Origin of the sequence: Streptomyces sp. ISL-43 (genome assembly GCF_018614195.1) — a bacterium.
Lineage (GTDB): Bacteria > Actinomycetota > Actinomycetes > Streptomycetales > Streptomycetaceae > Streptomyces.
In genome coordinates, this window is record NZ_JAGGOT010000002.1 from 149,186 (window position 1) to 376,246 (window position 227,061).

At 71.3% G+C, this 227,061-nt stretch carries 218 protein-coding genes, 4 tRNA genes, 3 pseudogenes and 1 riboswitch (2 of these 226 only partly in view); of the genes and pseudogenes, 76 read left to right on the forward strand and 149 right to left on the reverse strand.

The window, feature by feature from the left end; translation table 11 throughout:
• Nucleotides 1–1,232: the 5' portion of a DUF4132 domain-containing protein gene (locus tag J7F03_RS01330; RefSeq protein WP_308378899.1), read on the reverse strand. 313 nt of this gene lie to the left of the window's left edge; only the first 1,232 of its 1,545 coding nucleotides appear in the window; the start codon lies at nt 1,230–1,232; its stop codon lies beyond the left edge, outside the window.
• 69 nt (nt 1,233–1,301) lie between these two features.
• On the opposite strand from J7F03_RS01330, the gene J7F03_RS01335 reads away from it, so the two are divergent.
• The 5 genes from J7F03_RS01335 (at nt 1,302) to J7F03_RS01355 (ending at nt 4,507) form a co-directional block, all read left to right on the forward strand.
• A complete protein-coding gene (locus tag J7F03_RS01335; protein WP_214946747.1) occupies nt 1,302–1,886 on the forward strand; it encodes a hypothetical protein in 585 nt (194 codons plus the stop codon).
• Between the two features lie 58 nt (nt 1,887–1,944).
• Nucleotides 1,945–2,703: an alpha/beta fold hydrolase gene (locus J7F03_RS01340; RefSeq protein WP_214946748.1), complete on the forward strand. Its 759-nt coding sequence runs from the start codon at nt 1,945–1,947 to the stop codon at nt 2,701–2,703.
• Between the two features lie 231 nt (nt 2,704–2,934).
• Nucleotides 2,935–3,339, forward strand: coding sequence for a hypothetical protein (locus tag J7F03_RS01345; RefSeq protein ID WP_214946749.1), 405 nt, complete (start codon nt 2,935–2,937; stop codon nt 3,337–3,339).
• Entirely contained in the window at nt 3,315–3,761 is a 447-nt protein-coding gene (locus J7F03_RS01350; protein WP_214946750.1) for a DCC1-like thiol-disulfide oxidoreductase family protein, read from the forward strand. Before J7F03_RS01345 ends, J7F03_RS01350 begins: the two co-directional genes overlap by 25 nt.
• A gap of 11 nt (nt 3,762–3,772) precedes the next feature.
• Complete coding sequence (locus tag J7F03_RS01355; RefSeq protein ID WP_214946751.1) at nt 3,773–4,507, forward strand: TetR family transcriptional regulator; 735 nt, start codon at nt 3,773–3,775, stop codon at nt 4,505–4,507.
• Nucleotides 4,508–4,606: 99 nt separating this feature from the next.
• Here J7F03_RS01355 and J7F03_RS01360 read toward each other — a convergent pair whose 3' ends face one another.
• The 3 genes from J7F03_RS01360 to J7F03_RS01370 form a co-directional block, all read right to left on the reverse strand.
• Nucleotides 4,607–6,163, reverse strand: a complete 1,557-nt coding sequence (locus J7F03_RS01360; protein ID WP_214946981.1) for an ABC transporter substrate-binding protein — start codon at nt 6,161–6,163, stop codon at nt 4,607–4,609.
• 131 nt (nt 6,164–6,294) lie between these two features.
• A complete protein-coding gene (locus J7F03_RS01365) occupies nt 6,295–7,614 on the reverse strand; it encodes a metallophosphoesterase (protein WP_214946752.1) in 1,320 nt (439 codons plus the stop codon).
• Entirely contained in the window at nt 7,611–7,871 is a 261-nt protein-coding gene (locus tag J7F03_RS01370; protein ID WP_214946753.1) for an SCO4848 family membrane protein, read from the reverse strand. Before J7F03_RS01370 ends, J7F03_RS01365 begins: the two co-directional genes overlap by 4 nt.
• Before the next feature lie 121 nt (nt 7,872–7,992).
• Here J7F03_RS01370 and J7F03_RS01375 point away from each other — a divergent pair, with 121 nt between their 5' ends.
• Nucleotides 7,993–9,237 (forward strand): D-alanyl-D-alanine carboxypeptidase, encoded by a 1,245-nt coding sequence (locus J7F03_RS01375; protein ID WP_308378902.1) that lies wholly within the window; start codon nt 7,993–7,995, stop codon nt 9,235–9,237.
• Here J7F03_RS01375 and J7F03_RS01380 read toward each other — a convergent pair.
• The 4 genes from J7F03_RS01380 to glyA form a co-directional block, all read right to left on the reverse strand.
• Nucleotides 9,185–10,225 (reverse strand): YihY/virulence factor BrkB family protein, encoded by a 1,041-nt coding sequence (locus J7F03_RS01380; protein WP_214946755.1) that lies wholly within the window; start codon nt 10,223–10,225, stop codon nt 9,185–9,187. The two genes, J7F03_RS01375 and J7F03_RS01380, sit on opposite strands and share 53 nt — an antisense overlap.
• A gap of 145 nt (nt 10,226–10,370) precedes the next feature.
• Nucleotides 10,371–10,979, reverse strand: coding sequence for a 2'-5' RNA ligase family protein (locus tag J7F03_RS01385; RefSeq protein ID WP_214946756.1), 609 nt, complete (start codon nt 10,977–10,979; stop codon nt 10,371–10,373).
• Between the two features lie 128 nt (nt 10,980–11,107).
• The gene (gene trpS / locus J7F03_RS01390) at nt 11,108–12,121 is read right to left on the reverse strand and encodes a tryptophan--tRNA ligase (protein ID WP_214946757.1); all 1,014 of its coding nucleotides are present in this window, start codon (nt 12,119–12,121) and stop codon (nt 11,108–11,110) included.
• A gap of 283 nt (nt 12,122–12,404) precedes the next feature.
• Nucleotides 12,405–13,673 carry a serine hydroxymethyltransferase gene (glyA, locus tag J7F03_RS01395; RefSeq protein WP_214946758.1) on the reverse strand — a complete coding sequence of 423 codons (1,269 nt, stop codon included), beginning with the start codon at nt 13,671–13,673 and terminating at the stop codon, nt 12,405–12,407.
• Between the two features lie 35 nt (nt 13,674–13,708).
• A riboswitch (ZMP/ZTP riboswitch) is annotated at nt 13,709–13,799 on the reverse strand.
• A gap of 110 nt (nt 13,800–13,909) precedes the next feature.
• Here glyA and rocD point away from each other — a divergent pair.
• Nucleotides 13,910–15,115, forward strand: coding sequence for an ornithine--oxo-acid transaminase (gene rocD, locus J7F03_RS01400; protein ID WP_214946759.1), 1,206 nt, complete (start codon nt 13,910–13,912; stop codon nt 15,113–15,115).
• 39 nt (nt 15,116–15,154) lie between these two features.
• Here the strand turns inward: rocD and J7F03_RS01405 are convergent, their stop codons facing one another.
• Both J7F03_RS01405 and J7F03_RS01410 read right to left on the reverse strand, forming a co-directional pair.
• A complete protein-coding gene (locus tag J7F03_RS01405; RefSeq protein WP_214946760.1) occupies nt 15,155–16,345 on the reverse strand; it encodes a glutathionylspermidine synthase family protein in 1,191 nt (396 codons plus the stop codon).
• A 5-nt stretch (nt 16,346–16,350) separates the two neighbouring features.
• On the reverse strand, nt 16,351–16,680 hold the full coding sequence (locus tag J7F03_RS01410) for a hypothetical protein (RefSeq protein ID WP_214946761.1): 330 nt from the start codon (nt 16,678–16,680) through the stop codon (nt 16,351–16,353).
• 116 nt (nt 16,681–16,796) lie between these two features.
• Between J7F03_RS01410 and J7F03_RS01415 the strand changes: the two genes are divergently transcribed.
• The gene (locus J7F03_RS01415; protein WP_214946982.1) at nt 16,797–17,648 is read left to right on the forward strand and encodes a hypothetical protein; all 852 of its coding nucleotides are present in this window, start codon (nt 16,797–16,799) and stop codon (nt 17,646–17,648) included.
• Between the two features lie 8 nt (nt 17,649–17,656).
• Here the strand turns inward: J7F03_RS01415 and J7F03_RS01420 are convergent, their stop codons facing one another.
• On the reverse strand, nt 17,657–19,051 hold the full coding sequence (locus J7F03_RS01420) for a PLP-dependent aminotransferase family protein (protein WP_214946762.1): 1,395 nt from the start codon (nt 19,049–19,051) through the stop codon (nt 17,657–17,659).
• A gap of 46 nt (nt 19,052–19,097) precedes the next feature.
• Between J7F03_RS01420 and J7F03_RS01425 the strand changes: the two genes are divergently transcribed.
• Entirely contained in the window at nt 19,098–19,595 is a 498-nt protein-coding gene (locus J7F03_RS01425; RefSeq protein ID WP_214946763.1) for a carboxymuconolactone decarboxylase family protein, read from the forward strand.
• 59 nt (nt 19,596–19,654) lie between these two features.
• Here J7F03_RS01425 and J7F03_RS01430 read toward each other — a convergent pair whose 3' ends face one another.
• The gene (locus J7F03_RS01430; protein WP_214946764.1) at nt 19,655–20,074 is read right to left on the reverse strand and encodes a hypothetical protein; all 420 of its coding nucleotides are present in this window, start codon (nt 20,072–20,074) and stop codon (nt 19,655–19,657) included.
• On the opposite strand from J7F03_RS01430, the gene J7F03_RS01435 reads away from it, so the two are divergent.
• On the forward strand, nt 20,061–20,513 hold the full coding sequence (locus tag J7F03_RS01435) for a hypothetical protein (RefSeq protein ID WP_214946765.1): 453 nt from the start codon (nt 20,061–20,063) through the stop codon (nt 20,511–20,513). The genes J7F03_RS01430 and J7F03_RS01435 overlap by 14 nt on opposite strands.
• Before the next feature lie 122 nt (nt 20,514–20,635).
• On the opposite strand, the gene J7F03_RS01440 is transcribed toward J7F03_RS01435, so the two are convergent.
• The 5 genes from J7F03_RS01440 to J7F03_RS01460 all read right to left on the reverse strand — a co-directional run bounded on the left by J7F03_RS01440 (nt 20,636) and on the right by J7F03_RS01460 (nt 25,581).
• Nucleotides 20,636–21,028: a hypothetical protein gene (locus J7F03_RS01440; protein ID WP_214946766.1), complete on the reverse strand. Its 393-nt coding sequence runs from the start codon at nt 21,026–21,028 to the stop codon at nt 20,636–20,638.
• Nucleotides 21,018–22,754, reverse strand: a complete 1,737-nt coding sequence (locus J7F03_RS01445) for a hypothetical protein (RefSeq protein ID WP_251071234.1) — start codon at nt 22,752–22,754, stop codon at nt 21,018–21,020. The genes J7F03_RS01440 and J7F03_RS01445 overlap by 11 nt, the downstream gene beginning before the upstream one ends.
• Before the next feature lie 170 nt (nt 22,755–22,924).
• On the reverse strand, nt 22,925–23,914 hold the full coding sequence (locus J7F03_RS01450; RefSeq protein ID WP_214946767.1) for a malate dehydrogenase: 990 nt from the start codon (nt 23,912–23,914) through the stop codon (nt 22,925–22,927).
• Between the two features lie 298 nt (nt 23,915–24,212).
• Nucleotides 24,213–24,728: a DUF3017 domain-containing protein gene (locus J7F03_RS42225; RefSeq protein WP_214946768.1), complete on the reverse strand. Its 516-nt coding sequence runs from the start codon at nt 24,726–24,728 to the stop codon at nt 24,213–24,215.
• Nucleotides 24,718–25,581, reverse strand: a complete 864-nt coding sequence (locus J7F03_RS01460) for a bifunctional methylenetetrahydrofolate dehydrogenase/methenyltetrahydrofolate cyclohydrolase (RefSeq protein WP_214946769.1) — start codon at nt 25,579–25,581, stop codon at nt 24,718–24,720. The genes J7F03_RS42225 and J7F03_RS01460 overlap by 11 nt, the downstream gene beginning before the upstream one ends.
• Nucleotides 25,582–25,830: 249 nt before the next feature.
• Between J7F03_RS01460 and J7F03_RS01465 the strand changes: the two genes are divergently transcribed.
• Nucleotides 25,831–26,466 carry a hypothetical protein gene (locus J7F03_RS01465; protein WP_214946770.1) on the forward strand — a complete coding sequence of 212 codons (636 nt, stop codon included), beginning with the start codon at nt 25,831–25,833 and terminating at the stop codon, nt 26,464–26,466.
• A gap of 139 nt (nt 26,467–26,605) precedes the next feature.
• Here J7F03_RS01465 and purH read toward each other — a convergent pair whose 3' ends face one another.
• Together purH and purN are read right to left on the reverse strand one after the other, a co-directional pair.
• Complete coding sequence (gene purH / locus J7F03_RS01470) at nt 26,606–28,189, reverse strand: bifunctional phosphoribosylaminoimidazolecarboxamide formyltransferase/IMP cyclohydrolase (protein WP_214946771.1); 1,584 nt, start codon at nt 28,187–28,189, stop codon at nt 26,606–26,608.
• 32 nt (nt 28,190–28,221) lie between these two features.
• Nucleotides 28,222–28,845 carry a phosphoribosylglycinamide formyltransferase gene (gene purN, locus J7F03_RS01475; protein WP_214946772.1) on the reverse strand — a complete coding sequence of 208 codons (624 nt, stop codon included), beginning with the start codon at nt 28,843–28,845 and terminating at the stop codon, nt 28,222–28,224.
• Nucleotides 28,846–29,104: 259 nt separating this feature from the next.
• Here purN and J7F03_RS01480 point away from each other — a divergent pair, with 259 nt between their 5' ends.
• Nucleotides 29,105–29,704: a hypothetical protein gene (locus tag J7F03_RS01480; RefSeq protein ID WP_214946773.1), complete on the forward strand. Its 600-nt coding sequence runs from the start codon at nt 29,105–29,107 to the stop codon at nt 29,702–29,704.
• Between the two features lie 76 nt (nt 29,705–29,780).
• Here the strand turns inward: J7F03_RS01480 and J7F03_RS01485 are convergent, their stop codons facing one another.
• Nucleotides 29,781–31,466: a DUF6350 family protein gene (locus J7F03_RS01485; protein WP_214946774.1), complete on the reverse strand. Its 1,686-nt coding sequence runs from the start codon at nt 31,464–31,466 to the stop codon at nt 29,781–29,783.
• 221 nt (nt 31,467–31,687) lie between these two features.
• Between J7F03_RS01485 and J7F03_RS42580 the strand changes: the two genes are divergently transcribed.
• Complete coding sequence (locus J7F03_RS42580) at nt 31,688–33,778, forward strand: helix-turn-helix domain-containing protein (RefSeq protein WP_374104250.1); 2,091 nt, start codon at nt 31,688–31,690, stop codon at nt 33,776–33,778.
• 93 nt (nt 33,779–33,871) lie between these two features.
• Here J7F03_RS42580 and sucD read toward each other — a convergent pair whose 3' ends face one another.
• The 5 genes from sucD to J7F03_RS01515 form a co-directional block, all read right to left on the reverse strand.
• Nucleotides 33,872–34,762 (reverse strand): succinate--CoA ligase subunit alpha, encoded by an 891-nt coding sequence (gene sucD, locus J7F03_RS01495; RefSeq protein ID WP_214946775.1) that lies wholly within the window; start codon nt 34,760–34,762, stop codon nt 33,872–33,874.
• Between the two features lie 21 nt (nt 34,763–34,783).
• Nucleotides 34,784–35,962: an ADP-forming succinate--CoA ligase subunit beta gene (gene sucC / locus J7F03_RS01500; protein ID WP_214946776.1), complete on the reverse strand. Its 1,179-nt coding sequence runs from the start codon at nt 35,960–35,962 to the stop codon at nt 34,784–34,786.
• 319 nt (nt 35,963–36,281) lie between these two features.
• Nucleotides 36,282–37,457, reverse strand: a complete 1,176-nt coding sequence (locus J7F03_RS01505; protein ID WP_214946777.1) for a VWA domain-containing protein — start codon at nt 37,455–37,457, stop codon at nt 36,282–36,284.
• An 81-nt stretch (nt 37,458–37,538) separates the two neighbouring features.
• Nucleotides 37,539–39,884 (reverse strand): DUF5682 family protein, encoded by a 2,346-nt coding sequence (locus tag J7F03_RS01510; RefSeq protein ID WP_214946778.1) that lies wholly within the window; start codon nt 39,882–39,884, stop codon nt 37,539–37,541.
• On the reverse strand, nt 39,881–40,987 hold the full coding sequence (locus tag J7F03_RS01515) for an AAA family ATPase (protein WP_214946779.1): 1,107 nt from the start codon (nt 40,985–40,987) through the stop codon (nt 39,881–39,883). Before J7F03_RS01515 ends, J7F03_RS01510 begins: the two co-directional genes overlap by 4 nt.
• A 134-nt stretch (nt 40,988–41,121) precedes the next feature.
• On the opposite strand from J7F03_RS01515, the gene J7F03_RS01520 reads away from it, so the two are divergent.
• Both J7F03_RS01520 and J7F03_RS01525 read left to right on the forward strand, forming a co-directional pair.
• Nucleotides 41,122–42,531 (forward strand): SWIM zinc finger family protein, encoded by a 1,410-nt coding sequence (locus tag J7F03_RS01520; protein WP_214946780.1) that lies wholly within the window; start codon nt 41,122–41,124, stop codon nt 42,529–42,531.
• Nucleotides 42,532–42,736: 205 nt separating this feature from the next.
• Complete coding sequence (locus J7F03_RS01525; protein WP_251071235.1) at nt 42,737–44,335, forward strand: DUF5691 domain-containing protein; 1,599 nt, start codon at nt 42,737–42,739, stop codon at nt 44,333–44,335.
• A gap of 112 nt (nt 44,336–44,447) precedes the next feature.
• On the opposite strand, the gene J7F03_RS01530 is transcribed toward J7F03_RS01525, so the two are convergent.
• Nucleotides 44,448–44,855, reverse strand: a complete 408-nt coding sequence (locus J7F03_RS01530; protein ID WP_214946781.1) for a cobalamin B12-binding domain-containing protein — start codon at nt 44,853–44,855, stop codon at nt 44,448–44,450.
• A 177-nt stretch (nt 44,856–45,032) separates the two neighbouring features.
• Between J7F03_RS01530 and J7F03_RS01535 the strand changes: the two genes are divergently transcribed.
• Together J7F03_RS01535 and J7F03_RS01540 are read left to right on the forward strand one after the other, a co-directional pair.
• The gene (locus J7F03_RS01535; protein WP_214946782.1) at nt 45,033–45,803 is read left to right on the forward strand and encodes a triacylglycerol lipase; all 771 of its coding nucleotides are present in this window, start codon (nt 45,033–45,035) and stop codon (nt 45,801–45,803) included.
• Nucleotides 45,804–45,893: 90 nt separating this feature from the next.
• Nucleotides 45,894–47,582: a M23 family metallopeptidase gene (locus J7F03_RS01540; protein WP_214946783.1), complete on the forward strand. Its 1,689-nt coding sequence runs from the start codon at nt 45,894–45,896 to the stop codon at nt 47,580–47,582.
• A 94-nt stretch (nt 47,583–47,676) separates the two neighbouring features.
• On the opposite strand, the gene pcrA is transcribed toward J7F03_RS01540, so the two are convergent.
• Nucleotides 47,677–50,199, reverse strand: a complete 2,523-nt coding sequence (gene pcrA / locus J7F03_RS01545) for a DNA helicase PcrA (RefSeq protein WP_214946784.1) — start codon at nt 50,197–50,199, stop codon at nt 47,677–47,679.
• Between the two features lie 148 nt (nt 50,200–50,347).
• Here pcrA and J7F03_RS42230 point away from each other — a divergent pair, with 148 nt between their 5' ends.
• From J7F03_RS42230 to J7F03_RS01560, 3 genes are all read left to right on the forward strand, one after another.
• A complete protein-coding gene (locus J7F03_RS42230; RefSeq protein WP_214946785.1) occupies nt 50,348–50,866 on the forward strand; it encodes a C40 family peptidase in 519 nt (172 codons plus the stop codon).
• 155 nt (nt 50,867–51,021) lie between these two features.
• Nucleotides 51,022–51,375, forward strand: a complete 354-nt coding sequence (locus tag J7F03_RS01555; protein ID WP_214946786.1) for a hypothetical protein — start codon at nt 51,022–51,024, stop codon at nt 51,373–51,375.
• 141 nt (nt 51,376–51,516) lie between these two features.
• Nucleotides 51,517–52,590 carry a C40 family peptidase gene (locus tag J7F03_RS01560; RefSeq protein ID WP_214946787.1) on the forward strand — a complete coding sequence of 358 codons (1,074 nt, stop codon included), beginning with the start codon at nt 51,517–51,519 and terminating at the stop codon, nt 52,588–52,590.
• Between the two features lie 40 nt (nt 52,591–52,630).
• On the opposite strand, the gene J7F03_RS01565 is transcribed toward J7F03_RS01560, so the two are convergent.
• From J7F03_RS01565 to J7F03_RS01575, 3 genes are all read right to left on the reverse strand, one after another.
• Nucleotides 52,631–53,743, reverse strand: a complete 1,113-nt coding sequence (locus J7F03_RS01565; protein ID WP_214946788.1) for an esterase family protein — start codon at nt 53,741–53,743, stop codon at nt 52,631–52,633.
• A 148-nt stretch (nt 53,744–53,891) separates the two neighbouring features.
• The gene (locus tag J7F03_RS01570) at nt 53,892–54,659 is read right to left on the reverse strand and encodes a response regulator transcription factor (RefSeq protein WP_285440372.1); all 768 of its coding nucleotides are present in this window, start codon (nt 54,657–54,659) and stop codon (nt 53,892–53,894) included.
• A complete protein-coding gene (locus J7F03_RS01575; RefSeq protein WP_214946789.1) occupies nt 54,656–55,951 on the reverse strand; it encodes an ATP-binding protein in 1,296 nt (431 codons plus the stop codon). Before J7F03_RS01575 ends, J7F03_RS01570 begins: the two co-directional genes overlap by 4 nt.
• Nucleotides 55,952–56,082: 131 nt before the next feature.
• On the opposite strand from J7F03_RS01575, the gene J7F03_RS01580 reads away from it, so the two are divergent.
• Entirely contained in the window at nt 56,083–57,465 is a 1,383-nt protein-coding gene (locus tag J7F03_RS01580; RefSeq protein ID WP_214946790.1) for a PspC domain-containing protein, read from the forward strand.
• 156 nt (nt 57,466–57,621) lie between these two features.
• Here the strand turns inward: J7F03_RS01580 and J7F03_RS01590 are convergent.
• The 4 genes and pseudogenes from J7F03_RS01590 to guaA all read right to left on the reverse strand — a co-directional run bounded on the left by J7F03_RS01590 (nt 57,622) and on the right by guaA (nt 62,083).
• Nucleotides 57,622–58,136, reverse strand: a pseudogene (locus J7F03_RS01590) (DoxX family protein).
• An 18-nt stretch (nt 58,137–58,154) separates the two neighbouring features.
• A complete protein-coding gene (locus J7F03_RS01595; protein WP_214946793.1) occupies nt 58,155–59,420 on the reverse strand; it encodes a hypothetical protein in 1,266 nt (421 codons plus the stop codon).
• 102 nt (nt 59,421–59,522) lie between these two features.
• Nucleotides 59,523–60,362, reverse strand: a complete 840-nt coding sequence (locus J7F03_RS01600) for a class II aldolase/adducin family protein (RefSeq protein ID WP_214946794.1) — start codon at nt 60,360–60,362, stop codon at nt 59,523–59,525.
• Nucleotides 60,363–60,496: 134 nt separating this feature from the next.
• Nucleotides 60,497–62,083, reverse strand: coding sequence for a glutamine-hydrolyzing GMP synthase (guaA, locus tag J7F03_RS01605; RefSeq protein ID WP_214946795.1), 1,587 nt, complete (start codon nt 62,081–62,083; stop codon nt 60,497–60,499).
• 297 nt (nt 62,084–62,380) lie between these two features.
• Between guaA and J7F03_RS01610 the strand changes: the two genes are divergently transcribed.
• The gene (locus tag J7F03_RS01610) at nt 62,381–62,644 is read left to right on the forward strand and encodes a chorismate mutase (RefSeq protein ID WP_214946796.1); all 264 of its coding nucleotides are present in this window, start codon (nt 62,381–62,383) and stop codon (nt 62,642–62,644) included.
• Nucleotides 62,645–63,143: 499 nt separating this feature from the next.
• Here J7F03_RS01610 and J7F03_RS01615 read toward each other — a convergent pair whose 3' ends face one another.
• From J7F03_RS01615 to J7F03_RS01640, 6 genes are all read right to left on the reverse strand, one after another.
• Nucleotides 63,144–64,937, reverse strand: coding sequence for a GMC oxidoreductase (locus J7F03_RS01615; protein WP_214946797.1), 1,794 nt, complete (start codon nt 64,935–64,937; stop codon nt 63,144–63,146).
• A 49-nt stretch (nt 64,938–64,986) separates the two neighbouring features.
• Complete coding sequence (locus J7F03_RS01620; RefSeq protein WP_214946798.1) at nt 64,987–66,615, reverse strand: succinic semialdehyde dehydrogenase; 1,629 nt, start codon at nt 66,613–66,615, stop codon at nt 64,987–64,989.
• A gap of 133 nt (nt 66,616–66,748) precedes the next feature.
• A complete protein-coding gene (locus J7F03_RS01625) occupies nt 66,749–68,428 on the reverse strand; it encodes a serine/threonine-protein kinase (RefSeq protein ID WP_214946799.1) in 1,680 nt (559 codons plus the stop codon).
• Between the two features lie 117 nt (nt 68,429–68,545).
• A complete protein-coding gene (locus tag J7F03_RS01630; RefSeq protein WP_308378907.1) occupies nt 68,546–71,650 on the reverse strand; it encodes a protein kinase in 3,105 nt (1,034 codons plus the stop codon).
• A 126-nt stretch (nt 71,651–71,776) separates the two neighbouring features.
• Complete coding sequence (locus J7F03_RS01635) at nt 71,777–74,521, reverse strand: serine/threonine protein kinase (protein WP_214946800.1); 2,745 nt, start codon at nt 74,519–74,521, stop codon at nt 71,777–71,779.
• Nucleotides 74,522–74,670: 149 nt separating this feature from the next.
• Entirely contained in the window at nt 74,671–76,395 is a 1,725-nt protein-coding gene (locus J7F03_RS01640) for a glycerol-3-phosphate dehydrogenase/oxidase (RefSeq protein ID WP_214946801.1), read from the reverse strand.
• A gap of 378 nt (nt 76,396–76,773) precedes the next feature.
• Here J7F03_RS01640 and J7F03_RS01645 point away from each other — a divergent pair, with 378 nt between their 5' ends.
• The 4 genes from J7F03_RS01645 (at nt 76,774) to J7F03_RS01660 (ending at nt 81,700) form a co-directional block, all read left to right on the forward strand.
• Nucleotides 76,774–78,003, forward strand: a complete 1,230-nt coding sequence (locus J7F03_RS01645; protein WP_214946802.1) for a nucleotide sugar dehydrogenase — start codon at nt 76,774–76,776, stop codon at nt 78,001–78,003.
• Between the two features lie 171 nt (nt 78,004–78,174).
• A complete protein-coding gene (locus J7F03_RS01650) occupies nt 78,175–78,711 on the forward strand; it encodes a hypothetical protein (RefSeq protein WP_214946803.1) in 537 nt (178 codons plus the stop codon).
• A 201-nt stretch (nt 78,712–78,912) separates the two neighbouring features.
• A complete protein-coding gene (locus J7F03_RS01655; protein WP_214946804.1) occupies nt 78,913–79,893 on the forward strand; it encodes a hypothetical protein in 981 nt (326 codons plus the stop codon).
• 7 nt (nt 79,894–79,900) lie between these two features.
• Nucleotides 79,901–81,700, forward strand: a complete 1,800-nt coding sequence (locus J7F03_RS01660; RefSeq protein ID WP_214946805.1) for a pitrilysin family protein — start codon at nt 79,901–79,903, stop codon at nt 81,698–81,700.
• Nucleotides 81,701–81,787: 87 nt separating this feature from the next.
• Here J7F03_RS01660 and J7F03_RS01665 read toward each other — a convergent pair whose 3' ends face one another.
• From J7F03_RS01665 to J7F03_RS01680, 4 genes are all read right to left on the reverse strand, one after another.
• Nucleotides 81,788–82,912 (reverse strand): GuaB3 family IMP dehydrogenase-related protein, encoded by a 1,125-nt coding sequence (locus J7F03_RS01665; RefSeq protein WP_214946806.1) that lies wholly within the window; start codon nt 82,910–82,912, stop codon nt 81,788–81,790.
• A gap of 144 nt (nt 82,913–83,056) precedes the next feature.
• Entirely contained in the window at nt 83,057–84,562 is a 1,506-nt protein-coding gene (gene guaB / locus J7F03_RS01670) for an IMP dehydrogenase (RefSeq protein ID WP_214946807.1), read from the reverse strand.
• Nucleotides 84,563–84,764: 202 nt separating this feature from the next.
• Nucleotides 84,765–85,394, reverse strand: coding sequence for a sigma-70 family RNA polymerase sigma factor (locus tag J7F03_RS01675; RefSeq protein WP_214946808.1), 630 nt, complete (start codon nt 85,392–85,394; stop codon nt 84,765–84,767).
• Nucleotides 85,395–85,736: 342 nt separating this feature from the next.
• Entirely contained in the window at nt 85,737–86,348 is a 612-nt protein-coding gene (locus J7F03_RS01680; RefSeq protein WP_003948568.1) for a response regulator transcription factor, read from the reverse strand.
• Nucleotides 86,349–86,727: 379 nt separating this feature from the next.
• On the opposite strand from J7F03_RS01680, the gene J7F03_RS01685 reads away from it, so the two are divergent.
• Complete coding sequence (locus J7F03_RS01685) at nt 86,728–87,054, forward strand: WhiB family transcriptional regulator (RefSeq protein ID WP_214946809.1); 327 nt, start codon at nt 86,728–86,730, stop codon at nt 87,052–87,054.
• A gap of 219 nt (nt 87,055–87,273) precedes the next feature.
• Here J7F03_RS01685 and J7F03_RS01690 read toward each other — a convergent pair whose 3' ends face one another.
• Complete coding sequence (locus tag J7F03_RS01690) at nt 87,274–88,173, reverse strand: LysR family transcriptional regulator (protein ID WP_214946810.1); 900 nt, start codon at nt 88,171–88,173, stop codon at nt 87,274–87,276.
• A gap of 79 nt (nt 88,174–88,252) precedes the next feature.
• Here J7F03_RS01690 and J7F03_RS01695 point away from each other — a divergent pair, with 79 nt between their 5' ends.
• From J7F03_RS01695 to J7F03_RS01705, 3 genes are all read left to right on the forward strand, one after another.
• Complete coding sequence (locus tag J7F03_RS01695) at nt 88,253–88,942, forward strand: MOSC domain-containing protein (RefSeq protein WP_214946811.1); 690 nt, start codon at nt 88,253–88,255, stop codon at nt 88,940–88,942.
• 49 nt (nt 88,943–88,991) lie between these two features.
• Nucleotides 88,992–89,765 carry an SDR family oxidoreductase gene (locus J7F03_RS01700; protein ID WP_214946812.1) on the forward strand — a complete coding sequence of 258 codons (774 nt, stop codon included), beginning with the start codon at nt 88,992–88,994 and terminating at the stop codon, nt 89,763–89,765.
• Between the two features lie 79 nt (nt 89,766–89,844).
• Nucleotides 89,845–90,543, forward strand: a complete 699-nt coding sequence (locus J7F03_RS01705) for an ester cyclase (protein WP_214946813.1) — start codon at nt 89,845–89,847, stop codon at nt 90,541–90,543.
• A gap of 89 nt (nt 90,544–90,632) precedes the next feature.
• On the opposite strand, the gene groL is transcribed toward J7F03_RS01705, so the two are convergent.
• Nucleotides 90,633–92,255: a chaperonin GroEL gene (gene groL / locus J7F03_RS01710; RefSeq protein WP_214946814.1), complete on the reverse strand. Its 1,623-nt coding sequence runs from the start codon at nt 92,253–92,255 to the stop codon at nt 90,633–90,635.
• 133 nt (nt 92,256–92,388) lie between these two features.
• Nucleotides 92,389–92,697 carry a co-chaperone GroES gene (gene groES, locus J7F03_RS01715; RefSeq protein ID WP_008739621.1) on the reverse strand — a complete coding sequence of 103 codons (309 nt, stop codon included), beginning with the start codon at nt 92,695–92,697 and terminating at the stop codon, nt 92,389–92,391.
• Between the two features lie 435 nt (nt 92,698–93,132).
• On the opposite strand from groES, the gene J7F03_RS01720 reads away from it, so the two are divergent.
• From J7F03_RS01720 to J7F03_RS01735, 4 genes are read left to right on the forward strand one after another with little or no spacing between them, the layout of a single operon-like run.
• Nucleotides 93,133–93,813, forward strand: coding sequence for a response regulator transcription factor (locus J7F03_RS01720; RefSeq protein WP_214946815.1), 681 nt, complete (start codon nt 93,133–93,135; stop codon nt 93,811–93,813).
• Nucleotides 93,806–95,278, forward strand: coding sequence for a cell wall metabolism sensor histidine kinase WalK (locus J7F03_RS42235; RefSeq protein WP_214946816.1), 1,473 nt, complete (start codon nt 93,806–93,808; stop codon nt 95,276–95,278). The genes J7F03_RS01720 and J7F03_RS42235 overlap by 8 nt, the downstream gene beginning before the upstream one ends.
• A gap of 57 nt (nt 95,279–95,335) precedes the next feature.
• Nucleotides 95,336–96,643, forward strand: coding sequence for an LCP family protein (locus tag J7F03_RS01730; protein ID WP_214946817.1), 1,308 nt, complete (start codon nt 95,336–95,338; stop codon nt 96,641–96,643).
• On the forward strand, nt 96,631–98,031 hold the full coding sequence (locus tag J7F03_RS01735) for an FtsW/RodA/SpoVE family cell cycle protein (RefSeq protein ID WP_214946818.1): 1,401 nt from the start codon (nt 96,631–96,633) through the stop codon (nt 98,029–98,031). The genes J7F03_RS01730 and J7F03_RS01735 overlap by 13 nt, the downstream gene beginning before the upstream one ends.
• Here J7F03_RS01735 and J7F03_RS01740 read toward each other — a convergent pair.
• Together J7F03_RS01740 and J7F03_RS01745 are read right to left on the reverse strand one after the other, a co-directional pair.
• Entirely contained in the window at nt 98,028–98,900 is an 873-nt protein-coding gene (locus J7F03_RS01740; protein WP_251071290.1) for a polysaccharide deacetylase family protein, read from the reverse strand. The two genes, J7F03_RS01735 and J7F03_RS01740, sit on opposite strands and share 4 nt — an antisense overlap.
• Before the next feature lie 14 nt (nt 98,901–98,914).
• The gene (locus J7F03_RS01745) at nt 98,915–99,796 is read right to left on the reverse strand and encodes a polysaccharide deacetylase family protein (protein ID WP_251071236.1); all 882 of its coding nucleotides are present in this window, start codon (nt 99,794–99,796) and stop codon (nt 98,915–98,917) included.
• 170 nt (nt 99,797–99,966) lie between these two features.
• Here J7F03_RS01745 and J7F03_RS01750 point away from each other — a divergent pair, with 170 nt between their 5' ends.
• Nucleotides 99,967–101,208 carry a methyltransferase domain-containing protein gene (locus J7F03_RS01750; protein ID WP_251071237.1) on the forward strand — a complete coding sequence of 414 codons (1,242 nt, stop codon included), beginning with the start codon at nt 99,967–99,969 and terminating at the stop codon, nt 101,206–101,208.
• Here the strand turns inward: J7F03_RS01750 and J7F03_RS01755 are convergent.
• The 5 genes from J7F03_RS01755 to tsaB are packed head-to-tail and all read right to left on the reverse strand — an operon-like array spanning nt 101,181 to nt 104,509.
• Nucleotides 101,181–101,807 carry a hypothetical protein gene (locus tag J7F03_RS01755; RefSeq protein WP_251071238.1) on the reverse strand — a complete coding sequence of 209 codons (627 nt, stop codon included), beginning with the start codon at nt 101,805–101,807 and terminating at the stop codon, nt 101,181–101,183. The genes J7F03_RS01750 and J7F03_RS01755 overlap by 28 nt on opposite strands.
• Nucleotides 101,808–101,861: 54 nt before the next feature.
• Nucleotides 101,862–102,125: a hypothetical protein gene (locus tag J7F03_RS01760; protein WP_214946987.1), complete on the reverse strand. Its 264-nt coding sequence runs from the start codon at nt 102,123–102,125 to the stop codon at nt 101,862–101,864.
• Between the two features lie 14 nt (nt 102,126–102,139).
• Nucleotides 102,140–103,288: a tRNA (adenosine(37)-N6)-threonylcarbamoyltransferase complex transferase subunit TsaD gene (tsaD, locus tag J7F03_RS01765; RefSeq protein ID WP_214946821.1), complete on the reverse strand. Its 1,149-nt coding sequence runs from the start codon at nt 103,286–103,288 to the stop codon at nt 102,140–102,142.
• Nucleotides 103,281–103,778, reverse strand: a complete 498-nt coding sequence (rimI, locus tag J7F03_RS01770) for a ribosomal protein S18-alanine N-acetyltransferase (protein WP_214946988.1) — start codon at nt 103,776–103,778, stop codon at nt 103,281–103,283. Before rimI ends, tsaD begins: the two co-directional genes overlap by 8 nt.
• A gap of 53 nt (nt 103,779–103,831) precedes the next feature.
• Nucleotides 103,832–104,509, reverse strand: a complete 678-nt coding sequence (gene tsaB, locus J7F03_RS01775; RefSeq protein WP_214946822.1) for a tRNA (adenosine(37)-N6)-threonylcarbamoyltransferase complex dimerization subunit type 1 TsaB — start codon at nt 104,507–104,509, stop codon at nt 103,832–103,834.
• A 177-nt stretch (nt 104,510–104,686) separates the two neighbouring features.
• Here tsaB and J7F03_RS01780 point away from each other — a divergent pair, with 177 nt between their 5' ends.
• Nucleotides 104,687–105,238, forward strand: a complete 552-nt coding sequence (locus J7F03_RS01780; RefSeq protein ID WP_214946823.1) for a hypothetical protein — start codon at nt 104,687–104,689, stop codon at nt 105,236–105,238.
• A gap of 72 nt (nt 105,239–105,310) precedes the next feature.
• Here J7F03_RS01780 and J7F03_RS01785 read toward each other — a convergent pair whose 3' ends face one another.
• From J7F03_RS01785 to J7F03_RS01820, 8 genes are all read right to left on the reverse strand, one after another.
• Complete coding sequence (locus J7F03_RS01785; RefSeq protein ID WP_214946824.1) at nt 105,311–105,499, reverse strand: hypothetical protein; 189 nt, start codon at nt 105,497–105,499, stop codon at nt 105,311–105,313.
• 116 nt (nt 105,500–105,615) lie between these two features.
• Nucleotides 105,616–106,194: a tRNA (adenosine(37)-N6)-threonylcarbamoyltransferase complex ATPase subunit type 1 TsaE gene (gene tsaE, locus J7F03_RS01790; protein ID WP_374104251.1), complete on the reverse strand. Its 579-nt coding sequence runs from the start codon at nt 106,192–106,194 to the stop codon at nt 105,616–105,618.
• A complete protein-coding gene (locus J7F03_RS01795) occupies nt 106,121–107,323 on the reverse strand; it encodes an alpha/beta hydrolase (protein ID WP_308378912.1) in 1,203 nt (400 codons plus the stop codon). The genes tsaE and J7F03_RS01795 overlap by 74 nt, the downstream gene beginning before the upstream one ends.
• A 10-nt stretch (nt 107,324–107,333) precedes the next feature.
• On the reverse strand, nt 107,334–108,491 hold the full coding sequence (alr, locus tag J7F03_RS01800) for an alanine racemase (RefSeq protein WP_214946826.1): 1,158 nt from the start codon (nt 108,489–108,491) through the stop codon (nt 107,334–107,336).
• A 13-nt stretch (nt 108,492–108,504) separates the two neighbouring features.
• Entirely contained in the window at nt 108,505–109,956 is a 1,452-nt protein-coding gene (locus J7F03_RS01805; RefSeq protein WP_214946827.1) for an NAD(P)H-hydrate dehydratase, read from the reverse strand.
• Nucleotides 109,957–109,972: 16 nt separating this feature from the next.
• Nucleotides 109,973–110,341 (reverse strand): holo-ACP synthase, encoded by a 369-nt coding sequence (locus J7F03_RS01810; RefSeq protein WP_214946828.1) that lies wholly within the window; start codon nt 110,339–110,341, stop codon nt 109,973–109,975.
• 75 nt (nt 110,342–110,416) lie between these two features.
• On the reverse strand, nt 110,417–112,264 hold the full coding sequence (gene glmS, locus J7F03_RS01815; protein ID WP_214946829.1) for a glutamine--fructose-6-phosphate transaminase (isomerizing): 1,848 nt from the start codon (nt 112,262–112,264) through the stop codon (nt 110,417–110,419).
• Between the two features lie 109 nt (nt 112,265–112,373).
• The gene (locus tag J7F03_RS01820) at nt 112,374–113,144 is read right to left on the reverse strand and encodes a hypothetical protein (RefSeq protein WP_214946830.1); all 771 of its coding nucleotides are present in this window, start codon (nt 113,142–113,144) and stop codon (nt 112,374–112,376) included.
• A 282-nt stretch (nt 113,145–113,426) separates the two neighbouring features.
• Between J7F03_RS01820 and coaA the strand changes: the two genes are divergently transcribed.
• Together coaA and J7F03_RS01830 are read left to right on the forward strand one after the other, a co-directional pair.
• A complete protein-coding gene (gene coaA / locus J7F03_RS01825) occupies nt 113,427–114,491 on the forward strand; it encodes a type I pantothenate kinase (RefSeq protein ID WP_214946831.1) in 1,065 nt (354 codons plus the stop codon).
• A gap of 15 nt (nt 114,492–114,506) precedes the next feature.
• On the forward strand, nt 114,507–115,457 hold the full coding sequence (locus J7F03_RS01830) for a DUF389 domain-containing protein (RefSeq protein WP_214946832.1): 951 nt from the start codon (nt 114,507–114,509) through the stop codon (nt 115,455–115,457).
• A gap of 96 nt (nt 115,458–115,553) precedes the next feature.
• Here the strand turns inward: J7F03_RS01830 and glmM are convergent, their stop codons facing one another.
• From glmM to rfbB, 45 genes are all read right to left on the reverse strand, one after another.
• A complete protein-coding gene (glmM, locus tag J7F03_RS01835; protein WP_214946833.1) occupies nt 115,554–116,912 on the reverse strand; it encodes a phosphoglucosamine mutase in 1,359 nt (452 codons plus the stop codon).
• Between the two features lie 135 nt (nt 116,913–117,047).
• Nucleotides 117,048–117,572, reverse strand: coding sequence for a 30S ribosomal protein S9 (gene rpsI, locus J7F03_RS01840; RefSeq protein WP_214946834.1), 525 nt, complete (start codon nt 117,570–117,572; stop codon nt 117,048–117,050).
• Nucleotides 117,573–117,614: 42 nt separating this feature from the next.
• The gene (gene rplM / locus J7F03_RS01845) at nt 117,615–118,058 is read right to left on the reverse strand and encodes a 50S ribosomal protein L13 (protein WP_214946835.1); all 444 of its coding nucleotides are present in this window, start codon (nt 118,056–118,058) and stop codon (nt 117,615–117,617) included.
• A 236-nt stretch (nt 118,059–118,294) separates the two neighbouring features.
• A complete protein-coding gene (locus J7F03_RS01850) occupies nt 118,295–119,554 on the reverse strand; it encodes a glycosyltransferase family 87 protein (protein WP_214946836.1) in 1,260 nt (419 codons plus the stop codon).
• A 64-nt stretch (nt 119,555–119,618) separates the two neighbouring features.
• Nucleotides 119,619–121,238: an ATP-binding cassette domain-containing protein gene (locus J7F03_RS01855; RefSeq protein WP_374104252.1), complete on the reverse strand. Its 1,620-nt coding sequence runs from the start codon at nt 121,236–121,238 to the stop codon at nt 119,619–119,621.
• Between the two features lie 42 nt (nt 121,239–121,280).
• Nucleotides 121,281–122,132, reverse strand: a complete 852-nt coding sequence (gene truA / locus J7F03_RS01860) for a tRNA pseudouridine(38-40) synthase TruA (protein WP_214946838.1) — start codon at nt 122,130–122,132, stop codon at nt 121,281–121,283.
• 108 nt (nt 122,133–122,240) lie between these two features.
• Nucleotides 122,241–122,702: a 50S ribosomal protein L17 gene (rplQ, locus tag J7F03_RS01865; RefSeq protein WP_030154710.1), complete on the reverse strand. Its 462-nt coding sequence runs from the start codon at nt 122,700–122,702 to the stop codon at nt 122,241–122,243.
• Nucleotides 122,703–122,808: 106 nt separating this feature from the next.
• The gene (locus J7F03_RS01870) at nt 122,809–123,831 is read right to left on the reverse strand and encodes a DNA-directed RNA polymerase subunit alpha (protein ID WP_008739666.1); all 1,023 of its coding nucleotides are present in this window, start codon (nt 123,829–123,831) and stop codon (nt 122,809–122,811) included.
• A 180-nt stretch (nt 123,832–124,011) separates the two neighbouring features.
• A complete protein-coding gene (gene rpsK / locus J7F03_RS01875) occupies nt 124,012–124,416 on the reverse strand; it encodes a 30S ribosomal protein S11 (RefSeq protein WP_006376016.1) in 405 nt (134 codons plus the stop codon).
• 54 nt (nt 124,417–124,470) lie between these two features.
• Nucleotides 124,471–124,851 (reverse strand): 30S ribosomal protein S13, encoded by a 381-nt coding sequence (gene rpsM, locus J7F03_RS01880; protein WP_008739674.1) that lies wholly within the window; start codon nt 124,849–124,851, stop codon nt 124,471–124,473.
• 200 nt (nt 124,852–125,051) lie between these two features.
• A complete protein-coding gene (gene rpmJ / locus J7F03_RS01885) occupies nt 125,052–125,165 on the reverse strand; it encodes a 50S ribosomal protein L36 (protein WP_003956441.1) in 114 nt (37 codons plus the stop codon).
• A 74-nt stretch (nt 125,166–125,239) separates the two neighbouring features.
• Nucleotides 125,240–125,461: a translation initiation factor IF-1 gene (gene infA, locus J7F03_RS01890; RefSeq protein WP_003956442.1), complete on the reverse strand. Its 222-nt coding sequence runs from the start codon at nt 125,459–125,461 to the stop codon at nt 125,240–125,242.
• 141 nt (nt 125,462–125,602) lie between these two features.
• On the reverse strand, nt 125,603–126,454 hold the full coding sequence (gene map / locus J7F03_RS01895) for a type I methionyl aminopeptidase (protein WP_214946839.1): 852 nt from the start codon (nt 126,452–126,454) through the stop codon (nt 125,603–125,605).
• Nucleotides 126,455–126,547: 93 nt separating this feature from the next.
• Nucleotides 126,548–127,195: an adenylate kinase gene (locus tag J7F03_RS01900; RefSeq protein ID WP_214946840.1), complete on the reverse strand. Its 648-nt coding sequence runs from the start codon at nt 127,193–127,195 to the stop codon at nt 126,548–126,550.
• The gene (gene secY / locus J7F03_RS01905; RefSeq protein WP_214946841.1) at nt 127,195–128,508 is read right to left on the reverse strand and encodes a preprotein translocase subunit SecY; all 1,314 of its coding nucleotides are present in this window, start codon (nt 128,506–128,508) and stop codon (nt 127,195–127,197) included. Before secY ends, J7F03_RS01900 begins: the two co-directional genes overlap by 1 nt.
• A gap of 186 nt (nt 128,509–128,694) precedes the next feature.
• Nucleotides 128,695–129,150: a 50S ribosomal protein L15 gene (rplO, locus tag J7F03_RS01910; RefSeq protein WP_214946842.1), complete on the reverse strand. Its 456-nt coding sequence runs from the start codon at nt 129,148–129,150 to the stop codon at nt 128,695–128,697.
• Nucleotide 129,151: 1 nt separating this feature from the next.
• Nucleotides 129,152–129,334, reverse strand: a complete 183-nt coding sequence (rpmD, locus tag J7F03_RS01915; RefSeq protein WP_041985698.1) for a 50S ribosomal protein L30 — start codon at nt 129,332–129,334, stop codon at nt 129,152–129,154.
• Nucleotides 129,334–129,939 carry a 30S ribosomal protein S5 gene (gene rpsE / locus J7F03_RS01920; RefSeq protein WP_214946843.1) on the reverse strand — a complete coding sequence of 202 codons (606 nt, stop codon included), beginning with the start codon at nt 129,937–129,939 and terminating at the stop codon, nt 129,334–129,336. The genes rpmD and rpsE overlap by 1 nt, the downstream gene beginning before the upstream one ends.
• 45 nt (nt 129,940–129,984) lie before the next feature.
• Entirely contained in the window at nt 129,985–130,368 is a 384-nt protein-coding gene (gene rplR, locus J7F03_RS01925; RefSeq protein ID WP_008739696.1) for a 50S ribosomal protein L18, read from the reverse strand.
• A 2-nt stretch (nt 130,369–130,370) separates the two neighbouring features.
• Complete coding sequence (gene rplF / locus J7F03_RS01930) at nt 130,371–130,910, reverse strand: 50S ribosomal protein L6 (protein ID WP_214946844.1); 540 nt, start codon at nt 130,908–130,910, stop codon at nt 130,371–130,373.
• A 20-nt stretch (nt 130,911–130,930) separates the two neighbouring features.
• Complete coding sequence (gene rpsH, locus J7F03_RS01935) at nt 130,931–131,329, reverse strand: 30S ribosomal protein S8 (protein ID WP_007265911.1); 399 nt, start codon at nt 131,327–131,329, stop codon at nt 130,931–130,933.
• A gap of 223 nt (nt 131,330–131,552) precedes the next feature.
• Nucleotides 131,553–131,738, reverse strand: coding sequence for a type Z 30S ribosomal protein S14 (locus J7F03_RS01940; protein ID WP_003956452.1), 186 nt, complete (start codon nt 131,736–131,738; stop codon nt 131,553–131,555).
• A 5-nt stretch (nt 131,739–131,743) separates the two neighbouring features.
• Entirely contained in the window at nt 131,744–132,295 is a 552-nt protein-coding gene (gene rplE / locus J7F03_RS01945) for a 50S ribosomal protein L5 (protein WP_030388859.1), read from the reverse strand.
• Nucleotides 132,295–132,618, reverse strand: coding sequence for a 50S ribosomal protein L24 (gene rplX / locus J7F03_RS01950; RefSeq protein WP_214946845.1), 324 nt, complete (start codon nt 132,616–132,618; stop codon nt 132,295–132,297). Before rplX ends, rplE begins: the two co-directional genes overlap by 1 nt.
• Before the next feature lie 2 nt (nt 132,619–132,620).
• Nucleotides 132,621–132,989, reverse strand: a complete 369-nt coding sequence (gene rplN, locus J7F03_RS01955) for a 50S ribosomal protein L14 (RefSeq protein ID WP_003956455.1) — start codon at nt 132,987–132,989, stop codon at nt 132,621–132,623.
• Nucleotides 132,990–133,113: 124 nt separating this feature from the next.
• Complete coding sequence (gene rpsQ, locus J7F03_RS01960) at nt 133,114–133,395, reverse strand: 30S ribosomal protein S17 (RefSeq protein ID WP_030008467.1); 282 nt, start codon at nt 133,393–133,395, stop codon at nt 133,114–133,116.
• On the reverse strand, nt 133,395–133,619 hold the full coding sequence (gene rpmC, locus J7F03_RS01965) for a 50S ribosomal protein L29 (RefSeq protein WP_008739703.1): 225 nt from the start codon (nt 133,617–133,619) through the stop codon (nt 133,395–133,397). The genes rpsQ and rpmC overlap by 1 nt, the downstream gene beginning before the upstream one ends.
• Nucleotides 133,619–134,038, reverse strand: a complete 420-nt coding sequence (gene rplP / locus J7F03_RS01970; protein ID WP_112447745.1) for a 50S ribosomal protein L16 — start codon at nt 134,036–134,038, stop codon at nt 133,619–133,621. The genes rpmC and rplP overlap by 1 nt, the downstream gene beginning before the upstream one ends.
• Before the next feature lie 5 nt (nt 134,039–134,043).
• Nucleotides 134,044–134,886, reverse strand: a complete 843-nt coding sequence (gene rpsC, locus J7F03_RS01975) for a 30S ribosomal protein S3 (protein WP_214946846.1) — start codon at nt 134,884–134,886, stop codon at nt 134,044–134,046.
• Nucleotides 134,886–135,233 carry a 50S ribosomal protein L22 gene (rplV, locus tag J7F03_RS01980; RefSeq protein ID WP_214946990.1) on the reverse strand — a complete coding sequence of 116 codons (348 nt, stop codon included), beginning with the start codon at nt 135,231–135,233 and terminating at the stop codon, nt 134,886–134,888. The genes rpsC and rplV overlap by 1 nt, the downstream gene beginning before the upstream one ends.
• A 43-nt stretch (nt 135,234–135,276) precedes the next feature.
• Nucleotides 135,277–135,558, reverse strand: a complete 282-nt coding sequence (gene rpsS / locus J7F03_RS01985) for a 30S ribosomal protein S19 (RefSeq protein WP_112447747.1) — start codon at nt 135,556–135,558, stop codon at nt 135,277–135,279.
• A 12-nt stretch (nt 135,559–135,570) separates the two neighbouring features.
• Nucleotides 135,571–136,407 carry a 50S ribosomal protein L2 gene (gene rplB / locus J7F03_RS01990; RefSeq protein ID WP_112447748.1) on the reverse strand — a complete coding sequence of 279 codons (837 nt, stop codon included), beginning with the start codon at nt 136,405–136,407 and terminating at the stop codon, nt 135,571–135,573.
• A gap of 39 nt (nt 136,408–136,446) precedes the next feature.
• Nucleotides 136,447–136,770: a 50S ribosomal protein L23 gene (rplW, locus tag J7F03_RS01995; RefSeq protein ID WP_214946847.1), complete on the reverse strand. Its 324-nt coding sequence runs from the start codon at nt 136,768–136,770 to the stop codon at nt 136,447–136,449.
• Nucleotides 136,770–137,420, reverse strand: a complete 651-nt coding sequence (gene rplD / locus J7F03_RS02000; protein ID WP_214946848.1) for a 50S ribosomal protein L4 — start codon at nt 137,418–137,420, stop codon at nt 136,770–136,772. Before rplD ends, rplW begins: the two co-directional genes overlap by 1 nt.
• 4 nt (nt 137,421–137,424) lie before the next feature.
• Entirely contained in the window at nt 137,425–138,069 is a 645-nt protein-coding gene (rplC, locus tag J7F03_RS02005; RefSeq protein ID WP_112447750.1) for a 50S ribosomal protein L3, read from the reverse strand.
• Between the two features lie 14 nt (nt 138,070–138,083).
• Nucleotides 138,084–138,392 carry a 30S ribosomal protein S10 gene (gene rpsJ / locus J7F03_RS02010; protein WP_003948644.1) on the reverse strand — a complete coding sequence of 103 codons (309 nt, stop codon included), beginning with the start codon at nt 138,390–138,392 and terminating at the stop codon, nt 138,084–138,086.
• Between the two features lie 459 nt (nt 138,393–138,851).
• A complete protein-coding gene (locus tag J7F03_RS02015) occupies nt 138,852–139,991 on the reverse strand; it encodes a hypothetical protein (protein ID WP_214946849.1) in 1,140 nt (379 codons plus the stop codon).
• A 74-nt stretch (nt 139,992–140,065) separates the two neighbouring features.
• On the reverse strand, nt 140,066–142,669 hold the full coding sequence (locus J7F03_RS02020; protein WP_214946850.1) for a peptidoglycan recognition protein: 2,604 nt from the start codon (nt 142,667–142,669) through the stop codon (nt 140,066–140,068).
• Nucleotides 142,670–142,866: 197 nt separating this feature from the next.
• The gene (locus J7F03_RS02025) at nt 142,867–144,660 is read right to left on the reverse strand and encodes a hypothetical protein (protein WP_214946851.1); all 1,794 of its coding nucleotides are present in this window, start codon (nt 144,658–144,660) and stop codon (nt 142,867–142,869) included.
• Nucleotides 144,661–144,738: 78 nt separating this feature from the next.
• On the reverse strand, nt 144,739–145,638 hold the full coding sequence (locus J7F03_RS02030) for a glycosyltransferase family 2 protein (protein ID WP_214946852.1): 900 nt from the start codon (nt 145,636–145,638) through the stop codon (nt 144,739–144,741).
• Nucleotides 145,639–145,647: 9 nt separating this feature from the next.
• Complete coding sequence (locus J7F03_RS02035; RefSeq protein WP_214946853.1) at nt 145,648–146,076, reverse strand: DUF2304 domain-containing protein; 429 nt, start codon at nt 146,074–146,076, stop codon at nt 145,648–145,650.
• A complete protein-coding gene (locus tag J7F03_RS02040; protein ID WP_214946854.1) occupies nt 146,073–146,762 on the reverse strand; it encodes a glycosyltransferase family 2 protein in 690 nt (229 codons plus the stop codon). The genes J7F03_RS02035 and J7F03_RS02040 overlap by 4 nt, the downstream gene beginning before the upstream one ends.
• Before the next feature lie 68 nt (nt 146,763–146,830).
• Nucleotides 146,831–148,174 carry a lipopolysaccharide biosynthesis protein gene (locus J7F03_RS02045; protein WP_214946855.1) on the reverse strand — a complete coding sequence of 448 codons (1,344 nt, stop codon included), beginning with the start codon at nt 148,172–148,174 and terminating at the stop codon, nt 146,831–146,833.
• Nucleotides 148,171–149,040, reverse strand: coding sequence for a dTDP-4-dehydrorhamnose reductase (rfbD, locus tag J7F03_RS02050; protein ID WP_214946991.1), 870 nt, complete (start codon nt 149,038–149,040; stop codon nt 148,171–148,173). The genes J7F03_RS02045 and rfbD overlap by 4 nt, the downstream gene beginning before the upstream one ends.
• Before the next feature lie 47 nt (nt 149,041–149,087).
• Nucleotides 149,088–150,065 (reverse strand): dTDP-glucose 4,6-dehydratase, encoded by a 978-nt coding sequence (gene rfbB / locus J7F03_RS02055; RefSeq protein WP_214946856.1) that lies wholly within the window; start codon nt 150,063–150,065, stop codon nt 149,088–149,090.
• Between the two features lie 104 nt (nt 150,066–150,169).
• Between rfbB and rfbA the strand changes: the two genes are divergently transcribed.
• Nucleotides 150,170–151,045: a glucose-1-phosphate thymidylyltransferase RfbA gene (gene rfbA / locus J7F03_RS02060; RefSeq protein WP_214946857.1), complete on the forward strand. Its 876-nt coding sequence runs from the start codon at nt 150,170–150,172 to the stop codon at nt 151,043–151,045.
• A complete protein-coding gene (rfbC, locus tag J7F03_RS02065; protein ID WP_214946858.1) occupies nt 151,042–151,641 on the forward strand; it encodes a dTDP-4-dehydrorhamnose 3,5-epimerase in 600 nt (199 codons plus the stop codon). Before rfbA ends, rfbC begins: the two co-directional genes overlap by 4 nt.
• Nucleotides 151,642–151,834: 193 nt before the next feature.
• On the opposite strand, the gene tuf is transcribed toward rfbC, so the two are convergent.
• From tuf to J7F03_RS02090, 5 genes are all read right to left on the reverse strand, one after another.
• Nucleotides 151,835–153,028: an elongation factor Tu gene (gene tuf, locus J7F03_RS02070; RefSeq protein WP_214946859.1), complete on the reverse strand. Its 1,194-nt coding sequence runs from the start codon at nt 153,026–153,028 to the stop codon at nt 151,835–151,837.
• A 148-nt stretch (nt 153,029–153,176) separates the two neighbouring features.
• Entirely contained in the window at nt 153,177–155,306 is a 2,130-nt protein-coding gene (gene fusA / locus J7F03_RS02075; protein ID WP_214946860.1) for an elongation factor G, read from the reverse strand.
• 39 nt (nt 155,307–155,345) lie between these two features.
• Entirely contained in the window at nt 155,346–155,816 is a 471-nt protein-coding gene (rpsG, locus tag J7F03_RS02080; protein ID WP_214946861.1) for a 30S ribosomal protein S7, read from the reverse strand.
• Nucleotides 155,817–155,818: 2 nt separating this feature from the next.
• Nucleotides 155,819–156,190: a 30S ribosomal protein S12 gene (rpsL, locus tag J7F03_RS02085; RefSeq protein WP_007265893.1), complete on the reverse strand. Its 372-nt coding sequence runs from the start codon at nt 156,188–156,190 to the stop codon at nt 155,819–155,821.
• Between the two features lie 362 nt (nt 156,191–156,552).
• The gene (locus tag J7F03_RS02090; protein WP_214946862.1) at nt 156,553–157,014 is read right to left on the reverse strand and encodes a helix-turn-helix transcriptional regulator; all 462 of its coding nucleotides are present in this window, start codon (nt 157,012–157,014) and stop codon (nt 156,553–156,555) included.
• Between the two features lie 185 nt (nt 157,015–157,199).
• On the opposite strand from J7F03_RS02090, the gene J7F03_RS41865 reads away from it, so the two are divergent.
• The 7 genes from J7F03_RS41865 to J7F03_RS02125 all read left to right on the forward strand — a co-directional run bounded on the left by J7F03_RS41865 (nt 157,200) and on the right by J7F03_RS02125 (nt 160,655).
• The gene (locus J7F03_RS41865; RefSeq protein ID WP_214946863.1) at nt 157,200–157,478 is read left to right on the forward strand and encodes a WhiB family transcriptional regulator; all 279 of its coding nucleotides are present in this window, start codon (nt 157,200–157,202) and stop codon (nt 157,476–157,478) included.
• A complete protein-coding gene (locus J7F03_RS02100) occupies nt 157,471–158,181 on the forward strand; it encodes a hypothetical protein (protein WP_214946864.1) in 711 nt (236 codons plus the stop codon). Before J7F03_RS41865 ends, J7F03_RS02100 begins: the two co-directional genes overlap by 8 nt.
• Nucleotides 158,178–158,429 carry a hypothetical protein gene (locus J7F03_RS02105; protein WP_214946865.1) on the forward strand — a complete coding sequence of 84 codons (252 nt, stop codon included), beginning with the start codon at nt 158,178–158,180 and terminating at the stop codon, nt 158,427–158,429. Before J7F03_RS02100 ends, J7F03_RS02105 begins: the two co-directional genes overlap by 4 nt.
• Nucleotides 158,430–158,709: 280 nt before the next feature.
• A complete protein-coding gene (locus J7F03_RS02110) occupies nt 158,710–159,117 on the forward strand; it encodes a hypothetical protein (RefSeq protein ID WP_214946866.1) in 408 nt (135 codons plus the stop codon).
• A 141-nt stretch (nt 159,118–159,258) separates the two neighbouring features.
• Entirely contained in the window at nt 159,259–159,861 is a 603-nt protein-coding gene (locus J7F03_RS02115; protein WP_214946867.1) for a phage tail protein, read from the forward strand.
• A 93-nt stretch (nt 159,862–159,954) separates the two neighbouring features.
• Nucleotides 159,955–160,245 (forward strand): hypothetical protein, encoded by a 291-nt coding sequence (locus J7F03_RS02120; protein WP_214946868.1) that lies wholly within the window; start codon nt 159,955–159,957, stop codon nt 160,243–160,245.
• A gap of 47 nt (nt 160,246–160,292) precedes the next feature.
• Nucleotides 160,293–160,655, forward strand: coding sequence for a hypothetical protein (locus J7F03_RS02125; RefSeq protein ID WP_214946992.1), 363 nt, complete (start codon nt 160,293–160,295; stop codon nt 160,653–160,655).
• A 36-nt stretch (nt 160,656–160,691) separates the two neighbouring features.
• Here the strand turns inward: J7F03_RS02125 and J7F03_RS02130 are convergent, their stop codons facing one another.
• Complete coding sequence (locus J7F03_RS02130; protein ID WP_214946869.1) at nt 160,692–161,666, reverse strand: hypothetical protein; 975 nt, start codon at nt 161,664–161,666, stop codon at nt 160,692–160,694.
• A 297-nt stretch (nt 161,667–161,963) separates the two neighbouring features.
• Between J7F03_RS02130 and J7F03_RS02135 the strand changes: the two genes are divergently transcribed.
• The 14 genes from J7F03_RS02135 (at nt 161,964) to J7F03_RS02200 (ending at nt 175,305) form a co-directional block, all read left to right on the forward strand.
• Entirely contained in the window at nt 161,964–162,155 is a 192-nt protein-coding gene (locus tag J7F03_RS02135; RefSeq protein ID WP_214946870.1) for a hypothetical protein, read from the forward strand.
• Nucleotides 162,156–162,233: 78 nt separating this feature from the next.
• Nucleotides 162,234–162,959, forward strand: a complete 726-nt coding sequence (locus tag J7F03_RS02140; RefSeq protein WP_214946871.1) for a hypothetical protein — start codon at nt 162,234–162,236, stop codon at nt 162,957–162,959.
• Nucleotides 162,960–162,990: 31 nt separating this feature from the next.
• On the forward strand, nt 162,991–164,184 hold the full coding sequence (locus J7F03_RS02145) for a phage tail protein (RefSeq protein WP_214946872.1): 1,194 nt from the start codon (nt 162,991–162,993) through the stop codon (nt 164,182–164,184).
• A complete protein-coding gene (locus J7F03_RS02150; protein ID WP_214946873.1) occupies nt 164,181–165,443 on the forward strand; it encodes a tape-measure protein in 1,263 nt (420 codons plus the stop codon). Before J7F03_RS02145 ends, J7F03_RS02150 begins: the two co-directional genes overlap by 4 nt.
• Nucleotides 165,444–165,493: 50 nt before the next feature.
• Nucleotides 165,494–166,402, forward strand: coding sequence for a phage tail domain-containing protein (locus J7F03_RS02155; protein WP_214946874.1), 909 nt, complete (start codon nt 165,494–165,496; stop codon nt 166,400–166,402).
• 131 nt (nt 166,403–166,533) lie between these two features.
• Entirely contained in the window at nt 166,534–167,721 is a 1,188-nt protein-coding gene (locus J7F03_RS02160; protein ID WP_214946875.1) for a hypothetical protein, read from the forward strand.
• 49 nt (nt 167,722–167,770) lie between these two features.
• Nucleotides 167,771–168,868 carry a hypothetical protein gene (locus tag J7F03_RS02165; protein ID WP_214946876.1) on the forward strand — a complete coding sequence of 366 codons (1,098 nt, stop codon included), beginning with the start codon at nt 167,771–167,773 and terminating at the stop codon, nt 168,866–168,868.
• Nucleotides 168,865–169,968: a hypothetical protein gene (locus J7F03_RS02170; protein ID WP_214946877.1), complete on the forward strand. Its 1,104-nt coding sequence runs from the start codon at nt 168,865–168,867 to the stop codon at nt 169,966–169,968. Before J7F03_RS02165 ends, J7F03_RS02170 begins: the two co-directional genes overlap by 4 nt.
• Entirely contained in the window at nt 169,968–170,681 is a 714-nt protein-coding gene (locus tag J7F03_RS02175; protein ID WP_214946878.1) for a hypothetical protein, read from the forward strand. Before J7F03_RS02170 ends, J7F03_RS02175 begins: the two co-directional genes overlap by 1 nt.
• A 34-nt stretch (nt 170,682–170,715) precedes the next feature.
• Nucleotides 170,716–171,081 (forward strand): ATP-binding protein, encoded by a 366-nt coding sequence (locus tag J7F03_RS02180; protein WP_214946879.1) that lies wholly within the window; start codon nt 170,716–170,718, stop codon nt 171,079–171,081.
• A 117-nt stretch (nt 171,082–171,198) separates the two neighbouring features.
• A complete protein-coding gene (locus J7F03_RS02185; RefSeq protein ID WP_214946880.1) occupies nt 171,199–172,089 on the forward strand; it encodes a peptidoglycan-binding protein in 891 nt (296 codons plus the stop codon).
• A 37-nt stretch (nt 172,090–172,126) separates the two neighbouring features.
• Nucleotides 172,127–172,408 (forward strand): hypothetical protein, encoded by a 282-nt coding sequence (locus J7F03_RS02190; RefSeq protein WP_214946881.1) that lies wholly within the window; start codon nt 172,127–172,129, stop codon nt 172,406–172,408.
• On the forward strand, nt 172,405–172,668 hold the full coding sequence (locus J7F03_RS02195; RefSeq protein ID WP_214946882.1) for a hypothetical protein: 264 nt from the start codon (nt 172,405–172,407) through the stop codon (nt 172,666–172,668). Before J7F03_RS02190 ends, J7F03_RS02195 begins: the two co-directional genes overlap by 4 nt.
• A 171-nt stretch (nt 172,669–172,839) precedes the next feature.
• Entirely contained in the window at nt 172,840–175,305 is a 2,466-nt protein-coding gene (locus J7F03_RS02200; RefSeq protein ID WP_308378925.1) for a YfhO family protein, read from the forward strand.
• A 77-nt stretch (nt 175,306–175,382) separates the two neighbouring features.
• On the opposite strand, the gene J7F03_RS02205 is transcribed toward J7F03_RS02200, so the two are convergent.
• From J7F03_RS02205 to J7F03_RS02245, 9 genes are all read right to left on the reverse strand, one after another.
• Complete coding sequence (locus tag J7F03_RS02205; protein WP_214946884.1) at nt 175,383–179,282, reverse strand: DNA-directed RNA polymerase subunit beta'; 3,900 nt, start codon at nt 179,280–179,282, stop codon at nt 175,383–175,385.
• Between the two features lie 97 nt (nt 179,283–179,379).
• Entirely contained in the window at nt 179,380–182,862 is a 3,483-nt protein-coding gene (rpoB, locus tag J7F03_RS02210) for a DNA-directed RNA polymerase subunit beta (RefSeq protein WP_214946885.1), read from the reverse strand.
• A 585-nt stretch (nt 182,863–183,447) separates the two neighbouring features.
• Nucleotides 183,448–183,828: a 50S ribosomal protein L7/L12 gene (rplL, locus tag J7F03_RS02215; RefSeq protein WP_214946886.1), complete on the reverse strand. Its 381-nt coding sequence runs from the start codon at nt 183,826–183,828 to the stop codon at nt 183,448–183,450.
• Between the two features lie 110 nt (nt 183,829–183,938).
• Nucleotides 183,939–184,469 carry a 50S ribosomal protein L10 gene (gene rplJ / locus J7F03_RS02220; protein ID WP_112450591.1) on the reverse strand — a complete coding sequence of 177 codons (531 nt, stop codon included), beginning with the start codon at nt 184,467–184,469 and terminating at the stop codon, nt 183,939–183,941.
• 551 nt (nt 184,470–185,020) lie between these two features.
• Nucleotides 185,021–185,749, reverse strand: a complete 729-nt coding sequence (gene rplA / locus J7F03_RS02225; protein ID WP_214946887.1) for a 50S ribosomal protein L1 — start codon at nt 185,747–185,749, stop codon at nt 185,021–185,023.
• Between the two features lie 89 nt (nt 185,750–185,838).
• The gene (rplK, locus tag J7F03_RS02230) at nt 185,839–186,273 is read right to left on the reverse strand and encodes a 50S ribosomal protein L11 (RefSeq protein ID WP_214946888.1); all 435 of its coding nucleotides are present in this window, start codon (nt 186,271–186,273) and stop codon (nt 185,839–185,841) included.
• Nucleotides 186,274–186,444: 171 nt separating this feature from the next.
• Nucleotides 186,445–187,410 (reverse strand): transcription termination/antitermination protein NusG, encoded by a 966-nt coding sequence (gene nusG, locus J7F03_RS02235; RefSeq protein ID WP_214946889.1) that lies wholly within the window; start codon nt 187,408–187,410, stop codon nt 186,445–186,447.
• 84 nt (nt 187,411–187,494) lie between these two features.
• On the reverse strand, nt 187,495–187,776 hold the full coding sequence (gene secE / locus J7F03_RS02240) for a preprotein translocase subunit SecE (protein ID WP_030298162.1): 282 nt from the start codon (nt 187,774–187,776) through the stop codon (nt 187,495–187,497).
• Nucleotides 187,777–187,880: 104 nt separating this feature from the next.
• Nucleotides 187,881–187,953: transfer RNA gene (locus tag J7F03_RS02245), tRNA-Trp, on the reverse strand.
• Nucleotides 187,954–188,143: 190 nt separating this feature from the next.
• On the opposite strand from J7F03_RS02245, the gene J7F03_RS02250 reads away from it, so the two are divergent.
• Nucleotides 188,144–189,370, forward strand: a complete 1,227-nt coding sequence (locus tag J7F03_RS02250; protein ID WP_214946890.1) for a pyridoxal phosphate-dependent aminotransferase — start codon at nt 188,144–188,146, stop codon at nt 189,368–189,370.
• A gap of 265 nt (nt 189,371–189,635) precedes the next feature.
• On the forward strand, nt 189,636–190,655 hold the full coding sequence (locus J7F03_RS02255; RefSeq protein WP_214946891.1) for an adenosine deaminase: 1,020 nt from the start codon (nt 189,636–189,638) through the stop codon (nt 190,653–190,655).
• Between the two features lie 14 nt (nt 190,656–190,669).
• Here the strand turns inward: J7F03_RS02255 and J7F03_RS02260 are convergent, their stop codons facing one another.
• The 10 genes and pseudogenes from J7F03_RS02260 to J7F03_RS02305 all read right to left on the reverse strand — a co-directional run bounded on the left by J7F03_RS02260 (nt 190,670) and on the right by J7F03_RS02305 (nt 196,900).
• The gene (locus tag J7F03_RS02260; RefSeq protein ID WP_214946892.1) at nt 190,670–191,086 is read right to left on the reverse strand and encodes a hypothetical protein; all 417 of its coding nucleotides are present in this window, start codon (nt 191,084–191,086) and stop codon (nt 190,670–190,672) included.
• 17 nt (nt 191,087–191,103) lie between these two features.
• The gene (locus J7F03_RS02265) at nt 191,104–192,159 is read right to left on the reverse strand and encodes a UDP-N-acetylmuramate dehydrogenase (protein ID WP_214946893.1); all 1,056 of its coding nucleotides are present in this window, start codon (nt 192,157–192,159) and stop codon (nt 191,104–191,106) included.
• A gap of 79 nt (nt 192,160–192,238) precedes the next feature.
• Nucleotides 192,239–192,637, reverse strand: a complete 399-nt coding sequence (locus J7F03_RS02270; protein ID WP_214946894.1) for a DUF3291 domain-containing protein — start codon at nt 192,635–192,637, stop codon at nt 192,239–192,241.
• Nucleotides 192,638–192,753: 116 nt separating this feature from the next.
• Nucleotides 192,754–194,244 (reverse strand): MFS transporter, encoded by a 1,491-nt coding sequence (locus tag J7F03_RS02275; RefSeq protein WP_214946993.1) that lies wholly within the window; start codon nt 194,242–194,244, stop codon nt 192,754–192,756.
• A gap of 423 nt (nt 194,245–194,667) precedes the next feature.
• Nucleotides 194,668–195,222 (reverse strand): annotated as a pseudogene (locus tag J7F03_RS02280) (TetR/AcrR family transcriptional regulator); the annotation flags it as partial.
• A 124-nt stretch (nt 195,223–195,346) separates the two neighbouring features.
• A complete protein-coding gene (locus tag J7F03_RS02285) occupies nt 195,347–195,775 on the reverse strand; it encodes a MaoC family dehydratase (protein ID WP_214946895.1) in 429 nt (142 codons plus the stop codon).
• A gap of 1 nt (nt 195,776) precedes the next feature.
• Nucleotides 195,777–196,307, reverse strand: coding sequence for a MaoC family dehydratase N-terminal domain-containing protein (locus tag J7F03_RS02290; RefSeq protein WP_214946896.1), 531 nt, complete (start codon nt 196,305–196,307; stop codon nt 195,777–195,779).
• Nucleotides 196,308–196,453: 146 nt separating this feature from the next.
• A complete protein-coding gene (rpmG, locus tag J7F03_RS02295; RefSeq protein ID WP_006604855.1) occupies nt 196,454–196,618 on the reverse strand; it encodes a 50S ribosomal protein L33 in 165 nt (54 codons plus the stop codon).
• An 88-nt stretch (nt 196,619–196,706) separates the two neighbouring features.
• A tRNA-Met gene (locus J7F03_RS02300) sits at nt 196,707–196,779 on the reverse strand.
• Nucleotides 196,780–196,827: 48 nt separating this feature from the next.
• A tRNA-Thr gene (locus tag J7F03_RS02305) sits at nt 196,828–196,900 on the reverse strand.
• A gap of 293 nt (nt 196,901–197,193) precedes the next feature.
• On the opposite strand from J7F03_RS02305, the gene J7F03_RS02310 reads away from it, so the two are divergent.
• A complete protein-coding gene (locus J7F03_RS02310; protein ID WP_214946897.1) occupies nt 197,194–198,525 on the forward strand; it encodes an amidohydrolase family protein in 1,332 nt (443 codons plus the stop codon).
• A gap of 54 nt (nt 198,526–198,579) precedes the next feature.
• Entirely contained in the window at nt 198,580–199,236 is a 657-nt protein-coding gene (locus J7F03_RS02315; RefSeq protein ID WP_214946898.1) for an SDR family oxidoreductase, read from the forward strand.
• An 87-nt stretch (nt 199,237–199,323) separates the two neighbouring features.
• On the opposite strand, the gene J7F03_RS02320 is transcribed toward J7F03_RS02315, so the two are convergent.
• The 3 genes from J7F03_RS02320 to J7F03_RS02330 form a co-directional block, all read right to left on the reverse strand.
• Nucleotides 199,324–199,758: a DUF3574 domain-containing protein gene (locus J7F03_RS02320; protein ID WP_308378931.1), complete on the reverse strand. Its 435-nt coding sequence runs from the start codon at nt 199,756–199,758 to the stop codon at nt 199,324–199,326.
• A gap of 81 nt (nt 199,759–199,839) precedes the next feature.
• Nucleotides 199,840–200,265 carry a hypothetical protein gene (locus J7F03_RS02325; RefSeq protein WP_214946899.1) on the reverse strand — a complete coding sequence of 142 codons (426 nt, stop codon included), beginning with the start codon at nt 200,263–200,265 and terminating at the stop codon, nt 199,840–199,842.
• Between the two features lie 174 nt (nt 200,266–200,439).
• Nucleotides 200,440–200,521 (reverse strand) — tRNA-Tyr (locus J7F03_RS02330).
• 198 nt (nt 200,522–200,719) lie between these two features.
• On the opposite strand from J7F03_RS02330, the gene J7F03_RS02335 reads away from it, so the two are divergent.
• From J7F03_RS02335 to J7F03_RS02345, 3 genes and pseudogenes are all read left to right on the forward strand, one after another.
• Nucleotides 200,720–201,208, forward strand: a complete 489-nt coding sequence (locus J7F03_RS02335) for a YajQ family cyclic di-GMP-binding protein (RefSeq protein ID WP_214946900.1) — start codon at nt 200,720–200,722, stop codon at nt 201,206–201,208.
• A gap of 311 nt (nt 201,209–201,519) precedes the next feature.
• Nucleotides 201,520–202,950: pseudogene (locus J7F03_RS02340) on the forward strand (SulP family inorganic anion transporter); the annotation flags it as partial.
• Nucleotides 202,951–202,963: 13 nt separating this feature from the next.
• Nucleotides 202,964–204,199, forward strand: coding sequence for an APC family permease (locus J7F03_RS02345; RefSeq protein ID WP_214946901.1), 1,236 nt, complete (start codon nt 202,964–202,966; stop codon nt 204,197–204,199).
• Here J7F03_RS02345 and J7F03_RS02350 read toward each other — a convergent pair.
• The 14 genes from J7F03_RS02350 to J7F03_RS02415 form a co-directional block, all read right to left on the reverse strand.
• Nucleotides 204,183–204,728 carry an SMI1/KNR4 family protein gene (locus J7F03_RS02350; RefSeq protein ID WP_214946902.1) on the reverse strand — a complete coding sequence of 182 codons (546 nt, stop codon included), beginning with the start codon at nt 204,726–204,728 and terminating at the stop codon, nt 204,183–204,185. The two genes, J7F03_RS02345 and J7F03_RS02350, sit on opposite strands and share 17 nt — an antisense overlap.
• A 47-nt stretch (nt 204,729–204,775) precedes the next feature.
• The gene (locus tag J7F03_RS02355; RefSeq protein WP_214946903.1) at nt 204,776–205,783 is read right to left on the reverse strand and encodes a glycosyltransferase family 2 protein; all 1,008 of its coding nucleotides are present in this window, start codon (nt 205,781–205,783) and stop codon (nt 204,776–204,778) included.
• Nucleotides 205,784–205,844: 61 nt separating this feature from the next.
• Nucleotides 205,845–206,237, reverse strand: a complete 393-nt coding sequence (locus tag J7F03_RS02360) for a YccF domain-containing protein (RefSeq protein ID WP_214946904.1) — start codon at nt 206,235–206,237, stop codon at nt 205,845–205,847.
• Nucleotides 206,234–207,097: a zinc metalloprotease HtpX gene (htpX, locus tag J7F03_RS02365; RefSeq protein ID WP_214946905.1), complete on the reverse strand. Its 864-nt coding sequence runs from the start codon at nt 207,095–207,097 to the stop codon at nt 206,234–206,236. Before htpX ends, J7F03_RS02360 begins: the two co-directional genes overlap by 4 nt.
• A gap of 228 nt (nt 207,098–207,325) precedes the next feature.
• Nucleotides 207,326–208,891: an NADH-quinone oxidoreductase subunit N gene (locus tag J7F03_RS02370; protein ID WP_214946906.1), complete on the reverse strand. Its 1,566-nt coding sequence runs from the start codon at nt 208,889–208,891 to the stop codon at nt 207,326–207,328.
• A complete protein-coding gene (locus tag J7F03_RS02375) occupies nt 208,888–210,456 on the reverse strand; it encodes a NuoM family protein (protein ID WP_214946995.1) in 1,569 nt (522 codons plus the stop codon). Before J7F03_RS02375 ends, J7F03_RS02370 begins: the two co-directional genes overlap by 4 nt.
• Nucleotides 210,457–210,494: 38 nt before the next feature.
• A complete protein-coding gene (locus tag J7F03_RS02380; protein WP_214946907.1) occupies nt 210,495–212,513 on the reverse strand; it encodes an NADH-quinone oxidoreductase subunit L in 2,019 nt (672 codons plus the stop codon).
• The gene (gene nuoK / locus J7F03_RS02385) at nt 212,510–212,851 is read right to left on the reverse strand and encodes an NADH-quinone oxidoreductase subunit NuoK (RefSeq protein ID WP_214946908.1); all 342 of its coding nucleotides are present in this window, start codon (nt 212,849–212,851) and stop codon (nt 212,510–212,512) included. The genes J7F03_RS02380 and nuoK overlap by 4 nt, the downstream gene beginning before the upstream one ends.
• Nucleotides 212,851–213,489, reverse strand: coding sequence for an NADH-quinone oxidoreductase subunit J (locus J7F03_RS02390; protein ID WP_214946909.1), 639 nt, complete (start codon nt 213,487–213,489; stop codon nt 212,851–212,853). Before J7F03_RS02390 ends, nuoK begins: the two co-directional genes overlap by 1 nt.
• Nucleotides 213,486–214,112: an NADH-quinone oxidoreductase subunit I gene (locus tag J7F03_RS02395; protein ID WP_214946910.1), complete on the reverse strand. Its 627-nt coding sequence runs from the start codon at nt 214,110–214,112 to the stop codon at nt 213,486–213,488. Before J7F03_RS02395 ends, J7F03_RS02390 begins: the two co-directional genes overlap by 4 nt.
• Complete coding sequence (locus J7F03_RS02400) at nt 214,113–215,081, reverse strand: complex I subunit 1 family protein (protein ID WP_214946911.1); 969 nt, start codon at nt 215,079–215,081, stop codon at nt 214,113–214,115.
• Entirely contained in the window at nt 215,078–216,307 is a 1,230-nt protein-coding gene (locus tag J7F03_RS02405; RefSeq protein WP_214946912.1) for an NADH-quinone oxidoreductase subunit C, read from the reverse strand. The genes J7F03_RS02400 and J7F03_RS02405 overlap by 4 nt, the downstream gene beginning before the upstream one ends.
• The gene (locus tag J7F03_RS02410; RefSeq protein WP_214946913.1) at nt 216,304–216,921 is read right to left on the reverse strand and encodes an NADH-quinone oxidoreductase subunit B; all 618 of its coding nucleotides are present in this window, start codon (nt 216,919–216,921) and stop codon (nt 216,304–216,306) included. Before J7F03_RS02410 ends, J7F03_RS02405 begins: the two co-directional genes overlap by 4 nt.
• Entirely contained in the window at nt 216,912–217,319 is a 408-nt protein-coding gene (locus tag J7F03_RS02415; protein ID WP_214946914.1) for an NADH-quinone oxidoreductase subunit A, read from the reverse strand. The genes J7F03_RS02410 and J7F03_RS02415 overlap by 10 nt, the downstream gene beginning before the upstream one ends.
• A gap of 155 nt (nt 217,320–217,474) precedes the next feature.
• Here J7F03_RS02415 and J7F03_RS02420 point away from each other — a divergent pair, with 155 nt between their 5' ends.
• The 8 genes from J7F03_RS02420 to J7F03_RS02455 all read left to right on the forward strand — a co-directional run.
• Nucleotides 217,475–218,653 carry a sensor histidine kinase gene (locus J7F03_RS02420; protein ID WP_214946915.1) on the forward strand — a complete coding sequence of 393 codons (1,179 nt, stop codon included), beginning with the start codon at nt 217,475–217,477 and terminating at the stop codon, nt 218,651–218,653.
• Between the two features lie 361 nt (nt 218,654–219,014).
• Nucleotides 219,015–220,316, forward strand: coding sequence for a sensor histidine kinase (locus J7F03_RS02425; protein WP_214946916.1), 1,302 nt, complete (start codon nt 219,015–219,017; stop codon nt 220,314–220,316).
• Nucleotides 220,317–220,531: 215 nt separating this feature from the next.
• Complete coding sequence (locus J7F03_RS02430; protein ID WP_214946996.1) at nt 220,532–221,191, forward strand: response regulator transcription factor; 660 nt, start codon at nt 220,532–220,534, stop codon at nt 221,189–221,191.
• Between the two features lie 144 nt (nt 221,192–221,335).
• Nucleotides 221,336–223,327: a 2-oxoacid:acceptor oxidoreductase subunit alpha gene (locus J7F03_RS02435; protein ID WP_214946917.1), complete on the forward strand. Its 1,992-nt coding sequence runs from the start codon at nt 221,336–221,338 to the stop codon at nt 223,325–223,327.
• Nucleotides 223,320–224,378, forward strand: coding sequence for a 2-oxoacid:ferredoxin oxidoreductase subunit beta (locus J7F03_RS02440; RefSeq protein WP_214946918.1), 1,059 nt, complete (start codon nt 223,320–223,322; stop codon nt 224,376–224,378). Before J7F03_RS02435 ends, J7F03_RS02440 begins: the two co-directional genes overlap by 8 nt.
• A 183-nt stretch (nt 224,379–224,561) precedes the next feature.
• Nucleotides 224,562–225,428 carry an SDR family oxidoreductase gene (locus tag J7F03_RS02445; RefSeq protein ID WP_214946919.1) on the forward strand — a complete coding sequence of 289 codons (867 nt, stop codon included), beginning with the start codon at nt 224,562–224,564 and terminating at the stop codon, nt 225,426–225,428.
• A 98-nt stretch (nt 225,429–225,526) separates the two neighbouring features.
• Nucleotides 225,527–226,546 (forward strand): EamA family transporter RarD, encoded by a 1,020-nt coding sequence (rarD, locus tag J7F03_RS02450; protein ID WP_214946920.1) that lies wholly within the window; start codon nt 225,527–225,529, stop codon nt 226,544–226,546.
• 253 nt (nt 226,547–226,799) lie between these two features.
• Nucleotides 226,800–227,061: the 5' end (the start) of a M28 family metallopeptidase gene (locus J7F03_RS02455; RefSeq protein WP_214946921.1), read on the forward strand. 1,055 nt of this gene lie beyond the right edge of the window; the window shows 262 of its 1,317 coding nt (coding positions 1–262); it begins with the start codon at nt 226,800–226,802; the stop codon falls past the right edge of the window.

Consider the following 227,061-nt stretch of genomic DNA (forward strand, 5'->3'; position numbering starts at 1 on the left):
CAGTTCTGCGGGGCGTCGATGGGGTAGAAGCGCACCTGGTCGGTGGTCAGCCGCAGATAGCTGCCGGATTCCGTTGTGTCCGGCTGGGCGTCGCCGCTGTCTTCCCCTCCGATCCAGTACTCGGCGCACAGCCCCCACTGCGGCAGCTCGCGCACGGCGGGCGGTGCGGAGTCGTCCACGCAGAGCCGCAGCTTGTTGCGCCAGCCGCGGACGGCGGCCAGGGAGTGGAACTGGTGCTGGCGCAGGACGTGGCCGGCGAAGCGGTCGGAGTACGTGCCGGTGCGGCGCTCGGCCTCGGTCAGCGGGTACACCTCGCGGTGGGCCTGCCTGAACGGCTGGGTGACACCGAGCGCTTCGAGGCGCTCGCGCACGGCGGCCACCTCGGCCGGCTCCCGGCCGATCGGGTGCCAGAGCAGCACCTCGGCCTCGGCGGTGACGCACAGCGGGTCGCCCTCGATGGTGCGGAGGTCGGTGCCGTCGTACACGGCAGGGACGCCGGCGACCGTCCAGACCAGGCGACGGGCGAGGGTGCCGACCAGCGGGTGGTCGAGGTACCGCTCGCGCCAGGCCCCGTACGCCCAGGTACGGCGGGCGAGGAACTGCCGGTCGAGGCGCTCCGCCCGGGCGGAGAGCATCTTGTCGATGTCCTTGACGGCGGCCTTCAGCTCCTTGAGCTCCTCGGCGTGGTCCTGGCGGACGGCGGCGGGGACGGTCTTGACCGCCTTGCCGGCGGCGTCGCGCCAGGACAGCACCGCCTTGGATCCGCGGACCTCCAGCAGGGCGGCGGCCTCCCCGAAGGTGAACTCGGCGCGCCCGACCCCGGTGGGCCCGGCCGCGTCCAATCCGGCCGCGTCCAATCCATACGTGGGCACGGCGAGCTCCTCGACCTCCTCGCGGCTCAGCCCGAGCGCCTCGGCGCGCGCCGCCAGGGCCGTGTCGACGACCTTGAGGGTGCCCTTGAAGGTCACCCGGGTCGACAGCCGGGAAGCCGTTGCGCCCGAAGGCGGCGAGCGCCGCCTCGGTCTGCGCCTGCGGGTCCACCGGGCCCTCTCCCCCGGCCGGGCGCACCAGGCGACCGCCCCCGCCGTCCCGGAATCGGACTCGGCGGCTTCGCGGAATATCCGCCGCCGGATCAACTCGCGCAGCGCGAGCCGCTCTTCGGCGATGTCCATGCCCCAGCCGTCGCCACGGCCCCCGGTGGTCGTCTCGTCGACGAACTTCACGCTTCCCACGCCCGGAGACCAGGGCCAGGCACCGACAAAGGGTCCACCACCCCTGGGCGCCTATGAAATTATTCGCGCATGAGTGATCAGCAGCCGAATCCGTACGCGAGCGAGCCGGGTCAGGGTGGCGGCCAGGACGACCACAAGTGGGGTCCGGGCACACCGAGTTACGGCTATCCGGCACAGCCCGGCTACGGCTACCCGCCGCCGGGCCCCGCCCAGCCCGGCTACGGCTACCCGCAGCCCCCGGCCTACCAGCCGACCATCGCCGGCGCGGGCCTTCCCGCCCCGGCGCCCGCGCCGGCGCCCTCGGGGTACCCGGCCGCCGGACTCTCCCTCGGCGACATCACCATCGCCGGGGACCAGATCATCACCCCGTCCGGCACGATGCCGCTCAGGGGCGCGATCTGGAACGCCACGGACATGTCCCGGACGGAAGAGAAGATCCCGGCGCACGCGATCGTGCTGGCGATCATCTTCTTCCTGTTCTGCCTGCTCGGCCTGTTCTTCCTCCTGATGAAGGAGCGCCGCACGACGGGCTACATCCAGATCACGGTCAACAGCGCCGGCCGCCACCACTCCACGATGATCCCGGCCGTCGACCAGGGCACGTACATGTGGGTCATGAGCCAGCTCAACCAGGCCCGCGCCCTGAGCATGTGACGCAACCCGGAACGGAACCCGGTGGCGGGGCGGAGGGTCGGTCGCGGAAGATCGGCGGATGATCCTTTCTCATGATGTGGACGGGCCCGCCGGCGCGCCGGCCGTCGTACTGCTGCACTCCTCCGTATGCGACCGGCGGATGTGGGAGCCGCAGTGGAAGCCGCTGCTCGATGCCGGGTTCCGGGTGGTCCGGCCGGACTTCCGGACCTGTGGGGACTCCCCCGCCGCCGAGGCCCCGTACAGCGACGTCGGTGACGTACGGGAGCTGCTGGACCATCTCGGGATCCGGCGGGCGGCGTTCGTCGGATCCTCGTACGGCGGGCGGGTCGCACTGACGCTGGCCGCGCTGCATCCGGACCGGGTGAGCGCGCTGGCGCTTCTTTGTCCCGCCCGGCCCGCGCAGCGGCGCGGTCCCGCACTGCTCGCCTTCAACGCCGCCGAGGACGCCCTGCTGGAGGCCGGCGACCTGGAGGGCGCGGCCGCGCTCAACGCCCGCCAGTGGCTCGGCCCGGACGCCGACGAGGCCGCGCACGAGCTCGTGCGGGCCATGCAGCTCGGGAACTTCCAGGCCACCCTGGCCGGCGACGAGGACCACGAGCTCCCCGAGCCCGCCGTCGAGCTGGGCGCCATCACCGCCCCCGTCCTCGCCGTCGGCGGCGCGCACGACATCCCCGACTTCCGGGACTTCCCCGCCGAGCTCCCCTCCCTCGTACCCGGCGCCGTCCATGTGGAACTGGACTGGGCCGGCCACCTCCCCTCCCTGGAACGCCCGGCGCAGACCACCCGGCTGCTGCTGGAGTTCCTGCCGTGCTCCTGACCTGATCGCCGAGGTCGGTGAGGCACCGCTCGTCCTCGAGCCCGCCCGGCGCGCCCTGGAACGGGACACCGACACCTGGTGGCCCGGGCCGGGGAGCGGGGACGAGCGGCCGTCGAGGATGTGGCGGCCAACGACGGGCCGGATCCGCCCGCACTTCGCTTGAACCTGTTCAAAAAGAGGTCTACAGTCAGCGCTGTCAGCAGTTGAACACGTTCAAGGGGGGCGAGGGCAATGGACCTCACCGTGGTCGCGTACGTCATCTACCTGGTCATCAGCATCGGACTCACCATCTGGGTGGCCCGCACGCTCAGCCGCAACGGCCGCATCTTCATCGCCGACGTCCTGCAGGGCAACGAGAAGCTCGCGGACGCCGTCAACCACCTCCTGGTGGTCGGGTTCTACCTCGTCAACATCGGCTTCGTGACCCTGTACCTGCGGGCCAGCGAGACCGTCACCGAGGCCCGCGGGCTCTTCGAGGCGCTCTCGGTCAAGATCGGCGTCGTGCTCCTGGTCCTCGGTGTCATGCACCTCGGCAACGTCTGGGTCCTGAACAAGATGCGCCGCCGCGGCATCATGGAGCGCCAGCTGACCCCGCCGGTCGCCCCCCAGGGGTGGACCGCGCCCGCCGGGGCCTGATCACCGTGGCCACCGCCGCGACCCGGCACCTGACGGTGCTCTACGACGCGAAGTGCCCGCTCTGTGTCCACATCCGGCACTGGCTGCTCGCCCAGCGCTGGCTGGTGCCGCTACGGCTCCTGCCCGCGGCCTCCTTCGAGGCACAGCGCCGCTACCCGCAGCTCGATCACGCCTCGACGCTGCGGGAGATCACCGTCATCGGGGACGCCGGTCAGGTGTGGACCGGGACGGACGCCTTCATCGTCTGTCTGTGGGCGCTGGCCGAGCACCGGCCGAAGGCGAACTGGCTGGCCACACCGGCCGGCCGGCCCTTCGCCCGGGCGGCCATGTACACCGCCGCCAGATGGCGGGAGGCCGTGCGGGACGGTTCCGACGGGCAGGAGGACCCGGCCTGTGACGACCACTGCCCAGCGCCCCGATAGGCTCGTGCACCGTGACTGATCAGAAGGCTCCCAAGAGCGAGCAGACCCGCACGCTCATCCTCGAGACCGCGCTCCGCCTCTTCCAGGAGCGCGGCTTCGACAAAACGACGATGCGCGGTATCGCCAAGGAGGCCGGAGTATCGGTCGGCAACGCCTACTACTACTTCGAGTCGAAGGAACACCTGGTCCAGGGGTTCTACGACCGGATCGGCGCCGCGCACCTGGCGGCGGTCCGGCCGATCCTGAACAGCGAGAGCGATCTGCAGAAGCGGCTCGCGGGCGTCCTCACCAGCTGGCTGGACATCGCGGAGCCGTACCACGAGTTCGCCTCGCAGTTCTTCAAGAACGCCGCGGACCCGGAGAGCCCGCTCAGCCCCTTCTCCCCGGAGTCGGAGCCGGCCCGCAAGCAGGCGATCGACATGCACCGCGAGGTCCTGGCGGGCGCGAAGACCAAGGTGCCCGACGAACTGGCCGACGTACTGCCGGAGCTGATGTGGCTCTCGCAGATGGGCCTGGTCCTCTACTGGGTCTTCGACCGCTCCCCGAACAGCGAGAAGACCCGGCGGCTCGCCGACCGCGGCGCGCAGCTGACGACCCGGGGCATCATCCTGGCCCGGTTCCGCGTGTTGCGGCCGCTGGTGCGGGAGGTTCACGAGCTGTTCGCGGACTTCCTGCCGGGCATGGCCCAGACCGCGGTCTCCAGGAAGCGCGCCTCGGACCCGGACGCCGGCCCCGAGCTCGACTAGGCCGTCCCTTTCGGATCTTGCCGGGCCCGCCCGACCCGACCCGGCCCGGCACGCCCCGCACACCCGGCCCGGCCCATCGGCCGGGTCCCGTACGCGGGCTCAGAGCCAGTTGAGTTCCCACAGGCGCCAGACGCCGGTGCCGTCCGAGAGGTACTGCGCGCCGGTGACGGCCTCGCGGGACATCACGTAGTCCTTCTTCTGCCAGATCGGCATCATCGGGACCTGCTGGGCGACCAGCTTCTGCAGCTCCCGGAAGTCGTTCGCCGCGGCGCCGCGGTCCGAGAAGGACTGGGTGCGGGTGATGAGGTCGTCGACGGCCTTGTCGGAGAAGCCGTTGTTCATGGAGGAGTCGGCGCCGACGAGCGGGGCGAGGAAGTTGTCCGCGTCCGGGAAGTCGGCGATCCAGCCGATGGTGTACGCGTCGAACTCGCCCGCCGCGTAGGCCTTCTGGAAGTCGGCCCACTTCTCGACCGGCTGGATGGTCAGCTGGAACAGGCCGGTGGACTCCAGCTGCGCCTTGATCTCCTCGGCCTCGGCGACGTTCGCGCCGCGCGTGTTGACCCCGAGGGTGATCGCGACCGGGGTGGTGATCCCGGCGTCCTTGAGCAGCTTCTTCGCCGCGGTCCCGTTCGGGGACGGCCACGCGTCGAAGAACGGCGTGCTGTGGGCGGCGATGCCCGCCGGGACGAGCGAGTACAGCGGGGTGACCGTGCCCTTGTAGACCTCGCCGGCCAGCTTGGCGCGGTCCAGGACGGCGGCGACGGCCTGGCGGACGGCGGGCTGGGCCACCGTGGAGCCGCCTCGCATGTTGAAGACCATGCTGCGGGTCTCGGTGCCGCCCGAGGTCTGGTAGCGGGTGTCCTTCAGGCCCGGGTTGAGGGCGGCGAGGACGGCCGGCGGCATGTCGCGGTGGGCGACTTCGATGCCGTGGTCGTTCCAGGCCTGCTCCAGCTGCGCGGAGTCCTTGAAGTACCGGATGGTGACCGCACTCTTGGAGATCTTGCCCTGCCCCTTGTACGAGGAGTTCGGCTTGAGCTCGGCGCTCGTGCCCGCGGCGTAGTCGCCGAGGGTGAACGGCCCGGAGCCGTCGACCTTCACGCCCTCGCGCAGCGCCTTGGCCGGGTACTTGTCCTTGTCCACGATCGAGGCGGCGCCCGTCGCGATCTTGAAGGGGAAGGTCGCGTCACCGGCCGACAGGTTGAAGGTGACGGTGCGGCCCTCGGCCTTGACCGATTCCAGCGTGTTGAACAGCGGCGCCGGCCCCTGGTCGGAATTGATCGCCTTGATGCGGTCGAAGGAGTGCTTGACGTCCTCGGCGGTGATCGCGCGGCCGGAGGAGAACTTCACGTCCGAGCGCAGCTCGCACTGGTAGGTGGTGAGCTTCGCCCCGATGAACTGGCAGGAGGAGGCCGCGTCCGGAACCGGCGTGCCCGATCCGGTCCGGATGGTCAGCAGCGACTGGTAGACGTTGCTGAACAGGGCCCAGGAACCGGCGTCGTACGCCCCGGCCGGGTCGAGGGAGGAGACCACGTCGCTCGTGCCGACGCGGATCGCCTTGCCGCCGCCGGCGTCCTGCGGCAGCAACTGCCAGGTGGCGACGCCGGCGACCCCGAGGACCAGCCCGGCCGCGATGACTTTCGAGCGGACAGACCGCAACATCCCTGACTCCACCCCACGTGGTCGCACACCGATGTGCACGACCAGCTATCCGATTATCGGTCATCCCATCATGGAATTTCAGCCCCGGGAAGGCCGATTCACGGTGTACCCTTGGAGGTTCGGGTGGTTCACGCCTGATATGAGGCGAGTTCGACGACTGTGATGTCCGACGGTGCTCCGACCCGCACCGGCGGCCCCCAGGCACCCGCCCCGCGCGATACGTAGAGCTGCGTGTCGCCGTAGCGCTCCAGCCCGGCGACGGTGGGGTTGGCGAGCTCGGCGAGGTAGTTGCCGGGCCAGAGCTGGCCGCCGTGGGTGTGGCCGGACAGCTGGAGGTCGACTCCGTGCCGGACCGCTTCGTCGATGACGACGGGCTGGTGCGCGAGGAGTACGGAGCTGCGGGCGCGGTCGCGGTCGCCGAGCGCGGCGGCGAAGTCGGGGCCGTGCCCCTCGGACTCTCCCTGGACGTCGTTGACGCCGGCGAGGTCGAAGTACGGGAGCGCGCGCCGGGCGTTCTCCAGGGGCGTGAGGCCGAGCTCGCGGACGTGGTCGACCCACTGCTGGGCCCCGGAGAAGTACTCGTGGTTGCCGGTCACGAAGTACGAGCCGTGCCGCGCGCGCAGGCCCCGGAGCGGCTCGGCGGCGGACCCGAGGTCGTCGACGCTGCCGTCCACGAGGTCGCCGACGACGGCGATGAGGTCGGGCTGGGTGCGGTTGATCGTGTCGACGATGCGCATGGTGTGGGCGCGGCCGAGGACGGGCCCGAGGTGGATGTCACTGACGACGGCGATGCGGAAGCCGTGAGCCGCGCGGGGCAGTTTGGCCAGGGGGACCTGGACCCGCTTGACGCGCGGCCCGCGCATGACCCCGTACGTGCCGTACCCGACGGTGCCGATCGCGGCGGCGCCGGCCGCCCCGGCGACGGTCCGCGCGAAGCGGCGCCGGCTGAGCCCGTCCCCGTCCGGGGCGGGTGCCACGGGCCCGGCGGCGGCCGCGGGCCCGGCGGGGACCGCGAGGGTGGCCGCCGGCGCCGTTCCGCTCCCCGCCGACTCCGCACCGGATGCCGTGGCGGCGCGGCCCGCGGCGGGCGCGGCCTCGTCGGCCGGAATCTCCTGAGCCGGGGCCGGAGCGGTCCGCCGGCGGAGCCATACCGCGCGGGCGGCCTCGGCCACGAGCATGGCCAGGGTCAGGTAGAGGAGGACGGCCAGCCAGAGGTAGCCCGGCCAGGAGACCGTGCGCTGGAGCCAGAAGGGGGCGCCCGCGCGGCCCGCGAGCAGGGCTGCCAGGGCCAGCAGCGGGAGGGCGAAGGCCAGGGCCGTGCCCGCGCGGCGGGTGCGCCCGCCCGGGGCGGTGGTGTCACGGACCAGGCGGATCCAGAGCCAGCGGTGGACCAGCGCCAGGAGGGCCAGTACCAGCAGGACAGCGGCCACGACCAGAGCGATCGTCATGCGCCCGTCTCCTCACGTGATTCGCGCCGCAACGCCCGCACCCCGCGCAACCCGATCACTCCGACGGCCGTCCCCAGGAGAAAGGACGCCACTGCCAGGAGAAGGTGGACCCAGAAGTAGCCGGTCGGGTTCCCCGCATCGTCGAACGCCAGGCCGCTTCCGTCCTTCCACAGGTTCCGAATGAAAGACACCCAGATGAACCAGCTCCACGCACCGAAGGCGAGCAGGAACCAGGAAGCGGTGCGGCTGAGTCTCATGACCCCAGTATCGGTTTCGTCCCCGGGACGGACGCGCGGGGGTGGGCTGTCCCGGCGGTGGTTTGAGCAAATTGGCCGGTCCGTGCCGCTCATCAGAGGATCGGGATGTACTTTCACCTGGGTGTCTGCCAAGAAGACCGCACTGACGGTCCTTTCCGCCGCACTTCCCGCACTGCTGGTCCCGGCACTGCTGGCGTCGCCCGCGTACGCCGCGCCGTCGCCGCCCGCCGATGGGAAGGGGCAGCCGCCCAAGGCGCCCGCGCCGCCCGCCTCCATGTCGACGGTCGGCGGCACGGCGCTCGGGCAGCCCGGTACGCAGGTCAACCCGCTGCCCGGCGCTCCCGCGCTGCCGGCGAACCTGACGGGCCGGTCGTGGATCGTGGCCGACGCCGAGACGGGTGAGGTCCTGGCGGCGCACAACGCGCACTGGCGGCTCCCCCCGGCCTCCACCATGAAGATGCTCTTCGCCGACACCGTGCTGCCGAGCCTGCCCAAGGGCCAGGTCCACAAGGTCACCGAGCAGGAGCTGTCCGGGGTCGGCTCCGGCTCCAGCCTGGTCGGGATCAAGGAGGACACCGAGTACAGCGTCCACGACCTGTGGCTGGGGGTGTTCCTGCGTTCCGGCAACGACGCCGTGCACGTGCTTTCGGCCATGAACGGCGGCTTCGAGAAGACCGTCAACGACATGCAGTCCCATGCCGAGGAGCTCCAGGCCCTGGACACGCACGTGGTGTCCCCGGACGGCTACGACGCTCCCGGCCAGGTCTCCAGCGCCTACGACCTCACCCTCATCGCCCGCTCCGGGCTGCAGAAGCAGGACTTCCGCGAGTACTGCGGCACGGCCAGCGCGAAGTTCCCCGGCAGGCAGGAGACGGGCAAGCCGCGCGAGACCTTCGAGATCCAGAACACCAACCGGCTGATGACCGGCGCCGGCGGCATCGCCCCCTACAAGGGCATCGCCGGGGTGAAGAACGGCAACACGACGATGGCCGGCTCCACCTTCACCGGCGCCGCCCAGCGCGGGGACAAGAAGCTGCTGGTCACGGTGATGAACCCGGGGACCGGCGGGGCCAACTCCGTGTACGAGGAGACCGCCGACCTCCTCGACTGGGGTTTCTCGGCGGCCGGGAAGGTCAAGCCGGTGGGCGAGCTGGTGCCGCCGAAGAGCGCGGACACCTCCTCGCACGGCTCCCCGGCCCAGTCCCACGAGAACAACCCGTCGGCGTCCGGTGACGGCTCGGGCGGCGGTGTCGGTACGGCGCTCGGCGTCGCGGGCGGGGTCCTGGCCGTCGTGGCCGGCGGCGCGTACGCGGTCAACCGGCGCTGGCCGCGGGGCCGCGGCCGCCGGGCTCGCGGCCGGGCGTAGCGGGCCCGCCGGCGGATCCGTCAGCCGAACCGGCGGAGGAGCCGGCGGAGGAGCCGGCGGAGGACCCGGCGGAGGACCCGGAAGGCTCGGAGCCCGGCTTCGGCTCCGGCTCCGGGTCCTGCGCCCCGTCTCCGTCCCCGTCGTCGCGGCTCGCCGTCCAGGCGGCGCAGAACAGCAGCAGCTTCGCCGTCAGGTTGATCCAGACCAGCAGTGCGATCGGCACGCCGAAGGCCCCGTACATGCTCTTCGTGGCGACCTCCCGCATGTAGCCGCTGAGCAGCAGCTTCAGCAGTTCGAAGCCGGCCGCGCCGATGAGGGCCGCCTGGATCAGGCGGCCGCGCGATGGTTCGACGCTCGGGAGCAGGGTCAGGACGTAGAGCAGGAGCAGGAAGGCGGCCACGACTCCGACGAGGAAGGCCCCGCCCCGCAGCAGCCCGCCGCCCGCGCCCTCGCGCGGCACGCCCAGCCAGTCGCCGGCCTTGCCGACCGCGCTGGAGCCGAAGATCGAAGCGGCGGCCGAGGCCAGGCCGACGCCGCCGAGGCCGATGAGGACGATCGCGTCCTTGCCCTTGCGGACGAAGGGGTTGCCCTCGTCCTCGTCGTCCTTGCCCCAGACGGCGCGCAGGCAGTCCCGCATCGAGCCGACCCAGCCGATGCCAGTGAAGAGGAGGATCGCGGCGGCGACCAGGCCGACCGTGCCGGCGTTCGCGACGAGGGCGTTGATGTCGAGCTGGTCGGAGATGCCGGGGACCTGTTCGGCGAGGTTCTTCTGGAGCTTGTCGAGCTGGTCCTGGCTCAGCAGTCCGGCGCCGATCGCGGCGGCCACGGTGATCAGCGGGAAGAGCGCGAGGAAGCTGATGAAGGTGATGGCGGCGGCGAGCCGGGTCCAGTGGACGCGGTCGAGCCGCTGGTAGGAACGCCACAGGTGGGTCCGCATGAGGGCGGACACCAGGGGCCCGATCACCGGGAGTTTCGTCAGCCAGTCCATACGTTCACCGTAAATGAGCCATCGGAAATAGCCGGTATTGCCGGTTTTGGGGACTACGGTCGTCGATTGTGACTTTTCGCCCTACGGCTCGGCCGTTCCACGCCCTGGTCCTGCGAAGGATCAGCTTCCGGTTCCGGTTCCTGCGTCAGGAACGGCGTACGGTGGCCTCGCCGGCGGCATTCGCCGCACTGTCCGTCGCCGACCCCGGCTGCGCCGGAACACCGGCCGCGCCATTGCCGAACGGATACTCCCGCAGCTTGCGCCAGACCCCGTCCGAGCCCTGTTCGTAGAGCGCGAAACCGGAGCAGATCCACTCGGCCGCGTAGTCCGCGAGCGTGCTGAACGCCAGGTCCATCGCCTCCTCGGAGATCCCGTGGGCGACCGTGACGTGCGGGTGGTACGGGAAGGCCAGCTCCCGGCTGAGCGGCCCCTGCGGGTCGCGGACCCGGCTCTGGAGCCGGGTGCAGCCGGGACCGCCCTCGACGACCTGGACGAAGACGACCGGCGAGAGGGGGCGGAAGGTTCCCGTACCGGCCAGCCGCATCGCGAAGGGGCGGCCGGCGGCCGCGACCTCGGCCAGGTGGGCCCGGATCAGCGGAAGCCGTTCCGCGGCCACCTCGGTCGGCGGTACGAGGGTGACGTGCGTGGGAATGCCGTGCGCGGCGGCGTCCCCGAAGCCGGCGCGCAGCTCCTGGAGGCTGCTGCCGTACGGCTCCGGGACCGCGATCGAAACGCCGAGCGTTACGGTCCCCACGTATGTCTCCTCCGCCTGTCGTCCTGCGCGTCGTCTGTGTGCGGCCTGTGTGCCGCGCGTGTGCTGCCGCCCCAGTGTGGCGGCAGCACCCCCCAGATCGCCAGGGCCCTCTTTCCCTTCGCGGCCCGTCAGTGCTTCGCGGGCAGGAAACCGAGGTGGTCGTAGGCCTGCGCCAGGGTCTCCGCGGCGACCGCCCGGGCCTTCTCCGCACCCTTCGCCAGCAGGGAATCCAGGGTCTCCGGGTCGTCCAGGTACTCCTGGGTGCGCTGCTTGAAGGGTGTGACGAAATCGACCATCACGCCGGCCAGGTCGGTCTTGAGCGCGCCGTAGCCCTTGCCCTCGTACGCGGCCTCGAGCGCGGGGATGGACTCGCCCGTGAGGGTGGAGTAGATCGTGAGCAGGTTGCTGACGCCGGGCTTGTTCACGGTGTCGAAGCGGACCACGGCCTCGGTGTCCGTGACCGCGCTCTTGATCTTCTTCTCGGTGGCCTTCGGCTCGTCGAGGAGGTTGATCAGGCCCTTGGGGGACGACGCCGACTTCGACATCTTGATCGCCGGGTCCTGGAGGTCGTAGATCTTCGCGACCTCCTTGACGATGTGCGCGGCGGGCAGGGTGAAGGTCTGCCCGAAGCGCGTGTTGAAGCGCTCGGCCAGGTCGCGGGTCAGCTCGATGTGCTGACGCTGGTCCTCGCCGACGGGGACGGAGTTCGCCTGGTAGAGCAGGATGTCGGCGACCTGGAGGATCGGGTACGTGAACAGGCCGACGGTGGCGTTGTTGGCGCCCTGCTTGGCGGACTTGTCCTTGAACTGGGTCATCCGGCTGGCCTCACCGAAGCCGGTGATGCAGTTCATGACCCAGCCGAGCTGCGCATGCTCGGGCACGTGGCTCTGGATGAAGAGCGTGCAGCGCTCGGGGTCCAGGCCGGCGGCGAGCAGCTGCGCGGCGGAGAGGCGGGTGTTCGCGCGGAGATCCTTCGGATCCTGCGGCATGGTGATCGCGTGCAGGTCGACGACCATGTAGAAGGCGTCGTGCGTCTCCTGCAGGGCGACGTACTGGCGGATGGCTCCGAGGTAGTTCCCGAGGTGGAACGAACCGGAGGTGGGCTGGATGCCGGAGAGCGCGCGAGGACGATCAGAAGCCATGGCTCCATTCTCTCAGGTGTGATGGCGGGCTCCGGCCGCCACATGGCCTGATCCGGACCGGCGCGGGCCGGAGATCACCCGGTGCGGCCCATGGGCATTGGCGATCACTGTGCGTACTCGCGCGTAACCGTTCGGCTTGATCTTGTCCGAAGCGAGCGACCGATTTGCCGCCGCCGGGTGCGGGCGCCGCCGCGCGCGGGCCCTCTCCCCGCCCCACCCTTCCACCGTTCCCCGGGCTCTGCCCGGGGTCTGGGGCGGAGCCCCGGGAAGGCGGCCCGCAGGGTTACGACAGCGGGAGCCCCGGGGCCGGGAAGGCGGACATCAGGTCCGCGACCTCCGCGCGGATGGCCCCGAGGGCCGCTTCGTCCGACTCCGCGGCCGCGGACACCGCCCGCGAGATCCACTCCGCGACCACCGGCATGTGCTCGACCCCCAGCCCCCGCGAGGTCAGGGACGGCGTACCGATCCGGATGCCCGACGGGTCGAAGGGCTTGCGCGGGTCGAACGGCACCGTGTTGTAGTTCACGACGATGCCCGCCCGGTCCAGCGCCTTCGCCGCGATCTTGCCCGGGACGTCCTTGCCGGTGAGGTCGATGAGGATCAGGTGGTTGTCCGTACCGCCCGAGACCAGGTCGAAGCCCCGCTCCAGCAGCGCCGCGGCCAGCGCCTTGGCGTTCGCCACGACCGCGTGGGCGTACGTCACGAAGGACGGCTGCGCCGCCTCGTGGAGCGCCACCGCGATGCCGGCCGTCGTCTGGTTGTGCGGGCCGCCCTGGAGGCCCGGGAAGACCGCCTTGTCGATGGCCTTCGCGTGCTCCTCGCGGCACATCAGCATCGCGCCGCGCGGGCCGCGCAGGGTCTTGTGGGTGGTCGTCGAGATCACGTCCACGTGCCCGGCCGGGGACGGGTGCGCCCCGCCCGCGATCAGGCCCGCGATGTGCGCGACGTCCGCGACGAGTACCGAGCCCGCCTCCTTCGCGATCGACGCGAACGCCTCGAAGTCGATCGTGCGCGGGAGTGCGGTGCCGCCGCAGAAGATCAGCTTGGGCCGCTCGGCCAGCGCGAGGGCCCGTACGGCGTCGTAGTCGATGAGGCCGCTGTCGGCCTGGACCCCGTACTGCACGCCACGGAACCAGGAGCCCGTCGCCGAGACGCCCCAGCCGTGCGTCAGGTGCCCGCCCATCGGCAGCGCCATGCCCATCACCGTGTCGCCCGGCTTGGCGAAGGCCAGGTACACGGCCAGGTTCGCCGGGGAGCCGGAGTACGGCTGCACGTTGGCGTGGTCCACGCCGAACAGGCCCTTCGCCCGCTCGACGGCCAGCGCCTCGACGCGGTCGATGTTCTGCTGGCCCTCGTAGTAGCGCCGGCCCGGGTAGCCCTCGCTGTACTTGTTCTGCAGCACGGTGCCGGAGGCCTCCAGCACGGCCGCGGACACGTAGTTCTCACTCGGGATCAGGCGCAGGGTCTGTGCCTGCAGCGTTTCCTCGGCGGCGACGAAGGACGCCAGCTCGGGGTCGGTGGCAAGAAGGGCGGGGTGGTGGTTCGCGCTCATGGCGGCTCCTCCGGGGTCGATGTCAGATCTCGTCCCCGCGAGGCCCAGGCGAGCGGCCCTGTATGCGGTCGTGCGCGCACGACTCCCCCGGAGTTGGTTCTCCGTACGCCAGTCGCCGTGCGTACCGCACACCTTAGCGGGCACGCCACGAGAAAGGTTTCTCCGTCCGGTATACGAGCGAAGTTAGAAGGTGACGCCACCCTCGTCACAGGCCTTGACGGACGATCGGAGACCCCGTGTCGAAAACTGCTGATGCCATCCGCTCCGCCGACGCGCACAGCGCGCACAACTACCACCCCCTGCCCATCGTGGTCGCCACCGCGGAGGGCGCGTGGATGACCGACGTCGAGGGACGCCGGTACCTCGACATGCTCGCCGGCTACTCCGCCCTCAACTTCGGACACTGCAACCGCCGTCTGCTCGACGCCGCCCGCGCCCAGCTGGAGCGGGTCACCCTCACCTCGCGCGCCTTCCATCACGACCGCTTCGCGGACTTCTGCACCGAGCTCGCGGCGTTGTGCGGCAAGGAGGCGGTGCTGCCCATGAACACGGGCGCGGAGGCCGTGGAGACGGCGGTCAAGACGGCCCGCAAGTGGGGCTACGAGGTCAAGGGCGTGCCGGACGGCCACGCCAAGATCGTGGTCGCGGCCGACAACTTCCACGGCCGTACGACGACCATCGTGTCGTTCTCGACGGACCACGAAGCCCGCGACCACTACGGCCCGTACACCCCGGGGTTCGAGATCGTCCCGTACGGGGACCTCACGGCGCTCGCCTCCGCCGTCACCTCCAACACCGTCGCCGTGCTCCTCGAACCGATCCAGGGCGAGGCGGGCGTCCTCGTACCGCCCGCCGGATACCTGCGGGGCGTACGGGAACTGACGCGCGAGCGGAACGTCCTGTTCATGGCGGACGAGATCCAGTCGGGACTGGGCCGGACCGGCAAGACCTTCGCGTGCGAGCACGAGGAGGTCGTGCCCGACGTGTACATCCTCGGCAAGGCGCTGGGCGGCGGCGTGGTGCCCGTGTCGGCGGTGGTCGCCGACCGGGACGTGCTCGGCGTGTTCAAGCCGGGCGAGCACGGCTCCACCTTCGGCGGGAACCCCCTCGCCTGCGCCGTCGCGCTGGAGGTCATCGCGATGCTCCGCACCGGCGAGTACCAGCAGCGCGCGACCGAGCTCGGCGACCACCTGCACCGGGAGTTGAACCTGATGGTCGGCGGCGGCGCGGTGACCGCGGTACGGGGCCGCGGGCTCTGGGCGGGCATCGACATCGACCCGGCGCGCGGCACGGGCCGGGAGATCTCCGAGAAGCTGATGGAGCTCGGGGTACTGGTGAAGGACACCCACGGGTCGACGATCCGGATCGCGCCGCCGCTGGTGATCAGCAAGGAGGACCTGGACTGGGGCCTGGACCAGCTCAGGTCCGTCCTCGCCGAATAGCCGTCAGCGCATGGCCGAATAGCCGGACAGCCGAAGCCGTCAGAGGATCACGTGGGGCAGGAAGCGGGCGTACTCGTCCGTGACCGGCCCCGCCGATTCGCGGATGCCGAGCCCCGCCGCCTCGTCCTCGACGACCCACGCGCCGAGCACCACCCGGTTGCCGTCGAAGTCGGGCAGCGGGGCGAGGCCCTGGAAGACGTACGTCTCGTCCTGCTCCGGCGTGAACGGCTCGCCGCTCACCGTGTGCAGGGTGACGCCCGCGCCCTCGCGCCCCAGCAGCGGCTTCGCGGCGTAGCCGGTGGTGTCGGCGAGCTCGCGCGGGCCGTCCAGGTAGGCGGGCAGCAGGTTCGGGTGCTCGGGGAAGAGCTCCCACAGGACGGCCAGCAGCGCCTTGTTGGAGAGCAGCATCTTCCACAGCGGCTCGATCCAGGCGGTCGTGCCGGAGCCGCCGCCGTGGTCGTACGTGCCGAGGACCTGCGGAGCGAACTCGTCGGTGGCCAGCCACTCCCACGGGTAGAGCTTGAAGCAGGCGCGGATGAAGCCGAGCTTCTCGTCCACGAACCGGCCGGACAGGCTGTCCCAGCCGATCTGCTCCACCGACAGCTCCCGCGTGTCGATGCCGGCCTGCTCGGCGGTCTCCTGGAGGTAGGCGACCGTCATCAGGTCCTCGCCGAGTTCGTCCGTCTCGGAGTGCGCGAAGTGCAGCGGGCCGGGCGGCAGCAGCTCCGCCTGGCGGCGCCAGGCGTCGACGAGCCGCTCGTGGAGGGAGTTCCACTGGTCGGCTCCGGGGAAGCGCTCCTCCATCCAGAACCACTGCGGGCTGGCCGCCTCCACGAGGGAGGTGGGGGTGTCGGCGTTGTACTCCAGCATCTTGGCGGGGCTGCCGGTGCCGTCGTAGCGCAGGTCGAAACGGCCGTAGAGGGACGGCTGTTCGGCGCGGCGCCGCCAGGACTCGGCGATCAGCGCGGCGAGCTCGGGGTCGGTGATGCCGAGGTCCGCGAAGCGGTCGTGGTCGACGATGTGCTGCGCCGCCGCCAGGCACATGGCGTGCAGCTCCTCGACGACGTTCTCCAGCGCCTCGACCTCGGGCAGCGAGAAGGAGTAGTACGCGCTCTCGTCCCAGTAGGGGCGCAGGGAGTCGTCGGGGTAGCGGGTGAGGGGGTAGATCAGCCCCTGCTCCTCGACGGTCTTCTGCCAGTCGGGGCGGGGCTCGATGGTGTGGCGCTTCACCGGGATCAGCCGCCCGAGGAGCTCTTGTGGCTGCCGCCGATGCCGCCGCGCGTGACGGCGGACTTGTCGAAGCTGCCGCCGCTGACCTTGTTCTTCGTGACGGTGCCGCCGTAGTAGTACGAGCCGCGACCGCCGCTCTTGCACTCCTTGGTGTTCAGCTTCTCGAGCGTGGCGCGGTCCGCGCAGCGCTTGTCGGGCTCGTCGCTGCTGCCGCAGGCCACCAGGGCGGCGGCGAGCAGGCCCATGCCGCCGAGCGCGACGGCGCCCGAGCGCATTCGGCGCGTGGTGCGCGCGTTTCCTGTGCTGCTGCCGGTGCTGCTGGCGCTGCTGTCCATGTGTGGTTCGCTCCCCCTGAGTGGCCGACTGCCCGACAGACTAGAACGGGTCGCGGGGCCGACGGAATCCGGCCGTCGCCAGATCCGTGACCTAGAGTCGGTTCGTGCTCATTGGGATGATTTGCGCGCTCGGTGCGGCGGTCTGCTTCGGCACGGCGTCGGTCCTCCAGGCGGTCGCGACGCGCGCGACGGAGCCGGGAACGGGCTCGGGAGTCGACACCGCCCTCCTGATGCGGGCGCTGCGCCAGTGGCGCTACCTCGCCGGGCTCGGCCTGGACGGGGCCGGTTTCGTCCTCCAGATCATCGCCCTGCGGCACATCCCGATCTACGCGGTCGGCGCGGCGCTCGCCGCGAGCCTCGCGGTGACGGCGGTGGTCGCGGCGCGGCTGCTGCGGGTGCGGCTGAGCGGGACGGAGTGGGCCGCGGTGGCGGTGGTGGCCGCGGGGCTGGTGATGCTGGGGCTGTCCTCCGGCGAGGAGGGCTCGGGGACCGGTTCGCTCACGCTGAAGCTGGGACTGCTGGGGGTGGCGGGCCTGGTGCTCGTGGCCGGGGCCCTGGCGGGCGGCCTGCCGGACCGCAGCAGGTCCCTGACCCTGGGTCTGGCGGCCGGGACGGGCTTCGGGGTGGTGGAGGTGGCGGTCCGGCTCATCGACGACATCTCGCTCTCGGCGCTGTCGAACCCGGCCCTGTACGCGCTCCTGCTGGGCGGGGGCGCCGCCTTCCTCCTCCTGACTTCGGCGCTCCAGCGCGGCTCGGTGACCACGGCGACGGCCGGGATGGTGCTCGGCGAGACGATCGGGCCGGCCGCGGTGGGGGTGGCCTGGCTGGGCGACCGCACCCGCGAGGGTCTGACCTGGCTGGCGGTCACGGGCTTCGTGGTGGCCGTCGCCGGGGCCCTCGCGCTGGCCCGCTTCGGCGAACCCCCGGCGCCGCCGGACCCCTCGCGGCCGGTCCCCGAAACCCCCTGACCGGGACGTCACAGGAGCGCCGCGACGAGGGCCGCCAGGGTCGCGGACCAGGCGCTCTGGGGCGGGGTCCCGAAGCCGACGACCAGCGCCTCGCGCGGCGGCGCCACCGAGTCGGGATGGCGGAAGAACGACAGCGGCTGCAGGCCCAGGTCCTGCCAGGCGGCCGCCCGCAGGGCCGCCCGTTCGCCGCCCGCCGCCAGGTCCAGCACCGCGTGCAGGCCCGCCGCGATGCCGGAGACCGCGGCGCGCTCGCCGACGGCCGCCACCAGCTCGTCGCGCCGCCGCCGGTAGCGCAGCCGCATCTCGCGCACGTGCCGGTCGTACGCCCCGGACCGGATGAACTCCGCGAGCGTCAGCTGTTCGATGGCGCTGGAGCTCCAGTCGGTCGGGCCCTTCACCGCGAGCACCTCGTCCATCAGCGACCGCGGCACCACCATCCAGCCCATGCGCAGCCCCGGCGCCAGGGACTTGCTCGCCGTCCCGAGGTAGACCACCCGGTCCGGGTCCAGTCCCTGCAGGGCGCCCACCGGCTGGCGGTCGTAGCGGAACTCCCCGTCGTAGTCGTCCTCCAGGATCAGCCCGCCCGTGGACCTGGCCCAGTCGACCGCCGCCGCCCGCCGCTCGGGCGTCAGCGCGGCGCCCGTCGGGAACTGGTGCGCCGGGGTGAGCAGGACCGCGCCGACCCCGGAGCCGGGCAGCGCCCGGGTGCACGCTCCCGCCGCGTCCACCTCCAGCACCCGCGTCCGCAGCCCCGCCCCGGTCAGCAGGTCCCGGTGCACGTCCAGCCCGTACCCCTCCACCGCCACCTCCCGGACCCGGCGCGCCCGCAGCAGCTTCGCCAGCAGCATCAGCCCGTGCGCGAACCCGGCGCACAGCACGATCCGTTCCGGGTCCGCGTACACCCCGCGCGCCCGCGCCAGGTACCCGGCCAGCGCCTCGCGCAGCTCGACCCGCCCGCGCGGATCCGCGTACCCGAAGGCCTCGTTCGGGGCCTCGGACAGCGCCCGCCGGGCCGCCGACAGCCAGCCGGCACGCGGGAAGCCGCCCAGGTCCGGGGAGCCGGGCATCAGGCTGTACGAGGTCTTCGGGCGCACGGGCCGCCGTACGGGCGCCGCCGGCGCGGGGCGCCGCGCCCGGGCCCGCTCCGCGACCCGGGTCCCGGAGCCCTGCCGGGCCGTCAGCCAGCCTTCGGCGACGAGCTCGGCATACGCCTCGGCGACGGTGTTGCGGGCGATCCCGAGGTCGGCGGCGAGCGAGCGCGAGGAGGGCAGCCGCAGCCCCGGGGCGAGCCGTCCGCTGCGCGCGGCCTCGCGCAGCGCTTCGGTGAGACCGGCCCGCAGGCCCCGGCCGGCGGCGAGCTCCAGATGCAGGTCGGCACCGAAAGTGGCCCAGGATTCCGTCATGGATATGGACCATATAGGCGGGCCGCCTGGCTCGTACGGTTGGTCCATGAACAACACGGACCACACGAAGAACGCACCCGAGCACACCCCCCGCATGCAGCTGGCGAAGCTCGCCCCGGACTTCTACAAGGCGGCCGTGGCCCTGGACGCGGCCGCGGCCAAGGGGCTGGACCCGGCCCTGGTCGAGCTCGTCAAGCTCCGCGCCTCGCAGATCAACCACTGCGCCTTCTGCATCGACATGCACTCCAAGGACGCCCTCGCCGCGGGCGAGGACGTGGAGCGGCTGCTGCTCCTCGGCGCCTGGGAGGAGTCGCGGCACTTCTACACGGAGAAGGAGCTCGCCGCGATCGAGCTGACGGAGGCCGTGACCGTCCTGACCGACGGTTTCGTTCCCGACGAGGTCTACGCGAAGGCCGCGGAGCACTTCGAGGAGAAGGAACTGGCCCAGGTGATCGCCCTGATCGCCGCGATCAACGTGTGGAACCGCATCGGCGTCACCACGCGGCTCAGCCCCGGCCACTACACCCCGGGCATGTACAAGTAGCAAGCCCACTCGGCCGGCCGGCCGGCCAGTCCGTCAGTCCGTCAGTCCGTGAGCCGGTGTCAGCCGCCCGGGCGGAAGGCGGCCAGCGCGGCCGCGTGGTGCGCTTGGGTGAGCGTCCACTCGGCGGCCGGACCGGCCGTCAGGACGGCCCACTTCCTGCCGTCCTGGGCGACGAAGACCCGTTCGACGCCGCGCCGCCGGCCGTGCGACTCCGCACTGTCGTACTCGTAGACGAGCTCCCCGGCCTCGGCGACGCCCGGGACCGGCCCGACCCGGATCTCCTGGTAGCCGGTGGTCTGGGCGCGCAGGTAGGTGGAGGCCCCCTGGACGGCGCCCAGCGGGCTCAGCTCGGGCTCGCTCACCTGGAAGATCTGGACCAGGGCGGCGCGGTCGGGCGAGCGGTAGAACACCCCGGTGGCGCCGTCCTCCCGGACCCAGCCGACGGGGACGGCCACGGTGAAGCCCTTGGAGTCCCGCACGGTCTCGTGCGGGACGCTGCCGCTCGGGCTGGAGCTGGGGCTGGGGCTGGGACTGCCGCTCGGCGAGGACGGGCGGGTACCGGTGGGCGACGGCGTGTCCGACCCCTCCCCGCTCGCCGGGGCGCTCGAAGCCGTCGGCCTCGCGAGCGCGGGTTCCCCCGCGTCCCGCTCCACGAACCACACCGCCGCCGCACCGATCGCGAGCGCGACCACGGCGACGCCCGCCGTGCTCGGCGTCAGCCACCGGCCGACCGCCCCACCCGACCGCGGGGGCGCGGACGGTACGGGGTACCCGGGCGGTACGGGCTGCGGGTGCGGGTGGGGGGCGTGGCCCGGCGCGGGCGGCACCGGCCCGTACCCGGGCGCACCGGCCGGCGGTGCGGGCACCCCGCCCGGAGCGGAGGCCGGATCGGAACCCTGGCCGTGGCCGCGGCCCTGACCCGGTACCGAGGCCTGGCCCGGCGCCTGGCCCTGGCCCGCTGCCGGGTCCGGCCCGTCCGACACCCACCGCTGGGTCTGCGCGTCCCAGCGGGGTGCGCCCTGCGGCTGCGCGGCCACGGCTCAGCCTCCCAGCGAGGCGAGCAGGCCGGCCAGCGCGGTGGCCGCGGCGACCGATTCCACCAGCGGGGCCCACCGCTCCAGCGCCCCGCGCAGCCGGGCGACAAGGCCGGGGCGGATCTCCTCGGCCCCCTCCAGTGACTCCGCGACTCCGTCCAGTTCGGTGTCGAGCGCCGTCCTGTCGTCCCCGCGCGGCAGCCGGACGAGGGCCGCGCGCAGCTCCAGTACCGCTTCCAGCAGCACCTGCGGACCGACGGCGTCCGCTCCCGCGTCCCCGCGCCGGACGGTGTTGGTGTTGTGGTCGCCCCCGATGCTGAAGGCGCTGTCGCTGATGCTGCCGATCCGTACGGACTGCTGCGACCCGCCCGCGCCCGTACCGCTGTCGTCAGTTGCCACCGCTGCTCCTTCCGCCCTGGGCGCTGCCGCCTCGCTTGGTGTTGGTGTTGGTGTTGGTGTTGTTGCTGCCGCCGACGCTGAAGGCGCTGCCGTTCACCGACTGGATGAAGACGCCGCCCTCGGCGACGTTGACGGCGCGCTGCGCGAACTCCTCGGTGTGCCAGCCGGCTTCGTGCAGCGCGACGGTCACGCCGCCGACGACCCGGTCCTGGATGGTCTTCAGGAAGCGGTCGAGGTCCATGAGGTGGAACAGCGAGCCGTTGTCCTGGGAGGCCAGGTCGCGCACCGACACCCAGGGGCCTTCGGGCCGGGCGCCGCCGTGGCCGGCGGTGGCGATCCGCCACCAGCTCGCCAGGCCCCGGCCCAGGGTGGCGACGGAGGCCGCGAGGGAGCCGGGGGTGTTGCGCAGGGCCCAGACGGCCTTGCCGAAGCCGCTGTTGTTCCGGTAGCGCTGGGCGTCGGCGTCCGCGTTGTGGAAGGCGGTGCGGACGGGGAGCAGCACGTGCGGGGCCACCTCCAGCATCATCATCCCGCCCTGCGTGTGGACCCGTACGAAGACGGTGACGACGAGGTTCTCGTCCCAGCCGCCCACGCGGACGCGCAGGAAGTGGCGGCGGCGCTCGCCGCCCTCCTCGATGGCGGCGGCCCGCTGCCCGGCGTACTGCCCGTGGACGACCTGGGCGGTGTCCCGGTGCGGCAGACCGCTCGCGGGCAGGAACACGCACTCGTCGACGACCAGTTCGCGCATCCGGTCCCCGACGGCGGCCGCGGCCTCCGGGGAGCCGTGCGGCGAAGGCACCCGCAGGCGCTCCAGCAGCGGCACGATCCGCTGCACGATGTGGGCGTTGGTGACCGGGGTGGGCTTGCGGTCGGGGCCGAGGTCCTCGCGCGGGCGCAGTTCGACGGACAGCTGCCAGGGCCGGTAGGGATCACCCGCCCCGCAGAACGGGTCGTTGACGTCGTACATGATCATCGGGGCGTGCTGCTCGGCCCGGATGCGCTGGCGGATGCGCTGGAAGCGGGTGCCGTCGAAGGACTCGGCCGGATCGCCCGCGTGGTCGGCGTAGCGGCCCTCGGCGAGGTCGGTGGCGATGGTCCGGAAGACGTGTCCGCGCTGGAGCCCCACGACGGTCACCACCGCGGCGAAGACGACCGGCAGCCACCAGAAGGCGACGGCGCCGGTGAGGTCCGCACCGCTCGGGGAGAACGGCGTGACGGCTGACCCGCCCATGCCGTCCAGGACGCCCAGCAGCGCGAAGCCGCCGAAGCCGAGCACCGCCAGGAGGGTGACCAGCAGCCACCACACGTAGATCCGCAGGGCCACGGACAGCACGCGCAGCGCCGGGACGTTCCGGGCGCGCAGCCAGTCGGCCAGGCTCAGCAGCAGGAAGGGGACGACGAGCACGGCGAGGGCGCCGCCGGTGAGCAGGGAGCCGACGAACCAGGCGCCGAGGACGCCGGCCGCCCAGCCGAGTTCGGCGCGGCGGGCGCGGAGCGCGTGGGCGAGCACCCGGGAGGCGTCGTAGCCGTAGGAGGGGGCGACGATCCGCTCCTCGTGGACGTACAGCTCGTCGATGACCCGGTCGCGGTAGCCGGCGTCCAGGTACGTACCCGCGCACAGGAACCGGCCGGCCTCGCTGAGGGAGGGATGCACCGGGGAGCGACCCGCGCTGGGATCACCCCAGCCGCCGTCGGCGGGCTGATGGGGAATCGGGATCTCGGTCACCGACCGACCTTAGGGTTCCCCTCCACGGAGCGACAGCGTGAATCACGCCAAAGCGCCCCGGCCTGGTTTGGCCGGGGCGCTTCGGTGTTCGTACTGGTTCGTACGGGCCCTGCGGGCTCCATGAGCCCGGAGTTACCGGCCCGGAGCTACGAGCGGCCGTACGGAGCCGCTCAGATCAGGCCGAGCTCGCGCACCGCGTCGCGCTCCTCGACGAGCTCCGCCACGGACGCGTCGATGCGCGCACGGGAGAACTCGTTGATGTCCAGGCCCTGGACGATCTCGTAGCGGCCGTCCTTGGTGGTGACGGGGAAGGAGGAGATGATGCCCTCCGGGACGCCGTAGGAGCCGTCCGACGGGATGCCCATCGAGGTCCAGTCGCCCGCCGCGGTGCCGGTGACCCACGTGTGGACGTGGTCGATGGCGGCGTTGGCGGCCGAGGCGGCCGAGGACGCGCCGCGGGCCTCGATGATCGCCGCGCCGCGCTTGGCGACGGTCGGGATGAAGGTGTCGGCCAGCCACAGCTCGTCGTTGACGACCTCGGCGGCGTTCTTGCCGGCGATCTCCGCGTGGAAGATGTCCGGGTACTGGGTCGCCGAGTGGTTGCCCCAGATGGTCAGGCGCTTGATGTCGGAGACGGCGGAGCCGGTCTTCTGCGCGAGCTGGGAGATCGCGCGGTTGTGGTCCAGGCGGGTCATCGCGGTGAAGCGCTCGGCCGGTACGTCCGGGGCGGCGGCCTGCGCGATGAGCGCGTTGGTGTTGGCCGGGTTGCCCACGACCAGGACCTTGATGTCGTCCGCGGCGTTCGCGTTGATCGCGGCGCCCTGCGGCTTGAAGATGCCGCCGTTGGCGGAGAGCAGGTCACCGCGCTCCATGCCCTTGGTACGCGGACGAGCGCCGACCAGCAGCGCGACGTTGGCACCCTCGAAGCCCTTGTTCGGGTCGTCGAAGATGTCGATGCCGGCGAGCAGCGGGAAGGCGCAGTCGTCGAGCTCCATGGCGGTGCCCTCGGCGGCCTTCATGCCCTGAGGGATCTCCAGAAGACGGAGCTTGACCGGCACGTCCGCGCCGAGCAGGTGACCGGAGGCGATGCGGAAGAGCAGCGCGTAGCCGATCTGGCCGGCGGCGCCGGTGACGGTGACATTCACGGGAGTGCGGGTCATGGCCTTCTCCGTTAGACAGCTGGCGGTGGGGCGTCCCTGCCCCATGTGCTGGGAGGACGCCGCTCCCCGGCCCAGTAAATCTTGACGTGAAGAGACATCCGCCGTCAGGCTATCCGACCTTGGAGCACCCCAATCCCCCGGCCTGTGTGGTGCACGGCACACGGACGGGCGCTCGGGCCGCCCCACCGGCGCCCGCGCGGGCGCCGCGCCCGGAAGAACTCCCCCGTCCGGCGGTCCTCCACGCACGTGACGCGCGCGCGGGTCGCGCCCGCGAGCCACGCCGCCGAGCCCCGCCCGCTCAGCGGACCGTGAAGCGGACCGCGCTCTCCAGGAACGGGATGTCCAGCATCGGCCTGGGCTCCATGACCAGCGCGAGCAGCGTGATGGCCACGCCCAGCAGGCCGTACGTGACCATGTCCGTGAAGCGGGAGCGCACCGCGAGCATGCCCACGGAGGGCAGTGCGCGGCGCAGTACCGACGCCGCGACCAGGGCGATGCCGATCATCAGGCAGCCGGCGCGCGGGTGCCCCGTGGCGGTGGCGAGCAGGCCGGCCGCCGTCGCCGCGAGGACGGCCAGCATCGGCCACTGCCGGGCCGGAGCGGGCGCGTCGCCGGGCGCGGTGCGGCCGCCGCCCTCGGGGCGGGCGGTGTCCCGGGTGATGGAGGGGAAGCGGCGGGACCGGCCCCCGGCGGCCGCGGCCGCGCCGTCGGGCTCGGAGGGCGCCGCAGGCCCCGTAGAGCCCTTGGAGCCCTTGGAGCCCTTGGAGCCCTCAGGACTCGCCGGGGCGGCGGAGTCCTCGCGCTCAGCCCGCACTGGGGGCGATCCGCTCGGCCGCCTCGACGACGTTGACGAGCAACTGCGCCCGGGTCATGGGGCCGACGCCGCCCGGGTTCGGGGAGATCCAGCCGGCCACCTCGGCCACACCGGGGTGCACGTCCCCGACGATCTTGCCGTTCTCGTCGCGGCTGACGCCGACGTCGAGCACGGCCGCGCCCGGCTTCACGTCCTGCGGCTTGACCAAGTGCGGCACACCGGCCGCCGCGACGACGATGTCCGCCCGGCGCAGCAGCCCGGAGAGGTCGCGCGTACCGGTGTGGCACAGGGTCACGGTCGCGTTCTCCGACTTGCGGGTCAGGAGCAGGCCGATGGACCGGCCGACGGTGATGCCCCGGCCGAGGACGACGACGTGCGCGCCGTTGATCTCCACGCCGTGGTGGCGCAGCAGCTCGACGATCCCGTACGGGGTGCAGGGCAGCGGGCCCGGCTCGTTCAGGACCAGCCTGCCGAGTGACATGGGGTGCAGGCCGTCGGCGTCCTTCACCGGGTCCATCAGCTCCAGGACCCGGTTGGTGTCGATGCCCTTGGGGAGTGGGAGTTGCACGATGTAGCCGGTGCACTCCGGGTTGGCGTTCAGCTCGCGCACGACCTCCTCGATGTCCTCCTGGGAGGCCGTCGCGGGCAGTTCGCGCTGGATGGAGGCGATGCCCACCTCGGCGCAGTCCTTGTGCTTGCCGTTGACGTACCAGCGGCTGCCCGGGTCGTCGCCGACCAGCAGGGTGCCGAGGCCCGGGGTGATGCCCTGGGCCTTGAGCGCCGCCACACGGGCGGTCAGTTCGGACTTGATCGCGGCTGCGGTGGCCTTGCCGTCGAGAATCTGGGCGGTCATGGGCCCATCCTCCCGGATGGAGCGGTCACGGATCCAGTCGCATCCGCCGCGCGGCCGGTCCGATTCCTTGGTTGCACTTGCACAACGAGTGCCCGGCCCGACACGCGGCGGCTGGACAAGTCCGCCCCGACCGGACGACGATGGCCGGAAGATGTGCCGCGGGCAGTGCCGGGGGGCGGGCCGCACTACTTGCAGCGATTCCTCCGAGCGTGCCGTGCGTCCCCGCACTTCCACGGAGGAACACCCCAGATGAGCTTCGGCGACCCGAACAACCCGTACGGGCAGCAGCCGCAGGGCCAGCCCGGTTACGGCTACCCGCAGCAGGCGCCCCAGGGCATACCGCCACAGGGTGGCTACGCCTACCCGCAGACCCCCCAGGCCTACCCGGCCGGCCCCGGCTACCCGGGCGCCCACGTACCGATGCCCGGCGGCGTCAAGGGCGCCCGCGTCATCCTCATCATCCTCGGCGGGCTCCAGGCCCTGGTCGGCGTGCTCGCCCTCGTCGGCGGCGCGATGTTCGCCACGGCGCTCTCCGGCTCCTCCAGCTCCTCGACGAGCGACGCGGGGGCCCTCGCGGGCGGTGTGATCGTCGGCGTCGGCATCGCCTTCATCGTCCTGTCCCTGTGGCCGATCCTGACCGCCGTCAAGCTGGGCAAGGGCCGCGGCGGCGTCCGGGTCTCCGGGATCATCTTCGGCTCGCTCCAGACCCTCTTCGCCGTGCTGAGCCTGATCGGCAACGCCGTCGCGCTGTCCGACCCGCACGCGGCAGGCGCCGCCGTGTTCTCGATGCTCATCGCGCTGGTCTCGCTGGGTCTGGGCCTCTGGATCCTCATCGGCCTGGCCAACTCGGCCGCGGGCGTCTACTTCAAGCGCCCGCTGTACTAGGCCGCCGCTTCCGGATCTCGCCGCAGGTCCGGCAGGCGTACGGGGACCCGTACGCGCCATACGTACGGCGAAGGCCGCGTCCCGCACTGTCGCGGGGCGCGGCCTTCGCCGTCTGCCGGTACCGGGGTGCTGGTGGGGCTCAGTGGAAGAAGTGGCGGGTCCCGGTGAAGTACATCGTCACGCCCGCCGCCTTCGCGGCCTCGACGACCTGCTCGTCGCGGACGGAACCGCCCGGCTGGGCCACGGCCTTGATGCCCGCGGCCGTGAGGATCTCCAGCCCGTCCGGGAAGGGGAAGAAGGCGTCGGAAGCGGCGTACGAGCCCTGCGCGCGCTCGGCGCCCGCCCGCTCGACGGCCAGCTTCGCCGAGTCCACGCGGTTGACCTGGCCCATGCCGACGCCGACCGAGGCGCCGTCCTTGGCGAGCAGGATCGCGTTGGACTTGACCGCGCGGCAGGCCTTCCAAGCGAAGGCGAGCTCGGCGAGCTCGTCGGCGGAGAGGGCCTCACCGGTGGCCAGCGTCCAGTTGGCCGGGTCGTCGCCCTCGGCCTGCAGGAGGTCGGACTGCTGGAGCAGCACGCCGCCGGAGACGGGCTTGAGGTCGCCCGGCTGGTGCGGGGTGCCGGCCACCTTCAGGACGCGGATGTTCTTCTTCTTGGCCAGGACCTCGACGGCGCCCGGCTCGTAGTCGGGGGCGGCGATGACCTCGGTGAAGATCTCCGCGACCTGCTCGGCGAGCTCGACGGTCACGGGGCGGTTGACGGCGATGACACCGCCGAAGGCGGACAGCGGGTCGCAGGCGTGCGCCTTGCGGTGGGCCGCGGCGACGTCCTTCTTGTCGACGGCGATGCCGCACGGGTTGGCGTGCTTGATGATCGCGACGCAGGGCTCTTCGTGGTCGTAGGCGGCGCGGCGGGCGGCCTCGGTGTCCACGTAGTTGTTGAAGGACATCTCCTTGCCGTGCAGCTGCTCGGCGTTGGCGAGCCCGCCCGGCCGGCCGTCCGTGTAAAGGGCGGCGGCCTGGTGGGGGTTCTCGCCGTAGCGGAGGGTCGACTTGCGCTCCCAGGCGCCGGCCAGGAACTCGGGCAGCACGGCTTCCGGCTCCGGGGCGTACGCGTTCGTGAACCAGGAGGCCACGGCGACGTCGTAGGCGGCGGTGTGCTGGAAGGCCTCGGCGGCGAGCCGCTTGCGGGCGGTGAGGTCGAAACCGCCGTCCTGGACGGCGGCGAGCACGGCGGCGTAGCGCGCCGGGCTGGTGACGACCGCCACCGAGGGGTGGTTCTTGGCGGCGGCGCGGACCATCGAGGGGCCGCCGATGTCGATCTGCTCCACGCACTCGTCCGGGGTCGCGCCCGACTGGACGGTCGCGAGGAAGGGGTAGAGGTTGACGATCACCAGGTCGAAGGGCTCGACGCCCAGCTCGGCGAGCTGGTTGCGGTGGTCCTCCAGGCGCAGGTCGGCGAGGATGCCGGCGTGCACGCGCGGGTGCAGGGTCTTGACGCGGCCGTCCAGGCACTCGGGGAAGCCGGTCAGCTCCTCGACCTTGGTGACGGGCACCCCGGCCGCGGCGATCTTCGCGGCGGTGGACCCGGTCGAGACGAGCGCGACACCGGCCTCGTGCAGGCCGCGCGCCAGCTCTTCCAGTCCCGTCTTGTCGTAGACGCTGACGAGCGCGCGCCGGATCGGGCGCTTCGACGCGGTGAGGTCGTCGCTCTCTACGGTCACGGTCTCTGCGGTCCCTGCGGCCTCTGCGGCGGTCACTGGATTGTTACCTTTCGTCCCTCGATGCGGTAGCCGTTACGGGCCAGGCGCCCCACGACGTCGACGAGCAGCTCGCGCTCGACTTCCTTGATCCGCTCGTGCAGAGCGGCTTCGTCCTCTTCGTCCCTGACCTCGACCACACCCTGGGCGATGATCGGACCGGTGTCCACGCCGGCGTCCACGAAGTGGACCGTGCAGCCGGTGACCTTCGCGCCGTAGGCGAGGGCGTCCCGTACGCCGTGGGCGCCGGGGAAGGCCGGGAGGAGGGCGGGGTGGGTGTTGACGAACCGGCCGCCGAAGCGGCCGATGAACTCCGGCCCCACGATCTTCATGAACCCCGCCGAGATCACGAGGTCAGGCGCGTGGGCGTCAGTGGCCTCGGTCAGGGCGGCGTCCCACTGCTCGCGGCTCGGGTAGGCCTTGACCGGGCACACGAAGGTGGGGATCCCGGCCTTCTCGGCGCGCTCCAGGCCGGCGATGTTCTCGCGGTCGGCCCCCACGGCGACGACTTCGGCGCCGAAGCCCTCGGCTCCGCCGGGATGGGCGTCGATGGCGTCGAGCAGGGCCTGGAGGTTGGTGCCGGATCCGGAGACCAGCACGACCAGGCGGGAGGCGGCCATGGGAGGCCCTTTCTCGCGCGGGGGCGCCTCCCGGCGTGAGCTGGGGACGCGTCGTTCGTCTTGTGTGATCGTATGAAACTTCGGGTCGCCGATATACGGGGGACCATACGAAGCCACCGACCGCCTGCAACGATACCGGCACACCGGACGGCCCCCGAGGGACGGGGGCGCGGGCGGGCGGTAGCGTCTGGCATACATGCCTCAAACAGGCCTCCGACGTCCCAGTGACGTCCACGACACAGGGGATGAAACACACCCGATGCCGGATCGCCGCCAGCCCGACCCCTCCACCGACGACAACCCCTTCGCGGCGCCCCCGGAGGGCCGGCCCGACCAGCTCTGGGAGCCGCGCTCCGGCGGCGACGGCGGCTCCGGTCAGGGGCCGGAGGGCCCCGGGTCCGGTCCGGCTCGCTGGGACCCGACGGACCCGATCCAGCGGCGGGCCCGGTACGCGCTGCTGGCCGGCATGTGGGGCTTCTTCTTCGGCGTCTTCGGCATCCCGTCGGTGGGACTGCTGCTGGGCGCGCTCGCCCTGTACTGGGGGATCAGCGCCCTGCGCGGGACGCCGGCGAAGCCGGCCGCGGCCGACGCCGCGCGGAAGGACTCGGACCCGGCCGCCGCCAAGGGCGGACTGGCGGCCCTGGGGGCCGCGGCCCGGCCCCAGCGGACGGCGGCGGTGAGCGGGCTGGTCACGGCGACGCTGGCGCTGCTGCTGGCGGCGTCCTCGTACGCGGTGCAGATCACGTACAAGGACTTCTACGTCTGCCGTCAGGACGCCCTGACGAAGTCGGCGGAGCTGCAGTGCAACGACCTGCTGCCGGACAACTTCATCGGCAAGATGCTCCAGGTCCAGCGCTAGGCACTGTCGTCGAAGTGGGGCCAGGCGCCACTTCGACGACAGTGCCTGGAACGCCGACCCGCGGTCCGGCCGGCCGCTACTCGGCCGGCCCGGGCCGCACGGGCCGTACCCGCTCGGCATGCGCTGTCTCCGGCTCGGCCCGCCCGCCCGGCTCGGCCCGCCCGCCCGGCTCGGCCCGCCCGCCCGGCTCGGCCCGGGCCGACTGCGGGGCGGCCCGTCCGGGCTGCGTCCCGGGCTTGCGGCGGGCCAGCACGCGGGCGCCGGCCACGGGCGGCACGAGCTGTCCGGCGGCCACCGCCGGCGGTGGCTGTGACGGCTCCGCCTGCAGCGCGGGGATCGGGATCGGGGTCAGGTCCAGCTTGAGGCCGGGCATGACCAGCACGGGCCGCTTCGGCCGCGCGGCCACGGGCGCCGCCACCCCCGTCGCCGCACCCGGCGGCGCCGTCATGGGCCAGAGGGAATCCCGCGGAACCACCGGCGGGACCTGCGCCGGCGTCTCGGCCGGCGCGGAGGAGAAGTCCGGGACCAGGGTCCCCGCCGCCCGGCGCAGGGCCGCCCAGCGGACCTCCCGTACGCCGCTGTCGTGCCAGCCGTCCTCGCCCCGGGCGTCCGACGCCCGGGCCAGGTCCCGCGCGGGCCGGTTCCGCCACCCGTGCACGGTCACCGCCAGCGGGACCGCGAGCACCAGGGTCCAGGCCAGGGCGGCCCCGCCCGCCTGCCACCACACGGGGCCGAACGCGGCCAGCTCCTTCGAGCCGAGCGGCCCCGCCGAAGCAGCGGCGAGCCCGGCCGTGGCCAGCGCGCACACCACCGCGCCCAGGGCCGCGGTGAGCGCGGTCTCCCCGTAGGAGACTTCGCGCGCCCGGCGTACCGCGAACCAGCCCACCGCCAGCCCGGCCACCACCGGCACTCCGGCGACGGCCCAGGTCAGCGGCGTACCGGGGCCGTCCGGTGGCAGCGCAGCGAGCAGCGGGAAGCGCGGCAGCGCGGGCGAGCCGCCGAAGCCGAGCGGGGTCGCGGTGGCCCCGGCGCCGAGGGCGAAGCCGGGACCGAGGGCGTAGGCGGCGCCCCAGACGACCGCGTTGGGGACCAGCGTGAGGGCGAGCAGCAGCACCGCGAAGCGGCCCGACCAGCCCCCGGTCAGCGCCCCGAAGGACCCCTGCACCTCCGTTGCGTGCCAGGCCAGCGAGGCGCCGACCACCAGGGCGCCACCGCAGAGGAGGACCAGTACCCCGGCGGCGCCGGCGCGCAGCGCGAGTTCGTAGCGTGGGCGGGTGAGCCGGCCGGGCAGCTGCCCGAGCGGCCGCCCCCGGGCTTCCCAGACCCCGCCGGCCGCGGCGAGGGCGGCGACCAGGGGAAGGTGCCAGGCCGCGCTGAGCGGATCGGCGGGCATCGGCCCGGCGGCGGCGTACACGGTGGCCAGGGCGCCGACACCGAGGTAGCCGCAGAGGACGGCGGAGAACACGACACCGGCCGGCAGCGGCTCCGCCCCGCGCGGACCCTCGTCGGCGGCGCTGCCGAGCCGGGCGGCTCGCCGGATGAGCAGCGCGGGCAGTGCGATGAGCAGCAGCGGGATCACGCCGACGGGGGCCGGCACACCGGAGAGGGTCTCGTAGCGGACCATCTCGGTCCCGTGGGCGAGCAGCCAGAGGCCCGCGGCGAGGTGCAGGGCGCCGCCGGGGCCGCTGTCGGGGTAGGGGGAGCTGATCCACAGCACGATGACGAGCACGGCGAGGAAGCCGAGCCCCAGTACTGCGGCCACGGCTCCGCCCACGACGCAGGCGGCGGCCGCCGGCGATCGGCGCCGCGCGGGGGCCCTTGGGGCCGTAGGCAACGGGGTCCCGCGTTCGGTCACTTGGGTCACCCCGCCATGGTGCCAACGACACGCGCTATGGGCGGGTAACAGGCGAATGACCGTGGTGTCGCTCAATATACGCTTATGTACTTTTTCGCTCAGGGCGTCCGGGTCGCGGGGAGTGTGGCATGACACAAAGCGTCACGGAGCTGGGCCTCCCCACCCCGAAGGAACGCCGACGCCTGCGCGAAGCAGCCGATCTGACGCACGAGGAGGTCGCCGCGGCGGTGGGCGTCACCCCGACCACCGTGCGCTCCTGGGAAACGGGCCGCACCGACCCCCGGGGCCGCAAGCGCGAGGCCTACGCGAAGTTCCTGACCCGCCTCTCCACCACCGGCCCGGACCAGGACACGGCCCCCGCCGAGCCGGGCCGGGACCGTACGGAGACCCCGGCCGGCGCGGCCGGACCGGCCGCGGACGCCGCCTGGGAAGCGAACACCGAGCCGGGCCGGGACCGCTCCCCCGAGGCGGCAACCGGCCCGGACGGGCCCGCCACAGACACCGCGTCAGCCGCGGACACCCACCCCGGACGGGACCGGCCGGGGGAACCCGGTGACACGACCGACGCGGCGTCAGCCGCAAACACGCACCCCGGATTGGACCGTTCGGCCGACGCCGCCACGGAGCCGCCGGTGGGGGAACCGGACGACGCGACGACCAGCCCGCCCTGGCAGGTCGCGGACGCGGCGTCAGCCGTGGACCTGCGGTCCGGACCTGCCGAGGGCGCCACGGACCTTACGGCGGACGCCGACACGGACGCCGACACGGACGCTGACGCGGAGTCGGCCGGGGCCGCCGGTGCGAACGAGGGCCGGTTCGGGCTGCGCACGCGCGGCCTCGCGCGGCCCGGCGGCGCGCAGACCCGGCCCAAGGCCGCGGTCAAGCGCGCCGCGAAGCCCCCCGTCGGCGTCCCCCGGCACGAGGCCAAGGCCACCGTCAAAGCCGCCGCCGGCAGCACCTCCGCCGGCCTCGCCACCCTCCGCCCCGGCGCCCCGATGCCCCTGAGCACGGGCGCGGGCCCCGGCACGGGCGCGGGCGCGGGCGCGGGCCCCGGCACGGGCGCGGGCGGGGGCGCGGGCGAGGGCGCGGGCGAGAGCACGGGCCCCGGCACGGGCGCGGGCGGGGGCGCGGGCCCCGGCACGGGCGCGGGCGGGGGCGCGGGCGAGAGCACGGGCCCCGGCACGGGCGCGGACACCGGCACAGCTGCGGGCCCCGATGCCGATACGGACACCGGCACGGGTACGGGCCCGGCCACTGCCGAGGCCGAAGGGCCGGGCAGGGAGTGGGAGTCGGGGCCGGGATCCGGGCCGGGCGAAGCCGGCCCGGGCGACGCGGCTCCGGGCGCTGATCCCCGTACCGCCCCGCAGGGCACGGGCACGGGCACTGATCCCCGAACCGCCCCGCAGGACATCGCCGCCGAGGCGTTCGACGCCCTCTACGCCCGCACCGCCGCGGCCCTCGCCCGCCAGGCCTACCTCCTGACCGGCCGCCGCGCCCTCGCGCAGGAGGCCGTCGAGCGCGCCTTCCACCAGGCCTGGCGGCGCTGGCCCGAGGTCGCCACCGACCCGGACCCGGTGGGCTGGGTGCGCACGGCGACGTACGAGTACGCACTCTCCCCCTGGCACCAGTTCAGGCGTGCCCACAAGCATCCCGACAAGCCCCCGGCCGACCCCGCCGACCGCATCCTCCTGGACGCGATGCTCGCGCTGCCGACGGCCCACCGCCGCACGGTGCTCCTCTACGACGGCGTCGGCTTGGACCTCCCCGACACCGCCGCCGAGACCGAGGCCTCGACGCCGACCGCCGGCGGCCGGCTCGTCAACGCGCACGCCGACCTCGCCGACCGGATCCCCGAACTGGCCGACGTGGCGCCGGGAAAGCAGTCCGCGCTGCTGCGCGAGCGGCTCGGCGCCCTGCGGCCCGCCGTCCGGCTGGAGCCGCGCGCGGCAGCCGCCGTACGGGCGGCGGGCGAGCGCCGGACCCGGCTGTGGACGCGGGCGACCCTCGGGCTGACGGCGGTCATCGCCGCCACCGCGGCCTATACGGCGGTGACCGCGCCGACCGAGTACGAGCCCCCGCGCGCACCCGGCGCGAACGTGTCGGGCGTACCCCCGCACAGCGGCCCGCAGCAGCTCAGCGACGAGGGCCGGCAGCTGCACGACAGGCTCGCCTCCGACCCGGCGGCCGGACCCGCCCGGGTCTCGCCCAAGGCTGAATGAGGACGGGCACGCAATGAGAACGGGCGTGGCCCGCACCCCTTCACAGGGTGCGGGCCACGCCCGTTCTCGCGTACGCGGTGGCGTACGGGACGGCTACTGCGCGGCGCTGAGGATCTCGCGCGCCAGCTTCGCCGTCTCGGTCGGCGTCTTGCCGACCTTCACGCCCGCGGCCTCGAGGGCTTCCTTCTTGGCCTGCGCGGTGCCCGAGGAACCGGAGACGATGGCGCCGGCGTGGCCCATGGTCTTGCCCTCGGGGGCGGTGAAGCCCGCGACGTAACCGACGACCGGCTTGGTGACGTGCTTGGCGATGTAGTCCGCCGCACGCTCCTCGGCGTCGCCGCCGATCTCGCCGATCATGACGATCAGGTCGGTGTCGGGGTCCGCCTCGAACGCCTCGAGGGCGTCGATGTGCGTGGTGCCGATGACCGGGTCGCCACCGATGCCGACGGCCGAGGAGAAGCCGATGTCACGGAGCTCGTACATCATCTGGTAGGTCAGCGTGCCCGACTTGGACACGAGACCGATGCGGCCGGGCTTGGTGATGTCGCCCGGGATGATGCCGGCGTTGGACTGGCCGGGGGTGATCAGACCCGGGCAGTTCGGGCCGATGATCCGCGTCTTGTTGCCCTTGCTGGTGGCGTACGACCAGAAGGCGGCGGAGTCGTGCACCGCGATGCCCTCGGTGATGACGACGGCCAGCGGGATCTCGGCGTCGATGGCCTCGACGACGGCGGCCTTGGCGAAGGCCGGCGGGACGAAGAGGACAGAGACGTTGGCGCCCGTCTTCTCCATCGCCTCGGCGACGGAGCCGAAGACCGGGATCTCGGTGCCGTCGAAGTCGACGGTGGTGCCGGCCTTGCGCGGGTTCACGCCGCCGACGATGTCGGTGCCGTCAGCCAGCATCAGCTTGGTGTGCTTCATGCCCGTGGCACCGGTCATGCCCTGGACGATGACCTTGCTGTCCTTGTTGAGGAAGATAGCCATGTGAGTCTGTGACCTCTGCCCTTACTTCGCAGCCGCGAGCTCGGCGGCCTTGTCGGCCGCGCCGTCCATGGTGTCCACGCGCTGCACCAGCGGGTGGTTGGCGTCCGAGAGGATCTTGCGACCCAGCTCGGCGTTGTTGCCGTCGAGGCGGACGACCAGCGGCTTGGTGACCGCCTCGCCCTTGTCCTCGAGCAGCTGCAGCGCCTGGACGATGCCGTTGGCGACCTCGTCACACGCGGTGATGCCACCGAAGACGTTGACGAACACGGACTTGACGTCCGGGTCGCCCAGGATGATCTCGAGACCGTTGGCCATGACGGCGGCGGAGGCGCCACCGCCGATGTCCAGGAAGTTGGCGGGCTTGACGCCGCCGTGGTTCTCGCCGGCGTACGCGACGACGTCGAGGGTGCTCATGACGAGACCCGCGCCGTTGCCGATGATGCCGACCTCGCCGTCGAGCTTCACGTAGTTGAGGTTCTTCGCCTTGGCGGCGGCCTCGAGCGGGTTCGCGGCAGCGTGGTCCACGAACTCCTCGTGGCCCGGCTGGCGGAACTCGGCGTTCTCGTCGAGCGAGACCTTGCCGTCGAGCGCGATGACGTCGCCGGAGGCGACCTTCGCGAGCGGGTTGACCTCGACGAGGAGCGCGTCCTCGGCGATGAAGGTCGCCCACAGGGTCACGAGGACCTCGGCGACCTTCTCGGCGACCTCGGCCGGGAACTGCGCCAGGGCGACGATCTCGCGGGCCTTCTCGATGGTCACGCCCTCGTTGGCGTTCACCGGGACCTTGGCGAGCTTCTCCGGGGTCTCCTCGGCGACCTGCTCGATGTCCATGCCGCCCGCGACCGAGGCCATGGCCAGGAAGGTGCGGTTGGTGCGGTCGAGGAGGTAGGAGACGTAGTACTCCTCCAGGATCTCCGGAGCGGTCTCCGCGATCATCACCTTGTGGACCGTGTGGCCCTTGATGTCCATCCCGAGGATGTCCGTCGCACGAGCGACGGCCTCTTCCGGGGTGGCGGCGAGCTTGACGCCGCCGGCCTTGCCGCGGCCGCCGACCTTCACCTGCGCCTTGACGACCGACTTGCCACCCATGCGCTCGGTGGCCTCGCGGGCTGCCTCAGGCGTGTCGATGACTTCACCGGCCAGCACCGGTACACCGTGCTTGGCGAAGAGGTCCCTCGCCTGGTACTCGAACAGGTCCACGCGCGTCCGTCCCTTGTCTTCAAAGATTCGCAGTGATTCGCGGTTGTCTGCTATCTGCGTGGGCGTGCCGCGGAGGGCAACGTGACGGCGCTGTCACAAGGAAGGCGCACACGGTGACCGTGGACGCGGCATGTCCGTCCCGCAGGTTATCCCCGTGGGACGTGGGTCCCTAAATCGCAGATCACACCTGAGCGGTGATACCTGTCACAGATCGCCTCACGGTTGAACTGCATCTTCGTGTGATCCGCCGATGGGCAGGCGCTCCTACGGGGCCCCGCGCGGCCGCCCCGGGAGGGGCGGACCGGGCCCGCCGGGCCGGTCACGGAACGGGCAGGGGCCGCTTCTCCAGCGCCGCCGCCATGACCTCCGGGAACAGGTCGGGGGTGCAGGCGAAGGCCGGGGCGCCGAGCGCGGCGAGGGCGGCGGCGTGTTCGCGGTCGTAAGCGGGGGCTCCCTCGTCGGACAGCGCGAGCAGGGTCACGAACTCCACCCCCGCGCCCTTCATGGCCGCGACCCGCTTCAGCATCTCGTCGCGTATCCCGCCCTCATAGAGATCACTGATGAGGACCACGACGGTGTCGGCGGGACGGGTGATCTTCGACTGGCAGTAGGCGAGCGCGCGGTTGATGTCCGTGCCGCCGCCGAGCTGGGTGCCGAAGAGCACGTCGACGGGATCGTCGAGCTGGTCGGTGAGATCCACGACGGCCGTGTCGAAGACGACCAGGCGGGTCGCGATCGAACGCATCGAAGCCAGCACCGCCCCGAAGACGGAGGCGTAGACGACGGAGGCCGCCATCGAGCCCGACTGGTCGATACAGAGGATCACCTCCTTCTTCACCGCGCGCGCGGCCCGGCCGTAGCCGACCAGCCGCTCGGGGACGACCGTGCGGTACTCGGGGAGGTAGTTCTTCAGATTCGCCCGGATGGTCCGGTCCCAGTCGATGTCGGCGTGCCGGGGCCGGCTGATCCGGGCGGACCGGTCGAGGGCGCCGGTGAGGGTGGCCCGGGTGCGGGCCGCGAGCCGCTTCTCCAACTGCTCGACCACCTTGCGGACCACGGCACGGGCCGTCTCCCGGGTCGTCTCGGGCATCGCCTTGTTGAGGGAGAGCAGGGTTCCGACGAGGTGTACGTCGGGCTCGACCGCCTCCAGCATCTCGGGCTCCAGCAGCAGCGCGGACAGCCCCAGCCGCTGGATCGCGTCCCGCTGCATGACCTGCACCACGGAGGTGGGGAAGTACGTCCGGATGTCCCCGAGCCAGCGCGCCACGTTCGGCGCGGAGCCGCCGAGGCCGGCCGACCTCTCCCCGGCCCGCTTGCGCCCCCCGCCGCCGGCGCCCCCGTACAGCGCCCCGAGCGCGGCATCCATCCCGGCGTCCGCCCCGCTCAGCTCACACCCGGTCCCGTCCGCCTCTCCCCCACCCAGCACCATCCGCCACCGCCGCACCCGCTCGTCCCCGCCCGAACCCGCCACCGCCACGCTCCCCACACCATCCATCTGCCCGTCCCCCTGCTCTCGTACCAGCCATCGGCCACCCAGCCACCCCGGCCCCGGGCCCTGCCCCGGCGTGGGGCCCGGTCACGCCGGCGCTCCCGCCAGGAGAAGGCGGACCAGGTCCACCACCGCATCCGCCCGGACCGGATCCAGGTCCGGGCCGAAGCCCGCCGGCGCCGACCCCGGACCCGCCACCGCGGCCCGCCCGGCGGAAGGCCCCCGCCGGGCCAGCTCACCCAGAGTCCGCTTCACGCCCGCCTCGTACGCCCCGAACGTCCGCCGCAGCAACGGCAGTACGTCCACGAACGCCCGCTCCGGCACCGACACCAGCCAGCTGTCGATCAGCCCCAACAGCCGCTCGTCGTGGACCAGCAGCGTGCCGCCGGAGCCGCCGCCCGCGAAGCCCTCGATCCAGCCCGCCGCGTCGGCCGGCGCTGACGCCGGGGACAGCGACAGGCCCATCAGCCGGGCCGTCTCCTCGGGCGGCAGCCGCCCGTCGTCGAGCAGCAGCCGCGCGGCCCGGCCGCGTATCAGCCCGGGGACGGTGTCCCGCCCGGCCAGCGTCCGCAGCACCGCCGACCAGCGCTCCCGCAGGCCGCCCGACTCGGATTCCAGGAGCCCGATCGCTCCGTGTACGCCGTCCACGTGCCCCCGCAGCTCCGCCGCCGCGTCGGCGTCCAGCCCGGCCGCGCAGGCGGGCGGCAGTGCCACGCATATCCGCTCCGCGAGCCCGGCCGCGACCGTCCCCAGCGCCGCCGCGTCGGTGCCGCGCACGTCCCCGTAGCGCAGCGAGCGGGCCAGCGCGGGCAGTGCCTTCGCCAGGCCCGCCACGTCCGTGTCCAGGGCGGCCCGGTCGGCGAGGGCCCGCAGGACGGCCGGCAGTGCATCGGAGAGCCCGGCGAGCAGGCACCTCTCGGCCAGGGCGGTGATCTCGCCCAGTTCACCGGCGGCCGCCGCGTCGGCCTCGGCCCTGGCGGTGGCCGCGCCGAGGACAGTGGTCCCCCAGATGCCGGCTTCGGCCACCCGTACCGCGAGCTCCGGCTCCCAGCGCAGGCGCCAGGTCTCTCGGAAGGTGCCCGTGCTCCCCCGCGAGGCCGCCGGCACGCCCCAGCCGATGCCGAGCAGCCGCAGCCGGTGCAGCAGCAGGGACTTGGCCGCGTCGGTGTCCTTGCGCAGGTCGAGCTCCAGCTCCCGGTCCTGCGCCTCGGCCTTGAGGCGCAGCGAGCGCTGCTGCCGGGTCAGGTCGCGCTGGAGCGGTACGACGGGCGTCGCGTCCGGGACTTCGCCGAGGACGTCTCCGACGACGAGCCGGTCCTCGATCAGCCCGAGCGGTATGTCGGAGCCTTCGCACATCACCGCCTGGACCGCTTCCAGGGTCTCCGTCAGCCCTGCCACCGGCCGGCCCCGCATCGCGGCCAGGGTGTCGGCGAGCCGGACCGCTTCGATGACGTGTGCCGGGGAGACGTGCCGGTCCTCCTCGCGCAGCAGGCCCGCGACCTTGGTCAGCCACCGCTCGACGGGCCGGTCCCGGGCGGCGAAGAGGTGCGCGTACCAGCCGGGCGAGGTGATCCCGGCCCCGTACCCGCCGGCGCGGGCGAGGCGCCGGTGGGTCCAGGGGACCCAGGTGGTCTCCACCTTGACCTTGGGTAGTCCGGTGAGCAGTGCCTTGTCCGCGGCCGCGGTGGTCCTGGCCCGCAGGGCCGGGACGTGCCAGGCCCCGCAGACGACGGCGTACCCGTCGCCGAACTCGCGGCGCGCGGCCCGCATCCGCTGCCGCATGTACGCCTCGCGCACGAGGTCCCGGTGGTGGCCGCCGGCTCCGTACTCCTCGCGCAGGGCGCCCATGGCATCTCCGAGCGCCTCGAACACGCCCAGCGGGTCGGCGTCCGGGCCGCCGGTGCCCCGGTGTTCGACGACGTCCTCCCACCAGCGCTCGGCGTCGTCGTACCCGGCGGTCTCGGCGAGCACGGCGAGCGGGTCCAGCCGGACGGACTCGGACGCCTCGCGATCTCCCTCCCCGTCGCCCTCCCCGCGTCCTTCCCCGCCCGCCGGCGCGGCCAGCGAGTGCGCGGCGGGGAGGTCGATGAAGCGGACCGGCACGTCCCGCGCCTGCGCCCACCGGATGGCGGCCCACTCCGGGGAGAAACCGGCCAGCGGCCAGAAGGCGGCCCGGCCGGGGTCGTCGGCGGCGTGCGCGAGCAGTGCGACGGGCGGCCGCATCCCGGGGTCGGCGGCCAGCGGCAGCAGGGCGTCGCCTTCGGGCGGCCCCTCGATCAGCACCGCCGCCGGCTGCGCCGCGTCGAGGGCGGCCCGCACCGCGCGGGCCGATCCCGGCCCGTGGTGCCGTACGCCCAGCAGCAGCGGCCCCCGCTCCCCGGACCGCGGCGGGCCCTTCGCCGCCTGGGGGCTCTTCCCGGCGTGCGCGCTCATACGGTCACCTCCCGGCAGGCGCGGTAGAAGTCCTTCCAGCCGTCGCGCTCCCGGACCACTGCCTCCAGGTACTCCTGCCAGACGACCTTGTCGGCGGCCGGGTCCCGCACGACGGCCCCGAGGATCCCGGCGGCCACGTCGGAGGGGCGCAGCACGCCGTCCCCGAAGTGGGCGGCCAGGGCGAGGCCGCCCGTGACGACCGATATGGCCTCGGCGGTGGACAGGGTGCCGCTGGGCGACTTGACCTTCGTACGCCCGTCGTCGGTGACACCGCCCCGCAGCTCGCGGAACACGGTGACGACGCGGCGGATCTCCTCGAGGCCCTCGGGCGCGGCGGGCAGGTCGAGGGCTCGGCCCATCTCGTCGACGCGGCGGGCGACGATGTCGACCTCGGCGTCGGCGGTGGCAGGCAGCGGGAGGACGACGGTGTTGAAGCGGCGGCGCAGCGCGCTGGAGAGCTCGTTCACCCCGCGGTCGCGGTCGTTGGCCGTGGCGATGAGGTTGAAGCCGCGCACGGCCTGCACCTCTTGGCCGAGCTCCGGTATCGGGAGCGTCTTCTCGGACAGGACGGTGATGAGGGTGTCCTGGACGTCGGCGGGGATGCGGGTGAGCTCCTCGACGCGGGCGGTCATGCCCTCGGCCATGGCCCGCATGACGGGGCTCGGTACGAGGGCTTCGCGGCTGGGGCCGTGGGCGAGGAGCCGGGCGTAGTTCCAGCCGTACCGGATGGCTTCCTCGGGGGTGCCGGCGGTGCCCTGGACGAGGAGGGTGGAGTCCCCGCTGACGGCGGCGGCGAGGTGCTCGGACACCCAGGTCTTGGCGGTGCCGGGGACTCCGAGGAGCAGCAGGGCGCGGTCGGTGGCGAGGGTGGTGACGGCGACCTCGACGATGCGGCGCGGTCCCACGTACTTGGGCGTGATGACGGTTCCGTCGGCGAGCGTGCCGCCCTGCAGGTACGTCGCCACGGCCCACGGGGAGAGCTTCCAGCGGGCCGGGCGGGGCCGGTCGTCGGCCGCGGCCAGGGCTTTCAGTTCGTGCGCGAAGGCGTCTTCGGCGTGCGGTCGCAGCGCCTCTGCGGTGGTCTCGGTCCCGGTCGTGTCCATGGTCCCCCTCCAATGCTCCGCAGCCGCTTCCGACTGCTGGAACCACGATGCACCCGACCACTGACAACGGGCCCCGAAAGATGTGTTGTTGCAGGTCAGGGCGATTGTCAGTGGGGGTCCGTACGGTGGAACACATGACTGAGCAGGGGGTCCGCTGGACAGCGGAACAGGTACTGGCTCTGGCTCCTGACGATGCGTCGCGCAAGGCGGGGGCCAGACTCGGCGGGGCGGGGCCGTGGTCTCAGACCGGAGGTTCCGCTTCCGGTGCGGTGTGGGGGTTGTGCAAGGGCAGCGGCAGCAAGCCGTACCGGACGGTCGTCGACCTGTCCGGGCCGGCGTACAAGTGCTCCTGCCCGAGCCGGAAGTTCCCGTGCAAGCACGCGCTGGGGCTGCTGCTGCTCTGGGCGACGGAGGGGCTCGGGGAGCCGGCCGGCGATCCGGCCGGGGCCCCGGACTGGGCGGGCGAGTGGCTGGCGGAGCGGGCGGCGAAGGCCGCCCGGCCCGCTGCCGGCAACACCACCCAGAAACCCGCCGACGCGGAGGCCGCCCGCAAGCGTGCGGAGCGCCGGGCGGTCCGGATCGGCGCGGGCGTCACCGAGTTGGAGCAGCGGCTCGCGGATCTGGTGCGCGGGGGCCTGGCCGGTCAGGAGCAGGCGGGTTACGCCGCCTGGGAGGAGACGGCCGCCCGGATGGTCGACGCGCAGGCGCCCGGACTGGCCGGGCGGGTCAGGGAGTTGGGGACGATACCCAGTTGCGGCGCCGGCTGGCCCGCCCGGATGCTGGAGGAGGCCGCGCTGCTGCACCTGCTGGACCGGGCCTGGCTTGGCGTGTCCGGACTGCCGGAGCCGCTGGCCGCGACGGTCCGCAGCAGGGTGGGGCTGCCGGCGGGGGCGGAGGGCGAGGCCGTACGGGACCGCTGGCTCGTGCTGGCCCAGTACGACACGGCGTCTCCCGACGGCCGTCTCACCACCCGCCGGATATGGCTGCGCGGGCTGGCGAGCGGTCGGACGGCCCTGGTCCTCGACTTCGGCCCGCCCGGGCGGCCGCCCGCACTGGCACTGCCCGTCGGGCTGGTACTGGACGCGGAAGCCCGCTTCCGGCCCGGCTCGGCGGGACTGCGAGCCGACCTCGGGGAGCGGTTCGCGGCGGCCGAGCCGTGCGGGGTCGCGCCGACGGGCGTGAGCACGGGCGCGGCACTCGAGGCGTACGGCACGGCGCTGCGCGAGGACCCCTGGCTGGAGTCCTGGCCGGTGGTGCTCGGTCCGGTGGTGCCGATACCGGGGGGACAAACGGGAGGACAAACGGGAGGACAAGCGGGAGGACAAGCGGGGGAAACGGCCTGGCAACTGGCGGACGTGGAGGGGACGTCCGCCCTGCCCGTGCCCTTGACCGGGGCCGGGAGCCGGACCCGGGCGGGACTGTGGCAGCTGGCCGCGCTGTCGGGGGGCGGGCCGGTGACGGTGTTCGGCGAGTGCGGACACCGCGGATTCACCCCGCTGACGGCCTGGCAGCCGGATTCTCCGGAGCCGGTGCCGCTGGCCTGAGCGGGTGGGGCCGGGGGGAGTAAGCGACGGCGCGGGGGCGCCGGCGTGCGTGAACTACGAGGCCGGGGGGCTTTTGTGGACGACAACCACGCCAGTTGAGAGCGGCCGCGGTCACGCGGCGGCAGGGGTCACGGGGGAAGCGAGCTGCTCCGGTCCCGCGGAGGGGGCGGGACCGGAGCACGAACACGAAGAGGGAGGGGACCCGATGGACACGGTGACGAGATCGGATCAGGCTCGGAAGGCGGATCAGGCCCGGGCGGATGAGGCCCTTGGGGACTGGGAGGAACTGGTCGGAGCCGCGCTGCTGGGCACCGACCGGCGCCAGGGCAGCCCCGAGGAGCTGCTCGGGGCAGCCGCCGTGCAGACGGTGCGGCGCCGGGCCGGGCTGCGGCCCGCCGAAGCGGGGCCCCGGCCCGAGCCCGCGCCGCGCGATCCGCGCCCGGCCCCGCCGGAGCCGGCCCGGCGAAGGCTCGCGCAGCTGCTGGCCGGCCGGACCGGCGCGGGCAGCGGCGGGCGGCGGCGCGGAGCGGCCCCGGACCTGACGGAGCTGCTGCCCCAGTGGCTGGCGGCCGCCGGGCACCACGGCTACCGGGCTCCGGCCTCGCTGGTCCCCGCGCTGCTGGACGCCGCGCGGGCCCGCAGCGACCTGCGACAGCAGGCGCTGGCCCTGGCGGGGGCGCGCGGACTGTGGCTGGCCCGGCTGAATCCGGACTGGCGGTTCGCGCTGCGCGGCGGTTCCGGGGCCGCCGGCGAACTGCCCGACGCGGCGGACGCGGCAGGGGTGGAACGGCTGTGGCAGGAGGGGCTGTTCGCGGAGCGGGTGGCCGTGCTCGGCCTCGTCCGCGCCCATGAGGCAGCGGCCGCGCCGCGTCTGCTGGCGACGACCTGGGCCACCGAGCGGGACGAGGACCGGCTGATGTTCCTCGACTCGCTGCGGGCGGGGCTGTCGGCGGGCGACGAGCCGTTCCTGGAGGCGGCGCTGGACGACCGCAGCCGCAATGTCCGGGCGACCGCCGCCGAGCTGCTGTCCTCGCTGCCGACCTCGGCACTGGCCGGGCGGATGGCGGAGCGGGCGCTGGCCTGTGTGGGCCCGGAGGGGGTGACACCGCCGGCCGAGTTCGACGCGGGGATGCTGCGCGACGGCGTGGTCGAGCGGCCGCCCGCCGGGCGCGGGGAACGAGCCTGGTGGCTGGCGCAGTTGGTGGAGTCCGCGCCGCTGTCGTGCTGGCGGGAGCGGTTCGGGGGGCTCGTCCCGGCGCAGATCGTGGCGCTGCCGATGGCGGAGGACTGGGCGGAGGAACTGCACGCGGCGTGGTGCCGGGCGGCGGTGCGCCAGCGGGATCCCGCCTGGTCGCAGGCCCTGCTCGGCTCGGCTTCCGAGCCGCCCGCGGCGGGCCCGGCGACGGCGTCGCTGGCGGAGCGGGCGAAGCTCCTGTCGATCCTGGGCGAGGAGGAGCGGGCGGCCTGGGTCGCGGAGTTCGTACGGGCCCACGGGCTGTCGGAGGCGTTCCAGCTGCTCGGGGTGTGCGTGGTGCCGTGGGCGGGGGCGCTGGGGCGGGCGGTGGTCGAGGCGCTCGACTGCGCGCGGGAGGCGGGCGGTTATCCGTGGAGCTTCAGCGGCGTGATGGGCTTGGCGGAGCGCTGCCTCGATCCCGCGGAGGCGGAGCGGCTGGACGCGCTGGCGGCCGAGCCGGTCGAGGCGGGGGGTGCGGCGGCGTACTGGGCGGAGGCCTTCCAGCGGATGGTGGCCACGCTTCGGCTCCGCGCGGCGATGCACGCGGAACTGGCCCCGCCCGGGCCGTAGCCCCCGGCGGGGTTGGAACTGCCGGCGGGGCTGGAACTGCCGGCGGGGCTGGATGTGCCGGCGGGGCTGGATCTTCCAGGCCCGCCGGCGTGTGAGGCGCCGCGGAGGTGGACTACAGCGGCTGGCGGACGTGGCCGCGGACCCAGTCCACGATTGCCGTCGTCGTCGCGCCCGGGGTGAAGATCTCGGCCACGCCCTTCGCCTTGAGCGGAGCGATGTCCGCCTCGGGGATGATGCCGCCGCCGAACACCTTGATGTCCTCCGCGTCACGCTCCGCGAGGAGTTCCAGCACGCGCGCGAACAGCGTGTTGTGCGCGCCGGAGAGGATCGACAGGCCGATCGCGTCGGCGTCCTCCTGGATCGCGGTGTCGACGATCTGTTCGGGGGTCTGGTGGAGGCCCGTGTAGATGACCTCCATGCCGGCGTCCCGCAAGGCACGCGCGATCACCTTGGCACCCCGGTCGTGGCCGTCGAGACCAGGCTTGGCCACCACCACACGGATCGGACCGGTCACACCCATCGCACTGCCTCCCGAGTGAACGAACGTTAAGTACAGCATCGCGCACGCCCCCGTTTCGTGGCCAATGCCGAGGGGGAAATCACACGTGGGATGACGCGCCGCCACTCCGTGCCGACAGCCGCACGGCACGGTGTGGCCGGCCGCCACGGTCCCAAGACGCTGAGGGGGAGGCCGTCCATGGGGCTGACCATGTCCGGGGCCTCGCTGCGCGCCGGCGTACTGGAAGCGATCGTGCTGGGCGGGCACATCCTGCTGTATCCCACCGGAGTGTTGCAGGAACGGCCGCCCACCGGTACCTCCACCACCCGCGAACGTCCGCCCGTGCTCCTGCTGCACGGGTTCACGGACAACCGGTCCGTCTTCGTGCTGCTGCGCCGCGCCCTCGGGGCGGGCGGCCGGCGGCAGGTGGAGACGTACAACTACTCCCCCTTCACCCGCGACCTGCGCGTCACCGCCCGCCATCTCGCCCGCCGCGTCGAGGAGCTCTGCGAGCGCACCGGCCAGGAGCGGGTGGATCTGGTGGGACACAGCCTCGGCGGGCTGGTCGGGCGGTACTACGTCCAGCGGCTCGGCGGCGACGCCCGCGTCCGCGCGCTCGTCACGCTCGGCACCCCGCATTCCGGCACCCGCGTGGCGCCCTTCATGGACGCGCACCCGCTGGTCCGGCAGATGCGACCGGATTCCGAGGTGCTGGCCGAACTGCGCGCGCCCGCGCCCGGCTGCCGGACCCGGCACGTGGCGTTCTGGAGCGAGTTCGACGAGCTGATGGACCCGACCGAGACGGCCCGTATCGAACATCCGGACCTGCTCGCCGAAAACGTGCAGGTCACCGGCATCGGGCATCTCGCGCTGCCCGCGCATCCGACCGTCATCGCCGCGGTCCGGCGCGCGCTCGACGGGCCGGGCCCGAGCGCTCTCCCGCACCCCGGGGCCGCGTCCGTCGCCTGACCGAAAGTCGGATCAAAGCCCCACCCGCACTCGAACACATTTCGAACTCAAGGCCAAGGGTGGGTCTTTGGGCGACCGAAAGGCGGCCGAATGCCCGGTTCCCGCAAGCTGGGGACCCGTCGAAGATTGTCGTTGCCAGTAACCGCCGGGTACAGTCACGCCACTGCTCTCCTCCGAGGACCTCATCCTCCTCGGCCACCCAGGCCCCCCGCTGCCGAGGCGAAAGAGAAGTTGGTGAACGACCGCCCCTCGTCGGGCCAGTACCCCGATCTCGGGTATGACGGCCTTTCCACCACCACTTTCGCTGGCGATTCCGGCTATGCGTCCTATGAATCGCAGGGTCAGGGCTACAACTACGCCGCTGCCTACGGTTCTTACGACACCGGTTCCTATGACACCGGCGGGTACGACGCCACGGCCTGGAACACCCCGCAGGGCAGCTACCCCCAGCAGTACGACGGCTACCTGTCGACCGTCCCCGCCCAGGGCGGCGCCTCCACGGACTACCCGTCGGACTACCCGTCCACGGACTACCAGCCCACCGCCTTCGGCTACGACACCTCGGCCGAGCAGACCGGCCACTGGTCGGTCCCGGGCTACGGCACCGAGACCGGCGCCTACGACGCCACCGCCTGGAACACCGCCTCCGAGCAGACCTACGCGTACACCGGCTACGAGCAGCAGGCCCAGCCGCAGGTCCACGCCCAGGAGCACGCGCAGGTCCAGGAACAGGCGCAGCCCCAGGAGCAGCAGTACGCGTACGGCTACGAGTACGAGCAGCCGTACGCGGAGACCGCCGCCCCGGCCTGGACCCCGGCCTACACCGAGACCGCCGTCTTCGAGGTCGTCACCGAGGCCGAGGCGTTCGACGACGCGTTCGATGACACGGCCGACGACGCCGGTGACGACGCCCCGGTGCACGACCTCCCCACCCAGGCCATGCCCGTCACCGCCCCCGCGCCGTCCGAGCCGCGCCCCTCGCGCCGCGCCGGCGCCAAGCCCGCGGGCAAGGCGACGGCCGCCAGGGCGGGCGGCAGCAGCCGTCGGCGCACCCCGGCCAAGCGTTCCGCCCTGCTGACCGTGGCCGTGCCCTCCGTCTGCGTGATGGGCGTCGCGGGTGTCGCCGCCGCCTCCGTGGGCGGGCTCACCGGTGCGGAGAAGCCGTCGGAGGAGACGACCACGCTGGCCGCCCCCGACCCGGCCTCCATCAAGCCGGTCGCGGCGAACAGCAAGCTCGACACGCAGCTCACCGCCCTCAGCGCCGACGCCGGCGACTTCGCGGACCGCGCGAGCCGCACCCAGGAGCGCATCGACCTGCGCCTGCGCCAGGACGAGGAAAAGAAGAAGAAGGCGGAGGAGGAGGCGGCCAAGGAAGCGGCCCGCCCCAAGTTCTTCCTCCCCGTCGCGCGGCACGGCCTCAGCGCCGGCTTCGGCCAGGCGGGCGTCAACTGGATGTCCGTGCACACCGGCATCGACTTCCCGGTGGGCTACGGGACTTCGGTCATGGCCGCCACCGACGGCACCGTGCGCAGCAAGTGGAACAGCGCCTACGGCAACATGGTGATACTCACCGCGCCCGACGGCACCGAGACCTGGTACTGCCACCTCAGCAGCGCCAAGATCAGGTCCGGCAAGGTCAAGGCCGGCGACGTGATCGCGTACTCCGGCGACTCGGGCAACTCCACGGGGGCGCACCTCCACTTCGAGGTCCGGCCGGGCGGCGGAAGTCCGGTCGACCCCCAGGCGTGGCTCCGCAGCCACGACCTGGACCCCACCTGAGAACCGCCCGGCACTTTCCGACCAGCCGGTGCTCCCCGACCAGCCGGTGCTCCCCGGCCGGCCGGAGCCCGTCGGCTCCCGCCGGACCTGACCGCTAGAGCTTCTGCACCGGCGCGTACCGCAGCAGCAGCCGCTTCGGCTTCTCGTCCCCGAAGTCGATGGTGGCCTGCGCGTCCGCGCCCGCTCCCCTGACCTCCATGACGGTGCCCAGCCCGAACTGGTCGTGCGTGACCCGGTCCCCGACCGCCAGCGCGATGACCGGCTTGTCGGTGGCCCGGCGCGTCGCGAAACCGGACGGGCCCGACTTCGTACGCGACGAGGACAGGAACGACTCCGGCGAGGTCCCGAACGAGGCCTTCGACCCGCCCGAGCCCGAGGACCCGTAGCCCGAGCTCCGCATCGGGCCCGCCGGCTTCTGCGCCGCGCCCGTCCGCTTCCACTGCAGGTACTCGGCGGGGATCTCCTCGAGGAACCGCGACGGCGGGTTGTACGAGGGGGTGCCCCACGCGCTGCGCATCGAGGAGCGCGTCAGGTACAGCCGCTCGCGCGCCCGCGTGATGCCGACGTAGGCGAGGCGGCGCTCCTCCTCCAGCTCCTTGGTCTGGCCCAGTGCCCGCATGTGCGGGAAGACCCCGTCCTCCATGCCGGTCAGGAAGACCACCGGGAACTCGAGGCCCTTGGCGGTGTGCAGGGTCATGAGGGTGATGACGCCGTTGCCGTCGGTGTCCTCGTCCGGGATCTGGTCGGAGTCGGCGACCAGCGCGACCTGTTCCAGGAACTCGGAGAGGGTGCCGGGGCCCACCGGCGGGGCGCCGCTCGAAGCGGCCTCCGCGGCCGCCGCTTCCCGCGCCTGCTCGAATTCGAGCGCCACGGCGGCCAGCTCCTGCAGGTTCTCGATCCGCGTCTCGTCCTGCGGGTCGGTCGACGCCTGGAGTTCGGCGAGGTAGCCCGTGCGCTCCAGGACCGCTTCCAGCACCACCGCCGGGCCCGCGCCCGAGTCGACGATCGTGCGGAGCTCCTCCATCAGCACGTTGAAGCGCTTGACGGCATTGGTCGAGCGGGCGGCCATGCCGAAGGCCTCGTCGACCCGGCGCAGCGCCTGCGGGAAGGTGATCTTCTCGCGCATCGCGAGCGCGTCGATCATCGCTTCGGCCCGCTCGCCGATGCCGCGCTTGGGTACGTTCAGGATCCGGCGGAGCGGGACGTTGTCCTCGGGGTTCGACAGGACGCGCAGGTACGCGAGGACGTCGCGGACCTCCTTGCGCTCGTAGAACCGGACGCCGCCGACGACCTTGTAGGGCAGCCCGACGCGGATGAAGATCTCCTCGAACACGCGCGACTGCGCGTTCGTCCGGTAGAAGATCGCGACGTCGCCCGCCTTCGCGTCGCCGGCGTCCGTCAGCCGGTCGATCTCGTCGGCGATGAACTGCGCCTCGTCGTGCTCGGTGTCCGCGACGTACCCGGTGATGACGGCGCCGCTGCCGGCCTCGGTCCACAGGTTCTTCGCTCGGCGGTTCTCGTTGCGCTCGATGACGGCGTTGGCCGCGGACAGGATCGTCTGCGTGGAGCGGTAGTTCTGCTCCAGCAGGATCGTCGTGGCGTCCGCGTAGTCCTCCTCGAACTGGAGGATGTTGCGGATGGTCGCGCCGCGGAAGGCGTAGATCGACTGGTCGGCGTCACCCACGACGCACAGCTCGGCGGGCGGCAGGTCCGGGTAGCCGGTGCCGACCAGCTCGCGCACGAGCGTGTACTGCGCGTGGTTCGTGTCCTGGTACTCGTCGACCAGCACGTGGCGGAAGCGGCGCCGGTAGTGCTCGGCGACGTCCGGGAAGGCCTGGAGCAGGTGGACCGTGGTCATGATGATGTCGTCGAAGTCGAGCGCGTTGGCCTCGCGCAGCCGCCCCTGGTACATCGCGTACGCCTGGGCGAGGGTCTTCTCGAAACCGTCGACGGCCTGACCCGCGAAGGCGTCCTCGTCGATGAGCTCGTTCTTCAGGTTCGAGATCTTGGCGCTGAAGGCCTTCGGCGGGAACTTCTTCGGGTCCAGGTCCAGGTCGCGGCAGACGAGCGCCATCAGGCGCTTCGAGTCGGCCGCGTCGTAGATCGAGAACGAGGAGGTGAAACCGAGCCGCTTGGACTCGCGGCGCAGGATGCGCACGCACGCGCTGTGGAAGGTGGAGACCCACATGGCGTTGGCGCGCGGGCCGACCAGGCCCTCGACGCGCTCCTTCATCTCGCCGGCGGCCTTGTTGGTGAAGGTGATCGCCAGGATCTGGCCGGGGTGGACCCCGCGCGCGCCCAGCAGGTGGCCGATCCGGTGCGTCAGGACGCGGGTCTTGCCGGACCCGGCGCCGGCCACGATGAGCAGCGGTGATCCCGCGTGCACCACGGCCGCGCGCTGCTCCGCGTTCAGCCCTTCCAGGAGGGCCGCCGGGTCGATGACGGGCCTGGGGGCGCCGTCCCGGTAGTACGCGTCCCCGCTCATGGGCATGTCGAACCGGCCCCCGAAGAGATCGTCCGCGCCCGTCTCGGGGGCGGTGTGATCCTCGGGCGGCGGCGGGACCTCTTCGGAGGAGGAGAGGTCGGCCAGGAAGCTGTCGTCAAAGAGGCTGCTCATCGCCTTCCGAGTCTAGGGGGCCGGACCGACAGCCGGTCCCGGCCCCGGAAAATTGGGCGGCATATGCCCTGCGAACCCTGTGCGGGCCCTTCCGAGCCGCTCCCTCCGCCGCTAGCGTGCTCCGCCAACCGGAAGGAGGTGCCGGCCCGTGTACTCGTACGGATTCCCCTCGTCCCACGACTCCTCCCCCCACCACCGCAAGCCGCGCACCCGAAGACATCCTCACGCCCCCACCGCGGTCGCCACGACCGCGGCCCTGTCCTCCTTGGGCCTGCTCCTCCCCCACCAGGCCTCGGCGGCGCCCGCGCACGAGGCGCGGCGGCTGCTCGGCAGCCATGCCGCCGACCGGTACCGGGGCGCCGGCCCCCTCGGCGGGACCGCGACCCTCCTGCTGAGCGACGACCCGCAGGCCTTCTTCGCGCAGACGCACCTGCTGAACCGGCTCGGCGGCCGCGAGCACGCGCTGCTCACCGAGTACACGCGGGCGCCGCGGATCGCGACGGCCCGGCTGCGCCCCGGCGACCTGGTCTTCTTCTACGGCGACATCAGCCATGTCGGGATCTATGTGGGCGGCGGCCGCATGATCCACGCCCCGCGGCCGGGGGCGTACGTCCGCGAGGACTCGATCTACTACCAGCCGATCCACGGGAGCGTCCGGCCCGGGTGAGGCCCGTAGGACGTTCCCCCGCCCGTCCGCCGGCGCTCCCCCGGCCCGTCCGACGTGGACCGGCAGGACGGCCGGACCGCCGTGTACACGGTGTACGGCATCGAGGTCGCCCGCCTGACGGAGATCCGCGGACAGCCACCGCCTACGCTCGTCGCATGAACGTACTCATCAGCGTCTTCGTCGGCCTGCACATCATCGGGATCGCCTCGCTGCTCGGCGGTTTCCTGACCCAGATGAAGGCGATGAGCGCCGGCACGGCCCGCTTCGTGCCGGCGATGCTGCACGGTGCGCTGACCATGCTCGTCACCGGCGTACTGCTGGTCGGCTTCCGCGAGATGGACGGCGACACGGTCAACAACATCAAGATCGGCGTGAAGCTCGCGATCCTCTTCGTGATCCTGGCGCTCGTCTACGTCAAGCGTGACGAGGAGCGGGTGGAGAAGGCCCTGTTCGGCGCGGTCGGCGGACTGACCATGGTCAATATCTTCATCGCCGTTCTCTGGCACTGACACCGCACGGACATCGGGCAACCATCCGGCGGCCAGGTCCGGTCACGTCCGACCACTTGCGGCCATCTCGTCATCTCCCCGTTACCTTCGGGTCTAGCGTCCCTCCTCCAAGCAACGACAGAGGAAGGACGTGAGGCCCTCGTGGCCAGTCATCGAAAGCCCAGGCAGCGCCCGCTCGCCGGCACCGCCGCACGGAGCACCGTACGCACCACGGCCGCCACCCTCGCCCTCGCGGGCGCTGCCACCGCCACCGCGTTCGAAGGCACCTCCCACGCCGACCCCCGGCAGACGCCCTCGCAGGTCAAGGCGGATGTGGACCGGCTCTACGAGGAGGCCGAGGCCGCGACCGACCGGTACAACGGGGCGAAGGAGAAGGCGGACGACGCGCAACGCGCCCTCGCCGGACTGCAGGACGAGACCGCCCGCAAGACGGATCAGCTCAACACCGCCCGCAGCACGCTCGGTTCGCTGGCCGCGACCCAGTACCGCAGCGGGACCCTCAGCGCCGCCGTACAGCTGGCGATGGCCGACGACCCGCAGGAGTACCTGGACCGGGCCGCCCTCATCGCCCGCGCCGGAAACCGGAACGCGGCCGAGATCTCCACCGTGCGCCGCAAGCTCGACGAGGTCGGACACCTCGAGGAGCAGGCCGCCGGACGCCTCGCCGACCTGCGCGCCCGGCAGGGCGAACTCGCCGGCCACAAGGCCGAGATCGAGGAGAAGCTGAGCGCCGCCCAGCGGCTGCTGGCCAAGCTCACCGCCGAGGAGCGCGCGGCCTACGAGGCCGACTCCGCCGGCGCTCGCACGCCGGGCCCGCCGCCCTCGCCCTCGCCCTCGCCCTCGCCCTCGCCCTCGCCCTCCGACGGTTCCCGCGCCGCCCGCGCGGTGGCGTTCGCGTACGGGGCGATCGGCAAGCCCTACGTGTGGGGTGCGACGGGGCCGGGCTCCTTCGACTGCTCGGGGCTGACCCAGGCGGCCTGGCGCGCGGCCGGGGTGTCGCTGCCGCGCACCACGTACACCCAGATCAACACCGGGCAGCGGATCTCCCGCAACCAGCTGACCCCCGGTGACCTGGTGTTCTTCTACTCCGGGATCTCCCACGTCGGCCTGTACATTGGCAACGGCCAGATGATCCACGCCCCGCGCCCCGGCTCCACGGTGCGCCTCGCCCCGGTGGACTCGATGCCGTGGGCGGGTGCTTCCCGACCGGCGTAGCCGCGACCGGCCGCGACCGGCCGCTACGGGCAGGCCGTGCCTACGGGGCCTTGACCGTCTTGCTCAGCCAGTCGAAGGTCTGCGGCAGCTGCTTCGACCACGATTCGAGGTTGTGGCCACCGACGACCTTCTCCGCGTGCACCACGGTCGGGCTCTGCGCGAGCGCCTTGAGGTCCGTGCCGGACAGGTAGCCGTCCTGCTCCGCCCCCGACATCCACAGGGAGACCGCCGGCGGCGCGGGCGCGGCCTTGAGCAGGTTCTTCAGGTTGTGGGTGCGGCGCAGCTCCGGATCCTGCGCGACCAGCGACGAGGGCTCCTGCCCCGGGTCGTTGTAGCCGGACAGGGAGACCGCCGCGCTGTAACGGTCGGGGTGGTTGATCGCCAGCTTGGCGGCGCAGTACGCCCCGGCCGAGTAGCCGGCCACGCCCCATGTGCGGGCCTCTTGCGAGACCCGGAAGTTGTCGGCGACCATCTTGCGGACGTCGACGCTGAACCAGCTGTCGGCGTTGACCTTGCCGGGGATGTTGGCGCAGCCGGTGTCGGCGTTGCCGAGCAGCATGGCGCGCGGCGAGACCAGGATGAACGGCTGCACCTTGCCGCTCTTCATGAGCGGCTCCAGGATCTCGTGCGCCTTCAGGCCCTGGAACCAGGACTTGCCCGTCCCCGGTATGCCCGGGATCAGTTCGACCACGGGGAACTTCTTGTCCTTGAAGGCCGGGTCGTCGTACTGGGGCGGCAGCCACACCAGGACGTCGCCCTTGACCCCGGAGATCTTGCCGTCGAGCTCGGTCTTCTTGACCCGGCCGCCGAGTCCCTCGACCGGCTGGAAGTCCTGGACCACCTTCGGCGCGGCCTTGACCTCCGCGGCCTTCTTCCCGCCGAGCCCGTCGGGGCCCAGGTCGGGGGCGGCGGTGACGTACTTGCCGGTGCCGAGCAGATCGCCCCAGGAGGCGTAGAAGTTCATGTCGCGGTTGACCGCGATGAACACCAGCGCGACGGCCGTGACCTGGGCGAAGACCATCATCGAGGTGCGGATGGCGACGCGTACGGCGGCGGGGCCGCGCACCTTGCTCCACACGATCAGCGGCAGGAGGACGGCGCACGCCGTCAGGGCGATCACCGTCGCGAAGAGGGGGGTCCCCGTCAAACTCATCACGGACGGTAGAGGGGTCCGGGACCTGCTCGGGTTCCCGGTACCGACTGCGGTGTGGATCACAGGACCCATGGCCTGAGATCCACTTCGCGTGGATCGCCGGGCGGATCCGCCCGGCCGTCCGGCGTCTGCCGGGCCCCCTCCCCGCTCAGACCAGCCGGCGTGCCGTGGCCCAGCGGGTGAGCTCGTGCCGGTTCGACAGCTGCAGCTTCCTCAGGACCGCCGAGACGTGCGATTCCACGGTCTTCACCGAGATGAAGAGCTGCTTGGCGATCTCCTTGTACGCGTATCCGCGCGCGATCAGCCGCAGCACCTCGCGCTCGCGCTGGGTGAGGCGGTCGAGGTCCTCGTCGACCGGCGGGGCGTCCGTCGAGGCGAAGGCGTCGAGGACGAAGCCCGCCAGCCTCGGCGAGAACACCGCGTCCCCGTCCTGGACCCGGAAGACCGAATCCACCAGGTCGGTGCCGGTGATCGTCTTGGTGACGTAGCCGCGCGCGCCGCCCCGGATGACCCCGATGACGTCCTCCGCGGCGTCCGACACGGACAGGGCCAGGAACCGCACCGGGTCCTCGGCGGCCGCCATCAGCGGGGCGCAGCGGCGCAGCACCTCCACGCCGCCGCCGCCGGGCAGGTGCACGTCGAGGAGCACCACCTCGGGGCGGGTGGCGGTGATGACGGTGACGGCCTGGTCCACGTCGGCGGCCTCGCCGACGACCTCGACCCCGGTCCGGTCGGTCTCGCCGATCTCGGCCTGGACGCCCGTGCGGAACATCCTGTGGTCGTCGACGAGCACCACCCGGACTCGCCTGGCCACCGCTCCGCTGCTCGCGTTGTCGCCGGTGCCCGCGTTGTCGCCGGTGCTCGCGTTGTCGCCGGTGCTCGCGTTGTCGCCGGTGCTCGCGTTGTCCTCGGTCATGCTGCCTTCGCCGCCCTCTCCATCTCCAGCTCGACTTCCGTGCCGCCGTCGGGCGCGGACCGCAGCCGCGCGGTCCCGCCGTTGCGCTGCATCCGGCCGATGATCGATTCTCGTACGCCCATCCGGTCGTCCGGTACCGCGTCCATGTCGAAGCCCGGTCCGCGGTCCCGTACGGACACGAACACCGTCTGGCCGTCCACCTCCGCGAACACCTGGACGGGGCCGCCGTCGCCACCGTACTTGGCCGCGTTGACCATCGCCTCGCGCGCTGCCTGCATCTGTGCCGCCAGCTTCTCGTCGAGGGGGCAGTCGCCGACGACGACCACCTCGATCGGGACCCCGTGGTGGTCCTCGACCTCGGCGGCGGTCTTCTTCACCGCCTCGGCCAGCGTGCTCGGCTCCTCGGCCTCGTCCTTGCCGGTGCCCTCGGGCTTGTACAGCCAGTTGCGCAGCTCCCGCTCCTGGGCCCGCGCGAGGCGGCGTACCTCTCCGGCGTCCTCCGCGTTGCGCTGGATCAGGGTGAGGGTGTGCAGCACGGAGTCGTGGACGTGGGCGGCGACCTCGGCGCGCTCCTGGGCGCGGATGCGCATCAGGCGCTCTTCGGAGAGGTCCTGGGTCATGCGGATCAGCCAGGGGCCGGCGAGGAGCGCGACGCCGACGAGGACGGCGAGGGTGGCGGTCATGACGTTGCCCAGCTGGGCGGCGGAGCCGCGGACGACGATGAAGACGGTCAGGCCCACGCCGACCAGGGCGACGCCCGCGAGCGCGCGGGCGGTCTGCAGCAGTCGCGCGTGCCGTCCGGCGGCGGCGTTCCAGTGGGCGCGGCGGGCGTTGTCGGCCTGGCGCCATACGAGGACCACCCCGGCCCCGACCAGCAGCAGCGGCCACACGTACCGGCCGGATGTGCCGCCGACCTGCACCTTGGAGATGAAGATTCCGGCGCCGACGCACAGCGCGATCAACGCGGTGATCTGGCCCCGCTCGGGCTTGCGCAGGCGCCGGGTGCCGTCGGGGAGGGTGTCGAAGTAGGAGCGGTGTCCGCTGCGGCCGCCGACGCCGAGCGGTACGAAGACCCAGAACGCGGCGTAGAGCAGCACGCCGAGGCCGTCGCCCCACATGAACAGTCCGAGGAAGACGAGCCGGACCCAGACGACGGGCAGCCCGAGGTGCCCTGCGAGGCCGCGCGCGACACCGCCGAGCATCCGGCCGTCGGCGCTGCGGTAGAGCTTGCGCTGCGGCGTCTCGTCGGAGTCCGGTGCGTACGGCGGGCGGGGGGCGGTTGCTACGGGCATGTCACCGATGGTCACACGCGCGCGGTGCCCGGGGCATCAGGGCAGCCCCCCACTTCTCTCGGGGGGATATCAGGGCTGTCCCAGGGTGGATCCGGATGCCCTCGGCGTCGGCGGACCGTCACCATGTACGCATGACCGAAGTACACGATTCCCCTCCGCCGGACGCCGGGGCCGGCGCGGGCGCCGCGAGCGGCCCGCCGTCCGCCGAGCGTCCTCCCCCGCGCCTGCGCCGCTCCAAGCGCGACAAGGTGCTCGCGGGCGTGTGCGGCGGCCTGGGGCGGTACTTCTGCCTCGACCCGGTGATCTTCCGGATCGTGCTCGGCGTCCTCGCGGTGACGGGCGGAGTCGGTCTGATCTTCTACGGATTCGCGTGGCTGCTGCTGCCCCAGGAGGGCGAGGAGGACAGCGAGGCGAAGAAGCTGCTGACGGGGCGGGTCGAGGGCGCGACGCTGGCGGCGGTGTTCACCGCGCTGGTGGGCTGCGCCCTGTTCCTGTCGATGCTGGACAACGGCGGGCTGGCGGTCTTCTCCGTCCTGGCCGCCTTGGCGCTGGGCGGCGGGGCGTACTGGTCGCAGCGCCACCGGCACACCGGTACCCAGGCCCCGCAGGACAGGGCCGCCGCGGCCTCAGGGGGCGCGGAGTTCGTCTGGCCGGAGGCCACGCGCACCGGGCACCGGACCGCGCACAGTCCGGCGCCGCCCGAGACCCAGGCGCCGCCCACGCCCGGCGGCCCTTCCTGGTGGCGGGACCCGCTGGTCAAGGACGGCACCACGGGACCGGTCGGCGAGACCGGGTACCTGTGGGGGCCGGCCGATCCGGCCCCGGACGACCTGGGCGACCCGGCGGCTGCCCCGGCCGGGGACCGCGTCCGCCCGGCGCCGCGCGGCGGTGTCGGCGGCCGGGTGTTCGTGCTGGCGCTGCTGGCCGGATTCGTCGGCGCCGCCTCGGTCTGGGAGGGCAGCACCCTGAGCCACGCGCTGCAGGTCGCCTTCGCATGCGCCCTCGCGGTCTTCGGTCTCGGACTGGCGGTCAGCTCGGTCAAGGGCCGCACCGGCTTCGGCACCGTGCTCCTCGCGATGATCACGGCCGGGCTGCTGGCCGGTGCGGTGGCCCTGCCCAAGGAGATCGGCACCGACTGGCGGGACGTGAACTGGCGGCCGGCCTCGGTGGATGCCGTGGCGCCGCGGTACGAGGCGGGGACCGGACTCGCCACCTTGGACCTGAGCCACCTGGATGTACCCAAGGGCGCCACCGTGCCCGTCCACGCCTCGATCGAGGCGGGCCGGCTCCGGGTGATCCTGCCGAGGGAGGTCACCGGGCAGGCGGAGGCCACCGTAAGACTGGGTGACATCCAGATGCCCGGCGAGGCCGATGGCGCGATACGCGTCAAGCACGACGGCGAGACCCGCCGGGAGACCCTGCCGCCCACCCCGGGCACCGCGGCGGGCGGGACGATCGAGCTGCACCTGAACGCGGGTGTGGGACAGGTGGAGGTGACCCGTGCGGCGTCATGAGTTCCAGCCGGGACGGCTGATCGCGGGCCTGGTCTTGATGGCGGCGGGCGTGCTCTATCTGCTCGGCGCGGCCGGCGAGGCCGACCCGCCGTGGTTCCTCGTCCTCCTGATGACCCTGGGCGGGCTCGCCTTCGCCTCCGTGGTCGGCCTGGTGACCTATGCCGTGCGCCGCGACCGGCGCGAGCGGATCACCGAATCCAGCGAGAGTAGGGCGCACCGGCGAGGACCAGCGGGATCCAGGCCATGAGGTACACCAGGTCGTTGCCGTAGTAGTACGGGGTCACCGCCCAGGACACCGTGAGCCACAGGCTGAGCGAGATCAGCGCCCCGCCGACGGCAGCGATCCGGGTCAGGAGGCCGGCCAGGACACCCAGGCCGACCAGGAGTTCCCCGATGGCCAGGGCGACGGCGAAGCCGACGGGCGCCTTGAGCGCCAGGTCCACCAGGGCCGGGACCGCCGAGGTGTCGCGCACCCCGCGCATCAGGTCGCCGATGGAGCCGTCGCCGGTGGCGGAGAGGAACGCGGAGTCGGTCAGCTTGTCCAGCCCCGCGTAGACGAAGGTCACGCCGAGGAAGATCCGCAGGGGCAGGAGCGCGTGGCGGGCGGCACGTGCGCGCAGGCCCACGGCTTCGTCGGCACGGGCGCCGGAGGGGACGTCAGTTCGGGTCACGCGACATGTGTACCCAATTCACTCGGCCACGTCGATGGTGCAGCGGTTGGATTCCACTCCGGCGGCGGTGACCACTTGGACCTCGATCCGCCCCGGTTCCACTTCGGCGGGCACCGGCACGGTCAGCACCGCGTCGGAGGGGTTGGTGAAACCGCCCGCCACCGGGACCAGCGGCACGTGCACGTGGACCGCCCCGACCCGGACCACGAGGCGTGCCAGCATCTCCGGCGTGTGCGCACCCGGCGGCACGAAACCCACGCCCCGGATCTCGATGTCGTCCCCGGGGCGGATCGCCGCGTCCAGATCCCCGGGCTCCCGTCTGCGCACCACCGACAGCACCAAGGGGCGGCTGCCCTCGGCGTACTTCGCCGCCAGGTACACGACTGCCGACAGGGCCACCAGCAGCGCCAGCGCCCACGGAAGCTGCGGAAGCCGGTCCGGGAAGCGGGCCAGCGACACCGCCGCGTAGGCGAGTACCACCGTGGAGACCAGCACGTACTGGGCGTCCGGGAAGGATCCCCGGCCCGCGTCGTCCGTGAGCAGGTCGGCCCCGGTCGGGCGGTCCGCCGGCAGCTTCTGCAGCCGCTGCCCCATGATCCGTACGGAGACCACGCGGCGCACCAGCACCGCGACGGCCGAGGTCAGGGCGAGCACCGCCAGCAGCGGCAGCGCCCGGTCGAGCGCGAACCCCGCGTACAGCGCCTGGCGCTCCGGCCCGGGCGAGGAGGCCGCGAGGCGCAGCGCGGGCAGCAGCGCCGCGAAGGCGGTGAGCACGAGCCAGGCGCTCGGCACCACCTTCGAGGTGGACAGCCGGTTGTCCTCGCCGACCAGCGGGGCCAGCAGCCCGCCCCGGACGGTCTGCGCGCGGGCCGCCACCGTCAGCAGGGCGGCCAGCGTGAGCGCGGCCAGCAGCCCGGCGGTGCGCGCCGTGGACCAGCCGGTGCCGAGCGCGGTGCCGACCTGGACCAGCAGCAGCACCCCGGCGGCGATCCACACGGCGAGCACGGCACGCCGCGAGAGCAGGTACAGCCAGGAGTGCCCGGCCTCCCTGCCCCGGTCGGCGACCGTGCGCGCGGACAGGGTCAGTTCATCGGACACCCACTGCCGGGACGCCCCGGCGGAGCGGGCGACGGCGGCGGGCAGCCCCTGCCCGGCGGCGAACTCGTCGCGCTTCTCCAGGAACGCGGCGACCGCGCGCCGGTGCCCTTCGCGCGCCCCGTGTGGGCAGTCCTCGCAGGTGCAGCTGCCGCCATGGGTGGGTCGGGAGATCTCTTGGACAGCCACGAACGTGCCGCCTCTCTGGACTACGGTGCAATGCCAGCGAATTGTGCACCACTGCGGCAGTGCTCCGGATTGCGCACGATGTCAGAGCAGGTGATTAACCGTTCATGATGTTGACGCCACCTGTTCCAGCAGCGGCTGGCAGTTCACCCAGGCCGCCAGATCGGACCCGAACCGCTCCCGCGTGGCGACCGCGCCGTGGTGGCTGATGAGCACCGCTTTTCCGGCCGCCCGCGCGATCAGCTGGACCTGCGCGGCCCGTTCCGCCGCGATGAACCACCAGGTCGCGGCGTCCACCGAGTCGCCGACGGTCAGCAGCCCTTGGTTGCGCAGGACCAGCGCCTTGTACGGGCCGAGCGCGCCCGCGATCCGCCCGGCGTCCTCGGCGCCCTCGTACTCGTCGAGGAGCGCGTGGTCCTCGTAGAAGGCGCAGGCCTCCTGGGTGACCGGGGCGATCAGTTCGCCGAGGGCGGCGAGCGCCCGGCCGTACGGGGCCTGCGTGCGGACGACGGCCACCACCCCCGGCCGGGCCCGGTGGACGGCGGCGTGCACGGCGAAGGCCAGCTGGTTGACCCGGCGCTCCCCCTGGCGGACCCGCCCCTGCCCGTCGACCAGCAGCAGGTCGTCGGGGCCGATCGAGCCGAAGGCCCGGCCGAAGGGGTTGACCCAGTAGCAGTCCTCGAACTCGGGGTCCCGGGCGCTGACGTGCCCGCCCACCCCGTCCTCGTAGCCGAGCCGCCCCAGCAGCCGCAGCGCCCCGGCGAGCCGCTGCTTGCGGTGCGCGCGCTCCTCCTCGGCCGTGGCGAACGCCGGCGGCATCTCGAAGCCCAGCCGCTCGACGGGCACGGGCGCGGGCGCGGGCGGGGGTACGGGTGCGGGCGGGGGTACGGGTGCGGGTACGGGTGCGACCACCCCTTCGCCTTCGCGTGCGGGTTGCTCGGCCATGGCCCCTCCTTCAAGGTCGCGGCGCAAGGTACCGGCGACCGGGCGAAGAGGCCATACGTACGGCCGGACATGCGGCGAGGCCGCCGCTCCCGGGTGGGAGCGGCGGCCTCGTCACGTACGGCGAACGGGTGGGACTACTCCCACTCGATGGTGCCCGGGGGCTTGCTCGTGCAGTCCAGGACCACGCGGTTGACGTCCGGCACCTCGTTGGTGATGCGGGTGGAGATCCGCGCGAGCACCTCGTACGGCATGCGCGTCCAGTCCGCGGTCATCGCGTCCTCGGAGGAGACGGGGCGCAGCACGATCGGGTGGCCGTAGGTGCGGCCGTCACCCTGGACGCCGACGCTGCGGACGTCCGCGAGCAGGACGACCGGGCACTGCCAGATCTCGCGGTCCAGGCCGGCCGCGGTGAGCTCGTGGCGGGCGATGGCGTCGGCCTCGCGGAGCAGGTCCAGGCGCTCCTTGGTGACCTCGCCGACGATGCGGATGCCGAGGCCCGGGCCCGGGAAGGGCTGGCGCTGGACGATCTCGTCGGGCAGGCCGAGCTCCTGGCCGACCATCCGGACCTCGTCCTTGAACAGCTGGCGCAGCGGCTCGACGAGCTCGAACTCGATGTCGTCGGGGAGGCCGCCCACGTTGTGGTGGGACTTGATGTTCGCGGTGCCGGCGCCGCCGCCGGACTCGACGACGTCCGGGTACAGGGTGCCCTGGACCAGGAAGGCCACGTCCGCGCCGCCCTCGGCGATGATCTCGGCCTGGGCCTGCTCGAAGACGCGGATGAACTCGCGGCCGATGATCTTGCGCTTGGTCTCCGGGTCGGAGACGCCCGCCAGCGCGTTCAGGAAGCGCTCCTGCGCGTCGACGACCTTCAGCTGCACGCCGGTGGCCGCGACGAAGTCCTTCTCGACCTGCTCGGTCTCGCCCTTGCGCATCAGGCCGTGGTCGACGTAGACGCAGGTGAGCTGCGAGCCGATGGCCTTCTGTACGAGCGCTGCGGCGACGGCCGAGTCCACGCCGCCGGACAGGCCGCAGATGGCGCGCTTGTCGCCGACCTGCTCGCGGATGGCCGCGACCTGCTCCTCGACGATGTTGCCGGTGGTCCAGGTGGGCCGGAGGCCGGCGCCGCGGTAGAGGAAGTGCTCCAGGATCTGCTGGCCGTGCGTGGAGTGCATCACCTCGGGGTGGTACTGCACGCCGTACAGCTTCTTCGCGTCGTTCTCGAAGGCCGCGACCGGGACGACGTCGGTCGAAGCAGTGACGGTGAAGCCCTCGGGGGCGGCGGAGCAGGCGTCTCCGTGGGACATCCACACCGACTGGTTCTCGGGGGTGCCCTCGAAGAGCGTGGAGCCGGCCTTGGAGACGGCCAGCGGGGTGCGGCCGTACTCGCGGGCGCCGGTGTTGTCGACGGTGCCGCCCAGGGTGACCGCCATCAGCTGGAAGCCGTAGCACATGCCGAAGACGGGAACGCCGGCCTCGAAGATGCCGCCGTCGAGCTGGGGGGCGCCTTCCTCGTACACGGAGGACGGGCCGCCGGAGAGGATGATCGCCTTGGGGTTCTTGGCCAGCATCTCGGCCAGGGGCATCGTGCTGGGCACGATCTCGGAGTAGACCCGTGCCTCGCGGACGCGGCGGGCGATGAGCTGGGCGTACTGGGCGCCGAAGTCGACGACGAGAACCGTGTCCGGGGCGCTGTCGTGGGCGGCGGAGGGTGCTTCTGGCACGGGGCGGCCTTCCGGCGGAAGAGGTGGCTGTTTTGTCGATTCTAACGGGGGACCTGCACACCTCTTCGTCTCACCATCTGAATCGACTTGGCCCGGAGCGGGATAGAGGGTAATAATCCGTTCCATGCGCAAGCAGCTGAGCTTCCTCTTTACCTATGGCACCGGCCGGTCCGGTCGCCATGGGTCATCGTGATGCTCGCTTGAGCCACTGACTTCCCAGAGCGCCCCGGTCCGACAGGACCGGGGCGCTCTCGCGTTCCTCCGGACCTGCGGGCCCCACCCGACAGGAGACCGACCATGACCACGATCACCACCACCCCCGAGCAGCTGATCGCCGACTCCCGCGAGCGGATCGACGCCCTCGACGACCGGATCATCGGCCTGATCCAGGAGCGGATGGCCGTCTCGGCCGTCATCCAGGAGGCCCGGATCGGTTCGGGCGGGCGCCGCGTGCACCTGTCCCGGGAGATGGAGGTCCTGGGCCACTGGAGCGACGCCCTCGGCAAGCCCGGCACCTCGCTCGCCATGACGCTGCTGGAGCTGTGCCGGGGCAGGGTGTGAAGCCCGTGACGCCTGTTCGTCACCCGTCCGGACCGTGACCGCCCCCGGGGCCCTTCGTTGATGCGGATGTCCGCGCCAGCCAGGCGCGGGACAGCGACACCACGCGTGGCTCCGCTGGAGCGATGAGGCGTGCGCCCCGTGGAGCGCGCGTCGTGGGACCTCGCTCCCGCGCGTGACCGGACGGCAGGGGACAGCAGCCCGGTCACCCCGAAAAGAACGGCCGGCCCAGGGGACGCCCCGGGCCGGCCGTTCTTCTGTGCTGCCGGTGCCCGCACCGGTGCTCGTGCCCGGCGTGGCCGACCTTGAGGGAGCCGGTGGCGTCCGCCACGACCTTCTCGATCTTCAGCTCGAACGGATGGGCGACCTTCTCCGTTCAATACGTGACGCAGGCCACAGACCGGTCTCTGGGGTTCCGGTACAACCATCGGGGCTGAACGCCTGTCACTTATGTACCGCGGCGGGCACGGCGCTCGGAGGGGGAGCGCCGAACCCGCCGCGCTCATTCGGCCGGTTCCGTCGCGCGCGGCGGAATCTCCGGTACCGCCAGGAACGGCAGCCGCAGCGCCCCGAAGGCCTCCTTCGGAACGGCCGGGCAGGCCGGCTCCACCGCCTCCAGGCGGACGTACGCCGCCCCCTGCTCCGGGCGCGCATCGTTCTCGCCGTTGTTCGGCCAGTACGACATCGCCCGCTCCGCCTGCGCCGTGATCGTCAGCGACGGGTTGACCCCGAGGTTCGCGGAGACGGCCGAGCCGTCCACCACCGAGATGCCCGGGTGACCGTAGAGCCGGTGGTACGGGTCGACGACGCCCTCCTCGGACGAGGCGCCGATCGGGCAGCCGCCGAGGAAGTGGGCCGTGAGCGGCGTCCCCATCAGCTCGCCGACGTTGCTGCCCGGGAACCCGTTGATCTCCCGCGCCAGCAGCGTCGCCGCCCGGGTGGCCTCGGCGATCTGCACGGGATTGGGCGCGCCGTGGCCCTGGCGGGCGGTGAGCAGACCCTTTCCTATGCCGCCGGGCTTGCGGTAGGTGGTCAGGGAGTTGTCGAGGGACTGCATGACCAGGCCGATGATGGTCCGCTCCGACCAGCGCCGGTTGGACAGCGAGCGCAGCAGCTGCACCGGGTGCCTGGCGGTCCGCCCGAACCAGGCCCGGACCCGGTGCTTCGCGTACGGCACCTGGAGGATCGTCATGAACCCCATCGCGTTCGACCCCTTGCCGTAGCGCACCGGCTCGATGTGCGTGTCGGCGTTGGGGTGCACGGAGGAGGTGATGGCCACGCCCCGGGTGAAGTCGGCCCGCCGGTCCTTGCCGTGCCGCTTGCGGTAGCGGCGGTCGTCGGTCTGCGCCCCTACGAGGCCTTCGGAGTTGGTCCGGGTCAGGTCGCCGAGCCGGTCCGACAGGCGGGGCAGCTCGCCGAGGTCCTTCATCGTGTGCAGCAGGGTCTGGGTGCCGTACGTGCCCGCCGCGACGACCACGTAGCGGGCGCGCAGCACCTTGGCCTTGCCCCGGCGGCGGCCGTCGGTGGGGACCGTGCGGACGCGGTAGCCGCCCTCGGCGTGGTCGGAGAGGGCGGTGACGGTGGTCATGGGGTGGATGACGGCGCCGGCGCGCTCGGCGAGGTGCAGGTAGTTCTCGTTCAGGGTGTTCTTCGCGCCGTGCCGGCAGCCGGTCATGCACTCGCCGCACTCGGTGCAGGCCTTGCGGGCGGGGCCGGCGCCGCCGAAGTACGGGTCGGCGACCTCGTCCCCGGGACGGACCTTCGGCTGCCCCTGGGCGTCGTCTCCGTCTCCGAAGAAGACGCCGACCGGGGCCATGTGGAAGGAGTCCGCGACGCCCATCTCCGCGGCGGCGGCCTTGAGGTGCACGTCGGAGGGGGTCATCGTCGGGTTGAGGCGCACCCCCAGCATCCGCTTGGCCTGGTCGTAGTACGGGGCGAGTTCACCCTGCCAGTCCGTGATGGACGCCCACTGCCGGTCCTCGAAGAAGGCGGTGGGCGGCACGTAGAGGGTGTTGGCGTAGTTGAGCGAGCCGCCGCCCACCCCGGCGCCCGCGAGGACCATCACGTTGCCGAGGAGGTGGATCCGCTGGATCCCGTACAGCCCGAGGGCCGGGGCCCACAGGTAGTTGCGCAGGTCCCAGCTGTTCTTCGGCAGGGTCTCGCGGGTGAAGCGGCGCCCCGCCTCCAGGACGCCGACCCGGTACCCCTTCTCGGTGAGCCGCAGCGCGGAGACCGACCCCCCGAAACCCGATCCGATGACGATGACGTCGTAGTCGTAGTCGTTGTCGTACGACACTGCGGTGCCTCCCGAGCGGAACTGGCCGGCGGACTAGCGGAGGGGCGGACTAGCGGAGTCGGAACGCCTTCATGACCTGGAGGCTGCGGGTCATGAACGCCGCGTACTTCTCGTCGTCCATGCCGAGCGACGGCGCCATCGGCAGCAGCCGCTGCTGGGCGACGGTCTGGGCCTCGGTGTACTTGAGGATGCCCTCGGAGCCGTGGCGCCGGCCGAGGCCGGATTCCTTCATGCCGCCCATGGGCGCCTGGGCGCTGCCGTAGGCGGGGGCGTAGCCCTCGTTGATGTTGACGGTGCCGGTGCGCAGGCGGGCCGAGACGGCGTGGCCGCGGCGGGAGTCCTTCGTCCACACGCTGGAGTTCAGGCCGTAGGCGGTCCCGTTGGCCTCCTCGATGACCTCGTCCTCGTCGGTGAAGCGGTAGATGGAGACGACCGGGCCGAAGGTCTCCTCCCCGCACACCGCCATCGGGGCCTCGACCCCGTCGAGGATGGTCGGCTCGTAGAAGAGCGGGCCGATGTCGGGGCGGGCGACTCCGCCCGCGACGAGGGTGGCGCCCTTGGCGACGGCGTCGTCCACGTGCCGCTGTACGGCCTCCAGCTGGCGCTCGCCGGCCAGGGAGCCCATGTCGGCGCCGTAGGCGAGGGAGGATCCCAGGCGCATGGCCTTCGTGCGGGCGGCGAACCGGGCGACGAACTCGTCCGCGATCGAGGAGTGGACGTACAGCCGCTCGATGGAGATGCAGAGCTGGCCGGCGGAGGAGAAGCACGCGCGGACGGCGCCGGCGGCGGCCTTCTCCACGTCGGCGTCGCGCAGGACGAGCATGGCGTTCTTGCCGCCGAGCTCGAGGGAGACGCCGATCAGCCGGGCGGCCGCACCATGGGCGACCTCGCGGCCGGTGCGCGTGGAGCCGGTGAAGGAGACGTAGTCGGCGTGCCGGACGACCTCGGGGCCGACGACCGGGCCCTCGCCGAGGACTATCTGGAACACCTCGGCCGGCAGGCCCGCCTCGATCATCAGGTCGCGGGCCCACAGGGCGGTGAGCGCGGTCTCGGTGTCGGGCTTCATGACGACGGCGTTGCCCGCGACGAAGGCGGGCAGGGCGTCGCCGATGGACAGTTCGAGGGGGTAGTTCCAGGGGGCGATCTGGCCGATGACCCCGCGCGGCTGGCGCAGCTCGGTGACCTTGGTGAGGGTGGGCATGGCGCCCGTGTGGCCCTTGGCCCGCAGGTACGACGGCGCCTTGCGGCCGTAGTGGCGGGCGGCGATCGAGACGGCCAGGACCTCTTCGTGTGCGTGCAGGCGGGCCTTGCCGGTCTCCAGCTGGATCAGGTCGAGCACCTCGGCCTGCCGGGAGAGGACCAGGTCGTGGAAGCGCAGCAGTACGGCCGCCCGCGCGCGGACGGGAACGGCGGCCCAGGCGGGCTGCGCGGCGCGGGCCGCGGCGAAGGCCGCGGCCACGTCCTCGGGGGTGGCCTCGGGGAGGTCCGCGAGCTTGTCGCCGGTGAAGGGGCTGTGATTGGCGGTGCGGCCGGAGCCGGCCACGCCGCGGGTCAGCCGGGTGACCAGTTCGGGGGTCACCACGTCGGCGGCGCCGCGGGCGCCGGCCGGGGCCGGGGCGACCGGGTTGGTGGGCTGCGGGGCGCTGCGGAGGGGGGCCGGGGCCTGCGTGTCCGTCATGGGCGTGAGCGTATTGCGCTCGGGGGTGCTTTGGGTACCCGCCGGTAACCGGATTTTGCCATTTCTGCCAGTGATCGCTGGCAGGATGGCGGAAACGGGGCTCCGCGGCACTCCGCGGCGGGCCTGGAAGCGTTCAGCCGGCCGGCGGCGGCTGCCAGCCGCTGAGGACGGTGTCGAACTGCGACCGGGTCGTCTCCCACTCCGCCGCCGGACCCGACATGTACACCGCGTACTCGGTGCCGTCCTGCTCGTAGTACATCTGCTCGGCGGCCCGCCGGGGCCCGGTGGCCGCCCCCGTCTTCTCCGTCAGGCTGAACTCCCACAGCGCGGCCTTGACCTGCCCCCGGAAGGTGTTCGGGTGCAGCGTCAGGCGCACGTAGTCGGAGCGCTTGGCCACCTGCTTCTCCAGGTCCAGCATGTGCGCGTAGGGGTTCTCGAACTCCGGCTTGGGATTCACCGCGAGCCGCAGGAAGTGCTTGCCGCCGTCCGGTGTGTAGTCGATCTGCGTCCCGTCCACCCGGCGCGTCCAGCCGTTCGGCACGAAGATGGTGAAGCCCTCCGGATCGACGACCTTGCGCCAGCCGGCCGGCACGACCGCCTTCTTCTGCCCCTTGTCGTCCCCGGTTCCGGCCGAGGTCTCGGGCGCACCGGTCGTCTTGTCCGAGCCCTTCTTGGCGCCTTCGGCGCTCGCGTCGCCGGTGTACTTCAGCACTCCGAACACCCCGCCGCCGCCGATCAGCGCCGCCACCAGGGCGACGACCGCCGCGCGCCTGACGCGGCCGCGGGCGGGATCGGAGGAGCCCGCCGGCCTGGCCGCCGGGGCCTGGCCGGCCTCCGGCCCCGGCACGCGCCCCTGCGCGTGCCCGTGCTCCGGTCCCTGCTCCGCGGGCAGCGCGGCCGTGTCCGTCGGCTCGTTCCGTGCGGTGGCCAGCTCCTCGGAGCCCAGCGCGCGCGTCGGTACGTACGCGTGCGCCGCCTTCGGCTCCCGGCCCTCCATCGCCTGCATCAGCATCTGCTCGGCCTCGGCGGCCGACGGCCGCTGCGCCGGGTCCTTGCGCAGCAGCGCCGTGATGACCGGGGCCAGCGCGCCCGCGTGGGTCGGGGCGGGCGGCTCGTCGTTCACCACGGCCTGGAGGCTGGAGATGGGCGACGTACGGCGGAAGGGCGAGCGGGCCTCGACGGCCGTGTACAGCGTCGCGCCGAGCGACCACAGGTCGGAGGCCGGGTCGGGAGACCCGCCGGTGACCCGCTCGGGGGCCAGGTAGTCGATGGATCCGACGAGTTCGCCGGTGCGCGTGATGGAGGAGTCGCCCTCGATCGCGGCGATGCCGAAGTCCGCGAGCATCACCCGCCCGTCCTTGGCCAGCATCACGTTGCCCGGCTTCACGTCACGGTGCAGTACGCCGACCGCGTGCGCGGCACGCAGCGCGCCGAGCACGTGCAGCCCGATCCGGGCCGCCTCGCGGGGCTCGATCCGGCCGGCCGTCTTCGCCGCGTCCGCGAGGGAGGGGCCGTCGATGTACTCCATGACGATCCACGGCCGGTCGTCGTGTTCCAGGACGTCGTGGACGGTGACGACCGCCGGATGCTGGATCCGGGCGGCGGCCCGGGCCTCCTTCTGCGTCCGGGCGTGCATGACGTCCCGGTCGGCCTGGGCGACGTACAGACCCGCCGTCAGCTCCTTGACGGCGACGGTCCTGTGCAGCAGCTCGTCGTGCGCGCGCCACACCTTGCCCATGCCGCCCCTGCCGATGGGCTCCACGAGCCGGTACCGGCCCGCGAGCACCGCACCCGCGCCTGTCTGCTGTTCCACGAATCCCCGCCGCCGCTCTGTGCACTTCCGGCCAGACTACGGAGCCCGCGGGCACTGCCGGAACCTCTCGGCGGCCGTTGGGCAGCACTGTGACGCAATTGCCGTACTGATTCCTCGTCAGCCGCCCGTTTTGTAACTGGCCGTTGCCTGCTCGAAGGCCTCGGTCACCTTGCTTTCCTGGTCGAGGGGGCCGGTGACCAGGACGACGTGGTAGGAGCCGCCGAGCGCGACGACGAAGTTGCGGGCCACGACCGAGCGTCCGTTGCCGTCGATCCAGGTGTACCGGCCGGTGACGCGGAGCTGGTTGCCGACCTTGGTGGACTTGATGTCGCCGACGCTGGACCAGGTGGAGGAGCGGTACGGAGCAAGCTCGGGCTCCTTGTCCTTCTGGTACGTGGCCGGGTCGGGGTTGCCCTCGACCTTGTCCCGGCCGGGGACGACGGTCAGGGCGAACTCCCCCTCCGTGTAGCGCACCTGGCCGGACTCGTTGATTCCGCGACGGTTCCAGCCGTTCGGCACGTTGATCTCGAAGTGCTCGGCGTCCTGCTGGGTGGTGTACCCGGCCGGGGCGGGGGCCTTGGTCTGGGCGGCGGGCTTGGACTCGGGCGGACTGGCGGAGGGGCTGGGCGCCGTGCCGGAGCCGCTCGGCTTCGGGCTCGGACTCTGGCTCCCGCCCTCCTTTCCCTTGCCCTGCGGCGCCGTGGGCTGGCCCAGCCCGGCCGCTTTCTGCCCGCCCTGCGGGCCGGCGGACTGGGGCATGAAGAACATGGCGTAGGCAACGGCTCCGGCGAGCAGGACGAGTATCCCGAGCAGCAGGGAACGCCCCAGCGAGCGCGGCTTGCGGGGGTGTTCGCCGCTGCGGTGGCGGCCGTGCAGCTCGGCTCGCCGCCGTACGACGGGCAGCCGGGCGGGATCCGGCTCCGGCATCGGCAGGACGGCGAAGCCGCCGTCGGGCTCGGGGGCGGACCGCACGAGGGAACGCAGCCAGCCGCGGAGCTCCTCGAAGTCGGGGCGCTCGGTCGGGTCCTGGCGCAGCAGCGACTCCACGACCGGGCGCAGCGGGCCGCACTCCTCGGCGAAGGCCGGGGCCTCGGCGCAGACAAGCTCCACGAGCTCGGCGACGCTGTCCTCCGGATACGGGGCGTGGCCTTGTACGGCTCGGTACAGCAGCGCGCCGAGCCCCCAGAGGTCGGTGGCCGGCCCGACGGGGGCGGCCAGCTGCCACGGCCCGTGCACGGCCTGCGCCTGCTCGGGCGACCACCGCTCGGTGACGGCCCCGACGACGGCCATCCGCGTCTGCCGAGCCCGCTCGGCAGCCAGCCCGCTCCGGGGCCCACTCCCCCACCCACCGCCGGCGGGGACCTGCGCCGCCTGTGCCGCCCGCGCCGCGCGACCAGCCGGGGCCGGGGCCGGGGCCGCCTGGGGCTCATACCCGGCCCCGCGGCCGGCCGGAGCCTGGGCCGCCGGCTGCCCGTAGCGGGAGCCACCGCCTGCCGGTGCCTGTGTCTGCGCCTGCGCCTGCGCCTGCCGCCCGTAGCCGGGGGCCGGGCCGCCCGGCCGTACCGCAGCGTCTCGCTCCGGCCCGTACCCGGGGGATGCGGCCGCCTGGTGGGACTCGGGTCCGGGCGCACCGGGTCGCTGCGGGTCGCCGTAGCCGAACCGTCCCGCGGCGGGCTCGCCCGGTGTGGACTCGGCGTGGGCCCCGGCGGCCGGGATGTCCGGAGCGTCGGCCTGGCGGTAGCCCTGGGGAAGGGCGAGCTGCGCGGGCAGCACGGGGCGGGCCGGCACGCTGGGCAGGGCCGGCGTGTTCCGCGAAGCCTGCGGGGCTTGCGGGGCCTGCACGTTCTGCGGAGCCTGCGGGACCTGTGTGCCCTGCGGGACCTGTGTGCCCTGCGGGGATTCCGGGTTCTGTGCGCTCTGCGGAGCCTGCGTGCTCTGCGGAGCCTGCGTGTTCTGCAGCCCCTCCCGGGCGTGCGGTTCGGACTCCGCCGGGGGCAGGGCCTGGCGGCGCGGGGTGGCACCGTGCCAGGTACCGCCACCCGCCGGGCCGCCGTACGGGTACGAGTACCCCTGCGGCAGGTTCGACCCCTCGGGCCTCGGCTCCGCCGCCGGATCCCGCGCGGGCTCCGCTCCGGCCTTGCGCTGCTCGGCGATCCTCGCGGCGGCTTGCGCCCCGGCCCGGTACGCGGCGATGGCCCCGGCCCGCGCGGCGGCCGTCGGATCGGGCCGCTCCCCGGTCCCCCCGGGGGTGATGTGGTCGCTGTAGCGCGGCCCGGTGTCGTACCCCGGAGCCACGAGCGGCGCATACCCGGGCGCCTCGGCCCCGGCCCCGGTCGCCGGCCCGCGAACGGCCAAGCCTGCACCGGACCCGGTCGCCGACCCGCTCCCGGAAGCAGCGTCGTACGCCGCACCCGCCCCGCTCGCCAAAGCCTCGCCGGGGCCGGCCCCGTACTCGGCCCGCGCCCCGGAAGCCTCGCCGGGCCCGGCTTCATATCCGGTCCCGGTCACCGCTCCGGCATCCGGGCCCGTACCGGGCCCGGGGCCGCTCCAGGCGCCGGGTGCCCGGCCGCCACCGGACCCGGCGGAGTCGCCGTACCCCGCGGCGTATCCGTCACCCTCGAACGGCCACGCACCGTCCCGCGGCGGGACCGGGTCGTAGCCGCACAGGGCGTCCTCCGCCGCCCCCGCGGCCAGGCCGGTCAGGACGACCCGGCCGTCCTCGCAGATCAGTACCGTCCGCGTGGTGATGTTCCGGTGCGTCCAGCCGTGCGCGTGCAGCACCCGCAGCGCGGTCAGCACGTCCGCCGCCACCTCCGCCGCCCGGTACGGGCTCAGCGGTTCGTCGGCGATCAGCGCCGCCAGCGGTCTGGCCGGTACGAGTTCGCTCACTATCCACAGCGACCCGCCCTCCGCGAACACGTCGAAGACCTGGTCCAGCCGCGGATGGTCCGGCACGGACGCTGCCGCCTGCGCCGCCGCGATCGCCCTGCGCACCGCGGGCAGTTCACCGGCAGCGCGCCGCCCCACGGCGGCAGCCGGAGCGCCCCGCGTGCCGTCGAGCAGCTCCGCGTCCACGACTTCCGGTAACGGCACCTGCCGTACGAGGACTTCCTGCCCGCTCCGCGTGTCGAACGCCCGGGTCTCGATCAGCTCGTACTCGTCGGACGGGGGCAGCGGCAGGCGGTAGCGGTCGGCCAGGATCCGGCCCGCGTAGTCCTCCACGTCGCCTCCCCCGAGAGCTGTGGGCCCGTCCCCTTGGTCCCGCTGACACGATACGACGCCCGAGGCACCCGCGTCCCGGCCCTGGCACGGCTCGCCCCAAGCCCGCCCCAGCCCGCCGGCCCTGGCTCAGCCCTGCGACTGGAAGGTCTGGAATGCCGTGTTGCGCATCTGTGTGCACTCCGCGGCGTCCCACTGGTCGGCGGCGCAGCTGATCATGATGGCGTAGCCGTGCTTCGCGTCCATCTTGAATCCGCGGTCGAGCACACGGACCCTCATACCCTTCTGGTCCCGCTCGAACTCCCAGTCCGCGACGGTCGGGTAGCCCCGGTAGTCCACCACTTCGAGCCGCAGCAGCTTGTAGTTCGTGCTGCTGCCCGCCACCGCCGGGGCCAGCTCGGCCCAGGCGGCGCGCGCGTCGTCGCCCGGCGATTTGTTGAAGTCGACCTGGATCCGCGGGAATCCGCCGTCGCGGCTGTAGATGACACCGGAGTTCTCGCCGACCGTGCCGGTCGGCTTGAACCCGTCGGGCATCGCCATCGAGAAGTGGAAGCCGGAGTCCGTCACCGTGGAGTACCCGGGCGGGAGCGCCCCCCCGGGACTCCCGGGCGTGGCGCCCTGCCCCTGGCCGGGGTTGGTGCCGGTGCCGCCCGCGCCCGCGCCGGTGCTCGGCGACTGGCCCTGGCTCGGCGAGCCGGCCCCGCCGCTTGCGGCCTGCTCGCCGGGCTTCGGCGACGGAGAGGGGGTCGGGGACGGCGAGGAACCGGTCGCCGGGTTGGACGCGGCGGCCGAGTGACCGCCGCCCTTGCCCTCCTCCTTCGCACCGCCCTTGTCGTCGCCGCTGACGACGTAGGCGATGAGCGAGCCGATGGCCGCGAGCGCGACGATCACGCCGGCTATCGCGAGGGCGATGGTGCGGCGCGGTACGACGTCGGTGAGCGGCGCCACGACGGGCGCGGGACGCGATGCCGGGGGCTCGGCGGCGGTCGCGGCCGCGACGGCGCCGGCCGCGGCCGCGGCCGCCTTGCGGGCCGACTTCAGTGCCGCGCGGGTGCGCTCGCGCTGTTCGCGCTCGCGGCGCTCGCGTTCCTTCTTCTCCGCCTTCTCCGCGGCCTTGGCGGCCTTCTCGGCGGCTGCCTTCTCCGCGGCCTCCTGTGCCTCGGCGAGCGATATCTGCCGGGTCTCATCGGCGGGCACGACCGCTACGGGGGCCGGTGGCTCGGGCGCGTCGATCACGGCGGTGAGCATCGCCCGCGCGTGGGCGTCGTCGAGGCGGTGGGCCGGGTCCTTGACGAGGAGCCCGTAGATGACCTCGGCCAGCGGACCGGCGTTCTTGGGCGGATCGACCGGCTCGGTCATCACGGCGGTGAGCGTCGCGAGGGCCGACCCCTTGTCGTACGGGGGCACGCCCTCGACCGCGGCGTACAGCAGACCGCCGAGCGACCACATGTCCGCCGGCGGACCGGGGCGCTGGCCGCGGGCGCGCTCGGGGGAGATGTACGAGGGGGCGCCGACGAGCATGCCGGTGGAGGTGACGGAGGGGTCGCCCTCGACCTGGGCGATGCCGAAGTCGGTGAGGACCACACGCCCGTTGCCGTTGTCGGCGAGGAGCACGTTGGAGGGCTTCACGTCCCGGTGCAGGATGCCCTGCCGGTGCGCGGCGCGCAGTACGTCGAGGACGGCGAGGCCGACTTCGGCGGCGCGGCGGGGGGTGAGGGTGCCGTTCTCCCGGACGAACTCGGCGAGCGAGGGGCCCTCGATGAGCTCCATGACGATCCACGGCCGGCCGTCTTCGTCGACGACGTCGTAGACGGTCACCGCTCCGCCGCTGCGGATCCGGGCGATGGCCTTGGCCTCGCGCAGGGTTCGGGTGATGAGGCGGCGCTTCTCGTCTTCGTCGACGCCGGTGCCGAAGCGGAGCTCCTTGACGGCGACGGTCCGGCCGAGGATCTCGTCCTCGGCGCGCCAGACGGTGCCCATGCCGCCCTTGCCGAGGACGGCGCCGAGCCGGTACCGGCTCGCGAGCAGCCGGCCCTCGGGGCCCTCCTGCGCCTTGGCCGCGGCCGCCTTGACGGCGGCCGCCACCTCGTCGGCCTTGCTCACGGCGACGGGCTTCACGTCCTGCGGCTCCCCGACGGCAGCCTTCGCGACGCCGACCTCACGCGGCTCCGCCTTCACACCCCCGGACTTCACATCCTCAGGCTGCGCGGCCGAGACCTTCGCGTCCTGCGGCTCCGACCCGGCGGCCTTCGCCGCAGCAGGCTTGAGCAGCTCCGGCTTCGCGGCGACAGGCTTCGCGTCCTGCGGCTCCACCACCGCGGGCTTCGCGACGACAGGCTTCGCGTCCTCGGGCTCCACAACCGCGGGCTTCGCCTCGACGGACGGCTTCGCAGCCGCGGGCTCGGCCGGCTCCGGCTTCGCAGCCGCGGGCTTCGCGTCCTGCGGCTTCTCGTCCTGCGGCTCCGCCCCCACAGCCGCCTTCGCAGCCACCGGCTTGCGCAGCTGCGCCGGCACAGCCGCGGGCTTCGCGGCGACGGGCGTCCCGGCGGCCGGCTTCGCGGCCGCGGTCTTGCGCGACCGCGGCTTCGCGGCGGCGGGCTTCGGTTCCGGAACCGCGTCCCGCGGTTCCGCCGACGTGCCCGGCCGTATGTCCTCGGCCGCCGGCCCGGCCTCGGCCGGCTCGGCCGGCTCGGCCGCCGGCGAAGCGTCGGCCGCGGGCTTCGCGGCGTCGGCAACCGCCTGACCAGCGCCGGACCTCGCGCCCCGCGACTTCGCGGCGGCGGGCTTCGGGTCCGCGGGGGTGGCCGCCGGAGGCACCGGCGATCCCGTCCCGACAGACGGTTCCGGCGACTCGGTGTGCTCCGGCTTCGACATGCGTCCCCTCTGCGATCGTGCCGCCTGCTCCGGTTGCCCCGGCAGCCGCCGGGGTGCCCGGTAACCCGCCCCGGCAGAACCCTCATTGTCCCTTACTCCGCAACTGACGGGAGCCCCGGGTCCACGGTTCCCCCCTCGATGTGACGGAGTTACAACGGGACGATGTCCGGCGCGCCCAGCCTCGCGGCGTCCGCGGTCTGATCGTCCGGCTGACGCTGCGATTCCCGCTCCGCCTGCACCCGCTTCTCGTAGTGCTCCACTTCCTTCTCGATCTGCTGCTTGTCCCAGCCCAGAACCGGAGCCATCAACTCCGCACACTCCCGCGCCGATCTCGTCCCCCGGTCGAAGGTCTCGATCGAGATCCGCGTACGCCTCGTCAGCACGTCGTCGAGGTGCCGCGCCCCCTCGTGCGAGGCCGCGTAGACCACTTCGGCGCGCAGGTAGTCCTCGGCGCCCGTCAACGGCTGCCCGAGCGAGGGGTCCGCCGCGATCAGCGCCAGCAGTTCCTCCGTCAGCGACCCGTACCGGTTCAAGAGGTGTTCCACCCGCACCACATGGAGTCCCGTCCGCGCCGCGATCCGCGCCCGCCCGTTCCACAGGGCCCGGTACCCCTCCGCGCCCACCAGCGGCACGTCCTCCGTCACGCACTCCGCGACCCGCTGGTCCAGGCCGTGGACCGCCTCGTCCACCGCGTCCTTGGCCATCACCCGGTACGTCGTGTACTTGCCGCCGGCGACCACCACCAGCCCCGGCACCGGGTGCGCGACCGTGTGCTCGCGCGAGAGCTTGCTCGTCGCGTCCGACTCCCCGGCCAGCAGCGGCCGCAGGCCGGCGTAGACCCCCTGGACGTCGTCCCTGGTGAGCGGGACGGCCAGTACCGAGTTCACGTGCTCCAGCAGATAGTCGATGTCGGCGCTCGACGCCGCCGGATGCGCCTTGTCCAGGTCCCAGTCGGTGTCCGTGGTGCCCACGATCCAGTGCCGGCCCCACGGGATCACGAACAGCACCGACTTCTCGGTCCGCAGGATCAGCCCGGTCGAGGAGTGGATCCGGTCCTTCGGGACGACGAGGTGGATGCCCTTCGACGCCCGCACGTGGAACTGCCCCCGCTCCCCGATCAGCGCCTGGGTGTCGTCCGTCCAGACCCCCGTGGCGTTCACGATCTGCTTCGCGCGGATCTCGTACTCCCCGCCGCCCTCCACGTCCCGCACCCGCGCCCCGACGACCCGCTCACCCTCCCGCAGGAACCCGACCACTCTCGCCCGATTGGCGCACTGCGCCCCGTATGCGGCGGCCGTGCGCACCAGGGTCGCCACGTAGCGCGCGTCGTCCATCTGGGCGTCGTAGTACTGCAGGGCGCCCACCAGCGCGTCCTTGCGCAGCGCCGGCGCGATCCGCAGGGCTCGGCGCCGCGAGAGGTGGCGGTGGGCCGGCAGCCCGCGCCCGTGACCGCTGGAGAGCGACATGGCGTCGTACAGCGCGACACCGGAGCCGGCGTAGAACCGCTCCCACCCCTTGTGCTGCAGCGGATAGAGGAACGGCACCGGCTTCACCAGGTGCGGGGCGAGGCGCCCCAGCAGCAGGCCGCGCTCCTTCAGCGCCTCCCGCACGAGGGCGAAGTCGAGCATCTCCAGGTATCTGAGCCCGCCGTGGATGAGCTTGCTGGAACGGCTGGAGGTGCCGGACGCCCAGTCCCTCGCCTCCACCAGCCCCGTCGCCAGCCCCCTGGTCACGGCGTCGAGGGCGGTCCCGGCGCCGACCACGCCCGCGCCGACCACCAGCACGTCGAGCTCCCGCTCGGCCATCACGGCGAGCGCCTCGGCGCGCTGCGCCGGCCCCAGCGTCGTCGTCCCGCCTCCTGCGCCCGTCCTCATCCCCGCTCCCGTCCCCGTCGTCTCCGCTCCCGTCCCCGTCGTCTCCGCTCCCGTCCCCGTCGTGTCCGTGCCCGTCCCTGCCCCTGTCCCAGTGCTCACGGCTGCCTGCCTCCCGTAGACGCGGGTCGCCGCGTCCGCCCTATGCGGTCATCCCACCCGTTGTGGGTGATCCCGCTCACACCGCCCGTTCATGATTCTGACCGGCCGCATCCACATCAGCCACCGCCTGTGGATAACACGACGACGACTATTACCCCTGAATACGACATATCTGTCATATATACGCCTAGTCTGACATTGCGCCAGCTCTCCTCATCCACAGGACTTGCGCGCACCGCCCCCTCATGCATGTCAGGGAAGGGAAGGGACGGCACCCCCATGCCCGCAGATCTCGCCGTCATCGGACTCGGCCATCTCGGCCTCCCGCTCGCCCAGGCAGCCGTGGCCGCCGGGATCGAGACGGTCGGCTACGACAGCGGTCCGGCGACGGACTCCACCCTCACAGCCGCCGAGATCCGCCGCATGTCGGCGGCCGGCTTCCGGGTCACCACCAACCCCGCCGAACTCGGCCGGGTCCGCACCGCCGTCATCTGCGCCCCCACCCAGCTCGGCGCGGACCGTGCACTCGACCTGTCCGCGGTCGGCGAGGCGGGCCGCACGCTCGCCGCCCGGCTGCGCCCCCACACCACCGTCATCCTCGAATCGGCCGCCCACCCGGGCGTCACCGAGGAGTACCTGCGCCCGATCCTCGAATCGGGCTCCCGGCTGCGCGCCGGCCGGGACTTCCACCTGGCCTACTCCCCCAGCCGCCTGGACCCCGGCAACCGCACGCACGGCATCTCCAACACCCCCAAGGTCATCGGCGGCCTCACCCCCGCCTGCACCGAGTCCGCGCACGCCTTCTACGCACGCCTCACCGAGAAGGTGGTGCGCGCCCGGGGCCTGCGCGAGGCCGAGACCGTACAGCTGCTCGAAACGAACTACCGGCACGTCAACATCGCCCTCATGAACGAGATGGCCGTGCTCTGCCACGACCTCGGCGTGGACCTGTGGGACGTCATCCGGTGCGCCGAGACCAAGCCGTACGGGTTCCAGGCCTTCCGCCCCGGCCCCGGAGTCGGTGGCCACGGCGTCCCCCTCGACCCCAACTACCTCCCCCACACCACCCGCACCCCGGGCCACCCGCTGCGCATGGTCGGCCTGGCGCAGGAGATCAACAACCGGATGCCGCAGTACGTCATCCAGCGCAGCGCCACCCTGCTCAACGAGCACGGCAAGTCCGCCCGCGGGGCCCGCGTCCTGCTGCTCGGGGTCACGTACAAGCCGGACCTCGCCGACCAGGAGGGCTCCCCGGCGCGCGAGATCGCCAGCCGGCTCCTCGACCTCGGAGCCCTGATCAGCTACCACGACCCGTACATCGGCGGATGGCGCGTCAGGGACCAGCCGGTCCCCCGGGCCGAATCGCTGTACGAGGCCGCCGCCAACGCCGACCTGACGATCCTGCTGCAGCACCACCGCACCTACGACCTCCAAGGCCTGGCGGTGAAGGCCCAGTTGCTGCTGGACACCCGCGGCGCGAGCCCGGTGGGCGCCGCACACCGCCTGTAACCCACCCCGAAAGCCCGCCCCGGCAGGCCGAAATCCCCTCCGCGGACGTCGCAGGCTGCTGCTAACCTGCGGCGACTTATCTCGCGCATACGTCCCGCGTACACATGTACGCATCCCGTGTACACACATGCGGGCATCCGTGCGCCCAAAATCCCTGGGGGGGATTTCTCCATGAGCCAGCAGTTCCAGCCGCCCGCGCCCGAGTCCACCACGCCCGCGACCGACACCGCGGCCCCGGCCCCGGCCGGCTTCCCGGCCCAGTCCGGAGCCGACTTCCTGGCCCCGGCCCCGGTTCCCGTCCCGGCGCGCCCCGGCAACGTGGGCCTCGGTATCGGCGCGGCCGTGGTCGCCGCCCTGGTCACCGCCGCCATCTACGGCACGATCATCGGACTGACCAAGTACCAGATCGGCTACGCCGCCGTCGCCGTCGGCGTCGTGGTCGGCTTCGCCGCCGGCAAGCTCGGTGGCAGGAACCCCCTCCTGCCGGTGATCAGCGCCCTGCTCTCGTTGGGCGCCGTCTTCGCCGGCCAGATCTTCGGCCTCGCGATGATCGGCGCGGACCAATTCGGCGTGGGCACCCTCGACGTGCTGAACCTCGGCTTCTCCCTGCTCGTCGACACCTGGAAGGAGACGTCGGGCCCGATGACGTACCTGTTCCTCGCGTTCGGCGGCTACACCGCCTTCCAGACGGCCCGCAAGACCGCCTGACCCCACAGCCCCACAGCCCCACAGCCGACAGCCGACAGCCGACAGCCCACCCAAAGCTCCACCCCAGGCCCGGTCCCGGAGTCCGCGCGGGGCTCCGGGGTCGCGGGCCGCCGCCGGCGGGGTCCTGAGCAGCCGCGCCCATGATCACCAGGGGGCGGAAACCCCTGTCCCCGGCAGGGACCGCGGTCATATGATCCGCGCGTGTCCGCTCACCCCCCGCCCGGCCGGCCCGTGTTCGATCCCGCCGACCGCATCCCCGCCCTCGCCACCCTCCGCGACCGCGTCCAGCGCCAGGACTGGGATGGTGTCCGCGCCTCGTTCGACGCGCTCACCGACGAGGACGACCGCGCCGTCGCCTCGCGCGTCGTCGCCGACCTGCCCGACAGCGAACCGTTCCTCCGCCAGGCCGCCGACCGCGCTCCGCGCGATCCGCTCGCCCGCACCCTGCTCGCCGACCGGCTGATCCAGACCGCCTGGGGCATCCGGTCCCGCGCGCGCGCCGAGCACGTGTCGCGCCGGCAGTTCGACGAGTTCCACGCCCAGCTGCGGCACGCCGAGATGCTGCTCATCGACGTCTGCGCCGAGCACCCGCACTACGCGCTCGCCTGGTACCTGCGCCTCATGACCTCGCGCGGCCTGGAGCTCGGCCAGGGCGAGTCCCGGCGCCGCTACGACCGGCTCGCCGAGCACCACCCCCACCACTACGCGGGCCAGCAGCAGCTGCTCCAGCAGCTCTGCCCCAAGTGGAGCGGCAGCTGGGAGGCCGCCCACGCGTTCGCCGACGCGTGCGCGAAGGCCTCGCCCGCCGGCAGCCCGAACGCCGCCCTGGTCGCCATCGCCCAGCTGGAGCAGTTCATGGACGTGACGCGCAACGAGGACATCGAGGCCGCGCAGGCGTACGTACGCTCGCCCGAGAACCACGACCGGCTGCTCGCCGCCGCCGCGCACTCCGTCCTGCACCCGGATGCCCGTACGGACGCCCGTACGGACGCGTACGTGCAGGTCAACGCATACTGCGCCTTCGCGATCACCCACGGCGCGGCCCTGCACCCCGAGGCCGCGGCGCCGCACTTCCGCGCCCTCGGCGACCGCGCCAGCGAGTTCCCGTGGCACTACCTCGGCAACGGCGACCCCGAGACCCAATTCGTCCGCCACCGCACGAACGCGCTGGCGCAGGGCTGAGGACACGATGACGACCACCGGCAGCAACACGACCACGACGACCACCACCACCGGCACCCTCACCGACGAGGACGGCGTCGTCACCACCACCGTCGACGGCATCCGCACCGTCCTCGCCCCCCGCTCCGGCCTCCTCAGCGCCGGGCTGGTCTTCCGGGTGGGCCGCGCCGACGAGACCCTGGCCACCAGCGGCGTCACCCACCTCGTCGAGCACCTCGCCCTGTACCGCCAGGGCATGAGCGACGGGCACCACAACGGCGCCACGACCGCCACGTTCACCCACTTCCACGTCACCGGCACCCCCGCCGAAGTGGTCGCCTACCTCAACGGCGTGTGCGCCTCCCTGCGCGACCTCCCGATGGACCGGCTGGAGACCGAGAAGGAGATCCTGCGCACCGAGGCCGCCGGCCGCGTCCGCGGACCGGCCCACCTCGCCACCCTGTGGCGCTACGGAGCCCGCTCCTACGGCCTCACCGGCTACGCCGAGACCGGCCTGCGGCAACTGACCGGCGACACCGTCCGCGACTGGGCGCGCACGCGGTTCACCGCCGGGAACGCCGTCCTGTGGATCACCGGCGACACCGTCCCCGAGGGGCTGGACCTCGCGCTCCCCTCCGGCGAGTGGCATCCCGCGCCCGAGGCCACCTCCGCCCTGCCCGTCCTGCCCGCCTACTTCCAGGGCGACGACGGCGCCGTCGTCCTGACCTCCGTACTGCCGCGCTCCACCGGGGCGAGCCTGTTCGCCGAGGTCCTCGGCAAGGAGCTGCTGCGGGACCTGCGCCACAAGAGCGGGTACTCGTACACGGCGACGGCCGAGTACTCCCCGCGCGACGCCGGCTCCGCGACCGTCGTCGCCTACGCCGACGCGCTGCCGCACAAGCAGGACGCGATGGTCGGCGCCTTCGTCGACGTCCTCGCGAAGCTGCGGGCCGGCCGGATCGAACCGGCCGACCTGGAAGCCGTACGGGCCTCCGCGCTCGCGCGGCTCAACGGCCCCGAGCTCGCCTCCGCCCGGCTCCCCGGCCAGGCCGTGGACCTCCTGCTGCGCCACCGCCACCTCACCGTCGCCGAGGCGAGGGCCGAGATCGAGGCGGTCACCGTCGAAGCCCTGCACGAGGTCGCGCGCGCCCTGTGGGCCGGCGCCCTGATGCAGGTGCCCGGCCGGGGCGTGGACTGGGCGGGGCTCGCGGTCGCGCCCACCGGGTCCGAGGAGGTCGTCACGGGGCGGGCGCACCCGTCCCTGGCCGATCCGGGCACGGTCCTGACCGTGGCGGCCGACGGGGTCAGCCTGGTCACGGCGGCCAATCGGATCACCGTCCGCTACGCGGAGTGCTCCCTCGTGCAGGCCTACCCCGACGGCGCCCGCCATCTGGTCGGCCACGACGGGTTCACCCTCACCATCGAGCCGGCCCTGTTCGGGATCACCGCGGCCGACCTGGCCCCGCTCGACGCGTCCGTCCCGCCCTCCGTGGTCCTCGCGATGCCGCCCCGCGACCCGGCGCGCATCCCCCGTCCGCCCCAGCCCGCGCAGCCGGCCCAGCCGACCCGGGCGGCGGCCCCGGAGGCCCTCCCGGCCGCCCCGCAGGCCCCGCCCGCCGTCTGGTTCACCGTCCTCCTGTGGGTGCTCGGTGTCCCCGGGGTGCTCATCGGCGGATCGACGCTCGTGCTCGGCATCGTCATGGGTGACGAGCACGGCCAGATCGCCCAGGACAACGCGAAGTTCCTCTTCGACTACCTGCTCGTCGCGGGCGCCTTCCTGATCCCGTGGGGCGTCTGCATGAACCGCCGGATCAAGGGCAAGAACTGACCGGCGTACGACGACCGGCCACGGTACGCCGGAGGGCCGGCACCCCCTGCGGGGTGCCGGCCCTCCGGCGTGCGTACGGAAGTCCGGTCAGCGGTGGTGCTGCGAGTCCGCGACGGTGACCTCGACCCGCTGGAACTCCTTGAGCTCGCTGTAGCCGGTGGTGGCCATCGAGCGGCGCAGCGCCCCGAAGATGTTCATCGAGCCGTCCGGGGAGTGCGACGGGCCGGTGAGGATCTCCTCGGTGGTGCCGACCGTACCGAGGTCGACCTTCTTGCCGCGCGGCACGTCCTCGTGGACGGCCTCCATGCCCCAGTGGTTGCCCTTGCCGGGCGCGTCGGTGGCACGGGCCAGCGGGGAGCCCATCATCACGGCGTCGGCGCCGCAGGCGACGGCCTTCGGGATGTCGCCGGACCAGCCCACGCCGCCGTCGGCGATGACGTGCACGTAGCGGCCGCCGGACTCGTCCATGTAGTCGCGGCGGGCCGCGGCCACGTCCGCGACGGCGGTGGCCATCGGGACCTGGATGCCGAGCACGTTGCGCGTGGTGTGCGCGGCGCCGCCGCCGAAGCCGACCAGGACACCGGCCGCGCCGGTGCGCATCAGGTGCAGGGCCGCGGTGTAGGTGGCGCAGCCGCCCACGATGACCGGGACGTCGAGCTCGTAGATGAACTGCTTGAGGTTCAGCGGCTCGGCGGCGCCGGAGACGTGCTCCGCCGACACGGTGGTGCCGCGGATCACGAAGATGTCCACGCCCGCGTCGACGACGGCCTTGGAGAACTCGGCGGTGCGCTGCGGGGAGAGCGCGGCGGCGGTGACGACACCCGAGTCGCGCACCTCCTTGATGCGCCGGCGGATCAGGTCCGCCTGGATCGGGGCGGCGTAGATCTCCTGGAGACGGCGGGTGGCGGACTCCTCGTCCAGCTCCGCGATCTCGTCGAGCAGCGGCTGCGGGTCCTCGTACCGGGTCCACAGGCCTTCGAGGTTCAGCACGCCGAGGCCGCCGAGCTCGCCGATGCGGATCGCGGTCTGCGGGGAGACGACCGAGTCCATGGGGGCGGCCAGGAACGGGAGCTCGAAGCGGTAGGCGTCGATCTGCCAGGCGATCGAGACCTCCTTCGGGTCCCGGGTACGGCGGCTGGGGACGATGGCGATGTCATCGAACGCGTACGCCCGGCGGCCGCGCTTGCCGCGCCCGATCTCGATCTCAGTCACGTGTGGTGGCCTTTCCTCTGGGTCTGCCCGTCCAGTATCCCCGAAGGGCGGCGCGCCGCGTTCCGGTGACCGCTGTACGGACGCACGCGGCGGGCACGGCGAAGGGGCGGGCCCGTGCGGGCCCGCCCCTCGGCGCTGCTCGGATCAGCCCTTGCGGCTGTAGTTCGGAGCCTCGACGGTCATCTGGATGTCGTGCGGGTGGCTCTCCTTGAGGCCCGCCGAGGTGATCCGGACGAACCGGCCCCGGTCCTGGAGCTCCGGCACGGTGCGGCCGCCGACGTAGAACATCGACTGGCGCAGGCCGCCGACGAGCTGGTGCACGACCGCGGAGAGCGGGCCGCGGTAGGGGACCTGGCCCTCGATGCCCTCGGGGATGAGCTTGTCGTCGCCGCCCACGCCCTCCTGGAAGTAGCGGTCCTTGGAGAAGGACTTGCGGTCGCCGCGGGACTGCATCGCGCCGAGCGAGCCCATGCCGCGGTACGACTTGAACTGCTTGCCGTTGATGAAGAGCAGCTCGCCCGGGGATTCCTCGCAGCCCGCGAGCAGCGAGCCGAGCATCACCGTGTCGGCGCCCGCGACGAGCGCCTTGGCGATGTCGCCGGAGTACTGCAGTCCGCCGTCGCCGATGACCGGGACGCCGGCCGCCTTGGCGGCGAGGGCGGCCTCGTAGATCGCGGTGACCTGCGGGACGCCGATGCCGGCGACGACGCGGGTGGTGCAGATGGAGCCGGGGCCGACGCCGACCTTGATGCCGTCGCAGCCGGCGTCGATGAGTGCCTGGGCACCGTCGCGGGTGGCGATGTTGCCGCCGATGACGTCGACCGTCGAGTTGGACTTGATCTTGGAGACCATGTCGCCGACGAGGCGGGAGTGACCGTGGGCGGTGTCGACGACGATGAAGTCGGCGCCCGCCTCGATCAGGGCCTGGGCGCGGTCGTACGCGTCGCCGGCGACGCCGACGGCCGCGCCGACCAGCAGCCGGCCGTCCTTGTCCTTGGCGGCGTTCGGGTACTTCTCGGCCTTGACGAAGTCCTTGACCGTGATGAGGCCCTTGAGGATGCCGGACTCGTCGACGAGGGGCAGCTTCTCGATCTTGTGGCGGCGCAGCAGCTCCATGGCGTCCACGCCGGAGATGCCGACCTTGCCCGTGACCAGCGGCATCGGGGTCATGACCTCGCGCACCTGGCGGCTGCGGTCCGACTCGAAGGCCATGTCGCGGTTGGTGACGATGCCGAGCAGCTTGCCGGCCGGGTCGGTGACCGGGACGCCGGAGATGCGGAACTTCGCGCACAGCTCGTCGGCCTCGCGCAGGGTCGCGTCCGGGTGCACCGTGATCGGGTCGGTGACCATGCCGGACTCGGAGCGCTTGACCAGGTCGACCTGGTTGGCCTGGTCGGCGATGGAGAGGTTGCGGTGCAGAACGCCGACGCCGCCCTGGCGGGCCATCGCGATGGCCATGCGGGCCTCGGTGACCTTGTCCATGGCGGCGGAGAGCAGCGGGACGTTCACGCGGACGTTGCGCGAGATGAGGGAGGAGGTGTCGATCGCGTCCGGGGACATGTCCGACGAGCCGGGCAGCAGCAGCACGTCGTCGTACGTGAGGCCGAGTGTGGCGAATTTGTCGGGCACTCCGTCGGCGTTCACAGTCATGACACCTTCCCAGATGGTCTTGCTCAGCGCGGATGTCCATGCTAACGGGATCCCGACGCGTCTCATTCCACGACCAAGATCAAGGCCAAGGTTCGTCGTTTCCTACGATGAATGAACCCGGCGAACCCCGGCGAACCGGGATCATGCGCCCCCGCCGTTTCTCCTGCCCGGCGAGGCCGTTCTCCTGCCCGACGAGGCCGTTCTACTGCTCGGCGAGCGCGCGGAGCCGACTGAGCGCCCGGTGCTGGGCCACCCGTACGGCTCCGGGGGACATGCCGAGCATCTGCCCGGTCTCTTCGGCGGTCAGCCCGACGGCGACGCGCAGCACGAGGAGCTCGCGCTGGTTCTCCGGGAGGTTGGCCAGCAGCTTCTTGGCCCAGGCGGCGTCGCTGCTCAGCAGCGCGCGCTCTTCCGGGCCCAGCGAGTCGTCGGGCCGCTCCGGCATCTCGTCGGAGGGCACGGCCGTGCTGCCCGGGTGCCGCATGGCGGCCCGCTGCAGATCGGCGACCTTGTGCGCGGCGATGGCGAAGACGAAGGCCTCGAAGGGGCGCCCGGTGTCGCGGTAGCGCGGCAGCGCCATCAGGACGGCGACACAGACCTCCTGCGCCAGGTCCTCCACGAAGTGACGAGCGTCACCCGGGAGCCGCGAGAGCCGGGTGCGGCAATAGCGGATGGCGAGGGGGTGCACGAACGCGAGCAGATCGTGCGTGGCCTGCTCGTCGCCCTCGACCGCACGGCGTACGAGCGCGCCGACGGTGCCGTCGCCGCCGCCTCTGGCAGCGCCGGTGGAGCCTGTGACCGCGGGTGACCCCGGGGTCTCGTCGTCGCGCATCAATCCATGGTGCCTTGGCGCCGGGGCATTCGCGGCACTGCGGCCCGTGTTGTGCGTCGAAGCGTTATGCGGGGTGGGTGCACCGGAACTCATGCTCTGGCCCCTCCCCTCCCGCTCGGCCGAATCGCCCCCGAGGCGACATCTCCAGGATGCGCCACACCCTCAAGCATGCGGCATGCCGCGCGAAGCGACACGTCCCCCGGATTGTGCCCCGCCAATCCCCCGTCCGCAGCAGGTTGCGGGGGATCGATCGGAGGGGCCGCCGGGACCCGCCGCGGGAGCCCCGCCCGGCCCTGCCGCGACCGCGGCGCCGCCGGCCGGTGAGGGCCGGCGGTCGTGCGGTCAGCGGACCAGGCCCCAGCGGAACCCGAGCGCCACGGCGTGCGCCCGGTCCGAGGCGCCCAGCTTCTTGAACAGCCGGCGGGCGTGCGTCTTGACCGTGTCCTCGGAGAGGAAGAGCTCGCGCCCGATCTCCGCGTTGGACCGGCCGTGGCTCATGCCCTCCAGCACCTGGATCTCGCGCGCGGTGAGCGTGGGCGCGGCGCCCATCTCTGCCGAGCGCAGCCGGCGCGGGGCCAGCCTCCAGGTCGGGTCGGCGAGGGCCTGGGTGACCGTGGCCCGCAGTTCGGCGCGCGAGGCGTCCTTGTGCAGATAACCCCGGGCGCCGGCGGCGACCGCGAGGGCCACGCCGTCCAGGTCTTCGGCGACCGTCAGCATGATGATGCGGGCGCCGGGATCGGCCGAGAGCAGCCGGCGAACCGTCTCCACACCGCCGAGCCCTGGCATCCGTACATCCATCAGAATCAGGTCGGAGCGGTCGGCACCCCAGCGGCGGAGGACTTCCTCGCCGTTGGCGGCCGTCGTCACACGCTCGACGCCGGGCACGGTGGCAACCGCGCGGCGGAGCGCCTCTCGGGCAAGCGGGGAGTCGTCGCAGACGAGGACGGATGTCATGACCGCCCTCCGCAGCTGCTGATGCGCGTCACCTTGAGCCTCCAGGCTGGTACGTATCGTCACCTGTGCGGTCGATGCTCCCGGACACCTGTCCGAGAACTTCTTGGTTCAACCGCCTTCACACTCTCAACGATGGTCACTCGAAAGAGTTACGGGTCGGACGGACACCTTCGGCACTCTACGTGAGGAAGCGAACACGACGCGGGCACCACTCTCCGCGTGTCCTCCATCTAGCGTTATGCCCTATTTGGCGGCTTTCCTTCCGTTTGGCGCATGTCTGAGGCTAGATTCCCAATGAGTCATATTTACATCTACTACGACAGTAGGTGTGGAGACATGGACCGTATCCGCCTCAGTACCGGCACCAAGAGGACTACCAATGGCAGATTTCTCCCGCCTCCCCGGACCGAACGCCGACCTCTGGGACTGGCAGCTGCTGGCTGCCTGTCGCGGGGTCGACAGCTCCCTCTTCTTCCACCCGGAAGGTGAGCGGGGCGCGGCCAGGAGCGCGCGCGAGGCCTCGGCTAAAGAGGTCTGCATGCGATGCCCGGTGCGTGCGGAATGCGCCGCGCACGCACTCGCCGTCCGCGAGCCCTACGGGGTGTGGGGCGGCCTCACCGAGGACGAACGCGAAGAGCTGATGGGCCGAGCCCGTCATCGCCTGATCCCCGCGACGACCGTGATCGGACCGATCGCTCCGCACTGAGCGGACCGTTCGGGACCGACCGTCCACCCACCCGAAGGAACGTTTCTTCTATTCACACGGCACGCCCGCCGCGTCCCGCGCGGCGCGCACAACGTGCCGCGCACCGGCCAGGGACGCCACCCGACCGGCCGTACCCCCGTACGGTCTCTCGCGTGGCGGCCCGGCCCGGCCACGCCGGTGCCCCCGTACGAGGCTTCGTACGGGGGTGCCCGCGCGGGCTCAGCGCTTGGCCGCCCGCTCCAGCTCGGCCAGGGTCGCGGCCACCGCCGGCACCCGGGCCAGGTCCGGCAGGGTCAGGGCCACGACCTCGCGCTCGACGGCCGGTTCCACCACGAGGGTGCTCACGCCCTTGGCCCGTACGGACTCCACCGCGAGCTCCGGCAGCACGGCGACCCCGAGTCCGGCCCCGACCAGGCCGACCACGGCCGGGTAGTCGTCGGTGGCGAAGTCGATGCGCGGGGTGAATCCGACCCCCTCGCACACCTCGACCAGATGGCGGCGGCAGCGCGGGCAGCCCGCGATCCAGGGCTCGTCGGCCAGGTCCGCCATGCCCACCCGCTCCGCACCCGCCAGCCGGTGCCCCTCGGGGACCAGCCCGACGAGCCGGTCGGTCAGCAGCGGCCGGACCACGAGGTCCTCCCACTCGGCGGACGACCCCGAGGCGCCGCCGTAGCGGAAGGCCAGGGCGAGATCGCAGTCGCCCTCGCGCAGCATCTCCACCGAGCGCGGCGGCTCGGCTTCCACCAGCGAGATCCGGGTCCCCGGGTGCTCGGCGCGCATCGCCGCGAGCGCGGTGGGCACCAGCGTGGAACTGCCGCTGGGGAAGGAGACGAGCCGGACCCGGCCCGCGCGCAGCCCGGCGATGGCCGCGACCTCCTCCTCGGCGGCGGTCAGTCCGGCGAGGATCCCGGCGGCGTGGCGGACCAGCGCCTCACCGGCCTGGGTGAGGCGCATCTCGCGCCCGGTACGGATCAGCAGCGGGGTGCCGGCGGACAGCTCCAGCGCCTTCATCTGCTGGGAGACGGCCGGCTGGGTGCAGCCGAGCTCGCGGGCGGCGGCGGAGAATGACCCGGTTCCGGCGACAGCGCGCAGAACTCGGAGATGACGTGCCTCGATCACCCTTCGAGCATAAGGGATACTTTGATCGCGGCGCCAATAACCCCGTGCCGCTTTGAGGCGATTCGGCTAGCGTGGGGGCATGCATCTGATCTCCGTGAACCTCGGCCGCGCGACGGCCGTCGAATACACCGACTCGGAGGGTGGGATGACCGGCCACCGCAAGCTCCCCGCGTCCGGTCCCGTACGCGTCTTCGCCCCGGGCCCCAAGGGTGTCGCGGCGAGCGGTGTCGAGGGCGACGACGTCTGCGACCTGCGCCATCACGGCGGCGACCACCAGGCCGTGTACGCGTACGCCCGCGAGGACCTGGAGTGGTGGGAGGGCGAGCTGGAGCGCGAGCTGCCCGGCGGGCTGTTCGGCGAGAACTTCACGACCTCCGGCCTCGACGTGAACGGCGCGAAGCTCGGCGAGCGCTGGCGGGTCGGCCCCGATCTGGTCCTGGAGGTGGCCTCGGCGCGCATCCCGTGCCAGACGTTCCAGGGGTCGCTCGGCGAGAGGGCCTGGGTCAAGCGGTTCACCCGGGCCGCGCGGCCGGGCGCGTACCTGCGGGTGATCGAGGAGGGCCGGGTATCCCCCGGCGACACCATCGAGGTGCTGCACCGCCCCGATCACGAGGTGACGGTGGAGTTCTGGTTCCGCGCCTTCACCACCGAGCGGGAGCTGCTGGCGCGCACCCTGGCGGCGGGCGACGCGCTGGAGCCGTCGGTGCGGGACAAGGCGCTGGCGTATGTGGAGAAGTACGGGAACGACGGCCTCCCGCACGGGGGCTGACGCACCAGCCGGTACGGGAGGCGGCGCCCCGGGCGACTAGGTTGCGCGTATGACGACTGCGTTGATTACGGGATCCACGGCGGGCATCGGCGCCGCCTTCGCCCGGCGGCTCGCCGCCCAGGGGCACAACCTCGTCCTGGTGGCCCGGGACGGCAAGCGCCTCGGCGAGCAGGCCACCGAACTGCACGACCGACACGGCATCGAGGCCGAGGTGCTGGTCGCGGACCTCTCCACCGAGGAGGGCATCGCGGCGGTCGAGAAGCGCCTCGGCGACCGAAAGCACCCGGTGGACCTGCTGGTCAACAACGCGGGCTTCGGCAACAAGGGCCGCTACCTCGAGGTCCCCATGGCCGACGAGCTGACGATGCTGAAGGTGCACATCGAGGCCGTGCTGCGGCTGACCTCGGCGGCGACGGAGTCGATGCGCTCGCGCGGGCGCGGCGGCGTGATCAACGTCGCCTCGGTGGCCGCGTTCCTGCCGCGCGGCACCTACGGGGCGAGCAAGGCCTGGGTCGTGCAGTTCACGCAGGGTGCGGCGAAGGACCTGACGGGGTCGGGCGTCCGGCTGATGGCGCTCTGCCCGGGCTTCGTGCGCACCGAGTTCCACGAGCGCGCCGGCATGGGCACGGACAACATCCCCGGCTGGATGTGGCTGGACGCGGACAAGCTGGTGGCCGCGGCCCTGGCCGATCTGGCGCGGGGCAAGACGGTGTCGATCCCGGACCCGCGGTACAAGGCGCTGATGGGCCTGGTGAAGCTGACGCCGCGCGGGTTGCTGGGCGGGGTCTCCTCGCGTACGGGGCGCAAGTACGGGCCGCAGTAACCAGCCCAGCGGGTAAACGCGGCAAAAGGGTGAAATCTCCCTAGACTGGATGTGTCCCATCCAGCACGGGAGGCGACCGATGACATTCGTACAAGTAATCGATTACGAGACCGAGCGGTTCGACGAGATGAACGCCCTCATCGACCGCTGGGCGGAACAGGCCAGCGGCAAGCGCACGGTCACCCACACCCTGATCGGCAGGGACCGCGACTCCCAGACCCACTACCTCGACCTCGTCGAGTTCCCCTCGTACGAAGACGCCATGAAGAACTCTCAGCTCCCGGAGACCGACCGGATGTTCCAGGAGATGGTGGCTCTCTGCGAGGGCATGCCGAAGTTCATGAACCTCGACGTGGTCCGTGACGAGTACCTCAACAAGATCGTCGTGAACCGGCTGCTCGACGAGGTCATCGGGAAGGGCGACTTCGACGTCATCGACGAGTGCGTGGCGGCCGACTACGTCACCCACGACATCATGGAGAGCGAGGGCCAGGGCGGCGGCCGGGAGGGCATCCGGCAGACCATCGGCATGTGGCGCAACGCCTTCGACTTGAAGCTCGACGTGACGAACCAGATCGCCGAAGGGGACTGCGTCACCACGCTGTGGGACTGCAAGGGCACCCACAAGGGCGAGTTCATGGGGGTCGCGCCGACCGGCAAGGAAATAAGCATGTCGGGCTGTACGACGTGCCGGATCGAGAACGGCCAGATCGCGGAAGACTGGTGGTACTACGACGTCCCCAGCCTGATGCGGCAGTTGGGCATGATGCCCGGATAGCCGGCAGCCCCGCACCCGGAAACGGAAAGCCCCGGTCACCCCCGCTTGGCAGCGGTGACCGGGGCCTTCTCACGCCTCAGGCGTCAGCCTCAGTGGCTGTGGCCGTGACCGTGACCGGCGTCGGCCTCGTCGTCGGCCGGCTTCTCGACGACCAGGGTCTCGGTCGTGAGCAGCAGCGACGCGATGGAAGCGGCGTTCTCCAGGGCGGAGCGGGTGACCTTGACCGGGTCGATGACGCCGGCCTTGACCAGGTCGCCGTACTCGCCGGTGGCGGCGTTGAAGCCCTGACCCTTGTCGAGCTCGGCGACCTTCGAGGTGATGACGTAGCCCTCGAGGCCGGCGTTCTCGGCGATCCAGCGCAGCGGCTCGACGGCGGCGCGGCGCACGACCGCGACACCGGTGGCCTCGTCGCCGGTCAGGCCGAGGTTGCCCTCGAGGACCTTGACGGCGTGGACGAGCGCGGAGCCACCGCCGGAGACGATGCCCTCCTCGACCGCGGCGCGGGTCGCCGAGATGGCGTCCTCGAGACGGTGCTTCTTCTCCTTGAGCTCCACCTCGGTGGCGGCGCCGACCTTGATGACGCAGACGCCGCCGGCGAGCTTCGCCAGGCGCTCCTGCAGCTTCTCGCGGTCCCAGTCCGAGTCGGTCGACTCGATCTCGGCCTTGATCTGGTTGACGCGGCCGAGGACCTCGTCGGAGCTGCCGCCACCGTCGACGATGGTGGTGTTGTCCTTGGAGATCGTGACGCGGCGGGCGGAGCCCAGTACGTCCAGACCGGCCTGGTCGAGCTTGAGGCCGACCTCCTCGGCGATGACGGTGGCACCGGTGAGGGTGGCCATGTCCTGCAGCATCGCCTTGCGGCGGTCACCGAAGCCGGGCGCCTTGACGGCGACGGCGTTGAAGGTGCCACGGATCTTGTTGACGACGAGGGTGGAGAGCGCCTCGCCCTCGACGTCCTCGGCGATGATCAGGAGCGGCTTGGAGGCGCCGGCCTGGATGACCTTCTCCAGCAGCGGCAGGAGGTCCTGGATGGAGGAGATCTTGCCCTGGTTGATCAGGATGTACGGGTCATCGAGGATGGCCTCCATACGCTCCTGGTCGGAGACCATGTACGGGGACAGGTAGCCCTTGTCGAAGGCCATGCCCTCGGTGAACTCCAGCTCCAGGCCGAAGGCGTTGGACTCCTCGACGGTGATGACACCGTCCTTGCCGACCTTGTCCATCGCCTCGGCGATGAGATCGCCGACCTGCTGGTCCTGCGCGGAGAGCGCGGCCACGGCGGCGATGTCGGACTTGTCCTCGATCGGGCGGGCGGTCGCGAGGAGCTCCTCGGACACGGCCTTGACCGCGGCGTCGATGCCCTTCTTCAGGGCGGCCGGGGAAGCACCCGCGGCGACGTTGCGCAGACCCTCGCGGACCAGCGCCTGGGCCAGCACGGTGGCGGTGGTGGTGCCGTCACCCGCGACGTCGTTGGTCTTGGTGGCCACCTCCTTCACGAGCTGCGCGCCCAGGTTCTCGTACGGGTCGTCCAGCTCGACCTCGCGAGCGATGGTGACACCGTCGTTCGTGATGGTGGGAGCGCCGAACTTCTTGTCGATGACGACGTTGCGGCCCTTGGGGCCGATCGTCACCTTGACCGTGTCGGCAAGCTTGTTGACGCCGCGCTCGAGGGCGCGACGGGCGTCCTCGTCAAACTTAAGAATCTTCGGCATGGGAGCGGTTCAGCCCTCTCGTTGCGATCCCCGGCCGCTCACCGCGACCGCCTAGAACGAACTACGCCCCTCGCCGCCCGGCATCAGCAGGGGTGACCAGGGGCGTAGCTCAAAGCAAAACTGGAGAAGTGACTTACTTCTCGACGATCGCGAGCACGTCGCGGGCCGAGAGGACGAGGTACTCCTCGCCGTTGTACTTCACTTCGGTGCCGCCGTACTTGGAGTACAGGACGACGTCGCCGACGGTGACGTCCAGCGGGAGACGCTGGCCGTCCTCGAAGCGACCCGGGCCCACGGCAAGGACGACGCCCTCCTGGGGCTTCTCCTTCGCGGTGTCCGGGATGACCAGGCCAGAGGCCGTGGTCTGCTCGGCGTCGAGCGGCTGGACCACAATGCGGTCCTCAAGCGGCTTGATGGCAACCTTGGAGCTGGTGGTCGTCACGATCCGACCTCCCCCTTCGGAGATCCGGGGTTAACTGTCTGAGGTGGCGACCAGGTCGATCCGTCGTCGCGGGTGCCGGATCTGCCTGTCGCTGTGTTGGCACTCACCAGGGGCGAGTGCCAGACGCGAGACTATTCCGGGGATTAGCACTCGGTCAAGCGGAGTGCCAATACGCGCCGCCGGTTTCGCCGTCCTGGCCGCCTGGAGACGCCCCGGAACCCCGCCCCGGCCCGCCCGCCCGCGCCCCGCCGCGGACCCGCCGCGGACCCGCCCCGGGCTCCGCCCGAGCCTGGGCCGACGCGCCCCCGCCCGGCCCTCTCCCGAACCCGCCCAGGCACTGCCCGCCGCGCCCCGCCCGGGCTCGTCCCGCCCGGCCGGTCGGTGCTCGACGTCCGGGGGCCCGAGCAGGGTGGTCCGGTATGTGACGCTTGGTGCATGCGCATCCTGGTCGTCGAAGACGAAGTGGGCCTCGCCGAATCGTTGCGGCGCGGGCTCGGCGTCGACGGGCACTGGATCGACCTCGCCCACGACGGGCACCGGGGGCTGGACCTCGCCCTCACCGGGGGGCCGTACGACGTCGTGCTCCTCGACCTGATGCTCCCCGGACTCTCGGGCTACGAGATCTGCAGGCGCATGCGTGCCCACGGCGACTCCACGCCCGTCCTCATGCTGACCGCCAAGGACGGCGAGTACGACGAGGCCGAGGGCCTCGACTCCGGCGCCGACGACTACCTCACGAAGCCGTTCTCCTTCGTCGTCCTCGCCGCCCGGCTGCGCGCGCTCACCCGCCGGGCCGCCGCCCCGCGCCCCAGCGTGCTCCAGGCCGGCGACCTCTTCCTCGACCCGCGCGGCCGCCGCTGCCGCCGCGGCCCGCACGAGATCGAGCTGACCGCCCGCGAGCTCGGCGTACTGGCCTGCCTGATGGAGCAGCCCGGCCGGGCCGTCGCCAAGCTGGACATCCTCGACGAGGTCTGGGACACCCCGCACGGCATCGACCCGAACATCGTCGAGGTCTACGTCTCCTCGCTCCGCCGGAAGATCGACGCCCCCTTCGGCCGCCGCTCGATCCTCACCGTCCACGGCACCGGCTACCGGATGGCGCCTGACGGTGGATAGGGCACGACCGCGGCCCCCGTCCACGTCGCGGCCGCCGTCCCCGTCGCGGCCGCCGCCCCCGTCCCCGTCCACGTCCGCGTCGCGGCCCCGGCGCCTCGGCAGCCTGCGGGCCCGCGCCGCCGCGGCCGCCGCCCTCGCGATGGCCGCCGTCCTCGCCACCGGCGGGCTGTGGCTGTACACGCTGCTGCGCGCCAACCTCATCGAGAACACCACCGGCCGCACCGAGCTCGCCGCCCGCAAGGTCGCCGCCCAGTTCGACACCGCGGCCCTCCCGGCCGGCAGCCGGCTGCCCGCGCCCGAGGGCGGGGTCGACCTGGTCCTCGTACGGGACGCGGCCGGCGCGATCGTGGCCACCAGCGGGGACGGGAAGCAAACCCCCGGGCTCGCCGGGCTGCCTCCCGCGCCCGGCGACGACGCGCGGTCGGCAGTCCTGCCGCCCGCGCGCCCCGGCGCGCAGCGGCGCGTGGTGGTCGCCGTGGAGGCGCCCGGCCCGCCGGGGGTGCACGCCCCGCACACCGTCTACGCCATGACCGTGCTCGGTGACGTCGACGACGCCAACCGGGCCGTCGCGCTCGGCCTGCTGGCCGGCGCGCCCCCGCTGATCGCCTTCTCGGCGGCCCTGGCCTGGTGGGTGACGGGGCACGCGCTGCGCCCCGTCACCGCGATCCGCACCGAGCTGGCGGCGGTCACCGCGAGCGAGCTGGACCGCCGGGTCCCGGACCCGGGCGGCGCCGACGAGATCGCGCGGCTGGCCCGGACCGTCAACGAGACGCTCGACCGGCTGGAGCGCGGTGACGCCCGCCAGCGGCAGTTCACCGCCGACGCCTCGCACGAGCTGCGCAACCCCCTCGCGGCCGTCCGGTCCCGCCTGGAGGTGGCGCTGCGGGACCCCGACCGGGAGTCGGTGGCGGCCGCGCTGGCCGATACCGAGCGGCTCCAGGGCATCGCGGCCGATCTGCTCCTGCTGGCCCGCCTCGACGGCGGGCCCGCGCCGCGCACCGAGCCGGTGGACCTCGCGCTGCTGGCCGCCGAGGACCTGGCGCGGCGCCCGGAGCCCAGGGTCGCGATGCGGCTGGACGCGCGGGCCCCCGTAGCGGCCGCCGGAGATCCGGCGCGACTGGAGCGGGCGCTGGCCAACCTCGTGGACAACGCCCTGCGGTACGCCCGCACCGGGGTCACCGTCCGGGCGGCTTCGAGCGGGGACGGCTGGGCGCTGCTGGAGGTCGAGGACGACGGGCCGGGCATCCCGGAGGCGGACCGGGACCGGGTCTTCGAGCGGTTCGTACGACTGGACGCGGACCGGGGCCGCACCAGCGGAGGCACCGGCCTGGGCCTGGCCATCGCCCGGGAGATCGCGCGGGCGCACGGCGGCGAGGTCCGCGCGCTCCCGGCGTCCGCCGGGGGCGCGGGCGCACGGCTCCTGCTGCGCGTGCCGGAGCGCGGGCCCGCTCCGCCCCGCCCCTGAAGGCGGCTTCAGGACCCTCAGGATTCCTTCAGCAGCGCTCCCCCACCATCGACAGGCATGAGCGCGCACCGCAGGAAGCCCCCGGGACGGGAACGGCCGCAGGCCCCCGCGACCCGCCGCCGCAGGCCCTCGCGCCGGATCCGGCTCGTCCGCACCCTGCTGGCGGCCGGCTGCGCGCTGGCGGTGACCGGCGGCGGCTCGGCCTGGTACCTGTACCGGGACCTGGCCGCCAGCATCGGCAGTTCCAAAGCCCTCGAGGGCGCCGAGAAGTCGAAGTCCGGCGATACGAACATCCTGCTGATGGGCCTGGACAGCCGTCGCGACCAGAACGGCGAGGACCTCCCGCCGGAGGTCCTCGACAAGCTGCACGCGGGCGCGAGCTCGGACGTCGGCGGCTACAACGCCAACACCCTGATCCTGGTCCACCTCCCCGGCGACGGGAGCAAGGCGAAGGCCTTCTCGGTGCCGCGCGACGACTTCGTCGACCTGCACGGCGTGCCCGGGTACACGGGCAAGGCCAAGATCAAGGAGGCGTACGGGCGGGCGAAGGCCAAGACCGAGGAGCAGCTCTCCGCCCGGGGCGTCACGGACAAGCGGCAGCTGGAGCGCGAGGGGCGCGAGGCGGGCCGCAAGGCGGAGATCGAGACGGTCCGCAGCTTCCTGGGGGTCCCGATCGACCACTTCGCCGAGCTGAACCTGGCCGGTTTCTACCACCTGGCGGACGCGCTGGACGGCGTACCGGTGTGCCTGAACCACGCGGTGAAGGACAAGAACTCCGGGGCCGACTTCGCGGCGGGACGGCACACGCTGAACGGGCAGCAGTCGCTGGCCTTCGTCCGGCAGCGGATGGGGCTGACCATGGGCGATCTGGACCGGACGAAGCGGCAGCAGGCCTTCCTCGCGGGGGCGACGTACAAGCTGAATCAAGCCGGAACCTTCACCGATCCGGTGAAACTGATCAAGCTGATCGACACCGCGAAACAGGACGTCGTCACTGATCAGGGGTGGGATCTGCTGGCGTTCCTCAAGCAGGCCAAGAGCCTGTCCGGGGGCAACGTCGAGTTTGTGACCCTTCCCATCGAGCGCTTCGACAGGAACCATGGCACCGATATAAACGTCGTAGACGATATGAAGATAAAGCGCCTCATTGCCGAGCAGATCGGTTCCAGGGCCTCTGCGAGCCCGGGCGCACCGGGCGCCGCTCCCTCATCGGCGGGCACGCCGGCGCCGGGTCAGCCCACGCCGGGTCAGCCCGCGCCGGCCCCGGCCGCGTCCTCCCCGGGCTCCGCCCCCGCGCCCACCCCGTCAAAGGAAGACAGCGGCATCCCCGCCATCGACGGCGGCGGCATCCCGTGCGTGGACTGAAACCCCTGACGTCGGCGGGCGCGCGCCGCCGCACCGAAGCGCTGCTGCTCGTCCTCGTCCTCGCTGTGACCATTTCCGGCCACATCAGCGCGAGCCTCGCGATGAACGACACGCTGCCGCCCGGCCTCACCGGCTTCGTGATCAGCATGACGCTGCTCGCGCTGGTGGGGCACTTGGCCGTGCGCCGGTTCGCGGCGTACGCGGATCCGCTGATCTTCCCGCTCGCCCTGCTGCTGACCGGGATGGGGCTGGTGCTGCTGCACCGCCTCGACCAGGGGTACCTGGAGCGGTACAACTCGCCGGCGACGGCGCCCGGCCAGCTGATGTGGTCGGTGGTAGGCGTCGCGGCCTGCATCGCGGTGCTGGGGGTCCTGCGCGACCACCGGCTGCTGCAGCGGTTCATCTACATCACGATGGTCCTCGCACTGGTGGCGCTGATCGCGCCGGCGTTTTTCGGCGCGGACACCTACGGGGCGAAGCGCTGGATCGTCATCGGCGGGCTCTCGCTGCAGCCCGGCGAGTTCGTGAAGATCATGATCGCGGTCTTCTTCGCGGGCTACCTGGTCATCCACCGCGACTCGCTGGCCCTGTCCGGCCGCAAGGTCCTCGGCATGCGCCTGCCCCCGATGCGCCAGCTCGGACCGATCATCACGGTGTGGATCGTGTCGCTGCTCGTCCTCGTCTTCGAGCGCGACCTCGGCACCTCGCTGATCTTCTTCGGCGTCTTCGTGGTGATGCTCTACGTCGCCACCGAGCGCACCAGCTGGATCATCTGCGGCCTGCTCATGTCGTGCGTGGGCGCCTTCGTCGTGGGCTCGACGGAACCGCACGTCAAGGCGCGCGTGGCCGCGTGGCTCAACCCGCTGTCCTACTACGCGAACCCCCGGCCGCCGGGCATCGTCTCGGACCAGTCCGCGCAGGCGCTGTTCAGCTTCGGCACCGGCGGCATCACGGGCACGGGGCTCGGCATGGGCCACCCGGAACTGCTCGGATTCGCCGGCCGCAGCGACTTCATCCTGACGACGGTGGGCGAGGAGCTCGGCCTGGCCGGCGTCATGGCCGTCCTCGTCCTGTACGCACTCCTCGTGCAGCGGGGGCTGCGCATGGCGCTGGGCGCGCGCGACCCCTTCGGCAAGCTGCTCGCGGTGGGCCTGTCGTCGGCGCTGGCCCTGCAGGTCTTCGTCGTGGCGGGCGGCGTCACGGGCCTGATCCCGCTGACGGGCAAGGCCCTGCCCTTCCTGGCCAGCGGCGGCTCGTCCCTGCTGGCCAACTGGATCATGATCGCCCTGCTGCTGCGCATCTCCGACAGCGCGGAACGCCAGCGCGAGGCGGACAGTCTCGGACCGGTGGAAACGACGATCACGCCGGTACTGAGCCCGACGACCTAGAGGTAGTCCTCCAGCCGCCCGATCCTGTACCCCTGCTCCTGTATCCGCTGGAGCATCCGCGTCGTCATCTCGGTCTCCGTCGTGCCCTTGAGCTCCGACGGGCCGCGGAAGTGGGCCAGGACGATGTCACCCGGCTTGAGCGCGGCGCCCTCGGCGTACTGGAAGTTGTTGATCTGCATCGACACGCGCCACAGGAGCAGCTGCGATATCCCGCACTCGTGCGCGGCCCTGAGGGTGTCGTCGTTGTAGTTCCCGTACGGCGGGCGGAAGAGGGGCGGCTTCGTGCCGAAGCGCTTCTCCAGGCGTTCCTGCTGCCCGCATATCTCCTTCTTCTGCGCCTCGAAGGGCAGGGTCCGCAGATTCGGGTGCGTCAGGGTGTGGTTGTTTATCGTGCTGTTGGAGCCGTTGTCGCGGAGCTTCTCGAAGTGGCCGTAGTCCGACGAGGCGATGTTGTCCGTCAGGAACATGCCGATCGGCAGCTTCAGGTCGGCGGCCATCTTCAGGAACTCGGGGCTCTTCTCGGCGCCGTCGTCGAACGTCAGGAAGACGACCTTGTCGTCCGCCGGGACGGGTATTCGGTCCAGGACCTGGACCCTGCCCGGCTTCGCCGGCGGGATCGGGGGTTTGGCCGCCGGCTTGGGGGCGTACTGGAGGGGGGCGCTCAGGCCCCACTTCTTGTACGCCTCGTCCCCCGCGGCGCTCGATCCGCCCGTCGATCCGGCCCCCGCCCCGGAGGGGGAGGGCGAAGGCGACGCGGACTCCTTGCCCTCCGTCGCCTTGCGGCCCATCCGTTCGGTGGGTTGCACGCTGTCCCCGCACCCCGTCAGGGACAGCGCGAGCGCGCCGGCCGCCAGCGTTCCGGCTACCAACCGGCGCGCGTACCTCACAAGTAGTCCTCCAAGCGAGCCACGGCGTACCCCTTGTCCGTGACGGTCTTCATGACATGACGGATCATGTCAGTCATGCTGCCCTTCCAGTCCTCTTTGCCCCGGAAATGGGTGAGGATGATGTCACCGGGGTGCAGGTCCTTGTCCCACTCCCGCCAGTCCATCCGGTTCGGGAAGGCCTCTTCGTTCCACAGCGGAACGGCCTTGATGCCGCAGGACTTGGCCGCGCGCAGCGTGTCCTCGTTGTAGTTCCCGTACGGCGGGCGGAACAGCGTCGGCCGCTTGCCGAACTGCTTCTCGATCGTGTCCTGCTGTCCGCAGATCTCCTGGCGCTGCTTCTCGTAGGAGAGCGCCGGCATGTAGCGGTGGTTGAGCGTGTGGTTGTTCAGCGTGACGCCCGCGGCCTGCATCTCCTTGAAGTACGGGTAGTTGTCCCGCACCAGGTAGTCGCTCAGGAACGCGGTGTACGGCAGCTTCAGCTCCTGCATCATCTTCAGGAACTCGGGGTCCTTCTCGGCGCCGTCGTCGATCGTCAGGAAGACGACCTTCTCCTCCGTGGGGACGGTGGTGAAGACCGGCGGCAGGTTCTCCTGGTCCTCCACCTCGAAGCCGTCCCGGGTGGAGATCTCCGGCTTCGTCTTGGGCGCCGCCGGGGCCATGAGCGGCGGTTTGACCAGGCCCCACTTCTTCGCGGCGACCGCCCGCGCCTGCTGGGCGGCCTTCAGCTTCGCGGCGTGGCCGCCGAGCGCTCCGGCCGCGCCGGCCGCCTCCGCGCCGGCGGCGGCCTTCGCCTTCGCGGCCTTGTCCGGCGTCCCGGGCTCCGCGGATCCGCACCCGGTCGCCAGTCCGGCGACCAGCAGTGCGGCCGTCGCGGCCATCCCCAACCGGCCTCGCGCTGCTGCCGCGAGCCGGTGACCCTGTTGCGTCTTATGTTCCTTTTGTCGGACTAGCTGCATAGCTGAGCATCCTGGCATCCGCCACGCGCCCGCCCCGGCCGACACCGCGAACGGAGTTCGACCTTCCTCCGACTGGCCCACCGTGGCCGACAATGGATCCCGTGACCCCCGAAGACTTCGCCGCGCTCCTCACCCCCGAGGGCCACGCCCTCCTCGACTCGCTCCGGGACTACGACCCCGCCCAGGAGCTCGCCGTCGCCACCCGGCTGCGCCGCGAACACCCCGCCGCGCTCGTCTCCGCAGCCCTCGGCCAAGCCCGCCTGCGGCAGCGCGCGGTGGCGAAGTTCGGGGCCGAGGACGCCCACCGGATGTACTTCACGCCCGGCGGCGGCGAGATGGCCACCCGCGCGTCGGTGGCCTCGTACCGCGCCGAGCGGCTGGCCGCCCTGGGCGTACGCAGCCTCGCGGACCTGTGCTGCGGCATCGGCGGCGACGCCCTGGCCCTGGCCCGGCTCGGCATCCGCGTCCTGGCGGTGGACCGCGACCCGCTGACCGTCGCCGTCGCGCGCGCCAACGCCGAGGCGCTGGGCCTGGCGGACCTGATCGAGGTCCGGGAGGCCGACGTCACGGAGGTCGACACCGCCGGGTACGACGCCGTCTTCATCGACCCGGCCCGCCGGGGCGGGCGCGGCCGCGTCTTCGACCCGGAGTCCTACTCCCCGCCCCTGTCGTGGGCCGTGGAGACCGCCCGCGCCGCGAAGTTCGCCGCCATCAAGATCGCCCCCGGGATCCCGCACGAGGCCGTGCCGGCGGAGGCCGAGGCCGAGTGGATCTCCGACCACGGCGACGTGAAGGAGGCCGTCCTGTGGTTCGGGACCGCCCCGGGCGAGATCCGCGCGACCCTGCTGCCCGGGCCGCGCGCCTTGGCGACCACCGATCCGCTGCCCGACCCGCAGGCCGGGCCCGTCGGCCGCTACCTCTACGAGCCCGACGGCGCCGTCATCCGGGCCCACCTCGTCGCCGAGGTGGCCGAGCAGCTGGGCGGCCGGCTGATCGACCCGACCATCGCGTACATCACCGCGGACGAGCTGCGCGCGACCCCGTACGCGACCTCGTACGAGATCACCGACGTACTGCCCTTCGGCCTGAAGAAGCTCAAGGCCCTGATGCGCGAGCGCGGGGTCGGCATCCTGACGGTGAAGAAGCGCGGCTCGGCGATCGAGCCGGAAGAGCTGCGCAGGAAGGTGAAGCCACAGGGGCCCCACTCCGCGACCGTGTTCCTGACCCGGGTCGCCGGGGCGCCCTCGATGCTGATCGGCTCACCGGCGGCGGCCGCCGCGGCCGGTGCCGAGCCCTCGGCCGGGGCTCAGGAGGCCGCGGGGCCGCGGCGGTAGAAGCGGACGGCCCACCGGTAGTGCGCGCCCGCCTTGCCGAGGCCGAGCAGGGCGGTGATCCACAGGATCATGCCGAGGCCCATGGTGTAGGCGACCTCGCCGTACGTTTCCGAGCCCGGCCGGGCCGCGGCCGCGGACCCGAAGGTCACCCAGAGCCCGAGCACGCCCAGGGCGAAGGAGGCCAGCAGCCAGGTCAGGCTGCGCGCCGGCGCGCGCATGGCGTGGTCGGCGGCCGGGTCCGGTTCCAGTTCCGCCCACGCGCACATCAGCCGGCGCACCTGCCGGTCCCGCTTGGCGCCCCAGGCGAACCAGAATCCGGCCGGGATCAGCACGCCGACCCCGAGCACGGCGAAGATCAGGCCGAAGACGTACGAGAGGGGATCGTGCGTCTCGATGGCCATCAGGGCCATGCCCACGAAGGACCAGCCGAGGGCGAAGACCGCCGACACCGCCCAGAGCAGCAGCAGCCGTCCGAAACCCAGACTCCGCCGCCCGAGCTCGTTCAGGAACCGGGCGCGGTCGGCCCGTACGGTGTTCTCGTCGAGCCAGGCGCGCAGGTGCGCGGGAGGGGGCGGCGGCGGCAGGTCAAAGCGGGGCATGCGCATGACCATATCCGCAGGCCGCGCGGAATCGCCGGGCCCCCGCCCGCAGGCTCAGCTTCCGCCGGCCACCTCGGACTCGACCGACTCGAAGCGCCAGCGGTGCACCGCCCGCGTAATCAAGTCGGCGTCCGGTTCCGGCAGTTCGGGGAGATCCTCGGCGACTCCGCCGGGCGCGTCCCACCAGGTGATGACGAGCACCCGGTCCTGCGGCGCCCGGAACACCTCGCGCCGCACCGGCTCTTGGGCCAGCACCCGCGAACGGGCCCACTCCAGCAGCTCGTTGCCCCGCCCGGGCACCGCCCGGGCCTCCCACATCAGCGCGACGGTGCTCACGAGTACAGGTTGTCCTTGCTCAGTTCGTGCACGTGGTCGTGGTCGTGGCCGTGCCCGTGGCTGTGCCCGTGGCCCTCTTCGCCGTCGGAACGGCCGTGAGAACGGCCTGGAACATGCGGGTCGGTCACCGGGAGCGAGGAGTCCGCCGACAGGTCCCAGTCCGAGGCGGGCCTGTTCCGCTTGACCATCTCCGCGCCCAGCGCCGCCACCATCGCGCCGTTGTCCGTGCACAGCCCCGGCCGCGGCACCCGCAGGACGATCCCCGCGTCGTCGCACCGCTCCTGCGCGAGCGAGCGCAGCCGGGAGTTGGCCGCGACACCGCCGCCGATCATCAGGTGGTCGACGCCCTCGTCCTTGCACGCGCGGATCGCCTTGCGCGTCAGCACGTCCACCACGGCCTCCTGGAAGGACGCCGCCACGTCGCGGACCGGCACGTCCTCGCCCGCCTTGCGCTTCGCCTCGATCCAGCGGGCGACCGAGGTCTTGAGCCCGGAGAAGGAGAAGTCGTACGCCGCGTCGCGCGGCCCCGTCAGCCCGCGCGGGAAGTTGATCGCCTTCGGGTCGCCCTCGCGCGCCAGCCGGTCGATGACCGGCCCGCCGGGGAAGCCCAGCTGCAGCACGCGCGCGATCTTGTCGAAGGCCTCGCCCGCCGCGTCGTCGATGGTCGCGCCGAGCGGCCGTACGTCGGAGGTGATGTCGGGGGCCAGCAGCAGCGAGGAGTGCCCGCCGGAGACCAGCAGCGCCATCGTCGGCTCGGGCAGCGGCCCGTGCTCCAGCTGGTCGACGCAGATGTGCGAGGCCAGGTGGTTCACCCCGTACAGCGGCTTGCCCAGCGCGTACGCGTACGCTTTCGCGGCCGAGACGCCCACCAGCAGCGCTCCCGCGAGGCCGGGGCCCGCGGTGACGGCGATGCCGTCGAGGTCGCGGGCGCTGACCCCGGCCTCCTTCAGGGCGCGCTCGATGGTGGGGACCATCGCCTCCAGGTGCGCGCGGGAGGCCACCTCGGGCACGACGCCGCCGAAGCGGGCGTGCTCGTCGACGCTCGACGCGATGGCGTCGGCCAGCAGGGTGGTGCCGCGGACGACGCCGACGCCGGTCTCGTCGCAGGAGGTCTCGATGCCGAGGACGAGCGGTTCGTCAGCCATGGGTCTCACTTCTTACGGCGTCTTGGAATGTCGGGGGCAGGGAGGTGGCGGGATCGGAGAGGCGCATCACGAGCGCGTCCACGTTGCCGGGCTGGTAGTAACCCCGCCGGAAGCCGATCGGCTCGAAGCCGAAGCGCTCGTACAGCTTCTGGGCGCGGGTGTTGTCCACCCGTACCTCCAGGAGCACCTCGGCGCACTCGAACGCGGTGGCGGCGTGCAGCAGGTCGGTGAGGAGCCGGGCGCCGAGCCCGGTGCCCCACTGGTCGCGCGCGGCCGCGATGGTCTGTACGTCGCCCAGGTCGCCGGCGGCGGCCAGCCCGGCGTAGCCGGCCAGGCGGCCGTCCGGGCTCTCGGCGACGACGTAGTGGCGGGTGGCCTCGGGGCCGCGCGCGCGGGCGAGCTCGGACCAGAACATCCCGGCGGACCAGGCGTCCTCGGGGAAGAGCTCGTGCTCCAGTTCCAGCACGGGCCCGATGTCCCACCAGCGCATCTCGCGCAGCAGCACGGCCGGGGCGGCCCCGGCGGCCGGGGCGGTCGGGCCGGTCACTGCGGGGTGACCACCTTGTAGTTCTTGGGCACCTGGGCGTCGGGCCGGCGCAGGTAGAGCGGGGCCGGGGGCAGGCCGTCGGCGTTCTCGAAGGCCGCTCCGGTGGCGAGGCGCTCGGCCGCCAGGGCCGCGAGAGCGCCGGCCGACTGGTGCTCGGGGTCCCGCGCGTCGGTGAAGACCTCCGGGTAGAGCCGCGCGCCCTGCCCGACGGCGGGCAGTGCGGCGACCCGCTCGGCGATGTCGGCCGGCCGGTCCACCGCGGGCTCGCCGAGCCGGGTGCGCGGGTCCTCGTAGCGGGCCCAGTAGACCTCCTTGCGCCGCGCGTCGGTGGCGACGGTGAAGGGGCCCTCGATCCCGGCGGCGCCGGCCGCGTAGGCCAGGCCGTCGAGGGTGCACAGCCCGTACACGGGCACACCGAGGACGGAGGCGAAGGTGGAGGCGGTGACGAGGCCGACCCGCAGTCCGGTGTAGGGGCCGGGGCCGACGCCGACGACGATGCCGGTGACGGCTTCGAGCTTGACCCCCGCCTCGGCGAGGACCTTGTCGACGGCGGGCAGCAGGAGCTCCCCGTGGCGGCGGGCGTCGACCTGGTTCGACTCGGCGAGTACGGACTCGCCGTCGTGCAGGGCGACGGTGACGGCGGGCGTGGCGGTATCTACAGCGAGCAAGAGCACGCGAACAGCCTACGACTCCGGGGCCCCGGGCCCTTGCGGCCGGTCTGCGGGCACCCCGGCTGCTACCTTCGACCCAGGTCTCAGGCCTGACCGTTCGACCGATCGTCCAACCGGTCGTCCGACGGACGGTCCAGCCGGCCGTTCGACGAGATGGACCATGCGGAGAGGTGGAGCAAGGTGGCACGCAGCAGCTCGGGAATCGTGGCCGGGCTCACCGTCGCGGCACTCGCCGTCGTCGGCTTCCTCGGCTACCAGGCCTCCGCCACCGCCCCCGCACACCCGCCGAAGGCCGTCGCCCAGACTCCCGCGCCCGCCCCGAGCGCCGCCAAGACGGACCCGGCGAAGCCGGTGCCCCTTCCGGCTGGCTCCGGCACCGGCGTGCGCGTCGTGTACTCGGTGAGCGCGAAGCGCGTGTGGCTGGTGGGCGCCGCCGGGCAGGAGCCGAAGTCGTTCGCGGTGATGCCGAGCACGGTCCATCCGACGCCGGGCAACTACACGGTGGGCTCCCGCCAGGGCGCCGTGACCGGCTCGGACGGGGTGCCGATCGAGCACGTGGTCCGGTTCGCGAGCCCGCAGGGGATCGTGGTCGGCTTCAGTGCCCGGGTGGACAACACGCTGCCGGCGCCCGACCCGAACAAGAAGACCGGCGGTGTCCGCATGACCCGCCCGGACGGCGACGCGATGTGGGCCTTCGCGACGATCGGCTCGAAGGTCGTCGTCGTTCCCTGACCGGGCTCCGGTGCGCCGGATCCACCCGAACGGGGGACCTCCGGGACCTCCGGGACCTTCGTCGTCTCCGCCTCAGGCCGCTTCGGACTCCGCGGCGGCCCGCTCGCTCCCCTCGGCCCCTTCCCGTAGGGGATCCGGGTGCTCGGCGTGCTCGCGCGCGGGCGGCGTCGACACGGCGCTGGCGGCGGCGCCCGCCGCGAGCAGCGCCCCCACGGACACGCCGGACGTGCGGGGAACGCGCGCTGCTCCTGCTGTCGACATGGCTGCCTCCTGGCCGGGGCCAGCCTGTACTTAGGTACGCCTAACCAGCCCTCGGTACCATGTGACCACGCGCGCTGCCACCCGCGCAATATCTTGCCGACGCCTTGTCGGCACGTTTACTCCGAGAGGACGCCCGCGAGGGTCTCCAGACCGGCCCCGGCGGACCAGCGCGCCCCGACCCCGCGGACCGCGACCTCCCGTACGTCGTCGAGGACCTCCTCGTGGCCGACCGCGCGCCGGATCACCACGTGCAGCCGGTCGTCGGACAGATCCTCGACCTTGCCGTCGCCCCACTCCACGACGACGACGGACTCGGGCAGTGAGACGTCGAGGTCCAGGTCCTCCATCTCGTCCAGCCCGCCGCCCAGCCGGTACGCGTCCACGTGCACCAGCGCAGGACCGCCGGTCAGCGACGGATGGACCCGGGCGATCACGAAGGTCGGCGAGGTCACCGCCCCCCGCACGCCGAGGCCCTCGCCGAGGCCGCGGGTCAGGGTGGTCTTGCCGGCGCCGAGCTCCCCGGTCAGCAGGACGAGGTCGCCGGGGCGCAGCAGCGCGGCGATCCTGCGGCCGAGGTCCTGCATGGCGTCGGGCGAGCCGACCGTGACGTGCGCCTCGGTGTCAGGCGCCTGCGCCCGCTCCGGTGCCTGCTCCTGGGCCTGGCTGCGCGGTACTTCCCGCGGTACTTCTTCCATGCCCGCCAACGTTAGCCGGTACGGACACCACCCCGGTGCGCGCCAGCAGCTCGGTGAGCAGCCGGGTCACCGTGTCCGGGTGCTCCAGCATCATCAGGTGCCCGGCGGACTCCAGGACCACCAGCTCGGCGGAGGGTAGCGCCTCCTTGATCGCCCGGCTGTGCCCGGGCGGCGTGACCATGTCGCGGTCCCCGGCGATGACGGTGACGGGGATGTCCGCGAACCGCTGGAGGGCGGCCGTCTTGTCGTGCGCCTGGAAGGCCGGGTAGAACTCGGCGACCACGTCGATGGGGGTGCCCTCGATGAGCCGCTCGGCGAAGCGGGCGACACCCGGGTCCACGTCGCGCGAGGCGAAGGAGTAGCTCCTGACCATCCCGGCGAACAGGTCGGCGGTGGCCCGCCGGCCCTTCTCCACCAGCTCCACCTGGGAGCCGAGCGCCTTGAGCACGCCGGGCAGGATCCGCCGTACCGCCCCGAAGCCGACGGAGGGCAGCCCGTACGTGACCTCGCCCAGCCCGCCGCTGGAAGTGCCGACCAGCGCCACCGCGACCACCCGGTCGCGGACGAGCTCGGGGAACTGGTCCGCCAGCCCCATGACGGTCATACCGCCCATGGAGTGACCGACCAGGATCAGCGGGCCCTCGGGCGCGGCGGCCGCGATGACGGCCGCCAGGTCACGGCCGAGCTGCTCGAAGGTCACCGGTTCGCCGTCGGCCTGGGCGAGGCCCCGCGCGCTGCGCCCGTGGCTGCGCTGGTCCCAGTACACGGCGCGGACCAGGCCCCGCAGGGCGGCGCGCTGGAAGTGCCAGGAGTCCTGCGCGAGGCAGTAGCCGTGGCAGAACACCACGGTCGGCTGGGCGGGGGCCTTGCGGCGCAGGCGGCGCCGCTTGCCCTCCTCGGGCAGCTCGTCGACCTCGTAGTAGAGCGCGGTGCCGTCCTCGGCCCGCGCGGTGCCGGGGGCGCCGCGCAGGGATCCGTAGTCCCCGGTCGCGTCGAGGGCGAGACGCGCCTTCATGCGCATGCCCCGCCCGACGGTGATCCGCTCGACCGCGACACCGGCCGCGGCGCCCGCGGCTATCACGCCGATGGCGGCGCCGGCCCAGCCGGCCTTGCGCCAGTTCTCGCTCACGCCGCCGTCCTCACTCAGCCGTTGCGGGACACCCGTTGACGTACACCCGGGGCACCCTGGCCCCGATACGGGTGACGATCTCATACGCGATGGTGTCCGCCGCTCGAGCCCAGTCCTCGGCCGTGGGCTCGCCGTGCGTGCCGTCGCCGAAGATGACGACCTCGTCGCCGACGCGGACGTGGTCGTCGCCGCGGAGGTCCACGACGAACTGGTCCATGGCGACGCGCCCGGCCGCGTACCGCGTCCTGCCGCCCAGGAGGACGGCGCCGCGGCCCGAGGCGTGCCGCGGGATCCCGTCGGCGTAGCCCGCCGGGATCAGCGCGAGACGGGTCTCGTCCTCGGTCACGTAGTGGTGCCCGTAACTGACGCCGTGCCCCGCGGGGACCTCCTTGACCAGGGCCACGAAGGCCTTCAGGGCCATGGCGGGCCGCAGGCCGAGCTGGGCGGAGGTGCCGAGCTCGGGAGCGGGCGACACCCCGTAGACCGCCAGCCCGCAGCGCACGAGGTCGAAGTGGCTCTCCGGCAGGGTGAGGGTCGCGGGCGAGTTGGCGATGTGCCGGACCTCGGGCTCGACGCCCTCCTTCTCGGCGTACGCGAGCATGTCGCGGAACGCGGCCAGCTGCGGCGCGATGGAGGGGTGGCCCGGCTCGTCGGCGCAGGCGAAGTGGGACCAGACGCCGGTGACGCGGACCGTGCCCTCGGCCTGGGCGGCGACGGCCGCGCCGACGAGCTCCGCCCAGTCGGCGGGCTGGCAGCCGTTGCGGCCGAGCCCGGTGTCGGCCTTGAGCTGGATCCGGGCGGTCCGCCCGGCGGCGCGGGCCGCCGCCCGTACCTCGTCCAGGGCCCACATCCCGCTGACGGACACGTCCACGTCGGCCTCGATGGCCTCCCGCCACGGCCCGCCGGGGGTCCACAGCCAGCACAGGATCCGCCCACCGATCCCGGCGGCGCGCAGCGCGAGCGCCTCGTCGGGCGTGGCGGTCCCGAGCCAGGTGGCCCCGGCCTCCTGCGCGGCCTTGGCGCAGGCCAGGGCTCCGTGCCCGTAGGCATCCGCCTTCACGACGGCCATCAGCTCGGACCGGGGCGCCCGCGCGCGCAGTGCGCGCACGTTCTCCCGTACGGCGTCAAGATCGATCTCGGCGTACACGCGCGTGGGTGTCTCGTTCATCCCCCCCAGTCTCTCAGAGCCCGCCCCCACACCCCGTCGACGCCTCCGGCTCGCCGCGCGCGCCTCCGGCGGCGGGCAGGGATCCGGTGACGTTCCGCCATGCCTCCGGCAGGGCTTCGGCCACCTGTTGCGCCAGCAGGGGGCCGCCGGCCAGGCGGGCCGCCAAGCCGTGGAGGTACGCCGCCACCGCCCCCGCGTCCGGCCCCGAGAGTCCGCCCGCCAGAAGGGACCCGGCCAGCCCGGACAGCACGTCCCCGCTCCCGGCGGTGGCCAGCCACGGAGTCCCGGTCGGGTTCACCCGGACAGGGGACCCGCCGGAGGCGACCAGCGTCGTCGACCCCTTCAGCAGGACCGCCGCTCCGTACCGCCCCGCCAGCTCCCGCACCGCGGCCAGCCGCCCCGCCTCCACCACCTCCCGCGCGACCCCGAGCAGCGCCGCCGCCTCCCCCGCGTGCGGGGTCAGCAGGGTCGGCGCCGTCCGCGCCCGCAGCGCCTCGGGGTCCAGTCCGCGCAGCCCGTCCGCGTCCACGAGCACCGGCACCGGCTCCGACAGCACCCGCGAGCCGTCCTCGTCGCCCAGGCCCGGCCCGACCACCCACGCCTGGACCCGGCCCGGCCCGATCAACGTCTCCGGATAGCGGGCCAGGACCGCCTCCGCGACGGCCGCCGGTCCCACGTAGCGCACCGCGCCCGCGCCGCCCCGCAGCGCCCCCGCCACCGCGAGCACCGCCGCGCCCGGGTAGCGCGCGGATCCGGCGATGATCCCGACCACGCCCCGCCGGTACTTGTCGCTCGTCCGCGTCGGCGCCGGCAGCAGCCCGGCCACGTCGGCGTGCTGCAGGGCCTGCGCGTCCGGCGGCTCCGGGAGGGTCAGCCCGATGTCCACCAGGTGCACCGCCCCGGCCAGCGAGGCCCCCGGGTCGATCAGCAGCCCCGGCTTGTACGCCCCGAAGGTCACGGTGGCGTCGGCCCGTACGGCCGCCCCCGCCACCTCCCCGGTGTCCGCGTCCACCCCGCTCGGCAGGTCCACCGCGACCACCGCCGCACCGGCCGGGATCCGCTCCACCAGCGCGGCCGCGGCCGGCCGCAGCCCGCCCCGGCCGCCGATCCCGACGAGCCCGTCCACGACGAGGTCCGCCCGCGGCGGTACCGCCTCGGCGAGCCGTCCGCCGGCGGCCCGCAGCGCGGCCAGCCCGCCCGCGTGCACCCGCGCCGGATCCATCGCCACCGCCGTCACGCCGGCGCCGCGCCGGGCCAGGCGCGCGCCCGCGTACAGCGCGTCGCCTCCGTTGTCCCCCGGGCCGACCAGCAGCACCACGCGCGCCCCGTAGACCCGGGGCAGCAACCGGGCGCAGGCGGCGGCCAGTCCGGCCGCCGCCCGCGCCATCAGGACGCCTTCGGGCAGCCGGGCCATCAGCTCGCGCTCGGCGGCCCGTACGGTCTCCACGCTGTAAGCAGTACGCATGGCACCAGCGTGCCCGTTAACCCTCGGCGATCACCACAGCGGACGCGACGCCCGCGTCGTGGCTCAGCGAGATGTGCCAGGACCGCACGCCCAGCTCCGCCGCCCGTGCCTCGACCGTCCCCGATACGCGCAGCCGCGGCTGCCCGCTGTCCTCGACGTACACCTCGGCGTCGGTCCACAGCAGCCCGCCGGGCGCGCCGAGTGCCTTGGCGAGCGCCTCCTTGGCCGCGAACCGGGCGGCGAGCGAGGCGGTCCCGCGCCGCTCACCGCCCGGCAGGGTCAACTCGGAGTCGACGAAGAGCCGTTGCGCCAGGTTCGGCGTCCGCTCCAGCGCGGCGCCGAACCGCTCGATCTCGGCAACGTCAATCCCCACACCGATAATCACAACTACAGACTCGCTTCGCTCACTCCACAGTCACCACTGCGCCCCATTGTCGGCGACCTGCTCCGCTCGCTTCGCTCACTCCACAGTCACCGACTTCGCGAGGTTACGCGGCTGGTCCACCTCGTTGCCCCGCGCGGTCGCCAGCTCGCACGCGAAGACCTGCAGCGGCACGGTCGCCACCAGCGGCTGGAGCAGCGTCGGAGTGGCCGGGATGCGGATGAGGTGGTCGGCGTACGGGACCACGGCCTCGTCCCCCTCCTCGGCGATCACGATGGTCCGCGCCCCGCGCGCCCGGATCTCCTGGATGTTCGACACGATCTTGTCGTGCAGCACCGAGCGCCCGCGCGGCGACGGTACGACGACCACCACCGGCAGGTCCTTCTCGATCAGCGCGATCGGCCCGTGCTTGAGCTCGCCCGCCGCGAAGCCCTCGGCGTGCATGTACGCCAGCTCCTTGAGCTTGAGCGCGCCCTCCAGCGCCACCGGGTAGCCGACGTGCCGGCCGAGGAACAGCACGGTGTTCTTGTCGGCCAGGGAGCGCGCGAGCTCCCGTACCGGCTCCATGGTCTCCAGTACGGTGTCCACCGCCGCGGCGATGTCCGACAGTTCGCGGATGACCGCCTGGATCTCGTCGCCCCACTTCGTGCCCCGCACCTGCCCGAGGTAGAGGGCGACCAGGTAGCAGGCCACCAGCTGCGTCAGGAACGCCTTGGTCGAGGCGACGGCCACCTCGGGGCCGGCGTGCGTGTACAGCACGGCGTCCGACTCGCGCGGGATCGTCGACCCGTTCGTATTGCAGACGGCCAGCACCTTGGCACCCTGCTCGCGCGCGTGCCGCAGCGCCATGAGGGTGTCCATGGTCTCGCCGGACTGCGAGATCGCGATCACCAGCGTCCGCTGGTCCAGGATCGGGTCGCGGTAGCGGAACTCGCTGGCCAGCTCCGTCTCGCACGGGATGCGGGTCCAGTGCTCGATGGCCAGCTTCGCGATCATGCCCGCGTGGTACGCCGTACCGCACGCCACGATCACGACCTTGTCGACCTCGCGGAGCACGGAGTCGGGGATCCGCACCTCGTCGAGCGTCAGCAGGCCGCCCGCGTCGATCCTGCCCAGGAGGGTGTCGGCGACAGCCTTCGGCTGCTCGGCGATCTCCTTGAGCATGAAGTAGTCATAGCCCCCCTTCTCGGCCGCCGAGGCGTCCCAGTCCACGTGGTACGCCCGCACCTGCGCGGGCGAACCGTCGAAGTTGGTCACCGAGACACCGTCGCGGCGGAGCTCGACGACCTGGTCCTGCCCCAGCTCGATCGCGGACCGCGTGTGGGCGATGAAGGCGGCCACGTCCGAGGCGAGGAAGTTCTCTCCCTCGCCAACGCCCACCACCAGCGGCGAGTTCCGGCGCGCGCCGACCACCACGTCGGGGTCGTCGGCGTGCACGGCGACCAGCGTGAAGGCGCCCTGCAGCCGCCGGCACACCTGCCTCATCGCCTCGGCGAGGTCCCCGCAGGCCGAGAAGTGCTCCGCCAGCAGGTGCGCCACGACCTCGGTGTCCGTCTCGGACTCCAGCCGGTGCCCGCGCTCGGCGAGTTCGGCGCGCAGTGCGGCGAAGTTCTCGATGATCCCGTTGTGCACGACGGCCACGCGCCCCGAATTGTCGAGGTGCGGGTGGGCGTTGACGTCGGTGGGACCGCCATGGGTCGCCCACCGGGTGTGTCCGAGCCCCGTGGAACCGGTCGGCATCGGGTGCCCGACCAGCTCCTTCTCCAGATTGACCAGCTTGCCGGCCTTCTTGACCGCGGCGAGCCCCCCGTCGGCGAGCACGGCGACACCCGCCGAGTCGTAGCCGCGGTACTCCAGCCGCTTGAGTCCGGCAATGACCACATCGAGCGCCGACTGCGCTCCCACGTAACCCACGATTCCGCACATAAGCCGCAGGGTACGCCTCAGTTGGTCTCCTGCCCCGTACCTGAACAAGACGAAACCCCCGCCCCGGCGAATGCGCCGGAGCGGGGGTCGACGCGTGCTGCGCCCGGACTCAGCCGAGCTTCTTGACCTGCGCGGCGACGACGGCCGTCGGCTTGTCCGCGACACCCGCGAGGCTCGACGCGGTGTGGGTGGCGAGCGTGTTGCCCTTGCGCACGATCACGGTCTCGGTCGTCACCTTCGTGCCCTCCACATCAGCCTGCAGAGTGAGGGCGAGCGCCTCGTCGCCCCCGGTGGCGGTGCCGGCGACCACCTTGTCGATCTTGGTGGTCTCGCCCTCCATGGTCAGGGTGAAACCGCCCGTGCACGCCGTGGCCGCGGCCTTGACGGCCGCGAAGGCCTCCTCCGCGCCCTTGCCCTCGTACGAGGCGAGGGTGATCGAGGTGCGGGTGGCGCCGAGGGCCTTCAGCCCGGCGGCGGCCTTCTCCTCCGGGGTGGCGCCTTCCTTGGGCATGGCGACGGCCTTGGTCCGCGCCACACCGGCGGCCGTGCCGACCGTGACCGCGCCCTGCGTCTTGACCACGGGCAGGCACTCGGCCTTGTCGCTGGAGGCGGCGGTACCGATGGCCACCTCGGACTGCGGGACGGCGGCGAACTCGTGGTCCGCCAGATCGGCCTTGGTCACGAGCAGGCCGCCCAGCTCGGCGTCCGTCTTCGCCTTCGCGGCGGGCGCCGCGGAGGTCGCCGGGGCGGAAGCCGCCGCGGACGGCTTGGTGTCGTCCTTCGCGTCGGCCTTGTCGGAGGAGCCGCACGCGGTGGCGAGCAGCGCCAGGGACAGGGCCGAGGCGGACAGGACGGTACGGCGGACGAGTGCGGTGCGCATGGTGGTGTTTCCCCCCACAGGAAAGTCTGCGAAAAAGAGCAGCACGCGGCGCCCCGGTCCGGGGACACATCGCGAGCTGCGGTGATCGTTACCGTACGGGGCTCCGCAGGCCCGGCATCCGCATTTGTTCGCCCGCCCCGCGCATCGTGACCCCGATGAGACCGCAGGTGCCTCCAATCGATACCCGCCGCCGTACAACCCGCCCGCCCCGGGACATTCGGCCCCATCCCACGTGACCGACCACACCACCCACAACGGCCCGCGAACGCCGACAATGGCCCTGTGATCACTTCGCCGCCACGAAGCACGCCGGACAGCGCAACGGAGCGCCCCGACGGATCGGAGCGCCCCGCGCACCCCGGGCATGCCGCGCACCCCGCGCGCCGCCGGGGCCACGAGGCCTCCCCCTACGTCGACCTCACCCGCGCCGAGTGGAGCGCGCTGCGCGAGCGCACCCCGCTCCCGCTGACAGCCGAAGAGGTCGAGCGGCTGAGAGGCCTGGGCGACGTCATCGACCTCGACGAGGTCCGCGACGTCTACCTGCCGCTCTCCCGTCTGCTGAACCTGTACGTCGGCGCCACCAGCAACCTGCGCGGCACCCTCAACACCTTCCTCGGCGACGCCGGCAACGGCCACGGCGCGCAGCGGGGAACCCCCTTCGTCATAGGGGTCGCCGGCTCGGTCGCCGTCGGCAAGTCCACCGTGGCCCGTCTCCTCCAGGCCCTCCTCGCCCGCTGGCCCGAGCACCCCCGCGTGGAGCTGGTGACCACCGACGGGTTCCTGTATCCGATGAAGGAGCTCCAGCGGCGCGGCCTGACCGCCCGCAAGGGCTTCCCCGAGTCCTACGACCGCCGCGCGCTGACCCGCTTCGTCGCCGACATCAAGGCGGGCAAGGACGAGGTCACGGCCCCGGTCTACTCGCACCTGATCTACGACATCGTCCCCGGCGAGCAGCTCGTCGTGCGCCGCCCGGACATCCTGATCGTCGAGGGGCTCAACGTCCTGCAGCCGGCCCTGCCCGGCAACGACGGCCGCACCCGGGTGGGCCTCGCCGACTACTTCGACTTCAGCGTCTACGTGGACGCGCGTCCCGAGGACATCGAGCGCTGGTACCTCAACCGGTTCCGGAAGCTGCGCGAGACGGCGTTCCAGAACCCCTTCTCCTACTTCCGCAAGTACACCCAGGTCTCCGAGGAGGAGGCGCTGGAGTACGCGCAGACGATGTGGCGGACGATCAACAAGCCCAACCTGCTGGAGAACGTGGCCCCGACCCGCGGCCGCGCGACCCTCGTCGTCCGCAAGGGCCCGGACCACAAAGTGCAGAAGCTGAGCCTGCGCAAGCTCTGACGCTACTGTGCGGCCATGCTGCATCTACGGATGATCACCCCGGCCGACCGGACGGACGCCGTGGTCCGGATCGTCGAGAGCACGGTCGGCACCACCCATCTGGTGGTGGTGCCCGGCGCGGCCCGCGTCCCCCCGGGCGACGTCGTGATGTGCGACGTCGCGCGCGAGGCCGGCGACGAGCTCCTGCACGAGCTCCGCGAGCTCGGCATCGACGAGGACGGCTCGATCGCGGTCGAGAACATCGACCTCTCCCTCTCCGCGCGCGCCGACCGGGCGGAGGAGGAGGCACCGGGAGAGGCCGCGGACGCCGTCCTGTGGGAGCAGCTGCGCGAGGCGACCCACGAGGAGTCCACCCTCACCATCACCTACAGCGCGTTCATGATCATCGCGACGATGATCGCGGCCTGTGGTGTCGTCCTCGACAACGCCGTCCTGATCGTGGGCGCGATGGCGGTCGGCCCGGAGTTCGGCCCCCTCGCCGGTGTGTGCACCGGGCTGGTGCGCCGGGCCCCCAAGCAGGCCGCCCGCTCACTCGTCGCCCTGCTCGTCGGCTTCGCCGCCGCGATGGTCGCGACCACCGTCTTCAGCCTGGTGATGGACGCCCTCGGCCTGTTCCACTCGGGAATGCTGGACAGGCCCCGCCCCAACACCAGCTTCATCTGGCAGCCGGACCCGTTCTCGTTCGTCGTGGCGCTGCTCGCCGGCGTGGCCGGGGTCCTCTCCCTGACCTCGGCGAAGTCCGGCGCGCTGGTCGGCGTCGCGATCTCGGTGACCACCGTCCCGGCGGCGGCCAACGCGGCCGTGGCGCTCGGCTACGGCGAGTTCGCCCAGATGTGGGGCTCGGCGGAGCAGCTGCTGCTGAACCTGTTCGGGATCATGCTGGCCGGCGTGCTGACCCTGCTCTGCCAAAAGCTCCTGTGGCGCACCCAGCGCGACCACTGGCGGCGTACGCCGCCCAAGGTCTGATCCCTGTCCCGCGGCTCCACCACACCCCCCGCGACGAGACCGGCCCCGCGCTACGAAGCTTCGTAGCGCGGGGCCGGTCCACGACGGCGGCGGACTCTAGCCGAGCGCCGACTTCACGACGTCCGCGAGGCGACCGGCGACCGAGCGGGCCTGCTCGATGTCGGCGGCCTCCACCATCACCCGTACGAGCGGCTCCGTGCCCGACGGACGCAGCAGTACGCGCCCGGTCGTGCCCAGCTCCCGCTCCGCGTCGGCGACGGCCGCGGCCAGCTCGCCCGAGGTCGTGACCCGCGACTTGTCCACGTCGGGGACGTTGACGAGCACCTGCGGCAGCCGGCTCATGACCGCCGCCAGCTCCGTCAGCGACTTGCCGGTGGCCGCGATCCGCGCCGCCAGCATCAGGCCGGTCAGGGTGCCGTCGCCGGTGGTGGCGTGGTCGAGGATGATCACGTGGCCGGACTGCTCGCCGCCGAGCGCGTAGCCGTTCTGCTTCATCGACTCCAGGACGTAGCGGTCACCGACGCCGGTCTGCACGACGTGGATGCCCTCGGACTCCATCGCCAGCTTGAAGCCCAGGTTCGACATCACGGTGCCGACGACGGTGTCCTCGCGCAGCTGCCCGGCTTCGCGCATGGCGAGCGCCAGCACCGCGAGGATCTGGTCGCCGTCGATCTCGGCGCCGTTCGCGTCCACGGCGAGGCAGCGGTCGGCGTCCCCGTCGTGCGCGATGCCGAGGTCGGCACCGTGCTCGACGACGGCCTGCTTCAGCAGGCCGAGGTGGGTGGAGCCGCAGCCGTCGTTGATGTTCAGGCCGTCGGGCTCGGCACCGATGGTGATGATCTCCGCACCGGCCCGGGCGAAGGCCTCGGGGGAGACGCGGGCGGCAGCGCCGTGCGCCTCGTCCAGGACGACCTTGAGGCCGTCGAGACGGTTGGGCAGGACACCCATGAGGTGGGCGACGTACTTGTCGAAGCCCTCGTCGTAGTCGGAGACCCGGCCGACGCCGGCGCCGGTGGGCCGCTGCCACGGGGCGCCCGTGCGGTGCTCTTCGTAGACGGACTCGATGCGGTCCTCCAGCTCGTCGGCGAGCTTGTGGCCGCCGCGCGCGAAGAACTTGATGCCGTTGTCGGGCATGGCGTTGTGGCTGGCCGACAGCATGACGCCGAGGTCGGCGCCCAGCGCACCGGTGAGATACGCCACCGCCGGGGTGGGCAGCACACCGACGCGCAGGACGTCCACGCCCGCGCTGGCGAGGCCCGCGACGACTGCGGCCTCCAGGAACTCACCCGAGGCCCGCGGGTCCCGGCCGACCACCGCGGTGGCCCGATGGCCCGCGAAGGTGCCCGCCTCGGCCAGTACGTGCGCCGCCGCCACGGAGAGGCCGAGCGCGAGCTCGGCCGTCAGATCCACGTTGGCGACGCCTCGTACACCGTCCGTCCCGAAGAGTCGTCCCACTGTTGTCCTCCCGAGTTTTCGCATCGCTTGTGACCGCTTGTGCCATCTATTTGCCGCTTGTGGCGGTAAACGAACCGCCCCGGCAGCACAAAGAGTGCTGCCGGGGCGGTTTCGTTGCAGAACAGCAGGCGCAGATTAACGCTTGCTGTACTGCGGAGCCTTACGGGCCTTCTTGAGACCGGCCTTCTTGCGCTCGACCGCACGGTCGTCGCGGGAAAGGAAGCCGGCCTTCTTCAGCGCCGGGCGGTTGTTGTCGACATCCGCCTCGTTCAGCGCACGGGCCACACCGAGGCGCAGGGCGCCGGCCTGGCCGGAAACGCCGCCACCCGAGATGCGGGCGATGACGTCGTAGCGGTTGTCCAGCTCGAGGAGCTTGAACGGCTCGTTGACTTCCTGCTGGTGCACCTTGTTGGGGAAGTAGTCCTCAAGGGTGCGACCGTTGATCTTCCACTTGCCGGTGCCCGGAACGATCCGGACGCGGGCGATGGCGTTCTTGCGACGGCCCAGGCCGGCAGCCGGCTGGGGGTCGCCGAAGCGACCGGCAAGCGACTCGGAGGTGTAGTCGCCCTCGACGACAACCTCAGACTCGGTGGTGTATTCCTCGACGTTGCCCTCGAACTCTTCTTCGACGACAGGGGTCTCGGCGGTGGTCTCGGCCACGATGCTCCTCAGAATTTTCTACGTCTTAGGGGGTGGCCGGAACTACTGCGCGACCTGGGTGATCTCGAACGGCACCGGCTGCTGGGCAGCGTGGGGGTGCACATCGCCCGAGTAGACCTTCAGCTTCGAGAGCATCTGACGGCCCAGGGTGTTCTTGGGGAGCATGCCCTTGATGGCCTTCTCGACGGCCTTCTCCGGGTTGTTCGCCAGGAGGTCGTCGTAGCGGACCGAGCGGAGACCACCCGGGTAACCGGAGTGGCGGTACGCCATCTTCTGGGTCGCCTTGTTGCCGGACAGGTGAACCTTGTCGGCGTTGACGATGATGACGAAGTCGCCCATGTCCATGTGGGGGGCGTAAGTCGGCTTGTGCTTGCCCCGCAGGAGGGCAGCGGCCTGGGTCGCCAGACGGCCGAGGACAACGTCCTGGGCGTCGATGACGAGCCACTGGCGCGAGATGTCGCCGGGCTTGGGGCTGAACGTACGCACGCGTATGCCTTCGCTTCTTCAGTGGTGGGTCATCCCCGGGGGGTGAGCCCGAAGGGACGGGTCCTGACATGGGTCACCACGGACGATCACGACAGCCCTGGTTCACATCGGGGACGCAACCCGTGTGTAACCGCTGGTCATCGGCCCGGTGGACCGGCGTAAGGCCAATTCACGTGAGAATGAGCAAGCCAATACGCATAACGAACCAGCAGGATACCCGTGAAGACCTGGAAGGGTCAAAACGCGGTCCGCGACCCCGTCTCAACGGGGGTCGCGGTGCACTCCGGATCGGTCCTGGGTGGGGACCCCGCAGTTCGTACGACTTCAAGGATAACCCGGCCCGGACGCAGCGAACGCCGCGCCAGCAGTCCGGCCAGCCCGCACAGGGTGGCCATGTCCTTGAACGCCCGCCGCTTGTGCTCGAGCTCCGACGGCCACGGAATGCCCGCCGTCTGGGGCAGCAGGGCCACCCAGAACCAAGGCGAGCGCGGCATCGAGCCCGTCCGCACGCCCGACGCCAGCAGCAGCGGAAGCACGACCAGCAGGTAGTGGTCGAAGGACGGCCGCGACACCAGGAATGCGGCGAGCATCACCATGCAGGCCGTCTCCACCAGTCTCAGCTCGCCGCCGTCGCCGTCCACCGCGACCGGACGCCGCCAGCGCCGCCAGGCCGCCCACAGTCCGCAGCCGGCCCCGCCGAAGGCCACCAGCACCGCCAGCGGCTCCGGCACCCCCAGCCGCGGCAGCGCCGCGATCGGCGAGGCGTCCCACGGAAGCGCGTAGGAATCCTGGCCCTGCAGCAGGAACGGCAGCGTCTTGGTGAAGAACAGCGTCGGGCGCGGCATCATCAGCGCCCCCGCGAGCGACAGCCCGATCGGCACGCCCGCCGCCACGGCCAGCCCCCGCCACTGCCGCGCCAGTACGAAGAGCAGCCCGATCGGCACCAGCATCGGCTTGCACGCGATGGCGAGCCCGACCACCAGCCCGGCCGCCGCCCACGACCGCCGCTGCGCCAGCAGCAGCGCCACCGGCAGGGCCGCCGCGGAGATGGCCGTCCAGTTCCCGATCAGCACGAGGTTGATGTACGGCTTGTAGGCCAGGGCGAACAGTCCGAAGCCGCCCACGGCGAGCCGCGAGCGCACCGGCACCGAGAACAGCCGCAGCGAGGCCCACCAGCCGAGACCGACGAGCCCGGTCATCCCCAGCGGCAGCACGCAGCGCAGCAGCGGAGCCGGCAGCAGCGCCTCCGGAATCGCCATGATCACGGCGCTGGGGAGGTAGAGGAAGCGCTTGTCCTCGTACGGGGAGACCCCGGCGAGCAGGGACTCCGCCGCCTTGACCACGAAGGCGTTGTCCGAGCCCCAGTTCACCCGCAGGCTCGCCGAGACCGCCACGGACAGCAGGATCACCAGACCCACGGCCCGCCAGGACCGGGGGGCCGGCCGCAGCAGCCACTCCACCCGCCGGTCCCATGAGGACGGGCTGTCCCACTTCATGACCCAGACACTAGGCCGCAGCCCCACAACGACGTCCCCTCGACCAGCCGGGGGCAGTGTCCCCCTAGCGCTTGCGTTCGACCCTACGTTCGTCCCAGACGGGCTCCGTAGTCTCCCGCACAACACCGTCTGAACCGAAGACCAGGTAACGGTCAAATGTGCGGGCGAACCAGCGGTCGTGCGTGACACACAGCACAGTGCCCTCGTACGCCTCCAGCCCGTCCTGCAGCGCCTCGGCCGACTCCAGGTCCAGGTTGTCCGTCGGCTCGTCCAGCAGCAGTGCCGTCGTCCCCGCCAGCTCCAGCAGCAGGATCTGGAAACGTGCCTGCTGGCCGCCCGAGAGCTTTTCGAAGGCCTGGTCGGCCTGCCGCTCCAGCTCATAGCGGCGCAGGGCGCCCATCGCCGCGCCGAGCGGCTTGGCCGCCTCCGTCCACAGGATGTCGACGAGCGTACGGCCGAACAGTTCCGGGTGGGCGTGGGTCTGCGCGAAGTGGCCGGGGACCACGCGGGCCCCGAGCTTCCACGTACCCGCGTGCTTGACGTCCTCGCCCGCCATCAGGCGCAGGAAGTGCGATTTGCCGGAGCCGTTCGAGCCGAGGACCGCGACCCGCTCCCCGTAGAAGACCTCCAGGGAGAACGGCTTCATCAGCCCGACCAGCTCGAGGTTCTCGACGGTGAGCGCGCGTACGCCCGTACGGCCGCCCTTGAGCCGCATCCGGATGTCCTGCTCGCGCGGCGGCTCCGGCGGCGGGCCGGCCTCCTCGAACTTCTGGAAGCGCGTCTGCATCGCCCGGTAGCGCGAGGCCATGTCCGGGCTGCTCGCGGCCTGGTTCCGCAGCCGCAGCACCAGCGCCCTCAGCCGGGCGTGCTCCTCGTCCCAGCGCCGCTTGAGCTCCTCGAAGCGGGCGAAGCGCTCCTTGCGGGCGTCGTGGTACGTGGCGAAGCCCGCGCCGTGCACCCAGACGTCCGTGCCCATGGGGCCCGGCTCCAGGCTGATGATCTTCTGGGCGGCCTGGGTCAGCAGCTCCCGGTCGTGCGAGATGAAGAGCACCGTCTTGCGGGTGGCCTTCAGCTGCTCCTCCAGCCACCGCTTGCCGGGGACGTCCAGGTAGTTGTCCGGCTCGTCGAGCAGCAGCACCTCGTCCGGCCCGCGCAGCAGCGCCTCCAGCACCAGTCGCTTCTGCTCACCGCCCGAGAGCGTGCGCACCTCGCGGAACTGCGCGGTGTCGTACGGGACCGCCAGCGCGGCCATCGTGCAGACGTCCCACAAGGTCTCCGCCTCGTAGCCCTGTACGTCGGCCCAGTCGCTCAGCGCCTGCGCGTAGGCCATCTGGGCGGCCTCGTCGTCCACGGTCAGGATCAGCTGCTCGGCCCGGTCCACGGCCTTGGCGGCCTCGCGGATGCGCGGCTGGGACACCGAGACCAGCAGGTCCCGTACGGTCGTCTCGTCCCGGACCGAGCCCACGAACTGCGACATCACGCCCAGGCCGCCGCTCACGGTGACCCCGCCGCCGTGCGGCTGGAGGTCACCGGAGATCAGCTTCAGCAGGGTGGTCTTGCCCGCCCCGTTCGCCCCGACGAGCGCGACGACCGACCCCTCCCCCACCCGGAAGGAGACGTCGGGAAGAAGAACCCGCCCGTCGGGAAGGTAGTACTCCAGGTGGCTGGCTTCGAGATGTCCCATGCGGGGCATTGTCCTGGTCCGGCGCCGATCCACCCAAACTGATTAGCAGCAGCCCTTGCCGGGCAGGGTGCGCAGGTTCCGCGCCTCCTTGCTGCGGGCGGCCAGCAGCTCGTCGGCGGGGTAGCCGACCTCCTCCAGCGTCAGCCCGTGCGGCTTGACCACGTGCACCGAGGAATCCCGTACGGCCGCGGCCAGCACCTTCCCGGGCCAGTCGGCCGTCCGATGGCCGTCGCCCACGTGCAGCAGGGCACCGACCAGCGAGCGGACCATGTTGTGGCAGAAGGCGTCGGCGCGGACGGTCGCGGTGATGATCCCGTCCTCGCCCCGCTCCCAGCTGAGCTGCTGGAGCGTACGGATCGTCGTGGCCCCCTCGCGCTTCTTGCAGTACGCGGCGAAGTCGTGCTCGCCGACCAGCGCGGAGGCGGCCTCGTTCATGGCGTCCACGTCGAGCGGCCACTGGTACCAGAGCACGTGGCCGCGGCGCAGCGGGTCGACGCCGGACTGGTGGTCGCCGACGCGGTAGGCGTAGCGGCGCCAGATGGCGGAGAAGCGCGCGTTGAAGCCGGCGGGGGCCTCGGCGGCCTTCCACACCCGGATGTCGTGCGGCAGCCGCCCCGCGAGGCGGCGCAGCAGCTTGTCGTGGTGCTCGGCCCACACCTCGTCGCGCACGTCGAACTGCGCGACCTGCCCGCGCGCGTGCACGCCCGCGTCCGTACGGCCGGCCACGGTCAGCTCGACCGGGTCGGGCAGCCGCATCACGGTCTGCAGGGCCGACTCCAGCTCGCCCTGCACGGTCCGCAGCACCCGCTGCTTCGCCCAGCCGGAGAAGTCCTTGCCGTCGTAGCTCAGGTCCAGCCTGACCCGGACGTGTCCGGGCTCCACCTCGTCACTCACGTGACAGATCCTCTCAGGCGAAATCTTCTTCACAACGCCAGAACGGGCCCGCCCCGGGAAAGGGGCGGGCCCGTTCAGAGCCGTTCAAGCAAGCGTGATCCCGAAGGATCAGGCCTCCTTGGTCTCCTCGGCGGGGGTCTCGACAGCCTCCGCCTCCTTGACCGCGCGCTTGGTGGCGGCCTCGGCCTCACCAGTGGCCTGCTGGGCGACCGTAAGGGCCTCGACCAGCTCGATCACGGCCATCGGGGCGTTGTCGCCACGACGGTTGCCGATCTTGGTGATGCGCGTGTAACCACCGGGGCGGTTCTCGTAGCGCGGGGCGATCTCGGTGAACAGCGTGTGCACGATGCTCTTGTCCGTGATCGTCTGCAGCACCAGGCGACGGTTGTGGATGTCGCCCTTCTTGGCCTTGGTCACCAGACGCTCGGCGTAGGGACGCAGGCGACGGGCCTTGGCCTCGGTGGTGGTGATGCGGCCGTGCTCGAAGAGCGCCTTCGCGAGGTTCGCGAGGAGGTGCTTCTCGTGCGCGGCGCTGCCGCCCAGGCGGGCACCCTTTGCGGGACGCGGCATGGTCATACTCCTTCATATCTGCACCGGCCGTGTCAGGTACCGGTGTCAGTTCCCTCAGGCGGTCGCAGGAGGGGGTGTGGGGGGCGTGAGCCCCCCACAAGCTTTTCTAGTACTGCTCGGTCTCGACGAAACCGGCGTCCGCGTCGTCGTCGGCGCCGAAGGCGTCGGCGGCGGCGGTCGGGTCGAATCCGGGCGGGCTGTCCTTGAGGGCCAGGCCCATGCCGGCCAGCTTCGCCTTGACCTCGTCGATCGACTTCGCACCGAAGTTGCGGATGTCGAGCAGGTCGGCCTCGGAGCGGGCGACGAGCTCACCCACGGAGTGGATGCCCTCGCGCTTGAGGCAGTTGTACGAGCGGACCGTGAGCTCGAGCTCCTCGATCGGCAGTGCCAGATCGGCGGCCAGGGCCGCGTCCGTCGGCGAGGGGCCCATGTCGATGCCCTCGGCGTCGATGTTGAGCTCGCGCGCCAGACCGAAGAGCTCGACCAGGGTCTTGCCGGCGGACGCCATGGCGTCGCGCGGGCGCATGGCCTGCTTGGTCTCGACGTCGACGATCAGCTTGTCGAAGTCGGTGCGCTGCTCGACTCGGGTCGCCTCGACCTTGTAGGTGACCTTGAGGACCGGGCTGTAGATGGAGTCGATCGGGATGCGACCGATCTCCTGGCCCAGCTGCTTGTTCTGGACGGCGGAGACGTAGCCGCGACCGCGCTCGACGGTCAGCTCCATCTCCAGCTTGCCCTTGCCGTTGAGCGTGGCGAGGACCAGGTCCGGGTTGTGCACCTCGACACCGGCCGGGGGCGCGATGTCGGCAGCGGTGACCAGGCCGGGACCCTGCTTGCGCAGGTACATCACGACCGGCTCGTCGTGCTCCGAGGAGACGACCAGCTGCTTGATGTTGAGGATGATGTCGGTGACGTCTTCCTTGACACCCGGCACGGTGGTGAACTCGTGCAGGACGCCGTCCACGCGGATGCTGGTGACAGCGGCACCCGGGATCGAGGACAGGAGCGTACGGCGGAGCGAGTTGCCGAGGGTGTAGCCGAAGCCCGGCTCGAGCGGCTCGATCACGAACCGCGAGCGGTACTCGTCTACGACCTCTTCGGTCAGCGAGGGACGCTGAGCGATAAGCATGTTGATTCCTTCATTCGTGGACGCCCACTATTTGACGCCCGACGGGTGCAGCACGGGGCTGCGGACTACAAGGGTACGGGCGGTACGTCCCCCGTGAGGGGTTCGTACCGCCCGGACACTCAAAGACGCACAAGTGCGTCCACTGCGCTGACGCGGCGGCGCGGATCGCGCCGCCCCGGATCAGACGCGGCGGCGCTTCGGCGGACGGCAGCCGTTGTGCGGGGTGGGGGTGACGTCCTGGATCGAGCCGACCTCCAGGCCAGTGGCCTGCAGGGAGCGGATCGCGGTCTCACGGCCGGAGCCGGGACCCTTGACGAAGACGTCGACCTTGCGCATGCCGTGCTCCTGCGCGCGACGGGCGGCCGACTCGGCGGCCATCTGCGCGGCGAAGGGGGTGGACTTGCGCGAGCCCTTGAAGCCGACGTGGCCGGCGGAGGCCCAGGAGATCACGTTGCCCGCGGGGTCCGTGATCGAGACGATGGTGTTGTTGAACGTGCTCTTGATGTGGGCGTGCCCATGAGCGACGTTCTTCTTTTCCTTGCGGCGCACCTTCTTGGCAGCGCCCTGACGACCCTTGGGGGGCATCTAAATCTCCTACGGGAGGTGGTCGGTCCTACAGCGCAAGACCGCTGAACAGGACTACTTCTTGCCCGGCTTCTTCTTACCGGCGATCGCGCGACGCGGACCCTTGCGGGTACGAGCGTTCGTGCTGGTGCGCTGACCGTGCACGGGCAGGCCACGACGGTGGCGAATACCCTGGTAGCACTGGATCTCGACCTTGCGGCGGATGTCAGCCTGGATCTCGCGGCGGAGGTCACCCTCGGTGCGGAGGTTGGCGTCCACGTACTCGCGGATCTTGACCAGGTCCTCTTCGGCCAGGTCACGAACGCGGGTGTCGGGGTTCACACCGGTGGCCGCAAGGATTTCCTTGGACCGGGTGCGACCGACACCGAAGACGTAGGTAAGTGCGATCTCCACACGCTTTTCGCGCGGGATGTCAACACCGGAAACGCGTGCCATTCAATGGCTCCTGTGTGTTCGGGGGTCTTCCGCAGAACCGAACCCCGACCGCCGACCACACCTGTTGGGTGGTGGTACGTCCGGGTCCCCGGCCCCCGCCGGAGGTGCCGCCGGTCCTGGTCAGGACTGGGCGGGTTCTGCGTATGTACGTTTTCTTACGTCGCGCGAAGAACTGCGTAGTGCAGGTCGGTCGGCGTGCGTCAGCCCTGGCGCTGCTTGTGGCGCAGGTTGTCGCAGATGACCATGACCCGACCGTGACGGCGGATCACCTTGCACTTGTCGCAGATCTTCTTGACGCTCGGCTTGACCTTCATGTTGGTGAGGTTCTCCGGGTCAGTGCCACCACCCGCGCCGGGACAAGACGTCCGGACGGGAGTGAAGACAAGATCTACTTGTATCGGTAGACGATCCGGCCACGCGTCAGGTCGTACGGAGACAGCTCCACGACGACCCGGTCATCAGGGAGGATGCGGATGTAGTGCATGCGCATCTTCCCGCTGATGTGCGCGAGGACCTTGTGACCGTTCTGGAGTTCCACCTTGAACATCGCGTTCGGGAGGGACTCGATCACGGTGCCCTCGATTTCGATGGCACCTTGCTTCTTGGCCACGCTTCGCCTTTCGAATCGGCTACCTTGATCAGCTCCTCCGCTTCGCATGCGGACATGCGGGTGCAAAGGAGCCGACGAGTCAGTCTACGTCAGGGCACCCAGAAAGACGAATCCGGAAAGTTTGCCCTAGAGACTAGATCATTAACCAAGGGGGTCCGGCGCGGTGGACACGCCGTAGGCCGCCAAGCGGGCCTTGCCGCAGTCCGGCGAGGTCAGCACGAGGGGGCCCTCCTCGGTCAGGGCGATGGAGTGCTCCCAGTGCGAGGACCAGGTCCCGTCCGTGGTGATGACCGTCCAGTCGTCCGCCAGGACCTCCGTCTGGGCCGTGCCCAGGGAGACCATCGGCTCGATCGCCAGGCAGATGCCCGGGACGAGCTTGATCCCCTTGCCCCGCTTGCGCGAGACGTAGTTCAGCAGGTGGGGGTCCATGTGCATCTCGGTCCCGATGCCGTGGCCGCCGTAGTCCTCGATGATCCCGAACTTGCCGAGGCTGTGCTCACCGGTGCTCGGGCGCGGCTGGCGCTTGATGTAGGTCTCGATCGCCTTCGAGATGTCCACGAGGCGGTTGCCGAGCTTCATGGCGGCGATGCCGGCCCACATGGACTCCTCGGTCACCCGGGAGAGCTCCAGGAGCTCAGGGGCGTGCCCAGTGCCCACGAAGGCGGTGTACGCGGCGTCGCCGTGCCAGCCGTCGACGATGGCGCCGGCGTCGATCGAGATGATGTCGCCGTCCTTGAGGACCGTCTTGTCGTCGGGGATGCCGTGGACGACGACCTCGTTGACCGAGGTGCAGATGGTCGCGGGGAAGCCGCCGTAGCCGAGGAAGTTCGACTTGGCGCCGGCGTCCGCGATGACCTTGCGGGCCACCATGTCCAGATCGCGCGTCGTCGCGCCCGGCACGGCCGCCTCACGAGTCGCAGCGTGGATCGCCGCGACGACCAGTCCCGCCTCGCGCATCTTGACGATCTGCTCGGGGGTCTTGATCTGCACCATGAACGGGCCTTCCACCTTCGGATTCGGGTCTTCTCAACAGTACGGCCGCGGCGTCCTGGGGACACCGCGGCCGGGGCTGCACTACAGGGGGAGCTACTTCTTCAGGGCGTCCATCGCGCGCTGCGTGACGTCCTTGACCTCACCCAGGGCCGGGATCGTCGACACGAGGCCCTGGGCCTTGTAGTAGTCGATGATCGGCTCGGTCTGCGTGTGGTAGACGTCCAGCCGGTTGCGGACCGCGTCCTCGGACTGGTCCTCGCGCACGTACAGCTCGCCGCCGCAGATGTCGCAGACACCCTCGACCTTCGGCGGGCGGTACGCGACGTGGAAGACGTGCGCGCTGTCGTTGCGGCACGTACGGCGGCCGGCGAGGCGCTTGACGACCTCATCCTCCTCGACCTCCAGGTCGAGGACGGCGTCGAGGTTCATGCCCTCGGCCTTGAGCATCACGTCGAGGGCCTCGGCCTGCGACACGTTGCGCGGGAAGCCGTCGAGCAGGAAGCCGGCTGCCGCGTCGGGCTGCTCCATGCGGTCCTTGGCCATGCCGATGGTGATCTCGTCCGGGACGAGGTCGCCGGCGTCCATGAACGCCTTGGCACGCCGGCCCAGCTCGGTGCCCTGACTGATGTTGGCCCGGAACAGGTCGCCCGTGGAGATGTGCGGGACCGACAAGGTCGTGGCAAGGACAGTCGCCTGCGTTCCCTTGCCCGCACCGGGCGGTCCGACGAGGACGATTCGCATCAGCGGAGGAACCCTTCGTAATTACGCTGCTGGAGCTGGCTCTCGATCTGCTTCACGGTTTCCAGACCCACACCCACGATGATCAGGATGCTCGTCCCGCCGAACGGGAAGTTCTGGTTCGCCCCGAAGCCCGCCAACGCCATCGTCGGCACAAGAGCGATGAGACCCAGGTACAGCGACCCCGGCCAGGTGATCCGGTTGAGTACGTAGCTGAGGTACTCGGCGGTGGGCCGACCGGCGCGAATGCCCGGGATGAACCCACCATACTTCTTCATGTTGTCTGCAACTTCCTCGGGGTTGAACGAGATCGCCACGTAGAAGAACGCGAAGAAAACGATCAGGAGGAAGTAGGTGGCGATGTAGTACGGGTGGTCGCCCTTGACGAAGTGCTTGCTGATCCAGTTCGCCCAGCCGGCGGTGGAACCGCTGAACTGGACGATCAGTGCCGGGATGTACAGCAGCGACGAGGCGAAGATGACCGGGATGACACCGGCCTGGTTCACCTTGAGCGGGATGTACGTCGAGGTGCCGCCGTACGCACGCCGGCCGATCATGCGCTTCGCGTACTGGACGGGGATCCGTCGCTGCGCCTGTTCGACGAAGACCACGAGGGCCACCATCGCGAGGCCGACCAGGATGACCACGCCGAACTCGACCCAGCCGTCCGCGATCTTGCCCTGGAGCTTGATCTGCCACAGGGCGCCGACGAAGCCCGCGGCGATCGAGATGAACATAAGGATCGACATACCGTTGCCGATGCCGCGGTCGGTGATGAGCTCACCGAGCCACATGACGAGGCAGGTACCCGCGGTCATGGTGAGCACCATGACGACGGTGGTGAAAATCGATCGGTCCGGAACGATCTGGTCTTTGACCTGGCAGCCCTGGAAGAGGGCGCCGCTGCGGGCGGTGGCGACGAGGCCGGTGCCCTGCAGGATCGCGAGCGCGACCGTCAGATAGCGCGTGTACTGAGTGATCTTCGACGTGCCGGACTGACCCTCTTTCTTGAGGGTCTCCAGCTTCGGGATGACCACGGTCAGCAGCTGCAGAATGATGCTCGCCGTGATGTAGGGCATGATGCCGAGCGCGAAGATCGTGATCTGCAGCAGCGCACCGCCGCTGAACATGTTGACGAGACCGAAGAGGCCATTGCTGCTGCCTGCCTGGTCAACACAGATCTGAACGTTCTTGTAGCTCACGCCGGGTACCGGGATGTGGGACCCGAGCCGATACAGCACGATGATGCTGAGCGTAAAGAGCAGCTTCTTGCGCAGGTCGGGCGTCTTGAACGCCCGGGCGAACGCGGTGAGCACGGTGCCTCCTGCGACCCCCGCGCTACTGCGTCAGAGGTGACGGTCTGAGGGATCGACGATTACGTACATGCAAAGGTGCAGGCCACCTTACCGGCGTCTGCGGCCCCCATGGAACGACCAACCGGGGATGCCCCATATGTGAGGCATCCCCGGTCGGGTTTCTAGCTATTTGTCACTGAGTTCGTCTTAGACGAGCTCGGTCACGGTGCCACCAGCGGCGGCAATCTTCTCCTTGGCGGAGCCGGAGACGGCGTCAACCGAAACCTGCAGCGCCACGGAGATCTCGCCCTGGCCCAGGACCTTGACGAGGCTGTTCTTGCGAACCGCGCCCTTGGCGACCAGGTCGGCCACCGTGACTTCTCCACCCTCGGGGTAGAGAGCGCCGAGCTTGTCCAGGTTCACGACCTGGAACTCGGTGCGGAACGGGTTCTTGAAGCCCTTGAGCTTCGGCAGGCGCATGTGGAGGGGCATCTGCCCACCCTCGAAGCGCACCGGGATCTGGTAGCGGGCCTTCTGGCCCTTCGTACCACGACCAGCCGTCTTACCCTTCGACGCCTCACCACGACCGACACGGGTCTTCGCGGTCTTGGCACCGGGGGCGGGACGGAGGTTGTGGGCCTTCAGCGGGCTGTTCTCAGCCATGTTAGTCAACCTCCTCAACCGTCACGAGGTGGCGGACGGTGTTAGCCATTCCGCGGAACTCGGGGCGGTCCTCCTTGACGACCACGTCGTTCAGGCGCTTGAGCCCGAGCGAACGCAGAGTGTCGCGGTGGTTCTGCTTGCTGCCGATGTACGACTTCGTCTGCGTGATCTTGAGACGGGCCATTACGCACCCGCTCCCGCAGCACGTGCACGAAGGAGCGCGGCGGGGGCGACGTCCTCGAGGGGCAGACCACGGCGAGCCGCGATCTCCTCGGGACGCTGCAGGCCCTTGAGCGCAGCCACGGTCGCGTGCACGATGTTGATCGCGTTCGACGAACCGAGCGACTTCGACAGGATGTCGTGAACGCCGGCGCACTCCAGAACGGCGCGCACCGGGCCACCGGCGATAACGCCGGTACCGGGGGAAGCCGGCTTCAGGAGCACGACGCCAGCGGCACGCTCGCCCGTGATCGGGTGAGGAATCGTGCCCTGGATGCGCGGAACCTTGAAGAAGGACTTCTTGGCTTCCTCGACACCCTTGGCGATGGCCGCGGGAACTTCCTTGGCCTTGCCGTAACCGACACCTACAGTGCCGTCACCGTCGCCCACCACGACCAGCGCGGTGAAGCTGAAGCGGCGACCACCCTTGACAACCTTGGCGACGCGGTTGATCGCGACAACGCGCTCAACGTAAGCGGTCTTCTCGGCGGCAGGGCCACCGTCGCGACCCTTCCGGTCCCGCCGCTCGCCGCCACCGGCACCGCTTCCGCGGCGCTGGGGTCCAGCCATTGGATTACCTCTCTCTGTTACGTCCGTGAGTCCCGGAACCGGGGCTTAGAACTTCAGCCCGGCTTCGCGGGCGGCGTCAGCCAGAGCGGCAATGCGCCCGGCGTATCGGTTGCCACCGCGGTCGAACACGACGGTCTCGACACCCGCAGCCTTGGCACGCTCGGCGACGAGCGCGCCGACGGCCTGGGCCTGGGCGCTCTTGTCGCCTTCGCCACCGCGGATCGAGGTGTCCAGGGTCGACGCGGACGCCAGGGTGTGACCCTGGAGGTCGTCGATGACCTGAGCAACGATGTTGCGGTTCGAACGCGTCACGACGAGGCGCGGACGCTCCGCCGTACCCGAGACGTTCTTGCGGATGCGGATGTGGCGGCGGGCCTTGGCGGCACGCTTGTACGCGTCGCCCTTGGCGATCTTTACACCGTATGCCATGGCTACTTACCAGCCTTTCCGACCTTGCGGCGGATGACTTCGCCGGCGTACTTGACACCCTTGGCCTTGTACGGGTCGGGCTTCCGCAGCTTGCGGATGTTGGCGGCGACCTCGCCGACCTTCTGCTTGTCGATGCCCTCGACCGAGAACTTGGTGGGCGACTCGACCTTGAAGGAGATGCCCTCGGGCGCCTCGATCAGGATCGGGTGGCTGTAGCCAAGCTGGAACTCCAGGTTGGAGCCCTTCGCGGCGACGCGGTAACCGACACCGCTGATCTCGAGCGCCTTGACGTAACCCGCGGTCACGCCGGTGATCATGTTCGCCACCAGCGTGCGGGACAGGCCGTGCAGGGCCTTGTTCTGACGCTCGTCGTTGGGGCGGATGACGTTCAGAACGCCTTCCTCACCCTTGACGATCTCGATGGGCGCAGCGACGGTGTGCGAGAGGGAACCCTTGGGGCCCTTCACCGCGACCGTGCGGCCATCGATGGTGACGTCCACACCGGCGGGAACCTGGATGGGGAGCTTGCCGATTCGCGACATTGCTTTTCCTCCGTTCCCGACTACCAGACGTAGGCGAGGACTTCCCCACCTACGCCCTTCTTGCCTGCCTGCTGGCCGGTCAGGAGACCATGGGACGTGGAGATGATCGCCACGCCCAGGCCGCCGAGGACCTTCGGCAGGTTGGTGGACTTTGCGTACACGCGCAGACCGGGCTTCGAGATCCGCTTGATGCCCGCGATGGAGCGCTCACGGTTCGGCCCGAACTTCAGCTCGAGGACGAGGTTCTTGCCGACCTCGGCGTCCTCGACCTTCCAGCCGGTGATGAAACCCTCCTGCTTGAGGATCTCTGCGATGTGCGACTTGATCTTGCTGTGCGGCATCACCACGGTGTCGTGGTACGCCGAGTTAGCGTTACGCAGACGGGTCAGCATGTCTGCGATCGGGTCAGTCATGGTCATGAAGTGGCCTTCGGCCTCTCTCGCCGGGGTTTCCTGTATGCGCCATCCCTCTCCCCACTCAGTGGCGGGACGGGTGCGGTGCGGGGACCTACGGCGTAGTAAGTCGTTATGGGCGGCGGACGCCCAACCACACAAGCCTAAGGCATGCGGGGCCGGGCATCCGCCGTCCAGATGCTTACCGAGAGTGCCTGGAAGTTCCCAAGTCCTTGCGGACGAGAGGGAATTACCAGGAGCTCTTGGTCACGCCCGGCAGCTCGCCACGGTGAGCCATCTCACGAAGGCAGACGCGGCACAGGCCGAACTTGCGGTACACGGAGTGGGGGCGACCGCAGCGCTGGCAGCGGGTGTACGCACGCACACCGAACTTGGGCTTACGGGCAGCCTTCGCGATGAGAGCCTTCTTCGCCATCTCGCTTACGCCTCCTTGAAGGGGAAGCCGAGGTGACGAAGGAGGGCGCGGCCCTCGTCGTCGTTGGTCGCCGTGGTGACCACGGTGATGTCCATACCCCGGGTACGGTCGATCTTGTCCTGGTCGATCTCGTGGAACATGACCTGCTCCGTGAGACCGAAGGTGTAGTTGCCACGGCCGTCGAACTGCTTCGGCGACAGACCACGGAAGTCACGGATACGCGGCAGCGCGAGCGACAGCGTACGGTCCAGGAACTCCCACATGCGGTCACCACGGAGGGTGACGTGGCAGCCGATCGGCTGACCCTCGCGCAGCTTGAACTGCGCGATGGACTTGCGGGCCTTCGTGACGGCCGGCTTCTGACCGGTGATCGTCGTCAGGTCCTTGATGGCGCCGTCGATCAGCTTGGAGTCGCGGGCGGCGTCGCCCACACCCATGTTGACCACGATCTTCACGAGGCCGGGAATCTGCATGACGTTCTCGTAGGAGAACTCTTCACGCAGCTTGCCCGCGATGTCCTCGCGGTACTTCGTCTTGAGACGCGGAGTGGTAGCCATCAGATGTCCTCACCCGTCCGCTTGGCAACGCGGATCTTGTTGCCCTCGTCATCGAAGCGGAAACCGACGCGGGTAACGACCTTCTGGCCGTCCTTCTCCACAACCAGCTGAACGTTGCTGACGTGGATCGGCGCCTCGACGATCACGATGCCGCCGGTCTGCGAGCCACCAGCGGTCTGGCCGGCCTTGGTGTGCTTCTTGACCCGGTTGACACCCTCGACGAGGACACGGTTCTCAGTAGGGATGGCCATGATGACCTTGCCCTGCTTGCCCTTGTCCTTACCGGTGATGACCTGAACCAGGTCGCCCTTCTTGATCTTCATGCTTACAGCACCTCCGGCGCGAGCGAGATGATCTTCATGAACTTCTTCTCGCGCAGCTCACGGCCCACCGGGCCGAAGATACGGGTGCCGCGAGGGTCGCCGTCGTTCTTCAGAATGACGGCGGCGTTCTCGTCGAAGCGGATGTACGAGCCGTCCTGGCGGCGGCGTTCCTTCACGGTGCGAACGATGACCGCCTTGACGACGTCACCCTTCTTCACGTTGCCACCGGGGATCGCGTCCTTGACGGTGGCAACGATGACGTCACCGATGCCCGCGTAGCGGCGACCGGAGCCACCGAGAACACGGATGCAAAGGATCTCCTTGGCACCAGTGTTGTCGGCGACACGCAGTCGCGACTCCTGCTGGATCACGTCTATCTCCTGTTTGTCTGCCGGTTCCCGGCGGGGGCATCACTCCGAAGAGCTACCGCCCCCACCGAGCCTGGCGGAACGAACCTGAGGGGCCCCCGGGCGTGCTGCCCGGGGCCTCAGATAATTACTTGGCCTTCTCGAGGATCTCGACGATGCGCCAGCGCTTGCTCGCCGACAGCGGACGCGTCTCCATGATGAGGACGCGGTCGCCGACGCCGGCAGCGTTCTGCTCGTCGTGAGCCTTGAGCTTGTTCGTACGGCGGATGACCTTGCCGTACAGGGCGTGCTTCACGCGGTCCTCGACGGCGACGACGACGGTCTTGTCCATCTTGTCGCTGACGACGAGACCCTCACGGGTCTTGCGGAAACCGCGCTCGGTCTTCTCAGTCACGTTGTTCTCGCTCATCAGGCGCTCTCCACCGTCTCGATACCGAGCTCACGCTCGTGCATCAGGGTGTAGATGCGAGCGATGTCCTTACGGACGGACTTGAGCCGGCCGTTGTTCTCCAGCTGACCCGTGGCCGCCTGGAAGCGCAGCTTGAACAGCTCTTCCTTGGCCTCGCGCAGCTTGCCAACGAGCTCCTCGTTACCGAGCTCACGCAGCTCGGACGCCTTGGTTCCCGTCGCCATCACGACTCACCTGCCTCGCGCCGAACAATCCGGCACTTCATCGGAAGCTTGTGAGCAGCGCGGGTGAGCGCCTCACGAGCAATCTTCTCGTTCGGGTAGGACAGCTCGAACATGACCCGGCCCGGGTGCACGTTCGCGATCCACCACTCGGGAGAACCCTTACCGGAACCCATGCGGGTCTCGGCAGGCTTCTTCGTCAGGGGGCGGTCCGGGTAGATGTTGATCCAGACCTTGCCGCCACGCTTGATGTGGCGGGTCATCGCGATACGAGCCGCCTCGATCTGGCGGTTCGTCACGTAGGCCGGGGTCAGCGCCTGGATGCCGTACTCGCCGAACGAGACCTCAGTACCGCCCTTGGCCATACCGCTGCGCTTCGGGTGGTGCTGCTTGCGGTGCTTGACCCTACGAGGGATCAGCATGTCGGTCAGGCCTCCGTTCCGGTGCTCTCGGCCGGAGCGGCGGCGGGAGCGTCGGCCTTGGGGGCCTCGACACCAGCAGCCTGCTGCGGCTTGCGGCCACCACGGCCGCCGCGCTCGCCACCACGGCCACCACGGCCGGCGGGACGGTCGCCAGCGCCCTGCGCACCACGGGCCGGGCGGTTACCCGCACGGGCCGCAGCGTTCTCGGCGCGAACCTCGGCGATGTTCTTGACGTCGCCCTTGTAGATCCAGACCTTCACACCGATACGGCCGAAGGTGGTCTTGGCCTCGAAGAAGCCGTAGTCCACGTTCGCGCGGAGGGTGTGCAGCGGCACACGGCCTTCGCGGTAGAACTCGGAGCGGGACATCTCGGCGCCGCCGAGGCGACCGCCGCACTGGATCTTGATGCCCTTGGCGCCGGCCTTCATCGTGCCCTGCATGCTCTTACGCATGGCGCGACGGAAGGAGACGCGGGAGGAGAGCTGCTCGGCAACGGCCTGCGCGACCAGCTGAGCGTCGACCTCGGGGTTCTTGACCTCGAGGATGTTCAGCTGGACCTGCTTGCCCGTGAGCTTCTCGAGGTCACCGCGGATGCGGTCGGCCTCGGCGCCACGGCGGCCGATGACGATGCCCGGACGAGCGGTGTGGATGTCCACACGCACGCGGTCACGGGTGCGCTCGATCTCAACCTTCGAGATGCCGGCGCGCTCCATGCCGGACGTCATCATCCGACGGATGGCGACGTCTTCCTTGACGTAGTCCTTGTACAGCTTGTCGGCGTACCAACGCGACTTGAAGTCGGTGGTGATGCCGAGCCGGAACCCGTGCGGGTTTACCTTCTGGCCCATTACCGGGAACCTTCCTTGCTGCTGACGACCACGGTGATGTGGCTGGTCCGCTTGCGGATCCGGTAGGCACGGCCCTGTGCACGCGGACGGAACCGCTTCAGGGTCGGGCCCTCGTCCACGTACGCCTCGCTGATGACCAGCGTGGTGGCGTCCGGGTGGTTGTAGTTGTGTGCGGCATTGGCAATGGCGCTGTCGAGCACCTTGCCAACCGGCACGCTCGCGGCCTGCGGGGCGAAACGCAGGACCGCCTGAGCCTCCGTGGCATCCATGCCACGGATAAGGTCCACCACTCGGCGGGCCTTCATGGGCGTGACGCGGATGTACCGCGCCTGGGCCCTGGCTTCCATGGTTGTCCCTTCGGTGTAAGTCATAGTCGTAACCACCCCGCCTTTAGCGGCGCTTCGACTTCCGGTCGTCCTTGACGTGGCCGCGGAAGGTGCGAGTCGGCGAGAACTCGCCGAGCTTGTGGCCGACCATCGACTCGGTGACGAACACCGGGACGTGGATCTTGCCGTTGTGCACCGCGATGGTGTGACCCAGCATGGCCGGGATGATCATCGAGCGACGGGACCAGGTCTTAATGACGGTCTTGGTACCAGCTTCGTTCTGAACGTCCACCTTCTTGATGAGGTGTCCGTCGACGAAGGGTCCCTTCTTGAGACTGCGCGGCATCTAAACCCGCTCCTAGCGCTTCTTGTTCGTCTTGCGGCGGCGGACGATGTACTTGCTCGAAGCCTTCTTCGGCGAGCGAGTACGACCCTCCTTCTGACCCCACGGGGAGACCGGGTGGCGACCACCGGAGGTCTTACCCTCACCACCACCGTGCGGGTGGTCGACCGGGTTCATCGCGACACCGCGGACGGAGGGGCGAACGCCCTTCCAGCGCATACGGCCGGCCTTGCCCCAGTTGATGTTCGACTGCTCGGCGTTGCCGACCTCACCGACGGTCGCGCGGCAGCGCGCGTCGACGAGACGGATCTCACCGGACGGCATACGAAGGTGGGCCATGGTGCCCTCCTTCGCCAGCAGCTGCACGGAGGCACCAGCGGAGCGGGCGAACTTCGCGCCACCACCGGGACGGAGCTCGATCGCGTGGATCGTGGTACCGACCGGGATGTTGCGGAGCGCCAGGTTGTTACCGGGCTTGATGTCGGCCGTGGGGCCGTTCTCAATCCGGTCACCCTGCTTCAGGTTCTTCGGCGCAATGATGTAGCGCTTCTCACCGTCGGCGTAGTGCAGGAGCGCGATGCGCGCAGTGCGGTTGGGGTCGTACTCGATGTGCGCGACCTTGGCCGGCACGCCGTCCTTGTCGTGACGACGGAAGTCGATCACGCGGTAGGCGCGCTTGTGTCCACCACCCTGGTGGCGAACAGTGATCCGGCCGGTGTTGTTACGGCCGCCCTTGCTGTGCAGAGGGCGAACCAGCGACTTCTCCGGCGTGGACCGCGTGATCTCGACAAAGTCGGCGACGCTGGAGCCACGACGGCCCGGGGTCGTCGGCTTGTACTTGCGGATACCCATTTCTCAGTCCTCGTCCGATTCCGGACGACTAGACCTCCGTTAGGAGGCCTGGCCGCCGAAGATGTCGATTCGGTCGCCCTCAGCGAGGGTCACGATGGCGCGCTTGGTGTTCGCGCGCTTGCCGAAACCGGTCTTGGTGCGCTTGCGCTTACCCTGACGGTTGATCGTGTTGACCCCGGTGACCTTGACCGAGAAGACCGCTTCCACGGCCTGCTTGATCTGGGTCTTGTTCGAGCCGGGCGCGACGATGAACGTGTACTTGTTCTCGTCCAGCAGCGCGTAGCTCTTCTCCGAGACAACCGGCTTGATCAGCAGGTCGCGCGGGTCGGTGAAGGTCTTGCTGGTAACGGTCGCCTCAGACATCAGGCGTCGCTCCCTTCGGTCTCATCGGCCTTGGGGCCAGACACGAAGGACTCGAAAGCGGCCTGAGTGAAGACCACGTCGTCAGAGACGATCACGTCGTACGTGTTCAGCTGGCCCGGCTCCAGGATGTGCACCTGGGGCAGGTTGCGGGCGGACAGCCACGCGGCCTCGTCGGCGCGGTCGACGACCAGGAGCAGGTTCTTGCGCTCCGAGATCTTGCCGAACAGCGTCTTGGCGGCCTTCGTGGAGGCGGCACCCTCGACCACACCGGTGACGATGTGGATGCGGGAGTGACGCGCACGGTCCGACAGGGCACCACGGAGAGCGGCGGCCTTCATCTTCTTCGGGGTCCGCTGCGAGTAGTCACGCGGCTGCGGGCCGTGGACGACGCCACCGCCTACGAACTGCGGAGCGCGGGTCGAACCCTGGCGTGCGCGGCCGGTGCCCTTCTGGCGGTACGGCTTGCGGCCACCACCACGGACTTCGCCACGACGCTTGGTCTTGTGCGTGCCCTGACGGGCAGCAGCCAGCTGAGCGACAACGACCTGGTGGATCAGCGGAATGCTGGTCTTCGCGTCGAAGATCTCCGCGGGGAGCTCGACGGTACCGGCCTTGTCGCCTGCCGGCGAAAGGATGTCAATGGTGCTCATTACCTCAAGCCCCCTTGGCCGCGGTACGGACCAGGACGAGGCCGCCGTTCGGACCGGGGACCGCACCCTTGATAAGGAGCAGACCCTTCTCCGCGTCAACCGCGTGGATGGTCAGGTTCTGGGTGGTGACACGCTCGTTACCCATACGACCGGCCATGCGCATGCCCTTGAAGACACGCCCAGGGGTGGCGCAGCCACCGATCGAACCGGGGGAGCGGTGCTTGCGCTGCACGCCGTGGCCGGCGCCGAGGCCCTTGAAGTTGTGACGCTTCATGACACCGGCGAAGCCCTTGCCCTTGCTGTTGCCCGTGACGTCAACCTTGACGCCGGACTCGAACACAGCAGCGGTGATCTCCTGGCCGAGCGTGTACTCGCTGGCGTCGGAGGTGCGGAGCTCCACCAGGTGGCGGCGCGGGGTTACATCGGCCTTGGCGAAGTGACCCTTGAGGGGCTTGTTCACCTTGCGCGGGTCGATCTCGCCGAAGGCGATCTGGACCGACTCGTAGCCGTCGATCTCGTTCTTACGGACCTGGGTAACGACGCAGGGTCCGGCCTTGACCACGGTCACCGGGACGACACGGTTGTTCTCGTCCCAGACCTGGGTCATGCCGAGCTTCTCGCCCAGGACGCCCTTGATCTGCTTTGCCATCTTCTCGACGCCTCTCAGAGCTTGATCTCGATGTCAACGCCGGCCGGAAGGTCCAGGCGCATCAGCGAGTCAACGGTCTTGGGAGTCGGGTCGAGGATGTCGATCAGGCGCTTGTGAGTGCGCATCTCGAAGTGCTCGCGCGAGTCCTTGTACTTGTGCGGCGACTTGATGACGCAGTACACGTTCTTCTCAGTGGGCAGCGGCACCGGGCCCGCGACCGACGCACCAGTGCGCGTCACCGTCTCGACGATCTTCTTCGCCGACGAATCGATGACCTCGTGGTCGTAGGCCTTGAGCCGGATGCGGATCTTCTGTCCCGCCATGGCTACTCCGTAGTCCTGTCTGTTGTGGAAACGCTCTGGTTCTCGGCCGGCTGCGGATCACTCCGCCGCTTTCCTCCGACCCACGCGGTCGGGCGTGTCGCGCTCCCTCTACAAAAAATTCCCATACGGAAATTCCCTCGTCCAAGGGGACGCGGTCCCAAGACCGCAGATCGGGGGCGAACACCCACCGAGTACCTGGCAGGCACCGTGCTGACGCTTCCCAGAAGATTCCCGTACGTCCGCCCCATTGCTGCCCCGAGAGGCAGGTAAGGCGACGAGTACTGTGGGACTCGCTTCCGGTCCTCCCGGCGGGAGGCGCGCAGCATCGGCACTCAGCCGAGCAACTTGAGTAGTCTGCCATACGAGGCACGTACCTGGCCAATCGGGCCGAAGAGAATACCCCGCCACGCTGAGTGGTCAAACTGCACCACGCTGCGGGGATCCCTTGCGGGGCCCGGGTCAGGTCCGGGACACCGTCCCGCACCCCTCCTCGGTGGCCTCGGCCAGGTCTTTGCTCCGGTCGTACGGGTCCACGGGCGTGCCGGACGGGGTCGGGCCCGTCATCGCCTGGCTGGAGAAGACCGGGTGCAGGTAGCCGTCGTAGACGAAGCAAGCGCTGTTGCCGATGTCGTAGAGGTAGGCGCCGAGCTGGATCGTGCCGGGCTCGACCCGCCACTTCTTCGGGTCCGCGAGCGTGAACTTCATCTGGCGCCGCACGATCGACCTGCTGACCTCGTCGGCTCCGGCCTTCGCCTGCACCAGCGGGTAGACGAAGGTGTAGTCCGCGAGCACGTCCACCTGGCCGGGCGCGTCACCGGGCTGGAACGACAGCCGGCCGCGCACCTTCACCACGTTCCCGACGAGCCTGGCCTCGGCGCTGTCGGTACGTACGAACATCTGCAGCGGGTCGTGATCCTTCCCGGGCCGGGCCAGGGCCTGCTCCAGCCGCTCCAGCAGCTCCCCCTGGGCCGGGTCGATCAGGTCCAGCGCCGCCTGGGGGCGCTCGCCCCGCAGGGTGGCCGGGTCCAGGTTGGCCGCCACGAGGAACTGCTTGGCCCGCGCCAGCCCGTCCGCCACCTGCTCCTTGGACAGACCGCCGAGGGCGGTCGCCTCGGGGACCTCGATGCCGAGGTCCCCGTCGGCCCATTGCAGGGCCGGGGAGCCCTTGAAGGGCTCCCCCGGCGTCGGCCGGTCCGGGTCCACCGCGGTGGGGGCGGCGCTCGGCCGGACCGTCTCGGCGGGCAGCGGCTGCCCGGCCCTGGCGTCCTGCCCGGCCTTGCCGGTGACCTTGTCGATGACCAGCTCGGGCCGGATGGCGATCAGCGCGAGGGCTACGACGAAGGCGATGGCCAGCCCCGCCTTGAGCCGGCGCCCCGCCCTCCCCCGCCGGGTCGTCTCCTGCCAGGCGGGACCGGTGCGCCGGCCGGGCGGCTGCCCGAAGCCGCCCCGGGCCTCCTCCTCGCGCAGCCGCGCGGCCACCGCGCGCGCCCGCGCGGACGGCTCCTGGGGCGCCCCGCCGGTCCCCGCCGCGGCCTGCTCCATGAACCGCGCCCACTCCTCGTCGGAGACGGACGGCGCGCCCTCGTCGTTCCCTGCCATGTCCCCACCCCTGGATGTAGCGGCGGGGGTCCCCCGGACCGTGTCCAGGAGACCCCCGCCGATGGAACGCCGGGCTACTTGGCGAAGTAGCCGGTGATGTCCGCGATCAGATCGACGCTGCCGTCGTTGTTGAAGAAGCTGACCTTCCCGTCGACCACGGGCACGACCACCAGGTTCGGGATCGTCTGGCCGGGCGTGAAGTTCAGGTTCGAGGCACTGGAGCGGGTCGTACCGCTCGGGTACACCGACACGTAGCTCGCCGCCGTCGGGTTGGTGGCGGTCACGTTCAGCACCACGGCGGTGACGCCCGTCGCCGGGATGCCGTTGGCGCCGGCGACCGAGAGGGTCACCACACCCTGCGCGCCGACCTTGGCCTGCGGCACGCCCAGACCCGCACGCGTGTCCATCAGGCGCTTCGGACCGATGTTGACGTGCGTGGCACCCGTACCGGCCGAGGTGAAGTAGCCCGTGATGTCGGCGATCAGGTCAACCGTGCCGTCGTTGTTGTAGAAACTGACCTTCCCGTCGACCACGGGCACGACCACCAGGTTCGGGATCGTCTTGCCCGGCGTGAAGTTCAGGTTCGAGGCACTGGAGCGGGTCGTACCGCTCGGGTACACCGACACGTAGCTCGCCGCCGTCGGGTTCGTGGCGGTCACGTTCAGCACCACCGCGGTCACACCGGAGTCCGGGATGCCGTTGGTCCCCGCGACCGGCAGGGTCACCACGCCCTGCGGACCGACCTTCCCCTTCGCCACACCCTCACCCGAACGGGTGTCCATCAGGCGCTTCGGACCGATGTTGAGGTGCGTGGAACCCGGATCGGTCGACGTGAAGTAGCCGGTGACGTCGGCGATCAGGTCCACGGTGCCGTCGTTGTTGAAGAAGCTGACCTTGCCGTCGACCACGGGCACGACCACCAGGTTCGGGATGGTCAGACCGGGCGTGACGTTCAGGTTCGAGGCGCTGGAGCGGACCGTGCCGCTCGGGTAGACCGATACGTAGCTCGCCGCCGTCGGGTTCGTGGCGGTCACGTTCAGCACGACCGCGGTGACGCCCGACCCCGGGATGCCGTTGGTGCCCGCGACCGGCAGGGTCACCACACCCTGCGGACCGACCTTCCCCTTCGCCACACCCTCACCCGAACGCGTGTCCATCAGGCGCTTCGGGGTGACCGGGACGAACTTGGCGTCCTTCGCCACCGGAACGTCCGCGACGACGGTGACCGGGAGGCTCGTGGAGACCTTGCCGTTCACGGCGGTCGCCTGGACCTGGATCTTGTGGGTGCCGGTGGCCAGCACCGCGGACGCCGTACGGGCCGTGCCCGGGGTGCTCGCGGCCGACACGCCGTCCACCAGGAGGTCGAACTTGGCCAGCCGGCCGTTGTCCGTGCTGGTGGTCCAGTCGAGGGTCAGCGGCCCGGTGGACTTGTAACCGGCGCCCGGCACGGCCGCGGCCCCGTTCACCGTGGTGATCTTCAGCTGCGCGGCCGGACCCGCGGTCCGGATCGTGCCCAGCTGGTCGTAGAGCCCGCCACCCGGGCACACGGTGTTGAAGCCGTCCTTGTGGCCCGAGAGCGTCTTGAACGTGTACGACTGGCCCTCGACGAACGAGGCGCCGAAGTTGTTCGTCTGCGTGGCGCCGGCCCGCAGCGTCGTCGTGCCGTTCATGTCGCCGTCGTACTGGCCGAGCTTGTAGGCCGCGATCTGGGACACCGACTCGAGCGCGGCGGCCGAGGCCCCGGCGGTCTGGTAGTCACCGATGACGGCGATGCCCGTCGACTCGGAGTTCCAGCCGTAGGTGTGCGCACCCTGGACCGGCTGGTCGATGCCGCCCTTGCGGCCCTCGAAGATCGTGCCGCACTTGTCGACCAGGAAGTTGTAGCCGATGTCGCGCCACTTCTCCGGTCCGGTCACGTGGTACACGTGCATGGCCCGGACGATGGCCGCGGACTGCGAGCAGTCGTACTCCTGACTCACGGTGTGGTGGACGAAGGCGGCCTTGATCTTGGCGCCGGCAAGGTAGAGCGGGCCCTCGCTGCTCAGGCTCTCGTCGGCCTCCCACTCGACCCGGGAGACCACCTTCGGCTGCGGCGCGGTGGAGACCGGTCCGGGTTCCACCGCGGGGGCGGCGAAGGCCACCGGCTGGGCGGGCAGATCGCCCTTCTTCTTCTTGGCGGCGCCATTGCCCGGGTCCACCAGGTTCAGCTCCAGGCCGGCGGGGAGGTCACCGCCCTTCACGCGCACCTCGGCACCGTTCGACGGGCCGACCCACACGGGCTCGGTGGCGCCGAGCGCGCCGGGGCGCTTGCCGTCGAGCCCGGACTCCGCGGGTTCCAGGGCGATCCACTTGGACCACTTCCCGGTCTCCGCGCTACGGGAGCGGGCCTCGATGGTGCCCTTCACCTCGGCCTCGGGGTCCGTCCAGGACACACCGAGGAGGCCGAAGAGCTCGGTCCCCTGCTGGGGCAGTCCGGCCTCGCCGGCGCCCTTCGACTGCAGGGCGAGCTTGCGTATCTCGCCCTTGACGGGTCCGGTCTGCTCGGCCCCGGCGCTGTACGCCTTCGCCTCCCCCGACCCCTTGGCGTCGGGGGAATCCGGTCCGGATCCACCCGCCATCCCTTGAAAACCGAGTACCGCTGCCACACCGAGTGCGGTGGCCAGAGCGGTACCGCGCACACGACCCAGTCTCAAGTTGTCCCCAACCCCTGTTTTTCGAACTCTTCAGGTGAAACAGCTGATCCGCCCGGATGCTACTGGCACGCGTTCCCGGGGAATCCGGCGGGGCCGCCCCTGCGAACTCCCAGCGGTGGGCCACACGCACGAACCCCGGTCCGCCGCGATCGGCGGACCGGGGTCCTCGTCGTTTCGAGCCGTCACCGACGGCGCCAGAGCACCCATCCGTGCGTCTTGTCCGCCTTGGCGACGTACCAACCCGCGGGCGCCCGCAGCCAGGTGTCCTCCGCCTTGGCGTCCTTCGAGGTCAACTGCAGCACCGCGGCGTCCGCCTGGGCCGGCGGCTCCTCACCGTGCTCCAGGTCCCTCGTCCAGACCCGCCCCTCGTACACCTCGTACGTCTGGGCCATCCGCAGGCCCCAGTCGACGTCCCAGTCCATCACCAGGTTCTCGCCCGGCTTGAGGCCCGTGGACTCGGTGAATCCGATGGCCAGGGGCTTGCGGTACTCGATGTACGGTCCGGCCACGTTCGAGGTGACGGTGGCCGTCGCGTACGTCGCGAACAGAGCCAGCGAGACCGCCACGGCCCAGATCACCCGGCGTCCGCCGGCCAGTCGGAAGAGCACGCAGGCGCCGAGCACCAGCAGGGCTCCGGCGATCGTGCGCCACATGTGCAGCTTCGTCCACTCCGAGGCCAGGAACAGCGCGTCCGGCATGGCCCACTGAATGATGTTCAGCCTGTAGAGGCCCTTGCCGACCACGAGGATGACGAACTCGGCGGTGACCACGGTGAGCAGCACCGCGCCCAGCACCAGCCGCAGCAGCGCACCGGCCCGCGCCCGCCACAGCACGGTGACGCCCACCAGGAAGAACGCCGGTACGAGCGGGGCCAGGTAGCGGGCGTAGACCCAGTTGTCGATCCGGTCGTCCGTCGGCAGTCCGGCCGCCGCGGCGAGCGCGATGCCGCACAGCAGGGCGACCATGACGAAGGAGACCACCCGCGAGGCCCGGGTGAAGCGGGGGCTGAACACCGCGAACACGCACAGGGCGACGGCGAGCGCGCCGAAGCCCCAGGACGAGACCGAGAAGTACCAGAGCTGGCCGATCGTACGGGTCACCGTGCGGCGCAGCAGATCGGGGTCCACGAGGTTCTCCAGGACCTGCGTGCCCACCGAGCTCGGCGGCTGATCCTTGAACTGCGCCTCCAGCCAGGTGGACAGCAGCTTGGCGCCCAGCACGGAGACGGCGAGTGCGCCCCACGCGGCGAGCGTCGACCGCAGCGGTGCCCACTTGAAGACGAGCGCGCCCACCAGCACAGCCGCGGTGAGGGCCACCACCACGCCGCCGCGGTCGTGCACCGCCATGGAGAAGCCGGCCAGGAGACCGGCCCCCACGCCGTACCGCACGCGCCGGCCCGGATCGCCCTCGCTCAGCCAGCCGTGCAGGGTGATCAGCCACCCGAGGAGGACCACGGGGAGCAGGGTGTCGGACATCGCGAACTGGGAGTAGAAGACCACGGGCGGCATCAGCGCGGCCGCCATGGCGATCAGGACCGAGAGTCCCTTGGGCACGTCGAGCCTTCGCAGGGCGACGTAGGCCAGGGGGAAGACGAGCGCGTTGATCAGCGTGTTGATGCCCATGACCAGCTGGTACGCGGTGACCGGGTCGTCCGCGAACCGCAGGGCCGGGGAGATCAGCAGCGAATAACCGCCGGGGATGACCGATCCGACCGGCATCTCCGTCGTCGGCCGCCCCGCGAGCACCCGGGCCAGCACGAGGTACGAGGACTCGTCCGCGTGCACCGAGGGGTAGCTGTTGCCCCACACCAGGGAGAGCCGGAACAGCACCTGCGTCAGATATCCGGTGGCCAGCGCCGCCGGCCAGAACCACCGCCGGCGCACGACGGAGGCCCGCAGTGCGAGCAGCCGATCGGTCCTGGCCGGCCTCCCGGCCCGCTCAGGAGCGGACGCGTCGGCCGCCTCAGCCGCGTCCATCGTTTCGGTTCCCGACTGCACCCCTGGCACTTCCTGTTCTGGTTGGGGCCGTTTCGCACGCGCGGGTGCGGGAGCGGCTCAGCTCTGCCCGGAGGTGAAGGCGTGCCGGGCCAGCGTACGGGCGCCCTCACGGTGACCGCGGCGCAGCGCCCCGGGGAGCATCGTGAGGGCGTGGAGGCGGGAGGCGCTGTGGAAGCGCGCCGCGCGGGCCGCCTTCGGCCAGCCGCGGGCGTCCAGGCGCTCGGCCACCGCGGAGAAGTACCGCTCGGCCTCGGTGAAGCGCGTGCCGGAGAAGGCCTGGACCGACGACTCGCTGACGGCGTGCCGGCGGTACTGGAAGACCGTGGTGGAGTTGTCGATGACCATCTGCTCGTCGCCTTCGAGCAGGTCGACCACCAGCGCGAGGTCCTGGATCACCGAGTAGTCGTCCCGGAAGTCCACCTTGCGCAGCGCCTCGCCGCGCCAGGCGATCGAGGGGAAGTAGAGCCAGTTGCCGCGCAGCACGCTGGCGGCCAGCTCCTCACCGGCCATCAGCCGGCTGCCCTTGACCGGCGGTGCGTACAGCCGCTTCTTGGTGTTGTCCGCCAGGCCCTGCGTCACGACCCCGGCGCCGTCGATCACCTCGACACCGGGCTGGACCATGCCGATGCCCGGGTGGGCCCCGATGATCCCGCGAACGGTCTCCAGGTAGTGCGGGTGCAGCAGGTCGTCGCAGCCCATGATGACCACGTAGTCGGCCTCGGAGAGCCGCACGCACTTCTGGAAGTTCTTGGTGATGCCGAGGTTCTGCTCGTTGCGGGTGTAGTGGACCCGCTCGTCGCCGAGCTCCGCGAACCAGCCGGGGACGTCCGGTTCCTTGCCGTCGTCGATCACGACGAGCCGGAAGTCCGGATCCGTCTGCGCCAGGACACTGTGGACCGCGTCCTGCATCAGCTGGACGTCCCCGTAGTAGGGGAGCATGAAGTCGAAGGTCACCACGATGGTTCCTCAGGCCTTGACGGAGTCTGCGGGCTCGGCGGGCGCTGCGGGCTCGGCCGGAGCTGCCGGCTGGGCGGCGTCGCCGCCGAGGCGCGCGTCGTTGTGGCGCGCACCCTCGCTGAGGGCCACCGTCCGGGCCAGGTCGGTGATCTTCTTCTCCAGCGAGCGGAAGCGCAGGAAGGTGTTGAGGGTCAGGAAGCCCATGGCCAGGACCATCACGTACAGCACCAGGTCGGTGCCGCGGCCGACGCCGAGCTGGTGGGCGAGCCAGGTGACGTCGGTCGGCCGCAGGACGGCGTAGACGTTGACGAGGACGAAGACCGAGAAGGCGATGCGCTTCCAGGCGCGGGTCTTGGCCTGGTCCCAGTTGCGTATGAACATGAGGGCCAGCGAGACGGAGCCCAGGATGAGGACCAGCTGGATCCAGAAGTACTTCATCGGCGGCCACGCTCCCGCAGGGTGATGTCGAAGAGGATGTTGACGCCGTTGATCAGGGACTGACCCTTGGCGCGCGAGTACTCGGTGTAGAGGATGTCCACGGGGACCTCGACGACGCGCAGTCCGGAGCCGGCCAGGTAGCCGACGATCTCGGAGGCGTGGGCCATGCCGTTGTGGGTGATCTGCAGCTGCTCCGCCGCCTCGCGGCCCAGTACGCGCAGGCCGTTGTGCGAGTCGGTGAGGTTGAGCTTGCGGGCGGTCGGGCTGACGGCCGCGGCCGTGCGCAGCACGACCCGCTTGATCCACGGCACCTGGCCGTTCTGCTCGATGAAGCGCGAGCCGAGCACCACGTCGGCCTCGCCGGAGCGCAGGACGGCGACCATCTTCTCGACGTCGTCGGTCTGGTGCTGGCCGTCCGCGTCGAAGGTGGCGAAGTAGCGGGCACCCGGCTGGGAGAGCGCGTACTTCAGGCCGGTCTGCAGGGCCGCGCCCTGGCCGAGGTTGACCGGGTGCTGCACGAGGTGGGCACCGGTGGTCGCGATGTGCTTGGCGGAGTCGTCCGAGCTGCCGTCGTCGACGACGACTATGTTCGGAAAGGTCTTGCGCGCTCCCTCGACGACATCGGCGATCACCTGGCCCTCGTTATAGGCCGGTATGACCAGCCAGACATCGTCGTATTGAGACACGGTAACTCCAGCAGGACGTGGCACATGCGAGTGCACGGGGATCGGTGGTACTTCGGAGACGGCCATGGTCACTTCCCGCCCGCGGCGGTGCCCAGGGGGCTCGCGGTGTCCGTCTGCCCGGGGCCTTCGACCGCTTCGGCAGCGGCTGCCGCAGCCGCGCCCGGGAACCCCAGCCGCAGCGCCGCCAGCATAGCGAGCACCGTGGCCAGAGAGCCGAGAGCGTAGGCCAGGATCACACGGAGAGCCACATCACCCGGGGCGAAGGTGACGCCGACCAGCACGGCGGTACCGACGGCCCAGCAGAGCAGCTGCAGGTTGTGCCGCTTGAATACCATCAGCGCCTGGCCGAGCACCATCGCGAACATGTACGCCACGGTGCCTGCGGACAACAGGAAGAAGTCGAAGCAGCCCAGGGCCGGCTTGGCGCCGAAGAGGACGCCGATCAGCCAGGGGCCCAGCACGGTGGCGGGGATGCCGCCGAGCAGGCCGAGCGCCCCGACGACGGCGCCGATCCGGCGCAGCATCGCGGAGAACGCGGCCCGGTCGCCCGCCTGGTAGGCGGCGCTCAGCCCGTTGAGCAACGAGGCCTGGAGCGAGCCGAAGACGAAGAGCGGCACGCGGGCCAGCACCAGCGCGTTCAGCAGGGCCGCGATCAGCACGCTGTCGGTGGGCGCCAGCAGCTTGGTGCTCATCACCGCGGCGTTGACCACGACCTGGGAGAGCAGGGTCGAGCAGATCAGCAGGCCCAGCCCGGCGGACAGCTCGCGCCAGCCGATCTCCTCGCCCGGCTCCGCCGCACGCAGCAGCGCGGGCAGCGTGACCAGGGCCGCCACGACGGGCGCGACGGCCAGTACGAGGCTGAAGGCGAGCGCGGTGTGCAGTCCGAAGACGGCGCAGCCGAAGGCGAGGACGATCCGCAGCCCGCCGTCGATGGCGAGCTGGGTGCCGTACGCGCCGAACCGGCCGAGGCCGGCCAGGACGCCGCGGGTGAGGTAGCAGACGGCCATGCCGGCGAAGGCGCCGCCGAGGGCCGCGACCAGGCCGCGGTCGCCGTGGAACAGCAGGTCCGCGATGGGGCCCGCGCCGACGGCGAGTACGAGCAGGGTCGCGCCGAGCATCGCCGCGGTGAGCAGGGTGGCCCGCCGCAGGACGGGGGCGGCTCCGTGGCCGTCGACCGCACGGGCGGCGACGATCCGGGTGAGCTCCTGCTCGACGGGGAAGAAGATGCCGAGCCCGATCGCCATCACGATCGTCCACAGCACCGAGACGTTGGCCATGGCCTCCGTCGACAGGCTGTGGCCGGCCACGCCCAGGTGGACGTACGAGGCCGCACCGAGCACGACGGTGCCGCCGGCCACCGCGACGGTGCCCGGCGGCAGCGCCGCGGTGATCTTGCCCAGCAGGGTTTTCACTCCGCGCTGCCGCTGCGGTCCGCGCCGGCCGGCGCCGCGAAGGAGGGTCGGGTCAGGGCTTCCGCCAGCTGCTCGCGCCAGTCGGCGAGCGGGGCGAGCCCGGCCTCGGCCCAGCGGTCGTGCGCGAGCACGCTGAAGGCCGGGCGGACGGCGGGGCGCACGAACGCGGTCGAGTCGGTCGGCCGGATCCGCTCGGGATCCAGGCCGCTCAGCCGGTAGGTCTCGCGGGCCAGCCCGAACCAGGTGGTCCGGCCGCTCGCGGTGCCGTGGTAGACCCCGCCGGGGGCGCGGCCGTCCAGCGCGGCCGTACCGAGCTCGACCAGGCGACGGGCCAGCGCGTAGGACCAGGTGGGCTGGCCGTGCTGGTCGTCGACCACGTCCAGGGTGTCCCGCTGGGCGGCCAGCTTGAGCATGGTGGCGACGAAGTTCGGACCGTGCTCGCCGTACAGCCAGGCGGTGCGGACCACGTAGCCGTCCTGCGGCAGCAGCTCGGCCACGGCCTGCTCGCCGGCCAGCTTGGAGCGGCCGTACGCGTTGACCGGACCGGTCGCGGCGTCCTCGGCGTACGGCTGCGAGGCGTCGCCGGGCAGCACGTAGTCGGTGGAGACGTGCAGCAGGCGGGCGCCGGCCGCGGCGCAGGCCGCGGCCAGGACGCGTACACCGGTGCCGTTGACGGCGGTGGCGGCCTCCTCGGCCGTCTCGGCACCGTCCACGTCGGTCCAGGCGGCGCAGTTCACGACCACGGCCGCGCCCTCGACGGCGGCCCGGACGGAGGCCGGGTCGGTGATGTCGAGATCGGCGCGGCGCAGGCCCGCGGCCTCGATCCCGGCGTCCTTGAGGACGGCCAGGACGTCCTGGCCGAGCATGCCGGCGGCGCCGGTGACGAGCCAGCGGGCGCCGGCGGGGTTCGGGCTCACTTCTGCAGCGCTGCCTTCGCCTTCAGCGGCTCCCACCAGGCGCGGTTCTCGCGGTACCAGTCGATGGTCGCCGCGATGCCTTCCTCGAAGGTGACCTGCGGGGCGTAGCCGAGCTCGGAGCCGATCTTGCTGATGTTGATCGAGTAGCGCAGGTCGTGGCCCTTGCGGTCCTCGACGCGCTCGACCATGTCCCAGCCGAGGCCGGCGGCCTCCAGCAGTACGCCGGTGAGCTCCTTGTTGGTGAGCTCGACGCCGCCGCCGATGTTGTAGACCTCGCCGGCGCGGCCCTTGCGCATCGCCAGGTCGATGCCGCGGCAGTGGTCGGAGACGTGCAGCCAGTCGCGCACGTTGCCGCCGTTGCCGTACAGCGGGACCTTCTTGCCGTCCATCAGGTTCGAGACGAACAGCGGGATGACCTTCTCCGGGAACTGGTAGTGCCCGTAGTTGTTGGAGCAGCGCGTGACCACGACGTCCATGCCGTGCGTGCGGGCGTAGGCCAGCGCGAGCAGGTCGGAGGAGGCCTTGGAGGCGGAGTACGGGGAGTTGGGCACCAGGGGCCACTCCTCGGTCCAGGAGCCCTCACTGATCGAGCCGTACACCTCGTCGGTGGAGATGTGGACGAAGCGGCCGACGCCGTGCTTGCGGGCGGCGTCCAGGAGGACCTGGGTGCCCACGACGTTGGTCATCACGAAGGGGCCCGCGCCGGCGATCGAGCGGTCCACGTGGGACTCGGCCGCGAAGTGCACGACGACGTCGTGGCCGGGCATGACCTGGTCGACGGCCTCGGCGTCGCAGATGTCACCCTTGACGAAGGCGTAGCCGGGGTGACCGGCGACCGGGGCGAGGTTGGCTTCGACGCCGGAGTACGTCAGCTTGTCGAAGACGGTGATCTGGGCCGAGGGGTCCGAACCGAGCTGTTGGCGGACGAATTCTGAACCGATGAAGCCGGCGCCGCCGGTCACAAGGATGCGCATAATACAAACAGTCTAGCCGCCCGCCCACCCCGCCACGGCCGCCCGCCCACACCGTTATCGGCCCGGAACTCGTACCTCCGGCGCTCTCGCATAGGGTTGGGGCCATGCGTGGAATTCTCTTGGCCGGTGGCACCGGATCCCGACTCTGGCCGCTGACCCGGGCAGTCTCGAAGCAGCTGCTCCCCGTCTTCGACAAGCCGATGATCTACTACCCGCTCTCGACCCTGGTCATGGCCGGGATCAGCGAGATCCTCGTCATCACCACTCCGGACGACCGCGACCAGTTCGAGCGTCTGCTCGGCGACGGCTCGCAGTTCGGCATCCGGCTGGAGTACGCCGTCCAGGAGCGTCCCGAGGGCATCGCCCAGGCGTTCGTGCTCGGCGCCGACTTCATCGGTGACGACTCCGTCGCGCTGATCCTCGGCGACAACATCTTCCACGGCAGTGGCCTCGGCACCCGTCTGGCCGAGCACACCGACTCCAAGGGCGGCCGGGTCTTCGCGTACCCGGTGGCGGACCCGACGGCGTACGGCGTGGTCGAGTTCGACGAGAACGGCCAGGCCATCTCCATCGAGGAGAAGCCGGTCGAGCCCAAGTCCCGTTACGCCGTGCCGGGCCTCTACTTCTACGACAACCGCGTCGTAGAGATCGCCCGCGGCCTGAAGCCCAGCGCCCGCGGCGAACTGGAGATCACCGCCGTCAACGACGCGTACCTCCAGGCCGGTGAGCTGAATGTCACCATCCTCGACCGCGGTACCGCCTGGCTGGACACCGGCACCTTCGTCTCGATGGTGCAGGCCTCGGAGTTCGTGCGCGTGATCGAGGAGCGACAGGGCTTCAAGATCGGCTGCATCGAGGAGGCCGCCTGGCGGGCGGGTCTGATCGACTCCGCGCAGCTGCGCGCGCTGGCCGAGCCGCTCACCAAGAGCGGTTACGGGGACTACCTGATCGGCCTGCTCGAAGAGGAGGCCGCCCGGTGAAGTTCCGCGAACTCTCCATCGAGGGCGTCTACGAGATCACCCCTCAGCAGCACGGTGACCCGCGCGGCATGTTCATGGAGTGGTACCGCTTCGACCGTCTCGCCGAGGTCGTCGGGCACCCGCTGAACCTGGCGCAGGCGAACCTCTCGGTCTCCCAGCGCGGTGTGGTGCGCGGCATCCACTTCGCCGACGTGCCGCGCGGCCAGGCCAAGTACGTCACCTGCGTACGGGGCGCCGTGCTCGACGTCATCGTGGACCTGCGGGTCGGCTCCCCGACCTTCGGCCGCTGGGAAGGCGTCCGCCTGGACGACGTGGACCGCCGTGCGGTCTACATCCCCGAGGGCATGGGCCACGGCTTCTGCGCGCTGAGCGACGACGCCACGCTGTCCTACCTCTGCTCGGAGACCTACAACCCGACGGGTGAGCACTCGGTGCACCCGCTCGACCCCGACCTGGGCATCGACTGGCCGGCGGACGTCCCGCTGCTGTCCGCCCGCGACGAGGCCGCCCCGTCGCTGGCCGACGCCATCGCGTCGGGCCTGCTGCCCGACCACGCCGCCTGCGCCCGGTTCACGGAGTCCCTGCGGGTGAACTGACCGCCGCCGCACACGACACGGCGTACAGGAGAGGGCCGCACCCACACGGGTGCGGCCCTCTTCGCGTGCCCGCGCGGGACGCGGGCACGTACGTACGACGAAGGGCCCCTCCCCCGTCGCGTGAACGACGGGGAAGGGGCCCTCCTGTCAAACATGGTGCTCGCTCGCACGAGCTACCAGGTCAGAACACGAATTACTTCGTGATCTTGGTGACCTGGCCGGCGCCCACGGTACGACCACCCTCACGGATGGCGAACTTCAGGCCCTCCTCCATGGCGACCGGCTGGATCAGCGCGACCGTCATCTCGGTGTTGTCGCCCGGCATGACCATCTCCGTGCCGGCCGGCAGGGTGACGACACCCGTGACGTCCGTGGTACGGAAGTAGAACTGCGGACGGTAGTTGTTGAAGAAGGGGGTGTGACGGCCACCCTCGTCCTTCGACAGGATGTAGGCCTGGGCCTCGAACTCGGTGTGCGGCGTGACCGAACCGGGCTTGATGATGACCTGGCCGCGCTCGACGTCCTCGCGCTTGATGCCACGGAGGAGCAGACCGACGTTCTCGCCCGCCTGGCCCTCGTCGAGCAGCTTGCGGAACATCTCGATGCCGGTGACCGTGGTGGTGGTCTTCTGCTCCTTGATGCCGATGATGTCAACGGTCTCGTTGACCTTCAGGACACCACGCTCGATACGGCCGGTGACGACGGTACCGCGACCGGTGATCGTGAAGACGTCCTCGACGGGCATGAGGAACGGCAGCTCGGTGTCACGCGGCGGGGTCGGGATCGCCTCGTCGACGGCAGCCATGAGGCCGAGAAGCTTCTCGCCCCACTCCTTGTCGCCCTCGAGCGCCTTCAGCGCGGAGACGCGGACGACCGGAAGGTCGTCGCCCGGGAACTCGTAGTCGGAGAGGAGCTCACGAACCTCGAGCTCGACGAGCTCCAGGATCTCCTCGTCGTCCACCATGTCGGCCTTGTTCAGGGCGACGACGATGTAGGGGACGCCGACCTGGCGGGCCAGGAGCACGTGCTCCTTGGTCTGCGGCATCGGGCCGTCGGTGGCGGCGACCACGAGGATCGCGCCGTCCATCTGCGCGGCACCGGTGATCATGTTCTTGATGTAGTCCGCGTGACCGGGGCAGTCGACGTGGGCGTAGTGACGCGCCTCGGTCTGGTACTCGACGTGCGCGATCGAGATGGTGATACCGCGCTGGCGCTCCTCAGGAGCCTTGTCGATCTGGTCGAAGGCCGAGGCCTCGTTCAGGTCCGGGTACGCGTCGTGCAGCACCTTGGTAATGGCGGCCGTGAGGGTCGTCTTACCGTGGTCAATGTGACCGATGGTGCCGATGTTGACGTGCGGCTTAGTCCGCTCGAACTTCGCCTTCGCCACGGGGTCCTCCTGGAGAGTGGTTCTGTACGCCTTACTCATCGGCGCCAGGTGATCTTTGCTGGAAAGCCGGTCCCTCCGGGGCAACGGAGGGTTACTCCTGTTGCCCCAGAGGCTCCGGTGACAAGCCTAAAGCGTGTACTCGGAAGAGTTACTCGCCCTTGGCCTTCGCGATGATCTCCTCAGCGACGTTCCGGGGAACCTCGGCGTAGGAGTCGAACTGCATCGAGTAGCTGGCGCGACCCGAGGTCTTGCTGCGGAGGTCTCCGACGTAGCCGAACATCTCCGAGAGGGGCACGAGGCCCTTCACGAGGCGAGCTCCGTGACGCTCCTCCATGGCCTGGATCTGGCCACGGCGGGAGTTGATGTCACCGATGACGTCACCCATGGACTCCTCCGGCGTGGTGACCTCGACGGCCATCATCGGCTCGAGGAGCACGGGAGAAGCCTTGCGCGCGGCCTCCTTGAAGGCCTGCGAACCGGCGATCTTGAACGCGAGCTCGGAGGAGTCGACCTCGTGGTAGCCACCGTCGAGAAGGATGACGCGGACGCCAGTCATCTCGTAGCCCGCGAGGATGCCGAACTTCATGGCTTCCTGCGCACCCGCGTCGACCGAGGGGATGTACTCCCTCGGGATGCGGCCACCGGTGACCTTGTTCACGAACTCGTACGCCGGACCGTCGGCCTCGAGGATCGGCTCGATCGCGATCTGCACCTTGGCGAACTGACCGGTACCACCGGTCTGCTTCTTGTGGGTGTAGTCGTGACGCTCCACCGTCTGGCGGATCGTCTCGCGGTACGCGACCTGCGGCTTGCCGACGTTGGCCTCGACCTTGAACTCGCGCTTCATACGGTCGACCAGCACCTCGAGGTGCAGCTCGCCCATACCGCCGAGGATGGTCTGGCCGGTCTCTTCGTCCGAGTGAACGTGGAAGGAGGGGTCCTCCTCCGCGAGACTCTGGATGGCGACACCCAGCTTCTCCTGGTCGCCCTTGGACTTGGGCTCGATGGCGACCTGAATGACCGGAGCCGGGAAGTCCATGGACTCCAGGATCACGGGGTTCTTGTCGTCACACAGCGTCTCACCGGTGGTGGTCTGCTTCAGGCCCATGACGGCGACGATGTCACCGGCGCCCACCGCTTCGATCTCTTCACGCTTGTTGGCGTGCATGCGGTAGATCTTGCCGATGCGCTCCTTCTTGCCCTTGACGGAGTTCAGCACCGCAGTGCCGGCCTCCAGGCGGCCCGAGTAAACCCGGACGAAGGTGAGCTTGCCGAGGTGCGGGTCGCGCATGATCTTGAACGCGAGCGCCGCGAGGGGCTCCTCGTCAGACGGCTTGCGCTTCACGACGACCTCCGCGTCCCGGACGTCGTGGCCTTCGATGGCCTCGATGTCCAGGGGCGAGGGGAGGTAGCGGACGACGGCGTCGAGCAGGGGCTGAACGCCCTTGTTCTTGAACGCCGTGCCACAGAACACCGCGGTGATCGTGGCGCCCGTGCCCTTGCCGGAACCGATGATGATACGACGCACGGCGTCGTGCAGCTGCTCGACGGTGGGCTCGACGCCCTCGAGGAACAGCTCCATGATCTGGTCGTCGTTCTCGGCGACCGTCTCGACCAGCTTGGCGTGCCACTCTTCAGCGGCTTCCTTGTGGCTCTCCGGGATGTCGACGACGTCGTACATCTCGCCCTTGGTCGCCTCGGCGGACCAGACGAACGCCTTCATGGTGACCAGGTCGACAACGCCCTGGAAGTCCATCTCGGCACCGATGGGGAGCTGCATGACGATCGGAACCGCACCGAGGCGGTCCTTGATCATGTCGACACAGCGGTGGAACTCGGCGCCGGTGCGGTCCAGCTTGTTGACGAAGCAGATGCGCGGCACGCCGTAGCGGTCCGCCTGACGCCAAACGGTCTCGGACTGCGGCTCCACACCGGCGACACCGTCGAACACGGTGACGGCACCGTCGAGGACGCGGAGCGAACGCTCCACCTCGACGGTGAAGTCAACGTGACCCGGGGTGTCGATGATGTTGATGGTGTGGTCGACGTCCTCGAGCGGCCAGTGGCAGGTCGTCGCGGCGGACGTGATCGTGATGCCGCGCTCCTGCTCCTGCTCCATCCAGTCCATCGTGGCAGCGCCGTCGTGGACTTCACCGATCTTGTAAGACACACCGGTGTAGAACAGGATGCGCTCGGTGGTGGTCGTCTTGCCCGCGTCGATGTGAGCCATGATGCCGATGTTGCGCACCTTGGCCAGGTCAAGCGAAGTGGTAGCCATATCGGCTCAGTCTTCTCTCGGTCTCGATGTGGGTTGGGACTACCAGCGGTAGTGCGCGAAGGCCTTGTTGGACTCGGCCATCTTGTGCGTGTCCTCACGCTTCTTGACGGCCGCACCGAGGCCGTTCGAGGCGTCGAGGAGCTCGTTCATGAGGCGCTCGGTCATGGTCTTCTCGCGACGGGCGCGGGAGTAGCCCACGATCCAGCGCAGCGAGAGGGTGGCCGCGCGACCGGGCTTGACCTCGATCGGCACCTGGTAGGTAGCGCCACCGACACGGCGGGACTTGACCTCGAGGGACGGCTTGACGTTCTCCAGCGCGCGCTTCAGCGTGATGACCGGGTCGTTGCCGGTCTTCTCGCGGAGGCCTTCCATGGCGCCGTAAACGATGCGCTCGGCGGTGGAGCGCTTGCCGTTCAGGAGGATCTTGTTGATGAGCGACGTCACCAGAGGAGATGCATAGACCGGGTCGATGATGACCGGGCGCTTCGGGGCGGGGCCCTTACGAGGCATTTCTACTTCTCCTTCTTGGCGCCGTAGCGGCTGCGGGCCTGCTTGCGGTTCTTGACAGCCTGGGTGTCAAGCGCACCACGGATGATCTTGTAACGAACACCCGGCAGGTCCTTCACACGGCCACCACGCACGAGCACGATCGAGTGCTCCTGCAGGTTGTGTCCCTCACCCGGAATGTAAGCGGTGACCTCGATGCCGGAGGTCAGACGCACACGCGCGACCTTGCGGAGCGCCGAGTTCGGCTTCTTCGGGGTGGTCGTGAACACACGCGTGCAGACGCCGCGACGCTGGGGCGAAGCCTCAAGCGCGGGGGTCTTTGTCTTCTCGACCTTGTCCTGCCGGCCCTTACGGACCAGCTGCTGGATCGTAGGCACTACTTCTCCGGTTTCTGTGTGCCGTGTAGTGGAGCTAACCTGGAACATTTGCCGACCCACGCGGTCGGGTGTGTCGGATCCAGCGGACTTCCACGCAAGCGCGGAAACGCGTGAATCGCGGTGGCCGATACGGCTCAAGTGCGGTTGATGGACACGCACAGGAGCCCAGGCACACCCCAGGCACAAGGTCTGAGCGTACCTACCGCATCCACTCCGGTCAAAACAAAAGCCCCTGACCCGGGGCGCCGAAGGGCCCACCGGCCAGTCGCCACAGGGCCGAAGCCGGGGTGCGGTCCCTCCGATGTGCGGATGTGGTGCGCGTGTGCTACGCCGCCCCGCCCGGGCGGGGCGGATCGGGCGGATCAGTCCCGCGCCCGGCGGCGGCCCTCCGCGGCGGCCGGCGCGTCGGAGGACGCGTCGTCCCCGGCCCCGTCCGGCTCCAGGAACTGGCTGACGACCTTGCCGAAGACCTCGCGGCGGCCCTCGGGAACACCGAGCCAGCGGGCGAAGTCGTCGATGGTCGGCGGCTTGCCGCCGGGCGGCAGGTCCTGGGAGGCCAGCGGGAGCTCGTCGGGGCTGACCCGGCCGGACCGGATCAGCATGTCGCGCACGGAGACGCCCAGCAGCGGAGCCATCCGGCGCATGGTCTCCAGGTCGGGCATGCTCTGCCGCTGGAGCAACCGGGTGACGGCGGCCCGGTGAACCCCCGCCTCGTCGGCGATCCTCGACTTGCCGCCGCCTCTGGGGTTGTCGATGTCGTAGCCGCGCTGCCGCATCAGTCCTTCGACCCAGGCCGCGAACGCGTCCAATTCGAGAGTGCTCATGTGCCGCTCCTCAAGTCCGCAGTCCGCACCATGAGATCACAGCCTACCGTGCTTGCGCGCACAGAATTATACCCTTCACCAATTAGCCACACCTTAGGTAAAGGGATCTTGATTGCGCGCTCGCACGCAACGTGTAACAGTGGGCTCGCCGTGAGCCACGGCAGTCCCACCGTCGCGGAGTCGCCATGCCCTTTGTTCCGTACTCAGCCCCGCCCGACACCGCCCCCTCGCCCTGGCAGGCCGCCGCCGCCTGCGCCGCCCTCCCCGCGGACGTCGTCTTCGCCCGGCGCGCCAAGGACGCGGCCCCCGCGCTGCGCGCCTGCGCCGGCTGCCCGGTCCGGCGCGAGTGCGAAGAGGCCGTCGCGCCGTCCGAGAGCTGGTTCGACGGAGTCTGCGCCGGACGTCTGTGGCGCAACGGCCGGCCCGCCGCCATCCCCTCGCCCTCCGGGAGCCTCCGTGCCTGACCGCACCGCCAGCGACACCGCACTCTGGATCGCCTCGCTCATCCGCCAGTTCCCCGAGCTCTGCGAGGAGCTGGCGCCCGGGCGCGCCACCCCCTTCGCGGCCGGCCTCCCCTCCCCCCGCACCCCGCGCGACGACGCGCTCGTACGCGAGGAGCGGCGCGAGGCGCTGATCGTCCGGCAGCGTCACGGCCTGTCCGCACCCGGCCACAGCGCCGCCCCCCTGCGCCTGCACGTCTCCGACGCCCTCCGCGACATCACCGACGGAGTGGTCGAGCTGGAGGAGGCCGTGTGCGCCCGGCTCGGGTTCCCGCGGCCCCGCCGCGCCCTGGTGCCCGTACGTCTGCGCAGGCTCGCCGCCCTGCTGGACGAGATCGCCGCCCATCCGGTCCTGGCCCGGCACGTGCGGGACGAGCTGCGGCGCATGGCGCGCCGCTGTGCCCGCGCGCTCGGCGACACCGAGCAGGTGGTGCGGGTCTCCGGCCGCTGCCCGTGGTGCGACTCCGTGTCCCTGCGCGCCTTCCCCGACCGCCGGGCCGTGCTGTGCGTCAACCCGGCCTGCCGCTGCACCGACGAGGAGTGCGGCTGTCACGACGACCCGGCCTACCGCCACCTGTGGCCCGAGAGCGGGTGGACCGCGCTGGCGTCCGACTCGGGCTGCCGCACCGAGGAACTCGACTCCGCGATGGAAGGCAACCCGCGATGACCCCTCCGCCCTCCCCTGTCTCCAGGTTCTCTCCGCTTCCCGCCCTGATCCCGGGGCCGCTGGCCGCTCACGAGGCCGGGGTCGCGCCCGCCACGATCCGCAAGTGGGTCCAGCTCGGGCGGCTGACGGCGGCCGGCAAGGCCGGGCGCGCGCAGCTGTTCCGGCTGGAGGACGTGTTCGCCGCCGAGCGCGATGCCAGCCGGCGCACGCCGAGCGGGATGCGCGGGGCGGGGCCCGCCCCGGCCTGACCGTCCTCCCACCACGCCCCCACCACCCGCGCCGGATGCCCGGCCTCCTTCCCGGAGGCCGGGCATCCGGCGTTTTCGAACCTTCACGGACCTCGGAAGAACCCACCGCCGAATTAGTTGCGCGCGCGCACGCACCATGTCACAGTTGGTGCAGCGGCAGAGCTGCGCCCGCAAGGCGGGACGCGGCACACCGCTCCGCGTCGGGCGGTGTCCGCCCCCCGCCCCCCTCCGGGCACCGCCCGACAGCCCCCTTCCACCCATCAGCCCGAGGTGAATCGTCGTGACCACTCCCCCGAGTGCCTTCCCCGACGTCGAGGCCCTGGTCGTCGACGTCCTCCAAGCTGATCCCGCGCTGTCCACGGCCGTCGTCGCCGTCAGCCCGCCCGCCGGATTCGACGGCACCCAGCGGGCCGTCATGGTCAACCGGCGCGGCGGCGCCTGGACCGGCGACCTGCACGTGGACATCCCGCTGATCGAGTTCGAGGTGTACGGCCCTACCAAGGCCGCCGCGCACACGCTGGCCAATGCCGCCCGGCGGGCCCTGCTCGCCGCGCTCGGCAGGACGTACGGCTCGAACACCTTCACCGACGTCATCGAGCAGGACGGGCCGCGCTGGCTCCCGGACTACCTGTACCGGGGCGCCAACCGCTACGTCTGCGTGATCCAGGTGTCCCTCAGCGTCTTCTGACGCGCCCCTCGCCGGCCGCGCCCCCGCGCCCCGGCCCCCACAGACCAAGGCCCTGCCGTCCGGCGGGGCCTTTGCCGTACCCGGACCCGGACACACCGGTGTTCCGGATCGGCAGACCTCTATATAAGGAGAAGCATCACCATGGCAGGAAACTCTTCCGAGATCCGCGTAGCCGGCAACGGTCGCCTCTTCGTCGCCGCCGCCGGCACGGCGCTGCCGACCGCCTTCACCGGCAAGCCGGACGTCGACTGGGGCGCCAACTGGAAGGACCTCGGCTTCACCACCGCGGACGGCGTCACCTTCGCCAAGAAGGACAAGCTCGAGCCGGTCGACTCGTGGCAGGCCGTCAGCCCGGTGCACTTCACCTACTCGGACCGGGACCTGAGCATCAAGTTCGCGCTGCTCCAGTTCAACGAGCTGACGCTGCCGTTCTTCATGGGCGGCGGCGCTGTCGTCGACGAGGCCACGCCCGCCAACGGCATCTACCGCTACGACATCGCGGACGCGCCGAAGTCGGACGCCCGCGCCCTCGGCCTGGAGTTCACCGACACCAAGGCGAGCGACGGCTCGGTCGTGACCTACCGCTTCTACATCCCGCGCGGCCAGGTCACCGCCTCCGACGACATCAAGCTGGCCCGCAAGTCGGCGTCCACCCTGGGCATCACCTTCACCGCCCTGGCCGCGGGCGACGACAAGCCGCTGGCGAGCTTCGTCATGAAGGACGGCGCGTACGCCGCCGTCTGATCCACCCCTTGACGGGGGCGGGGCGGCCCTCGCGCCGCCCCGCCCCCACCCCTTCTTCGACTTTTCCCCGCACCCAGAGGAGAACCCATCACCATGGCAGGCTTCGACGTCAACGCGGCCCGCGCCCAGCGCCAGGAGGCCCTCGGCCGCGCCTGGTCCTTCGAGCTGGACGGCGAGACGTACACCCTTCCCACCGAACTCACCCGGGCCGCCGCCAAGGGGCTGCGCGGGCTCGACGACAACGACGTGGACGGCCTGCTCCGGCTCCTCATGGGCGAGAAGCAGTTCACCCGCTTCGAGCAGCACGACGTCACGATGCAGGACATCGCCGCGATCCTCGAGGCGTACGGCAAGGAGACCGGGCTCGGCCTGGGGGAAGGCTGAGCCTCGTCGAGTTCGTCGACGAACACGCCGAGGCCCTCGAAGCGGACCTGCTCCGCTATTACGGCAAGGACCTGCTGGACTGGCACCGCGGCGAGCTCTCCTCGCGGCGCCTCCAGGTCCTGCTGAAACACCTGCCGCGGGACAGCTCCGTCAACCGGGAGCTGTTCGGTGAGGCGTCCGACTGGTCGGTGACCGACCACCTGCTGGCGGCGGCCGTGGACCACCTGGCGGCCGCCAACTGGATGTTCGCCTCGGTCAACACGCCCGAGGACGAAGATCCGCCGGAGCGTCCCGATCCGGTGCCCCGTCCCGACGGCACGCCGTACACGGGCTCCGCCGGCGAGGGCGCCGCCCCGGAAACCGCGGAGCCGGCTCCCTCGGCGGAGACCCTCGTCCGGTTCTTCGGCTGAGCACCACCCGCCCCCCAGGCCCTGGGGGGCGCCGTCTCAGCGGCCGCCCTCCGGGGCCACGGGCCGGCTCGCGCCGGACTTCGACTCCATCTCGTCCGCGAGCGCGCGCGCCCGGGCCGCCAGGCTCGGGCGACCGGGCCCCGCGGGTGCCTGGGGGTCGGCGGCCGACCCCTGCGCGCGAGGCTGTACGGGGACGGAGTCCAGCGGGGGCACGATCGGCCGCCCGTTGCGGCGTACGACCTTGCGGCTCACCGGGGGCGTGCGCTTCTCCCGGATCTCCTGCACGGAGAGCAGTGCCCGGGCGGTGGCGCGCGGCGCCCGGCCCTCGTCGGCCGGTCCGTCGGGCTCGGCGGGCGGGCCGGTCGGACCGGACCCGGACGCGGCCTCCGCCGTCTCGCCGGACCCGGACGCGGCCTCCGCCGTCTCGCCGGACTCGGCCGGCTCATCGGACTCGACCGTCTCATCGGGCTCGTCGTGCCGCCGCGACTGTCCGGCTGTCGCGTCGAGTTCGGAGGCGTGGGCGTGGCCGGTGTCCGACTGCCTGTCGAGGATGGCGTGGGCGCGGCGTACGCGCTCCTCGGCCTCGCGGACGGGAGCGGGTGGTTCGATCAGCGCGGTCACCGGCAGCCGGATCACGTCGGCGCCGTGGCCGCCCGGTCCTTGACCGGGGCTCTGGCCCACGCCCAGGACCTGGCCCTGGCTCTTGCCCGCGCTCCTCGGCTCGCCGCGGCGGCCGGCGGTACCCGCGGCGTAGGCCTCGGCGACCCGCTTCTCGAACTCGCGCCGCAGGCGGGGCAGGTCCTCGCCCATGGCCTCGGCCCAGCCCGCGGTGAAGGACGCGGTCTCGCGGCGGTCGAGCTCGGAGCGCGGTATCAGAACGAGGTCCTCGGGCGCGTATCCCGCTCCGTGGACGAGTTCGGACAACCGGGCGAACAGATGGGGCAGGTCAGCCGCTACTTCGAGCCAGTCGACCGCATGTTCACGCCCCCTGATACCGGTATCCCTGTCCATGCGTCAGCACTGCCTTCCCGCCCCCGGGCTCCCCTCACGCCCCACGCGACCCGCGTTTTCCCAGGCGGGGGAACAGGCATCCAGCGTACCCGGTCGCCCGGAAACCCCACCGTTCCAGCACCAACCAGGCGTTGGGGGCAGGGGGGCCGGACACGCCGTCAGGGGTTTCCGGCTCGACAAACATCGAACCGATGTTCCAAACTCGATTCGTACACCCGTTCGGCTCACCTGGTGCCCCCGCCCTTCGTCCGCGGCGCCACCACACGGCAAGGGCAAGCAACTGGAAGGCAGGCCTCCATGACCCAGCAGGCTGAGGGCTCACCGCAGACCACGCTTCGAGAACGCCTCAGCCGGCTCCTGGACGGACCCGTCCCCCTCGACAAGCGGGCCCTGCTCGACTCCCTGTACGCCGAGGTCACCACCCGCGAGACCCGCGCGTACACGCTGGGCTGGAACGACGCCCTCACCGAGATGCGCGGCGCCTCCTGACGCCGCCCCGCCCGCGCACGAACCCGGCCCCTATGGGCCGGGTTTTCGCATTTCCGCCCGCTGATGAATGGAGGAGAGATGGCGCGAGATCTCCAGAAGATCGACAGTGACCTCGCCTCGGCAGAAAGCACCGTCAAGACACTCGAGGCCAGCAGTTCCTCACATGCGACGCATATCGTCAATCAGGGCACCAGTATCGCCGAGATACGGAAAGCCCTGGGTTTCGGTACCAACGCGAAAGCTCCCGACACGGCACAGCGCCTCACGCAGCTGGAATCCGATGTCGCGAAGGCGCGAGACAAGATCAAGATTCACACCTGGGGCCTGTACGCCCTGGCGACGAACGCCCTGCTCTTCAAGCTCGACGTACAGCTCCTCACCGTGTCCATGCAGGCCGTCAAATTCGACCTCTCCGTCCTGAAGAAATGGGACGAGAAGAGCTTCAAATGGACCGGAGCGCTGAACACGAAGCTCGCCGAGTGGCGGCTCGCCGTCAAGGACAAGTTCTTCCAGAACGCCGCCCAGAGGCAGCGGGACAAGGAGGCGAGCGCCAAAGCCGACAAGGACCTCGCCAGCGCGATCAAGAAGCTCCCCCCGATCGTCGAGAAGCACGACGGCCGCATCAAGAAGATCGAAGACGCGCTGAAATCGGTCCGGGACAGCGCCAAGAAGGCCACGGATTCCAGTACCGGCCGCAAGCACGGAATCGATTCGGCCAGACCGACCCTCAAGCCGGTGACCCAAGACGTCAGGGCTCTGCGCGAGGCCGTCAATCAGCTCGCCGGAGCCCTCGGCGGTTTCTGAACAACCCTCCCACCCGTGAATTGAGGGAGAAATGTCTCTCGTAACGTCGCTGCGCTCCTCATCCACCGCCCTGAAGGGCTTCAAGGACCAGGCCGCCGGCGCCGGAAAGGCCGCCGACGGCCTCCGGCAGAAGGCCACCTCCAGCGGAAGCCGGCTCCGGACGCTCAAGACGTCCGCACAGGGCTCCACCACCCAGCTCAAGAACCTCAAGACCGCCGGCGACCAGGCCGAGCGGTCCATGGCCAAGGCCGGCCAGACCGGTCAGCGCGCCGGTACGCAGCTCGGCAAGTTCAAGACCGGCGCCGACCGGGCCGCCTCCGGCCAGGACAAGCTCAACAAGTCCATGAAGGGCAACTTCCTCGCCCGGCTGCTCGAACTGTTCATGCCGCTCATCGAGAAGATCGTCGAGATGGCGAGCCGATCGAAGGCCATGCAGACCGTGATCCGGGTGGCCTTCACCGCCATCCGCACCGTGATCTCCGCGGTCATGAAGGCCATCGGCCCGATCATCCGCAGCGCCGGCAATCTGATCAAGTCGGTCTGGAACAGCGTCAAGGGCGCTGTCATGCCCATCGTGTCGGCCATCGGCAATGCCGTGAAGTCCGCGTTCAACGGCATCCGTTCGGCCATCAGCACCGTGATGAACGCGATCCGCTCGGTCATCAGCACCGTGTGGAACGGCATCAAGGCCGTCATCATGCCGGTGGTCAACTGGATCAAGTCGGCCATCCCGAACGCCTTCAACTCCGTCAAGAACGCGATGTCCAGCGCCTGGAACGGGCTCAGGGGCATCGCGGCCGCCGCCTTCGGAGCCATCCTCGGGGCGGTGAAGTCCCCCATCAACTCCGTCATCGGCCTCATCAACTCCATGATCGGCCGGATCAACCGCATCCGCGTCAGCGTCCCCGGCTGGGTCCCCTTCGTCGGCGGCAAGAGCTTCGGCGTCAGCCTGCCCACGATCCCCATGCTCGCGACCGGCGGTGTGGTCATGCCGCGCAGCGGCGGTGTCCCGGCGATCATCGCCGAGGCCGGTGAGGCCGAGGCCGTCCTGCCGCTGTCCAAGCTCGACCGCCTGCTGGCCCGTACGGCCGCCCGCGCCCGGATGACGGCCACCGGCACCGGCAACGGCTCGGCCCTGCACATCGAGAACTACTACGCGCAGCAGGGCAGCGACCCGCAGCGCACCGCCGACGCGCTGATGTACCTGGCGAAGGCGCGCGGATGAGTACGCCGGCCATCCCGGCCGATTTCTTCGCGGGGTGGCAGCCTGCGATCAACGGCCTGCGGGCCCAGGCCTCCCAGGCGCGCCAGGCCGTGCGGCGGCAGGCCGCCTCGATCCGGGGCGCCGCGACCGGCGTGGGCCGGCTGTCCACCGAGGCCGGCCAGGCGGGCAGGGTGCTCGCCTCGCTGAAGACCCGGGCCGGCGCCGCCGCGCAGTCGGCCGGAAAGCTCGGCCAGTCCGCGGGCCGGGCCGGCGCCGGCACCAAGCAGGCCGGAAACGGCGCCCGCGGGGTCGTCGCCTCGCTGCGGAAACTGGGCGGGAAGACCGGCGGCGTCCTCGCGATCATGAGCGGCCTGGTGGGAGTCACCGGGATCGTCGCCACCCTGATGAGCACCTTCGGCATCGCCATGACCGTCGGCTCGGTCGTGATGACCGCGGTCAACGTCGCCATGCGCGCCAACCCGCTCGGCTTCGCGCTCGGGATCCTGATCCCGGTCGCCGCCTGGCTCATCGAGCTCGCCATGAACTCCGAGACCGGCCGGCGCCTCATCGAGGAGACGTTCGCCCGGGTCGAGGTCGTGTTCACCGAGCTCACCAAGTACCTCGTCCCGGTGCTCAAGACCACCGGCGAGATCGTCGGTACCTACTTCAGGACGTACTTCGCGGTCGTCTCCGGGGTCGTGGCCGTCCTGCGCGCCGCCGTCGGCGGCTTCTCCGGGACCGGCGGTTCCGTCGGCTCCGCCACCCGCTCGCTGCGCGGGATCGCCTCCGGCGCGTTCGACGCGATCATGGCCCCGATCCGGCCGGTGATCAGCTTCCTCACCAGTGGCCTCCCCGGCGCCTTCTCCCGCGTGAGCGGATCCCTCTCCGGGTCGCTCGGCGGCATCGGCCGCATGGTGACCACGGGGCTGCAGGCCGTACTGGCCGTGGTCACGGGCCCCTTCAACGGCATGATCGCCTTCGCCAACTGGATCATCGACGGCCTCGAGGACCTCAGCTTCGAGATCCTCGGCAAGAAGTTCGGCGTCGACCTCGACAAGATCCCGATGCTCGCGGAGGGCGGCGTCGTCTGGCCCCACTCGATGGGCCAGGCCCCGCGCATCAACCCCGTGTCGGACCTCGACCACCGCCGCGTCACGCCCTTCGACCCGCACGCCGCGCGCCAGGAGCCGTACCGCGTCAAGGAGTTCCGCGAAGAGGCGGGCGCAGGCCCCCGGTCCACGGCCGAGGACCTGCTGTTCCTCGTCGCCGCCCACGCATGACCCCCCGCGCGGATCCACCGCCCCCACCCGAGATGAGGTGACGGCCCGTCATGGCCGAGACCACACAGACGTACACCGCCGATCTCGAACCCGGCTCGCTCATCACCCAGGACGGGCAGATGCAGTGGGCCGGGATTCTTTTCGGCCCCGGCACCCCCTACACCATCGAGAAGGCGGGCCTCAGCGGCTGGGAGGACTTGCCCGAGTTCGACAGCTCCGACGCCGAACGCCCCACCGGCCACGGCTCCTGGCCCGGCGCCCGCTACGCCAAGCCCCGCAAAGTCGGCGGCACCGTCTGGATGGTCCCCGAGCGGGGCGCCTCCCTGGCCACCGTCCGGGCCCTGCGCCAGGCGCTGACCCTCGGCGACGAGGAGCGCTGGCTCGCGGTCCGGCTGCACGGCGAGATCCTGGCCGTACGGGCCCGGGTCAGCCAGCGCGTCGTCCCGGCCGACCGGGTGTACGCCACCCAGGGCGCGGCCAAGGCGTCCGTGCAGTGGCTGGCCACCGACCCGCGCCGCTACCTGGTCGGCGAGCAGTCGGCGATCGTGTCCGCACCGGAGCCGGAGAGCGGTCTGACCTGGCCGCTGGTCTGGCCCCTGAGCTGGGGCACGGCCTCCAGGACGGGCGACGCGAGCGCCGACAACGACGGTTCCGCGCCCACCCACCCGGTCATCACCTTCCGCGGCCCCTGCGGCACGCCCTCGGTGACGGAGCGGCTCAGCCGCCGCCGGCTGCGCTACGCGATCGACCTGACCTCCGGCGACGAGCTGGTCGTGGACACCGCGGCCGGCACGGTCACCCTCAACGGCACCGCCTCCCGCCGGCACACGGCCACCGCGGACAGCGGCCCGGAAGAGCTGTTCACCTTCGAACCGGGCCGGGCCGAGCTCTCCTTCCGCCCGGACAGCGCCGCGTCCGGCGCCACCATGTCCGTCCGCTGGCGCAGCGCGGAGTGGTAGCGGGAGCCCCCGGCCCCGACCCCTCGCGCCCGGCCTCCGGCCCCCGACCGCCCGCGCCTGCGCCCGCGCCCGCGCCCGCGCCTCCGTACGCGTACCCCTTGCACCCCTCCTCTCCCTGAACGGAGTTCCACATGCCGCTCCACACCAGCTGGCTCTCCCCGACCGGCCAGACCCGCGAGAACACCCGGGTCAGCCAGATCGGCGCCACCACCCCGATCAACCCGCAGCAGGCCCGTTCGGGCATCCTGCCGGGCTCGTACGGCGGCCAGCACCGGGTCTCCGGGTTCTGGACGGACGGCGCGTCCGCGATGACCCTCAACGTCAGCAACGGCCGGGCCGTCATCCAGGGCCTGCACGCCCAGGGCTTCTACCAGGTGACCCTGGACGGGGGCGCCGTGCTCACCGTCGCCGACGGCGACGCCCAGTACGGCCGCGTCGACCTGCTCGTCCTGCGCGTCTACGACGCCTCGTACGACACGTCCGGCAAGAACGAGGCGGCGGTCGAGATCATCCGCGGCACCCCCGCCGCCACCCCGGTCGCCCCGGCCACCCCGCCGCTCTCCCTCCCCCTGTACGAGATCGCCGTCCCGGCCGGCGCCAGCGCCGGCAAGGGCGGCATCGTCTGGAACGGGGCCCTCAAGGACCTGCGCACCACCACCGTCGCGATCGGCGGCATTGTGCCCGCCTTCGGCGACACCGGTGCCGGCGCCTACCCGGGCCAGTACCAGGACGGCGCCGCCGCCGTCCTGCAGCGCTGGGACGGCTCCGCCTGGGTCCCGTACCCGTCCGCGCTGGGCGGTATCGCCCCCAAGGGCGCCTTGACCACCGCCAGTTACGTCGGCCAGTACCGCGACACCCCGCAGCGCGTGCTCCAGCGGTGGAACGGCACCGCCTGGCTGCCGGCCTTCCCCGGGCCGCTCTTCGCCGAGAACCTCGACGCCGGCTTCACCACCTCCACGACCTACTCCCAGACGCTGCAGGACACCAGCGTCGCCCAGGTGCAGATCACCTTCCCGGCGCCGGTCTCGGGCGCCGTCCTGCTCACCTACGGGGCCCGCATGGGGCCGGTCGGCAACGCCGCGGCCGCCGCCTTCACGTCCGTACGGGTGACCCAGGGGGCCACGGAGATCTGGGCCCCGGACGACGAGCGCGGCGTGTGCACCGCCGGCGACCCGGCGACCTCGGCGTCGACCACCACGCGGCTGGCGGGCCTGACCGCCGACCTCCCGTACACGGTGACCCTGATGCACCGCGTCAGCGTCGCGGGCGTCAAGACCTGGTTCGACAACATCTTCCTCCGCGTCGAGCCCCTGATCTGAGTTCCGGCCGCACCTGGTCCCACCCCGCACAGCTTTGAAGGAGAACTCCGTGAACGTGCGATCCGCCTGGCTCCCGATCACCGGCCAGACCCGCTCCGACACCCGCGTCGCCTCGCTCGGCGCCCTCACTCCCACCTCCCCGGTCGCCAGCCGGTCCGGCATCCTGCCCGGTTCGAGTGACGGCAAGTGGCGGATCTCCGGCTTCACCGTCGTCGGCACGACCGCGATGGGCGCGACCGTCTACCCCGGCCGGGCCGTCATCCAGGGCACCGACAGCCAGGGCGCGTACCCCGTCGTCCTCACCCAGCCCCTGAACCTGACCTTCACCGTCGGCCACGCCCAGTACGGCCGCGTCGACCTCATCGTGCTGCGCGTCTACGACGACGAGTACGACGCCTCCGGCCGCACCGAGGCCGATGTCGAGGTCATCCGCGGCGTGCCGGCGGCGAACCCGGTCGCCCCCGCGACCCCGCCGCTCTCCCTCCCCCTCTACACCGTCGCCGTGCCCGCCGGCACCAGCGCGGGCAACGGCGGCATCGTCTGGGCCGGCGCCCTGGCCGGCCAGCGCACGGCCACCGTCGCCATCGGCGGCATCCTTCCGGTCACCTCCGACACGACGATCGGCGCCTACCCGGGCCAGTACCGGGACATGGACGGCGCCCTCCAGCGCTGGGACGGCACCGCCTGGACGCCGTACCCGCCGAAGGCCGCGTGGCAGAACTGGACGCCGGTGTGGACCACCTACACCGGCAACGCCCCGCCCTCCTTCGGCAACGCCGAGATCACCGCCCGCTGGATCCAGCAGGGCCCGACCGTGCACATGAACTTCGCCATCGCCTTCGGCACCACCACCAACTTCGGCGCCGGCGCCACCAGCGGCGACAACTGGCGGTTCACCCTGCCGGTCAAGGCGGCGTCCGCGGTCAAGTGCGCCGGCTTCGCCGACCTGATGATGGGGACGCGCGAGCGCGCCGTCGCCCGGATCCGCTGCACCTCGACGACCTTCTTCGAGCTGGAGATCTCCTCCGGCATGCCGAGCGGCGACTCCGTCGTGATCGCCGGCATCACGGACGCCGTCAGCCCGTGGACCTGGGCGGCGGGCCACACCATCATCGGCAGCGCCACCTACGAGGCGGCGACCCAGTGAGCACCGAGACCCCGTACCGCGCGATCTTCTGCGACGTACGGACCGACCGGACCATCGACATCCTCCCGCTGCGGGACGTGTCCATCGACGACTACATCGGCAAGCCGGGCGCCCTGTCCGGCAACATCCCGGTGCCCGACGCGGCCATCGCCGCCCGGGTCCGCCGGATCGAGGAGGGCCGTACCGCCGTCTACCTGGAGCGCGGCGGCGACCTGTGGTGGGGCGGGATCATCTGGACCAGCACGCTGCAGAGCAGCGGCCGGGGCGTCATCACCCTCAGCATCCAGGCGGCGACCTTCGACTCGTACGCGGGCCGCCGGCGCATCCGCCAGACCTTCGGCCACACGACCCCCACCGACCAGCTGGAGCTGGTCCGGGAGCTGTGGCGCAAGATGCAAGCCTCCGTGGGCGGCGACATCGGAGTCACCTACGGGGACGAGACCTCCGGCGTCCTGCGCACCGAGTCCTGGCGCGACGGCGACGAGGTCCTGTACTCCGAGGCCATCGAGGCACTGGCCTCCGCGGAGAACGGCATCGAGCACCAGATCTCCGTCTACCGCGACCCGGTCACCGGGGCCCGCACCCGCCAGCTGCGGCTCGGCAGCCCGCGCATCCACACGGGCGTCACCGACCTGGTACTGGACCGGCCCGGCGCGATCCTCTCGTACGCCTTCCCGCGCGACGCGACCCGCGGCGGCACCACCGCCCGGGCCCGCGGCGCCTCGGTCAACAGCAACCAGGCCGAGGAGTCGCGGCCGGTGTACTCGAAGGAGATGGTCGCGGACGACCTGATCACCGGCGGCTGGCCGCGCATCGACCTGTCCTCCGACCACAACACGATCAGCGACGGGAACGCCCTGAACCTCCGTGCGGCCGGCGAACTCGCCCAGGCCCGCGGGGCCGTCGTCATCCCCGAGATCACGATCCGCCTGGGCAGCGAGGTACCGCCGTCCCTGCTGGGCCGGACCGTGCGCATCCGGATCACCGACGAATGGCACCCCCAGGGTCTCGACGCGCGCTACCGCATCATCGGCGTCAAGGTCAGCCCGCCCGAGCGGGGCCGCCCGGACACCGCCGATCTCTACCTAGAGGAGGCCTGATGCCCCAACTGCCCGAGGACATCATCGACCGGCTGACCGCCATGGAACGCCGGATCCAGCAGCTGTCGACCGCCGTCAACACCCGCCCCGCGCTCAACACCGTCAGCGGCGGCACCCTGAAGATCTCGGACGGCGGCTCGCTGTCCGTGGAGGAGCCGGGCGGCACCCGGATCCTGGGCGTCGGCTTCTGGTCCTCCACCGAGTACGGCATGGAGATCAAGCGGCAGAGCGGCAAGACCGCGCTCAGCATCCGCAACGCCGTCACCGGCACCTACGACCAGGCCGTGCGCGTGTTCGACGCCTACAACCACGAGGTCCTCGCGGACGACGTGGTCACCGGCGGCCTGGCCCGCCCCTGGCTCGCGATGCTGCCGCCGCAGGACACCAGCACCACCCGCTGGCCGCAGACCAACGCGACCGCCTGGACCACCGTCGCCCGCTCCTTCAACCCGCTGTGGCAGCCCCGCCTGCGCGTGTACTGCTACACCGCCGCCGCGGCCGGCGTCACCGGGCAGGTACGGATCCTCGTGGACGGCGTCCAGTGGGGCGACCCGGTCACCACCGGGGCGATCCTCGACCGCACCGACAAGGCCGCCGACGACTTCAACGCCCGGTTCGGCAGCCTGGTCAAGGTCGAGATCCAGGCCATGGTCACCAGCGGCACCGGGCTCGTCTACGCCCAGCCGCTGATGATGTACGGCACCCAGAGCTGACCCCGCGCCGCCCACCGCAAGGAGACCCCCGCACATGAACATCGACCCCGCTCAGCCCTGGGGCATCGCCATCGACTACGCGGGCCGCGCCACGCTCACCGAGGCCGGCCACAGCATCCAGGTCCGCGTGTACGACGCCGGCCTCGGCGGCACCCTGGAACTGGACCCCGTCAGCGGCTACCCGTCCGTGTACGTCACCGCCCAGTTCACCGAGACCGGCGACCTCGGCACGCAACTGCGCGGCTCCGGCCAGGTCGTCCTCGACCCCCCGCCCGAGGGCCCGGTCACCCCGGACCGCACGGCCGTGGCCTCCGCGGTCGCCGCCGCACTGGCCGACTTCGAAGCCCGCACAGCGGCGTACGCGGCGCTGTGCGCCACGTACAGCCCCGTCGGCGTCTGAGGGGCGCGGGGCCCGGGGCTGAACCCCGGCCACGCCGCCGCACCCGCACACCCACCGGTACACCCCGCCCCGAGCCACCCCCGGCCGGGGCTTTCGCATGCCCGAAGGAGACCTGCCATGGCCACCCCCCTCACCGCCGACACCCTGCTGGAAGCACTGCGCGCGGAGGGCGTCGACGTCGTGGAGCACGACGGCTGGCGCACCCACAACCGCAACCACAAGGGCGCCTGGGGCCCGGTGAACGGCGTAGTGATCCACCACACCGTCAGCACCGGTACGGACAGCAGCGTCGCCCTCTGCCGCGACGGCTACGCCGAGCTGCCCGGCCCGCTCTGCCACGCCGTCATCGACAAGGCCGGCCGCGTGCACCTGATCGGCCACGGCCGCACCAACCACGCCGGTCTGGGCGACAGCGACGTCCTGGACGCGGTCGTCGCCGAGTCCGCGCTGCCCGAACCCCGCCGCAACGACACCGACGGCAACGCCCACTTCTACGGGTTCGAGTGCGTCAACCTCGGCGACGGCCGCGACCCTTGGCCCGCCGCCCAGCTCGACGCCATCGAGCGCGCCTCGGCCGCCCTGTGCCGGGCCCACGGCTGGCAGGCCCCCTCGGTGATCGGCCACAAGGAGTGGACCGGCACCAAGGTCGACCCGCGCGGTTTCACCATGCAGGACATGCGCGCCCGGATCGCCGCCCGCCTCTCGGCCGGCCCGGGCCAGGGCACCGGGCCCACCCCGCCGCCGGCCGACCCCGGCCGCCACCAGCCCTTCCCCGGTGCCGGCTTCTTCACCGCCCTCCCGCACTCGCCGGTCGTCACCGCCATGGGCGAGCGCCTGGTCGCCGAGGGCTGCTCCGACTACGCCGAGGGTCCCGGCCCGCAGTGGACGCAGGCCGACCGCCGCTCGTACGCGAAGTGGCAGCGCAAGCTCGGCTTCACCGGGTCCGACGCCGACGGCTGGCCGGGCCGCACCTCCTGGGACGCCCTGAAGGTCCCGTACTCCGGCTGACCGACCGTCACCGTTCGACCGAAAGAAGGCACCACCCATGTCCGAAGCCGCGAAGCGCACCCTGCGCACACTCGTCCAGACCGCCCTGGCGATAGCCGTCCTACTGCCCGCCGTCGTGGACGCCTCGGGCGTCCCCGCCGCGCTGCCCTGGGTCGCCGGCGCCCTCGCCGCCGCCGGCGCCCTCACCCGGGTGATGGCCCTGCCCGGCGTACAGGCCGTACTGCCCGGCTGGCTGCGCACGGAGTGGCCGTACGACGCCGACCGCACGCTGCTCGCCCTCATCGCCCGCGAGGAACGGGCGAAGGACGAGCGCGCATGACGGAACCTCACATGCCCGACCCGCTGTCCGTGGCCGTCGAACTGGAGCGGCTGCGCGGCACCATGGAGGCCGGCTTCGCCCGCGTCGACGGCTCGCTGGCCCTCCTGGTCCAGCGCAGCGACCAGACCGACCGTCAACTCGCCGACCACGAATCGCGGCTGGACGCCCTGGAGCGCGCGCGCTGGCCGCTGGCCAGCGTCACCGCGCTCGCCGCCGTCTCGGCGATCGCCGTGACGGCCTGGCAGATCACCGGCCAATAGCCCACCGTGCGGCGCCGGGACGGGTCCGTACGCGGATCCGTCCCGGTCCCGCCCGCCCCGCGTTCCCGGGCCGGGCGGGCCCCCCTCGCAGCCGACCTAGACTGACGATTCGGACGAACCGCCGTACGTGACCGTCGATCAGCAGGGAGCAGAGCATTGGGGACCGTGGCCGTGGAGCCCACGAAACAAGGCAGTCCGCCCCCCGATCAGGACCGGCCGGCGCCGCGCCGCCGCGCCGCGCGACTGTACGGCCCGCTCCTCGCCTTCCTCGTCACCGCGGGCGCCTTCTGCGCGTCCTGGGCCGCCCGGGGCAGCTTCCCCTTCGGTGACACCGGCCGCGCCATCAACGACCAGGCCAACCAGTACGTGCCCTTCCACCGGGCGTTGTGGGACCTGGCGCACGGACAGGCCGCGGGCGACGCCCTGTTCACCTGGCGCGGCGGCTTCGGCCAGCAGTTCCTGTCCGACTACTACACCTACCTCGGCAACCCCTTCTCCTGGCTGGCCGTCCTCGTCCCCCGCGCCCACGTGGACCTCGCCGTCTTCGCGGTCACCCCGGTGACGATGGGCACCGCCGCCGCCCTGATGACCGTCTACCTCGGCAAGCTGCACCCCGGCCCGTGGTGGCAGCGGGGCGTGCTCGGAGCGACGTACGGCCTGTGCGGATGGGCGCTCAGCGACGCCTCGTACATCCCCATGTGGCTGTGGGGGCTGGTCGCGCTCCCGCTCCTCGGCATCGCCGTCGAGTGGTGCCTGGAGCAGCGCCGCTGGCCCGCCGTGGCGCTGCTGGTCGCGCTCGCCTGGTTCGGGAACTTCTACACCGCGATGATGGCGACGATGGCCGCCTGCGTCCTGCTCGCCATCCGCCTGGTCGTCCTCGACATGACCGGGGCGCAGCGGCTGCGCGCCGTGTGGCGGGCCGGGACGGCCGCCGCGACGGGCATCCTGCTGACGCTCCCGCTCCTCCTGCCGTCGTTCCTCTCCAGCGGGGCGGCGCAGCCCACCAAGGCCGCCGCCTTCGATCCCGTGCGGATCGAGATCTTCCTGACGGGCATGCTCCCCGGCACCTACCTGTGGGGCGGCCGGCCCCGGCTCTACGTGGCCTCCCTCGGCCTGATCCTGGCCGGGACCTTCCTCTTCAACACGGCCGTCGCCCGCAAGACGCGCCTGGTGTGGGCGGCCGCGACCCTCCTGGTGGTCCTCTCCTTCCAGTTCCCGCCCACCCAGTACCTGTGGCACGGGCTGGCCGTACCGAACGGCAACCCCTACCGCGAGGCCTTCGTCTTCAGCGCGATGGTCGTGGTCCTCGCCTGGCTGTCGCTGGCCAACCGGCCGCGCCCGCCGCACCTGGCGCTGACCGCCGGCCTGCTGGTCGCCGCGACCTTCGTGCTACGGCACACCAACGACTTCGGCGGGGCGACCTGGCCCGCGGTCCTCGGCGGCGGCGCGGTCTCGCTGCTGGCGCTGGTCCTGCTGGCGCTGGGCGAGAAGCGCCGCGTACTGATCCCCGTGGCCGCGGTCCTCATGGCCGGTGTCGTCCTCGCCGAGTCGACGGCAGCCGCGGCCAACGCCGACGCCCGACGCTCGCGCGAGCGCTGGGCGAAGCCGGCCGTCACCTCCAGCCAGTCGATCACCCGCCACTTCGAGGCGGTCCGCTCCGTGGAGGGCTGGCCCGCCTACCGGACGGACTCGGGCGCCCCGCAGACCTCGTACAACGACGCGCTCGCGCTCCGAGCGGAAGGCCCGCAGTACTACAGCAGCTACCTGCCCGCGGTCACCTTCCAGGCCCTGGAGCCGCTCGGCTACGGCTACAAGAACGACGGCCGGACCATGTTCGGCGCGGACAATCCCGTCCTCGACGCGATCTTCTCGATCGGCGCACGGGTCCGGCCCGGGTCCGCCCCGGACACCTGGGCCGGCTCGAAGTTCCCCGCCCCGCCCCTGGTCACCGTCCGCGACGGCGCCTACGCCTCGCCCAACCCGGCCGGCAGCGTCTACGCCCACCAGGAGGCCGTGCTCGCCGCCACCGTCTACCAGGTCCCGCGGGTCACCCGGGGCGGCAGCGCCACCGAGCAGACCTACGCCGCCCAGTGCACGCCCGGCTCCGAAGCCTTCTGGTACTCCCCCGAGCTCTACGGCACCCTCGCCTCCGGCGGCACGGAGAAGCCCCTGGAGGACCGGATGACCGGCGTCCTGCGCCTCGGCGAGGTCCCCGCGTCCGGCCTGCTCGACGTGACCGTGAGGACCCGTACGCAGAACGCCACCGCCGGGGAGCACCCCATCGGCTGCCTGGACCGGGCGGCGCTCGCCGAGACGGCCGCCCGCCTCACCGCCACCGGCGCCACGGAGGTGAGCACGGGCGGCCACACCATCGAGGCCACCCTCCCGAAGGGCTCCACCGGTACCGCGGTCTTCGCGATGACCGACGTCCCCGGCTGGCAGTGCACCGCCGGCGGCAAGACCACCACCCCGGTCTCCTTCCACGGCCTGGTCTCGGTCCCGCTGCCCCCCGGCACGGACAAGGTCTCCTGCGCCTTCACCCCCAAGGGCCTCACCCCGGGCCTGGCCGCCGCCACCCTGGCCCTCCTGGCCCTCGCCTCGGCCACGGTCGCCGGCCTCCGCCGCCGCCGGACCTGATCCGGGTACGAAGAAGCCCCCCGCCGCTCCTCTCGGAGCCGCGGGGGGCTTCTTCGTACTACCTACTGCTCAAGACCTCAGCCGTTGTACGGGCCGTAGTCGTAGTCCTCCAGCGGGACAGCCTGGCCGGAGCCGGTGCCGAAGGGCGAGTAGTCGATGTCGTCGTAGCCGACGGCCGAGTACATCGCGGCCTTGGCTTCCTCGGTCGGCTCGACCCGGATGTTGCGGTAGCGGGCGAGGCCCGTACCGGCCGGGATGAGCTTACCGATGATGACGTTCTCCTTGAGGCCGATCAGGGAGTCGGACTTGGCGTTGATCGCCGCGTCCGTCAGAACCCTGGTCGTCTCCTGGAAGGACGCCGCCGACAGCCACGACTCGGTCGCGAGCGAGGCCTTGGTGATACCCATCAGCTGCGGACGGCCGGAGGCGGGGTGACCGCCCTCGGTGACCACACGACGGTTCTCGGTCTCGAACTTCGACCGCTCGACGAGCTCGCCCGGCAGGAGCTCCGCGTCGCCGGACTCGATGATCGTCACGCGGCGGAGCATCTGCCGAATGATGATCTCGATGTGCTTGTCGTGGATCGACACGCCCTGCGAGTTGTAGACCTTCTGGACTTCGCCGACCAGGTGGACCTGGACCGCACGCTGGCCGAGGATGCGCAGCACGTCGTGCGGGTTGGTGGCACCCATGGTCAGCTTCTGGCCGACCTCGACGTGGTCGCCCTCGCCGACGATGACCTTGGCGCGCTTGGAGATCGGGAAGGCCGTCTCCTCGCTGCCGTCGTCGGGCACGATGACGATCTTCTTCGTCTTCTCGGTCTCCTCGATCCGCACGCGGCCGGCGGCCTCGGAGATCGGGGCGACACCCTTCGGGGTACGGGCCTCGAAGAGCTCGACGACACGCGGCAGACCCTGCGTGATGTCGTCACCGGCCACACCACCGGTGTGGAAGGTACGCATCGTCAGCTGGGTACCGGGCTCACCGATGGACTGGGCGGCGATGATGCCGACCGCCTCACCGATGTCGACCAGCTTGCCGGTGGCGAGCGAGCGTCCGTAGCAGAAGGCACAGGTGCCGACCGCGGACTCACAGGTCAGGACCGAGCGGGTCTTGACCTCCTCGACGCCGTTGGCGACCAGGGCGTCGATCAGGACGTCACCGAGGTCGACGTTGGCCGGCGCGATGACCTTGCCGTCGATGACGACGTCCTCGGCCAGCATGCGGGCGTAGATCGAGGTCTCGACGTCGTCGGCCTTGCGCAGCGCGCCGTCCTCGCCGCGAACGGCGATCTTCAGCTTCAGGCCGCGCTCGGTGCCGCAGTCCTCCTCGCGGATGATGACGTCCTGCGAGACGTCCACCAGACGACGGGTGAGGTAACCCGAGTCGGCGGTACGCAGGGCGGTGTCCGCCAGACCCTTACGGGCACCGTGCGTGGAGATGAAGTACTCCAGAACGGTGAGGCCCTCACGGAAGGACGCCTTGATCGGACGCGGGATGGTCTCGTTCTTCGCGTTCGACACCAGACCACGCATACCGGCGATCTGTCGCATCTGCATCATGTTTCCTCGGGCACCCGAGTCAACCATCATGAAGATGGGGTTCGTCTTGGGGAAGTTCGCGTTCATCGCCTCGGCAACCTCGTTGGTCGCCTTGGTCCAGATCGCGATGAGCTCCTGCGTGCGCTCGTCCTTGGTGATCAGACCGCGCTCGTACTGCTTCTGGACCTTCTCGTCCAGCTCCTCGTAGCCCTTGACGATGGCCTTCTTGGCCTCGGGCACGACGACGTCGGAGATGGCCACGGTGACGCCCGAACGGGTCGCCCAGTGGAAGCCGGCCGCCTTCAGGTTGTCGAGCGTCGCCGCCACGATGACCTTGGGGTAGCGCTCCGCCAGGTCGTTGACGATCTCGGAGAGCTGCTTCTTGCCCACCGAGTAGTCGACGAACGGGTAGTCCTCGGGCAGCAGCTCGTTGAAGAGCGCGCGGCCCAGGGTGGTGCGCAGACGGAAGCTGTCGCCCGGCTGGAACTCCTGCTCGCCCTCTTCGCGGACCGGGGCCACCCAGCCACGCGGCGGGATGGTGCCCACCGGGAAGCGGATGTCGACGGCCGACTGGAGCGCCAGCTCACCGTTGTCGAACGCCATGGTCGCCTCGGCGGTCGAGCCGAACGCACGGCCCTCGCCCTTGACGTCACGGAGCTCGCCGTCGGTGGTCAGAAAGAACAGACCCAGCACCATGTCCTGGGTCGGCATGGTGACGGGACGACCGTCAGCCGGCTTCAGGATGTTGTTCGAGGACAGCATCAGGATGCGGGCCTCGGCCTGCGCCTCTGCCGAAAGCGGCAGGTGCACGGCCATCTGGTCACCGTCGAAGTCCGCGTTGAACGCGGTGCAGACGAGCGGGTGGATCTGGATGGCCTTGCCTTCGACCAGCTGGGGCTCGAAGGCCTGGATGCCGAGGCGGTGCAGCGTGGGCGCACGGTTCAGCAGAACCGGGTGCTCGGCGATGACCTCTTCGAGCACGTCGTAGACGACCGTGCGGCCGCGCTCGACCATGCGCTTCGCCGACTTGATGTTCTGCGCGTGGTTCAGGTCGACCAGGCGCTTCATCACGAACGGCTTGAAGAGCTCCAGCGCCATGGCCTTGGGCAGACCACACTGGTGCAGCTTCAGCTGCGGACCGACGACGATCACGGAACGCGCGGAGTAGTCCACGCGCTTGCCGAGGAGGTTCTGGCGGAACCGACCCTGCTTGCCCTTCAGCATGTCGCTGAGGGACTTCAGGGGACGGTTGCCGGGACCGGTCACCGGACGACCACGACGACCGTTGTCGAAGAGGGCGTCGACGGCCTCCTGAAGCATGCGCTTCTCGTTGTTCACGATGATCTCGGGGGCACCGAGGTCGAGGAGGCGCTTCAGGCGGTTGTTGCGGTTGATCACGCGGCGGTACAGGTCGTTCAGGTCGGAGGTCGCGAAGCGGCCACCGTCCAGCTGCACCATCGGACGCAGGTCCGGCGGGATCACCGGCACGCAGTCCAGAACCATGCCCTTGGGCTTGTTGCTGGTCTGCAGGAACGCGGAGACGACCTTGAGGCGCTTGAGCGCACGGGTCTTCTTCTGGCCCTTGCCGGTACGGATGATCTCGCGGAGGCGCTCGGCCTCTTCGTCGAGGTCGAAGGACTCCAGACGCTTCTGCAGCGCCGCGGCGCCCATGCAGCCGTCGAAGTACGTACCGAAGCGGTCGCGCAGCTCACGGTAGAGCAGCTCGTCGCCCTCGAGGTCCTGGACCTTGAGGTTCTTGAAGCGCGCCCAGACCTCGTCGAGGCGGTCGATCTCGCGCTGGGCGCGGTCACGAAGCTGCTTCATCTCGCGCTCGGCACCTTCGCGCACCTTGCGGCGTACGTCGGCCTTCGCGCCCTCGGCCTCGAGCTCGGCCAGGTCGGTCTCGAGCTTCTTGGCACGGCCTTCGAGGTCCGAGTCGCGGCGGTTCTCGATCTGCTGGCGCTCGACGGAGACGTGCGCCTCCAGCGACGGGAGGTCGCGGGTGCGGCGCTCGTCGTCGACGAACGTGATCATGTACGCGGCGAAGTAGATGACCTTCTCGAGGTCCTTCGGCGCGAGGTCCAGCAGGTAGCCAAGGCGCGACGGGACGCCCTTGAAGTACCAGATGTGGGTGACGGGAGCGGCAAGCTCGATGTGGCCCATCCGCTCACGGCGCACCTTGGCGCGCGTGACTTCGACGCCACAACGCTCACAGATGATGCCCTTGAAGCGGACACGCTTGTACTTGCCGCAGTAGCACTCCCAGTCCCGGGTCGGACCGAAGATCTTCTCGCAGAAGAGTCCGTCCTTCTCGGGCTTGAGGGTGCGGTAGTTGATGGTCTCCGGCTTCTTGACCTCGCCGTGGGACCAGGTTCGGATGTCGTCCGCGGTGGCAAGGCCGATCCGCAGCTCGTCGAAGAAGTTGACGTCGAGCACTGTGCGTCAATCCCTCTTTCGGGGTCGAGTCTCAATCATGGTCTGAACGGTCCCGGGGATGACGGGGGGCTCTTGAGCGAGCCCCCCGTCAGGCCCGTCAGACCTCTTCGACGCTGCTCGGCTCACGCCGGGACAGGTCGATACCGAGCTCCTCCGCCGCGCGGAAGACGTCCTCGTCGGTGTCGCGCATCTCGATGGACATGCCGTCCGAGGACAGCACCTCCACGTTGAGGCAGAGCGACTGCATTTCCTTGATGAGCACCTTGAAGGACTCGGGAATGCCCGGCTCGGGGATGTTCTCGCCCTTGACGATGGCCTCGTAGACCTTCACGCGGCCGGTGACGTCATCGGACTTGATGGTCAGCAGCTCCTGGAGGGCGTAAGCGGCGCCATAAGCCTCGAGCGCCCACACCTCCATCTCACCGAAGCGCTGGCCACCGAACTGCGCCTTACCACCCAGCGGCTGCTGCGTGATCATCGAGTACGGACCGGTCGACCGAGCGTGGAGCTTGTCGTCGACCAGGTGGTGGAGCTTGAGGATGTACATGTAGCCGATCGAGACCGGCTCCGGGAACGGCTCGCCGGAGCGGCCGTCGAACAGGTGCGCCTTACCGGTCGGGAGGACCAGGCGGTCACCGTCGCGGTTCGGGATGGTGTGCTCGAAGAGGCCGGCAAGCTCGTCCTCGCGGGCACCGTCGAACACCGGGGTGGCGACGTTGGTACCGGGCTCGACGCGGTCGGCGCCGATGACCTTCAGTCGCTCGGCCCACTCCTCGGCAACCCCGGAGACGTCCCAGCCGCGGCTGGCGAGCCAGCCGAGGTGGATCTCCAGGACCTGTCCCGGGTTCATTCGGGACGGGACACCCAGGGGGTTGAGGATGATGTCGACCGGCGTGCCGTCCTCAAGGAAGGGCATGTCCTCGATCGGAAGGATCTTGGAGATGACACCCTTGTTGCCGTGGCGGCCGGCGAGCTTGTCACCGTCGGTGATCTTGCGCTTCTGGGCGACGTAGACGCGGACCAGCTGGTTCACGCCCGGAGGAAGCTCGTCGCCCTCCTCGCGGTCGAAGACGCGGACACCGATGACCTTGCCGATCTCACCGTGAGGAACCTTGAGCGAGGTGTCACGCACCTCGCGGGCCTTCTCACCGAAGATCGCGCGGAGCAGGCGCTCCTCCGGGGTCAGCTCGGTCTCGCCCTTGGGCGTGACCTTGCCGACCAGGATGTCGCCGGCGACTACGTCCGCACCGATGCGGATGATGCCGCGCTCGTCGAGGTCCGCCAGGACCTCCTCGGAGACGTTCGGGATGTCCCGGGTGATCTCCTCGGGGCCCAGCTTGGTGTCACGGGCGTCGACCTCGTGCTCCTCGATGTGGATCGAGGAGAGGACGTCGTCCTGCACGAGGCGCTGCGACAGGATGATCGCGTCCTCGTAGTTGTGACCTTCCCAGGGCATGAACGCGACGAGCAGGTTCTTGCCGAGGGCCATTTCGCCCTCTTCGGTCGCAGGACCGTCGGCGAGGACCTGAGCCTCGATGATGCGGTCACCCTCGTTGACGATGACCTTCTGGTTGACCGAGGTGCCCTGGTTCGAGCGGGAGAACTTGGCGACGCGGTACGTGGTGTACGTGCCGTCGTCGTTGGCGACGGTGATGTAGTCGGCCGAGACCTCCTGGACGACACCGTCCTTCTCCGCACGGATCGAGTCACCGGCGTCGACCGCACAGCGGTACTCCATGCCGGTGCCGACGAGCGGCGCCTCCGCCTTGATGAGCGGAACGGCCTGGCGCATCATGTTCGCGCCCATGAGGGCGCGGTTGGCGTCGTCGTGCTCCAGGAAGGGGATCATCGCGGTCGCGACGGACACCATCTGGCGCGGGGAGACGTCCATGTAGTCGACGTCGTCGCCGGCGATGTAGTCGATCTCGCCGCCACGACGCCGGACCAGCACACGGTTCTCGGTGAAGCGCATGTCGTCGGACAGGCCAGCGTTGGCCTGGGCGATGACGAAGCGGTCTTCCTCGTCGGCCGTGAGGTAGTCGACCTCGTCGGTGACGATACCGTCGATGACCTTGCGGTACGGGGTCTCGACGAAACCGAACGCGTTGACGCGGCCGTAGGACGCGAGCGAGCCGATCAGACCGATGTTCGGGCCTTCAGGGGTCTCGATCGGGCACATGCGGCCGTAGTGCGACGGGTGAACGTCACGGACCTCGAAGCCGGCCCGCTCACGGGACAGACCACCCGGGCCAAGCGCCGACAGGCGGCGCTTGTGGGTGAGACCCGACAGCGGGTTGTTCTGGTCCATGAACTGCGACAGCTGGCTGGTGCCGAAGAACTCCTTGATGGAGGCGACGACCGGCCGGATGTTGATCAGGGTCTGCGGCGTGATCGCCTCGACGTCCTGGGTCGTCATCCGCTCGCGGACGACGCGCTCCATACGAGCCAGACCCGTGCGGACCTGGTTCTGGATGAGCTCGCCGACGTTGCGCAGACGACGGTTGCCGAAGTGGTCGATGTCGTCGGTCTCGACGACGATCGAACGGCCCGACTCGCCGGTCGTCTCGGTCTCACCGGCGTGCAGCTTGACCAGGTACTTGATGGTCGCGATGACGTCGTCGGTGGTGAGCACGCCGGCGTCCAGCGGCTCGTCCGCGCCGAGCTTCTTGTTCACCTTGTAGCGGCCGACCTTCGCGAGGTCGTAGCGCTTCGGGTTGAAGTAGAGGTTCTCGAGCAGCGTCTGAGCGGCCTCGCGGGTCGGCGGTTCGCCCGGACGCAGCTTGCGGTAGATGTCGAGCAGCGCGTCGTCCTGGCCCTGGGTGTGGTCCTTCTCCAGGGTGGCACGCATGGACTCGTACTCGCCGAACTCCTCGAGGATCTGCTCGGTGGTCCAGCCGAGAGCCTTCAGGAGCACGGTGACGGACTGCTTGCGCTTGCGGTCGATGCGAACACCGACCATGTCGCGCTTGTCGATCTCCATCTCCAGCCAGGCACCCCGGGACGGGATGATCTTGGCGGAGAAGATGTCCTTGTCGGACGTCTTGTCGATCGAGGAGTCGAAGTAGACACCAGGGGAACGGACCAGCTGCGACACCACGACACGCTCGGTGCCGTTGATGACGAAGGTGCCCTTGTTGGTCATGAGCGGGAAATCGCCCATGAAGACCGTCTGAGACTTGATCTCTCCGGTCTCGTTGTTCGTGAACTCGGCGGTGACGAAGAGCGGCGCCGCGAACGTGAAGTCGCGCTCCTTGCACTCGTCGACCGAGTTCTTCGCCGGCTCGAAACGGTGGTCGCGGAACGTCAGCGACATCGACCCGGAGAAGTCCTCGATCGGCGAGATCTCCTCGAAGATCTCTTCCAGACCGGACTTGGTGGGAACGTCCTGTCCGCTCTCAAGCGCCGACTCGACGCGAGACTTCCAGGCGGCGTTGCCGAGCAGCCAGTCAAAGCTCTCGGTCTGCAGCGCCAGGAGGTTCGGAACCTCGAGGGGCTCCTTGATCTTTGCAAAGGAGATGCGCAGCGGGGCGGTGCTGGCACCGTTGTTCGTATTGGTCGAGGCGTTGCGCGAGGCGGCCAAGAGGGGGTCCTTCCGAGGGCTCGGACTCACTACGCGCGTACCGGTCCCAGCTGACACAGAAGACAGGCGCTTCCACCCCGGTCGAAAGACCAGGTCAGGGCGATCAATCAAGTGTGCTCATGCGTGGGCATGCCCCTGGCGACGGGCAGGGGGCAGCTAACAGGCAGCGCAAAGGGTCAGTGTAGCCACTTGGCTCACTGATGTCCAGACCAGGTCTCCGGAAACCGGCAACAGGCCTTCCCCATGTCGTTTAAACACTGCGTCCAACGCTTCGGCTCCGCACACAGAGCGCGTAACAGTACTGCCCTCTTCGTAGTCGATCCATGCCCGATACCGACCCGATCCATGCCTCGGATCCCGGATCGAACGGCCGATCTCACGACGGATCTGAGAATTGCGCGCCGCGTGCCGTTCGTCAAGGCCCCCTGCTCCGTGCGGATCACCGAAGGACCCTGCCTCAGAGCAACGAAGATCACCCTACTCCCCAACGAGACAGGGGCAAGTCAGGCACTCCGGGTACGCCAAAGGGCGACCACCCTTACGGGTGATCGCCCTTGGTTGGAGCCCTAGAGGGCCCCAGAGGTGTTACTTGACCTCGACGGCCGCACCGGCGCCCTTGAGGGACTCGGCAGCCTTCTCGGCGACCTCCTTGGCGACCTTCTCGAGGACGGGCTTCGGGGCGCCGTCCACGAGGTCCTTGGCCTCCTTGAGGCCCAGGGAGGTCAGCTCACGCACGACCTTGATGACCTGGATCTTCTTGTCGCCGGCACCGGTGAGGATGACGTCGAACTCGTCCTGCTCCTCAGGGGCCTCAGCGGCAACCGGGGCACCCGGACCGGCAACGGCGACGGCCGCAGCGGCGGTGACGTCGAACTTGTCCTCGAACGCCTTAACGAACTCAGAGAGCTCGATGAGGGTCATCTCCTCGAACTGGGCGAGGAGGTCGTCCTGAGAGAGCTTCGCCATGATGGGCGATCCTTCCACTAATTCGGCAGGTGCCGGATGTATATAGAGGCGGGCGTAACGGCCCGCTACGACCCACGCACTAGGCGGCGTGGATCAATGCGCGAGCCGAATTACTCGGCACCGCCCTGCTCGGCGAGCTTGACGCGAAGCGCTTCCGCAGTGCGGACGAACTTCGACGGCAGCGCCTGGAAGAGCGAGGCAGCCTGAGACTGCTTGCCCTTGAACGCGCCGGCCAGCTTGCTGAGCAGAACCTCGCGGGACTCGAGGTCCGCAAGCTTCTTGATCTCATCGGCGGTGAGCGCCTTACCATCAAGGACACCCGCCTTGATGATGAGGTTCGGGTTCTCCTTGGCGAAGTCACGCAGGCTCTTCGCCGACTCCACCGGGTCACCGGTGATGAAGGCGACCGCGGTCGGACCAGCGAAGTGCTCGTCCAGCGCGGTGATCCCGGCCTGGTTGGCCGCAATCTTGGTCAGCGTGTTCTTCACCACGGCGTACTGGGCGTTCTCACCGAGAGAACGACGCAGCGTCTTGAGCTGCGCGACGGTGAGACCCCGGTACTCGGTCAGCACGGCGGCGTTCGAGCTCTGGAACGCGTCCTTGAGCTCGGCTACCGCGGCAGCCTTGTTGGGCGTCGGCATAGTGCGTCGGCCTCCTTCCGGGTGATGAGGACCGCTCAGAAGGGGCATAAATACAAAACGCCCCGGCGCAGGCGCCAGGGCGTAGCTCTACCGGAATGAATTCCGGGAACTTTCCACAGTCACCTACGCAGGACGTCCGCAGTTAGCGGATCCTTCGGCCACCGCACCCTTGCGGGCACGGCAACGACCAGCGGTCTTTGGCTTCTCCGGAAGAGTACGTGAACGGTGGCGTGCAGAGCAAATCGGTCACCGGCGGCCCCTGGAGCCCCGTCGTGAGGCTCCGGCCCGCGCGGCCGGCCCAGGGCTCCCGGGCCGCCCGTACGCCCCCGTGAGCACCCGCGCGCACGGTACAGGCGGACGCGCGGACGGTACGGGCGGACGGGCGGGCCCAGGGACGCAGGGGCGGCCCGGGGAGTCAGGGGCGGCCCGGGGACGCAGGGCGGCGGCCCGGGAGCGCGAAAGGGCCCCCCGCCGCCCGGTGAAGGGAGGCGAGGGGCCCGTTCAGTCAATCAGCGAGCCGTAGGGCTCGGAGCCCTGGGGCTCGAACCTGATCAGACGGCAGCCGGGTCTTCCTCGACGAGGAGGTTCCGGGTGCGGTTCTGGTCCAGCAGGATGCCGGGGCCCATCGTGCTGCTCAGGGCGGCCTTCTTGATGTAGCGGCCCTTCGCGGCGGACGGCTTCAGACGAAGGATCTCGTCGAGGGCCGCGCCGTAGTTCTCGACCAGCTGCTCATCGGAGAAGGAGACCTTGCCGATGATGAAGTGCAGGTTCGAGTGCTTGTCGACGCGGAACTCGATCTTGCCACCCTTGATCTCGGTGACAGCCTTCGCGACGTCCATGGTGACGGTGCCGGTCTTCGGGTTCGGCATCAGGCCACGGGGACCGAGCACGCGGCCGAGGCGGCCGACCTTGCCCATGAGGTCCGGGGTGGCCACAACGGCGTCGAACTCGTTGAGGCGGTTGCCCTTGGCGATCTCGTTGATGAGCTCGTCGTCGCCGACAATGTCGGCGCCGGCGGCTTCCGCGGCCGCAGCACGGTCACCGGTCGCGAAGACCAGGACCCGGGCGGTCTTGCCGGTGCCGTGCGGGAGGTTCACGGTGCCACGGACCATCTGGTCGGCCTTGCGCGGGTCTACACCCAGGCGGAAGGCGACCTCGACGGTGCTGTCGAACTTGGTCGCGGAGGTCTCCTTGGCGAGACGGACGGCCTCGAGCGGGGCGTACAGCTTCTCCCGGTCGATCTTGGCGTCCGCAGCGCGGAGAGTCTTGCTGCGCTTCACTTCTGCTCCTGTGTTGTGACTTCAGGCGTGGAGTCGTGGTGCGGACCAGCGCTTGGCCCTACCACTGATGGTGCTGGGGGGTGGCTGAATCAGCCTTCGACCGTGATGCCCATCGAACGCGCGGTGCCGGCGATGATCTTCTCGGCCGCGTCGATGTCGTTGGCGTTCAGGTCAGGCATCTTGAGCGCGGCGATCTCGCGGACCTGGTCACGCGTAAGCTTCGCGACCTTGGTCTTGTGCGGCTCGCCAGAGCCCTTCTCCACGCCCGCGCTCTTCAGGATGAGGCGCGCGGCCGGCGGAGTCTTGGTGATGAAGGTGAAAGAGCGGTCGTCGTAGACCGTGATCTCCACCGGCACGACCATGCCACGCTGCGACTCGGTCGCGGCGTTGTAGGCCTTGCAGAACTCCATGATGTTGACGCCGTGCTGACCGAGCGCGGGGCCGACCGGCGGAGCCGGGTTGGCCGCACCGGCCTTGATCTGGAGCTTGATAAGCCCCGTGATCTTCTTCTTCTTGGGAGGCATTGCTCTCTCCGGGTCCTAGTGAGAGTTTCGCGCCGCCAATCCGGTCATCCGGATGGAGGCATACCGCACCACGATAACGGGTATCGGCGCGGGGCTAAAAACCGAGCAGGTCAGACCGCCCGCAAGGGGGCAATCTGACCTGTCCGGAAGCGTGAGTCAGAAGACTGTGGATCAGTTCTTCTGGATCTGGTCGAAGCTCAGCTCGACCGGGGTCTCGCGGCCGAAGATCTCGACGAGACCCTTGACCTTCTTCGAGTCCGGGTTGATCTCGTTGATGGTCGCCTGCAGCGTCGCGAACGGGCCGTCGGTGACGGTGACCGAGTCGCCGACCTCGAAGTCCAGGACCTCGATGGTGCGCTTGACGGAGGGCGCGGGCAGGCCGGCCTCTTCCGCGGCCAGCTTGGCGGCCTTCTCCTGGGCTTCCGGGGCGAGCATCTTGACGATCTCGTCCAGGGTCAGCGGGTACGGGTCGTACGCGTTGCCGACGAAGCCGGTGACGCCAGGCGTGTTGCGGACGACGCCCCAGGACTCGTTCGTCAGATCCATGCGGACGAGAACGTAACCGGGCAGCTTGTTCTGCCGGACGTTCTTGCGCTCGCCGTTCTTGATCTGGACGATCTCTTCCTCGGGCACCTCGGCCTGGTAGATGAAGTCCTCGACGTTGAGCGAGACGGCGCGCTGCTCGAGGTTCGCCTTCACGCGCTTCTCGTAGCCGGCGTAGGTGTGGATGACGTACCACTCGCCGGGCAGGAGGCGCAGCTCGTCGCGCAGGGCCTGGATGGGGTCGACCGGCTCGGCGGGCTCGACGTCGGCGGCCTCTTCGGCCTCCACGTCGGCCTCGGCCTCGGCGGCCTCGTCCTCTTCGGCCTCGGCGGCGTCCTCGTCGGAAGCCTCTTCGGCCTCGTCCTCGGTCTCGTCGGAGTCGTCGTCGGCCTCTTCGGCCTCGGCGTCGTCCTCAGCCTCGGCGTCGACCTCGCCCTCGACGTGCAGCGCGGCCTCCTCGGCGGCGACACCCGCCTCGGCGTCGGCGAGCTCGGCCTCGTCGGGGTCCACAGCGTCTGCCGCCTCGACGATGTCGAGCGCGTCCTCGACGGACTCGACGGAGTCGGGGCTCGCGTTCAGGTTCGGGTCAGACACGGTGGCTGCTTCTTCCTGGATACAAAAGGTGGTCGAACATGCGAAAACGGGCGGCACCCATCAAGGCGCCGCCCTCCGCGGGTATCAGCCGAAGACGAACTTGATGGCTTCCTGGAATCCATAGTCAATCACGGTCACCAGACCGATCATGATGACGACGAAGACAATCACCACAGTGGTGTACGTCGTCAGCTGGTTGCGAGTGGGCCATACAACCTTGCGGAGTTCCGCGACGATCTGGCGGTAGAACAGCGCGAGCCGGCCCAGAGGGCCCTTCTTGCCGCGCTTGCCGCCCTTGCGGGCCTTCTTCTCGCGAGTGTCATCCTCGGCGTCAGGCATGTCGATGGAGCCCAGGGCGTCCGTCACGTCTCTCACCTGAATCCGGGTCGTGGCCGTTGCCGCGCCCGGTTGCGCCGCACGGCGTTGCATCTAAGTACGTACCTGCGCACACATCCGGAAGGAGTGTGGAGCAGGGCCGGAGGGACTCGAACCCCCAACCGCTGGTTTTGGAGACCAGTGCTCTACCAATTGAGCTACGACCCTTTGCGTGCCCCAACCTACCGCATCCAGACGAGTGCACGGTGTGCTCACTTCTGCAGCGGCCGACGAGGGCCAACGACGGTTGAGTGTACGTGGTCCGGGCCCTGACGTCGAACAGCGCCATCCGAAGACGCCGCGTCCGGTAAGTGAAACGGCGTGCGGCGCTTCTTTGACGTCTGGGACGATTGGCCGCATGACCTCTGAAACGCCTTCCGCCGAGCGCCGCGTGTCCGCCCGCATCGGTGCCATCTCCGAGTCCGCCACCCTCGCCGTCGACGCCAAGGCCAAGGCCCTCAAGGCCGCCGGGCGTCCGGTGATCGGTTTCGGCGCCGGTGAGCCCGACTTCCCGACCCCGGACTACATCGTCGACGCCGCGGTCGAGGCCTGCCGCAACCCGAAGTACCACCGCTACACGCCGGCCGGCGGCCTGCCCGAGCTGAAGGCCGCCATCGCCGCGAAGACGCTGCGCGACTCCGGCTACGAGGTCGACGCGTCCCAGGTCCTGGTGACCAACGGCGGCAAGCAGGCGATCTACGAGGCGTTCGCGGCCATCCTGGACCCGGGTGACGAGGTCATCGTCCCGGCCCCCTACTGGACCACTTACCCGGAGTCGATCCGTCTCGCCGGCGGTGTCCCGGTCGCGGTCGTCGCCGACGAGACCACCGGTTACCGCGTCTCCGTCGAGCAGCTCGAAGCGGCCCGCACCGAGCGCACGAAGGTCGTCCTCTTCGTCTCCCCGTCGAACCCGACCGGCGCCGTCTACTCCGAGGCGGACGCCGAGGCGATCGGCCGCTGGGCCGTCGAGCGCGGCCTGTGGGTCCTGACCGACGAGATCTACGAGCACCTGGTCTACGGCGACGCGAAGTTCGTCTCGCTCCCGGCGATCGTTCCCGAGCTGGCCGACAAGTGCATCATCGTCAACGGCGTCGCCAAGACGTACGCGATGACCGGCTGGCGGGTGGGCTGGATCGTGGGCCCGAAGGACGTCGTCAAGGCCGCGACCAACCTCCAGTCGCACGCCACCTCCAACGTCTCCAACGTGGCCCAGGTCGCGGCGCTGGCCGCCGTCTCCGGCAACCTGGACGCCGTCCACGAGATGCGCACGGCCTTCGACCGCCGCCGCCAGACCATCGTGCGGATGCTGAACGAGATCGACGGCGTCTTCTGCCCGACCCCCGAGGGCGCGTTCTACGTGTACCCGGCGGTCAAGGACGTGCTCGGCAAGGAGATCCGCGGCAAGCGCCCGCAGACCTCCGTCGAGCTCGCCGCCCTGATCCTGGACGAGGCCGAGGTCGCGGTCGTCCCGGGCGAGGCCTTCGGCACCCCCGGCTACCTCCGCCTCTCCTACGCCCTGGGCGACGAGGACCTGATCGAGGGCATCTCCCGCCTCCAGAAGCTCCTGGCGGAGGCCAAGGCCTAGGGCGAACGCAGAAACGGCTGGAGCCGCCGCCCTGTTCAGGGCGGCGGCTCCAGCCGTTTCTGCGTTCGGGTACACGCCCGATCGGTGACATCCGCTGCCGATTAGATGATGCATACGGCAGGATCACCCAGTGACTCCGCTCCCCCACTGATGTGGGGGGCTTCCAACCCGAGGGTTGCGGTCCAGCCCGAACCGGTCCCTCACGGAACGGCCAGAACGTACCACGCACCGGCCGAGCCGGTGGCTCGCCGCTTTAGGAGGTCTGATGGGGCACGACCGCGATCTCACGCTTCTGCCGAAAGCCCACCTCCACCTGCACTTCACCGGTTCGATGCGGCCGTCGACCCTGCTGGAGCTGGCCGACAAGTACGGCGTCCGGTTGCCGGACGCGCTGACCGGCGGCGAGCCACCCAAGCTCCGCGCCACCGACGAACGCGGCTGGTTCCGCTTCCAGCGGCTCTACGACGCCGCCCGCTCCTGCCTGCGCGAACCCGAGGACATCCACCGGCTGGTCCGCGAGGCCGCGCAGGAGGACGTACGCGACGGCAGCGGCTGGCTGGAGATCCAGGTGGATCCCACCTCCTACGCCCCGCTCCTCGGCGGGATGATCCCGGCCGTCGAGATCATCCTCGACGCCGTCGACGCCGCCTCCCGCGAGACCGGCCTCGGCATGCGCGTCGTCATCGCCGCCAACCGCATGAAGCACCCCCTCGACGCCCGCACCCTGGCCCGGCTCGCCGTCCGCTACGCCGACCGGGGCGTCGTCGGCTTCGGCCTCTCCAACGACGAGCGCCGCGGCATGGCCCGGGACTTCGACCGGGCCTTCGCCATCGCCCGCGAGGGCGGCCTGCTCGCCGCCCCGCACGGCGGCGAGCTCACCGGCCCCTCCTCCGTCCGCGACTGCCTCGACGATCTGCACGCCGCCCGCATCGGGCACGGCGTACGGGCCGCCGAGGACCCCCGCCTGCTGCAGCGCCTCGCCGATCGGCAGATCACCTGCGAGGTCTGCCCGGCTTCCAACGTCGCCCTCGGGGTCTACGAGCGCCCCGAGGACGTCCCGCTGCGGACCCTCTTCGATGCCGGGGTCCCCATGGCCCTCGGAGCGGACGACCCGCTGCTGTTCGGGTCCCGCCTGGCGGCCCAGTACGAGATCGCCCGCCGCCACCACGCCTTCACGGACGCGGAGCTCGCCGAGCTGGCCCGCCAGTCGGTGCGCGGTTCGGCCGCGCCCGCCGACGTACAGGACAAGCTGCTGGCCGGGATCGACCACTGGCTGACCTCGTAGGCGCCGGGGAGGCGTCAGCGCGTCAGGCGCAGGTCGCCCTCGTGGCAGTCGGCCCGCACCCGGGCGCCGTCCGGGAAGCCGATCTCCAGGTGGGTGCGGCCCTGCGCGGGCAGCGCGTACTCGGCGACCGATTCGACGGTCTCGCCGAGGTGGCGCAGGAAGGGGTGGTCGCCGAGGTCCTCCCCGACTTCGATGCGGCCCCACTCCCCCATGTCGTAGGGCTCGTGCGGCGCGGCGCGTTCCACGATGAGGCAGGCGTCGGACCCGGTGGTGATCCGGGTGGATTCTCCGTCGCTGTCGAGGAGCCAGACGTCGAGGGGAGCCTCGGAGCGTTCGCCGTCGCTGATGTGCCAGGACGCGACGACCCTTCTGATCGTGCGTCCCACCAGCCGGGTGGGGTCCGTACCGGCCCCGTGCAGGGGACAGAGCATGGGCAGGCCGGTACTCCTCAGATGCTGACGCCGACCGTCACCGGCTCGTTGACGAGGGTGACACCGAAGGCCGCGTGGACCCCCGCGACGACCTCGCGGGCGAGGGCGAGGAGGTCTTCGGTGGTGGCCTCGCCGCGGTTGGTGAGGGCGAGAGTGTGCTTGGTGGAGATGCGGGCGGGGCCGTCGCCGTAGCCCTTGGCGAAGCCGGCCTTGTCGATCAGCCAGGCCGCGCTGGTCTTCGTACGGCCGTGGCCTGCCGGGTACGCGGGCGGGGTGGCGCCGGGGCCGAGCCGGTCCTGGGCGCGGGCGAGGAAGGCGGCGTACGCCTCGTCGCTCAGGATCGGGTTGTGGAAGAAGGAGCCGGCCGACCAGGTGTCGTGGTCGGCGGGGTCGAGGACCATGCCCTTGCCGGCGCGCAGCCGCAGGACGGTCTCGCGGGCCTTCGCCGCCGGCACCCGGTCGCCGGCCTCGACGCCGAGGGCGCGGGCGGTCTCGGGGTATTTGACCGGCGCGGACAGGCCGCCCGCGTCCTCCAGGGCGAAGCGGACGCGCAGGACGACGTACCGCTCGGGCTGGTGTTTGAAGAGGCTGTCGCGGTAAGAGAACTCGCATTCGGCGGCCGACAGGGTGACCGTCTCTCGGCGCGTTCGGTCGTAGGCGACGACCTCGGTGATCGTGTCGCAGACCTCCTGGCCGTACGCCCCGACGTTCTGGATCGGCGTGGCGCCGGCGGATCCCGGGATCCCGGCGAGGCATTCGATGCCCGCGAGCCCGGCCTCGACCGCCCGGGCGACGGCGTCGCTCCAGTTCTCCCCGGCCGCGAGCTCCAGGCGCGTCCCGTCGAGCGTGAAGCCGGTGGTCGCGATGCGCAGCGCGGTGCCGTCGAAGCCCTGGTCGCCGATGACGAGGTTGCTGCCGCCGCCGATGACCAGGAGCGGGGTGCCGCTCCCGTCCGCGGCGCGCACGGCGGCGACCACCTCGTCGTCGGTGGTCGCGGTGACCAGGCGGGCGGCGGGGCCGCCGAGACGGAAGGTGGTCAGCGGGGCGAGGGGGGCGTCGTCGAGTTCCTGCACGTGGACAAGAGTACGGTCCGTGCCCCCGAACAAGGCGGGGCCACGGACCGCGGTCGCACCACAAGCCCGGTCCGAGGGCTCAGTAGCCCGACTTCTGCTCGGCGAGGCGGCGCTCCGCCTCTGCCCAGGAGATGGGGAGCTCACTCGCCGGGACGGTCCAGAAGGTGAATCCGGACTCCTTCATGTAGGCGGCGGCCGATTTCGAGCTGGAGCGGTGCGGCTCGCTGCGCGCGAAGCGGTAGAGCGCGTCGCGGTCCTCCCAGGCGGACAGGGTCAGGAAGGTCCGGCTGAAGACCCGGGCCCGCAGGGCGACCCCGTGCGCGCCGGGGGCCTTGCGGATCTGGCCGATGATGCCGGGCGACTTCAGGAAGAACCGCAGGGCTCCGGTCAGGCTCTCGGTCTCGAAGCGGGAGGCCATGACGTAGACCTCGGCGTCGGGGGCGGCCGGGGTGGGCGTGGACCAGGGGATGTCGGGCATGACGGGCTTCTCCTTCTCGACTTCTCGACGAGTCGTACGGATCTTCGTGCTGCTCTCGCGCTGCGGTTCTCCAGGGGCCGCGCACCGCGCGGCCCCTGGCCCCGCCGGCGGGACGGTCAGCCGGCGGCGGCCGTCTTCTCCAGAGCGGGGGCGGAGGCGGAGGCCGCGGGCACCGCCGGGTCCGCCTGCTCGTGAGCCTGATGGTGTGCCTGGTCCTGCTCGTGTGCCTGGTCCTGCTCGTGTGCCCGGTTCGCGTGGGCCTGCTCGTGCTCCCAGGCCTGGGCGGCCTGCGCCTGCTCCTTCGCCCGGCCGGGGAGCAGCAGTGCCAGCCCGGCCGCCACGGCGACGACCACGGCGCCGATCCAGATGGCGGGGATGGTGCCGTCGGTGAAGGAGTGCGCGGACTCGTAGCCGCCCTGGGAGGAGAAGACGGAGGCGAGGACGGCGACGCCGAGGGCTCCGCCGACTTCGCGCAGGGCGCTGTTGGCGCCGGAGGCCTTGCCCTGGTCGGCGGGGGCGACGGTGGACATGAGGGCGTTGGAGGCGGGGGCGAAGAACAGCCCCATGCCGATGCCGCTGAGGATCAGCGGCGGCAGCTGGGCCGCGTAGGAGACGTCCGTAGCGAGGATCATGGCGAACCAGCCGAGGCCGAGGGCCTGGAACGCCAGCCCGGCGACGACGACGGGGCGGCTGCCTATCCGGTCGGAGAGGATCCCGGCGATCGGGGCGGCGATCATGGGCATGCCGGTCCAGGGGAGCATGCGCAGCCCGGCTTCGGTGGGCGAGTAGCCGAGGACGCCCTGGAGGAACTGGCTCAGCAGGAAGATCGAGCCGAACATCCCGACGAACATCAGCAGGCTGGCCATGTTGATGCCGAAGAAGCCGCGGTCACGGAAGAGCCGCATGGGCAGTACGGGATTGGCGTTGCGGAACCCGTGGTGGATGAAGCCGCCCACCAGCGCGACGCCGGCGATCAGCGCCGTCAGGACGGGGAAGCTGGTCCAGCCGTGCGCGTTGGCGTTGACCAGCCCGTAGACGATCCCGAAGAGCCCGCCGCTGATGAGCACGGTCCCCTGGATGTCGAGCTTCGCCTGCGGGGCCGTCGACTCGCCCAGCCGCAGCCGGGCGAGCGGGATCAGCGCGAGCCCGATGGGCACGTTCAGCCAGAAGATCCACTGCCAGGAGATGTGCTCGGTCAGGCTGCCGCCGATGAGCGGGCCGCTGGCGACGGCGAGGCCGGTGAGGGCTCCGTAGATGCCGAGGGCCATCCCGCGGCGGGCCGCGGGAACGGCGACGGTCAGCAGGGTGAGCGAGAGCGGCATCATGATCGCCGCGCCGACCCCCTGGACGGCCCGCGCCGCGATGAGCTCCTCGATGCCGGGCGACAGGGCTGCCGCGGCCGATGCGGCGGTGAAGATGCCGAGCCCGGCGATGAAGAGCCGCCGGCGTCCGAACCGGTCACCGAGGGCCGCGCCGAACATGAGCAGGACGGCGAAGGTGAGCGTGTAGGCGTTCACCGTCCACTCCAGGTCCTCCAGCTTCCCTCCGAGGTCCTCGCGGATGGAGGGGAGCGCGGTGGTGACGACGAGGTTGTCGAGTGCGGCCATGAAGCTGGCGGCGCCTGTGATGACCAGGGCCCAGATCGCAGGCCCGCGAAGCTTGGTGTCTTGCACGCTTCCCCCAAAACTAGTTATTGATCACTAACTTTCACGGACAGAGCTCCGCACCGCCGGACGGCGCACGGACAGGCACGCGCGATCGGCCGGGCGGCCGTGCGGATCACCGCCATACCCCTGCCGGGGCGGCGCTCCCCGGATGCGGCCCGGGTACTACTCGGATTGCGGCTGCGGCTGCGACTGCGACCGGGACTACGACCCGGGCTGGGACCCGGGCTCGAACTCGGGCTGAGACTCGGGCTGAGACTCGGTCTGGGCCTCGGTCTGGGCCTCGGTCTGGGCCTCGGTCTGGGCCTCGGGCTGGGACTCGGGCTGGGACTCGGGCTGGGACTCGGGCTGCTGCGACTCGGGCCGCGGCTTGGGCTGGACCCCGGGGTAGCACCCCTCCCAGACCCGGTGCCCGGCCGGGAAGCCCATGGCGGACAAGGTGTTGATCAGCATTCCGTAGGCCAGGAACGTGGTCGTCTCCCCCACGTCCGCGCCGAGCGGCACGTGAATGGTGTCCCACAGCTCCATCCAGCCGGCCCGCACCATCTCCCCGAATTCCGGCTCCCCGGCCGCTTCGGCGGCGGCGACGGTCACGTACGTCTGGAGCTGCATCTGCAGCTTGTCGGGCTGCTCGGCGATCAGCTGCATGTACGCCGCCCCCATGACCTGGACCGCCTCCTCGCCGTGGTGGCCCTTGGCGGCCTCCTCGAAGACGAGCCGGATGTCCTCCATGCAGCGGGCGGCGGCGGCGAGGAACATGGCCTGCTTGTTCGGGAAGAGCCGGAACAGGTACGGCTGCGACACCCCGACGCGCTTGGCGATCGCCTCGGTGGAGGTCCCGTAGTACCCACCCTTGGCGAACTCGCTCATCGCCGCCCGGATGACGCTCTCGCGCCGCTCTTCCGCACTCATCCTTGCCATGCTTCGAAGTTAGTGCTCAATCACTAACTTGGCAACCCCTTACTCACCGCGACCATCGAAAAGGTCCTGACCAGCGGATTCATCCGCCGATCAGGACCTCCGATGAAAAGACCACAAGACTGGACTACGCGAGGACGACCACCGCGCGCGACATCCCCAGGACCTTCTGCCCGGCGCTCATCGCCGTCAGGTCGACCCGTACCCGGTTGTCGTCGAGCTTGGCCGCGACCTTCGCCGTGACCTCGATCAGCGCGCCCCGCTCGTCGTTCGGGACGACGACCGGCTTCGTGAACCGCACGCCGTACTCCACGACCGCACCCGGGTCGCCCACCCAGTCGGTCACCACGCGGACCGCCTCGGCCATGGTGAACATGCCGTGCGCGATCACGTCCGGCAGCCCGACCTCGGTGGCGAACTTCTCGTTCCAGTGGATCGGGTTGAAGTCACCCGACGCACCCGCGTACCGGACCAGCGTCGCCCGCGTCACGGGGAAGGACGCACCCGGCAGCTCGGTGCCGACCTCGACCGCGTCGTACTGGATCTGGGCAGCCATCTCAGGCCTCCTCGGGGGCGGAAGCGGCGGCGGACGCGGACTCGGGCTCGGGCTCGGCCGCGGGCTCGGCCGCGGGCTCGGCCGCGGGCGCCGGTGCGCGCGAGACGAGCTTCGTCCACGCGGTCACCACGTGCTCGCCCGTCTCGTCGTGGACCTCGCCGCGGATGTCGATGATGTCGTTGCCCGCGAGCGACTTCACGGCCTCGATGGTCGACGTCACCGTCAGCCGGTCACCGGCCCGGACGGGCCGCGAGTAGGCGAACTTCTGGTCGCCGTGCACGACGCGGCTGTAGTCCAGCCCCAACTGCGGGTCCTCGACGACCTGGCCGGCCGCCGCGAAAGTGATGGCGAACACAAAGGTCGGGGGAGCGATCACGTCCAGGTGACCGAAGGCCTTGGCGGCGTCGGGGTCGGTGTAGACGGGATTGGCGTCACCCACCGCAACCGCGAATTCGCGGATCTTCTCCCGGCCGACCTCGTACGGATCGGTGGGCGGGTAGCTCCGCCCCACGAAGGACTGGTCGAGCGCCATGGCTCCCTACCTCCCTGTTGAAACGACCTGATGGAACGGCCTGTTGGACGGCTTGTTGGAACGACCTGCTGAAACGACACAAGGCCGCCCCCCAATGACGGGGACGACCTCATGACGGTGCCTGTTGTACGAGACTTCGCCAGTTGTCAGCGGGTCTCGCGGTGCGCGGTGTGCGAGTTGCAACGCGGGCAGTGCTTCTTCATCTCAAGACGGTCCGGGTCGTTACGCCGGTTCTTCTTGGTGATGTAGTTCCGCTCCTTGCACTCCACGCAGGCCAGCGTGATCTTCGGGCGGACGTCGGTGGCAGCCACGTGAGTGCTCCTTGACGGAAATTGGGACGGATGAACGCATACAAGAGTAGCCGACCGGGAGACCGACCCCGCAATCGGCTACTGTGTGTAGCGGCGACCGGACTTGAACCGGTGACACAGCGATTATGAGCCGCTTGCTCTACCGACTGAGCTACGCCGCTTTGATGAGATCCGTTCCCCACCCGAGGGTGGGGAACCTCTCTCACCAGAGCCCCAATGCGGAATCGAACCGCAGACCTTCTCCTTACCATGGAGACGCTCTACCGACTGAGCTATTGGGGCGAGCGAGGAAGACATTACACGCTCGTCCACCGATCGCCCAAATCCTTTGCGGGGCCTGGGCTCGGAGCGGCGCCGCCGCGTTTCCCGATCATCCCGGAACGCCTCTCCGGGCGCCTTTCACCCCGGAAAGTGTCAGGTGTCACATCGCGGTCCACTCAGACGCACCGGTACGACTATTGGCCTCTTCCGTGAAGCGAGCACCCCTGCCCCCTAGGCTCTGAGCACGCTGCGTGATCTTGGGCCGCGGGCCGCGGCCAAGGCCCAGGAACCGCCCGAGCCACCGCAGGAGCGCGATGTCCGACAGCCAGCCGCAGCCGCCGTCCCACTCCCCGCGCAACCGCCCGGCCGGCGGCGGGCACTCACACGGCCACCCGCACGGCACCTCCCCCGGCGGCGCCCCCGGGAACCCCGGGCCCGTGGCCGCGGAATCCGCCACCCTCCTCCTCACCGGCGCCCGCCTCACCGACGGCCGCACCGTCGACGTCCGCCTCGGCGGCGGCCGGATCCAGGCCGTCGGCACGGCCGGCAGCCTGCCCGCCCCCGCGGCCTCCCGCGTCGACCTCGGCGGCTACCTCCTGCTCCCCGCCCCCGCCGAGCCCCACTCCCACGGGGACACCGCGCTGACCGCCGACAGCGAGGGGCCCGTCTCCTACACCCCCGACGAGGTGCAGCGCCGGGCCACCGAGGCCGCCCTGCTCCAGCTCGGCCACGGCGCCACGGCCGTACGGTCCCACGTGCGCATCGGCGACGTGCACGGCCTCGGCCCCCTGGAGGCGGTGCTCCAGGCCCGCCGCTCCCTGCGCGGGCTCACCGACCTCACCGCCGTCGCCGTCCCCCGGCTGCTGACCGGGGTGGCCGGCGCGGACGGGCTCGCCATGCTGCGGGACGCCGTGAAGATGGGCGCCTCCGTCATCGGCGGCTGCCCCGACCTCGACCCCGACCCGACGGGCTTCCTCGAAGCCGTGCTGGAACTCGCCGCCGAGCACGGCTGCCCCGTCGACCTGCACACCGACGGCGATGACCCCGCCCGCCTGTCCCGGCTCGCGGCCATGGCCGGCGGGCTGCGCCCCGGCGTCTCCATCGGCCCCTGCGGCGGTTTGTCCCGGCTCCCGCTGGACGTGGCGAGCCGGGCCGCCGACCAGCTGGCGGCGGAAGGCGTACGGGTGACCTGCCTCCCCCAGGGCGACTGCGCGGCCCTGGAACGCCGCGGCCTGCGCACCGCCCCCGTACGGCTGCTGCGGGCCGCCGGGGTCCGGGTCGCGGCCGGCAGCGGGGCCCTGCGGGACGCGGGCAATCCGGTGGGGCGCGGCGACCCGCTCGAAGCCGCGTACCTCCTGGCCTCCCAGGGCGGGCTGCGCGCCACCGAGGCCTACCACTCGGTCAGCGCCGCCGCCCGCGAGGCGATGGGCCTGCCCGAGGTGCGGGTGGAGGCCGGCTTCCCGGCGGAGCTGCTCGCCGTGCGCGGGGACCGGATCGCGAGCGTGCTGTCCCTGGCGTACAGCCGGATCGTGATCCACCGCGGGCGGGTGGTAGCCCGTACGAGTGCCGTACGGGAGTACTGCGACTCCGCCGTCGCCGTGGCCCTGGACCTGCCCCGGCAGGGCCGTACGGAGCCCGGCAACTGAGAGTTCGCCGTACGTTCGCGGGCGCGCTCGCCCAGCTCGTCGTACGGTCGGGACATGCGCATCGTCATCGCGGGTGGACACGGTCAGATCGCGCTGCGGCTGGAGCGCCTGCTCGCCGCGCGCGGGTACGAGGTCGCGGGCATCATCCGCGATCCGGGACAGGGCGACGACCTCAGGGAGGCGGGCGCCGAACCGGTGCTGTGCGACCTGGAGTCGGCGTCGGTCGAGCACGTGGCGGGCATCCTGCAGGGCGCGGACGTCGCGGTGTTCGCGGCGGGCGCGGGTCCCGGCAGCGGTGTCGGGCGCAAGGACACGGTGGACCGGGGCGCGGCGGTGCTCTTCGCGGACGCGGCCGAACGGGCCCGTGTACGCCGCTTCCTGATGGTCTCTTCGATGGGCGCGGACTCGCGCCACGAGGGCGACGAGGTCTTCGACGCCTACCTCCGCGCCAAGGGCGAGGCCGACGACCACGTCCGCACCCGCCTGGGCCTGGAGTGGACGGTCCTGCGCCCCGGCTCGCTGCTCGACGACGCGGGTACCGGCCTGGTCCGTCTGGAGGCGCGGGCGGGCCGCGGGCCGGTCCCGCGCGACGACGTGGCGGCGGTTCTCGCCGAGCTGATCGAGACGCCCGCGACGGCGGGCCTCACCCTGGAGCTGATCTCCGGCTCGACGCCGGTCCCGGTGGCGGTCAAGGACGTGGCGGGCAACTGACCGCCCACCAGGCGGCGGCCTGCAGCCCGCGGTCGGAACCCGGGGCCCAGATCCGGGGCCCAGATCCGGGGGCCCCGGAACCGGGGCTCAGAACTCGGCGGTCACCTGGTCGTCGGACCGTCCGACCGAATCCTGTTGGAAGCGCTCCTCGTACGCCCGCCGGATCCGCTCGACGCGCGCTCCACGCTCGTCGGCCTCCTTCTCCGGGTAGAGCAGCACCACCTCGTACGAGATCTCGCGGATGACCTTCCCGTCCCGCCGCCACTGTCCGCGCCCGTCCTGGAGGGTGAGTCCCTCGGGGAAGGCGGGGGTGATCTCCCGGTCGAGGAAGCCCATGAACTCCCGCTCCCCGACCGGCGGCAGGCCCGGTCGCTCGGTGCCGAAGTAGAGCCGGGTCTCTTGGTAGGGCTCCCCCACATGGGGGTGCAGCGCCGCCCCGACCAAGGCCGGGATCCCGGCGCCGAGCAGGGCGAGGAGTACCCCGCCGCCGACCTTTCCGCGCGTCTCAGAAGTAAATTTCACCCCCGATGAACGACCGGGCGCCCTCATCGGCACGCGGGAGCCGCCCGATGGGGTCACGCCGCGTCCACGCCGCCCGGCCCCTCAGGCCGTTTCCATCCTGCGCCGCCACCACGGGTCCCCCGCCGGGGCGTACGGATCGGCCAGCGTGCGGGCGAGGAACCGCGCGTCGAGCGGTGCGAGCACGGCCCGCAGCTCCCGCGCGGCGCGGCGGGTCAGCAGGTGGCAGAAGGCTTCCAGGATCTCCCGGTCGTCCCCGCCGTCGGGTTCGCAGCAGGGGCAGTCGCGGTACCAGCTCGGGTAGATCACCCACGGGCCGCGCCGGTACACCATCGCGCGCCAAGTGGACAGCGCCCGATAGGCCGCACCCAGCTCGGACCGGCGGTGCTCGATGCGGGAGATCTCCGCGAGGGTGCGGGAGGAGACACCCGGGACGACGGCTCGGGCGACCTTTCGGGACGTCCGGCGTGGCAGGTCCGACCTGACCTGCGAGGGCGCCTTACGCGCCATGGCCCTTTCGGCCGCTGATGCTGATCATGCGGTCAGCATGCCCCTCCGGACCCGCCGACGCACACGGGTTTTCCACTCGCTGCCCTGCGAGGCGTACGCGGCACGAGGCGTACGCGGCATACGAGAAAACCCCCGTTCACTGCGTTTCCGCAATGAACAGGGGTCTCACTCGCGTGGCGGCGCCAGGGTTCGAACCTGGGTAGGCTGAGCCGGCAGATTTACAGTCTGCTCCCTTTGGCCACTCGGGCACACCGCCATGATCGCTGCCATCTTTCCGCCTTTCGGCGGCGCTCCGTGGCAACGACGTAAACAATACCCGATGGCCGGGGGTGCTTCGCCACCGGATTGATCAGCGCCGCACGCGGGCGCGGTGGCTAGGCTTTGGGGAGCGGGCCGGGGATGTCCGGCCGCGCCCTCCGGGGCGATCACAACCGACTTCAAGGAGCCACAGCACATGGCCGACTCCAGTTTCGACATCGTCTCGAAGGTCGAGCGGCAGGAGGTCGACAACGCCCTCAACCAGGCCGCCAAGGAGCTCTCGCAGCGCTACGACTTCAAGGGCACCGGCGCCACGATCGCCTGGTCGGGCGAGAAGATCCTGATGGAGGCGAACTCCGAGGAGCGCGTCAAGGCCGTCCTCGACGTCTTCGAGACCAAGCTGGTCAAGCGCGGGATCTCCCTCAAGGCGCTCGACGCCGGTGAGCCGCAGCTGTCCGGCAAGGAGTACAAGATCTTCGCCACGATCGAGGAAGGCATCTCCCAGGAGAACGCCAAGAAGGTCGCGAAGATCATCCGGGACGAGGGCCCCAAGGCCGTCAAGGCCCAGGTCCAGGGCGAGGAGCTGCGCGTCAGCTCCAAGAGCCGCGACGACCTCCAGACCGTCCAGACCCTCCTCAAGGGCAAGGACCTGGACTTCGCGATCCAGTTCGTGAACTACCGCTGATCAAGATCCCTGACCCGCGCGCACGCGGGTGACGCCGGGAACGACGGGGGCACATCGCCGAGGACCACCTCGACGGGTGCCCCCTTGGCGTTCCCCCTGGGTCTCCTCCCACTGCACGCCGCCGCGCCGGACGTTGGCGACCGCGCCGTTCGGTCGGGGCGGGCGCCCGGCGCCCGGCGCCCCGGTGGCATGTGCCGGGCGTGAGAGGCGTGCGCGCCTGTGGCGCTTCCCGTGGGCACTTGGGTGACGCGCGGTGCGCCCACCACGCTGAGGGTGTTCATGACCGCAGTGACAGGGGGGTTCCCGCATGCCTGGGGGCCGGCACGTTTCGCGAGGACTTCGGGGCGTCCGTCGTCGTCGCCCTGGTGGCGCTACCGCTCTGTGCCGGGGTGGCCGTCGCCTCCGGCGTGCCGGCCGAGCTGGGGATCGTCACCGGAGTGGTGGGCGGGCTGGTCACCGGGTGGTTCCCGGGCAGTTCGCTCCAGGTGAGCGGGCCGGCCGCCGGGCTCACCGTGCTCGTCTACGAGGCCGTGCGGACGTACGGGCTGCCCGCGCTCGGCGTACTGGTCCTCGCCGCCGGCCTGGTCCAGCTGGGCATGGGCGCGCTGCGGCTCGGACGGTGGTTCCGGGCGATCTCCGTGGCCGTCGTGCACGGGATGCTGGCGGGGATCGGACTCGTGCTGATCGCCGGCCAGTTGTACGCCGTGGCCGGTGTGCGGGGTCCCACGAGGACCTTGGAGAAGCTGGCCGGGTCCGTCGAACTCGGCGGGCGGGCCGACTGGACCGCCGTGGTGCTCGGGGCGGGGACCGTCGCCGTCCTGGTGCTCTGGCGCCGGATGCCGGACCGGCTGCGGCTGGTGCCGGGGGCGCTCGTCGGGGTGGTCGCCGCGACCGCGGCGGCGATGGTGCTGCGGCTGCCCGTGGAGCGGGTCCGGGTGACGGGCGTCCTGCAGGCCGTGACGCCGCCCGGCTGGGGGGACTTCGGGGTTCTGGCCTCCGTCGGGGCGCTCGGAACCGTGGTCGCGCTCGCGCTGATCGCCTCCGCCGAGACGCTGTTCAGCGCGGCCGCCGTGGACCGGATGCACGACGGGGCCCCGACCGACTACGACCGCGAACTGGTCGCACAGGGCTTCGGGAACACCCTGTGCGGGCTGCTCGGCGCGCTGCCGATGACCGCCGTCATCGTCCGCAGCGCCGCCAACGTCGAGGCCGGGGCGGGCACCCGGGCGGCCCGTGTCCTGCACGGCGGCTGGCTGCTGCTGTTCGCCGTGGCGGTCCCGGGGCTGCTGGAGGCGGTCCCCCTCGCCGCGCTCGCCGGGGTGCTGCTGCACGCCGGCTGGAAGCTGCTGCCGGCCCGGGCGGTGGCCGCCCTGTGGCGCACGCACCGGGGCGAGGCGGTGGTGCTGGTGGCGACGGCCTCCGCGATCGTGGCCACGAACTTCTTCGAGGGCGTGCTCGTCGGGCTGGGGATCGCCATCGCCAAGGCGGCGTGGGAGACCTCCCACGTGCACGTCGAGCAGGTGTGGGAGGGCGAGGAGCTGCGCGTCCGGATCCTGGGCAACGCCAGCTTCCTGCGGCTGCCCAAACTCCTCGACGAGCTGGACGCGCTGCCGCACGGGAGCGCCGTACGGCTCGACTTGAGCGGGCTGCGCCACCTCGACCACGCCTGCCTGACGGCGCTCGACGGCTGGGAGCAGGCCCGCGCGCCGCTCCCCGGCCGCGAAGGCGTCATCTTAGGCGGTCTACCCTCCGGCCGTGGACAACGAGCTGAAGCGCACCCTGGGAGTCTTCGACGCGGTCGTCGTCGGGCTCGGAGCGATGGTCGGGGCCGGGATCTTCGCCGCGCTCGCCCCGGCGGCCGGCGCGGCCGGCGGAGCGCTCCTCGCGGCGCTCGCGCTGGCGGCTCTGGTGGCCTACTGCAACGCGCACTCCTCGGCGCGGCTGGCCGCCCGGTACCCGTCCTCGGGCGGCACCTACGTGTACGGGCGCGAGCGGCTCGGGCCCTTCTGGGGGTATCTGGCCGGCTGGGGCTTCGTCGTCGGCAAGACCGCCTCCTGCGCGGCGATGGCGCTCACCGTCGGGGCGTACGTGTGGCCCGGGCAGCAGCGCGCGGTGGCCGTGGCGGCGGTGGTGGCGCTGACCGCCGCGAGCTACGGCGGGGTGCAGAAGTCCGCCCGGATCGCCCGGGTGATCGTGGCGGCGGTACTGGCCGTGCTGGCCGGGGTCGTCGTGGCCTGTCTGTCCTCCGGCGCGGCCGACGCGGACCGTCTCGGCAGCGCGGACTGGGGCGCCGCCGGCCTGCTCCAGGGCGCCGGGCTGCTGTTCTTCGCCTTCGCGGGCTATGCCCGGATCACGACCTTGGGCGAGGAGGTCCGGGATCCGGAGCGCACGATCCCGCGGGCGGTGCCCCTCGCCCTGGGGATCGCCCTGCTCGTGTACGCCGCGGTCGCGGTCGCGGCACTGTCGGTGCTCGGCAGCGACGGTCTGGAGCGCTCGGCGGCGCCGCTGGCCGACGCCGTGCGCGCGGCCGGGTGGTCCGGACTGACTCCCGTCGTGCGGGTGGGTGCGGCTCTGGCGGCGCTGGGCTCGCTGCTGGCCCTCGTGCTCGGGGTGTCGCGGACGACGCTGGCGATGGCCCGGGACGGTCATCTCCCGCGCGCGCTGGCCGCCGTACATCCCCGGCATCAGGTGCCGCACCGCGCCGAGCTGGCGGTGGGAGTGGTGGTGGTGGTGGTCGCGGCCACCACCGATCTGCGGGGCGTGATCGGCTTCTCGTCCTTCGGCGTGCTGGCTTATTACGCGATCGCGAACACCTCCGCGTGGACTCTCGATTCAGGTGTCAAGGACCGGGCCGTGGCAGCTGCCGGGCTGTCCGGCTGTCTGGTGCTGGCCTGCGCGCTGCCCGCCGCGTCGACGGTCACGGGGGCCGCGGTGCTGGCGCTGGGCGCGGCGGCCTACGGCCTGCGCCGGCGGCTCACGCGCGGGATCTGAACTCGGCCCAGGGGGTCATCTCCAGGTCCCACTCCTCCCCCGCCCCCGACTCCTCGCTGAACCAGGCGGTGCCGTCGAGCCAGCCCCGCAGCCAGTCGGCGAGGCCGGGTGATTCGATGAACCAGGCGAGGCCGGGATCGCCCGAGTTCGGTTCGAACAGCAGGACTTGGGCGGAATCGGAGCGGCAGTCCACGCAAGCCCGCATGGCGCAGCCGAAGTCGGCTATCGGCAGCACCCCCTCGGGCCACCGCCACGCCGACCCGCGCATCGAGGCGTACTCGCCGACGGCTCGCTCCAGCGGCAGCAGGCCGTGCCCGGGGCCGAAGCCGCCGTCCGCGACGCGGGTGTAGAGCGCCGCGAGGAGCGGGGGCAGGGCGAAGCCCAGTACGGCCTCGGCCCGGCGCGGACCCTCGGTGTCGAGGGGAGCCGGAAGGGGTGCGGTCGACGTCCCCGACGCCCGGTACCGCTCCTGGGGGGAGCTGCGCGCGCGTCCGGCGACTTGCTTCAGCAACTGCTCGGTGTCATCCATGCACTCACAGTGACATCCCCCACTGACAATCGCCCTGACCTGCGATTTCAGTCGCCCTCCCGCTCCGTCCCGCGCGCGGAGTCGTACCCGACGAAGAAGGTGGGGCGGCGCTGCACGGCCGTGTAGATGCGGCCGATGTACTCGCCGAGCAGGCCGACGCAGATCAGCTGCACCCCGCCGAGGAACAGCATCACGATGAACAGCGAGGTCCAGCCGGGCACGGTCTTGCCCGCCAGGTAGACCACGAGGGTGGCGGCCACCATCAGCAGGCAGCCGAAGAAGCTGGCCACGCCCAGCCAGGTCGCCAGGCGCAGCGGCGCGGCGGAGAAGTTGACGATGCTGTCGACGCCGAGCCGGATCATCCTGTTCAGCGGGTATTTGGTCTCGCCCGCCACCCGCTCCTCGCGGCGGTAGGAGACCTGGCCGCTCGGGAAGCCGAGCCAGGGCACGAGCAGGCGGTACACCTGGTGCTGGTCGGGCATGGACTTGACCGCCTCGACCGCCGCGCGGCTCAGCAGCCGGAAGTCGCCCGCCTGCGCGGGCACCTGTTTGCCGACCAGGCGGCGCACCAGCCAGTAGTACGCGCCGGCCGTGCGCCGCTTGAAGGCGGTGTCGGTGCTCCGGTCGTCCCGGACCCCGTACACGATGTCGAGGCCCTCCGTGCGGGCCAGGGCGAGCATCTCCGGGATCTTCTCCGGCGGGTCCTGGAGGTCCGCGTCGATACTGGCGACGTAGGCCCCCACCGCGCCGTGCAGGCCGGCGGTGAGGGCGGCCTGGTGGCCGGAGTTCCCACGCAGCCGCACGGTCCGCAGCTCGGGCCACTCGGCCCTGAACCCGGTCAGCAGCTCCGCGGTGCGGTCCTGGCTGCCGTCGTCGACGGCGACGACCTCGTAGCCGACGGCCATGCCGTCGAGCGCGGGACGCAGCCTGGCCACGAGGGCCGGGAGCACGGCCTCCTCGTTGTACATCGGCACGACGACCGAGAGGATCGTGGCCGAGGGGGAAGCCGCCTGCGGGGTCGCGGCCTGCGGGGTCGTGGAGGGATCGGTCGGCATCGGTTCTTCCCTGCCCGTCGCTCGTGCCGCTGTGCGCGGCGCTCGGCCGCGGCCCGGCACCTTAGCGCGAGGCGAACGGCGCGTCCGTCGGGACGATCTCGCGGCCCAGCGGGAGCAGGGAGAGCGGGACCATCTTGAAGTTGGCGATGCCGAACGGGATGCCGATGATCGTGAGGCACAGCGCGATGCCCGTGACGATGTGGCCGAGGGCCAGCCACCAGCCCGCGAGGACCAGCCACAGCACGTTGCCCACGCAGGACCCGGCGCCCGCGTCATGCCGCTCGACGGTGGTGTAGCCGAAGGGCCACAGGGCGTAGACGGCGATCCGGAAGGCGGCTATGCCGAAGGGGATCCCGATGATGGTGATGCACAGGATCACACCGGCCAGGCAGTAGCCCAGGAACAGCCAGATCCCGCTGAGCACGAGCCAAATGAGGTTGAGGATGGTCTTCACTGACTGCGTCCTGCCATCTGTTCGAGCCGGGCGATGCGCTCGGCCATCGGGGGGTGCGTGGAGAACATCTTGGACAGTCCCTCGCCGGGACGGAAGGGGTTGGCGATCATCATGTGGCTCGCCGTCTCCAATCGGGGCTCGGGCGGCAGTGGAAGCTGTTTGGTGCCGGCGTCCAGCTTGCGCAGGGCGCTCGCGAGGGCGAGCGGGTCACCGGTGAGCTGGGCCCCGGAGGCGTCCGCCTCGTACTCCCGCGAGCGGCTGATGGCGAGCTGGATCACGGAGGCCGCCAGCGGGCCCAGGATCATGATCAGCAGCATGCCGAAGAGGCCGGGGCCCTCGTCGTCGTTGGAGCGGCCGATCGGGATCAGCCAGGCGAAGTTCACCAGGAACATGATCACGGATGCGAGGGCTCCGGCGACCGACGAGATGAGGATGTCGCGGTTGTAGACGTGGCTCAGCTCGTGGCCGATGACCCCGCGCAGCTCCCGCTCGTCGAGTATCCGCAGGATGCCCTCGGTGCAGCAGACGGCGGCGTTGCGCGGGTTGCGGCCGGTGGCGAAGGCGTTGGGGGCCTCGGTCGGTGAGATGTAGAGCCGTGGCATGGGCTGGCGTGCGGACGTGGAGAGCTCGCGCACCATGCGGTAGAGCTCGGGTGCCTCGAACTCGCTGACGGGGCGGGCGCGCATCGCGCGTAGAGCCAGCTTGTCGCTGTTCCAGTACGCGTACGCGTTGGTTCCCAGGGCGACGAGGACGGCGACGATCAGGCCGCCCCGGCCGAAGAGGCTTCCGATGAGGATGATGAGGGCCGACAGACCGCCGAGGAGTACGGCGGTCTTCAGCCCGTTGTGCCGGCGGTGCACGGTACGCCCTCCAAGTGGTGCGGCAGGGGGACCCGTCCAGGGTGTGTGGATCTGAGGGGCCTACGGTCCAGTGGACCCTCCCTTCCTGGTCAACGCCAGGTGAGGACGGCAGGTTCCCGGCGGGGCGCCCGCCCCGCCGCCCCGCCGGCCCGGGCCGTGGGGCGGCCGCGCCTGTTGGGCCGTACGGGTGACACGCGTACGGGTGACTCGGGCGCCGGGGCGCGCGGCCTACAGCGGGAAGAGGCTGCCCGTGGCGAAGCGCAGGACCAGCTGCGGGGCGCCCGAGAGGACCAGGGCGGTGGCGGCGGTGAGCACGACGGCCGCGGTGACCGGCCAGGGGGTCTTCGTACGGGCCCTCGCGCCCTCCTCCCCGGCGTCCCCCTCGGGGGTGCGGAAGAGCAGGGCCGTCCAGCGCAGGTAGTAGTACAGCGCGACGACGACGTTGACGGCCATGACGACGGCGAGCCAGCCCAGTCCGGCGTCGACCGCCGACCGGAAGACGGTGACCTTCGCGAAGAGCCCGATGATGCCCGGCGGCAGACCGGCCAGGCAGAGCAGGAAGAAGGCCAGCGCGAGGGCGGCGAGCGGGCGCTCGGCGTACAGCCCCCGGTAGTCGGCGAGCCGGTGCAGCGGCTTCGTACGGGCCACCAGGGCGGCCACGGCGAAGGCGCCGAGGTTCACGGCGGCGTACATGAGGGCGTACGCGACGGTGGAGCCGATCTGGTCGCGGCCGGCGTACGCGGCGGCGGCGATCGGGACCAGCAGGTAGCCGGCCTGGCCGACCGAGGACCAGGCGAGCAGCCGTACGGCGCCGCCCGGGCGGTCGGCGGACTGGCGCAGCGCGGCGGCGTTGCCGAGCGTCATGGTGAGCGCGGCGAGGACGGCGAGGGCCGGGCCCCAGATGTCGGAGTACGCGGGGAACGCGATCACCGTGACGAGGATGAGTCCGGTGAAGCCGACCGCCTTGCCGATGACCGACAGGTATCCGGCGACGGGCAGCGGCGCGCCGACGTAGGTGTCCGGGACCCAGAAGTGGAAGGGGACGGCGGCCGTCTTGAAGGCGAAGCCGACGAGGGTGAGGGCGACGCCGGCCATGGCGAGGGTGTCGAGCTGGCCGGGGACGTGTTCGAGCCGCTCTGCGATCTGGGTGAGGTGCAGGGAGCCGGTGGCGGCGTAGACGAAGCTGACGCCCATCAGCGACACGGCGGTGGCCGTGACGGAGGAGAGGAAGAACTTGAGGGCGGCCTCGGAGGAGAGCCGGTCGCCGCGGCGCATGCCGACGAGGGCGAAGGCGGGCAGCGAGGCGACTTCGAGGGCGACGATCAGGGTCGCGAGGTCGCGGGAGGCGGGCAGCAGGGCCGCGCCGGCGGCGGAGGAGAGCAGCAGGAACCAGTATTCGCCGGCCGGCATGCGCGCCTCGCGGACGGTGGTGACCGACAGCAGGGCGGTGACCAGGGCGCCGCCCAGTACGAGGAACTGGACGACGAGCGCGAAGTGGTCGGCGGCGTAGCTGCACGCGTCGGCGCCCGTGCCGGTGCCGGTGCCGGTGAGGCAGAAGGTGGTGCGGTCGCCCGCGCGCAGCGGCAGCAGGGTGGCCGTCGCCGCGGCGAGTCCGGCCACGGAGATCCAGCCGAGCAGCGGCTTGCGGTGCTCGGGTACGAAGAGGTCCGCGACCAGGACGGCCAGGGCGACGGCGGCGGTGATGACGACGGGCGCGATGGCGAGCCAGTCGACGGACTGGACCAGGCTGGGGGCGTCGGCGGCGGTGCTGACGAGGGGGTGAAGGACCGTCATGAGTTGCCTCCCGCGAGGAGCTTCTGGACGGCCGGGTCGGTGAGGCCGAGGAGGACCGCGGGCCACAGGCCGGCGAGGACGGTGAGGGCGACGAGCGGAGTCCAGGCGGCGAACTCGTAGCGCTGGATGTCCGCGAGGGCCGCCGGGGCGGTGCCCTCGGTGCTCGCCGTCTTCGGATCGCCCATGCACACCCGCCGTACGACGATCAGAAGATAGGCGGCCGTGAGCAGGGTGCCGAACGCTCCGACGGCCGTGTAGGTGAGGAACGCGGGCCGCGACAGCCCCTCGGCGGGGTCGAACGCCCCGAAGAGGGCCAGCATCTCGCCCCAGAAGCCGGCCAGGCCGGGCAGCCCGAGGGAGGCGACGGCGGCGAAGGCGAGGAACGCGCCGAAGCGGGGGGCGCGGCCGTAGAGGGCCGCGCCGGTGGCTCCGGCGAGGGTGTCCAGGTCGGCGGTGCCGTAACGGTCCTTGAGCGCGCCGACGAGGAAGAAGAGCAGGCCGGTGATCAGGCCGTGGGCGATGTTGGCGAAGAGCGCGCCGTTGACGCCGGTGGGGGTCATCGAGGCGATGCCGAGCAGGACGAAGCCCATGTGGCCGACGGAGGAGTAGGCGATGAGGCGCTTGAGGTCGCCCTTGCTGCCCTTGCGGGCGAGCGCGAGGCAGGCCAGGGACCCGTAGACGATGCCGACGGCGGCGAAGGCGCCCAGGTACGGCGCGAAGGTGGCCATGCCGTCGGGGGTGGCGGGCAGCAGGATGCGCACGAACCCGTACGTGCCCATCTTCAGCAGGACGCCCGCGAGGAGGACGGAGCCGACGGTGGGGGCGGCGGTGTGGGCGTCGGGCAGCCAGCTGTGCAGGGGCCACATCGGGGTCTTCACGGCGAGGCCGATCCCGATGGCGAGGACGGCCAGGATCTGGGTGGTGTGGGTCAGTTCGCGGCCATTGTCAGAGGCGAGTGCCACCATGTCGAAAGTGCCGCTTTTCAGTCCGATCAGCAGCAGACCGAGCAGCATGACGACCGAGCCGAGGAGCGTGTAGAGGATGAACTTCCAGGCGGCGGCCTGACGCTGGGCGCCGCCCCAGCGGGCGATGAGGAAGTACATCGGGATGAGGACCATCTCGAAGGCCAGGAAGAACAGCAGCAGATCGAGCACGGCGAAGGTCGCGAGGGTGCCCGACTCCAGGACCAGGAGCAGCGCGACGAAGGCCTTCGGGGAAGGGCCCGCGGGAAGCTTGAAATAGCTGTAGAGCGCGCACAGGAAGAACAGCAGCGCGGTCATCAGGAGGAGGGGGAGCGAGATGCCGTCGATGCCGAGGTGGATCCGGACGTTCAGCGCCTGGATCCAGCTGATGTCCGTCGTCGCCTGGAAGCGGGACGGGGCGTCGTGGTCGAAGCCCAGGGCGAGGGCGATCGCCGCGGCGAGGATGACGCCGGTGACGGTCACGCCGTGGCGCAGCACGGCTTGTTCGGGGCTCTTGCCCTTCAGCCCGGGCGGGGCGGGCAGGAGGGCCGCGGCCGCGCCGAGGAGCGGTGCGGCCACGACGAACGCCAGAAGGAACTGCATCACGGACGGGCTGATATCAATCACGGCTGACTCACGGCTCACGATCCGGCGTTGACGTTGGCGAGGACGGCGGTGGCGATCGCCAGGACCACGGCGCCGGCGAGCAGGGCGCTCAGGTAGCTCTGCACGTTGCCGGTCTGGGCACGGCGTACGAGGCCTCCGAGCAGCCGGGGTCCGATGCCCGCGCCACGGACGTACGAGTCCACCACCTCGCGGTCGAGGAAGCGTACGAGGCCTGCGGCGGCTCGGACGGGGCGGACGAAGAGGCGGTCGTAGACGGCGTCCAAGTGGAAGCCGGCGGCGGCGTGCCGGTGCAGCGGGCCGAGCAGCGCGCGGCCGGGGTCGGCGGCGGGGCCGGCCGGTACGGCGGGGTGGTCGTGGGTGACTTCGCCGACCTCGGGGGTCTCGGCGGCGGATTCGGCGGCGGCGGCGACCGCCGCGGACACCTCGGCGCGGGTGGTGGCGGCTCCGGCCGGGGCCAGGGCGGCCTTGGCCTCGGCGCGCTGCCACAGGGCGTAGGTGAGGACGGCGCCGACGACGGCGGCGCCCGTGCCGAGGACCGAGGTCGTCAGCGACGGGGTGAGCTCCTTGCCGTCGAAGAAGTCGGCGAGCGGGCCGGCCAGCAGCCCGAAGCCGACGGACGGGATCGCCAGCAGCCACAGCACGCCGGTCATGGCGACGGGCTCCTTGCCGTGGTCCGGGGCTGCGGCGCCCCGGCCCCGGAAGGCCATCAGCCACAGCCGGGTGGCGTAGGCGGCGGTGAGCAGGGCGGTCAGCACGCCGGCGACGAGGACCACCCAGCCGGCCGCGCTCGGTGCGAGCTCCGAGTGGCCGCCGGCGGTGTGCTCGGCGGCGACGAGGACGGCTTCCTTGGAGAAGAAGCCGGCGAAGGGCGGGATGGCGGCGAGCGCGAGCAGCGCGATCGTCATCGTCCAGAAGGCGTCGGGGATGCGCCCCGCCAGGCCGCGCATGCGGGACATGGCTGCCAGGGAGTTCGTACCGGCGGCGTGGATGATCACGCCGGCGCCGAGGAACAGGAGCGCCTTGAAGGCGCCGTGGGACAGGAGGTGGAAGACGGCGGCCGAGCGGTCGCCGACGGCCAGGGCCCCGGTCATGTAGCCGAGCTGGCCGATCGTGGAGTAGGCCAGCACCCGCTTGATGTCGTCCTGGGCCAGGGCCGCGAGCGCGGAGCCGACCATCGTGACGGCCGCCATGACGGCCATGACCACCAGCGCTGCCCGGGAGGCCGCGAAGACCGGGAGGAGCCGGGCGATGAAGTAGACACCGGCGGCGACCATCGTCGCGGCGTGGATCAGCGCGGAGACCGGGGTGGGGCCGGCCATGGCGTCCGGGAGCCAGGTGTGCAGCGGGAACTGCGCGGACTTGCCCGCGACTCCGGCCAGCAGGAGCAGCGCGATCAGCGTCGGGTGGTCGAGCCCGCCGGCGGCGACGGTGCCCAGGATCTTCGTGATCCGGAAGGAGCCGGCGTCGGTGGCGAGCGCGAACAGGCCGATGAGGAAGGGGACGTCGCCGAGCTTGGTGACGAGGAAGGCCTTCAGGGAGGCGGAGCGGGCCGCCTCGGTCTCCCAGTAGTGCCCGACCAGGAAGTAGGAGCAGATGCCCATGACTTCCCAGCCGACCAGCAGCACCATCAGGTCGCCGGAGTAGACGACGAGCAGCATGGCGGAGGTGAACAGTGAGACCAGAGCGGAGTAGGACGCGTAGCGCGGGTCCTCGCGCAGGTACGCCGTCGAGTAGATCTGTACGCAGGTGGCGACGACGCCGACCAGCACGGCCACCATGACGGCGAAGCCGTCCAGGTGGAGCGAGAGCTCGATCGGCACCGAGCCGGTCGGGGTCAGCTCGGTCGCCGTGTCGATCGCCTTGCCGCCGCCGTGGCGGAAGGCGACCAGTACGGCCAGCACGGCGGCGCCCAGCGTCGGCAGGATGGCGAGCGGCCTGACGAAGCCGGGGGCTTTGCGGCCGAGCAGCAGTCCCGCGAGCGCGCCCAGGAAGGGCAGGAGGGGGACGAGTACGGCGAGGGTCGGGGTGCTCACGCGGCGGCTCCAGTCGCGCTGTCCGGCTCGTGGCCCTCGGCGGTGTCGCGCAGCTTGTCGACGTCCGCGGTGCCCCGGTTGCGGTACACCATCAGCACGATCGCGAGGCCGATGCCGATCTCGGCGGCGGCGATGGCGATGGTGAAGAGGGTGAGGGCCTGGCCTGCGTGCAGGGTGTCGCGCAGCCAGACGTCGAAGGCCACCAGGTTGAGGTTGACGGCGTTGAGCATCAGCTCGACGGACATCAGGACCAGGATGGCGTTGCGGCGGGCGAGCACTCCGTACAGGCCCGTGCAGAAGAGGAGCGCCGCCAGCACGGCGGGGTAGGCGAGGTGCATCAGCGCTGCCCCTTCTTGTCCGCGGCGGGCGCGTCGGTGGTCGTCGCGCCGGTGGCCGGCGCGGTGGCGGTCGGCGCGGTGGCGGTCGGCGCGGTGGCGGGGGCGTCCTTGCGGGACAGCACGATGGCGCCGATCAGGGCCGCGAGGAGGAGGACGGAGAGCGCCTCGAACGGCAGCACCCAGTGCCGGAAGAGGATCTCGCCGGAGACCTTGGTGGAGCCCTGGGCGGGTCCGTCGAGGTCGATCCAGGTGGTGCGGAAGGCGTCGACGACCACCCAGACGAGCGCGGCGGCCGCGACGAGGGCGACGCCGAGCGCGACCGGCCGGTTGCCCGAGTCGGCGTCCGGCGAGCGGCCGATGGGCGCCTTGGTGAGCATCAGCCCGAAGAGGAGGAGGACGACCACGGAGCCGAGGTAGATCAGCACCTGGACCCAGGCGATGAACTCGGCGGTCAGCAGCAGGTAGTCGACGGCGACGCCGCCGAGCGCGACGACCAGCCACAGGGCGGCGTGCACGAGCTGCCTGGTGGTGACCGTGACGGCGGCCGCGCCGAGGGTGGCGAGGCCGACGAGGACGAAGGCGATCTCGACGCCGGTCGGGGAGAGGAAGCCGTTGCCTTGGGCGGCTGCGGTGATCACGCGTCTCCTTCCGGGGCCGGAGCCGGGGTGTCGGGGTTCGGCTCGGCCTCCGCGGCGGCAGCCGCCGCGGCGGCTGCTGCTGCTGCTGCTGCTGCGGCTGCCGCGACCTCGGCCTTCTCCACGGCCTTGCGGGCGGCGGCGACTTCCTTGGGTTCCTCGGCGGCCGGGTCCAGGGCGGGCGGGGCCGGGACGGTCCACATCCACTCGCGCAGCTTGTCGCGCTCGTGGGTGAGTTCGCGGATGTCGGTCTCGGCGTACTCGAACTCCGGCGACCAGAAGAGCGCGTCGAAGGGGCACACCTCGATGCAGATGCCGCAGTACATGCAGAGGGCGAAGTCGATGGCGAAGCGGTCGAGGACGTTGCGGCTGCGCTCACGGCCGCCGGGGGCGGGGGCCGGCACCGTCTCCTTGTGGGAGTCGATGTAGATGCACCAGTCGGGGCACTCGCGCGCGCACAGCATGCAGACCGTGCAGTTCTCCTCGAACAGGCCGATGACCCCGCGCGAGCGCGGCGGGAGTTCGGGCTGCACATCGGGGTACTGGGCGGTGTGCGAGCGCTTCGTCATCGTGCGCAGGGTCACGGCCAGGCCCTTGGCGAGGCCGGAGCCGGGGATGGGAGGCATTTACTGGATCGCCACCTTCACGATGCCGGTGAGCGCGATCTGGGCGAGCGCGAGCGGGATGAGTACGGTCCAGGCCACCTTCTGCAGCTGGTCCTCGCGCAGCCGGGGGTAGCTCACGCGGAGCCAGATCACCACGAAGGAGAGCGCGGCGATCTTGAGCAGGGTCCAGACCCAGCCGAAGTCGTCGCCGCCGAAGGGGCCGTGCCAGCCGCCCAGGAAGAGGACGGTGGTGAGGGCGCAGAGGACGACGATGCCGGCGTACTCGGCGAGCAGGAACAGCGCGAAGCGCAGGCCGGTGTACTCGGTGTACGCGCCGAAGATGATCTCCGAGTCGGCGACGGGCATGTCGAAGGGGGGCCGCTGGAGTTCGGCGAGGCCGGCGGTGAAGAAGACGAGCCCGCCGACGATCTGCCAGGGCAGCCACCACCACTCGAAGGCGCCGACGATGCCGGGGAGCGACACCGTCCCGGCCGCCATGGCGACCGAGGCCGCCGAGAGCAGCATGGGGAGCTCGTAGGCGAGCAGCTGCGCGGCGGTGCGGAGGCCGCCGAGCATGGAGAACTTGTTGGCGGAGGCCCAGCCGGCCATGAGCGAGCCGAGGACGCCGATGCCCATGACGGCGAGCACGTAGAAGATGCCGGCGTCGATGACCTGGCCGACGGCGCCCTCGCCGGGGCCGATCGGGATGGCGATGAGGACGAGGAGGTACGGGAGCAGGGCGACGGCGGGGGCGAGCTGGAAGATCCGGCGGTCGGCGTTGACCGGGACGATGTCTTCCTTCTGCGCGAACTTGACCCCGTCGGCGACGAGCTGGGCCCAGCCGTGGAAGCCGCCGGCGTACATGGGGCCGAGGCGGCCCTGCATGTGGGCCATCACCTTGTGCTCGGTCTGCCCGACGACGAGCGGGAGCACGAGGAAGACGGCGAAGACGACGATCAGCCGCAGGGCGACGTCGAGGACGTCGTTCACGCGTCGCCTCCCTTGTCGGTGGTGGGGTCGGTCTCGGTCTCGGTCCCGGTCTCGGTCCCGGCGGGGCCGGCCGGTTCGCCGGGGCCGGCCGGTTCGCCGGGGCCGGCCGGTTCGCCGGGGCCGGCCGGTTCGCCGGGGGGCTCGTCGAAGGCGGGCTTCGGGTCGTGCCAGGGCGCGTCCGTGCTCCGGGGCCCGGGCCGCTTCGGCGCCTCCGGCGCGGGTTCGGCCGCCTGGCTCGCGGAGCCGTCGGACGCGGAGCGGGTACGGCGCACAGGGCGCGCGGCGTCGGCCGGGCCGGTGCCCGGCTCCGCCGCGGGGGCGCCTTCGGCGTCCGCCGGAGCCTCGGTCCGGCCGGCCGGGGTGCCTTCGGCGTCCGCCGGGGCCGCCGTCTGGCCGGCCGAGCCCTCGGACACCGAGCGGGTGCGGCGGGCCGGGCGGGCCGGCGCGGCCTCGTCCGGAGCCGGAGCCGGAGCCGGGGTCGTCGTCGCCGTCGGGTCCGCGGCCTGGCTGGCCGAGCCTTCGCCGACCGTGCGGGTGCGGCGGACCGGGGCGCCCTCGCGGGGGGCGCGGACCGGGCGTTCCCCGGTGGCCCCGGCCGCGCCGGCGGCCGCTCGGGGGGTGCGGGCGGGGCGGGCGGGGGCCGGCGGAAGCTGGCCCTTCATCGGGCCCCAGTCGTTGGGGTCCGGCACGCCCGGCGGAAGCATCTGGCGGCGCCTCGGGGCGTCCGGATCGTGTGCCTCGCCCGGCTCCTTGGCGCCCGGCCAGGCCTTGGCGACGCGCGCGGCGAGGACGAAGTCCTTGCGCAGCGGATGGCCTTCGAAGTTCTCGGGGAGGAGCAGCGGGACGAGGTTCGGGTGGTCCGTGAAGACGACGCCGAACATCTCGAAGGTCTCGCGCTCGTGCCATTCGGCGCCCGCGTACACCGAGACCGCGGAGGGCAGGGACGGCGCCGAGTGCGGGACGGTGGTCCGCAGCAGGAGGCGGCGTACGCGGTGGTTCTCCAGCGAGACCACGTGCGCGCAGATCCGGAAGCCGGTGCCCGGCTCGTCGACCGCGCTCAGCCAGTCGAAGTACGTGCAGCCCAGCTTGTCGCGGGCGATCTCCAGCGCGGGGATCCAGCTCGCGGTGGGGACGTCGACGGTGAGGACGGAGTACGCGTACGAGCCCACGGCTTCCGCGCCGAAGACCGTTCCCGCCGCGTCCGGGAGGGAGTCGTAGAGGTTCACGCGTCCGTCCCGGGGGTGGCCGGAGGGGTGACGAGGGCGCTGGTCAGCTGCGCGGGCGACGGGGGGGCCGTCGTCGCGTAGCGCTCGGCCAGCGATTCGCGGGCGATCTTCTCCTGCAGTTTGAGGATGCCCTGCAGCAGCGCCTCGGGGCGGGGCGGGCAGCCCGGGACGTAGACGTCGACCGGGATGATCTGGTCGACGCCCTTGGTCACCGAGTACGAGTCCCAGTACGGCCCGCCGCAGTTGGAGCACGCGCCGAAGGAGATGACGTACTTCGGCTCGGGCATCTGCTCGTACAGCCGCTTGACGGCCGGGGCCATCTTGTCCGTCACCGTGCCGGAAACGATCATGAGGTCGGCCTGGCGCGGGCCGGGCGCGAAGGGGATCACTCCGAGCCGGATGAAGTCGTGGCGGGCCATCGAGGCCGCGATGAACTCGATCGCGCAGCAGGCGAGGCCGAAGTTGAAGACCCACAAGCTGTAGCGGCGGCCCCAGTTGAGGACCACCTTCATGGGCTCGGGCGCGAGGCGGGAGAGCACTCCCAGCTTCTTCGGCTCCGGGAGCAGCTGCGGCTCCGACGGCACGGCCGGTGTCCCAGCCGGTGTCACAGCCATTCGAGGACGCCCTTCTTGTACGCATAGAGCAGGCCGACGGCCAGGAAGCCGAGGAAGATGAACATCTCCACCAGCGTCGTGGCGCCGTAACCGGCGGCGGCGAACACCGTCGCCCACGGGAACAGGAAGATCGAGTCGACGGCGAAGATGACGTAGAGGAAGGCGTAGACGTAGTAGCGGACCTGGGTGTGCGCCCAGCCCTCGCCCACGGGGTCCACGCCGCACTCGTAGGTCAGCAGCTTCTCGCGGGTCGGGACGACGGGCCGCAGCAGGCGGCCGGCGCCGAACGCCACGGCCACGAACAGCACGCCGAGCGCGGCCAGGAGGCCGACGACCGAATACGTCTGGAAGTAGTCCGCGGCGAGCACGGTTACGGTCGATACCGTCGGTTCGGGCACGTCCGTTCCTCGTTCCTCGGCGACTGTCGACGATCAGGTTGATCTGGTACGGACGGGAGTCTAGGGCCTGGCTACGACGGGGTGGGGTTATCCCCCGTTTACCTCGGCCCGGCTACCCGATGGCATCGGGCGCGCGCGCTTGACAGGGTGGGCGCATGACCGCGACCGATCACACCCCCGGCGACGACGCTCCTCCTCCCGTGCGCGCTCCCTTCAGTGCCGTGACGTGGAAGGAAATCGCGTACCTGCTGAGCAATTTCCCCGCCGCCCTCATCGGGTTCGTCTACACGGTCTTCATGGTGTCGACCGCGGGCGGTCTGTCCGTGACCGCGATCGGTCTTCCGCTGCTCGCATGCGGTCTTTTCCTGTCTCGCCAGTTGGGACGGCTGGAACGGGCGCGGGCGCGCGATCTCTTGGGCGTGCGGGTGGAGGAGCCGAGCCCGATGCCCGGGCCGGCGCGCGCCGGGGGGTTCTTCCCCTGGCTGTGGGCCGGACTCAAGGACCCGGTGGCGTGGCGGACCGTGCTGTTCGAGCTGGTGCGGCTGCCGTGGGCGGTGCTCACCTTCGCCGTGGCGCTGACCGGGCTGTTCGTGCTGTGGCCGGTACTGCCGTGGGTGGCCCGCGGGCTCGCGAACGTGGACCGGGCGATGGTACGGGGCCTCCTGTCGCCGTCGGACGAACTGGAGCGGCGGATCGCGGAACTGGAGTCCGACCGGGGGGTCGTCGTCGACACGGCGGCGGCGGACCTGCGGCGCATCGAACGGGACCTGCACGACGGGGCGCAGGCCCGGCTGGTGGCGCTGGCCATGGGGCTGGGCCTGGCGAAGGAGAAGCTGCTGGAGGACCCCGAGGGGGCGGCGGCGATGGTGGACGAGGCGCACGGCGAGGTGAAGCTCGCGCTGCGCGAACTGCGGGACCTGGCGCGGGGCATCCACCCGGCGGTGCTGACCGACCGGGGGCTGGACGCGGCGCTGTCGTCGGTGGCTTCGCGGTGCCTGGTGCCGGTGAAGGTGGCGGTCGACCTGCCGGCGCGGCCGGCGGAGGCGATCGAGGGGATCGCGTACTTCGTGGTCTCGGAGCTGCTGCAGAACGTGAGCAAGCACGCGGGTCCGCAGGCGCGGGGCGCCTCCGTGGAGGTCTGGCGGGCGGAGCGGCGGCTGCTGATCCGGGTGTCGGACGACGGGCGCGGCGGTGCGGACGTCCGGGGCGGGTCGGGGCTGGCGGGGCTCGGTGAACGGCTGGACGCGGTGGACGGGGTGCTGGTGGTGGAGTCCCCGGAGGGGGCGGGGACGGTGGTGACGGCGGAGCTGCCGTGGCGCGATCGCGTGGCGTGAGCGGGGGCCCGGCCGGGCCGCCGTTTCCGGCTGCGGCGCCGTGGCAGCGCCCCGAACGCCGGCGGGGCTGAGGTACGGCTCCGGTGCCCGCCGTCTCCAGCCCCGCCCGGGAGGTGCTCCGGGGCGGGGCTGAGGCATGGCTGCGGCGCGGCGGGAGCGCTCTGATCCGGTGGCCGCCCCGCCACCCCTCCGCGCTGCCCGAGACGTGCTCCCGGGCGGCGCGGAGGGGGGGGCGGCGCCCGGTCCGGTGTAGGGGGTGGGGATAACCCCCGGGGGGAGAGACCGACGCGCCGGATGGTTTCGGTGGGGGCGCGGCGGGAGGGTTGGAGGGTCAAGGCGGATCGAAAGGCGGGTCGGGATCATGGGCAGCAGCGCGCACGGCGGCAGTGGGATCGGCAGGGTGCTGCGGGCTCCCGTGGAGGGGCGGACCTGGCGGGAGTTCGGGTATCTGCTGCTCGGGCTGCCGCTCAGCGCGCTCTACTTCTCGCTCGCCGTCGCGGGCGTCAGCCTCGGCGCCGGACTGCTCGTCACCTTCCTCGGAGTCCCGGTGCTCGCCGGGGTGCTCGCCCTGTGCCGCGGCTTCGGCCGGCTGGAGCGCGCCCGGGTGCGCGGGATGCTGGGCCACGACATCGCCGAGCCCGCGCCGATCCGGGCGAGGAAGAGCGGGATGATCGCCGCCATGGGGGCGCTGCTGAAGAGCGGGAGCGCCTGGCGGCACGTGCTGTACTCCGTGATCCACTTCCCCTGGGCGGTGTTCAGCTCCTGCGTGGCCCTGGTGTTCTGGGCCTTCGGGTGGGCGATGCTGCTGTACCCCCTCTGGTTCTGGGTCTTCCCGGCCTACACCGACCAGCCGGGGTTGCAGCTCTTCCAGAACGACGAGTACTCGTTCTACCTGGACTCGCCCCTGGCGATCGCGCTGACCTGCCTGATCGGGCTCGCCTTCACCGTCACCACTCCCTGGGTCGTCCGCGCCCTGACGACCGTCGACCGGGTGCTCGTCGCCGGGCTGCTCGGCCCGTCGCGGCTCGCGCACCGGGTCACCGAGCTGGAGTCCGACCGCGGGGTCGTCGTCGACACGGCGGCCGCCGACCTGCGGCGCATCGAGCGGGACCTGCACGACGGGGCGCAGGCCCGGCTGGTGGCGCTGGCCATGGATCTGGGGCTGGCGAAGGAGAAGCTGACCGAGGACCCGCGGGCGGCCGCCCGCATGGTCGACGAGGCGCACGGCGAGGTGAAGATCGCCCTGCAGGAGCTGCGCGACCTGGCCCGCGGGATCCATCCGGCGGTACTCACCGACCGCGGTCTGGACGCGGCGCTGTCCTCGGTGGCCTCCCGGTGTGCCGTGCCGGTACGGGTGGCCGTGGAGCTGCCCGCGCGTCCGGCGGCGGCGATCGAGGGGATCGCGTACTTCACCGTCTCGGAGCTGCTCCAGAACATCAGCAAGCACGCGAGGGCCCGTACGGCCGCCGTCGACGTGTGGAAGTCCGGCGAGCGGCTGCTGATCCAGGTCACGGACGACGGCCGGGGCGGAGCGTCCGCCCTGACCGGGTCGGGACTGGCCGGGCTGGCCGAGCGGCTGGACGCGGTGGACGGCGTGCTCATCGTGGACTCCCCCGCGGACGGCGGCACCACCGTCACCGCCGAGCTCCCCTGGCGCGCCTGACCGTCTCCGCGCGCCCGGCAAGGTCCGAAAGCGGGGCCGAAGGGCTGACTTTCGGGTCCGCGGGGCGGAGGGAGGGCTTCCGACCCCGAAAACAGCTTTCCCACCCCTACTCGTTGATCCCACTCCGCCTTGATCCGGCCGCAAGGCTGGGATGCTTGGCTGAGTCAGGGAAACGGGCGAGTGAACATGGGAGCTGCTGAGTCGTGGAAGACAGGGTGCGGGTGGTCATCGCCGAGGATTCAGTGCTGCTGCGTGAGGGCCTGACCCGGTTGCTGACCGACCGGGGGCATGACGTCGTTGCGGGCGTCGGGGACGCGGAAGCCCTGATCAAGACGGTGGCGGAGCTGGCAGCGGAGGACGCGCTGCCGGATGTGGTGGTGGCCGATGTGCGGATGCCGCCGACGCACACCGACGAAGGCGTGCGTGCCGCCGTGCGGCTGCGGCGCGACTACCCCGGCATAGGGGTGCTCGTTTTGTCACAGTACGTGGAGGAGCAGTACGCCACCGAACTGCTGGCCGGTTCCAGCACCGGGGTGGGGTATCTGCTGAAGGACCGGGTGGCCGAGGTCCGGGAGTTCCTCGACGCCGTCGTGCGCGTGGCCCGGGGCGGCACCGCCCTGGACCCGGAGGTCGTGGCGCAGCTGCTCGGCCGCAGCCGCAAGCAGGACGTACTGGCCGGGCTGACCCCGCGCGAGCGCGAGGTGCTCGGGCTGATGGCCGAGGGGCGGACCAATTCCGCCGCGGCCAAGCAGCTGGTGGTGAGTGACGGGGCGGTGGAGAAGCACGTGAGCAACATCTTCATGAAGCTCGGCCTGTCACCGAGTGACGGGGATCACCGGCGTGTGCTGGCCGTCCTCACCTACCTAAGATCTTGATCAACTGACACTCTGTCAGGTAAGGCCGGATTCGGACAGACCGTCTCAGAGGACGGTCCAGAAAATGAGCATCCAGGGGCAACAATCCCTACGGACGTAGGGTGGAACTTGGGAGAGCTCACGCCTCGAAGGAGGTCCAGTTCAGTGACCAGCCAGGTCAGTAGCCCAGCCGAGCAGTCCGACGGGGCCGAAGGCGCGGTCGTCGGCGAGCAGCGGACGCCCCCGGGCCCGAACGGTGACAACCCGGCCGGAGGCGGCACCACCGCCCCCGCCGGCGGGGGCGGCAAGGAAGTCCGCCGCCTCGATCGGGTGATCATCCGCTTCGCGGGTGACTCGGGTGACGGAATGCAGCTCACCGGTGACCGCTTCACCTCGGAGACCGCTTCCTACGGGAACGACCTCTCGACGCTGCCGAACTTTCCCGCCGAGATCAGGGCGCCCGCCGGAACCCTGCCGGGCGTGTCGTCCTTCCAGCTGCATTTCGCCGATCACGACATCCTGACGCCCGGCGACGCCCCGAACGTGCTGGTCGCGATGAACCCGGCCGCACTGAAGGCGAACATCGCGGACGTGCCGCGCGGTGCGGAGATCATCGTCAATACCGATGAGTTCACCAAGCGCCCGATGGCGAAGGTCGGCTACGAGAGCTCCCCGCTGGAGGACGGCTCCCTGGACGCCTACAGCGTCCACCCGGTGCCACTGACCACCCTGACCATCGAGGCGCTGAAGGACTTCGGGCTGTCCCGCAAGGAGGCCGAGCGCAGCAAGAACATGTTCGCGCTGGGTCTGCTGTCCTGGATGTACCACCGGCCCACCGAGGGCACCGAGACGTTCCTGCGGCAGAAGTTCGCGAAGAAGCCGCAGATCGCCGAGGCGAATGTGGCGGCCTTCCGGGCGGGCTGGAACTTCGGCGAGACCACCGAGGACTTCGCCGTCTCCTACGAGGTGGCCCCGGCCACCCGCGCCTTCCCGGCCGGCACCTACCGCAACATCTCGGGGAACCTGGCCCTGTCCTACGGGCTGATCGCCGCAGGTCAGCAGGCCGATCTCCCCCTCTACCTGGGCTCGTACCCGATCACCCCGGCCTCCGACATCCTGCACGAGCTGAGCAAGCACAAGAACTTCGGCGTGCGGACCTTCCAGGCCGAGGACGAGATCGCGGGGATCGGCGCGGCCCTGGGCGCGGCCTTCGGCGGCTCCCTCGCCGTGACGACGACCTCGGGCCCCGGCGTGGCGCTGAAGTCCGAGACGATCGGTCTGGCGGTCTCGCTGGAGCTGCCGCTGCTGATCGTGGACATCCAGCGCGGCGGCCCTTCGACGGGTCTGCCGACCAAGACCGAGCAGGCCGATCTGCTCCAGGCCATGTACGGGCGCAACGGCGAGGCCCCGGTCCCGATCGTGGCCCCGCGCACCCCGGCGGACTGCTTCGACGCCGCGCTCGACGCCGCCAGGATCGCGCTGACCTACCGGACCCCGGTGTTCCTGCTCTCCGACGGCTACCTCGCCAACGGCTCCGAGCCCTGGCGGATCCCGGACGTGGCGGACCTCCCGGACCTGACGGTGCAGTTCGCCTCCGGCCCCAACCACGAGCTCGCGGACGGCACCGAGGTGTTCTGGCCGTACAAGCGCGATCCGCGGACCCTGGCCCGCCCCTGGGCGGTCCCCGGCACCCCGGGCCTCGAACACCGCATCGGCGGCATCGAGAAGCAGGACGGCACCGGCAACATCTCCTACGACCCCGCGAACCACGACCTCATGGTCCGTACCCGCCAGGCCAAGATCGACGGCATCGAGGTCCCGGACCTGGAAGTCGACGACCCGGACGGCGCACGGACCCTGGTCATCGGCTGGGGCTCGACCTACGGCCCGATCACGGCCGCCGTACGCCGGCTGCGGCTCGCCGGGCTCCCCATCGCGCAGGCCCATCTGCGCCACCTCAACCCCTTCCCGAGGAATCTGGGCGAGGTCCTGAAGCGTTACGACAAGGTAGTGGTGCCGGAGATGAACCTCGGGCAGCTCGCGACCCTCCTGAGGGCGAAGTACCTGGTCGACGCGGCGTCGTACAACCAGGTGAACGGCATGCCGTTCAAGGCCGAGCAGCTCGCCACGCATCTCGAGGAGGCCATCAATGACTGAGGCGCCCACCCTGCTCTCCCTCGTCCCCAAGGCCGCCGCCAAGCAGTCCATGAAGGACTTCAAGTCGGACCAGGAAGTCCGCTGGTGCCCCGGCTGTGGCGACTACGCGGTCCTCGCCGCCGTGCAGGGCTTCATGCCCGAGCTCGGCCTGGCGAAGGAGAACATCGTCTTCGTCTCCGGCATCGGCTGCTCCTCCCGCTTCCCGTACTACATGAACACCTACGGGATGCACTCCATCCACGGCCGCGCCCCGGCCATCGCCACCGGCCTCGCCTCCTCGCGCCGCGACCTCTCCGTCTGGGTCGTCACCGGCGACGGCGACGCCCTCTCCATCGGCGGAAACCACCTGATCCACGCCCTGCGCCGCAACGTCAACCTCAAGATCCTGCTGTTCAACAACCGGATCTACGGACTGACCAAGGGCCAGTACTCCCCCACCTCCGAGGTCGGCAAGATCACCAAGTCGACCCCGATGGGCTCCCTCGACGCGCCCTTCAACCCGGTGTCCCTGGCCATCGGCGCGGAAGCCTCCTTCGTGGCCCGGACGGTCGACTCCGACCGCAAACACCTCACCGAGGTACTGCGCGCCGCCGCCGACCACCAGGGCACGGCGCTGGTGGAGATCTACCAGAACTGCAACATCTTCAACGACGGCGCCTTCGAGGTCCTGAAGGACCGGGAGCAGGCACAGGACGCCGTGATCCGCCTGGAGCAGGGGCAGCCGATCCGCTTCGGCGTCGACAACGCCAAGGGCGTCGTGCGCAACCCGGCCACCGGAGACCTGGAGGTCGTCACCGTCACCCCGGAGAACGAGTCGCGGGTCCTGATCCACGACGCGTCCTCCGCGTCCCCGACCAACGCCTTCGCGCTCTCCCGCCTCGCCGACCCCGACACGCTGCGCCAGACCCCCATCGGTGTCTTCCGCAACGTACGGCGGCCGGTCTACGACACGCTCATGGCCGAGCAGCTGGAGACGGCCGTGGACCGCAGCGGCAAGGGCGACCTGAGCACGCTGCTGAGCGGGAACGACACCTGGACCGTCGTCGGCTGAGCCCCTCGGCTCCCGGCGGCCCCCGCCGACCGAAGCCCGGATCTCCCTCTGGAGGTCCGGGCTTCGGCGTATCCGGACGCGCCTCACACCCTTCTCCACCAGCTTACTTTCTAAAAGTTAGCGCTTACCGTAAGGTTGCGTCAGGCCCCACCCCCGAGGCCCACCGCACGGAGGAGAACCCCCATGAGCATCGTCGTCACCGGAGCCACCGGAGCCCTCGGCCGCCTTGTCGTCGAGGAGCTGCTGACCCGCGTCCCCGCCGACCGGATCGCCGCCGTCGTACGCGACGCCGCCAAGGCCGCCGACCTCGCCGAGCGCGGCGTCGAGCTGCGGGTCGCCGACTACGACGACCCCGCGAGCCTGGCCGGGGCCTTCCGGGCCGGCGACCGGGTGCTGCTGGTCTCCGGCAACGAGATAGGCCGCCGGGTCGCCCAGCACACCGCCGTCCTGAAGGCCGCGAGCGCCGCCGGGGTCGCCCAGCTCGCCTACACCGGCATCCTCGGCGGACCCGAGGCCGACTTCGAGCTGGCGGCCGAGCACCGGGCCACCGAGCAGGCGATCCTCGACTCCGGGATCCCGTACACCTTCCTGCGCAACGGCTGGTACCACGAGAACTACACCCGCGACCTGGCCTCCCAGCTGGAGCGCGGCGCCCTCGTGGGCAGCGCGGGCGAGGGCCGCGTCGCCTCGGCGGCCCGCGCCGACTACGCGGCCGCCGCTGCCGTGGCGCTGACCGGCGAGGGCCACCTGAACCGGGCCTACGAGCTCTCCGGGGACGCCTCGTGGAGCCTGGCGGAGTACGCCGCCGAGCTGTCGGCCCAGGCGGGCCGCGAGGTCGCGTACACCGAGCTCACGCCCGAGGCGCACCAGGCGGTCCTGACCGGCGCCGGGCTCCCGGAGGGGTTCGCGGCGGTGTTCGTGGACGTGGACGCGGCGATCCGGCGCGGCCGGCTGGCCTCCACCGGCGGCGACCTGACCCGGCTCATCGGGCGGCCGACGACTCCGGTGGCCGGGGCGATCGCGGACGCGCTGGCCGCCACGCGACCGTAGGACCGGAAGCGTCATGAGCATCTCGCGGTAACGGTGATGACATCCGGCCCGTCCGGCGCTACGGTCTTCAGGTTGGCTTGAATATCACTGGAGGTCCCGTGAAGGCGGAGAACGACCAGCGCGCGGGTCTGCTCTACGGATTCGGCGCGTACGGGATGTGGGGCGTCGTACCCCTCTTCTGGCCGCTCCTGCAGCCCTCCGGAGCCCTGGAGATCCTCGCCCACCGCATGGTGTGGTCCCTGGCCGTCGTCGGCCTGGCGCTGCTCGCCCTGCGCCGCTGGAGCTGGGTGAGCGAGCTGCTGCGCCAGCCGCGCAAGCTCGCGCTCACCGGGCTGGCCGCCGCCCTGATCACCGTGAACTGGGGCGTGTACATCTGGGCCGTCAACAACGGCGCGGTGGTCGAGGCGAGCCTCGGCTACTTCATCAACCCCCTCGTCACCATCGCGCTCGGCGTGCTGCTCCTCGGCGAACGGCTGCGCCGCGCGCAGTGGGCGGCGGTCGGCATCGGCGTGGCCGCTGTACTGGTGCTGGCCATCGGGTACGGGCGGCCGCCGTGGATCTCGCTCGTGCTCGCCTTCTCCTTCGCCATGTACGGGCTGATCAAGAAGAAGCTCAACATGGGCGGCCTGGAATCGCTGACCGCCGAGACCGTGCTGCTGTTCCTGCCCGCCCTGGGCTACCTGCTGTGGCTGGGCGCGCGGGGGCAGTCCACCTTCGCCGCCCAGGGCCTCGGGCACTCCGCGCTGCTCGCCTCGACCGGGCTGGTCACCGCGATCCCGCTGGTCTGCTTCGGCGCGGCCGCGATCCGGGTGCCGCTGTCCACCCTCGGGCTGCTCCAGTACACGGCCCCGGTCTTCCAGTTCGGGCTCGGCGTCCTGTACTTCCACGAGGCCATGCCGCCCGCCCGCTGGGCCGGCTTCTCCCTGGTCTGGGCCGCCCTCTCGATCCTCACCTGGGAAGCGCTGCGCACCGCCCGCCACACCCGGGCCATCCGCCTCGGATCGCTCCCGACGGGCCTCACGACCGGCCTCCCGACGGGCCTCGCGCACCGCGCGACCGCCGCCGCCGTCCCGGCCGCCGCGGCCCCCGCCAAGACCCCGGAGCACGAGCCCGCCTAGCCGGAGCCGCGGGCGCGCTCCCGCACCCCTCGATCCCCGCCCCGGAGTTCCGGAGCGGGGATCGTCCGGTTTCCGAACCAACATGACCGGATTGTGTTCTTGACGGACAGTCACACTCTCCCCCAACATCAGGCTCGCACTGACGCACGACGCACTGCCGTACCCACGCAGTAGCGCCGACGCACAGGCATGCTCACCCGCGCCACCCGCACGTTCCGCACACATCCCCAGTACGGAATCTCGGAGCCCCCACATGAGCCTGTCCGTTTCCCGGCGCCTGGCCGCCGTGACCGCCGTCGCGGTCGCCGGCCTGTTCGCCGCCACCGCTCCCGCCGCGCTCGCCTCGCCGACCGCGGTCAACGCGGCGCCGACGCCGCCCGACATCCCGGTCGCCAACGTCAAGGCGCACCTGACGCAGCTGCAGTCCATAGCCACCGCCAACGGCGGCAACCGCGCGCACGGCAGGGCCGGCTACAAGGCCTCGATCGACTACGTGAAGGCCAAGCTGGACGCGG

Bases quoted from the DNA above. Each gene is read 5' to 3' on its own strand.
- J7F03_RS01345 (WP_214946749.1), top strand. From the start codon at position 2,935: ATGGACCTCACCGTGGTCGCGTACGTCATCTACCTGGTCATCAGCATC.
- J7F03_RS02195 (WP_214946882.1), top strand. From the start codon at position 172,405: ATGACGGAACCTCACATGCCCGACCCGCTGTCCGTGGCCGTCGAACTG.
- rplO (WP_214946842.1), bottom strand. From the start codon at position 129,150: ATGGCTGAGAACAGCCCGCTGAAGGCCCACAACCTCCGTCCCGCCCCC.
- J7F03_RS01680 (WP_003948568.1), bottom strand. From the start codon at position 86,348: ATGACATCCGTCCTCGTCTGCGACGACTCCCCGCTTGCCCGAGAGGCG.
- map (WP_214946839.1), bottom strand. From the start codon at position 126,454: ATGGTGCAGATCAAGACCCCCGAGCAGATCGTCAAGATGCGCGAGGCG.
- rplB (WP_112447748.1), bottom strand. From the start codon at position 136,407: ATGGGTATCCGCAAGTACAAGCCGACGACCCCGGGCCGTCGTGGCTCC.
- trpS (WP_214946757.1), bottom strand. From the start codon at position 12,121: ATGGCTTCTGATCGTCCTCGCGCGCTCTCCGGCATCCAGCCCACCTCC.
- J7F03_RS01340 (WP_214946748.1), top strand. From the start codon at position 1,945: ATGATCCTTTCTCATGATGTGGACGGGCCCGCCGGCGCGCCGGCCGTC.
- pcrA (WP_214946784.1), bottom strand. From the start codon at position 50,199: ATGAGCAGCCTCTTTGACGACAGCTTCCTGGCCGACCTCTCCTCCTCC.
- J7F03_RS01750 (WP_251071237.1), top strand. From the start codon at position 99,967: ATGGATCCCGTGACCCCCGAAGACTTCGCCGCGCTCCTCACCCCCGAG.
- purN (WP_214946772.1), bottom strand. From the start codon at position 28,845: ATGGCCGCCTCCCGCCTGGTCGTGCTGGTCTCCGGATCCGGCACCAAC.
- J7F03_RS01820 (WP_214946830.1), bottom strand. From the start codon at position 113,144: ATGCGCACCGCACTCGTCCGCCGTACCGTCCTGTCCGCCTCGGCCCTG.
- rplF (WP_214946844.1), bottom strand. From the start codon at position 130,910: ATGTCGCGAATCGGCAAGCTCCCCATCCAGGTTCCCGCCGGTGTGGAC.
- J7F03_RS01755 (WP_251071238.1), bottom strand. From the start codon at position 101,807: ATGCCCCGCTTTGACCTGCCGCCGCCGCCCCCTCCCGCGCACCTGCGC.
- J7F03_RS01570 (WP_285440372.1), bottom strand. From the start codon at position 54,659: ATGACCGAGGACAACGCGAGCACCGGCGACAACGCGAGCACCGGCGAC.
- J7F03_RS01575 (WP_214946789.1), bottom strand. From the start codon at position 55,951: ATGCCCGTAGCAACCGCCCCCCGCCCGCCGTACGCACCGGACTCCGAC.
- rpmC (WP_008739703.1), bottom strand. From the start codon at position 133,619: ATGGCGACGGGAACCAAGGCGTCCGAGCTGCGTGAGCTCGGTAACGAG.
- nuoK (WP_214946908.1), bottom strand. From the start codon at position 212,851: ATGCACCTCGCCTACCCCGCCGTGCTGGCGGCGCTCCTCTTCTGCACG.
- J7F03_RS01465 (WP_214946770.1), top strand. From the start codon at position 25,831: ATGAGCTTCGGCGACCCGAACAACCCGTACGGGCAGCAGCCGCAGGGC.
- J7F03_RS02090 (WP_214946862.1), bottom strand. From the start codon at position 157,014: ATGAGCACTCTCGAATTGGACGCGTTCGCGGCCTGGGTCGAAGGACTG.
- J7F03_RS02255 (WP_214946891.1), top strand. From the start codon at position 189,636: ATGGGGCACGACCGCGATCTCACGCTTCTGCCGAAAGCCCACCTCCAC.
- J7F03_RS01940 (WP_003956452.1), bottom strand. From the start codon at position 131,738: ATGGCGAAGAAGGCTCTCATCGCGAAGGCTGCCCGTAAGCCCAAGTTC.
- J7F03_RS02275 (WP_214946993.1), bottom strand. From the start codon at position 194,244: ATGGCCGCACTCGACAACCTCGTCGTCACCACCGCGCTCCCCTCCATC.
- J7F03_RS01640 (WP_214946801.1), bottom strand. From the start codon at position 76,395: ATGAGGACGGGCGCAGGAGGCGGGACGACGACGCTGGGGCCGGCGCAG.
- J7F03_RS02445 (WP_214946919.1), top strand. From the start codon at position 224,562: ATGAGCATCGTCGTCACCGGAGCCACCGGAGCCCTCGGCCGCCTTGTC.
- rplD (WP_214946848.1), bottom strand. From the start codon at position 137,420: ATGAGCACCATTGACATCCTTTCGCCGGCAGGCGACAAGGCCGGTACC.
- rpsS (WP_112447747.1), bottom strand. From the start codon at position 135,558: ATGCCGCGCAGTCTCAAGAAGGGACCCTTCGTCGACGGACACCTCATC.
- J7F03_RS01460 (WP_214946769.1), bottom strand. From the start codon at position 25,581: ATGACCGCCCAGATTCTCGACGGCAAGGCCACCGCAGCCGCGATCAAG.
- J7F03_RS01415 (WP_214946982.1), top strand. From the start codon at position 16,797: ATGATTTGCGCGCTCGGTGCGGCGGTCTGCTTCGGCACGGCGTCGGTC.
- J7F03_RS41865 (WP_214946863.1), top strand. From the start codon at position 157,200: ATGCCCTTTGTTCCGTACTCAGCCCCGCCCGACACCGCCCCCTCGCCC.
- J7F03_RS02260 (WP_214946892.1), bottom strand. From the start codon at position 191,086: ATGCTCTGTCCCCTGCACGGGGCCGGTACGGACCCCACCCGGCTGGTG.
- rplP (WP_112447745.1), bottom strand. From the start codon at position 134,038: ATGCTGATCCCTCGTAGGGTCAAGCACCGCAAGCAGCACCACCCGAAG.
- J7F03_RS02250 (WP_214946890.1), top strand. From the start codon at position 188,144: ATGACCTCTGAAACGCCTTCCGCCGAGCGCCGCGTGTCCGCCCGCATC.
- rplV (WP_214946990.1), bottom strand. From the start codon at position 135,233: ATGGAAGCCAGGGCCCAGGCGCGGTACATCCGCGTCACGCCCATGAAG.
- rplJ (WP_112450591.1), bottom strand. From the start codon at position 184,469: ATGCCGACGCCCAACAAGGCTGCCGCGGTAGCCGAGCTCAAGGACGCG.
- J7F03_RS01505 (WP_214946777.1), bottom strand. From the start codon at position 37,457: ATGGATGGTGTGGGGAGCGTGGCGGTGGCGGGTTCGGGCGGGGACGAG.
- J7F03_RS01555 (WP_214946786.1), top strand. From the start codon at position 51,022: ATGAACGTACTCATCAGCGTCTTCGTCGGCCTGCACATCATCGGGATC.
- J7F03_RS02130 (WP_214946869.1), bottom strand. From the start codon at position 161,666: ATGGACAGGGATACCGGTATCAGGGGGCGTGAACATGCGGTCGACTGG.
- rpsG (WP_214946861.1), bottom strand. From the start codon at position 155,816: ATGCCTCGTAAGGGCCCCGCCCCGAAGCGCCCGGTCATCATCGACCCG.
- J7F03_RS01620 (WP_214946798.1), bottom strand. From the start codon at position 66,615: ATGACGGACACGCAGGCCCCGGCCCCCCTCCGCAGCGCCCCGCAGCCC.
- J7F03_RS01745 (WP_251071236.1), bottom strand. From the start codon at position 99,796: ATGGCCGCGACGGCCGCACTGCTGGTCGCCGGACTGGCGACCGGGTGC.
- J7F03_RS01420 (WP_214946762.1), bottom strand. From the start codon at position 19,051: ATGACGGAATCCTGGGCCACTTTCGGTGCCGACCTGCATCTGGAGCTC.
- J7F03_RS02375 (WP_214946995.1), bottom strand. From the start codon at position 210,456: ATGCAGTTCCTTCTGGCGTTCGTCGTGGCCGCACCGCTCCTCGGCGCG.
- J7F03_RS02145 (WP_214946872.1), top strand. From the start codon at position 162,991: ATGTCTCTCGTAACGTCGCTGCGCTCCTCATCCACCGCCCTGAAGGGC.
- J7F03_RS01705 (WP_214946813.1), top strand. From the start codon at position 89,845: ATGACATTCGTACAAGTAATCGATTACGAGACCGAGCGGTTCGACGAG.
- J7F03_RS02285 (WP_214946895.1), bottom strand. From the start codon at position 195,775: ATGGCTGCCCAGATCCAGTACGACGCGGTCGAGGTCGGCACCGAGCTG.
- J7F03_RS02315 (WP_214946898.1), top strand. From the start codon at position 198,580: ATGCGCATCGTCATCGCGGGTGGACACGGTCAGATCGCGCTGCGGCTG.
- J7F03_RS01515 (WP_214946779.1), bottom strand. From the start codon at position 40,987: ATGGACACGACCGGGACCGAGACCACCGCAGAGGCGCTGCGACCGCAC.
- J7F03_RS01855 (WP_374104252.1), bottom strand. From the start codon at position 121,238: ATGGGACATCTCGAAGCCAGCCACCTGGAGTACTACCTTCCCGACGGG.
- J7F03_RS01645 (WP_214946802.1), top strand. From the start codon at position 76,774: ATGCCCGCAGATCTCGCCGTCATCGGACTCGGCCATCTCGGCCTCCCG.
- J7F03_RS02190 (WP_214946881.1), top strand. From the start codon at position 172,127: ATGTCCGAAGCCGCGAAGCGCACCCTGCGCACACTCGTCCAGACCGCC.
- glyA (WP_214946758.1), bottom strand. From the start codon at position 13,673: ATGAGCGCGAACCACCACCCCGCCCTTCTTGCCACCGACCCCGAGCTG.
- glmS (WP_214946829.1), bottom strand. From the start codon at position 112,264: ATGTGCGGAATCGTGGGTTACGTGGGAGCGCAGTCGGCGCTCGATGTG.
- J7F03_RS01900 (WP_214946840.1), bottom strand. From the start codon at position 127,195: ATGCGAATCGTCCTCGTCGGACCGCCCGGTGCGGGCAAGGGAACGCAG.
- guaB (WP_214946807.1), bottom strand. From the start codon at position 84,562: ATGACTGTGAACGCCGACGGAGTGCCCGACAAATTCGCCACACTCGGC.
- J7F03_RS01450 (WP_214946767.1), bottom strand. From the start codon at position 23,914: ATGACCCGCACTCCCGTGAATGTCACCGTCACCGGCGCCGCCGGCCAG.
- J7F03_RS01525 (WP_251071235.1), top strand. From the start codon at position 42,737: ATGGACACGGTGACGAGATCGGATCAGGCTCGGAAGGCGGATCAGGCC.
- J7F03_RS01695 (WP_214946811.1), top strand. From the start codon at position 88,253: ATGCATCTGATCTCCGTGAACCTCGGCCGCGCGACGGCCGTCGAATAC.
- J7F03_RS02425 (WP_214946916.1), top strand. From the start codon at position 219,015: ATGGGCAGCAGCGCGCACGGCGGCAGTGGGATCGGCAGGGTGCTGCGG.
- J7F03_RS02325 (WP_214946899.1), bottom strand. From the start codon at position 200,265: ATGGCGCGTAAGGCGCCCTCGCAGGTCAGGTCGGACCTGCCACGCCGG.
- J7F03_RS01635 (WP_214946800.1), bottom strand. From the start codon at position 74,521: ATGTCGAAGCCGGAGCACACCGAGTCGCCGGAACCGTCTGTCGGGACG.
- J7F03_RS01580 (WP_214946790.1), top strand. From the start codon at position 56,083: ATGACCGAAGTACACGATTCCCCTCCGCCGGACGCCGGGGCCGGCGCG.
- J7F03_RS02015 (WP_214946849.1), bottom strand. From the start codon at position 139,991: ATGGCAGGGAACGACGAGGGCGCGCCGTCCGTCTCCGACGAGGAGTGG.
- J7F03_RS01685 (WP_214946809.1), top strand. From the start codon at position 86,728: ATGGCAGATTTCTCCCGCCTCCCCGGACCGAACGCCGACCTCTGGGAC.
- rpmJ (WP_003956441.1), bottom strand. From the start codon at position 125,165: ATGAAGGTCAAGCCGAGCGTCAAGAAGATCTGCGACAAGTGCAAGGTG.
- tsaD (WP_214946821.1), bottom strand. From the start codon at position 103,288: ATGGCTGACGAACCGCTCGTCCTCGGCATCGAGACCTCCTGCGACGAG.
- J7F03_RS01700 (WP_214946812.1), top strand. From the start codon at position 88,992: ATGACGACTGCGTTGATTACGGGATCCACGGCGGGCATCGGCGCCGCC.
- sucD (WP_214946775.1), bottom strand. From the start codon at position 34,762: ATGGCTATCTTCCTCAACAAGGACAGCAAGGTCATCGTCCAGGGCATG.
- rplQ (WP_030154710.1), bottom strand. From the start codon at position 122,702: ATGCCGCGTCCCGCAAAGGGTGCCCGCCTGGGCGGCAGCGCCGCGCAC.
- groL (WP_214946814.1), bottom strand. From the start codon at position 92,255: ATGCCGAAGATTCTTAAGTTTGACGAGGACGCCCGTCGCGCCCTCGAG.
- rfbD (WP_214946991.1), bottom strand. From the start codon at position 149,040: ATGCTCGGCCAGGACGTCCTGGCCGTCCTCAAGGACGCCGGGATCGAG.
- rpsE (WP_214946843.1), bottom strand. From the start codon at position 129,939: ATGGCTGGACCCCAGCGCCGCGGAAGCGGTGCCGGTGGCGGCGAGCGG.
- J7F03_RS02175 (WP_214946878.1), top strand. From the start codon at position 169,968: ATGCCCCAACTGCCCGAGGACATCATCGACCGGCTGACCGCCATGGAA.
- rplR (WP_008739696.1), bottom strand. From the start codon at position 130,368: ATGGCATACGGTGTAAAGATCGCCAAGGGCGACGCGTACAAGCGTGCC.
- alr (WP_214946826.1), bottom strand. From the start codon at position 108,491: ATGAACGAGACACCCACGCGCGTGTACGCCGAGATCGATCTTGACGCC.
- J7F03_RS01760 (WP_214946987.1), bottom strand. From the start codon at position 102,125: ATGTGGGAGGCCCGGGCGGTGCCCGGGCGGGGCAACGAGCTGCTGGAG.
- J7F03_RS02370 (WP_214946906.1), bottom strand. From the start codon at position 208,891: ATGACGGTCCTTCACCCCCTCGTCAGCACCGCCGCCGACGCCCCCAGC.
- J7F03_RS02350 (WP_214946902.1), bottom strand. From the start codon at position 204,728: ATGGATGACACCGAGCAGTTGCTGAAGCAAGTCGCCGGACGCGCGCGC.
- J7F03_RS01650 (WP_214946803.1), top strand. From the start codon at position 78,175: ATGAGCCAGCAGTTCCAGCCGCCCGCGCCCGAGTCCACCACGCCCGCG.
- rpsJ (WP_003948644.1), bottom strand. From the start codon at position 138,392: ATGGCGGGACAGAAGATCCGCATCCGGCTCAAGGCCTACGACCACGAG.
- rplX (WP_214946845.1), bottom strand. From the start codon at position 132,618: ATGAAGATCAAGAAGGGCGACCTGGTTCAGGTCATCACCGGTAAGGAC.
- J7F03_RS01535 (WP_214946782.1), top strand. From the start codon at position 45,033: ATGGGGCTGACCATGTCCGGGGCCTCGCTGCGCGCCGGCGTACTGGAA.
- J7F03_RS01660 (WP_214946805.1), top strand. From the start codon at position 79,901: ATGACGACCACCGGCAGCAACACGACCACGACGACCACCACCACCGGC.
- J7F03_RS02310 (WP_214946897.1), top strand. From the start codon at position 197,194: ATGTCCGACAGCCAGCCGCAGCCGCCGTCCCACTCCCCGCGCAACCGC.
- J7F03_RS42580 (WP_374104250.1), top strand. From the start codon at position 31,688: ATGACACAAAGCGTCACGGAGCTGGGCCTCCCCACCCCGAAGGAACGC.
- J7F03_RS01830 (WP_214946832.1), top strand. From the start codon at position 114,507: ATGCTGCATCTACGGATGATCACCCCGGCCGACCGGACGGACGCCGTG.
- J7F03_RS02120 (WP_214946868.1), top strand. From the start codon at position 159,955: ATGGCAGGCTTCGACGTCAACGCGGCCCGCGCCCAGCGCCAGGAGGCC.
- J7F03_RS01480 (WP_214946773.1), top strand. From the start codon at position 29,105: ATGCCGGATCGCCGCCAGCCCGACCCCTCCACCGACGACAACCCCTTC.
- J7F03_RS01785 (WP_214946824.1), bottom strand. From the start codon at position 105,499: ATGTCGACAGCAGGAGCAGCGCGCGTTCCCCGCACGTCCGGCGTGTCC.
- J7F03_RS01365 (WP_214946752.1), bottom strand. From the start codon at position 7,614: ATGACGATCGCTCTGGTCGTGGCCGCTGTCCTGCTGGTACTGGCCCTC.
- J7F03_RS01530 (WP_214946781.1), bottom strand. From the start codon at position 44,855: ATGGGTGTGACCGGTCCGATCCGTGTGGTGGTGGCCAAGCCTGGTCTC.
- rimI (WP_214946988.1), bottom strand. From the start codon at position 103,778: ATGCGCTGGTGGGACATCGGGCCCGTGCTGGAACTGGAGCACGAGCTC.
- J7F03_RS01335 (WP_214946747.1), top strand. From the start codon at position 1,302: ATGAGTGATCAGCAGCCGAATCCGTACGCGAGCGAGCCGGGTCAGGGT.
- rplL (WP_214946886.1), bottom strand. From the start codon at position 183,828: ATGGCGAAGCTCTCTCAGGACGACCTCCTCGCCCAGTTCGAGGAGATG.
- J7F03_RS01565 (WP_214946788.1), bottom strand. From the start codon at position 53,743: ATGAGTTTGACGGGGACCCCCCTCTTCGCGACGGTGATCGCCCTGACG.
- J7F03_RS02185 (WP_214946880.1), top strand. From the start codon at position 171,199: ATGGCCACCCCCCTCACCGCCGACACCCTGCTGGAAGCACTGCGCGCG.
- rpsK (WP_006376016.1), bottom strand. From the start codon at position 124,416: ATGCCCCCCAAGGGTCGTCAGGGCGCTGCCAAGAAGGTGCGCCGCAAG.
- J7F03_RS01805 (WP_214946827.1), bottom strand. From the start codon at position 109,956: ATGCGTACTGCTTACAGCGTGGAGACCGTACGGGCCGCCGAGCGCGAG.
- rpsH (WP_007265911.1), bottom strand. From the start codon at position 131,329: ATGACCATGACTGACCCGATCGCAGACATGCTGACCCGTCTGCGTAAC.
- rfbA (WP_214946857.1), top strand. From the start codon at position 150,170: ATGCGTGGAATTCTCTTGGCCGGTGGCACCGGATCCCGACTCTGGCCG.
- J7F03_RS01520 (WP_214946780.1), top strand. From the start codon at position 41,122: ATGACTGAGCAGGGGGTCCGCTGGACAGCGGAACAGGTACTGGCTCTG.
- J7F03_RS02025 (WP_214946851.1), bottom strand. From the start codon at position 144,660: ATGGACGCGGCTGAGGCGGCCGACGCGTCCGCTCCTGAGCGGGCCGGG.
- rplK (WP_214946888.1), bottom strand. From the start codon at position 186,273: ATGCCTCCCAAGAAGAAGAAGATCACGGGGCTTATCAAGCTCCAGATC.
- J7F03_RS01410 (WP_214946761.1), bottom strand. From the start codon at position 16,680: ATGGACAGCAGCGCCAGCAGCACCGGCAGCAGCACAGGAAACGCGCGC.
- J7F03_RS02105 (WP_214946865.1), top strand. From the start codon at position 158,178: ATGACCCCTCCGCCCTCCCCTGTCTCCAGGTTCTCTCCGCTTCCCGCC.
- J7F03_RS01730 (WP_214946817.1), top strand. From the start codon at position 95,336: ATGAGCGCGCACCGCAGGAAGCCCCCGGGACGGGAACGGCCGCAGGCC.
- rpsQ (WP_030008467.1), bottom strand. From the start codon at position 133,395: ATGAGCGAGAACAACGTGACTGAGAAGACCGAGCGCGGTTTCCGCAAG.
- J7F03_RS01425 (WP_214946763.1), top strand. From the start codon at position 19,098: ATGAACAACACGGACCACACGAAGAACGCACCCGAGCACACCCCCCGC.
- J7F03_RS01380 (WP_214946755.1), bottom strand. From the start codon at position 10,225: ATGGACTGGCTGACGAAACTCCCGGTGATCGGGCCCCTGGTGTCCGCC.
- rplE (WP_030388859.1), bottom strand. From the start codon at position 132,295: ATGGCTACCACTCCGCGTCTCAAGACGAAGTACCGCGAGGACATCGCG.
- J7F03_RS02420 (WP_214946915.1), top strand. From the start codon at position 217,475: ATGACCGCGACCGATCACACCCCCGGCGACGACGCTCCTCCTCCCGTG.
- J7F03_RS02395 (WP_214946910.1), bottom strand. From the start codon at position 214,112: ATGCCTCCCATCCCCGGCTCCGGCCTCGCCAAGGGCCTGGCCGTGACC.
- J7F03_RS01540 (WP_214946783.1), top strand. From the start codon at position 45,894: ATGCCCGGTTCCCGCAAGCTGGGGACCCGTCGAAGATTGTCGTTGCCA.
- J7F03_RS01675 (WP_214946808.1), bottom strand. From the start codon at position 85,394: ATGCGCGACGACGAGACCCCGGGGTCACCCGCGGTCACAGGCTCCACC.
- J7F03_RS02440 (WP_214946918.1), top strand. From the start codon at position 223,320: ATGACTGAGGCGCCCACCCTGCTCTCCCTCGTCCCCAAGGCCGCCGCC.
- J7F03_RS01870 (WP_008739666.1), bottom strand. From the start codon at position 123,831: ATGCTTATCGCTCAGCGTCCCTCGCTGACCGAAGAGGTCGTAGACGAG.
- J7F03_RS02115 (WP_214946867.1), top strand. From the start codon at position 159,259: ATGGCAGGAAACTCTTCCGAGATCCGCGTAGCCGGCAACGGTCGCCTC.
- fusA (WP_214946860.1), bottom strand. From the start codon at position 155,306: ATGGCTACCACTTCGCTTGACCTGGCCAAGGTGCGCAACATCGGCATC.
- J7F03_RS02410 (WP_214946913.1), bottom strand. From the start codon at position 216,921: ATGGCTGTGACACCGGCTGGGACACCGGCCGTGCCGTCGGAGCCGCAG.
- J7F03_RS02160 (WP_214946875.1), top strand. From the start codon at position 166,534: ATGCCGCTCCACACCAGCTGGCTCTCCCCGACCGGCCAGACCCGCGAG.
- J7F03_RS02155 (WP_214946874.1), top strand. From the start codon at position 165,494: ATGGCCGAGACCACACAGACGTACACCGCCGATCTCGAACCCGGCTCG.
- J7F03_RS02335 (WP_214946900.1), top strand. From the start codon at position 200,720: ATGGCCGACTCCAGTTTCGACATCGTCTCGAAGGTCGAGCGGCAGGAG.
- J7F03_RS01850 (WP_214946836.1), bottom strand. From the start codon at position 119,554: ATGAAGTGGGACAGCCCGTCCTCATGGGACCGGCGGGTGGAGTGGCTG.
- rfbB (WP_214946856.1), bottom strand. From the start codon at position 150,065: ATGCGCATCCTTGTGACCGGCGGCGCCGGCTTCATCGGTTCAGAATTC.
- rpsC (WP_214946846.1), bottom strand. From the start codon at position 134,886: ATGGGCCAGAAGGTAAACCCGCACGGGTTCCGGCTCGGCATCACCACC.
- J7F03_RS02355 (WP_214946903.1), bottom strand. From the start codon at position 205,783: ATGCCGACCGATCCCTCCACGACCCCGCAGGCCGCGACCCCGCAGGCG.
- J7F03_RS01510 (WP_214946778.1), bottom strand. From the start codon at position 39,884: ATGAGCGCGCACGCCGGGAAGAGCCCCCAGGCGGCGAAGGGCCCGCCG.
- rplC (WP_112447750.1), bottom strand. From the start codon at position 138,069: ATGGCAAAGCAGATCAAGGGCGTCCTGGGCGAGAAGCTCGGCATGACC.
- J7F03_RS02270 (WP_214946894.1), bottom strand. From the start codon at position 192,637: ATGCCCGACATCCCCTGGTCCACGCCCACCCCGGCCGCCCCCGACGCC.
- rplW (WP_214946847.1), bottom strand. From the start codon at position 136,770: ATGTCTGAGGCGACCGTTACCAGCAAGACCTTCACCGACCCGCGCGAC.
- J7F03_RS02140 (WP_214946871.1), top strand. From the start codon at position 162,234: ATGGCGCGAGATCTCCAGAAGATCGACAGTGACCTCGCCTCGGCAGAA.
- J7F03_RS01370 (WP_214946753.1), bottom strand. From the start codon at position 7,871: ATGAGACTCAGCCGCACCGCTTCCTGGTTCCTGCTCGCCTTCGGTGCG.
- J7F03_RS02290 (WP_214946896.1), bottom strand. From the start codon at position 196,307: ATGGCGCTCGACCAGTCCTTCGTGGGGCGGAGCTACCCGCCCACCGAT.
- J7F03_RS01720 (WP_214946815.1), top strand. From the start codon at position 93,133: ATGCGCATCCTGGTCGTCGAAGACGAAGTGGGCCTCGCCGAATCGTTG.
- J7F03_RS02180 (WP_214946879.1), top strand. From the start codon at position 170,716: ATGAACATCGACCCCGCTCAGCCCTGGGGCATCGCCATCGACTACGCG.
- J7F03_RS02150 (WP_214946873.1), top strand. From the start codon at position 164,181: ATGAGTACGCCGGCCATCCCGGCCGATTTCTTCGCGGGGTGGCAGCCT.
- J7F03_RS02035 (WP_214946853.1), bottom strand. From the start codon at position 146,076: ATGAAGTACTTCTGGATCCAGCTGGTCCTCATCCTGGGCTCCGTCTCG.
- J7F03_RS02135 (WP_214946870.1), top strand. From the start codon at position 161,964: ATGACCCAGCAGGCTGAGGGCTCACCGCAGACCACGCTTCGAGAACGC.
- J7F03_RS01600 (WP_214946794.1), bottom strand. From the start codon at position 60,362: ATGGCCGAGCAACCCGCACGCGAAGGCGAAGGGGTGGTCGCACCCGTA.
- rpsM (WP_008739674.1), bottom strand. From the start codon at position 124,851: ATGGCACGCGTTTCCGGTGTTGACATCCCGCGCGAAAAGCGTGTGGAG.
- rpmD (WP_041985698.1), bottom strand. From the start codon at position 129,334: ATGGCCCGTCTCAAGATCACGCAGACGAAGTCGTACATCGGCAGCAAG.
- tsaE (WP_374104251.1), bottom strand. From the start codon at position 106,194: ATGGAAGAAGTACCGCGGGAAGTACCGCGCAGCCAGGCCCAGGAGCAG.
- J7F03_RS01610 (WP_214946796.1), top strand. From the start codon at position 62,381: ATGACCACGATCACCACCACCCCCGAGCAGCTGATCGCCGACTCCCGC.